Here is a 230,686-nt window from a genome sequence, read left to right on the forward strand (position 1 = left end):
TGCACCATCGGTTGCACCGAAGAAGAAGCCACCGGCCGCGTTTACGAACTGGCCAACGGCTGCCTGTGCTGCACCGTTCAGGAAGAATTCTTCCCGGTGATGCGCGAACTGGTCGCGCGTCGCGGCGATCTCGACCACATCCTCATCGAAACCTCGGGCCTGGCCCTGCCGAAACCACTGGTGCAAGCCTTCCAATGGCCGGAAATCCGCAGCGCCTGCACCGTTGACGCGGTGATCACCGTGGTCGACAGCCCGGCCGTGGCCGCTGGCACCTTTGCCGCGTTCCCGGATCAGGTCGATGCCCAGCGCAAACTCGACCCGAACCTCGACCACGAGTCGCCGCTGCACGAACTGTTCGCCGACCAACTGGCCAGCGCCGACCTCGTCATCCTCAACAAGGCCGACCAGACCAGCCCGGAAGATCTCGCTCGCGTCCGCGCTGAAGTCGCCGAAGAGTTGCCGCCAGCGGTGAAAATCATCGAAGCCAGTAACGGTCGCCTGCCGCTGGACGTGCTGATCGGCCTCGGTGCCGGTTCCGAAGAACACATCGACAGCCGCCACAGCCATCACGATCACCACCATGGTGAAGGCGATGACGATCACGCTGACCACGATCACGACGCCTTCGATTCGATCTCCATCGAACTGCCGCAAGCCGACGAAAGCCTGCTGCTCGACGCCCTGACGCAACTGGTGGTCAAGCACGGCATCCTCCGCGTCAAAGGTTTCGCCGCCATTCCAAACAAACCAATGCGCCTGCTGATCCAGGGCGTGGGCACGCGTTTCGACAAGCATTTCGACCGTCAGTGGGGCGCCGATGAAGCGCGCGTCACGCGTCTGGTGCTGATCGGTCAGCAACTCGACGCCGCCCAACTCGAAGCGCAACTGCGCGCTGCGCTCAGCGTTTAAACCATGCACCTGCTCAGGACCCAGCCCGGCGGATTCGTCTCGGATGACAACATTGCCGACCTTGGACAGACCCCCGCCGAGCTGGTGATCCTGTGCAGCGGCGACTCCAGTCTGGCGCTACTCGCCGAAGCTGCGCAGCAGTTGCCCGAGGATTATCCGAGCCTGCGTCTGGCCAATCCGATGCAGGTGCAGAATCATGCCTCGGTCGATTTGTACGTCGATGAGGTGTTGCGTCACGCCAAGGTGATCCTGATTTCGCTGCACGGCGGCATCGCCTATTGGCGCTATGGCGTCGAACGCTTGGTCGAGTTGGCCGAGCGCGGTGTGCAGGTGATTCTGGTACCGGGCGATGACCGTCCCGATCCGGAGCTCAGCGACTTGAGCACCGTCAATGCCGAGGATCGCGACCGGCTCTGGCAATTCCTGCGTCAGGGCGGTTTGGGCAATGCGCTGGATTTCTTCCGCTGTCTGGCCAGCCGTTGGCTCGCCCGTGATTACGTTTGGGAAGAACCGCAGACCCTGCCGCGCACGGCGATTTACCACCCGAATAAAACCAGCGCCGCACTGAGTGACTGGCAAGCCGAATGGCTGCCGGAAAACCCGGTTGCGGCGGTGCTGTTCTACCGCTCGCATTTGCAAGCGGCGAACACGGCGTTCATTGATGTTTTCTGCCAGCGCTTGCAGGCGGCGGGGTTGAATCCGCTGCCGATCGCGGTGGCCAGTCTGAAAGAGCCCGGCTGCCTGGCGGTGGTCGAGGATTGGCTGGACGAAGTCGAGGCCGGGGTGATTTTGAACACTACCGGATTCGCCCAGTCCAGCCCTGAGGCCCCGCACTTGCGGCCGTTTCGTCGCAATATCCCGGTGATTCAGGCGATCTGCGCACAGGACAACGAGCCCGGCTGGCGCGACAGCGAGCAAGGTCTCGGCCCCCGCGATCTGGCGATGCACATTGCCTTGCCGGAACTCGACGGGCGCATCATCAGCCGGCCGATCAGCTTCAAGGATCTGGCCTGGCGCAGTGAGCGCAGTCAGTCCGATGTGGTCTGCTATCGCGCGCAGCCTGAGCGCATGGATTTCGTCGCTGAACTGGCGCGGCGCTGGATTGATCTGGCGCGGGTGCCAAATGACGAAAAACGCATCGCGCTGATTCTCGCCAACTACCCGACCCGCGACGGACGCATCGGCAACGGCGTCGGCCTCGATACGCCGGCAGCGGCGCTGAATATCCTTCGCGCGTTGCATGCTGAGGGTTATCCCATTGCGGCCGAACTGCCGAATAGCGGCACCGAGTTGATCCAGCAATTGCTCGGTGGCGTCAGCAACGATCTCGACACGATTGACCTGCGTCCGTGCCAACAAAGCCTGGCGATGGACGATTATTCAGCGATGTTCAATGCGCTGCCCGAAGCCAATCGCGTCGCCGTGATTGAGCGCTGGGGAGCGCCGCAAAACGATCCGATGTGTCGCGACGGGCGCATGATGATTGCCGGTCTGCGTTTCGGCCTGACCTTCGTCGGCATCCAGCCGGCGCGCGGCTATCAGGTTGATCTAAGCGCGGTCTATCACGATCCGGATCTGGTTCCGCCGCACGCTTATCTGGCGTTCTATTTCTGGTTGCGCAACACCTACGGCGCCCACGGCGTGATCCACGTCGGCAAGCACGGCAACCTCGAATGGCTGCCGGGCAAAGGCGTTGGCCTTTCGGAAAACTGCTGGCCGGATGCACTGCTCGGGCCGCTGCCGAACATCTATCCGTTTATCGTCAATGACCCGGGCGAGGGCGCGCAGGCCAAGCGGCGCACACAAGCGGTGATCATCGATCACCTGATGCCGCCGCTGACCCGCGCCGAAACCTACGGCCCGCTGCGCAATCTGGAACTTTTGGCCGACGAGTATTACGAAGCGCAGCTGCTGGATCCGCGCCGCGCCCGTGAGTTGCAGCGCGACATTCTGCAACTGGTGCGCGAGACGCAGATCGACCGCGAACTGCAACTCGATGCCGGGCTGGACAGCGACGCTGATGCGGCGATCTGGCTGCCGCGCCTCGATACGTATTTGTGTGATTTGAAGGAATCGCAGATTCGCGATGGCTTGCACATTTTTGGCGAGTCACCGAGCGGGCGATTGCGCATTGATACGTTGCTGGCGTTGCTGCGCATTCCACGCGGAGACGGGAAGGGCGCGCAGTCGAGTCTGCTGCGCGCACTGGCCAAAGCATTCGAACTCGGTTTCGATCCGCTCGACTGCGCGTTGGCCGACCCATGGACAGGCCCACGCCCGACAGAGCTGCAATCGCAAAGCGACGAAGTCTGGCGTAGCGCCGGCGACACCCGCGAACGCCTCGAACTGTTTGCCACTGCGTTGATCTGCGAGTCCCTGCAAATCCCCTGTGGGAGCGAGCCTGCTCGCGAAGGCGTCGTGTCAGCCGCTAAAGATTTACCTGATCCACCGCTTTCGCGAGCAGGCTCGCTCCCACAGGGGCCGGCGTGGGCTGAAGTCAGTGCAATTATCGAGAATCTGCGCGAAGTCGTCGCCCCACGCCTGGACGCTTGCGGCCCCGCCGAAATGCGCGGCCTGCTCGACGCCCTCAGCGGTCGTTTCGTCCCCGCCGGCCCCAGCGGCGCACCCAGCCGTGGTCGCCTCGACGTATTACCGACCGGCCGCAACTTCTATTCGGTCGACGTGCGCAACCTGCCGACCACCACCGCATGGCGCATCGGTTTCCAGTCAGCGACGTTGATTCTTGAGCGACACCTGCAAGACCACGGCGATCACCTGCGTCAGCTCGGACTATCTGTGTGGGGCACCGCGACCATGCGCACCGGCGGCGACGACATCGCTCAGGCGATGGCGCTGATGGGCGTGCGGCCGGTGTGGGCCACCGGCAGTCAGCGCGTCGATGATTTCGAGATCCTGCCGCTGAGCCTGCTCGACCGCCCGCGCGTTGATGTCACGCTGCGAGTTTCCGGGTTTTTCCGCGATGCGTTTGCCAACCTGATTCGTCTGTTCGATGCGGCGGTGCAGGCAGTAGCGGCACTGGATGAACCGGACGATCTCAACCCATTGGCGGCCAAAGTACGAGCCGAGCGCGAGGCACTGCTGCAGTCGGGCGTCGATGAAGACACCGCACGGCGTCAGGCCGGTTGGCGGATTTTCGGCGCCAAACCCGGTGCCTATGGCGCAGGCGTGCAGGGCGCTATCGATGGGCGTTTGTGGCAGAGCCGCGAAGACCTTGCCGAGGTCTATCTGAACTGGGGCGCCTACGCCTATGGCGGCTCCGATGAGGGCACTTCCGCGCGCGAACAGTTCGTCCAACGCCTGAGCCAGGTGCAAGCGGTGCTGCAGAATCAGGATAACCGCGAGCACGACCTGCTCGATTCCAACGATTACTACCAGTTCCAGGGCGGCATGCTCGCCGCCGTGGAAAGCCTGCGCGGTGAAGCAGCGGCCAGTTATCACGGCGATCACAGCCAACCGGATCTGCCGAAGATTCGCACTTTGAAAGAAGAACTGAACCGGGTGATTCGCTCGCGCGCGGCCAATCCGAAATGGATCGACGGGGTCAAGCGCCACGGCTATAAAGGCGCGTTCGAAATGGCGGCGACGGTTGATAACCTGTTTGCGTTCGATGCCACCACGCAGTTGATCGATGACCACCAGTACGCGTTGTTGGCCGATGCTTATCTGCTGGATTCGGCGACCCGGGAGTTTGTTCGTGAGCATAATCCGCACGCGTTGCGGGACATGACCGAGCGGATGCTGGAAGCGCAGCAGCGGGGGATGTGGCGGGAGCCGGGGGCTTATAAAGAGGCGCTGGAGAATCTGTTGCTGGATATAGAGGAAGATGTCTAGCCAGTCAAAAGCTACCCTCACCCCAGCCCTCTCCCGGAGGGAGAGGGGGCCGATCTATGTTGCTGTCAAAACTTGAGCTCGGCTCGATATATCAGGTCGGCGTACCTTGAAAGAACACCTCGGTCAGTTCCCTCTCCCTCCGGGAGAGGGCTAGGGTGAGGGCCATCCCAACTGACACACCACAACGCCAAGAACACCAATGACCACGACAGAGAAAACCCAAATGACCGACACCCCGCATTTCCCGCTCTCCGCCGTGGTCGGTGCCGATGACCTGAAACTCGCCCTGTGCCTCACCGCCATCGACCCGAAAATCGGCGGCGTGCTGATCGAAGGGCCGCGTGGCATGGCCAAATCGACTCTGGCCCGTGGCCTGGCCGATCTGCTCGCCAGCGGCCAGTTCGTCACCTTGCCGCTGGGCGCCACCGAAGAACGTCTGGTCGGCACCCTCGACCTCGACGCCGCGCTCAGCGAGGGCCGCGCGCAATTCTCACCGGGCGTGCTGGCCAAGGCTGACGGCGGTGTGCTCTACGTCGATGAAGTCAATCTGCTGCCTGATCACCTGGTGGATCTGCTGCTCGACGTTGCCGCCAGCGGTACCAACCTGATCGAGCGTGACGGTATCTCCCATCGGCATTCGGCGAAGTTCGTGCTGATCGGCACCATGAACCCGGAAGAGGGCGAGTTGCGTCCGCAGCTGCTTGATCGCTTCGGCTTGAACGTCGCCCTCAGTGGGCACACGGTGCCGACCGAGCGCGGACAGATCATTCGTCGGCGACTGGATTTCGACAGCGATCCGCAAGCGTTCTGCGCGCAGTGGGAAGCCGAGCAACAAGCCCTGCGTGTGCGTTGCGAAAATGCTCGCGCTGTTTTGGCCAATATTGCGCTGGACGACGCCGCACTGGCGCAGATCACCGAGCGTTGTTTTGCCGCCGGCGTCGACGGTCTGCGTGCCGATCTGGTCTGGTTGCGCGCGGCTCGCGCCCATGCGGCTTGGCGCGGCGCTGAGGAGATTGGCGAAGAGGATATTGATGCCGTGGCCGAGTTTGCCCTGCGCCATCGTCGCCGTGAGCAAGCGCCTTCGAGTCCGCAACAACCGGCGCAGTCGCCGGCCGAAACTCAAGCCTCGCCGAGTGAAGGGCAGGGCCAGTGGGGCGACCTTCCGGCGCCCGCGCTTGCTACTGGCGCTCGTCGTGAAGTGCCGAGCTGGCCAAAAAAGCCTTAGGCATTCGCCCCCGATCCGACGCGGGGGCGAATGCCAGACCCCGCGCCGGGCGGCTGGACAACGGACGCCAAGGCAAGCGTCATGCCGCTCGTGGCGGTACAGTGAACTGGCCGGGCACGCTGCTCAATGGACGTCCTCGAGTACGTGAAGATCTGCTGTTCCAACTGCGCACACGCTCGCCGCATGAACTGTGGCTGGTCATCGTCGATGCCTCAGGCTCGACGCGGCGTCATCACGCCTTGAGCGATGCCAAAGGCCTGCTCGCGCAACTGTTCGATGATGCCTATCGCCAGCGTGCGCGGCTGGCATTGCTGACCGCCAGTGGTTCGGCGCCGCGATGGCAGGTGCAAGGGTTGAAGGCGTCGAGCGGCTTGCGCGTCTGGCTGGAAGCCTTGGGAGCTGGCGGCGGCACGCCGTTAATGGCGGCACTGATGCAGGCGGAGCAATGGCTGGCAGTGCGGCGCAAGCGCTTTCCCGCTGAACAGCAACGTTTGCTGGTGGTGACCGATGGGCGTTTGAAACAGTGGTCAGGATTGCCGGCGCTGGAATGCCCGGGCTTGTTGATCGATATCGAGCGAGGACCGATCCGGTTGGGGCGGGCGCGGGATCTGGCTTCAGCGTTGAGTGCAGAGTATCGACATATCGATGAGCTGAATTCTCTCTGATACCTTCTGTGTCTGGTCGATGCAATCGCGAGCAGGCTCACTCCTACATTTGGAATGCGTTCCCCTGTAGGAGTGAGCCTGCTCGCGATTGCATCGACCCGGTCTAGAGCCGAACACTCAAAACCCGCATCCCTGCTCTATGCTGCCCCCCCCCAGCCCAATCACAAGGAGTGAGCGATGCGCGTACTGGTCAAAAACCATCAAGACGATTTCCGTGTCAAAGCCTACGCCGGCACCAACGGCGTGCTGCTGGCCATGGATCTGGCCGAACCACGGCGCCAGGGCCTGCTGGGTTTCGCCATCGAAAAGCAGCAGGGCGCCAAACCCTGGTTGTTCCTGTTCAACAGCCTGACCTTCCCGAATAAGGCGCACACCTTTCCCCAGTTCCACGCCACACCGAGCGATATCGCGCCGCTGCAGAGATTTCGCTGGGCCGATTACGCGGTCAATCCGGGCATGACCCTTCACTATCGCGTGCACCTGGCCTACGGCACTGCCGATGCCGTGCAGTTGGGCGAATCGCTGGAGCTGACGATCACTTCCGATGACGGTCACCCGAGCAATCAAAGTGTTATTTTCAATCGCGCCGTTGCCGCCAGTCAGGCATTCCAGCGCAAGTTTCCCGACCTCGACGCGCAGATCAGCGCCAATAAAAACATGCCCATCGAAGCCTGGCCGGATGCGGCCCGTCAGTGGCTGGAAAACGGCTTGCTCGGGCGCTTGCTGGGTTTTATCGAGCGTGCGGTCGATGGCCAATGGGCGCTGGACATTGCCATCTACGAATACCAGTTACAGGCGATCATCGATGCGGTGAACGCAGCGTTCGTGCGGGGTGTGCAGGTGCGGGTGCTGTATCACGCCCGGCCGGATGACGAAGACACTACGATCAACGAAGCAAGCCTGGCGGCGCTGCCTCCTGCGAGCAAACGCGGGCGAGTGACCCACAACATCTTTCACAACAAATTCATCGTTCTCAGCCGCGCCGACGCCAGTGGGGAGCAGCAGCCTGAAGCGGTTCTGTGTGGCAGCACCAATTTCACCGCCAACGGGGTTTATCGGCAGGCCAACGTGGTGCATGTGCTGGACGACGAATCGGTTGCTGCCAGTTATCTGCAAACGTTCGAGCAGATCTGGGTACAGCCGGATGATGTCGGTGTCACCCGCGACTGGATCACCGAACACAACCCGATGAACCCGCAGCAGCCGCTGTTTGTCGGGTTTTCACCGCGTACCGGCGGGGCTGACCTGCAGGCGTTCGAGAGCATCATCAGCGCGGCAAAGAAGGACGTGCTGTTCGTCACGGCGTTTTCGCTGCCGGATGCGATTCTCAACGCGCTACTCGGCCAGCCCCACGACGAGATTTTGCGTTATGGCCTGCAAAACACCGCCAGCCGCATCACTGGGTTTCATGCCGACCGCAGCGCTGAATTCGCCGCCACCGCGTTGCTCAACACTGGGTTGGAAGGCTGGTTGCGCGAGAACATGAAAGGTCAGAAAGGCAATCTGCTGGTGCACACCAAAGCGGTGGTTACCGACTTCACCACGGACACGCCGACGATCATCAGCGGCAGCCACAACCTCAGCGCTTCGGCCAGTAACGGCAATGATGAAAACTACCTGATCATTCGCGGCGATACCGATCTGGCCGACCGCTATGGTCTGGAATTGCTGCGGTTCTACGAGCATTACCGCTTCCGTTATTTCGCGAAGAAACTGGCGTTGAAACAGGTGAGTCCATTGGCGGCAGGCGACAGTTGGACCAACGATTACTACATCGAAGGGGATTTGCGCCAGCTGTCGCGTCTGCGCTTTGCCGGACGTTGACACCGTACTGTAGGAGCTGCCGCAGGCTGCTATCTTTTGATTTTAATTGTAAAAAACAAGATCAAAAGATCGCAGCCTTCGGCAGCTCCTACAGAGGTATTCGGTGCTGATTACAGATTTTGAAATGATTTGCCGCTGTAGGAAATGTTCCCAAAGCCTGTACGCTCCAAGGCCATTTTTCATTCAGGATTTACATGAACACCCTCTCGGAGCCTCCCAGTCGCACCTTCCCCTCGCGCCATGGCGCGGTCTTGACGCACTCGCAGCATCCAGTTTTCCGACATCCGACTATCGTTGTTAACGCGGCTCCAGAGCCTTCGCGTTGCGCTTTGCCGTGTCCGGCAGCCTGAATTCACCGAGAGAGATAGAGACGTTTTATGGAATGGTTAGCGGATCCCACGGCCTGGTTGGGCTTGTTGACATTGATCGTGCTGGAACTGGTGCTGGGTATCGACAACCTGGTGTTCATCGCAATTCTGGCGGACAAACTGCCACCGCATCAGCGTGACCGTGCGCGGATTATCGGCCTGTCGCTGGCGCTGATCATGCGCCTTGGCCTGTTGGCGAGTATTTCCTGGCTGGTGACCCTTACGCAGCCGTTGTTCGAGGTGTTCGACAAGAGCTTCTCCGGCCGTGACCTGATCATGCTGTTCGGTGGTGTGTTCCTGTTGTTCAAAGCGACCATGGAGTTGCACGAACGCCTGGAAGGCCACGTCGGTGAACGCACGACCAACGCCGCTTATGCCATGTTCTGGCCGATCGTTGCGCAGATCGTGGTGCTTGATGCGGTGTTCTCGCTGGATGCGGTGATCACGGCCGTGGGCATGGTCGATGAACTGGCGGTGATGATGATCGCGGTGATCATCTCGATTGGCTTGATGATCGTTGCCAGCAAGCCGCTGACGCGCTTCGTCAACGCGCACCCGACGGTGATCATGCTGTGTCTGGGCTTCCTGATGATGATCGGTTTTGCCCTGACGGCCGAAGGTCTGGGCTTCCACATTCCGAAAGGTTATCTGTACGCCGCCATCGGTTTCTCGATTCTGATCGAGGTGTTCAACCAGATTGCCCGGGCACGCCGCAAGCGTTCGATGCAGGGCCTGCGGCCGATGCGCGAGCGCACGGCTCATGCGGTCCTGCGCTTGCTGGGCGGGCGCAAACTGGCGGCGGAGGAGGTCGGCGAGGAGATCTCCGATCTGCTTGATGACGGTGATGCGCCAAGTGCCGAACTGTTCGATCGTCGCGAACGGGTGATGATCAGCGGCGTGCTGCAACTGGCCGAGCGCCCGATACGTGGGCTGATGACGGTGCGTGCCGATGTCGACACCCTTGATCTGGCCGATGATCGCGAGGCGATTCGCATCCGCTTGATGCACTCGTCCTACTCGCGTCTGCCGTTGATTCGTAACGGCGCGGTGGATGAGCCTTTGGGCTTCGTGCACAAGAAGGAACTGCTCAAGGAATATCTGGCCGGCACCGAGCCGAATCTGGAGCACCTGGCGCGCAAGACCATCAACCTGCTCGACAGCTATTCGATCCTCAACGCGCTGGAGCAGATGCGCGCAGCCTCGACTCACATTGCTTTTGTGGTCAACGAATTCGGTGATTTCGTCGGCGTGTTGACCATGACCGACATTCTCGAGTCGATTGCCGGTGAGTTGCCGGATGCCAGCGAAATCGAAGGCCCGGATGTCGTCGAGGAGCAGGGCGGTTATATCGTCAGTGGTGCGTTGAACCTGGCGCGTGTGCGCCAACGCACCGGGTTTGGTGCGCCGCCGACCGAGGATTATCAAACCATGGCCGGGTTGGTGATGAGCCTGCTGGATCGATTGCCTGTGATCGGTGACCGTCTGGAGCTTGAAGGTTGGCAGATGACGGTCAAAGCGGTGGAAGAGCGGCGGGTGACGCGGGTGTTGCTGGTGCGCGCTGCCGCGTAATACTTGAGTTCTCTACTAACTGTGCCGGCCTCTTCGCGAGCAGGCTCGCTCCCACATTGGAACGCGTTTCAAATGTGGGAGTGAGCCTGCTCGCGAATGCTTTGGCTCAGGCACCGCAGTATTCACTGATGAACAGTGTAGCGATCCTTCCTGTTCCCACCCAAGTGCGAGAAACATCTGACGGACAACGCAGAAACGTCGCTGGAAATCACGTGGTATCGTCAAATGGATCGAAGTTAAGAACTTCAGAGGTGCTATTTTAGGTGCTACTAAAAGTACTTCAGGAAGCACCTTAATGGCACACATCGTTCTTTCCCACGTAGTAGCGAGTATTTCCGAATTGAAAAAAAATCCGATGGGCACCGTGGCTGCTGGAGGTGGACGCTCCGTAGCGATTCTCAACCGAAATGAACCAGCGTTTTATTGCGTACCTGCCAAAGAGTACGAGGCAATGATGACGCGTCTTGATGATCTGGAGTTGATCGCGCTTTGCAAGGAGCGAGAAAACGACCCCACCATCAAGGTCTCGATAGATGACCTATGAGCTGGAGTTTTCTGAAAAGGCCTGGATTCACCCCGTTCAGCACTGACTCCGCAGGCGCGCACGTGCAACGGTGCGCAAAGTGCGAAGCGTATGACGCAGCCAAGGCAGATCATGCGTTTGTTTGCGGACGGCAACGGGCGCTTTGGTCTTGCCGATATGCTCGGCGAAATCCCGTGCGAGGGTTTCTTCGGTGCCGATGCCTTTGAGTTTTTTCACCAGTTTGCCGTTCTGGAAGAACAGCACGGTAGGCGTGCCCGTGACCAGCGCACAACGGGGGCATTCACTGGTGTTGAGCATGTAGATACAGGCGATCAGCCGATAGGGCTCTGCGATCTCGCGAAACACCGGCGCGGCCCATTCGCACGCGGGACAGCGGTCGCTCCCGAAATACAGGATCACCGGGCGCCAGGTCTTCAGGGCTTTGCGGTAGGTGGGATGCAGAGTGGACAGTGGGACGTTCAGAGTCATGAAAATCTCCGTTTTTACGACGCTACTGATTCCACTGACGGTAATCCAGCAAGATCCTTCCGCCTACTGTCAGAGTTGACAGGTGCACCGCGCCTCATTTTGTGCGAGGCGCCTCGAAATGTGGCGCGAATACCCCGCGCGTGTAGCCAACGGTAGCGAGTCGTGTTGGCGCCTTGGGCAACAACGTCACTGTCCCTTTCTGCATCTCTTTGATTTCTAAACCATTTCATTGCACTACAGATTATCCAACAATCCTGTGGCACACTTTCTGCTGTCTATTCCGTAGTAACAAACCGTGTTCCGGTATAGCGGAATAAACACCATCCTGGAGTGCTTGCCATGCATCGCCGTCCTTCGTTGTTCAAAGCGTGTGTTTTTGTTCTTGCGGCTTCGTCCGCTGTCATGGGTATGGCCCAGGCAGCCGACAGCAAGCTCGACAGTGTTCTGGCCCGTGGCAAGTTGATCGTGGGCACCGGCAGCACCAATGCGCCGTGGCACTTTCAGGGTGCGGACGGCAAGTTGCAGGGCTTTGATATCGATATCGCGCGGATCGTCGCCAAGGGTCTGTTCAACGACCCGAGCAAGGTCGAGTTCGTGGTGCAGTCGTCCGATGCGCGGATTCCCAATCTGCTCACCGACAAGGTCGACATGAGCTGCCAGTTCATCACCGTTACCGCCAGCCGCGCGCAGCAAGTGGCGTTCACGCTGCCGTACTACCGCGAAGGCGTTGGCCTGCTGTTGCCGAACAACAGCAAGTACAAGGAAATCGAAGACCTGCAAGCCGCCGGCGACAGCGTCACCGTGGCGGTGCTGCAAAACGTCTACGCCGAAGAACTGGTGCATCAGGCCTTGCCGAAGGCCAAGGTCGATCAGTACGACAGCGTCGATCTGATGTATCAGGCCGTTAACTCCGGTCGCGCCGACGCCGCCGCCACCGACCAGTCTTCGGTCAAATACCTGATGGTGCAGAACCCTGGCCGCTACCGTAGCCCAAGCTATGCGTGGAGCCCGCAAACCTACGCCTGCGCAGTCAAGCGTGGCGATCAGGACTGGCTGAACTTCGTCAACACCGCACTGCATGAAGCCATGACCGGCGTTGAATTCCCGACTTATGCGGCGTCGTTCAAACAATGGTTCGGTGTAGATCTGCCGTCGCCAGCGATCGGTTTCCCAGTCGAATTCAAATGATCCCGTGAGAGTGGGGCGATTCCCGTCGCCCCGCTCAAGGTACTGCTGACCATGAACTATCAGTTGAACTTTGCCGCCGTGTGGCGCGATTTCGACACCTTGCTGGCGGGGCTCGGTCTGGGTCTTGAACTGGCGCTGGTGTCGATCGCCATCGGCTGCGTGATCGGCCTGCTGATGGCGTTTGCCTTGCTTTCAAAGCATCGCGCCTTGCGGGTGCTGGCTTCGGTGTACGTCACGGTGGTGCGTAACACGCCGATTCTGGTGTTGATTCTGTTGATCTACTTTGCCTTGCCAAGCTTGGGCATTCGGCTGGACAAGATTCCGTCGTTCATCGTCACCCTGTCGTTGTATGCCGGGGCGTACCTGACCGAAGTGTTCCGTGGCGGTTTGCTGAGCATTCCCAAGGGCCAGCGCGAAGCGGGACTGGCCATCGGCCTCGGCGAGTGGCAGGTCAAGGCTTACGTCACCGTACCGGTGATGCTGCGCAATGTGTTGCCGGCGCTGTCGAACAACTTCATATCGCTGTTCAAGGACACCTCGCTGGCGGCCGCGATTGCGGTGCCGGAGCTGACCTATTACGCGCGCAAGATCAACGTCGAAAGCTACCGGGTGATCGAAACCTGGCTGGTGACCACGGCGTTGTATGTCGCGGCCTGTTACCTCATTGCCATGCTGCTGCGTTACCTCGAGCAGCGTCTGGCGATCCGCCGATAGGAGGCTGCGATGTACGAATCTCCGAGTTGGTTACATGAATTGTGGGTCGCGCGTGAACCGCTGTGGCAGGGCTTTTTGACCAGTGTGCAAGTGTCGGCGCTGGCGATTCTGCTCGGCACTGTGCTCGGCGTGGTCACCGGTCTGGTGCTGACCTACGGCAAGTTCTGGATGCGCGCGCCGTTCCGTTTTTACGTCGACCTGATTCGCGGTACACCGGTGTTTGTATTGGTGTTGGCCTGCTTCTATATGGCGCCGGCACTCGGTTGGCAGATCAGCGCATTTCAGGCCGGTGCCTTGGGCCTGACGCTGTTCTGCGGCTCGCACGTTGCCGAGATTGTCCGTGGTGCGCTGCAAGCGTTGCCGCGCGGGCAAATGGAAGCGAGCAAGGCCATCGGCCTGACGTTCTATCAATCCCTCGGCTACGTGCTGTTGCCTCAAGCATTGCGGCAGATCCTGCCGACCTGGGTCAACTCGTCCACCGAAATCGTCAAGGCTTCGACCTTGCTGTCGGTGATCGGCGTCGCCGAATTGTTGCTCAGCACCCAACAGATCATCGCCCGGAACTTCATGACCCTGGAGTTCTACCTGTTCGCCGGTTTGCTGTTCTTCGTCATCAACTACGGCATCGAGTTACTCGGCCGGCACATTGAAAAACGGGTGGCCCTGCCATGACTCAAGCTCAAGTTTCTTCACAGCCTCAGGCGTTGCTGGACATCCGTGGCCTGCACAAACAATACGGCGCGGTCGAAGTGCTCAAGGGTGTCGACCTGAGCATGCAGCGCGGCAACGTGGTGACGCTGATCGGCTCCAGCGGTTCGGGCAAGACCACGCTGCTGCGTTGCGTGAACATGCTCGAAGAGTTCCAGGGCGGGCAGATTCTGCTCGACGGCGAATCCATCGGCTATGACGAGGTCAACGGCAAGCGTGTGCGGCATGCGGAAAAAGTCATCGCCCGCCATCGCGCGATGACCGGCATGGCCTTCCAGCAGTTCAACCTGTTCCCGCATTTGACCGCGTTGCAGAACGTCACTCTGGGCTTGCTCAAGGTGAAGAAAATGCACAAGGACGAAGCCGTGGTGCTCGCCGAGAAATGGCTGGAGCGCGTCGGCCTGCTGGAGCGGCGCAATCACTTTCCCGGTCAGTTGTCCGGCGGCCAGCAACAGCGCGTGGCGATCGCCCGGGCCATTGCGATGAACCCGAGTTTGATGCTGTTCGACGAAGTCACGTCGGCGCTCGATCCGGAACTGGTCGGCGAAGTGCTCAACGTGATCAAGGGCCTGGCCGAGGACGGCATGACCATGTTGCTGGTGACCCATGAAATGCGTTTTGCCTTCGAGGTCTCGGACAAGATCGTTTTCATGAATCAGGGGCGGATCGAAGAGCAGGGGCCTCCCAAGGAGCTGTTCGAACGCCCGCAATCGCCGCGTCTGGCTGAGTTTCTGAAAAGCACGCGGTTTTAATTTTTCGGTTTGTAATCAGGAGAAACACCCATGAGCATTACTCGATATGGCACCGGCAGCACCGCCGCTGGCGGCCAGCCACGTCCCTTCGCTCGCGCTGTTGAAGCGGATGGCTGGCTGCACGTATCCGGCCAGGTGCCGGCGGTGGATGGCGAGATTATCGTTGGCGGTATCGTCGAGCAGACCCATCAGACCATGAAGAACCTGATCGCGATTCTCGAAGAGGCCGGTTATGGCCTGGAAGATGTCGTGCGTGCTGGCGTGTGGCTGGACGATCCGCGGGATTTCAGCAGTTTCAACAAGGTTTTCGGCGAGTACTTCAAGCCTGAACACGCACCGGCGCGGGCCTGTGTGCAGGCGAGCATGATGGTCGATTGCAAGGTCGAGATCGACTGCATTGCGTACAAGAAAAAGGCCTGAGTGACGGCTTTCCTTCACCCTAACCCTCTCCCGGAGGGAGAGGGGACCGATCTCTATCGATGCAGCTTTTGGCGGCTGATCACAACATGTGCATCGATACAGTCAGGCTCTATCTCTCTGGGAGAGGGGACTGATCTGTATCGATGCGGATTTTGCGTATGACGCTTACATTTACATCGATACGGTCAGGCTCCCTCTCCCTCTGGGAGAGGGCGGGGGGTGAGGGCAGCAATCCAACTGACACAACACCAAGGGCCAGTTACCATCCGGCGACTTTGAATGGGAACCACTGAAATGACCGAAGACACCATCAAGCGCCGGGCACGCGGTCTGGACCGGGCGTTCGATATCCTCGATTTCCTCAAGGAGATCGGCCAGCCGCTGCGCCCCAACGACATCGCCAATGGCATCGGCAGCCCGAAATCCACCGTTTACGAACTGGTCGCTTCGCTGCTGGAACGACGGATTCTGGAGCCGGTGGGCAAGGACGGTCACGTCTATCTGGGCCGGCAGTTATACTTTCTCGGTCAGGCTCACTTGCGTCACTTCGATCTCAGCCGCGAGGCCGATCACGCCTTGCAGGAGATCGTCAGCCAGACCCATGAAACCGCGCAGATGTGCCTGCTCAACGGGCGCAAATACACGGTGGCATTGATGAAGGAGGGCGAGCGGCATTTCCGCATTTCCTCCGACATCGGCGAAAACGCGCCAATCCCGTGGACGGCTTCCGGACGTCTGCTGCTCGCGCACTTGAGCGATCAGCAGATCATCGACCTGATCGACGAAGACGATTACATCCTGCCCGACGGCGAGCGTTTGCCACTGGAGCGTTTTCTCGCGGAAATCCGTCAGGCCGGCATCGATGGATTTTTCTCCTTCGACAGCGTCGCCGACACCTTCACCCATTGCTTCGCCGCACCGGTCAAAGACCCTCAAGGCGTAGCGATTTGCACGTTGTGCATCGTCGCCCCACGGGCCGATGCGAAGAACAATTACAACGACTATCGCCGGGTACTGATCGAGAGCGCCAACAGCCTCGCCCGGCGCATCAACGAATAACTGCGGCTGCCTGCGGCCGTGGACCAAGTGAGGAGTTCGACCATGACGACTGCCATCAATACTGCTGGAGAAAAGGGCGACGCCACCATTGGCGCCCGCCTGACGCGTGACGTCAGCCTGCCGGCGCTGGTGCTGCACCGCGAAGCGCTGGAGCACAACATCCGCTGGATGCAGAAGTTTGTCAGCGACAGCGGCGCGGAACTCGCGCCCCACGGCAAAACCAGCATGACCCCGGCACTGTTCAAGCGTCAGCTCGACGCCGGCGCGTGGGGCATCACCCTCGCCAGCGCGACCCAGACCCGTGCCGCTTACGCCCATGGTGTGCGCCGGGTGCTGATGGCCAACCAATTGGTCGGCACGCCGAACATGACACTGATTGCCGATCTGCTCGCCGATCCGTCGTTCGATTTCTATTGCATGGTCGATCACCCGGACAACGTTGCCGATCTCGGTACCTACTTCGCCACGCGTGGAGTGAAGCTGAACGTAATGATCGAATACGGCGTGGTCGGCGGCCGTTGCGGCTGCCGTAGCGAGCAGGAAGTCATCGAACTGGCCAAGGCGATCAACGCGCAACCGGCGCTGGCCCTGACCGGCATTGAAGGTTACGAAGGAGTGATTCACGGCGATCACGCGGTCAGCGGGATTCGTGAGTTTGCTGCGTCGCTGGTGCGTCTGGCGGTGCAGTTGCAGAACAGCGGCGCGTTCGCGATCGCCAAGCCGATCATCACCGCCTCGGGTTCGGCGTGGTACGACCTGATCGCCGAATCGTTCGAAGCGCAGAACGCCGCCGGGCGTTTCCTTAGCGTGTTGCGTCCGGGCAGTTACGTCGCGCATGACCACGGTATCTACAAAGAAGCGCAGTGCTGCGTGCTCGACCGCCGCAGCGATTTGCACGAAGGACTGCGCCCGGCGCTGGAAGTCTGGGCCCACGTGCAATCGTTGCCGGAGCCGGGTTTTGCAGTGATCGCGCTGGGCAAGCGTGATGTCGCGTTCGATGCCGGTTTGCCGGTGCCGTTGCTGCGTTACAAGGCCGGTGTGGTGCCAGCGGTGGGCGAGGACGTTGGCGCGTGCAAGGTCACGGCGGTGATGGACCAGCATGCGTTCATGACGGTGGCGCCGGGCGTTGAGTTGCGCGTAGGCGACATCATTTCCTTTGGTACTTCGCACCCGTGCCTGACGTTCGACAAGTGGCGTGTGGGGTTGTTGGTGGACGAGCAGTTGTCGGTGATCGAGAGCATGGAGACCTGTTTCTAGGGCTTGAAACCGAGTTGCGGCCTTCGCGAGCAGGCTCGCTCCCACACTTGGAATGCATTCCAAATTGTGGGAGCGAGCCTGCTCGCGAAGGCGCCAGTCCAGACACCCGCGCATCAACAGAGACAGTACAAGATGAACACCCTCAGCCCCCTGGGCCCGAACACCCCGCGCATCGCCCTGATCGGCGAATGCATGATCGAACTGCAGCAGCGCGCCGACGGCAGCCTGCAGCAAAGCTTCGGCGGTGACACCCTGAACACCGCGGTGTACCTGTCCCGCGCCATGGGCGACAAGGCGCAGGTCGATTACGTCACCGCATTGGGCGATGACAGCTTCAGCGACGCCATGTGCCAGATCTGGTCCGATGAAGGCATTGGCCTCGAGCTGGTGCAACGTCTACCGGGTCGTCTGCCAGGTCTGTATTGCATCCAGACCGATGCCAGCGGCGAGCGGCGTTTTCTCTATTGGCGCAACGAAGCGGCGGTTCGCGACTGCTTCACCACGCCCGCCGCCGAGCCGATTCTGGCGGCATTGCCAGACTACGATGTGCTGTATTTCAGCGGCATTACCCTCGCTGTACTCGGTGCGCTCGGCCGGGAAAAACTGATCCAGACGCTGATCGAAGCGCGTCAGCGTGATGCGCGCATCGTCTTCGATAACAACTACCGGCCACGCTTGTGGGCCTCTGTCGAAGATGCGCGCGCGGCGTATCGCAGTGTGTTGCCCTACGTCGATCTGGCGTTGTTGACGGTGGATGACGAACAGGCGCTGTTCGGTTTCGCCGATTGCGAAGCGGTGTTTGCGGCGTATGAGCAATTCGGCACGCCGGAAGTGGTGCTCAAGCGTGGTGGCGAAGCCTGTTTGATTCGCTGTGATGACGAGTCATTCGAGGTGCCGGCGCAGAAGGTCGAAAAAGTGGTGGACACCACGGCGGCGGGGGATTCGTTCAGTGCGGGGTATCTGGCCAGTCGACTATCGGCTGGTAGTCCGGCAGAGGCTGCGCAGGCCGGGCACTTGCTGGCCAGCAAGGTGATTCAGGTGCCGGGGGCATTGATTCCGAAACAGGCTTGAATGGCCGCTTGCTGCGCAATCGGTTCGCGAGCAGGCTCGCTCCCACAGGAGAATGCATTCCAAATGTGGGAGCGAGCCTGCTCGCGAAAGGGCCCTGAAGCCAACCCGTCAATCGCGGTAAAACACCTGCACCAAGTGATACCCGAACTTGCTCTTGATCGGCCCATGCACGGTGCGCAACGGCTTTTTGAAAATCACCGCATCAATCGCCCCGACCATCTGCCCCGGCCGCACTTCACCCAGATCGCCGCCGCGTTTGCCGGACGGGCAGGTCGAAAATTTCTTCGCCAGCACATCGAACGCTTCGCCCTTGGCGATGCGTTGTTTGAGCTGTTCAGCCTCTTCGGCGGTTTTCACCAGAATGTGGCGGGCTTGGGCTTTCATCGTGCGGTACCTGATAACGGGGTGACGGCGGGGCGCGGATTATGCCTCAAGTCACGGGGTTTGGCTGATCATCGTGCGGATCTTGCTGGCGAGCAGCTCAATGGCAAACGGTTTGGCGACCATGTCCATGCCATCCTCGAGAAAACCCTGACGCTCGGCGGCTTTCTGCGCATAACCGGTCATGAACAACACCTTGAGACCCGGCCGATGCTGACGGGCGATTTCCGCCAGTTGCCGGCCATTCATGCCGGGCAGGCCGACGTCGGTGACCAGCAGATCCACGCGCAGATCTGACTCCAGCAGCGGTAGGGCGGCCTTGGCATCTTCGGCTTCATAGGCTTGATAACCCAACTCTCTGAGTAGATCGAGCACCAGCATGCGCACCGCCGGGTCATCTTCAACGACCACCACGGTTTCGCCAGTCGCCGTCGCCGGCGCTTGTTCAATGGGCGCGATAGCCGGCCGTTCCGCCTCGACGCCGTACAAGCGCGGCAAGTACAAGCGCACACACGTGCCCTGGCCCGGCAGGCTGTCGAGGCTGACGTGGCCACCTGACTGCTGGGCAAAACCATAAATCATCGACAGCCCCAACCCGGTGCCCTGGCCGATGGGCTTGGTGGTGAAGAACGGATCGAAGGCCTTGGACCGCACCGAGGGCGTCATGCCGGTGCCGTTGTCGCTGACCGCGAGCATCAGGTAATCGCCGGCCTTGACCGGTTCGAGCGTGGTGATGTCACTGCCGTCGAGATAGACGTTGGCGGTCTCGATCAACAACTCGCCGCCATCAGGCATCGCGTCGCGGGCATTGATGACCAGATTGAGCAGGGCGTTTTCCAGTTGGCTGACGTCGGTGCTGACCGGCCAGACATTTTCTGCCAGACGCAGTTTGAGGTCGATCGGATCGCCCTTGGTGCGCCGGATCAGATCTTCCAGCGAATGCACCAGATCATTGACGTTGAGGGTCTTGCGATCCAGCGATTGGCGCCGCGAAAACGCCAACAAGCGATGGGTCAGCGCCGCTGCACGATTGGCCGATGACACCGCCGCTTCGGTAAAACGACCAATTTCGTCGGCCCGGCCGTTGGCAATATAGCGCTGCATCAAATCGAGACTGCCGATGATCCCGGTGAGCATGTTGTTGAAGTCGTGGGCGATACCGCCAGTGAGCTGACCGACAGCTTCCATCTTCTGTGCGTGGCGCAAGGCATCTTCGGCGCGCTCGCGTTCGAACATCTCGTTCTGCAAACGCTGATTGGCCTGGGCCAATTGTTCGGTGCGGGCGCTGACCCGTTCTTCCAGGGTTTCGTTGAGATTGCGCAAGGCTTCTTCGGTTTTCTTGCGCTCGGTCTCGTCGATCACAAAGATATAAAAGCCGTTGACGGCGCCGTCCGCCCCGTAGCGTGGCAGGTAATTCATCAACGCGTGACGACTGCTGCCATCGCGATGCGGGGTGTACAGGCTAAACGAACAAGGCCTGCCGGCCAGAGCTTCGGCTATGTAAGGCAGGCGCAGGAAATACGCTTCTTCACCAATGACTTCGCGAATCGTGCGTCCGTAAAGCTCCTGCGGTGTTAGCCCGTACCAGTCCAGATAGGCCGCGTTGTTCAGGCGGAAGCGTTCTTCACGGTCGACATAACTGATCAGGATCGGCATGGCGTTGATGATCAACTGCAGTTCGGTCTGGCTCTGGCGCAACGCCTGTTCGGTGTGTTTGCGCTCGGTCAGATCCAGCGCCGCCCCGAGGAAACGCATGGGCCGGCCATGGTGATCCTTGTAGCAACGCCCGCGAGCGAACACCCAGCGCACCTCGCCATCGGCTTGCAGCAAGCGATATTCCTCAGCGTATTCGGTGCCGTAGGTGATGCAGTGTTTGATGCTGCGCGCGACCATCGCGCGGTCTTCAGGGTGCACGCCTTGCAGGTAATCGCTGATCGGCAATCGGCCGGACAGGCCGGGATCAACGCCGTGCAGTTGGGCGAAATGCGCATCAGCGATAAAGCGATCTTCGCCGATGTCCCAATCCCAGGTGCCGACGGCATCGGTCGCGGCGAGGGCCAGTTGCAGACGTTCCTCGGTTTCGCGTTGCGCCTTGAGGCTTTCATCGGAGCGTCGTTGCAGCTCCAGGGCGATGCGCCGGCGTTCGTTGGTTTCGATGGCGGTGACCAGGATGCCGGCCACTTGCGCGGTTTCATCACGGATCGGGCTGTAGGTCAGATCCAGCCAGAAGTCGGATTCTTTGCCGTCCCGTTGCAAGGTGAAACGTCTTTCGCTGTAGGTGCGTACCTGGCCCTGTAAGACGGCGCTGTAAATCGGGTCGGTAAAGTCGCGAAGTTCCGGCCAGATCTGGTGTGCAGGCTGTCCGAAAGCGTGCGGATGCTTGTGGCCGGCGAGCAGAGCGAAGCCGTTGTTGTAGATCTGCGTGAGCTGCGGCCCCCACAACAGCAGCATCGGCATGGGCGAGTGAATCACGATGTCCACCGCAGTACGCAGGCTCTGCGGCCAGTTGCCGGCAGCACCCAGCGGGCCACGGCTCCAGTCGGTGCGGGCGATCAGTGCCTGAGCGTCGTCGGTGTTCGGTACAGCATTCATTACATCAGTCCTGAGCGTGGTTCGGTGAGGCGACGTCTATCATTGTTGCAGTTGATCTGCGCCAGGCGCAGGCCATTTTCTGTTCATTGAATGCTTCGCGGGTGCTTTTTGCCATGGAAATCGATGCACTGTTGTCAATTTTGTCCAATAAAAACGGTTCGGATCTGTTCCTGTCTACAGGAGCACCGCCCAGTGCGCGTATCGATGGCGTGCTCACGGCGTTGAGCGAACAGCCTTTCAAGAACGGTGAGACCGCCGCCATTGCCGCCTCACTGATGGACGTCGAGCAACGACGGGAGTTCGACCGGGATCTGGAAATGAATCTGGCGATTTCGCGAGCGGGCATTGGTCGCTTTCGCGTGAACATCTTCAAGCAGCGCAACGATGTGTCGATCGTGATTCGTAACGTCAAACTCGACATACCGCGTTTCGCCGATCTGAAACTGCCGGCGGTACTGCTCGACACCGTCATGCTCAAGCAAGGGTTGATCCTCTTTGTTGGCGCCACCGACTCGGGGAAATCAACCTCTCTGGCGGCACTGATCGACCATCGCAACCGCCACAGCTGCGGGCACATCATCACCATCGAGGATCCGATCGAGTACATCCATCGTCACCAGCGCTCGATCATCAATCAACGGGAAGTCGGGGTCGATACACGCAGTTTTCATGCTGCATTGAAAAACACTCTGCGCCAGGCACCGGATGTGGTGCTGATCGGCGAAATCCGCGACCGTGAAACCATGGAGCATGCGTTGGCATTCGCCGATACCGGGCATTTAGTCCTCTCGACGTTGCACGCTATTAACGCCAATCAGGCGCTCGACCGGATTATCAATATGTTCCCGGAAGAGCGGCGGCCGCAGTTGTTACAGACGTTGGGCAATAATCTGAAAGCATTTATCTCGCAGCGGTTGGTGCGCACTGTGGACGGGCAACGCAGGGCTGCTGTCGAGGTGTTGCTGGGCACGCCGACCATCGCTGATGTGGTTCGGCGTGGTCAGTTCGAAGAGCTGAAACCCGTGATGGAAAAATCCGCCGAACTGGGCATGCAAACATTTGATGCTGCGCTGTTCGCGTTAGTCGCCGAAGGTGCAATCAGTGCGCAGGAAGCGTTAAAGAGTGCGGACTCGGTTAATAATTTGAAGTTGCGGATGAAACTTTCTGGCGAGACAAGTGGCGGCGATGATTCAATGTCCGAGGGCTGGGGGTTGGTGGATTGATATTTGATCCGTTGTTTTTTTGCATGATGGCGTGAAATAACGCCTCATATTTTTTAGGTGGATTGGTCACCTTGAAGAAAGTAGAACGTCGTCGGGCTGAAGTTGTCAGCTGGTTAACTTGATGAGGTTCTAAGTGTGAGTGATAAAGTTCGCAGTAAAATATTCTGGTCTTCGGCAGTTGGACTTTCCGAATGGAAGTATCGTTCTGAAGCTGATGCCGTTGAACGCGAAGGGGTGTTAGCCCAACTGGAGGAAGCGTTAACCCGATACTCGGATGATCAAAAGATCAATTGGTATGCGCATGAAGTGGAATTGCAGGCGGGATCGTCGATGTACGAAATCTATAATCCCGGCCGGCTCCTGCTCAACGAACTGCTGGTAACTGGCCCGGTAATCGGTGCGCTCGCCCGCGAAGAGGCGCGCGATCATGATGGGCTTATACGCGTTACGTCTAACGGCAAGATGGAAGTCCGTGCCTTCAGCGGTTGGGTGGATCTGGTGGCGGCGCGTCACTTTGAATACAGTGAGCCGACCCGGTCTACATTAAGATTGATTACCGATGTGGCCGAGGTGGCGGGCGGTTATATATGGCCCGACAACGATATAACCCTCGACCAATGGTTTCGATTTCATGACATCAATATGCCAGAGAACAAGGCGAAGGTCAGAGAGCTGATTGCCTTGTTCAAATTTAATCCTCAAGTGAGTGAGCCTGGAAACTATTGGGAGCATTTTCAAACTGAAGATAAAACATGGGTCGTGTTGAGCGAAGATCAGTTTTCGGCTATCCGTAATGCAACTTTCAAGTTGATGCCGGGGAGGAAACTCCTGGCCGCCCTATACAATGTAACCGGTCGCGCCGCTGTCACGCATGAGAGCGCTGGCCAACTCATCACCGGGTTTGTCAATCATCCGATTGCACAGACGCTTGCCGGCGACTATCTAAAAGAGTTGGGTTGGTTCGGTGTTGACCAAGGGCAAACGGTTTCCGCTGACATTCTCCGGCAATTGCTGATGACGGCAATATTGCTTGATCTGGATCCGTCTATTGGTCATGGCGTGCAGCGCAATCGTGTTGTTGGATTTGATCTGTATGCGCCGGGCAATGTAGACCGTCACCCATCGGTCGTGCGTGAAGAACTGACCACTTTGCTGCGAACCATGCAATGGGTTGATATTGGGTTGGAGCCGCTGGTCGCTCACTTGTTATTGGCACGCAGCGCCCCGGAGTTTCTAGTCGGGGATATCCCGTCGTCGATTACTCTCGGCTCGATCGGGTGGATCAGTTTCTGTCGTGCGGTCATGTTGGCCGAGAGTGTAAAATTCGGCGCGACGCGAGTAATGACCTATGCGCAGATCATGGCTTATGGCGAACTGGAAGCGGTCAGTGAGTCGCAGCAGCACAAACGTGATCTGGCTATGATCGATCCGATCGTTGATTGGGCGCTGATCAATCAGATCGTAACAACCACTGATCTTGAGCAGGCGGAGGAAACCAGCACCCGCCGTGCGGTTGAAGCGTTCGAGCAACACTCGGAGAAATTCGCTCAAATCGCCAGGGCATTTTCGACGCCGTTACCCGACAGAGCGAAGATTGCTCGTGCGGCTTTGAAAATCGCCGCACCGGGTTGTGACACTCTGGACGAAAAAGCACTGTCCGAGCTAGGCGGGCAGCAGGTCATGTCCATGGTCGACCTGCATCAGTCGGGCGACTTGGTCACTGGTCAGTGGGACAGGCGTACGGTGCGTCTGGTTACTAACGGTATCCCCAAGCCGGCCATCAACTACAACCCGTCCGGTGTCAGCCTCTACAAACGTTATCCGGATTTATTGAAACTAGCATCCTGTGACGAGGAGATGGATCGGCAGTTGGCCGTGTATTTCAATGATTTGAACAGCGCTATGTTATCCACCGTGAAACTCGCTTTGGCGCAGATGCCGGAGGCGGATCTGCACGTCTTCACGAATGCCGATATTCACTTCCTCACGGTACGCGAGTCCGCCGTTTATCATAAATCGCGTCGGCTCAGTGGCCCGCTGAAGATTGATCTCGACCAGGAAACACGGCAAAGCAGAGATGCCGCTACGGGACGTTTTGGCATTGTGATGTATGCGTCCAACGACAATACCGACCTCTGCTATGAGCTGTTCACATCGCGTGCAGAAACTCGAAGAAATGACGCCTTGGCTGTTTTCATCAAACGAGAGCGGAAGTTGCAGCAACGCTCAAGAATGAGCGCCAGCGGGGATGTGACGTTTCCACTGAGTATTACAGCGACTCAAAGCCTCCCGCTCGACATCAAGCGCTATACCCATGCCACTGCCGAAGATGCTTCCATTACCAGCAGCATGGCCATCATCGATAATTTTGGCAGGCTGCACGGGCCGCAAACACCTTCAACGCCAAAACCGGGTTTCTATCAAAAATTTAACGACCCGAATATCACCCGTATCGCCGATTTTCTGGTTCAAAATCGCCCCTACCTGAATAAACATGAACTGAGAGAAATAGTTCGCATACCGACCCCTCTCGAGCTTTCGAGGGAGGAGGGTGATCGATTGCTGACCTATTTCATTGACTTGTTGGTGCCTTTCAAAAAGTGCATCGAGGATATTGCCTCGGGCGAACACGACAAGGTGGTGGATGGGATCTACGGATGTTTGATGGATGGTATCGGTCTGGTCGGAACGGTGGCGGGAGCGAGCTCCAAAGTGTTGAGCATTTCGGCCAAGGCTATTTCAACGACAGCCAAAGCTGCGCGGTTTACCCGGTTGGCATTCACCTCGGCCATTGGTCTTTTCAATCCGCTGGATGGCGTGCCTTCTGGCATACAGGCGGGCGGCAAACTGGTTCACAAGGGTTTGTTGCGGTTTAACAGAAACAGCCATGAACTCGTGGCCATCGCGAACAGCCAGTTGCACAAGCTTAGTGGACGCCGTCAATCCTATGATCTGTTCAGTGCGTCCGATAATGCACATTTGGGGCTGGGTCACTGGAAGCCACTTGGCACCAATGGCAACGTTGTTGCTGTTCTGGCCGCACGCAGTGGCAACAAATGGTATGCCTTGAACCGTCGTGGCAATCTGTGGGGCAATCCATTGAAAGGCTTCGCGTATCAAGCCCCTCTGCAATTGCCGTACTCGCCCAAGACACTGCCAGTGAGCTACACGCGCAATTTCATCGAAAAAAGTCTGCCCCGCGCTCGAGCGAAGATCGACAACGCCATTGATGTCATCAGTCGACATGAGTTCAAGCGAGACCGTGATTGGCTGATGCAGGCATTGTTCGGTACCACGTCGCAGATGGCTACTGATCGACTGGTGAATTATCTGCGGTTGATTCGCTTTGATTTCGCCGGCTTCTCGATGAGCAACACGCTTCTCGATGGGTTCAAGCATAACGAAACAATCGCTTCGTTCGATGTGGACAACTACCAGCGGTGGAAAAACGCGAGTTCCAGCGACGCGTCTGATATTGCGTTTGTCGAGATCTATACTCGCAACCTGAACAAGCATTTCGTCAATCTGGGCTTCAACCATGATGTGGTGGCAGATGACCTGATCCATGAGCTGTTCCACGGCAGTGCGCAGACCGTGGATGTCGGCTACGCCACCGACACGGAGTATAAAAGCGACAGTGGCCAGCGACTGGATGTGGCGCAACTGCTGAATCTTGCGTCCGGTTTCCTGGCTGTATCGGGTGCGGTCTCAAGCTACAGCTACCATGAAGTTTCCGAAGCCTTTGAGAATGCCGACTCCCTTGCACTAGCCACTTCGTTGCTGAGTCAGATGACGACAGACAAAGCCACGTTTGATCGCAACATGACGATCATTCGCAGCGCACTCGACGCCGGTGGCGGTAGCGCGATTGTTCAGCCGGTTGTCATTACGCTGAACAAACCCCGCTGAAACGGGCGCTGCCGCCTGCGTCTGTTGTCAGAGCGCCAGCGCCGGGTTCAAAGGCTCAACTCCGGCCGATCCCGAAACTGCTCCAGCGCTTCGGGATTGGCCAGCGCATCGGTGTTTTTCACCGGCCGTCCATGCACCACCTCGCGCACGGCCAGTTCCACAACCTTGCCGCTGATGGTGCGTGGAATGTCCGTCACCGCAACGATCTTCGCCGGTACATGCCTTGGGGTGGTATTGGCGCGGATCACCTGGCGGATTCGTTGTTCCAGCGCCTCGTCCAGTGTCAGCCCTTCACGCAACCTGACAAACAGCACAACGCGCACGTCATCCTGCCACTGCTGACCGATGGCGACGCTGTCCAGCACGTCGGCGACCTTCTCGACCTGACGATAAATCTCCGCGGTGCCTATGCGCACGCCGCCGGGATTGAGCACGGCGTCCGAGCGCCCATGGATCAGCATCCCGCCATGCGGCCGTTGTTCGGCGTAATCGCCCTGTGCCCAGACCCCGGGAAACAGGCTGAAATACGACTGCCGCAGTCTTGTTCCGTCCGGGTCATTCCACAGGCCGATCGGCATGGCCGGAAAATGCCGGGTGCAGACCAGTTCGCCTTTTTCGCCGATCACCGGTTGCCCGGCGTCGTTCCAGACTTCAACCGCCATGCCCAGGCTCTTGCCCATGTTCTCGCCGCGACGCACGGCGCTCATCGGGTTGCCATTGACGAAACACGAGACGATATCGGTGCCGCCAGACATCGACGCCAGGCACACATCCGGTTTGAAGTCGCGATAAACGAAGTCGTAGCTTTGCGGCGACAGCGCCGAACCGGTGCACAGCAGCGTTTTCAGGCTGCCCAGATCATGACTTTCGCGGGGTTTGGCACCGCTGCTTTCCAGGGTCGCGAGGAACTTGGGGCTGGTGCCGAACACACTGATGCGTTCATCGTCGATCAAGTCGAGCAAGCGCTGATTGTCCGGGTGAAACGGTGAACCGTCGTACAGCACCACGGCACTGCCGACCGCGAGCGCCGAGACCAGCCAGTTCCACATCATCCAGCCGCAGGTCGTGTAGTAAAACAGCCGGTCCCCGGGGCCGAGATCACAATGCAGGCCGTGCTCCTTGACGTGCTGCAGCAACACGCCGCCGGTGCTATGGATGATGCATTTCGGCACACCGGTGGTGCCGCTGGAATACAGCACGTACAGGGGATGGTTGAAGGGCACCGCGACAAAGTCCGGTTCGCCGCCCGACTCATAAAACTCGTCCCACAAGGTCACGTCGGCGCCAGTGCGGTAAGTCTCGACCTGGGCCTGAGGCTGGGCGTAAGGCACGATGATCAACTGCCGTAACGTTGGCAGCTGTTCGAGTATTCCGTTGATCTTGTCGGTCTGGTCGATGGTCTTGCCGGCATAGCGATAAGCGGCGCAGGTGATCAACACCTTCGGCTCGATCTGACCGAAGCGGTCGATTACGCCGTGGGTGCCGAAGTCCGGTGAGGAGCACGACCAGATCGCGCCGAGGCTGGTGGTGGCCAACATCGCCACCAGGGTCTGCCAGGTATTCGGCATGCACGCCGCGACGCGATCGCCGAGGCCAACACCGGCGGCTTGCAGGCTCGCTTGAAACCCGGCGACGTGCTCGGCGAGTTCGGCCCAAGTCAACTGCTCGCGCTGGCCATTCTCCGCCACGCTTATCACCGCCACAGCATCGTCGCGACGACGCAGCAGGTGTTCGGCGAAGTTCAGCGTGGCGCCGGGAAACCACTCGGCGTCGGGCATTTGTGCGCCTTCGCGCAGCACGGCGTCGGGCTGGGTGTGAAAGCGGATATCGAAGGTATCGACGATGGCCTGCCAGAACTGCGCGCGCTGCTCGACGCTCCATTGGTGCAGGGCGGGGTAGTCGTCGAGTTTCAGATGATGACGTTGATTGACCGCGCAGCGGAAGGTGTCCATGCGCGATTGGGCGATACGGTTGGCGTCGGGTTGCCAGAGGATGTCGGACATTGGTTGCCTCTTGTTTTATTCATGCACAAGGTCGAACGCACACATGACACCTGTGGGAGCGAGCCTGCTCGCGAAGACGTCCGTGCACTCAACGACTTCATCGGCTGACCCACCGCTTTCGCGAGCAGGCTCGCTCCCACAGAGAGGGGATGGCTGTGCTATTGGGCGAGCCAGCCACCATCAATATTCCACGCCGCCCCGCGCACCTGGCTGCCAGCCTCGCTGCACAAAAACAGCACCAGTTCGCCCAGATGCTGCGGTGTGACGAACTCCAGCGACGGCTGTTTCTCGGCGAGCAGATCATGTTGCGCCTGCTGCGGATCGACACCCTTGGCCGCTCGATCATCGATCTGCTTCTGCACCAGCGGCGTCAGCACCCAACCCGGGCAGATCGCATTGCAAGTGACGTTGCTGGTGGCGGTTTCCAGGCCAACCACTTTGGTCAAACCGATCACGCCGTGCTTGGCGGCCACATAAGCCGCTTTGCCGGTCGAGCCGACCTGGCCATGCACCGAGGCAATATTGATGATTCGCCCCCAACCTTTGGCGCGCATCCCCGGCAGACTCAAACGTGTGCTGTGAAACACCGAAGACAGGTTGATGGCGATGATCGAATCCCAGCGTTCGACGGGGAATTCTTCCACCGCCGCCACATGCTGGATGCCCGCGTTGTTGACCAGAATGTCGACCCCGCCGAACTCGCGCTCGGCGTAGGCGATCATGTCGGCGATTTGCGCCGGGTCACTGACATCGGCCGGATGATGGCCGACCTTGCCGCCGAATTGCCCGACCTCGGTGATGACTTTGGACGCATCACCAAAGCCGTTGAGAATCAGATTCGCACCAGCCTTGGCCAGGCTCAGTGCGATGCCCAGGCCGATGCCGCTGGTGGAACCGGTAACCAGTGCAGTCTTGCCGGAAAGAGTGGTCATGAATACCTCACACAATGCCAGTGGCGTAGAAAGTGCCGATCACTACGAAAACCGCCAGGGTCTTGATCAGCGTAATACAGAAAATGTCTTTATAGGCTTCGCGGTGGGTCAGGCCGGTGACCGCCAACAACGTGATGACCGCGCCATTGTGCGGCAGGGTGTCCATGCCGCCGCTGGCCATTGCCGCCACGCGGTGCAGCACTTCCAGCGGGATGTTTGCCGCGTGGGCCGCGCTGATGAACTGTTCGGACATCGCCGCCAGCGCAATGCTCATGCCACCCGATGCGGAACCGGTGATACCGGCCAGCAGCGTAACGGTGATGGCTTCGTTGACCAGTGGGTTGGGGATTTGCTTGAGCCAGTCCGCCAGCACCAGAAAGCCCGGCAGCGACGCGATCACTGCGCCGAAGCCGTATTCAGATGCGGTGTTCATCGCCGCCAGCAACGCACCGCTGACCGCGCTTTTGCTGCCCTCGGCGAGCTTGCTGCGAATCGCCTGAAAGCCGAACGCGAGCACCATCAGAATGCCGACCAGCAACGCCGCCTGCACCGCCCAGATTGCCGTCAGTTTGGCGATCTCGGTGGTGACCGGCGTGGCCATGCCCGGCAGTGCGAGGCTGTGGGTCTTGCCGTACCACTGCGGAATCCATTGGGTGAACAGCAGGTTCATGATGCCCACTGCCAACAACGGCGAAAGCGCAATCCATGGGTTTGGCAATTTCAGGTCTTCAGCGGTTTCTGGCTCGTTGCGCAGTTCGGTGCCGTAGCCTTCGCCGGCGCGTTGCGCCTTGTTGCGTTGCCGCTGCAGAAACAGCATGCCGGTGCAGAACACGAAAATCGTGCCGATCACGCCCAGCCACGGCGCCGCCCACGCGGTGGTATTGAAGAACGTGCTGGGGATGATGTTCTGGATCTGCGGCGTGCCGGGCAGGGCGTCCATGGTGAACGAGAACGCGCCGAGGGCTATGGTCGCCGGGATCAGACGCTTGGGAATATTGCTCTGGCGGAACATCTCGGCAGCAAACGGATACACCGCAAAGACCACCACAAACAGCGACACGCCACCGTAAGTGAGCAGGGCGCAGACCAGCACGATCACCAGCATCGCTTGTTTGGTGCCGAGCAAGCGAATGGCCGCGGCAACGATCGAGCGGGAGAACCCCGACAGTTCGATCAACTTGCCGAACACGGCACCGAGCAGGAAAACCGGGAAATACAGTTTGATGAAGCCGACCATTTTCTCCATGAACACCCCGGTGAACGCAGGGGCGACGGCAGAAGGGTCGGTGAGCAGGACCGCACCGAGGGCGGCAATCGGGGCGAAGAGGATAACGCTGTAGCCACGGTAGGCAGCCAGCATCAGCAGCGCCAGGGCTGCCAAGGCAATGATCACACTCATGGTGTGTCTCTCCAGAATTGTTATTTTTGTGGATGGAACGGGTGTGGGAGAGGCGTTAGCGAGATCTGTGCCAGATATGTAAGTTGCTGAAATATATTAAGTTAATCTGAGTGATTGAATCGCAAATGAGTTGTTTGTCTCTGTTTTGAGATGGTGTTGATCGATTTGGCGTCATCGCGAGCAGGCTCACTTCTACAGCGGGGATGTGCACACCTGTAAAAATGTAGGAGTGAGCCTGCTCGCGATGAGTGCGAAGCACTCCTGTGTGTCTGTCTCTATGTGGAGATCTATATCTCTGTATGGAGACTCAAGCGATTCCCAGCGCCACCATCTTCTTGTACAGCGTCGACCGCCCCAGCCCCAGTCGAGCCGCCGCTTCCGGCACTTTACCCGCACATTGCGCAAGAGCTGCCTGAATCAACTGCCGATCAAACCGCTCCCGCGCCTGAGCAAAAGTCTCGTCAGCCAGCGCCTCCATCGTCGGCACCGAGGCACGCTCAACCGGCGTCAACGTACCAATCGCCGCACGAATATCCTGCTCGGTCAGCATCAAGTCATCACTGAGCAACGCCGCGCGTTCCAGCACATTACGCAGTTCGCGAATGTTCCCCGGCCACGCGTGCTGTCCGAGCAACGCCAGCGCATCCCGGTGCAGTTCATGCTGGCTGCGCAGCTCTTCCAGAATCGCTTCGCTAAGCGCAGGCAGATCATCAAGACGCTCACGTAATGGCGGCACCTGAATCGGCAATACGTTGAGGCGATAGTACAAATCGGCGCGGAACTCACCGCGTTTGATCGCCGCTTGCAGATCGGTCGAAGTGGCGGCAATCACTCGCACGTCGCTCTGAATCACCTCGTTGGAACCGACCGGCTCGAATTCCTTTTCCTGCAACACACGCAGCAGTTTGCTTTGCAGGGGCAGCGGCATGTCGCCAATCTCGTCGAGAAACAATGTGCCGCCCTGGGCGATCTGCAACTTGCCGGTGCGGCCCTTGCGGTCGGCGCCGGTGAACGCGCCGGGTGCGGTGCCGAAAAATTCCGCTTCCAGCAGCGCCTCGGGAATCGCCGCGCTGTTGATGCTGACGAAGGCCTTGTGTGCTCGTGGCGAGGCACTGTGAATCGCCTGGGCCAGCAACTCTTTACCGGTGCCGGTTTCGCCGAGCAGCAACACCGGCGACTCGGCGCTGGCACTGCGTCGGGCACGGCGTTTGACTTCGAGGCTGGCGGCGCTGGTGCCGATAAAGTGGGCGAAGTTGTATTTGGTCTGCCGGGCGCGCAGCAGGGAGCGGGTCGAAGCCAGTTCTTCCTGCATGCTCAAATAACGTTTGAGCATTGGCGACAGGGTGCGCAGCTCGTCGAACAGGGCAAAGCCGATCGCGCCGATCACCGTGCCGGCGTCGTCATGGATCGGCAGGCGCATCACCACCAACGGCTCTTTCGGGGTGTCTTGCATATCGAGAAGGATAGGGCGCCCGGTGCGCACGACTTCGCGCAACAGACTGCCCGGGATCACGCTTTCACAGGGTTTACCGATGGCGCCTTCAGCCGATTCGAGACCGAAACGTCTGGCGTAGCGCTCGTTCATCCAGACGATGTTGGCATCGCGGTCGACGATCACCGTGCCTTCGCTGGATTGCTCGATGATCTCGAACAGCGAACGGATCGCCAGGCTGCGGACCCGTTGGTAGTCCTTGAGGCTTTCGGTGGTGTTCATGGAGGCTGATCCTGATTGTTTGTTGCCTGCGCCGGCCCTTTCGCGAGCAGGCTCGCTCCCACAGTGGGCCGGGGTGTTCACAAATTTTGTAAACGACCGTGAATCTTGTGGGAGCGAGCCTGCTCGCGAAAGCCGCGACCCGGTTTCAAGCCGAACGCATATGATGCCTACCCCGGATGCGCCGCCGCCAACAGCTCTTTGGTATACGGATGCTGCGGCGCATCGAATACCTCATGACTGGCGCCACGCTCGACCACTTTGCCGTCTTTGATCACGATCATGTCGTGAGCCAGGGCGCGCACAACCGCCAGATCGTGGCTGATGAACAGATAGGTCAGACCGTGTTTTTCCTGAAGCTGGCGGAGTAGGGCGACCACTTGTTTCTGCACCGTACGATCGAGTGCCGAGGTCGGCTCGTCGAGCAGGATCAGCGCCGGTTTCAGCACCAGTGCCCGCGCAATAGCGATGCGTTGGCGCTGGCCACCGGAGAACTCGTGGGGATAGCGATGGCGACTCTCGGGGTCGAGGCCGACCTCTTTAAGCACGCGGATGACTTGCTCGTCGCATTCATCAGCCGTCGACTCGCAATGCACTTCCAAGCCTTCGCTGATGATCTGCGCCACTGACATGCGCGGGCTGAGGCTGCCGAACGGATCCTGAAACACCACCTGCATCTGTCGACGCCACGGGCGCATCTGTTTCTGATTGAGACCGTCGAGCGCCTGACCCTGAAAGCGGATACCGCCCTCGGAGTCGAGCAAACGCAGGATCGCCTGGCCCAATGTCGACTTGCCGGAACCGGATTCGCCGACGATACCCAACGTCTTGCCACGCTGGATGCTCAGACTGATGCCGTCCACCGCGCGCAGGTATTGCTTGCGCTGGAACAGACCGCCACCGATGACAAACTCAACCTTCAGATCCTCGACCTCAAGCACATTTTCACGCTCATCGCGGGGCAGGGCTTCGCCTTCTGGCTCGGCGTTGAGCAGCACGCAGCTGTAAGGATGCTTCGGCTCGGTAAACAGGGTTTCGCAGGGCGCCTGTTCGACGATTTCCCCGGCCTTCATCACGCACACGCGCTGGGCAATACTGCGCACCAGATTGAGATCGTGGCTGATTAACAGCAGGGACATGCCAAGGCGTTGTTGCAGGGATTTGAGCAGCAGCAGGATCTTGCGCTGTACCGTCACGTCGAGCGCCGTGGTCGGTTCGTCGGCGATCAACAGCTCCGGTTCGCAGGCCAGGGCCATGGCGATCATCACCCGTTGCCGTTGTCCGCCAGAGAGTTGATGCGGGTAAGCCTTGAGGCGTTCCTTGGGTTTCTGGATGCCCACCAGACCGAGCAGTTCGAGGATCCGTGCCTGTGCTGCTTTGCCGCCGAGGCCACGGTGCAACAGTAGCGTTTCGCCGATCTGTTTTTCGATGGTGTGCAGCGGATTCAGCGAGGTCATCGGCTCCTGAAAGATCATCGCGATGCGGTTGCCGCGCAACTCGCGCAAGACCTTGGGATCAGCGCCGATCAGTTCCTGTCCGCGATAGCGAATGCTGCCGGTGGTTTGCGCTTCGCTTTCGGGCAGCAACTGCAGAATCGAATGGGCGGTCACCGATTTGCCCGAGCCCGATTCGCCCACCAACGCCAGGCACTCACCAGGACGAATGTCCAGACACAGGTCGCGCACCACGCTCTGGCCATGGAAGGCAACGTTGAGGTTACGGATTTCAATCAGGTTGTCAGTCATGGCCACGCTTCAGGATCGAGGGTCGAACGCGTCACGCAACGCTTCGCCGATGAACACCAGTAAAGAAAGGATCAGCGCTAGGGTGAAAAACGCCGTCAACCCGAGCCACGGAGCTTGCAGGTTCTGTTTACCCTGACCGATCAACTCACCCAAGGAGGCACTGCCAGCGGGCATGCCGAAGCCGAGGAAATCCAGCGCGGTGAGGGTGGAAATCGCCCCGGTCAGAATGAACGGCAGGTAACTCAGTGTCGCGTTCATCGCATTGGGCAGAATGTGCCGGAAGATCACCTTGCGATCACTCAGGCCCAGCGCGCGGGCGGCTTTGACGTACTCCAGATTGCGTCCGCGCAGGAACTCGGCGCGCACCACATCCACCAGTGCCAGCCATGAAAACAGCGCCATGATCCCCAGCAGCCACCAGAAGTTCGGTTCGACAAAACCGGAGAGAATGATCAACAGGTACAGCACTGGCAGCCCCGACCAGACTTCCAGCACGCGTTGCCCGAGCAAATCGACCCAGCCTCCGTAGTAGCCCTGCAATGCACCGGCGGCAATACCGATCAGGGCGCTGACAAAGGTCAGCATCAGGGCAAACAGAATCGACACCCGTGCGCCGAAAATCACCCGCGCCAACACATCTCGCGATTGATCGTCCGTGCCTAGCCAGTTGACCGACGTCGGCGGACTCGGCGCCGGTTTGTTGAGGTCGTAATTCGGTGTGTCGTCACTGAACGGAATCGGCGGGAACAGCAACCAGCCACCGTCCTTGCGAATCAGGTTCTGCACATAGTCGCTGCGATAATCCGCCTGGAACGGCAGTTGCCCGCCGAACTCCTGCTCGGTGTGGCGCTTGAAGACCGGGAAGTACCATTGGTCCTGATAGCTGACGACCAATGGCTTGTCATTGGCGATCAACTCGCCACCCAGTGTCAGCACAAACAGGCCGATAAACAGCCACAGCGACCACCAGCCACGGCGGTTTTTCTTGAAGCGCTCGAAGCGCCGACGGCCCAGAGGCGAGAGCTTGAACATCAGGCGTTCCTCGCGGCGAAGTCGATACGCGGATCGACCAGTGTGTAACAAAGGTCGCCGACCAGTTTTATCAGCAGGCCGAAGAGGGTGAAGATGAACAGCGAACCGAACACCACCGGGTAGTCCCGCGAAACCGCGGCTTCGTAGCTCATGCGCCCGAGACCGTCGAGGGAGAAGATCACTTCAATCAGCAAGGAACCGGCGAAGAACACGCTGATGAATGCCTGCGGGATGCCGGACACCACCAGCAGCATCGCGTTGCGGAACACATGCCCGTAGAGCACGCGGCGCTCGCTCAGGCCTTTGGCCCGCGCGGTCACCACGTACTGGCGGGTGATTTCATTGAGAAACGAGTTTTTCGTCAGGATCGTCAGCGTGGCGAAACCACCGATCACCAGCGCCGTCACTGGCAGCACCAGGTGCCAGAAATAATCAGCGATCTTGCCGAGGGTCGACAGCGATTCGAAGTTGTCCGACACCAGGCCGCGCACCGGAAACCAGTTCAGCGACGTGCCGCCGGCAAACACCACGATCAGAAACATCGCAAACAGAAACGCCGGCATCGCGTAACCGATGATGATCGCCGTGCTGCTCCAGATATCGAAATGACTGCCATGGTGCACAGCCTTGCGGATCCCCAGCGGGATCGACACCAGATAAGTGATCAGCGTCGCCCACAGCCCGAGGGAAATGGTCACCGGCATTTTTTCCAGGATCAGGTCGGTGACCGTCGCGCCACGGAAGAAGCTCTTGCCGAAATCCAGTTGCGCGTAGTTCTTCAACATCAGCCACAAGCGTTCGTGAGCCGGTTTGTCGAAGCCGTACTGCTTTTCGATGTCCTTGATCAGTTGCGGATCGAGGCCGCGACTGGCACGGGAGGTGCCGCTCATGGTTTCGCTGGCGCCGCCACCGACACTTGCGCCACCGATCCCTTGCAGGTGGGCGATGGCCTGTTCTACCGGGCCGCCGGGTGCGGCCTGGATGATCACGAAATTGACCAGCAGGATGATCACCAGCGTCGGAATGATCAGCAGCAGACGCCGCAGTATGTAACCCCACATCAGTGCGGTCCTCCGGGTCTGCCACGAGCGATTTTCTCGGCGGTCATCTGCTGATTGGTCAGCGGCGTGCTGCTGATTTCCCACCAGCTCTCGATGGCTTCGTCATTGCTGGCTTGCACTGAGGGTATGCCGAAGCGGTTCCACCACACGGTCGAGGTGCCCGGCGGATAGTAGTTGGGAATCCAGTAGTAATTCCATTGCAGCACCCGGTCCAGGGCATGGGCGTAGTGCAGCATGTCGGACTGGGTTGAGGCGCGAACCAGGCCGTTGATCAGCGTATCCACTGCCGGGTTTTTCAACACCATGTAGTTGTTCGCGCCCGGGTCGTTGGCCGACGCCGAGGCGAAGTAATTGAGCAATTCGCCTCCCGGTGAAGTGCTGACCGGGTAGCCGGTGACGATCATGTCGTAGTCACGGCTCATCAGCCGGTTGACGTATTGCGAGGAGTCGATACGGCGAATGTTCAGGTCGATACCGATCTGTTTCAACGTGCGTTTGTACGGCAGCAGCAAGCGATCCATACCGTTCTGGCTGACCAGGAAAGTGAAGCTCAGCGGCTCGCCTTGCGCATTCACCAGTTGATCGCCATCCGGTTTCCAGCCGGCCTGTTCGAGCAGTTCGAGGGCTTGCAGTTGTTTATCGCGGATCAGGCCACTGCCGTCGGTTTTCGGGGCCTCGAAGACTTTGCTAAAGACTTCGTCGGGAACCTGACCGCGCAGCGGTTCGAGGATTTTCAGTTCCTGCGCATCGGGCAGTTCGCTTGCCGCCAGTGGCGTGTTGGAAAAGTAGCTCTGCTGGCGGATATACATACCGCGCATCATCTGCCGGTTGCTCCACTCGAAGTCCCAGAGCATGGCCAGTGCCTGGCGCACGCGGCGATCGGCGAACATCGGTTTCTGCAGATTGAACACAAAGCCTTGGGCCGACTGGGGCGCCTCCGTGGCCAGATGCGCCTTTTGCAGGCGTCCGTCGCTCAGCGCCGGGCTGTCGTAGCCGATTGAATAGCCGGTGGCCGAGAACTCGCGGTTGTAGTCGTAGGCGCCACCGCGCAGCACTTGCCGGGCGACATCGGTATCGCCGAAGTACTCGATGCTGAAATGATCGAAGTTGTAGAGACCGCGACTGACCGGCAAATCCTTGCCCCACCAGTCAGCGTTGCGTTCAAAGGTGATGCTGCGCCCTGAATCGACTTTTCCGACTCGATAAGGGCCGCTGCCCAAAGGTGGTTCATAGCCGCCACCCCCGGCGAAATCGCGGCTCTTCCACCAATGCTCGGGGAATACCGGCAGGGTCGCGATGTCCAGTGGCAGGGTGCGGTTTTCATTGCTCTTGAAGTCGAAACGCACGGTCAGCGGGCCTTCCACTTCGACGCCTTTGACGTCAGCAAACTGGGTGCGATAACGCAGGCTGCCCTGGGTCATCAATAAATCGTAGGTGTAGCGTACGTCTTCGGCGGTAATCGGCTTGCCATCAGCAAAACGTGCCTTGGGATTGATGAAGAACCGCAGCGACAGACCATCGTCCGAGCGCTCCATCTTTTGCGCGACCAGTCCGTAAACCGTGTAAGGCTCGTCCAGCGAACGCTGAGCCAACGGCGAATAGAGCAAACCATCGATCTGCGTGACGCCGATGCCTTTGTCTATATAAGGAAGGATGTGGTCGAAGTGGCCGATCTCGATGGCCGAACGGCGCATCGTCCCGCCCTTGGGCGCTTGCAGGTTGGTGTAGTCGAAGTGGCTGAAACCGGCAGGGTACTTGGCGGGTTCGCCATAAACGGTCAACGCGTGTTGCGGTGCAGCGTTCGCGCCGGCGGTGCCCGTCAGCAGGGCGAGGGCGGTGAGCATCAATGTGGGGAAAACCAGTCGCATTGTCAGCCTTGGAACCGGGAAATCGATAAGCGCAAGTTGTACGCGAGAGGCGCGTCAGTCGCCAGCCGTATATGTAACTGAAACACAACGGCCCACCAGAAGGCGGGCCGTTGGTGAGCAATCATGCGACGGATCAGTCCTGACGGCTGGTGACTTCCAGCAGGTGATAACCGAACTGAGTCTTCACCGGACCTTGCACGACATTGATTGGCGCGCTGAAGACCACGGTGTCGAATTCCTTGACCATCTGGCCAGGACCGAACGAACCCAGATCACCGCCCTGACGGCTGGACGGGCAGGTGGAGTTAGCCTTTGCGACTTCGGCGAAATCGGCGCCGCCTTCGATCTGGGCCTTGAGTTCGTTGCACTTGTCTTCGCTGGAAACCAGGATGTGGCGGGCAGTGGCTTTAGCCATGGGGAAACTCTCCAATCTATTTCAGTAAAGTGTGGAGCCTACCGGATTCAGTGGGCGAATTCTCGGCAAAGTTCCGTTCGGTTGTCCGTGGCTTTGGTCAGAGATTCGCGGCACGCAGACGTTCGGCGTGTTCAACGTACAGTTCAATCGGGTCGGGCAGCGCAGTCACGGGGCCGGGCGAGCGACGCAGACTGTTCAAGTGGTCCAGCGGATAGTCGGAGCGGATCACTTGCCCCAGGTGAGAGCTGAAACGGCCGACGAAACCATCATTCTGTTCGGTCTCGGTCATGAAATATTGCGACAGCGCATGGCATACGTTTCGGGTCGGATCGAGTGTCGACGGACTGTCGGCGGGCAGGACGCCGCTCCAGGAGTAATAGCGCACACCGTTGACCTGTTCCGCGCCGTGCCCGCCCCAGGTGCTGGGCAACCCCTGCGGAAACCTGTCGTTGAAATCGCCCACGCCTTCGGTCGTCAACGCATTCAGCGCCGCCAAAGCGTTTTGCGGCAGCGTCACACTGCCACTGAGCAACGAAAGAAAATTGCCAAACAGTGTCGCCACATTCTGGGCGACCGCCTCTGGCAGTCGTCCAGGCACTAATGCCTTGCGCAGAAAATCGGCCAGCTCCGAACCGTGATTCGGGCCGCTGACGGAAGTCACCGAAGCTACGGCGTGTGGCGCGAGCGCCGCAGCGTATCGGGCAGCCAGTGCTCCTTGACTGTGGCCGATGAGGTTGACTTTGTCGGCACCTGTGCCTCGCAGAACACGATCAATCTGTGCAAGCAGTTGTTCACCCCTTGTTTCGTTTTTATGAGTGGCGGAAAGGTGGGGAACAAACACTCGGCTGCCGGCCATCTTCAGAGCGTCCTTTACTTCATGGAACAGCTCGAAATGACCGATGCGCTCGAATCCGAACAGACCGTGTACCAGCAGGATGGGATAGCGAGTTGAAGCATTCCGTTGCATGTTCTTACCTTTTTCACAGAAGTTCATCGGGGGAATCCGGAGGCCACTCTAAAACACTCATCCCGTTGAAGAAGTAAGAAGAGGCTTCTCTTGGCCGTTGAATCTGGACTAGGGGCTGTACGAATTTTCAGATACTTGTGAGATCCGAATCGGAAGTTGAGGACATCTTTCGCTTGGTTGAGGGCGGTTTTGCTCACTTTTGCCTACCCCGCTGGAGGCGTTTGCCGGGTGTCTGCGGCGGATCGGGCTGACATCGAAAATGTCGGGAAGCGCGTTAAATGTTGGCTGTCGACGCCGTCCATGAATGCGGCGTTTTTCCAAGGAATGGAGCCACTAATGAACACGCACGAAGTCGAGTTTTGCTACCGGATGCGCCACCCCGTCACTCCCTGTGTTTCGAGCGAACTACTGCCCGCGGCGACCCTTGATTATCCGGGGGGGACGGTGCTTGATCCTTCGCTGGGCAAGGTTGTTGTGCGTATCGCGCCTTATGCAAACATGACCTGTGGCGACCAGTTGCTGTTGAGTTGGGAGGGGCTGGATATAGAAGGCTTCGTCTATCAGCATGAAATGGTGCGCTATGTCAGCGAAGCCCAGGTCGGCAAGGATGTCGTTTTCGTTATCAAAGGCATGCACATCGCCGCACTGGATGGCGGTTCGCTGGAGGTTTACTGGAAACTGCTCAGTGCGAGCTCGTCAGTCCCGGCGTTATCTGCACGCGTGCAATTGTCGGTGGGAGATACACGGCCGCAGTTGCTTGCACCAATTGTCGAGGGAGCGATAAGGGGAACACTGGATCCGGAGCGAGTGACGGACGGCACGCTTGTCGTGCTTCAGCCTTATGCCCGAATGGCGGCGGGGGATCGGGTCACATTGCTGTGGGGCGCTGAAGCAATGCTGGCAACGTTCAGCGACAGCCTGAAGGTCGAAACCTTTGCTGTCGCTGACGTGCTGTCATTTTGGGTTGACGGGGCGCACATCGCTGCACATCTCGGTGGTGAGGTGTCGGTGCGCTATCGAGTGGAACAGTCCGGTGGCGCGGTTCGAGAATCCGAGTCGGCAAGAATCCTCGTCACGCCGTTCCTTCGTGGTGAGCTGGACGCTCCCGACGTGCTTGAAGCTGAAGATGGCGTGTTGCTGAAAGAGGATTCGATCGACGGGGTGACCATCGTGATTGGTAATGCACAGACGCAGGAAGGTGAGCTGGTGTATCTCAAGTGCGACGGAGATCTTTTCAATCACCGGGATGACCGCGAAATCACGCGGGAAACGGCGGGAAAGCCGCTGATCTTTATCGTGCCGCACCGATTCTGGCGTGAGCACGATGGCACGACCGTGCGGGTAGCCTACACAGTCGAGCGTCTGGACGATGTCAGTCAGGAATCTGCTGCCACACCGGTGCGAGTAGAGGCGTAGCGGGACCGACCATCCCTCCGGCTTGCCATAAGTCCGGAGGGATGGTCTGCAAGTCAATCTTTGGCGTGTTCGGCGAGGCGCTGGGCGGCTGCACGCAGCAAGTGTTCTGTTGCGCTGAAACCGAGGCAGCCATCGGTGATTGAAACCCCGTAGCGCAAGGAATCGGTCAGCGGTTGGCAGCCGTCGAACAGATGAGATTCAATCATCATGCCGATAAGCGCGCGATCACCTTGCAAGCGTTGCTCAAGCACTTCGTTGAAGACGCCTGGCTGACGCAATGGATCCTTGCCACTGTTTGCGTGGCTGCAGTCGACCATGATTCGGCTCGGAATCTTCAGCCTGTCCAGGTCAGCGTGGATTTTTGCCACGCTCTCGCGATCATGGTTCGGCCCTTTATGGCCCCCGCGCAGGACCAGATGAGTATCGGGGTTGCCTGGCGTTTGAATGACGGCCGGGTGCCCTTGGCTATCGACGCCGAAATGTCGGTGCGGATGGGCTGCCGAACGCATGGCGTCAACCGCAATCGCGGCGCCGCCGTCGGTGCCGTTCTTGAAGCCGACCGGCATGCTCAAGCCACTGGCCATTTCCCGGTGAATCTGCGACTCAGTGGTACGGGCGCCAATGGCCACCCAGCTCAACAGGTCATCGAAGTAGCCGGCGGCCATCGGTTGCAGCAATTCTGTGGCCACCGGCAAGCCGAGGCGGATCATTTCCAGCATCAGCTCGCGCGACAGAGTGAGGCCGCCAGCCATGTCATCGCTGCCATCCAGATGCGGGTCGTAGGCCAGACCTTTCCAGCCGACCGTGGTACGCGGTTTTTCGACATAGGCGCGCATCACCAAGAGCATTTCGCTGCTGACTTCTTCAGCCAGTCGAGCGAGCTTGCCGGCGTACTCGAGTGCGGATTGGGGGTCGTGGATAGAGCAGGGACCGACGATGACCAGCAGACGCTGATCCTGGCCATTGAGAATGGCACGAACTGCCTGGCGGTGGTTGGTGACTTGCAGGCTTAAGGCATTGCTCAGAGGCAATTGCTGTTTGAGTTGCAACGAGCTGGGCAGACGCAGAGTCAATGCTTCGTTGGCAGGGTTCAGAGTGGACAGTGGCAGAGCAGAAACGGACGAGTTCATATTCGGTTTTCCTGGGCTGGCGGCGGGTGCTTCCCGCTCGCTCGGCCCTACTGGGGTGTTCGACAGTTGGCCGTATTGGCTATATGTGTGTGCTTGCCACCTGTAGGTGACCGATCGGAGGCGGCAGGCTGTCCCGAGCGGAAGCTGGTAAATCGCCAGGCGCTAAAGCTGTCGTAACGGTAATAAGTGGCGTAGTTCATTTCGTGATTCCTCAAAGTGTCTGGTGTGCTGCTGAAATAGTTGGGGCTGAAAAAACAAAACCCCCGGTCGGGAGGCCGACCGGGGGTTGAGAATTCTCTGGTAGGCGACCCGTTGTCATGGGCGCCGTTTGGGTATCAGGCGCGCCAGTGGCTAAACCAATACCCAAAATAAAAGCTGACCGGAGCGCAAACGTCATTCACCCGGGCAGCCGCAACCGAGCGCAGGGCGCTGGCGGTAAGAAGGCGTGAGAGGGCGATGAACATGGTCTGTCTCCAATGAATGGGCCGAGCTTACTAGAGGCCGATACGCCTCAGCAATCAGAAATTGCTATCGCATTATCAACAAAATGCCTATTGCCTGATTTGGCCAAGAGTGGTGACACTCAGCATTTCGCATGATTGCCAAGGATGAACCGTGTCGACACTGACCATTGCCGCTGCCCAAAGCCTCTCCCTTGCCGGGGACCTTCCCGGGAACATTGCCCGACATTGCCGCTTTATTGAGGCAGCAGCGGAGCAGGGTGTCGAGTTGCTGGTTTTTCCCGAGTTGTCGCTGACGGGCTATGAAGGGCAGGATGCGGCAGCATTGGCGATCGACCCGCAAGATGCTGTGCTACGTCCCCTGAGGGATTTGGCCCGAGAGCTTAAGGTGACTGCCGTTGTCGGTATGCCTATCCGGTTGGAGGGCAGTGTTTCGGTGCTGATCGGTGCTCTGGTTCTGGGCGCTGACGGCTCTCTCGGTGTTTACAGCAAACAGCATCTGCACACAGGCGAGGAGCTCGTTTTTGCACCCGGTTCTGGCGGGCCAACCCTGAACATTGGCGAGGAAGTGGTCGCATTGGCGGTATGTGCCGATTTCTCTCATTCCAGTCATGCCTTGGCGGCTGCAGGTCAGGGCGCTGGCTTATACGCCGCCGGTGTCTTGATCAGCGAGAAAGGCTACGCGGCCGACACAGCGATACTTCAAGGCTACGCCCGGCAACACTCGATGGCTGTGCTGATGGCCAATCACGGTGGGCTGACCGGCGGTTGGCAATCCGCCGGGCGCAGTTGCATCTGGTCTGAAGACGGTTCGCTGATCGTTGCAGCGCTGGGAACGGGCGATCTTCTGGTCGTCGCTCAACGTAACAAAGGTGTATGGCAGGGACGGGTTGTTCCTGTTACGCAAGCCTGATGACATTCCACTTACGTCCTGCGGCTCCAGAAGACCTGGAATTTGCCCGCGATCTCACCTGTCAGAACATGCTGCGTTACTACATTCACCATGGCCTGTTATGGCAGGACGAAGCGTTTGACGTGGCGTGGTCGGGGCGGCAGAACTGGCTGATAGTGCAGGGTGATGTGTCGATAGGATTTCTCAGCCTCAGCCGGGATATGCGCGCGTTGTACATTCGTGAACTGCAGGTTGCTGAAGCGTTTCAGCGGCGGGGTGCGGGTTCCTGGGCGATTGATCAGGTTATCGACCTGGCCCGCAAAGAAAGACGCCCCGCTTTACGCCTGACCGTATTCGACAATAATCCGGCGAGAAACTTGTATGAAAGAAAAGGACTACAGGTGCAGGGTCGGGACGAGTGTTTTCTGCGAATGCAGCTTGATATAAGTACACATGTGCTCTGAAACCCACGGCCGGCAAGCCCTCAATGATGAATTGAAACTTTTTAAATGACGCTTTCCGCTAGGTCTGTGGGGTACTTTTTGCTAAGGTGTCCGGCATCCCAATATGACCATATCGCGAGGTGTCTGCTTGATTAGGGTGCTAGTGGTCGATGACCATGATCTCGTTCGCACAGGCATTACACGTATGCTGGCCGATATCGATGGCTTGCAGGTGGTTGGCCAGGCCGAATCCGGGGAAGAGTCCCTGATCAAGGCCCGAGAGTTGAAGCCCGATGTGGTGCTGATGGACGTCAAGATGCCTGGCATCGGCGGCCTCGAAGCCACGCGCAAACTGTTGCGCAGTCATCCGGACATCAAAGTGGTCGCGGTTACGGTGTGTGAGGAGGATCCTTTTCCGACACGCTTGCTGCAGGCTGGCGCTGCGGGTTATCTGACCAAAGGCGCGGGTTTGCCGGAAATGGTTCAGGCGATTCGCCTGGTGTTTGCCGGCCAGCGCTATATCAGTCCGCAGATTGCCCAGCAATTGGCGATCAAGTCCTTTCAGCCGTCCAATGATTCGCCTTTCGATGCCTTGTCCGAGCGGGAAATTCAAATCGCGTTGATGATTGTCGGCTGTCAGAAGGTACAGATCATTTCCGACAAGTTGTGCCTGTCGCCGAAAACCGTGAACACCTATCGCTACCGTATTTTCGAGAAGCTTTCGATCAGCAGCGACGTCGAGTTGACACTGTTGGCGGTTCGTCACGGCATGGTTGATGCCAGCCTCTGACCATGACTGAAACATTCGATTCCGGCGCGTTTCTGTCGACAGTCAGTGGGCGCCCGGGCGTCTATCGCATGTTCGACAGCGATGCGCGCCTGTTATACGTGGGCAAGGCCAAGAACCTGAAAAAACGCTTGGCCAGCTACTTCCGCAAAACCGGTCTGGCGCCCAAGACTGCCGCGTTGGTCGGGCGCATTGCGCAGGTCGAAACGACCATCACCGCCAACGAAACCGAAGCGCTGCTGCTTGAACAAACGCTGATCAAGGAGTGGCGGCCGCCGTACAACATTCTGTTGCGCGACGACAAATCCTATCCCTATGTGTTTCTGTCCGACGGCCAATTCCCGCGCCTGAGCATTCATCGCGGGGCGAAAAAAGCCAAAGGCAAATACTTCGGTCCCTATCCGAGCGCCGGCGCCATACGCGAAAGCCTGAGCCTGCTGCAAAAGACCTTCTTCGTTCGCCAGTGCGAAGACAGCTACTACAAGAACCGTACCCGGCCATGTCTGCAATATCAGATCAAACGCTGCAAAGCGCCTTGCGTCGGGCTGGTCGAGCCTGAGGTCTATGCCGAAGACGTGCGTCACTCGGTCATGTTTCTTGAGGGGCGTAGTCACGCGCTGACCAACGAACTGTCGACGGCGATGGAAGAGGCTGCGATCAACCTGGAGTTCGAGCGAGCCGCCGAGTTGCGCGATCAGATCGCGCTGTTGCGCAGGGTCCAGGATCAACAAAGCATGGAAGGCGGCACGGGAGATATCGATGTCATCGCGGCATTCGTCAACCCGGGTGGTGCCTGCGTGCATTTGATCAGCGTCCGTGGCGGGCGCGTGCTGGGCAGCAAAAATTTCTTCCCGCAAGTCGGGATCGAAGAAGACGTGTCGGAAGTCATGGCCGCGTTTCTTGGCCAGTATTTCATCAGCAGCCCTGAGCGCGATTTGCCCAGCGAACTGATCGTCAACGTGGTGCACGAAGATTTTCCGACGCTGATCGAAGCGATCCATGAACTGCGTGGCCGCGAATTGGCCATCAGTCATCGGGTGCGTGGTACGCGTGCGCGCTGGCAGCAACTGGCGGTGACCAACGCAGAACAGGCGTTGGGCGCACGCCTGGCCAATCGTCAACACACCGCAGCGCGGTTTGAAGCCTTGGCCGAAGTATTGAACCTGGATGAGCCGCCGCAGCGTCTGGAATGCTACGACATCAGTCATTCCAGTGGTGAGGCCACGGTTGCTTCCTGTGTGGTGTTTGGCCCGGAAGGCGCGATCAAGTCGGACTATCGGCGCTACAACATCGAAGGCGTCACGGCGGGTGACGACTACGCCGCCATGCACCAAGCCCTGACGCGACGCTTCAGCAAACTCAAGGAAGGCGAGGGCAAGTTGCCGGACATCTTGCTGGTGGACGGTGGCAAGGGCCAGCTGTCGATGGCTCGAGATGTTCTCAACGAGTTGGCCGTACCGGATCTGATTCTGCTCGGCGTCGCCAAAGGCGCTACTCGCAAGGCGGGCTTCGAAACGTTGTATCTAAATGATGCGGCGCACGAGTTCACCTTGCGTGGCGACTCGCCGGCGCTGCACTTGATTCAACAGATCCGCGATGAGGCGCACCGTTTTGCAATTACCGGACACCGCGCCCGCCGTGGCAAAACCCGCCGTACGTCAACGCTGGAAGGCGTTGCGGGCGTTGGCCCGACCCGGCGACGCGATTTGTTGAAACATTTTGGTGGATTGCAGGAGCTGACTCGTGCAAGCATCGAAGAGATCGCCAAAGCCCCGGGGATCAGTAAAAAGCTCGCAGAGTCGATTTATGCGAACCTGCATAGCGAGTAGAATGCCCCTTCACCTCGTAGCCAGTTGTGCCGATGAATATCCCTAATCTGATTACCGTTCTACGCGTCCTGCTCATCCCGATCTTCATTTTGCTGTTCTATCTCCCTTACCAGTGGAGTTACATGGCCTCCGCCTCGGTGTTTGCCTTTGCGGCAGCGACGGACTGGCTGGATGGTTACCTGGCCCGTCGTCTGGAGCAAAGCACTCCGTTCGGTGCGTTTCTCGATCCGGTCGCCGATAAACTCATGGTTGCGGTGGCACTGGTGCTGCTGGTCCAGGAGCACGGCAATCTCTGGCTCACTCTGCCGGCTGCTGTCATCATCGGTCGCGAGATCGTGGTATCTGCCTTGCGCGAATGGATGGCCGAACTCGGCGCCCGTGCCCACGTAGCCGTTTCGAATCTCGGTAAATGGAAAACCGCCGCGCAGATGCTCGCACTGGTGATCCTGCTGGCCAATCCAAAGGACTTCAGTTTCTGGGTTATCCTGGGTTACGCCTTGCTGATGGTCTCTGCCGGCCTGACATTGTGGTCGATGGTTCAATACCTTCGCGCTGCCTGGCCGCACCTGAAGACCGATGTCGAAAAGAAATAAAACTTTTTTGAATCAAGGGGTTGACGGAGCTTCTTAATTCTATAGAATGCGCATCACCAAGCGGGAATAGCTCAGTTGGTAGAGCACGACCTTGCCAAGGTCGGGGTCGCGAGTTCGAGTCTCGTTTCCCGCTCCAGTTTTACGTGTTTGTTGTTGTGCTACTGACAGCAAATGCTTTGAGGCCGAGTAGCAAAATGGTTATGCAGTGGATTGCAAATCCACCTACGCCGGTTCGATTCCGACCTCGGCCTCCACTATAAACAAGCTCCGTAGATCCATGATTTACGGAGCTTTTTTATTTGCGAAGTACCGCAAAATTTGGTCTTGAAAAACGGTCATTGCAAACTTGCTTCACCGGGAAGTGATGTATATATTTCCCGCACTGTTGTTCAAGGCTTGATCCTGTCAGGATCGCGACTTTGCGCAGAAAGCAACACCGCGCTACCGCCCGAATGGCGAAACTGGTAGACGCATGGGACTTAAAATCCCCCGCTCGTAAGGGCGTGCCGGTTCGATTCCGGCTTCGGGCACCATGAATATCAAAGGCCTGCATGAGTTTTCTCATGCAGGCCTTTTTTTGTGCCCTGCAAATACGCACTGCTAGACGAATGCTTGCCCGCTAAAGCCCCGAGGCAAGCGCTGAAGTCCGGCCATTGCTGTCAGCCGTTCGACCCATTCTGTGCGCCAGTTTGCCTCGCTGTGCGTGGCATTGGTCTGGCGGGCCATTCTTCGGGCGGTATTGCGTTGATCTTTTCGTGCCTGTTTGTAGGCATCGGTATTGCGGCAACTGCGGCATTTCACTCGATTGAGCTCTCTGCTTGCCGACAGTTGTTTACCTTTATGGCCACAGGCCAGATGCCCGTCAACGTTGAAATGGATAACCATGAACTGTCTCCTTTGCGACGTGTATTGCTTTTGACAACTCACGTCCTATGCCGTTCGGCAATGCGGCGCAGGCAAAAAAACACCCGCATGCGGGCGGGTGAGAGGGGTATTTTGCAAAGGAGTGATTTCACTGTAGACGTGCAGATGTGATCGTTACGTGAAAAATGCAATCGCGGGAAGAATAAACATCTCGGACAGACAAATACGCGGTGACCTGTGTGTCACCGCTTCTGAGGCGAATTCCTGAGACCTTGGCGAGGTCGCTGTCATCTGAACCGTGGCAGTGGCCGATCGACAGGCTTGAGCGCCGACAGCGTATTGCGAATCAGCGGAGCATCCTTCTCGATGTCGTTCAGCCGGTCACGGATGCGCAGGGCGGTAGGGTGTCCGCCTTGGTGATCGACCCAGTCGGCGATCTCTTTGCAGGCGGCCGCGAGGCGCGCTTGACGAGCGTCGAGCAGGGTGAGGAGGGTGGTGATGGACTCTTTTTCGGACATGAAACACCTCCGTTCTATGAAACCTGAGCTGCAGCAAAAAGCCCGCGTGTTGCGAGCCTTCTGCCGTGGGGCGCTGCTCCTTCAGCTGGTTTCAGTATAGACCCGCTTCTGATCGGCATCAGCCGGATGACTCGCGGGCCGGTAGTGGGGAACTCGCTGCGTTGAGACGCTTGCATTCGCGCTGTGCGTCTTCCTCCGCGTCATAGCCATCGCCGATGAAACCGTCAGTACGTGTGTCGCAGATGCGAAACCAGCTATGCGCCTCGGCTGGATCATGCTGACTGTCTCCGGCACGTCGACCGTGAATAATGATCTTGTTGCAACGCTTCACGACGAAAATGTCTTCCATGGCGTCACCGCAGCTGATTCGTGTCAGATCAACTATAGAAGCCCTCGGCAATCGTGCAAAAAATACACAGCTCAGCTCGTCGGTTGCCAGCGCCAGCCCTCGGAGTGCCAGGTCAAATGATGGCTTGGGTTTAGCGCCCGTAGAAATGCCTGATCGTGGGAAACCACGACAATCGCTCCAGGAAATGTCTGCAAGGCGTGTTCGAACGCCTCCACTGAAGCCAGATCAAGATGATTGGTGGGCTCATCCAGCAGCAGTAATTGCGCGGGTGTCTGGCGCCACAGTGCCAACGCAAGTGCAGCTTTCAGGCGTTCGCCACCACTGAGGACCGCGCAAGGTCGCGTGACACGCTGCGCATCCAGTTGCAGCTGCGCGAGGTAGCTGCGCAACGTGCCTTCGCTCAGGGGCGTTTGCTGTGCCTGCAATTGATCGACAACGGAGGTGTCGTTATTCAGCAGTTTCAACTGTTGATCGAGAAAGGCAAAAGGCACATGCGTGATGCACTCGCCACTCACCGGCGCCCACTCGCCCGCCAGCAGTTTCAACAGCGTCGATTTACCACAACCGTTGGGGCCGCTGACAGCGATGCGCATTGGCCCTTGAATGGCGAGGTCAAGCCGAGAGCTGGGCGCATCCGCTGACAACCATGGCAAACAGGCGTCGATCAGCGTGCACACACGGCGGTTACTCGGAACCACACTGCCCGGTAGATTGATCAGCACGCCGTCGTCCGGCTGGACGTTTGCGTACGCCTCACTAACGCGCTCATCCAGATCGGATTTACGTGCCTGATGGCCGACCTTTACGTGTCCCATGATGTCCCGCGCGGCCGCTTTCATCGCCGCCCGCTCGAAGCCCGAAACGTTGGCTGTTTGCGCATTGCGCCGGCTGCCCGCCGCGTGGCGCTGGATGGTGTCGTGCTCGCGTTGTAACCGTGTGCGTTCGCGCTGCCGCTCGGTTCGAGCCTGATCGAGTTGCGCCTGTGCTGCCTGTCGATGTATTCGGCGCTGCTCGGCGAACTCCGAAAATCTTCCGCTGAAAACGCTTGCCCCCGTAGGCGAAAGTTCGACGATTCGCTGCATCTGCTCGAGTAATTGGCGGTCGTGACTGACGATGATCAGTCCACCACGCCAGCGTTCAAGCGCATTCTTCAGCCATTCTCGGCCGGCGCTGTCGAGGTGGTTGCTCGGCTCGTCGAGTACCAGAATTTGCGCCTGACTCAACAGTGCGCCGATCAAGGCAATTCTGGCCTGCTGGCCACCGCTGAGATTTTCGGTCAGAGCCGTCGCGGTGATATCAGTTAGCCCGGCCTCATCAAGCATCTGCCGCAAGCGCTCCGCCAGATCCCAGCGTTCGCCGATGAGGTCGAAATCGTCGGTTATGGCACAGCCGAGTTTCAGTCGTTCCAGCGCGCTGAAAACTGTGGCCGTTCCTGTCGCCTCGGCTACGGTTTGCCCAGATGTGGTGACGAAAGTTTGCGCGACGTAGTGCGCGGAAGCTGAGCGTGCCACGCTGCCGGAAGTGGGCTGCAAATGCCCGGCGATCAAGCGTGCGAGCACACTTTTGCCAACACCATTACGCCCGACGATAGCGGTCGGTTGACCATCGAAATTGAGGTTCAGGGCTTCGAACAGTGTTGCGCCATTGGCGAACTGAAAACCCAGTTGATTCAGGGAAACGAGTGCGGTTGTACGCGAGACGTGAGTCATCGGCACCTCCAGAAAATGTCGTGAAAACTGACAAGCGCCGAGGACGGCGTGTCGCGATTACATTTTTAGAAGGCTGGATTGTTCACTTCTGCAGTCGTCCGGAGGGTGAGAAGGTGGCTAGCCTAGACGACGCTGTGCAGCGGATCAAGGCACGTCGGTCATTTCGCTCATCCGCTCAAGAAACATCGCCAACGCCACTTCCTCGGCACGCAAGCCCTTGCGCACGCGCGGACGTGGCAGTTCAGCGAGGGCGCCGAGCATGAATTTTTCTACCACGGCGGGGTGGATGTAGCATTTTCGGCAGACCGCCGGGGTGTTGCCCAACTGCTTGGCGACGCCTTTGACCATCTCCACCACATGCCGTTTGGCCTCGGTTTCGGACTCCCATTGCAACTCGCGCAACACCGCCAGAGCCAAAGCGCTGCCGGCCCAGGTGCGGTAATCCTTGGCGGTGAAATCGGCGCCGGTCAGGGTTTGCAGGTAGGCGTTGACGTCGGAAGAACTGACGGTGTGTCGCTCGCCGTTTTCATCCAGATACTGGAAGAGGTTCTGCCCGGGAATTTCCAGACAACGCTTGATGATCCGCGCCAGGCGTCGATCCTTGACGGTGATCTGGTGTTCGATGCCGCTTTTGCCGCGGAACTGGAACAGGATCGCGCTGCCGTTGACCTCGACATGTCGGCTGCGCAGGGTGGTCAGGCCATAGGAGCGGTTATCTCGGGCGTATTGTGTGTTGCCGACCCGAATCAGCGTGGCGTCGAGCAGGGTGATCACCGTGGCCATGACCTTGTCGCGACTGAAGCCGGGCGCCGCCAACAACGCTTCCAGTTGCTTGCGCAGTTTCGGCAAGGCCAGACCGAACTCGCGCAGTCGCGAATACTTGTCGGCATCGCGCACTTCGCGCCAGCGCGCGTGATAACGATATTGCTTGCGGCCACGGGCATCACGGCCGGTAGCTTGCAGGTGACCGCGCGGGTCGGGGCAGATCCACACGTCGGTATAGGCTGGCGGCACCGCGAGGGCATTGATGCGTTTGATTTCGTCGGTGTCGGTAATGCGCTGGCCCGACGGTTCGAAGTAACAGAACTTGCCGCGCAGTTTCTTGCGGGTGATACCGGGCTGGGTGTCATCGACGTAATGCAGGTCGGATGGCAGTTCGGCAATCAGCTCGGTATCGGGCATGGCGGTTTCCTTGGGTGGCGCGACGGTCTGTAAAACCATTGACCGCACACCGCTGCCGTGGTGCCGAATGATTTAGGCGAGGACCGCGACCGCTTTGATCTGCGCCCACAATAACTGGCCCGGGTGCACGGCCAATTGATCTCTGGAATAGCGGGTGATGCGCGCGACTAACGGGGTGCCGCCCGCATCGAGACGAATCAGCACGTGGGCGGCGTTGTCGGCCGATTGCTCGCTGACCACCGTCACCGGCAGTCGATTGAGAATGCTGCTGAACTCGCTGTTCTGCAGGGTCAAGCTGATATCCCGGGCGTGTACTTTGCAACGCAGTGTCTGGCCGATCTTCATCGGTGCATGTGTGACGCGAATGCTCATCTCGGTAGCTGGTAATTGCAGGCTCAGCAACTGATATTGCGCATCGTAAGCGCTGACCTGACCTTCAATGATCACGCCGGCGTCATCGCCCATCGCCATCGGCAGATCCAAGCGTGCGAGGGTTTCGCCGATCGGGCCGCTGGCCAATGCTTTGCCGTCGCTGAGCAACACCAGATGATCGGCCAGTCGCGCCACTTCATCCTGGGCATGACTGACGTACAACACGGGAATGTCCAGTTCGTCATGCAGGCGTTGCAGATACGGCAGGATTTCATTTTTGCGCTGGCTGTCGAGAGCGGCCAATGGTTCGTCCATCAACAGCAGTTTCGGGCTGGTCAGCAGCGCGCGGGCGATGCCGACGCGCTGGCGTTCGCCACCCGACAAATGCTGCGGATGACGTTCGAGCAAATGACCGATGCCCAGGAGTTCGGTGGCCTGCGCCATGTCGACCCGACGCAGGGACTTGGCGATGCGCTTGAGGCCGAACTGCAGATTGGCCAGCACCGACAGGTGCGGAAACAGGCTGGCTTCCTGAAACACATAGCCAAGCGCGCGTTTGTGTGGAGGGACGAAAATGCCGTTGTCGCTGTCCTGCCAGACTTCGTCGTTGATCTGGATGAAGCCATGCTCAGCGCGTTCAAGCCCGGCGATACAGCGCAGGCAGGTGGTTTTACCCGAGCCGGAGTGCCCATAAAGCGCAGTAACGCCACGGCCGGGCAAGTTCAGGTCGACATCGAGGCTGAAGCCCGTATAGGCCCGTTTCAGACGTACATCAATCATCGATCAGCTCCAGCCTGCGCGGGTCTTGCGGCTGGAGTACAACGCCAGCAACACCAGAAACGAGAACACCAGCATCGCCCCGGCCAGCCAGTGGGCCTGTGCGTATTCCAGCGCTTCGACGTGGTCGTAGATTTGTACGGAAACCACGCGGGTCTTGTCGGGTATGTTGCCGCCAATCATCAGCACCACGCCGAACTCACCGACGGTATGTGCGAAGCCGAGGATCGCCGCCGTGATAAAACCGGGGCGCGCCAGCGGCAAAATCACGCTAAAAAAAGTGTCCCACGGATTGGCGCGCAAGGTCGCGGCGACTTCCAGTGGGCGGGTGCCGATCGCCGAGAACGCGTTCTGCAACGGTTGCACCACGAACGGCATGGAATAGATCACCGAACCGATCACCAGGCCGGTGAAGCTGAAGGTCAAAGTGCCCAGGCCCAGCCATTGGGTAAATTGGCCGAGAAAGCCGTGCGGCCCCATCATCAATAACAGATAGAAACCGATCACGGTCGGTGGCAACACGAGGGGCAGGGCGACGATCGCTCCGATCGGGCCGCGCAACCACGAACGGGTGCGCGACAGCCACAGGGCAATCGGAGTGCCGACAACCAGCAGGATCACGGTGGTCAGGGACGCCAGTTTCAGGGTCAGCCAGATCGCCGCGAAATCGGCACTCGTCAGCGACATTTAGAGCTGATAACCGTAGGACTTGATCACCGCAGCGGCTTTCGGGCCTTTGAGGTATTCAACCAAGGCTTTGGCAGCGGCGTTGTCTTTGCCTTTGTTCAGAATGACCGCGTCCTGTTTGATCGGGTCGTGCAGGCTCGCAGGGACGATCCATGCCGAACCGCTGCTGACTTTGCCGTCCTTGTAGATCTGCGACAGGGCGACAAAACCCAGTTCGGCGTTGCCGGTGGAGACGAATTGGTAAGCCTGCGTGATGTTCTGACCTTCAACGATCTTGGCTTTGGTGGCTTCGGTCAGTTTGAGTTTTTCCAGCACTTGCGTGGCGGCCAGGCCGTACGGCGCCGCTTTCGGGTTGGCGATGGACAGATGCTGATACTCGTTGTTTTTCAGCACCTCGCCTTTGGCATCGACATAACCTTCTTTCGCCGACCACAACGCCAGGGTGCCGATGGCGTAGGTGAAGCGTGAACCTTTGACGGTGTCGCCTTCTTTTTCAAGTTTTTCCGGGGTGGTGTCGTCAGCGGAGAGGAACACTTCAAACGGCGCGCCGTTTTTGATCTGAGTGTAGAACTGGCCGGTTGCACCGTAGGCTGCGACCAGTTTGTGCCCGGTGTCTTTTTCGAAATCGGCGGCGATGGCCTGGATCGGCGCGGTGAAGTTGGCTGCAACCGCCACCTGCACTTCATCAGCCTGAACTGCTCCGATGGCGAAGACTGCGAGCAAAGAGGCCAGGCAGGCAGGGGCAAAACGTGAGGCACGAGTGGTCATGTAACAGCTCCGTTGTTGGCGGGTGCAGGGGGCAGTTATTGTTGGAGGTGGACTGCGCCGATGCGAGGGGGTGAATTCGCTATATAGCGAAATATATAGCGAAATGCCGCCAAACAGGAAGTGTTGGTTGAAACCCGTGTGAGGATGCCTGAATTCTCACAATGGGCAGCTTCAATGACGAGTAAGTTTTGCCAATGCACCTTCGGCCAATTGCCGGGTCAGTTCAGCACTGCCAATGTCTTTGCCGAGAGTGAATGCCTGACCGGCCCAGAGGTTGGCAAACTCTGCTTCGTTGATCGCTCGCAACGGCATCAGCGCACCACCGGCCAGAGGAAACGCCGGTGCTTTTGGCGACATCGGTCCCACCTCACGCATGACGCGGTTGAGAATGCCCCGTGCCGGTCGCCCGGTGAAAATATTGGTGATCGCCGTTTCGCTTTCCTTGGCGGTGCGCAACGCTTTGTGGTGAGCGGCGCTGACTTTGGCTTCCGGCGTGAACAGATAGGCCGTGCCCACCTGAACCGCCGATGCGCCCAATACAAATGCCGCCGCCACGCCGCGTGCATCGGCAATAGCCCCGGCGGCAATCACCGGCACGTTAACCGCATCGACTATCTGAGGCACCAAGGCAAACGTGCCGACCTGACTGCTCAGGTCATCACTGAGAAACATGCCGCGATGGCCGCCGGCCTCATAACCCATGGCGATAATCGCGTCGCAGCCATGCTGTTCCAGCCAGATCGCTTCATCGACAGTGGTAGCCGAGGAGAGGATTTTCGCACCGGTTGCCTTGACCCGATCCAGCAGCGATTTCTCTGGCAGGCCGAAGTGGAAACTCACGACTTCAGGTCGAAATTCTTCCAGCACCTCGCAGGCTGCCGCATCGAACGGTGCCCGGTTGGAGACTGGCGTCGGTGCAGCGAAATCCACGCCCAGTTCGCGGTAATACGGTTCGAACAAATTCTTCCAGTCACGCGCGCGTTGCTCATCGGCTGCCGGTGGCTGATGGCAGAAGAAGTTGACGTTGAAGGGCTTGTCGGTGTGCTGGCGAATGGTTTTCAGCTCTTCGCGCAATTGCTCGAGGCTCAGCATCGCCGCCGGCATCGAACCCAGGCCACCGGCATTGCACACGGCGATGACCATGGACGAATTCGTCGCACCGGCCATAGGGCCCTGGATGATCGGCAATTGAATGCCGAGCAGGTCAAGAATGCGCGTGTCTGGCCATTGGCTCATGAGGGAAGTTCTCCGAACGGTGCAGCGGGCAGGGGGCAAAGCCGGTTTTTAGCAGCAAAACCGGATTCGGGGCCAGTTCGAAATTCAGAACAACCCGTGCAGTTTTTCAGCGTCGATGAAATCCGCCGTTCTTCGGCCTCCAGAAGCGTGATGAAAATTGCTGGTACGCCGGTGGTCGCGGCAATGGCGGACTCTTTAAAAATTTCGGCGAAACCACGACCGTCGAAAAAGCATAGTCGCCCGCGTTGGAAATACCCGGCCGATTCACCGATTGGCGCAAAGTCGAATGTGGCAGGGTGTTGCGATGTGGTATTTCAAGGCACGAGATTCTGAAAACAGTCATGCGAGGCAGTCATGTTCAACGCCATTGTGATCGACAAAGACGACAGCGGTTATCGCGCCAACCTGCAGCAGGTCAACGAAGAGCAATTGCCCGAAGGCGATGTCACCGTCGCTGTTGCCTACAGCACGCTGAACTTCAAGGATGGTCTGGCGATTACCGGCAGCAGTCCGGTGGTGCGCAAGTTTCCGATGGTGCCGGGGATCGACCTGGCGGGCACCGTAGAAGCCAGTTCGCACCCCGACTATAAGGTGGGTGATCAGGTGGTGCTCAATGGCTGGGGTGTCGGCGAAAATCACTGGGGCGGTCTGGCGCAGAAGGCGCGACTCAATGGCGATTGGCTGATTCCATTGCCCAAAGCCTTTACGGCGGCGCAAGCCATGGCCATCGGTACGGCTGGGTATACGGCGATGCTGTGCATTCTCGCGCTTGAGCGTAATGGTGTGACGCCAGAACAGGGAGAGGTGCTGGTGACGGGCGCCAATGGCGGCGTCGGCAGTTTTGCCATCGCGCTACTGAGCAAGCTTGGCTACAGCGTTGTCGCCTCCACTGGCCGCGTCTCCGAGCACGAGTATCTTAAGCAATTGGGCGCCGGCGAAATCATCGACCGGGCAACGTTGTCGGCGCCCGGCAAACCGTTGGCGAAAGAGCGCTGGGCGGCGGTGATCGATTCGGTCGGTAGTCATACGTTGGCCAATGCCTGCGCCAGCACTCGCTCTGAAGGCACGGTCGCGGCATGTGGTCTGGCGCAAGGTATGGATTTCCCGGCTTCGGTCGCCCCATTCATTCTGCGCGGCGTGACCCTGGCCGGCATCAACAGCGTGACCCAGCCCAAGGCTCGTCGTCTGGAGGCGTGGGATCGTTTGGCCAGGGATCTGGATTTCTCCTTGTTGGCCTTGATCAGCCATGAAATCGGCCTGAGTGAGGCCATCGATGCAGCGCCAAAATTGCTCGCCGGGCAACTTCGCGGACGGGTTGTGGTGGACGTCAATCGTTAAGCCTGGGTCTCGCGCTCCAGCAACTGACGCTTGCGCTCAACCCCCCAGCGGTAGCCCGAAAGATTGCCATCGCTGCGCACCACGCGGTGGCACGGGATCGCCACCGCCAGACGGTTGGCCCCGCAAGCCTGCGCCACCGCGCGCATGGAAGTCGGTGCGCCGATGCGCTGGGCAATTTCGGCGTAACTGGCCGTGTGGCCCGCCGGAATTTCCCGCAGCGCCTGCCACACGCGCTCCTGAAACGCCGTGCCGCGAACGTCCAGTGGCAGATCGAGACCAAGCGCCGGGGCTTCAATAAATCCCACAACCTTGGCGATCAATTGCTCGAACCCGGCATCGGCGCCGATCAGGTTGGCTTGGCGAAACTGATCCTGCAGATCGCACACCAGTTGATGCGGATCGTCACCCAACAGAATCGCGCACACGCCACGCTCGCTTTGCGCCACCAGAATCGCGCCGAGCGAGCATTGGCCAACGGCGAAGCGGATGTCGTTGTTCTTTCCGGCATCGCGATAGTCGCCCGGTTTCATGCCCAGCAAATGATCCGCTGATTCATAGAAACGGCTGTTGGAGTTGAAGCCCGCGTCGTACAGCGCATCCGTCACCGAACCACCGTCTGCCAGGCGCTCACGGACTTTGCGCGAGCGATGAGCCGTTGCGTAGCCCTTGGGCGTCAACCCTGTCGCGGCTTTGAATACGCGATGGAAATGAAACGGACTCAGGCCGGCGGTTTTTGCCAGTTCGTTGAGCGCCGGCAACGTCTCGGCGGATTCGATATGGCGGCAGGCAATGGCGACGGTCGCGGCATGCTGCGCGGCGACATCACTCTGATCCTTGCTGGTTCGTTTGCTCGGACGATAGCCGGCAGCTTCGGCCTGCTCAGCGGTATCGAAAAACTCCACGTTCTGCGGTTTCGGCAAGCGCGAGAGGCTGCTCGGGCGGCAGTAGATGCCAGTGGTTTTCACCGCGTAGACAAATTGCCCGTCCGCCTGTGGATCTCGCGCAACCACGGCGGCCCAGCGTGGATCGTTTTCGGTGTTGAAGGTGGTCGAAAGCGTTTTCATGAGCGGTTATCCGTTGACCTGTTTGATTCAGGTTAACCAGCGTCGCAAGGCACAACACTCCGGGCCTTGCGGTCAAACTTTTGCAGGTTATCCGGCGACGCGAAAGGTCAGATTGATCCGTTGTTCACCCAGACGTGGATGCCGACCCTGCTTGATCGGCAACACACCGTGATAACGCAAGCGATCAACGCCTCCCCAGACCACCATGTCGCCATGCAGCAAGGCAATCCGCTGGCTCTTGTCGCTGCGATTGAAGCCGCCAAAGAGGAACATCGCCGGCAACCCGAGTGACAGCGAAACGATCGGTGCGCTGTAGGCCTTTTCGTCTTTGTCCTGATGCAATGACATCTTGGCGCCGGGGACATAGCAGTTGATCAAGCAGGAATCAGCGTTGAAGTCAGCAAATCCGGCTTGCGCCGCTGCCGAGTTTGCCAGCGCCGAGAATACTTCCGGCATCGCTGGCCATGGCAAATCACTGAGCGGATCGACGCTTGAATAACGATAACCGTGGCGATCAGTGATCCAGCCCAGAGCGCCGCAACTGCTGGTGCCTACCGACATGCTGAAACCACCCGGCGTAACCATGTGGCGCAAGGGCGCGGCGGCTAGAATCGCATCCAGCGCCGGCAGAATCTGCTCGATCAGCGGCAGGGCGAAACCATGCAGCACCGACGAATGCTCGCCAATCTGTTCGGTGCGGGGGCGTTGCTCGGATTCATGATCGGCGAACAGATCGAAAGTGTTCGGGTGCATGGTGGTCAGGTGGCGTCGTGAAAGATGATGCCTAGGGTATGCCTTTTTCCACTGTGCAGGCGACTGACGCCATGACGCATCGTCACCCGATAATCACCGCGCACGCCTTTGACCGGGCGCTGGTTGACGGCAAAGATTACTGCGTCACCTTTCGTCAGGTTCAGCACGTGAGGTCGGGATTGCATGCGCGGGCGTTGTTCGGTGAGCACGAATTCTCCTCCGATAAAGTCTTGCCCGGGTTCTGACAGAAGAATCGCCACTTGCAACGGAAAAACCGATTCGCCGTACAGGTCCTGATGAAGGCAGTTGTAATCCTGCGGACCGTATTGCAGCAAAAGAGGGGTAGGGCGGCGTTGACCGGCGGCATGGCAACGCTGAAGAAACTCGGCGTGGCTCGCCGGAAAGCGCTCGGGCAGGTTCATGCGTTCGTACCAGCGATTGGCCAACGTAACCAGACGCGGGTACAGCGCGCCGCGAAGGCGTTCTACCGCTGTCGGCAGGGGGTAACGAAAATATTTGTACTCGCCGCGACCGAAACCGTGGCGGGCCATGATGACCTGCGAACGAAACGGTTCGGTCTGCGGATACAGCGCACTCAATTGATCACAGGTTTCGGCCAGCAGCAACGAACGGATGATCGCGTAGCCGTGCTGATCCAGTTGCTGCTCAAGGCTTGCCCAGTCGAGCGAATCCAGCCGGGAAGGGGACATCGACATACTGACTCCTTGACTCATGGTCGAAGAAAGTCAGTCTGGGCAGGGCCTCGCGGCAGAACACTCCGCCGCTTGCGGTCAAATTCCTGTCGATGCTTACAGCGCTTTGCTGACGGCGATGTCGCTGATCACGTCTTCAGACGAGCCGTGAAGCGCATCCAGAGCAGCCTTGGCTTCTTCTTCAGTGCCGTTTTCCAGTTGCGCGAACTCGAAGCGGCGTTCACCGTTGAGTTTGTACTTGATGACGTATTTGGTCGTTTGGGCCACGGTCATGCATTCCTTTCTGGTTGGACGGCGTGTCTCAGCTGAGTTTGGTGCTGGAACGACGGATGATCTTGATCGAGTGGGTCAGCGTCGGCTTGCGCGTGACGCTGATCGGACGGCGGTTGACGGTGTCGATGGTGATGTTCCAGAAGCCGGTGCTCGGCGCGGTGATACGGGCCGGGAAGGTGTCGAAGGCGCCGCCGTGATAGGTGTGACGGCCGCCATTCTTGAAGCTGCGGAAGTTGGCGTCGTTCATCAGACGGATGTTGCACATTTGCGAGCATTGAATGACGACGATGTCGTCTTCGTTGAGGTGTTCGCGCTGGTGAATGAATTTCATGGGCGCCTCCAGAAGGGCTTTTTCTACAAAATCAAAACGATAGCTTGTAATTGCGCGCAGTTTATCAGCCCGCACGGGTTATTATCTGGCCGTCGGGCGTTGGTTTGACAATTTTGAACAGATATTCGCGATTGGATGCGGGTTAAATGCAGAAGGCCCCGGAGAAAAACGGCATTTGTGCTGTCGGACGGTCTTTAACGGAGGTTTTGTATGAAGTGGGGTGTGGTGTGTCTGCCGTTGGTTCTGGCTGTGGCTGGTTGTGCGAGTGTTTCCGAAATCAATGAAACGCTGCCGACCATGAGCGTGATCTCCGGCAAGAAACCCCATGAATATGCCCAGTGTCTGGCCGAGAAACTGGCAGACAGCCGCGGCGCGCTGCAAGTGCAGCCGCACAAGGACGGGGTTCGGGTCATCGTGCCGGGGAAACTTTCTACCGGTGCGGCAGCGGTGTTTGATATCGAAGATCGCTCCGGCGGCAGCAGCATCAAGCTGCATGAGCGCATGTCGAATGTGCCGGTTCGCCCGCGTGACGTGCAAAAGGCCGCCAATGCGTGTATTTCCGGCTGATAGACTGGCAGTCATCAGCACCGATGCCGTCGCAGTCATGCTGTGACGGCATTTTCATTTCTGGAGTCGCGATGAAGCGAGAGCAAGTACGGGAGCGCCACGTAGAGGGCCTGATCTCTGCCACCCATGTCATCCAGAACCCGGCGAATCCGGGTGAGTGGATCGTGTTTTTCAAGAAGAGCGCCGGCCGCAGTTACTTTCTGGTCGACGATAACGACGAAGTCGAATCCTTCAACCGCCTCGACGACCTGATCGAAGTCGTGCGTGGACTCGGGATCAAATTCGCCGAGATACATATGTAAGGTCTATTTGCAGACCACGACAACGCTGCGGTTCTTGTAATTGCCGACATCGACGCCCAGGGTTTTGTCGCTCTCTTTGGGCTGGGGCGTGCCGTCAGTGCCAACGATGCGATAACCAGTGCCCGCGCAGGACGCATCGGCTTTTTCATAGCAGGTCGCCCAGGAGTTGGCTTCGCCGGAGCAATCGATCGACAGCCCCTGTTCGCCGTTGTTCAGGTACGTGGGTTGAGAGGTGGCACAGCCGGCCAGTGCCAATACCGCAATCAGCGGCAGGAATTTTTTCAGGGTCATGTTCATGGTCTTCAGCGAGGGGGACTAGACGCTCTGACAGCGCCGGTGGGAAAAGGTTATAGCGTTTGGCCACTTGTTTGTACGTGAGCACAAAAAAGCCCTGCTCAAGGGCAGGGCTGGGCATATCGCAGCAGATCAGTCCTGATCTTTGCCACGGCGCTTGGCCGATGCCGGAGTGTCGGTGAATACGGAAGCAACATCGGTCGCCATTTGTTCGCTGTCGAAAGGCCCGGCGATGTGTTCGCCATTGGTGGTGGTCAGTGTCCACTTGCCGTCTTTCTTGTCGATCACATACCCATTGATGATTTTTACCGCGGCCATCTATCTGTCTCGTTCGCTGGTTCAAAGGCGCCATGATACCGGCAAATGCTCGCATTGGGGGGCGATAAGCGTATGGTGATTCAGTTTGCTGGCAGCTTTGAGCTACGCTGATCTGGCTGCGCCAGGATGCCGATGGAACTATCGGCGAGAATATTTCTCTATGTTGGCATCGGTTAGCCAGTGCGGGGCATTGTAAGGTGCACGCCGCCTGATTAGACTGCGCCGAAACTCGTACACACAGCCCTTTCAAGGACTTATATGATCAAGAAATGCTTGTTCCCAGCAGCCGGTTACGGTACTCGCTTCCTGCCAGCGACTAAAGCCATGCCTAAAGAAATGCTGCCGGTGGTAAACAAGCCACTGATCCAGTACGGCGTTGAAGAAGCTCTGGACGCTGGCCTGACGGAAATCTCCATCGTCACCGGTCGTGGCAAACGTGCTCTGGAAGACCATTTCGATATCAGCTACGAGCTGGAAAACCAGATCAAAGGCACCGACAAAGAGAAATACCTGGTCGGCATCCGCAAACTGCTCGACGAGTGCTCGTTCTCCTACACCCGTCAGACCGAAATGAAAGGTCTGGGCCACGCGATCCTGACGGGTCGCCCGCTGATCGGTGACGAACCTTTCGCCGTGGTCCTGGCGGACGACCTGTGCGTCAACCTCGAAGGCGACGGCGTGCTGACCCAGATGGTCAAACTGTACAAGCAGTTCCGCTGCTCGATCATCGCTATCCAGGAAGTCGATCCGCAGGAAACCAGCAAGTACGGCGTGATCGCCGGCGAGATGATCCGCGACGACATCTACCGCGTGCACAGCATGGTCGAGAAACCAAAGCCGGAAGACGCACCGTCGAATCTGGCGATCATCGGTCGTTACATCCTGACTCCGGACATCTTCGATCTGATCGAACAAACCGAGCCAGGCAAGGGCGGCGAAATCCAGATCACCGACGCCCTGATGAAACAAGCCCAGAACGGCTGCGTGATGGCCTACAAGTTCAAAGGCAAGCGTTTCGACTGCGGTGGCGCTGAAGGCTACATCGAAGCCACCAACTTCTGCTTCGAGAACTTCTACAAGACTGGCAAGGCTTATTAAGAGCGCTTGATTGGTTTGTAGGCATGTCACACGGCTCGGCTCGTGTGACGCAAAAAAACAAACGCCCCGACTTGTTCGGGGCGTTTGCGTTTCCGCGAGAAGGAAAATTAATCTCCAGTCTTTTCCATATCTAAGTTCAGCCATCGTTGGCTGTTTTGCCGAAAAATCGATGTTTTGTAACTTAACATTTAAGTTTGGTATGCGGCCGAAAAATATTAATTTAAGTTTCGATGATTAACTGATTGGTTAGCCTTCGTGTTTGTTAGGCTTTGCTGGCTTTTTGTTGGTTGAATGTGTGAAAGTATTTCAAAGATACAATATGAAACAAATGCTCTATTGAACTGGTATGTAACGAAACTATAGAAATGTTTTGTTTTTAAAAAGGTGGAAATTCAATTCTCTTAAACCGTAATTAATATTTTGAGGTCAAAACATGGAGTTCGACGTCATTGTTGTAGGGGCGGGTGCTGTGGGTGGTTCAATCGCGTATGAGTTGTCATCGCGAGGTTTAAAAGTCTGTCGGGTCGGCGAAACCGATCGTGCGAATGCAGCCTCGAGGGCTGCCGGGGCAATGAACGGTTGTTTTGGTGAGGTTACCAGTGGGTTGCTGGCGAGCGATTTTGGCCGCCTGAAGCTGGATATGGATCGTCAAGCCCAGCAACTATGGCCAAGCTGGGCGGAACGTTTGGCCGTTTCTTCTGGTAATCCGACATCCCTGTTCACTGCAATGGGGACTCACGTTTTGCTCAATACGGCGGGCATGGACGAAGTCGATAGCGTCAACTACGACACTATCGAGAGCACGCTGACTGAGTATGGCGAACCCTTCGAAGTCATCGATCCACGTAAAATGGAGTGGCTCAAGCCGAATCATCTCGTTCGTCCTCTACGAGGGCTGTACATTCCGAACGAACATTCAGTGAACTCCCACCTGTTACTGGAAAAACTGGATGCTGCATTTGTCGCTGAAGGGGGCACTCTGAAGAATGAGAATGCCGAGCGAGTGCTGGCAGAGGGCGGTGTAGTCACTGGTGTGGAGTTGGGCAGTGGAGAGGTACTTTGGGCACGAAAAGTCATCGTCGCTGCGGGCGTTCACTCTCTGGATTTGCTGAGTCACTTTGACGAGGTGGTTAAGAGGATTCCACCATTGTTCAGTGGGTATGGCGTGTCCATACTGGTGAAAATGCCGGAGGGGGGCGATCTGCCTAACTCCGTCATTCGTACCCCGAACCGTGCATTTGCCTGCGGCCTGCACTGCGTCCCCCGTGGTGATGGAATTCTATACCTTGGGGCGACCAATATTATTTCCGAGCAGCCTAAGAAACACGCGCTGATTTCGGATGTGCAGTTCTTGCTTGATTGTGCTGTCGATCAGTTGAGTTTAGATCTCCATGGCGCAGAAGTCATTTCCATTCAGGTCGGCAACAGGCCCATTCCGGCAGACGGATTCCCATTGATAGGTGAGTGCGGTATAGAGGGGCTTTGGCTCGCAACAGGCACTTATCGGGACGGGTTGCATCAGTCGCCGTTATTGGCAGGCTATATAGCTGACTGTTTGACTGGCATGAAAAGTAATAGTCTTGATCTCAGTCCGTTTACGCCAGTGCGCGCTCCACTGACCGGATTTTCCCGCGAAAACACTGTTAAAGAAACGGTGCAACAGATGTTTGCAACGGGCTATGAGTATCGCTGGGATATAAAACCTTATTGGTTTCCACTGCTGGATGAGGGGTTGTCGCGCAACTATCAAAAGTTGATAGATGATTTGCACCCGTCGTTTACTCCGCCACCGGAGTTGGTAGCGTTTTCTTATCTGTACGAGTCAATCCTGAATAAACTCTCCCAATATTACCGGGAGTGGTCATGAGTCTTACTGAACGTGAGTTCCTCGCTATTGACCAGGCGCGAGAACTGCTGAAAAAGTCCGGCGTCTGGAGTCTGGAAGAAGACCTGAGTTGTCTTGTGGATCGCTTTATCGAGCGCGCGGATAAGAGTTTGGCACTGGAGGAGTTCATGTTGGCGGTCCAAGAGCGCTGCAACCGGATTCCGCTCGGGCATATTGTCGGCACGGTGGACTTTGACGATTTGTCGCTTGTCGTCGGGAGTGGGGTGTTCATCCCGCGACCTCATAGCAGAGTCATTCACAAATGGATTGAGCGCAGTGCAGCGCTGGAGTCGGGCTCAAAGGTTCTGGATCTGTGTGCGGGCAGCGGCGCCATCGGTCTGGCGATTGCCCGGCGCAGACCTGATCTCGACGTCACTTGCGTAGAGTTTGATCCGATAGCCATCCAGTATCTCAAACGCAATATTGATCGCTTGTCGTTCAAGGGCGTGCACGCAGACCACCTGCAGGCAGATATTCTCGACGAAAAGGCGTTTGCGCAATTTGATCAGCAGATCGACCTTATTGTCGCCAATCCTCCCTACGTTCCGCAGGCCCAGGAGTTGCTGCCCGAATGGGGTGAGCACCATCCTCCTGCGTCTGTTTATTCCGGGGCCGATGGTCTTGAGTTGATTCGGCAGATTATTGCTCTCGCCGACCGATTGCTCGTTCGCGATGGCTGGCTTGTGATGGAGCACGGCGAGGATCAGGCCGAAGCGTTGCGAGAACTGTTCAGGCTCGCTCATCTGGCAGAGATACAAACAGTGATTGACAAGGACCAGTCTGATGCGTCGGGCAGCTCGGTAATGACTATCGGCCGCAAGCCTCAGTAAATTTGGAAAGGAGCTTTAGCAATGGATGTGCAAGTCAAGCAAGACTGGATGAGCATTCGCCGTGGCAACACCACCGGTGCACTGACAACTGCCTATGAGGAAGGGTTGACGGGTTTTACCGTCACGAGTCGTATCGGCAAGCAGATCACCCTTCAGGAAGGAGGTGTGTACACCGAATTTGTGTCGTGCTCGTATTTGGGGCTCGAAACCCATCCTGCACTGATTGAGGCAGCACAACGGGCACTCAACAAATGCGGGCTGCACCTGTCCTCTTCTCGGAGTGCGATGCGTCCGCATTATCTACCTCACCTGGAGGATCTGCTTGGTCAGGTTTACAGAGGTAGCGCGGTTGCAGTGTTCACCTCTACCAGCAGTGTGCATCTAGGTGTTCTGCCTCTGTTGGGCAGTGGGTCATTGGCGGGCTATCCCGTCAGAAAGAAAGTGCATTGGCTAATGGACAAAACTGCCCATGCTTCGATGCAAGTTTTGAGGGGGATTCTTGAGCAATTCGGTTCTGTTTCCAGAGTTGAATCTACTGATCTGGAGTCGCTGACCGACACGCTGAAAGAGTGCTCGAACAGGGGCGAAACCCCAGTGCTCTTGATTGATGGCATTGGATCAATGAGTGGTTTGGTACCCATAGCCGAACTTTCCCGGCGATTAGAGTCTGCGCAGGGATATCTATATGTAGACGATGCGCACGGTATTTCGATTGTCGGCCGACATGGTGCGGGTTATGCGTTTTCTGCGGTAGATCATTCGTTGCCTGCAAATATTATTCTGGCCGGGTCACTTTCCAAGGCTTTCGGCGGTGCAGGTGGTTTTGTCGTGGTCTCGGAATCGCAGGATGTCGAGATCATCCGAACTTCAGCAAACCCATTGATATTTGGTCACTCCATTATGGTGCCGATGCTCGCGGCGAATGTTGCCTCGGCGCAAATTCATCTCACTGATGAAATTGATGTGCTGCAACGGCGCCTCTGGAAAAACGTCAGCCTTTTAGATTCTGTCACCGATCACCAGTTGCTCAATGCTGGTATTCAATCGCCAGTCAGGGGGGCCTTTTTTGAAACCGAAGAGGCCGGATTACAGGCTGCACGGGCCCTGCGCGATCAGGGCATGCTGCTGTTTCCTGTCTTTTATCCGATCATCGCCAAAGGTAAGGCAATGCTGCGATTTGCAGTGTCGGCTGATCACAGTGAGCAAGAGATCAGATCGCTCGGGGTTGCTTTGCAAGTGTTGTCGCGAAACGGGACGTGGGCACCGAATCTCAGCGAACCAGCCTGAATATGACCGTCGTATACCTTGTAGAAATTGGCTAATGGAGGTGCATGTATGCAACAACATGGACAGTTAACACAGACAGGAACGTCAAACATTTTGCAACCATTGCGAGAAAGGCTCGATTCGATAAATTTGCAGGTGGTTGATCTGCTTTCGGAGCGCATGAAGTTGTGCATGGATATTGCCGAGCTTAAAGCCGCACATGGCATAGCGATGATGCAGCCCGGGCGAATTTCCTATGTGCTCGATATGATCAAGGAGCGATCATTGGCTTCGGGGCTCAGGCCGGAATACACCGAATCGGTATTCAATCTGATCATTGCGGAGACGTGTGTGCGGGAAGACGTGCTGATCAATCAGCGTCTGAGTCAGAGCGTGTCCTCATGAAAATACTGATGATTGATAACTTCGACTCCTTTACCCATAACATCGCCCAATATCTTTTCGAGGTAACGGGGGTATCTGCAGACATCGTAAAGAACTCTGTTTCCTACAGCGAGCTGGGCATCGAACGATATGACGCTGTGGTGTTGTCGCCGGGCCCCGGACATCCTGCCGAAGAGGAGGATTTCGGTGTCTGCGGTAGTGTCATTTTGCATTCTCCTGTACCGATACTTGGTATATGCCTGGGGCATCAGGGTATTGCACAATTCCTTGGCGGTTCTGTCGGGCATGCCCCAAGTCCTGTGCATGGCTATCGCAGCCCCATTACGCATACAGGTAAAGGGCTTTTTCGGGACTTGCCCGAGCAGTTTGATGTGGTCAGGTACCACTCGTTGATGTGCACAAGTTTGCCATTAGAGCTTCAATGCACAGCCTGGACGCCCGAAGGCGTGGTAATGGCAATCGAGCACATCACTCGGCCTATATGGGGCGTGCAATTCCACCCGGAGTCCATTGATTCGGAGTATGGGCATGCGTTACTGAGCAACTTCATACGCATGGCGCTTGAACACAATGTCAGTGTGAGAAGTCGGCTGGAGTCCGATACGGAATGCGCTTCGTCAAAAAGCGCCTATGTCGCGGTGGGGGGCGAGCTGAATATGCAGCTCGCGTACCGCGAGCTGCCCGAAAACATGGATCCCCAGGCGGTATTTTCGTCCCTTTATGCAAATGACCGTTTCGCGTTCTGGCTGGACAGCGAAAAGTCGGAGAGACCGAATGCTCGTTACTCGATCATGGGCAGTGGGGAGGGGCAGGGCGCTATAAGGCTTGATTACAATCTCACTGATGAATACCTGACACTTGACGGGCCAAAAGGCAAAAAAAGTATCAAAGGCGACTTTTTCACCTTGGTTGCACAGATTTTTGAAGCCGTTCAGATCGCCACTCCACAGTACTTACCATTTGGTTTCAAGGGAGGTTTTGTCGGTTACCTGGGATATGAGTTGAAAGCACTGACCGGAGGAGGAAAGACCTATCGGTCGAGTCATCCGGATGCGGCATTCATGTTTGCGCCGCACTTTCTGGTCTTCGATCATCAGGACGGTAAAGCTTATCAGTGCATGATCACTGCCACGGGAGAGGCGGGCGTTTGGCCGGCGCTGCCTCGCATCGCCGAGCTTGTAGAAACGCCCGCCCTTTTTGGTGAAAAGTTCGTTCCTGGGGCTGTAGATCAACTGAAGCTTTCACTTGATGATGGACCGGATGATTACATTGCCAAGATCACTCAGTCGCTGCAGTACATTACCGATGGCGAGTCTTACGAGATTTGTCTGACTAATCGCGCAAAAATGGCATACGACGGTGTTCCATTGAGTGCTTACAAGCGAATGCGTCATGCCAGCCCCGTACCTTATGGGGCATATCTTTCATTTGCGCAGTTCTCGGTGCTCAGTGCATCGCCGGAGACTTTTCTCAGAATTGATGACAGCGGGATGATCGAGTCCCGGCCAATCAAAGGAACGAGGCCGCGCAGCAAGCTGCCTTTTGAAGACCAGAGGCTGCGTGATGAGCTTCAGGTTTCATCTAAGGACAGAGCAGAGAACCTGATGATTGTCGATCTGGTCCGCCATGACTTGAATCAGGTGTGTCGTCCAGGAAGCGTACATGTGCCCGAGATTTTCTCGGTCGAAAGCTTCTCGTCGGTACATCAACTGGTTTCCACAGTTCGCGGTCACCTTAGATCTGAAGTGGCAACGCTTGAGGCGATTCGCGCCTGTTTTCCGGGTGGCTCTATGACCGGAGCACCTAAGAAGCGCACGATGGAAATCATTGACGTGTTGGAATCCTCGGCACGAGGTATCTATTCTGGCGCTTTGGGATGGTTATCTTTCAGTGGTGCTGCAGAGCTCAGCATTGTCATACGCACAGCGGTTGTCCAGGACGGCGAGGCGACCTTCGGTATTGGCGGTGCGATCGTTGCACACTCTGATCCGCAACAGGAACTTGAAGAGACATTGGTCAAGGCTAGCGTGCCTTACTACAGTTTTATCGCAGGGAGCGAAGCGTGATGAACGACACGGTAGTCGTGCTGGGTGGTGCGGGGCTGGTGGGGGCCCTCTTCACCCGCATACTTATGCAATACGGATGCAATGTCCGCGTGGTGGATCGTAGGCCTCCAGAACAGCCCAGTGTTTTTCATGAGGTCGATGTCACCAACCCGTTCAGTAATACCGAACACATTTTTGAAGGGGCGACGGCGGTTGTTTTTGCTTTGCCGGAAAGTGTGGCGATTCGGTCAATACCTTGGGTGCTTGGGGCTGTTTCGAGCAATGTTTTATTTGTTCCGACTTGTTCTGTTCAGGATCCGTTTTACCGAGCTCTGAAGAATGAGTCTCCTCAACAGCCCTTTGTCGGGATTAACCCGATGTTTTCACCCAAGCTTTCCGTTCAGGGGCGTACCGTTGCTGTTTGCTTGGATACGGAAGATTCGCCTTCAACCTTTATCGAACAGTACCTGCTCGGCGCAGGAATGAAGATCAAGCGAATGACGCCTGTTGCGCACGACGAACTGATGGCGCTTTGTCAGGCGTTGCCTCACGCCGCCATTCTTGGTTTTGGCCTTGCGTTGTCCAAGTGCTCACTGGACCTTGAGAGCGCGCTGGAAGTGATGCCGCCACCTATGCGTACCATGATGGCGTTGTTGTCTCGCGTATTGGTGAATCCACCCGAAGTTTATTGGGATATTCAGCTGGAAAATGACCACGCCATCAAACAGCGTGAGGCGTTGGCAGAGGGAATGAAGCGCTTGATGGAGAGTGTTCGTAGCCAAGATTACGATGGATTTAGCAATGATCTGCAAGGTGTTTCAAATGCATTGGGTCGTCGTTTGAATTCGGGGGCAGTCGATTGTCAGCACGTGTTTTCACTGCTGAACTGATCCATGTACGCCAGGGAAGTGCGTAGGAAAACGTTTCACGGGGGGGAGTATGAAGAGTGCCCCGTGAAACACTCTTTTTGTCTAAGGAGTTTTATCCGTGGCATTAACAAATGAGTCTACCCGCAGTAACGCATCAAGGCGCTGGTTCGGCCTCGGCGTGTTGATGTTGCCAGTGCTACTGGTAACCGTTGATAACACCGTACTGGGTTTCGCATTACCCAAAATCGCCGAAGCTTTGCGCCCAAGTGCCAGTCAACAACTGTGGATGATCGACGCCTACTCGTTGGTGCTCGCCGGACTGCTGGTGTCCATGGGAAGTCTGGGAGATCGGGTCGGGCACCGCAAGTTGCTGCTTATCGGCTCGCTCGGATTTGCTGTGGTATCGGTGCTGACCGCCTATTCTGAGACGGCCTTGCAGTTGATTATCGGGCGTGCCTGCATGGGGATTTTCGGGGCGATGCTGATGCCTTCCACATTGGCATTGATACGTTCGGTGTTTGAGGATCGAGAGGAGCGCAGGCTGGCTGTCGCGATCTGGGCCACGACATTGACCGTCGGTTCGGCTCTGGGGCCTTTGGTGGGCGGAGTGTTGCTGCAGTTCTTTGATTGGGGCGCGATTTTTCTGTTGGCGGTACCCGTTCTGATTCCGCTGTTGGTGTTGGGTCCGCTATTGCTTCCTGAGTCGGAGCGTGATGCATCTGGGCCGTTGGATCCGATCAGCATTCTTCAGTCGATGGCCGCCTTGGGTGGCATCGTTTACGGCATCAAGCATGCCGCCAGTGAAGGTGTTGACGGGGTCGTACTGGGGGCCTTTCTGGTCGGCGTATTGGCAGGCTGGATGTTTGTCCGGCGCCAGTTACGTCTTCCTGTGCCGCTGATGGATATGACTCTGTTCCGCAACGGGACTTTTAGCGGGTCTGTTCTGATCAATTTGATGAGTCTTGCGTTCCTCGTTGGTTTTGTTTTCTTCACCACTCAGTTTTTGCAGATTGTCCTGCAGATGTCGCCTTTGAGTGCGAGCCTAGCGTTGGTGCCGGGCCAAATCATGGCGATTGTGGTGGGAATGGCGGTCGTCCCGGTCGCTCAGCGTATGCCTGTGCATGTGCTGATACCGATTCTGGTGGCCTTCGCCGCTGTGGCGTTTTTACTCGTGGCCAGCGTGGGCAGTAGTCTTGCGGTATTGGTTGCGGCGTTCGCGTTGCTGAATATCGGAGTAGGCGCGATCGCTACGGTTTCCAATGACGTGATTTTGTCGGCGGCGCCCCCAGCTAAGGCCGGTGCAGCTTCCGCTATCAGTGAAACAGCCTATGAGGTAGGCGTCGTTTTGGGGACGACCCTGCTTGGTGGCCTGGTTACGGCTCACTATCGCGCAGACTTGCAGCTTCCAGCGTTTTTGAGCGATGCCCAGACGATGCTGGCAAGTGAAACGCTGGCTGGCGCTCATCATGTGGCGACGGGGTTGGCGGGGGATCAAGCGCAACAGTTAATGCAGCAGGCGGGAAGTGCATTTGAAGGCGGAATTGCATTGGTATCGTGGGTCGCTTTCGGTTTGGCATTCATAGCAGTTTTGATCGCCTGGCGTACGCTGCGGTTACCAAAGGCTCAGTCCGCAGAATGTCACTGAGCAAAAGCTTGCTGCTCGAACCCTTGGCATTGGTCATCGGCATAACGGCAGAGGCTTGCTCAATGAGCATCTGCAGGTATGCTGATCCCCTGCCGAGGAGATAGAAATGGCCTACGATTTTGACCTTTATGTAATTGGTGCCGGTTCCGGCGGTGTGCGCGCTGCGCGTTTTGCGGCCGGTTTTGGCGCAAAAGTGGCGGTGGCGGAGAGCCGATATCTGGGCGGGACCTGTGTCAACGTTGGCTGTGTGCCGAAAAAGCTGCTGGTGTACGGCGCGCATTTCGCCGAAGACTTCGAGCAGGCGTCCGGTTTTGGCTGGAGCCTGGGCGAAGCGAATTTCGATTGGGCGACGCTGATCGCCAACAAGGATCGCGAGATCAATCGCCTCAACGGCATTTATCGCAATCTGTTGGTCAACAGCGGCGTGACCTTGCACGAGGCGCACGCGAAGATCGTCGGCCCGCATGAGGTTGAAGTGAATGGCGAGCGTTTTACTGCAAAAAACATTCTGATCGCCACCGGTGGCTGGCCGCAGATTCCGGAGATTCCGGGGCGCGAGCACGCGATCGGTTCGAATGAGGCGTTCTTCCTCAAGGAGCTGCCAAAGCGTGTGCTGGTGGTTGGCGGCGGTTACATCGCGGTCGAGTTTGCCGGGATTTTCCACGGCCTCGGCGCCAATACGACGTTGTTGTATCGCGGTGATCTGTTCCTGCGCGGCTTCGATGGTTCGGTGCGCAAGCATTTGCAGGAAGAACTGACCAAGCGTGGTCTGGATCTGCAATTCAACGCCGACATCGCGCGTATCGACAAGCAGGCTGACGGCAGCTTGAAAGCTACCCTCAAGGATGGTCGTGAGCTGGAGGCAGATTGCATTTTCTACGCCACGGGCCGGCGCCCGATGCTCGACAATCTGGGCCTGGAAAACACCGATGTGCAGCTCACTGACAAAGGCTTCATAAAAGTCGACGAGCAGTATCAGACCAGCGAGCCATCGATTCTGGCGCTGGGCGATGTCATCGGTCGTGTGCAGCTGACGCCCGTGGCGTTGGCGGAGGGCATGGCGGTGGCGCGGCGTCTGTTCAAGCCTGAGCAGTACCGTCCGGTGGATTACAAGATGATCCCGACGGCGGTGTTCAGCCTGCCGAACATCGGCACGGTCGGTTTGACCGAGGAAGAAGCGCGCGAGGCGGGTCATGACGTGGTGATCTTCGAAAGCCGTTTCCGACCGATGAAGCTGACCCTGACCGAGTGTCAGGAGAAAACCCTGATGAAGCTGGTGGTCGACGGCAAGACCGACAAAGTCCTCGGCTGTCACATGGTCGGCCCGGACGCTGGCGAGATCGTTCAGGGTTTGGCGATTGCGTTGAAGGCTGGCGCAACCAAGCGCGACTTCGACGACACGATCGGGGTACACCCGACGGCCGCCGAAGAGTTTGTCACCATGCGTACGCCGGTCGGCGCTTAAGCGTCTTTCGGTTTGGCCGAGTCTGGCGCTGCCGCAACGGTAGCCGCCAGACGCTGGCTTTCTTCCAGGCTTGCTTGAGCCTTGTTCAATTCCTTTTCCAGTGACTGGTTGAGCAGCGTCTGCTCCTCGACGCTCTGTTTGAGTGTCTGGCTTTCCAGCGCCGCTACTCGCAGGCGTTCCTGGAGGAGGGTGCGTTCGCTGTCGACGCGGGTCGCTTGTTCGAGCAGTTGATCCTGGCGCTGATTGCTCTGCTTGAGCTGGTCCTGCATCAGGCTCAGTTCACGCTGCGTGCCACGGTTTTCCGTGAGCAGGCGTTCGTTGTCGCGGTGCAGTTGCGTGATCTCGTCCTGGCGGACCAGCGCACTTTGCTGCGCCTGACGCAACTCGGCCTGAATCTGCTGCACCTGTGCTTCGTGACGGCTCTGTTCCTGCTCGCGCTGCTCTTTGGTGGCGTTGCGATAGTGCTCCAGTGCATCGCGAGCGTGCAGGTGTTTTTCTTCCAGTGAGCGGATCTGCTCGTCCTTGTCCTGCAAGCGCAATTCAAAGTCGGCCAGTGCCTGATTCAGCCCGGCATTACGGGTCTGTTCGGTTTGCAGCATCGACCGTGTGTTGCCAAGCGCTTCGGACTCACGCGCCAGTGCCGCGCCCTGAATGTCGTGCTCGTGTTCGAGCTTTTCCAGTGCCTGGCGAGTCTGTTTCAGCTCCGATTCCAGTGCTTCGCGCTGTTCCTCGAACTGCTCGCGGGCTTGCTCGATAGGCTCTTGCGCCTGTTCTTTGAGGCGTTGGGCGAGTCGCGAGACGAGGGCGCTCAGCTCGTCATCAATGGGCTCTGCCGAGGCTTCAACCGGCTGCGCGCCGTCATCCAGCTCTTTCAGATAGCGATGGATCGTGGTTTTCGAGCCGGTGTTGCCCATTTCAATGCGTACTGCATCGATGCTCGGGTGTTCGCCACGGGCGAGGATTGCTGTGCGCGCGATCTGCACCAGGGCTTTGGTAATTCCGCCACGGGCCATGTGAACTCCTACGGTTACGTACTGTGGTACATGCCACTAAAGTACGCAGTGTACCATTCAGAAAATAAAGGTAAACCTTTGATAATAAAGACACGGGATATACTGGTATTACCCAGTGTCAGACGGCAAAATGCGTTTCTGCATCCCTGTCTCAGTACGCCAGCGAGAAAACAGCCCATGAGCGATCTGGATCGCTATCTGCAAGCCGCCACCCGTGACAACACCCGCCGAAGCTATCGCGCAGCCATCGAGCATTTCGAAGTGAAGTGGGGTGGGTTTCTGCCGGCGACGGCTGATAGCGTTGCGCGTTATCTGGTGGCGCACGCCGAAGAGTTGTCGATCAATACGTTGAAGCTGCGGCTATCGGCGCTGGCGCAGTGGCACAACAGTCAGGGGTTTGCCGATCCGACCAAGGCGCCGGTGGTGCGTAAAGTCTTTAAAGGCATTCGTGCATTGCACCCGGCGCAGGAGAAACAGGCCGAGCCATTGCAGTTGCAGGATCTGCAGCGCGTCATCGACTGGCTTGAGCATGAAGTACAAACCGCGAGAGAGCAGGAGGATCGTCCGTTACTGCTCAAGGCTTACCGTGATCGCGCCCTGATTCTGCTGGGGTTCTGGCGCGGCTTCCGCAGTGATGAGTTGTGTCGCTTGCAAATCGAACACGTGCAGGCGCACGCAGGAAAAGGCATCACCTTGTATTTGCCACGCAGCAAGGGCGATCGGGAAAACCTCGGCCAGACCTATCAAGCGCCGGCGCTGCTCAAGCTCTGCCCGGTACAGGCCTACATCGACTGGATCACCGAAGCGGCGCTGGTGCGTGGCCCGGTTTTTCGCAGCATCGATCGCTGGGGCAACCTGAACGAGGAGGGGCTGCACGCCAACAGCATCATTCCGCTGCTGCGCCAGGCGTTGCAGCGCGCGGGCATTGCCGCCGAAAACTACACCAGCCATTCCTTGCGTCGAGGTTTCGCAACTTGGGCGCACCAAAGTGGCTGGGATCTGAAATCGTTGATGAGCTACGTCGGCTGGAAGGATATGAAGTCCGCGATGCGCTATGTTGAAGCCAGCCCATTCCAGGGGATGGCTCGGATTACGGATAAATCGGCTACGTCGTAGAGATCGTTTTCTTCTATTAATACAGTCAGCTAATAGCGAAAACAAATCAGCAGCATCAGGTTTGCCAATGAGCCATCCGTCGAGTGAGTGGGTAGGATTCACCCATCAACTTCATAACCCCTGACGGAGAGTCATCAATGCCTATCATCAACAGCCAAGTAAAACCGTTCAAAGCTACCGCGTTCAAAAACGGCGACTTCGTTCAAGTCTCGGACGCTGACCTGAAAGGCAAGTGGTCGGTCGTGTTCTTCTACCCAGCCGACTTCACCTTCGTTTGCCCAACCGAGCTGGAAGACCTGGCTGACAACTACGCTGCCTTCCAGAAACTCGGCGTAGAAATCTACAGCGTTTCCACCGACACCCACTTTGCCCACGCTGCCTGGCACAACACTTCGCCAGCCATCGGCAAAATCGAATACACCATGATCGGCGACCCGACCCACGCGATCTCCCGCAACTTCGACGTGCTGATTGAAGAAGTTGGCCTGGCTGACCGTGGCACCTTCGTGATCAACCCTGAAGGCCAGATCAAAATCGTTGAACTGAACGATGGCGGCGTTGGCCGTGACGCTTCCGAGCTGCTGCGCAAGATCAAGGCTGCTCAGTACGTCGCTGCTCACCCAGGCGAAGTTTGCCCAGCCAAGTGGAAAGAAGGCGAAGCCACTCTGGCACCGTCTCTGGACCTGGTCGGCAAGATCTAAGTCTGTGACACGCAACTCAGGGCGGTACGCCGCACCTTCTTAAGTACGCTGCACCGCCCAATAAAAATGCCCGGGCGAGATTCGCTCGGGCTTTTTTTTGCCTCAAATAAAGGAAATCGCCCGTATGTTGGACGCCAATCTTAAAGCCCAGTTGAAATCGTACCTGGAACGGGTCACCCAGCCGATCGAGATCGTTGCCTCCCTCGACGACGGTGCGAAATCCCGCGAAATGCTGGAACTGCTGAAAGACGTTGCCAGTCTTTCGAGCCAGATTACTTTGATCGACAGCGGTGACGACGCACGCAAGCCATCGTTCTCGATCAACCGTCCGGGCGCTGACATCAGTCTGCGTTTTGCCGGTATCCCGATGGGCCACGAATTTACTTCGCTGGTGCTGGCCTTGTTGCAAGTCGGCGGCCACCCTTCGAAAGCCAGTGTTGAAGTGATCGAGCAGATCCGCTCGCTCAAAGGCCAGTTCAGCTTCGAGACGTACTTCTCGCTGTCCTGCCAGAACTGCCCGGACGTGGTCCAGGCGCTGAACCTGATGGCCGTGCTCAACCCGAACATCCGCCACGTCGCCATCGACGGCGCGCTGTTCCAGGACGAAGTCAACGATCGCAAGATCATGGCCGTGCCGAGCATCTACTTGAACGGTGAGAACTTCGGTCAGGGCCGCATGGGTCTGGAAGAGATTCTGGCCAAACTCGACACCGGCGCTATCGAGCGCCAGGCCGAGAAAATCAGCGCCAAAGAGACTTTTGATGTACTCGTCGTCGGCGGTGGCCCGGCCGGTGCTTCGGCAGCGATTTACGCTGCACGTAAAGGCATTCGCACCGGTGTTGCGGCTGAGCGTTTCGGCGGGCAGGTGCTCGACACCATGGCCATCGAGAACTTCATTTCCGTACAGGAAACCGAAGGGCCGAAACTGGCCACAGCGCTGGAAGAACACGTCAAGCAGTACGACGTCGACATCATGAACCTGCAACGTGCCGATAAGCTGATCCCGGGCAAAAACGGCGAGCTGCACGAAGTTCGCTTCGCCAGCGGCGCGACCCTCAAAGCCAGAAGCGTGATCCTGGCGACCGGTGCGCGCTGGCGTGAAATGAACGTGCCGGGCGAGCAGGAATACCGCAACAAAGGCGTGGCGTACTGCCCGCACTGCGACGGTCCGCTGTTCAAAGGCAAGCGTGTGGCGGTGATTGGCGGCGGTAACTCCGGCGTTGAAGCGGCCATCGATCTGGCCGGGATTGTGTCGCACGTAACGCTGCTGGAGTTCGACGTACAGTTGCGCGCCGACGCCGTATTGCAGCGCAAACTGCACAGTCTGCCGAACGTCACCGTGATCACCAGTGCGCAAACCACTGAAGTCACTGGTAATGGCGAGAAGGTCAACGGCCTGCGTTACAAGGATCGCACAAGTGACGAGCTGCGCACTGTCGAGCTGGAGGGGATCTTCGTGCAGATCGGTTTGCTGCCGAACACCGACTGGCTGAAGGGCACTATCGAGCTGTCGCCACGTGGCGAGATCATTGTCGACAACCGTGGTGAAACATCGATCCCGGGGATCTTCGCTGCCGGTGACGTGACGACTGTGCCGTACAAGCAGATCGTGATTGCGGTGGGCGAGGGCGCCAAGGCTTCGCTGAGTGCATTTGATCACTTGATCCGCACTTCGGCTCCGGCATAACTGCCAGGCCAGAAATGAAATAACCCGTGAGCGATCACGGGTTTTTTTATTGCGCGCAAAAAGCGGCCCCTCACCCCAGCCCTCTCCCGAGGGAGAGGGAGCCGACCGAGGTGTCTGGCGCTGTCCGTCGACCTGAACGATCCAGTCGATTATGGATTCAGCGCCAATCGTTCAAGTCGGTGAGCCTCCGCAATACCACCCAATCAGCCCCCTCTCCCGAGGGAGAGGGGGCCGACCGAGGTGTCTGGCGTTGTCCGTCGACCTGAACGATCCAGTCGATTATGGATTCAACGCCAATCTTTCAAGTCGGCGTATCTCTCCAATATCCCCCAATCAGTTCCCTCTCCCTCCAGGAGAGGGAGCCGATCGAGATGTCCGAAGTGGGGTGTCGATCTGTAAGGCCTGATCGATTTTGGATTCAACGCCAATCGTTCAGGTCGGCGTAGTTCTCCAATATCCCCCAATCAGTCCCCTCTCCCTCTGGGAGAGGGTTAGGGTGAGGGGCTTTTCAGCTTTTACAGCGGCGCCGGCTGAATGATCTCGACCCAGTAACCATCCGGATCCTTGATGAACGCCAGGCTTTTCATGCGGCCATCGGTCAAGCGCTTCTGGAAGTCGCAGCCCAGTTCTTCAAAGCGTGCACAGGCCGCGACAATATCCGGCACCGAAATGCAGATATGGCCAAAACCACGCGGATCGGTATTGCCGTTGTGATAGGCGAAATCCGCGTCGTTCTCGGTGCCGTGGTTGTGAGTCAATTCCAGAATGCCTGGAATCGACTTCATCCACTCGGTGCGAGCAGCGGCGTCGGCCGGGATCTGTGCCTTGTCGACCAGTGCGAGGAAGTACAGGCTGAATTCCGCTTCCGGGAAGTCACGCTTCTCGACCAGCGAAAAACCCAGCACGCGGGTGTAGAAGTCCAGGGATTTGCTGATGTCTTTGACACGCAACATGGTGTGGTTGAAAACGAAGTTTCGGGTTGCGCTGTCTGGCGTAGCGGTAACGCCGGGGAAAGTGTTGAGTTCGTGCAGGCTCATGGGCCCTCCAATAACTATGGGCGAGTGAATGGGCGCAATGATACGCATGCCTGTCGGCATCGCCAAATGAAAGGGCAGACTTGCCCTGCGTGCGGGCGAGCCTCAGACTTTACCGCTCAATCTGCGAGTGCGTCCGGCAATGATCCGACTGTTCAAATCCGTGTTTGTTTTTTCTTTATTGTCGCTTGTGGCGGTGTGCGCGTCAGCGGACGAGCCGAGCATCACCTGGCCGGCCGGTTGGCAAGTCGAGGCGCTGCCTGAGTCATCTCCACAGGTTTCCCGTCAGCGGGCGGTCAAGAACGACGCCGATGGCAATCAGGTGATGGTGATGGAATTGACCATGACCCAGGTTGAGGAAGGTCATCAGGTCAATCTGCAAGGCGTGCTGCTGGAAATGCGCAAGTCGATACAGAAGGATTTCTTCCAGACCGGCTACCAAAGTGTCTGCAACAAAGTGCATCCGGCCACGCTGGGTACTTTGTCAGCACTGGAAACCACTTGCACGATCACCGAAAACGGTCGGCATGTGTTGTCGCAAACCTTGGTCGCGGCGGTCGAGGCGGACAAGGCTTATGTTCTTTCCTACGCCGGACAGGCAGAGGTTTATAAGGCGAGCGCAGACGAGATAGTGGCGGTGAGAAACAGCTTGAAACTTTAAGTCGCTGTACTCTTCATGGCTTGATTAGATACCCGAAGGGATTAAGCACAAAGTTTAACGCAGGGCTGCGATCGCAACATTGCGCAGCAAAATGTTTAGCGGGCTGACTCAGCAACGTTACAGAAAAGTCGAAAATTGTTAGATGAAATTCATTTCATTTGTTAGATATTGTCAATAAAAAAGCCCTGCATCATGCAGGGCTTTTTTTTGGCGTCGGATTAACCGCGCAACCAGGAATCAACGGTGGCTGCACCGTATTGTTCCTTCCAGGCTTTCAGGCCGCGATGGTTGCCGCCCTTGGTTTCGATCAGTTCACCGGTGTGCGGGTTGTGATAAACCTTGACCACGCGAGCGCGGCGGGTTTTAGGCGCTGCAGAGGTCTGCAGACCGGATTTTGCCGGGTTCGGATCGAGAATGGCGATGATGTCTTTCAGGCCTTTGCCGTAGTGTTTCATCAGCCCCTGGAGCTTTTCTTCGAATTCGATTTCTTTCTTGAGCCCGGCATCGTTCTTCAGCGATTCCAGCTGCTTGAGCTGTTCCTGAAGGGCCTTTTCAGCTGCACGAAATTCAGCGAGTCTGGACAATATCTTTACTCCAATAGTGTATTTGGCTGATACCAACCGCAAACAAAGCTGTAAGCCAAGAGCCTTGAAGCGACTCGGTGATAAATGGCTCACCTGCCAATCTTGCTCAGGTTGAAAAAATTGTAGTAGTTAATGCGCCAAGAGTAAATCCTGATGTTGTCTTCATGTAACAACAGCGGTCTTTTGTATCAATTTGGTGCGCTTGATCGGGACGCCCGTCTTAATCCGGCTTAGTTAATGATGAGTTAATGCGCTGATGAAGTCCGTCGCCGGCATCGGTTTGCCGAACAGGTAGCCTTGCAGAAAGTTGACGTGATGTGCGGTCAGATAATCGGCTTGCGCCTGGGTTTCGACACCTTCGGCAACAATACCCAAATCAAGCTTGGCCGACAGTTCGATAATGGTATCGAGAATGTGTCGGGACAGCGCATCGATGCCGATCATGGCGACAAAACTCTGATCGATCTTGAGGAAATCCACATTGAATTTGCGCAAGTAGCCGAGGCTTGAGTGGCCGGTACCGAAGTCGTCAATCGCAATCTTTACGCCCAGCGCGTGCAGTTGCTCGAACAGTTTCCGGGTAATGTCGGTCGGCTCGATCAATTCGCGCTCGGTCAGCTCCAACACCAGGCTGATGCTGTCGGGCGCGAACGCGGCGAGAAACGTTCGGCAGTCCTCCACCAGTTCCAGGTCCTTGCAATGGCTCGCGGTGATATTGATGCCGATATGAAACGGCGGGGTAAACGTTGAGGACAGCGGCCCCAGCAGCGCTGCGGTTTGTTGCATCAGTGCGCGAGTCATCGGCACGATCAACCCCGAATGCTCGGCGAACGGAATAAACAGATCCGGGCGCACCAGACCTTCTTTGGGATGAGCCCAGCGCATCAACACTTCGGCCCCCGACCATGCCTTGCTGTCGCCATGCACCACGGGCTGAAAGTAAGGAATGAACTCGCCTGCCTCGAGCGCCCGAAGCATCTCGTGGCTCGGAGACGCAGAGCGCTTCTGCAAGACATGGCCGATGGCACCCGACACCACGCCAAAAAAGATCAACAGACTGAACAGCGGCGGATATTCATCGGCCATGTAGCGCCAGGTTTCGCCCTCGGGAAACCCCGCAGAAACGCTGAACGCATAACGCGAAGAATCCAGTGTGTGTTGTGCTATCGGCAACGCGGGGAGGGCGCCGGTGTGTACTTTGCCGTCGGCCGACAGCCAGTTGTCGCCCACTTGCAGCACCAGCAACATGTGCCGGCCGATCAGACGCAACATGTTGCTTAGATGGTAGCCGTCGAGTGTCGTCAGTGCGCCGCCGCGACCCTCGCTGAGCCGATAGACCAGCAGAGCGGTGTTGGGTGTCACCGGGTTGCCATTCATCAGCCACAACTTGCCCTGGTTGTAGTCGCCCGCGTTGACGGCTTCTTTATAGTCGCCAAACAACGAGCTGCAGTAGAGATTGTCGTCCCAGACCAGATTGGTCGAGCGCACGAACGGGCGGCGGGTTACTTGTTCGCGTAAAGCGAGTTTGACGTTCTCACACGTCTGGCCGGCCAGTGGCAGTAATTCACGGGCTGCCTGGGCGGTGTTGTCGAGCATCAATTCGAACTGGCGCAATGCCTCTTCGGCAGTCTGTTGTGAACCCTGTTCCAGCGTGCGTTCGGCCTGCATATAGAGAATCGCGCTGCCCAGCAGCACCGGAAGTAAACCGCAGAGCAGTGTAAATACGATGCGGGTGCTGCGCTTGCGGCGGGGTCTGACGGTCAACGGCATGGGCGCATCCTGTCGCGGTGGAGTGGGGCTCTCGAATGCAGGCCGGACAACGGCGCGCCGCTGAAAACCGATCAGCCAGAGGGGAGGATAGATGGCCGAAGGCGCTTGCGCCGCTCATCAGTGCTTCATTCGCGTTGCCAACTCAATAAAGGCCAGAGTCGCGGGTGACGCCTGACGCTGATCGAGGACGGCAAGTCCAATCTGACGCAGCACGGCGGGCAACAACGGCTTCTTCACGTAGCGAGGCGTGGCTTCCTCCGGCAAAGACCCTTCGGCAACAATCGTGATGGCGTCACCACGGCTGACCGTGTCAAGGGTGCTGAGCAGTTGCGAGCAGCGATAGCGGATGTTCGGTTGCAAGCGTGCGGCCATGAACAGTCGCGACACCAGTTCCGCTGAACCGGCCTCGGTCAGCACGAACGGGGTGTCGCACAAGTCCTTGAGGCTCAACGCCGACCGTGCTGCCAGCGGATGGCTGACAGGGAGCAGGGCAACCATCTGATCTTCGAGCAAGGCAAACGTGTCGAAGCGCTCTTCGGGCAACACCACAAAACCGATGTCGATCCGCCGCTCCTCCAGCCATTGCGTCACTTGTCGATCCGGGCCTTCATCGATGTGCACTTCGATGCCCGGATGCGCTTCTCGATATTGCCGCAGAATATCGGGCAGCAGCTTGATCGACGAAGTCGGGCCGAACGAGCCGATGCGCAAGGTACCGCTTTTCATCCCGCGAGCATCGGCGGCCTCTTGGCGCAGAGTGTTGGCCAGACCGAGCATGGCGCGGGCGCGCAGCAACAATTGCTCGCCGATATCGCTGAGTTCCACTGGCGACTGATGTCGACGCAGCAGTTCAACACCCAGTTCCTGCTCCAGCGACTTCATTGCGTGGGATACCGCTGACTGCGAAATCCCCAGCCGATGGGCCGCGAGGGTGAAACCGCGCAGTTCGGCGACCAGCGAGAAAATCTCCAGTTGCGTGAGGGTCATGAGTGTTTGCTCATTTTACGATGATGGGGAATGAGGTGAATGATACGGCAATCCTCAAGTTCTTAGGTCTGGAGCGTTATGCGCAACGTCGAGCAGCTGTACACAACATCGTCGGATATCCCCGTTTACCTGACACTGGCGGTGGTGACCATGATCTGGGGCGGGACCTTTGTCGCCGGACGTTTCCTGGCCGGCAGCCTGAGTCCGATGTTCGCCGCCAGCCTGCGCTTCCTGCTCGCCAGTGCGGCGTTGCTCGGCTTTTTGTGGCTGGCGCGGATCCCCTTGGTGCGGCCGGGCCCACGGCAGTGGCTGCAACTGCTGCTGTTGGGGTTCTTCGGAATTTTCTTCTACAACCTGTGCTTCTTTTACGGTCTGCACTACATCAACGCCTCGCGCGCCTCGTTGATCGTCGCGTTAAATCCGGCGGTGATCGGCTTGGCCTCATGGTGGTTGTTCAAGGAACGCCTGGGCCGGATGAAAACCGCCGGTATCGCCACCTGTATTGCCGGCGCCGGTCTGGTAATTGTCAGTCGCAATCCGCAATTACTGGCTGCAACGCCGGATGCATGGATCGGTGATCTGTTGATTCTCGGCTGTGTGTTGGGTTGGGGTGTTTACTCGTTGTTTTCCCGTGAATTGAATCAAACACTGGGGCCGGTGCAGACCGTGACGTACTCGATCCTGATCGGCACGCTGATGTTGTGGATTCTGGCGGCCGTACGCGGCGAGCTGAGCTGGCAGGCGCTGGATAACCTCGGCCTGCCGCAATGGCTGAGCCTGATCTACCTCGGCGTCCTCGGCTCGGCGCTGGCCTACATCGGCTATTACGATGGCATTCGTAAAATCGGCGCGACGCGCAGCGGCGTGTTTATCGCTTTGAACCCGTTGACGGCGGTCATCCTTGGCGCGCTGCTGCTGGGCGAGCAACTGACGCCGACCATGTGCCTGGGCGGTGCGCTGATCCTGGGCGGCATCTACCTGTGCAACAAACCCCTTGCAGCGGGCGCAAAAAAGCGGATTTTATAGGGAGGGCAGACAAGCCTATTTACGCTGTGTAGAATCGGGTTACGCATACAATAATAATCGTCTTCTGGCAGCAGAAGCCTCGCCCGCAAGAGCCTTGGGTCGACAATGAAGATATTCGGGTTTCAACTGATCTACGGTGACTTCCTCGCCCGCAGTGTGCGTGGCATCTCCTGCGCGCCACCCACCGACCTCACATGACTGACAAATAACCCTGGTTAATTGATAAGAAATGATGAGGCGCCACCATGGCAGATTTATACGAAAACCCAATGGGCCTGATGGGCTTTGAATTCATCGAGCTCGCATCGCCGGTGCCGGGCACCCTGGAGCCGATCTTCGAGATCATGGGCTTCACCAAAGTCGCCACCCACCGCTCGAAGAACGTGCATCTGTACCGTCAGGGCGCGATCAACCTGATCCTCAACAACGAACCCAACAGCGTCGCCTCGTACTTCGCTGCCGAGCACGGCCCGTCCGTGTGCGGCATGGCGTTCCGCGTCAAGGATTCGCAAAAAGCCTACAACCGCGCACTGGAACTCGGCGCCCAGCCGATCCACATCGAAACCGGCCCGATGGAGCTGAACCTGCCGGCGATCAAAGGCATTGGCGGCGCGCCGCTGTACCTGATCGACCGTTTCGGCGAAGGCAGCTCGATCTACGACATCGACTTCGTGTTTATCGAAGGCGTTGATCGCAATCCGGTCGGTGCCGGCCTGAAGATCATCGACCACCTGACGCACAACGTGTATCGCGGTCGCATGGCCTACTGGGCGAACTTCTACGAGAAGCTGTTCAACTTCCGCGAGATCCGTTACTTCGATATCAAGGGCGAATACACCGGCCTGACCTCGAAAGCGATGACCGCACCGGACGGCATGATCCGCATCCCGTTGAACGAAGAGTCGTCCAAAGGCGCGGGCCAGATCGAAGAGTTCCTGATGCAGTTCAACGGCGAGGGCATCCAGCACGTCGCATTCCTCACCGACGACCTGATCAAGACCTGGGATCAACTGAAGAAGATCGGCATGCGCTTCATGACCGCGCCGCCGGACACCTACTACGAAATGCTCGAAGGCCGTTTGCCGAACCACGGCGAGCCGGTTGATCAGCTGCAATCGCGCGGCATCCTGCTCGACGGCGCCTCGGAGCAGGGCGACAAGCGTCTGCTGCTGCAGATCTTCTCGGAAACCCTGATGGGCCCGGTGTTCTTCGAGTTCATCCAGCGCAAGGGCGATGATGGTTTCGGTGAAGGTAACTTCAAGGCACTGTTCGAGTCGATCGAGCGCGATCAGGTGCGTCGTGGTGTGCTCGCTACCGAGTAATCCGCAACTGAAATGAAAAAATCCCGGCCTGCAGCGATGCAGAGCCGGGATTTTTTTTGCTTCATACAAAACCTGTGGGAGCGAGCCTGCTCGCGAATACGTCCGCAATCAGCAACGATGTTGAGTGAAAGATCGCATTCGCGAGCAGGCTCGCTCCCACATTTTCGTAGTTGCAGTCAAGGGCGGCGTTGCCGCATCAGGTGCTTGAAGCCTTCGAAGACCAGCACCACAACCGCCAGCCAGATCGGAATATACGTCAGCCACTCCCCGGACTTGATGCTCTCACCGAGCAACAACGCCACACCGAGCAGCAACACCGGCTCAACATAACTCAACAAGCCAAACAGACTGAACGGCAGCAAACGGCTGGCAATGATGTACACCACCAACGCCGACGCACTGATCAGGCCGAGCAACGGAATCAGCCACAGCAACCCCGGGTACTGATCGAACACGCCGAAACCTTGCTCGCCACCCTGCACAAACCACCAGGCGACGGGCAGCATCAGCGTCATGTCGACCCACAAGCCGCCCAGATTGTCAGTCTTCAGGTATTTGCGCAGCACGAAGTACAACGGGTAGCCGACCACGACCACCAGTGTCGCCCAGGAAAATCCGCCAACCTGATACAGCTCGTTCAACACCCCCAAAGTGGCGAAGAACACCGCAACCTTTTGCAGGTACGACAGGCTCTCACCGTAGGCAATACGCCCGGTCAGCACCATCGCCAGTGGCAGCAGGAAGTAGCCCAGCGAAACATCGAGGCTGTAGCCGTTGAGCGGCGCCCACATGAACAGCCATAGCTGCACACCGAGCAGGGCGGCCGAGACGAGCAGCCCGGCGATCAGTTTTGGCTTTCCCGCAACCACGCGAATCAACTCGAGCACCCGCCGCCATTCCCCGGACACCAGCATGAACACGGTCATGCACGGCACGGTCAGCAGCATCCGCCAGCCGAAAATCTCTACGCCACTCAACGGTGTGAGCAGCGAAGTGTAGTAATACATGACGGCAAACAGCACCGAGGCTGAAACCGATAGAGCGATACCTTTAGACAAACTGTCCTCGCGGGTTGATGGTCAAACGGGGCGCGAAGGATACGTGGTTTTTGTGCTGAATATTGGCCGAGTGATCAATATTCCCCACACAAGCCCCTCACCCTAACCCTCCAGAAACGTCGGACCGCCCTGAGGGAGAGGGGACTGACCTGGGATGCTTCACGATATTCAGCGACGTGAAATATCGAGTCGATTATGGATTCACTACGAAAGTTTCAGGCAAAAGCGTAGCCTCAATATCCCCCAATCGGTTCCCTCTCCCTCTGGGAGTGTATGTACCGGACACATGGTGGACAGGTGTTCGGAGACATGGTGGACACATTTTAATAGACACATTGCTCATCGCGAAGCAGATGGCCTGTGTCTTGGGAAGAGGTGTCCACCGTGCAGCTTCGTACAGAATTCGTGCTTTTGGCTCGGCAAGAAGGGGCCAATGTTCGGCAGCTTTGCCGCCGATTCAACATCAGCCCAAGCACTGCCTACAAATGGCTCAGCAGGTTTGAAACCTCAGGTGCAGAGGGATTGATCAATCAGTCTCGAAGACCAAAGACATCACCCAAACGCTGCGCTGACGAGGTTGAGCAGCAGATACTGACCGTGAGTCAGGAGTACGCAGCTTGGGGCGCTCGTAAGCTCAAGCGCGTGCTGGAAGACAGCGGCGCAGTGATGCCTTCGGTCAGCACCGTGCATGCGGTTTTACAGCGTCATTCGCGCGTTGATCCAAAGACTGCTGAGATTAAACCGTTTATCCGGTTCGAGCATGAAGCGCCCAATGATCTTTGGCAGATGGACTTCAAGGGCCATATCAGCCTGAACCACGGACGTTGCCATCCGCTGACGATACTGGACGATCACTCGCGGTTCTCACTGTGCATCGCCGCGTGTGCCAATGAGCAGCGCCAAACCGTCCAGGAGCAACTAATGCGGGCCTTTCGGCTCTACGGTCTGCCTCTGCGCATGACGATGGACAACGGTTCGCCATGGGGTGACCAAACCGGCGTTTATACCGCGCTGGAGGTCTGGCTGATGAGCCAGGGCATCAAGGTCGGCCACTCCCGACCTTATCATCCGCAAACCCAGGGAAAGCTAGAGCGCTTCCACCGCAGCCTGAAAAGGGAAGTTCTGCAAGGCCAGCTCTTCATCGATCTGGACGACGCACAACGGGCGTTTGATATCTGGCGTGATATTTACAACCAGAAGCGCCCGCATCAAGCACTGGACATGCAGGTTCCTGCGACTCGATACAGCAGCAGCCCACGGGAATATCAGGAACAACCGGCAGCGCCAGAATACGACGATGGGGATGTGGTCAGGAAGGTTCAGGTGAAGGGCGAGATCTACTGGGGTAACCGTGAATACACCGTCGGAAAGGCGTTTTACGGGAGGTCAGTGGCTATCCGGGAGACGACGGAGGACGGCATCCACGATGTCTACTGGAGTAGACATCGTATCGCCCGAATCGACTTGAACTTGCAGATCGTAACGGCAGGTAAGAAGATCTAAAACCGTCCACCATGTCTCCGAACATGTGTCCACCATGTGTCCGGTACATACAGGGAGAGGGCTAGGGTGAGGGCAGGGATCTCAAGCCGAACGCGGTTTACGCCCAGACACAAAATGACTCACATCGTTGAACCCCGGTGTCGATGAATGCCCCGGTGTCACCAGCGAGTCGATAAACGCTTCATCCTCCGCCGTGATCTTCACCGTCTGCGCTTTGCTGTAGGCATCCCATTGCGCCTCAGTGCGCGGCCCGACAATCGCTGACGTTACCGCGCCGTTGTTCAACACCCAGGCAATCGCAAACTCAACTATCCCGACGCCGCGCTGCTCGGTGTACTGCTGAATCTGCTGGGCAATGCGCAGCGATTCCACGCGCCATTCGGTTTCCAGAATGCGCTTGTCCTGACGCCCGGCGCGGCTGTTGGCGTCAGGTGTCGCGTCCGGCGCGTACTTGCCACTGAGCACGCCACGGGCCAGCGGACTGTAAGGCACCACGCCAAGGCCATAGGTTTGCGCCGCCGTAATCTGTTCGGTCTCGGCCTGACGGTTGACGATGTTGTACAACGGCTGACTGATCACCGGGCGATCAACGCCAAGGTTGTCGGCGATGCGAATCACCTCGGCAATCCGCCAGCCGCGATAGTTCGACAAGCCCCAGTAGCGAATCTTGCCCTGACGAATCAGATCGCCAATCGCCGACACGCTCACTTCCAGCGGCGTGTTGTGGTCTTCGCGGTGCAGGTAATAGATGTCGAGATAGTCTGTGCCGAGCCGGGTCAGGCTGGCATCGATGCCATTGAAGATGTGTTTGCGGCTCAAACCGCTGCGATTCGGCACACCGTCCACCGGGCCGAAACCGACCTTGGTCGCCAGCACCCATTCATGCCGATGCCGGGCAATCGCTTCACCGACGATCTCTTCGGAGCGGCCGTTGGTGTAGACGTCGGCGGTGTCGATGAAGTTGATCCCCTGATCCCAGGCCTTGTCGATGATGCGCAGCGAATCCTCAGCGCTGGTCTGCTCGCCAAACATCATCGTGCCGAGGGTGAGGGTGGACACCTGCAAGCCCGAGTGACCGAGTGTACGGAAGCTCATGCCGAAATCCTTTTGTCGGTGGGAAGGGGTTAATCAAATACCAGAAGCGCTGAAGCCGGCCAACCGTTTTGTCCAGAAAATACCTTTCAGAACTCGACCGAAACATGACCATTCGTCGTGACTGTCAGATCTGACAGTAGGCAGGTCAGTGGCTGTTCAGGTCTGATCCTCAGCGACAGCCTTGTTGAAAAGGCCCTGTCTTTTCTTGAAATCAGGAGCGCTTTCATGAACACACAGTCTTTCGATGAGGTTCTGCCCGAGGACGCCGAGGTGAGCCTCTACGCGCCGTTTCTTCCGGACAGCAATACATCCGTGGCCCGTGCCGATTGCGGTATCGCCCAGGCGTTTTATGATCAGCGACCGAATGGTGCGACAGTCATTATCAATCCGGTTCTGGGCCAGCAGCCAGGTACTACATTCAGAATTCATGTGAACGACATCATGCGGGTCGACAGCCAGCAGGCCAAATCCACGAATGACGCCGTGACCCTGCATATTCCCAAAAACCTGCTGAGATCCGATCCGGGTTTCGTCAATAAGCTCAATTACTCCGTTGAACGCACTACCAGCCCTGAAGAAACCTACGAGCCGCCATTGACGATTCTGTACAACGCCGTTCGCCCGGGTATGGAAGACCAGAACGGCGATGAAGGGCACTCTGAGCTTAAGTTTGAGCTGCCTCGAGAGGTGCTGGAGGACGGTATCGATGCCGACCGCGCAGCAAAGGGTGTGTTGTGCCATTTTTGCTATCCCTACTGCCGGCCGTTTGACCGGATTGTGCTCAACTGTAACGGCCATGATGTTGTGTGGGTTGTACATCCTGACGAGGCTCCGGCCACACCGACCAGTACACCGACGTGTATCGAGCGCCTATTGGAAAAAGCCGATCTGGAGGCCGCGGGCGATCATCTCGAGTTCTCTTTCACCTATACGGTGTACGACGAGATTGGCAACGGTGCCGATTTGAATTCGCCGTGGTCGGCGGCGATACGCGTCGTTGTCGACCTCAAGGGCGCGCGGATGACGGCTCCCGATGTTGCCGAAGACCCGGATGACCCATTCGATGCGCCGGACACTATTGACCTGAACAAACTGGGTTCCAAGGATCTGACCACCCAGGTGCATGTCCTGGCACCTCTCTGGGCCATCAACGACACCGTCCGCGTGAAATACACCGCGACGCCAGGCAGCGGACCCGTTGTTGCACATACGGTTGAAGAGCAGGTCGGCAGGCTTCCTTTTGTGCACAGGTTGATGATTCCCAATGCCAAGGTCATTGGCGACAGCTTGGTCGCTGTGTTGTATGAGCAAATACGTGGGGGAATCGTTATTGCGACATCGAAAGTTGCACGGGCACGGGTGATTGTGAAACCGGTTATTTTGGCGGTGAAGAATTCATCCGGGCTGGACGTGCAGAACGGCGGCACGGTTTCGGACAATAAAGTGGTGTTGTCAGGCTCTGCGCTGGCGGGGATGGTGTTGCGGGTTTTTGATGGCGAGGTGTTTGTTGAGGAGATTCAAACCGGAGCGAACTATAAGTGGCAGAGCAAGTTGCTGCCGATTGCGGTGGGGCAGCACAGCTTTACCGTGAAGGAAAAAACCGGGAATCAATTTGAGTCGGATCCTTGGCGGTTTGAGCGATTGGCGCTGAGCATCGACCGGACGCAGATGAAGCTGGACGGGTTCTCGGTGAAGGTGCCGCAATGGCCGAAAACCGGTGAGGATTCGCTTGGCAATACGGGTGTTCGTGTGCCGACGGGTGGGGTTCCGCCGTATGACTATGCGTCTTCGGATCCGTTGACTGTGCCGGTGACTGCGGCAGGCAAGGTGACGGGGCTCAAGCAGGGTGTGGCGACGATATATGTCACGGATCGGGAGGGTGAGACGGTCAGCTACCTGGTGGCTGTTACAAATGTTTTTCAATTGCAGATCAGTGCTGAAAAGCTTCGGTCGGATGATGCAATTGCTTGGATGCATACGCTGGGTGGTCTGAATGTTTATAGTTTCATCTTCACTAGAGACGTGCGGCGTGTTTATTTTCCCTCTATTCCGGAGCGTATAAACACGTGTCATTTAAGCGGTAGCTTCTATACGTACATGCGTACTGATATGAGCTTCTACGGTGTTGCGAGCCTTGCTGTCTTGACGTCGTGGTGCCTTTTGCCGCTGTAGCCTCAATATTGATCGTTCCCACGCTCTGCGTGGTAACGCAGCCCGAGCTCCGCGTCCCAAAGCGTGACGCAGAGCGTCACAAGAGGCGTTCCCTCGCAGAGCGTGGGAACGATCAAAGCACGCAACGGGGCAAAGTGATTTATCGGCTCAGCCCTGCGCAGCGTTCTTGCAGAAACACCTGCAACACCCTGACCCGTTACGACACCTACACCCGATGCGGACACAGCAAATTGAACGGCGCACTTTCCCCGTCCCAATAATCAAACAACGTCACCAGCCGCCCGGCGCGGACATCTTCGGCAATGTCGAGCCAAGCCTTGTACGCGATGCCATGCCTGGCCAGCGCCCAGCGCCGGGCAACTTCACCGTCATCGCTGAGATAGTCGCCGTGGACTTCCACTTCCAGCGTTTCATCGCCACGACTGAAACGCCAGCTGTTGTAAGGGGACTGACCGAGGTGTATGAGCAGGTACGCCGACTTGCAATTCCAAGTTGAACACAGACTTTGAAAAGCCCGAAGATCGGCTCCCTTTCCCCCTCGCCCCTTTGGGGGAGAGGGCTGGGGTGAGGGGGAAAAGATCTCCAGAACACCACAAAACCCAAGCCGGACCCCCAATAAAAAACGGCCCTGAAAAAGGGCCGTTCTCCTGTGCATCAAAAACTCAAACCCGCAACGTCCGCGTCATACGCAACGCCAGCAAACTCCCGCCGACAATCACACCCGCCAGCAGATACAACGCTGCATCCGTCGACCCTGTGCTGTCCTTGACCCAACCCACCAGGTACGGGCTAAGGAACCCAGCCATCTGCCCCATCGAGTTGATCAACGCCAGCCCACCGGCCGCAGCACCGGCACTCAACATCGCCGTCGGCACCGGCCAGAACATCGGCAGACCCGTCAACGCGCCCATGGTGGCAATGGTCAGACCGAGAATCGCTATCGCCGGGTTAGCCGCGAAGTTCACTGCAATCACCAGACCGATCGCGCCCATCAGCATCGGCACCACCAAGTGCCAGCGACGTTCCTTGCGCAAGTCCGCCGAACGCCCGACCATCAGCATGAACACCGCCGCCAGCAGATACGGAATTGCACTCAGCCAACCGATCACCAGGTTATCGCTGAAACCGAGGTTCTTGATGATCGACGGCAACCAGAAGTTGATCGCGTACACGCCACTCTGGATGCAGAAGTAAATCAGACCGAACGCCCAGATCGCCGGGTTCTTGAACACCGCCAGCAGCGAGTCGGAGGTGGTTTTCGGTTTGTTCGCCAGGTCTTCAGCCTGATCCGCCTCAAGCACCGCACGCTCATGCGGGCTCAGCCACTTGGCGTTGGCGAAACTGTCGCTCAGGAGGAAATAGGCAAGGGCGCCGAGGATCACCGTCGGAATACCCTGCAGAAGGAACATCCACTGCCAGCCGGCCAAACCACCTTGCCCTGCGGCGAAGTGATTGAGAATCCAGCCAGAGAACGGGCTGCCGAGCAATCCGGAAACCGGGATCGCCGACATGAACAACGCCATGATCCGCCCACGGCGGAAGGTCGGGAACCACTGCGAGAGGTACAGCACGACACCCGGGAAGAACCCGGCTTCGGCCGCACCGGTGAACAGGCGCAGGGTGTAGAACTCGGTCGGGGTGGTGACGAACAGCAGGCAGGTCGACAACGTACCCCAGGTGATCATCATCACGGCGATCCAGCGCCGTGGGCCGAATCTGGTCAGGGCCAGGTTGCTCGGCACGCCGCACAGCACGTAGCCGATGAAGAAGATACCGGCACCGAGGCCGTACACGGTTTCGCTGAATTTCAGTGCATCGAGCATCTGCAGTTTGGCAAATCCAACGTTGACCCGGTCGAGGTAGTTGAACAAGTAGCAGATGAAAATGAAGGGGATCAAACGCAGGGTGATGCGTTTGTAGACGGCGTTTTTATCGTCATCGATGGTCTGGGTAGCTGCGGCGCTCTGCGACATAGCGGCTCTCTCTTTATTATGATTTTTGCGATGCAAAGGGTAACGTTGATCGCCCCGAGAGTCTCGGTCACCTTTGGCCGGATTGTCTTTGTGCCTGAGCACAGGGTTTGCCGCCAGACCCTGTGCGGGTGAACAACTGCCAGTGCCGAAAATTAAGGATTGCCGCCGCTATGTTCGAACTCGATCACGACCTCGCCCAGGACATCGTCGACCGGGCCATGGCCATTTTGCCCTATAACGTCAATGTCATGGACAGCCAGGGGCTGATCCTCGGCAGTGGCGAACCGGAGCGCATCAATACCCGTCACGAAGGTGCGCAACTGGTGTTGGCCAATGGGCGCGTGGTGGAGATCGACGCGCAGACCGCTGTGCATTTGAAAGGCGTGCAACCGGGGATCAACCTGCCGCTGTTGCTCGATCAGCGCTTGATCGGTGTGCTCGGCATTACCGGCGAACCGGAGCAACTGCGCACTTACGCCGAACTGGTGCGCATGACCGCCGAAATGCTCGTCGGCCAGCGCAACCAGCAAGCCGAGCAGCAATGGCGTCGCCAGCGTTGTGATGATCTGCTGGCATTGCTGTTGAGCGAGGCAGGGGACTCGCCGCGACTGGTCGATGAGGCGCAGCAACTTGGGCTTAAACCGCAATTGACGCGGGTGCCGTATCTGTTTGAGCTGGGACTTGAACATGGGCCGGGGCAAACCGTCGAGGCGCTGAGTGCCTGGCTGATCTCGCGTTATCCCGATAGCTGGTGCGTGAGTTCGGCGAAGTCGTCACTGCTCTGGTGTCGGCCGGCGAGTCAGCAGGTCGAGCATGATCGCCTGCTGGAAAAACTCGATGGCCTGGGCTGGAAGATTCTGCGCATCGCCGTGGGCGGGCAGGCCGATGGACTGGTGGGGTTGCGCCGTTGTTATCGGCGCGTCGGTGATTTGCTCGCCTATGGCCGGGAAGTGTTGCCGAACTCACGGCTGCTGACGTTGAACCGATATCGGTTGCCGGTGATGTTGTGGCGGCACCGCAATGACGACGCACTGGACGAATTGCTCAAGCCGCTGCGCAAAGTGATCGCCAAGGACGGCAACGGCCAATTGCTGGCGACGCTGCGCAGTTGGTGCGAGCACGATGGCCAGAGTCAGGCCTGTGCCGATGCGTTGGGGATTCATCGCAACAGTTTGCGGTATCGGATGGAGCGGATTGCCGAGTTGAGTGGGGTTGATCCGCTCAGGCTGGATGGGATGTTGGCGCTGTATCTGGGGGTGCAGTTGCTGCCGCAGACTGATCCGAATTGATTGGGCGCCTTCAAAGACGCCATCGCGAGCAGGCTCACTCCTACATTTGGAATGCATTCCCCTGTAGGAGTGAGCCTGCTCGCGATGGCGGCGGTACATTCACCGCAGAGCCTTTTGTGAAAATGAACAATAAACGCCCCCGCCACTTGTGCAGCGGACAGGCGTCAATACGCAGGCCGACTGGCAGCATGAAGGGCATTGCAACCGGAGAATTCCCATGAAGATCGTCATCGCCCCCGACTCGTTCAAGGACAGCCTGAGTGCCCAAGGCGTCGCCGAAGCCATTGCCCTCGGCCTCGCTCAGGTCTGGCCGCAGGCAACGATGGTCAAATGCCCGATGGCCGACGGCGGCGAAGGCACGGTCGAGTCGATCCTCGCCGCGTGCGAAGGCGAACTTCGCCGCACTCGTGTGCGTGGCCCGTTGGGCGCGTCGGTCGACGCGGCGTGGGGCTGGTTGCCACACAACCACACGGCAATCATCGAAATGGCCGAGGCCAGCGGCCTGCAATTGGTGCCGCTCAGCCAACGCGATGCCTGCATCAGCAGCACCTTCGGTACCGGTGAATTGATTCGCGCAGCGCTGGATGCCGGCGCGCAACGGGTCATTCTGGCGATTGGCGGCAGTGCGACCAACGATGGTGGCGCCGGAGCGATGCAGGCGTTGGGCGTGAAGTTGCTCGATGCGCAGCATCAATCGCTGGTGCCCGGCGGTCTGGCGTTGGCGCAACTGGCGCAGCTGGACCTGAGTGAACTCGACCCGCGTCTGGCGCAGGTGCGCTTCGATATCGCTGCTGATGTGAACAACCCGCTGTGCGGCCCGCACGGTGCCTCGGCGATTTTCGGTCCGCAAAAAGGCGCCTCGCCGGCGCAGGTGCAGCAACTCGATCAGGCGTTGGGGCACTTCGCCGAACTCTGCGCGCGAGCGTTGGGCAAAGACGTTCGTGACGAACCGGGCAGCGGCGCGGCGGGAGGTTTGGGGTTCGCGGCCAAGGCATTCCTTGGAGCACAATTTCAAGCCGGGGTTGAAGTGGTTGCCGAACTGGTCGGCCTCGCCGAAGCCGTTAAAGGCGCCGACCTGGTAATCACCGGGGAAGGGCGATTCGATGCCCAGACCTTGCGCGGCAAGACGCCGTTCGGCGTCGCGCGGATTGCCAAGCAACACGCGGTGCCGGTAATTGTCATCGCCGGCACCTTGGGTGAGGGTTACCAGGCACTCTACGATCACGGCATCGATGCGGCATTCGCCGTGACCAGCGGGCCGATGACGCTGGAGCAGGCCTGCGCCGAAGCACCACGTTTGTTGCGCGAACGCGCGACCGACATTGCCCGCGTCTGGCAGATGGCGAAACACAACGTGTGAAACAGGTCCACAGGGTGTTTCAATCTTGTAACACCCTGAAAAATAATTGCGCTTGACCCGCAATCTTCCTAAAGCCTGGCCGATACAGCTAACAGGCGCGCACATAACTTCCTAAAACAGTGACGCCGGACTGAGCCCGCCCCCCCCCGGTTCAGTGATCACGGCATGGACGCTGGTAGCTTCTATCATCCGAGAGCTCAACTATGTCCCTGCGTAACCTCAATATCGCGCCCCGTGCCTTCCTCGGTTTTGCCTTTATCGCCTTGCTGGTGATCGTGCTTGGCGTGTTCGCCGTCAATCGCATGACCACCATCCGTCAGGCCTCCATAGACATGGATACCAACCAACTGCCCAGCGTGACGTACCTTGGCGTGGTAACGGAAAACGTTCTGCGCCTGCGGATTCTGTCGTTCCGGATTCTGGTCAACCGCGACCCTGCGGGTCTGCAAGAGGCGCAAACACGCATTGGCGTGCTGGTGGACAAGGTACGCGGTGCTCAGGCGAGTTATGCCGCGCTGCCTGCAGAGGCCGATGAGCGTGCCTTGTATCAGGCTTTCGCGACGACGCTCGACAACTACTTGCAAGCGCAAAATCAGATGATGGACCTGTCGCGCCAGGACAAAGTCGATGAAATGCGCACTCTGATCAACACGCGAATCAAGGACGGCACCGATCAGATGGGCGAGCAGCTCAACAAACTCATTGCGATCAACGCGGCTGACGCGAAAGCCGCTTCCAGTCAGGCCGGCGAACATTACGACAGCGCGATTACCGGCATTATCATCGTGTCGGTATTTGCAGCGCTGGCCACTGTGTTGCTGGCCTGGTTGCTGACCCGCAGCATCGTCACGCCGCTGAACCGTGCCGTGCAGGCCGCGCAAACCATTGCTGACGGCAACCTCACCAAAGTCATCGAAGTCGATGGCAAGGATGAAGCGACGCAGTTGCTGCAGGCGCTCGCCACCATGCAAACCAACCTGCGCAAAACCATCGAGCAGATTGCCGGTTCCGCCACGCAACTGGGCGCTGCTGCCGAAGAACTCAGCGCGGTGACCGAAGAAGCCTCCCGTGGCTTGCAGCAGCAGAACAACGAAATCGAACAAGCAGCCACCGCCGTCAACGAAATGACCGCCGCTGTCGAAGAAGTCGCGCGCAACGCCGTGTCGACTTCCGAAGCCTCGAATCAGTCGACCCACGCTGCCCGCGAAGGTCGTGATCAAGTGGTGAAGACCGTCGACGCGATCCAGACCATGACCCACGACGTGCAGAACACCGCGCACATGATCGAAGGCCTCGCCGCGCAGGGCCGCGACATCGGCAAAGTGCTCGACGTGATCCGCGCCATCGCCGAACAGACCAACCTGCTGGCGCTCAACGCAGCGATCGAAGCCGCCCGCGCCGGTGAAGCCGGACGTGGTTTTGCCGTGGTCGCAGACGAAGTGCGCGCACTGGCCCATCGCACCGCGCAGTCGACTCAGGAAATCGAAAAAATGGTCGCCGGTATCCAGAACGGCACCGGCGAAGCGGTTTCGTCGATGCAGCAAAGCAACCAGCGCACCCAAACTACCCTGGAAATGGCCCGTGCGGCCGGCGTGGCGCTGGAGCAGATCACCCAGTCGATTCACCAGATCAACGAGCGCAACCTGGTCAACATCCGCGACCTGGCCACGCAATCGGCTGCCGGGGCCAACCAGACCAGCGCCGCAACCCACGAACTGTCACGTTTGGCAGTGGATTTGAATGCGATGGTGGCGCGTTTCGTGATTTGAAAAAAATGGAATTGTCTGAAGTGGGCTGAAACAGATTATTGCTTCAGCCCGTTTTGACAAATCGCTGTTTCAAGGAAGGTCTACATGAATATTCACGAAGGCTGAGAACGGACCGTAATTTCCTGCGCGATCCTTGATTCTGTAAAAAGCAAGTTTATTGCCGGAGCCATGCGCACGGATAATCTCGCCACTCAGTTTAATAACAGTAGTTGAGTTCGAGTCATGCACCGTTGTAATGATGACAGGATTATTCGTAAATGAGCCATAGTGAAATTCGATACTGTCGCAGGCTCGTTGCTGCAGATAGTGGGGAATGGTTACCAAAACTTCATCACCGTGTTCGTCTAGATACTTCTGTGTAATCCCGTCACTGATGACCTCTGGCGGAAACTGTACGATTTCTCCAGGATTGCCGTAGTTTGGAGCTGTTCTATCGATCGTAAAAGGCGTGCTCTCTGACGGCGCTGGATTCCCTGCTGTATTCACTATGTATGAAACCTCGTGTACGCCTTCCTGTTGCAGGTATTGCTCGAGGATATAGACTGAAAATGGAAAAAGCCCTGGATCAATAGGCGTCGTGAAAGAAACTTCTTCCACTCTGGTCCCGTTTAAAAGCAGCGTCAATTTTACGGGTACGCTAACTGGATGATCTGAATCCGCCCATTTCTGAATCACTATTTGCAGGGGTGCTGCCAACGCACTCAATGGCAACAAGTTAATTTGACTGCCAGGGAAGTTTACTAACGCGGCGGGGATTTCCGGTGGGGCCAGTTCGAGAATTTCTTTATTAAGATTTGTCATTGTTTAACGCTCCGTTGTTTCGATAAGAAAGACCTGCAAATGTTTTCACGGGTTAATTAGGCGGGCATTGTTGAAATTGGTCTACTGTCAACTCTGACAGGTAGGCATCCGACCGGAAATCGAGCACAGTACGAAGTTTTTCTTCAAATCCATCTTGCGGACAAAACGGCTGGCGCGTTTCGTGATTTGAGATACGGTGACGGCTGGAGACCGCGCAATCAGGAGACATACATGCGCTATTCAGCCTTGACCCAACGAATCGCCGGAGAAGGAGCCGCCGCCTGGCAGATTCACGACCGAGCGCTGGAGTTGCGCGCCGAGGGTGTCGATATCCTGCTGCTGAGCATCGGCGATCCGGATTTCGACACACCTCTGCCAATTGTCCACGGTGCGATTGACAGTTTGCTGGCGGGCGATACCCATTATTCCGAAGTGCGTGGCCGTTTGGCGCTGCGCACGCTGATTGCCGAACGCCATCGTCGGCGCAGCGGTCAAACAGTCGATGCTGACCATGTGATCGTCATGCCCGGCGCGCAATGCGCGGTGTATTCAGTGGCGCAATGCTTGCTGGATCCGGGCGATGAAGTGATTGTTGCCGAACCGATGTATGTCACCTACGAAGGCGTGTTTGGCGCTTGCGGCGCGACGGTGGTGCCGGTGCCGGTGCGCCCGGAAAACGGCTTTCGCGTCGACCCGCTCGATGTCGCTGCGCGCATTACGCCGAAAACCCGCGCCATGCTGTTGAACAGTCCGAACAATCCCAGCGGCGCGAGTCTGTCACTACTGATCTGGCAGGAACTGGCGGCGCTGTGTGTGCGGCATGACTTGTGGCTGATCAGCGACGAGGTCTACAGCGAGCTGCTGTACGAGGGGCAGCACGTCAGTCCGGCGAGTCTGCCGGGCATGGCTGAGCGCACGGCGACCATCAACAGCCTGTCGAAATCCCACGCCATGACCGGCTGGCGTATCGGCTGGATGATCGGGCCGAAATCGCTGGCCGAGCATTTGGTCAATCTGTCGTTGAGCATGTTGTTCGGCCTGCCGGACTTTGTGCAGAAGGCCGCAGAGATTGCGTTGCAGTCAGACCTGCCGGAAGTGACGCAGATGCGCGAGGAATATCGCCTGCGTCGGGATCTGGTCTGCGAGCGTTTGAATGGTTGTCCGGGGCTGTACCCGATTCGCCCCGACGGCGGCATGTTTGTGATGGTCGATGTGCGCCAAACCGGTTTGGGCGCTCAGGCGTTTGCCGAGCAGTTGCTGGAGGGCTATGGGGTTTCGGTCCTCGCCGGTGAGGCGTTCGGGCCGAGTGCGGCGGGGCATATCAGGATTGGTTTGGTGTTGGATCGGGTGAAACTGGCGGATGCTTGTGCACGGATTGCGTTGTGTGCGGCGCAGTTGTTACAGGCGCGCAGTGCCTGATGGTTTTTTGTTGCCTGTACCGGCCTCTTCGCGAGCAGGCTCGCTCCCACATTGGTTTTGTGAACACTGAAGATCCAGTGTGGGAGCGAGCCTGCTCGCGAAGGCGGCATTACAGCCACCGATTAACTCAGCCCTGCCAAGCCAATGGATTCACCAGATTCGCCGGTTTCTCCCCACTCAACGCCGTCAACAGATTCTCCACCGCACAGCGCGCCATCGCCTCACGCGTCTCATGCGTCGCCGAACCCATGTGTGGCGTCGCCACCACATTATTGAGCTGCAACAGCGGCGAGTCATGCTGCAACGGCTCACGCTCAAACACATCCAGTCCCGCCGCCCGAATCCGCTGATGACGCAGCGCATCGATCATCGCCGCCTCATCGACCACCTTGCCCCGCGAGATATTGATGAAGATGCTTTCCGGGCGCATCAGTGCAAACTGCTCGGTGCCGATCAAGCCTTCGGTCTGCGCCGTCAGCGGCAAGGTCAGGCAAATGAAATCGGCCTGCTTGAGCAAGTCTTCAAGGCTGCGATAGTGCGCATCGAAACGCGCCTCGACCGCCGGTTTGCGCGACTGGCTGTGATAGAGCACCGGCATGCCGAAACCGAAATGCCCACGCTGCGCCAACGCCTCGCCGATACGGCCCATGCCGATAATCCCCAGCGTCTTGCCATGCACGTCGGTGCCGAAATGTGCCGGGCCGATATTGCGGTTCCATTGGCCGCTGCGCACCATGTTCGCCAGTTCGACCACACGCCGCGCGGCGGCGAGGATCAGCGCGAAACCGGTGTCTGCGGTGGTTTCGGTGAGCACGTCCGGGGTGTTGCTCAGCAAGATCTTGCGCTGACTCAGGTAATCGATGTCGTAGTTATCGACACCGACTGAGACGCTGGCGATGGCTTCGAGTTGCGGCGCCAGATCGAGCAGCGCGGCATCGAGCTTCAGGCTGGCGCCGAGCAAGCCGTGGGCACGGGGCAGGGCATCGCGCAGTTGCATGAGGCCGTCGGCGTCGAGGCTATTGATCAGCGTCACTTCGCACTGTTCTTGCAGACGCGCCATCAGCGCGGGCGAAAGTTTCTTGTACAACACGACCTGTTTTTTCATGGCAAAAGTCTCTTCAGGAATGCGCCGGCACGGCAGGCGTGGCGACGGCTTTGGCAACGACGCGATCACTGGCGCCGGGCTTGAGAAAAATCGTCAGCACCACCGACAGCAGCAACGCGCCGCTCATCAGCAGATACGACGCGCCGGGCGAACCGGTGGAGCTGTTCAAATAACCGACCAGGTACGAGCCGCCGAACGAGCCGAGTGCGCCCATGCTGTTGATCAGCGCCATCGCGCCACCGGCAACGTTGGCCGGGAGAATTTCCGGGACGATGGCAAAAAACGGCCCGTAAGGCGCGTACATGCAGGCGCCGGCAATCACCAGCAGCGTGTACGACCACCAGAAATGTTCAGCGCCCAATGCGTAGGAGCCGTAAAACGCGATGGACGCGATCAGCAGCGGCGGCCAGACAAAGCGTTTGCGCTTCTGCAACTTGTCCGAACCCCACGACACCACGAGCATGCCGATCACCGCCGCTAGATACGGTAGCGCCGACAGCCAGCCAGCCTCGATCATGTCCATTTGCGCGCCGGCCTTGAGGATCGACGGCAACCACAGCACGAAGCCGTAAACGCCGATGCTCCAGCAGAAAAACTGCAGCGCGAGAATGATCACCTTCGGCGAACGGAACGCCTCGGCGTAGTTCTTCACCGCTTTGATGCCGACCTGTTCGGCGGCCAGTGCGCTTTCCAGATCCTGTTTCTCCTGGTCGCTGAGCCACTTGGCCTGCGCCGGACGATCATCAGCCAGACGCCACCAGATAAATGCCCACAACACCGCCGGCAAACCTTCGATGATGAACATCCAGCGCCAGCTGAAATGCTGCACCAGATACCCCGAAACCACCGACATCCACAGCATCGTCACCGGGTTGCCGAGGATCAGAAAGGTGTTGGCCCGCGAGCGTTCGGCACGGGTGAACCAGTGGCACAGATAGACCAGCATCGCCGGCATTACGGCCGCTTCAACCACGCCGAGCATGAAGCGAATGACGATCAGCCAATAGGCATTGGAGACCACGCCGGTCAACGTGGCGAGACCGCCCCAGAGAATCAGGCTGACGAAAATCAGTTTCTTCACGCTGTGCTTTTGCGCGTAGATCGCACCCGGTACCTGGAAGAAGAAGTAACCGAGGAAGAACAGCGCACCGAGCAGCGATGACAGGCCTGGGGTGATCATCAGGTCGGCGGCCATCCCGGAGGCGGCGGCGAAGCCGTAGTTGGCGCGATCGAGATACGCCAGGCTGTAGGTGATGAACACAATCGGCATGATGTACCACCAGCGGCGGGTGGCGAGGGTTACGGTTTTCATGGGTGTTGCTCCTGAGCTTGTTGTTTTTGTCGCAGCAGGTTCAATAAATCGGTTGTTTCTCAGGGCCTCATCGCGAGCAGGCTCACTCCTACAGGGGAACGCATTTCAAATGTAGGAGTGAGCCTGCTCGCGATTGGCGTCTTCGAATTCGGTAAATAGTTCAGCCCGGGTCGGAAGGCCCTCCATATCGCCGCGACTCTGCACCGCGCGACTGCCAATCCAGTTCGCGCGCTGCACCGCCTCGGCAAAACTCTGGTGCTCCAGCAGGGCACTGATCATCCCCACCGCGAAGCCATCACCGGCACCGACCGTATCGACGACATTGGCCACCGGCACGCCGGCGACAAAACCCTGATCCAGGTGCGTGCGGTAATAAGCGCCTTGCGGCCCAAGCTTGATCGCCACCGCCTCAGCGCCCTGATCGAGATAAAACGCGGCAATGTCGGCCGGGTCTTCGAAACCAGTGAGCAAACGACCTTCACTCAGCCCCGGCAACACCCAATGGGCAAGGCCGGCGAGGCGGTTGATCTCGCGGATCATTTCGTCTTCGCTGGCCCACAGGCTCGGGCGCAGATTGGGGTCAAACGACACGCTGCGCCCGGCGTTGCGCATGCGGGTCATGAGTTCGAAAGACATCTCCCGCGCCGAGGCGGACAACGCCGGAGGAATCCCAGTGGCGTGCAGATGCCGCGCGCTGAGCAGGCTGGCGTTGATTGACTGCGGCGACAGATGACTGGCCGCCGAACCGCGACGGAAATACTCGACCTGCGGGTCGCTGCCATCGTCATTGCGCGATTTGAACTGGAAACCGGTCGGGTGCTGTTTATCGACGTCGACGTGACTGCAATCCAGACCTTCCTTGATCAAGGTCTCGACCACAAAACGCCCGAGCGAATCATTGCCGACCCGGCTCAGCCACGCGACGTTGAAACCCAGACGCGACAGCCCGATCGCAACATTGCTATCGGCCCCCGCGATACGCTTGTGGAAGTGTTCGACCGAGGCCAGATCACCGGTCTGCTCGGCGACCAGCATCGCCATGGTTTCGCCGAACGAAAGAATATCGATCTCAGACATGAGCAGGCTCCAGGCGGGATTGGCCGAGGCGGGCGAGGGCGGCGACATGCTCGCTGGTCAGTTGCACCAGATCTTCGCCCTGCAACGGGTATTCGGCGGCGCGCATAACGCCTTGGGCCATGTGCCGCAACAGTTGTTCCCACAGATGCAAGTCACTGACCGCTGGCGGCACCGCCACCAGTTTGCCGTCGGCGCGACGGGCCACGGCTTTACAGTGGACATAACCGACATGCCGGCCAAGCAAGCGCGCGGCGCTGGCGGCGGACTGGTCCTGCCACTGCCAGTTGCCGATGTCGAAAGTCATTTTGATCGGCAGATTGTGCTGTTCAACCGCGGCGAAGAAACGCTGAAACGGTTCGATGCGCCCGCCATGCAAGGTCTGGTCGTTTTCCACCAGCAACTGCACCGGACTGTGCTGCAAGCGTTCGGCCAGGGCTTGCAGATCGTTGGTGTCGGTGAAATAGCCCAGCGACACTTTCAGCCATTTCGAACCAAAGGCTTCGGCCTGTTGCAGGGCGGTGATCAGTTCTGGATTGGGTTGTGCCTGACCGGCCAGCCACAGCTCGGTGGGTGAGGAATAGATGCTGAGCAGGCCCTGCGCCTGGGTGGCTTGAGCCAGTTGCGCAGGGTCTTCACGGGTCAGCAATTCTTCGCGCCATTCGATGCGATTGGCGCCGGCGGTGGCCAGCACATCGATGAAGGATCCTTGACCGCGCTGACGCACAAGCTCGGCGCCGTAGCTGGACAGACTGATGGAAACGGCGGGTTTGTTCATTGTTATTGACCTCTGAAACCGGTTTCATTTTTGTTCAAAAAAATATCAGGTGTTTCTGTGTTGTTCTCTCGGGCGCTATCGCGAGCAGGCTCACTCCTACAGGGGAACGCATTCCAAATGTAGGAGTGAGCCTGCTCGCGATAGCGTCAGCTCAAACAACGCTAATCCCCAAGGTCGACCCACGCTCAACCAGCACCGGCGCAAAATCCACCACCCGCGCCACCTCATCATCCCCACGCAAGCGCTTGAGCAAACACTCAAACGCCCGCGCGCCTATCTCTGCCGTCGGTTGAGCCAGCGCGGTAATCCCGCTGCCCACCAGCGGATACCAATCCAGATCATCCAGGGCGATCAGCCCGACGTCCTCGAACAATCGGCAACCCATTTGGCGTAACGCAGTCGTCGCAGCCAGCGCCGCTACTCCATTGGCGCAAAACAGCGCTTTCGGACCATTACCGGGTGTGTTTAAAAAGGTTTGAAGTTGCGTGTTCAGATCATCGCCGGTTTCCAGCACCGCCCCGGTCAGGTTCAAGCGCTGAGCAATCTGCGCCTGAAAACTGCTGACCCGCTCGATCCGCGAACTGGTGCCGTCATACGGTTCAGTCACCAACAGCAGATCCCGATAGCCACGTTGTTCAAGGTGCGCGAGGGCCATCTGCACCGCTTGCGGGTTGTGCAGCCCGACCATGTCGCTGTCCAGCCCGTCGACTTTGCGATCCACCAGCACCAGCGGCATCTCGCGACGCAGCTCATGCAGTTCATCACGATGATGGCCCAGCGTGTTCACGATCAACCCTTCGATGTTGTACGAGCGCAACAGCGCCAGGTGCTGGCGTTCCTGCTCGTCATCGCGGTCGGTGTTGCACACCACCAGGCTATAGCCGTGCGCACGGCAAGCGGTTTCCACCCCGTGCATCACGGCAATCGAATAAGGGTTACGGATATCGGCCACCAGCATGCCGATCAGGCGCGTGCGCCCGCGTTTCAGACCGCGAGCCATCTGGTTGGGGCGGTAGCCGAGTTCGCTGATGGCCTGTTCGATGCGCAAGGCAATGGCATCGGAGAGCAGGGCGCGATCATCGCCGATGAAGCGCGAGACGCTGGCTTTGGACACCCCGGCGCGTTCGGCGACATCAAGCATGGTCACGCGGCTGCGCTGGGCGGCGGAGAAGTCGTTCACGGTCTGAAACCTTGTTATTGGATTTATAGGTTCAATGTCTGCAAGCAGCGCTGAAACCGGTTTCAGGAAACACCAAAAACAAATCTTCCGTCAAGTGAATGATCACCAGCGATCTTTGTACCGCCGACGGGCGGGGTCGCGTCAGCCGAACAAACCCGCGGCGATATTGATCGAAAATCCCAGAATCGCGGTGTTGAACACGAATCCGATCAACGATTGCGCCAAGACGATTTTGCGGATATCGCGGGTGGCCACGCCGACATCGGCAGTCTGTACGGCCACGCCGATGGTGAAGGAGAAGTACAAGAAGTCCCAATAGTTGGGGGTCGTCAGCCCCTCGGCGAAGCGCAGCGCCGGTTCCTTGCCATCCCAGGTGTAATACAACCTGGCGTAGTGCACGCAGAAAATCACCCCGATCAGCAGCCACGAGCCGATCACCGTCAGCGCGGTGAAACCGTAGTGCAGCAGTTTGCGCGTGGTTTCCAGGTCCTTGCTACCGGCCAGTTCGAAAGTGATGGTCGCCAGACTCGCCAGTGCAGCGATGCACACCACGAACAGCACCAGCCCGGCATTTTCGTCTTCGACTTCAGCGATGCGTTTGACGTCCGGGGCCTTGGCGCGCACGGTCAGCCAGAACATCAGGATCAGATAAGTCCAGACACCAGCGTTCCAGCCAATGAGGATTTTGCTGACGATGGAATCGGCGGGGGCCAACAGACCAGTGGCGAGGCCGAACAGAGCGGCGGCAGACAGGCGAGGGTGGGTGCGGGCGAGGAAGCGCATGGGGACTCGATGGGCCAGGGTGGTTCAGACACCTTAGCCCAGCGATGGCAGGTGTGACCACAGCGCTGGATGTTTGCAGAATCCCTGTGGGAGCGAGCCTGCTCGCGAATGCTTCCGGTCAGTCAACATCAACGTTGAATGTACCGACGCTTTCGCGAGCAGGCTCGCTCCCACAGTTTGGGTCAGTGGTGTTTGGTAAATCGTTGTACGAGTTTGATGACGACCACGAAGAAGACAGGTACGAAAATCACCGCCAGCGTCGCTGTAATCATCCCGCCAATCACCCCGGTGCCGATCGCCTGCTGACTCGCCGAGCTGGCGCCAGTGGCAATGGCCAACGGCACCACGCCAAGAATGAATGCCAGCGAGGTCATTACAATCGGCCGCAGACGCAGGCGTGCTGCCTGCAACGTCGCATCGATCAGGTCGTGACCTTCGTCATACAGGCTCTTGGCGAACTCGATGATCAGGATCGCGTTCTTCGCCGACAGCCCGATGATGGTGATCAGGCCGACCTTGAAGAACACATCGTTGGGCATCCCGCGCAACGTCACGGCCAGCACTGCGCCGAGCACACCCAGTGGCACCACCAACAACACCGAGGTCGGAATCGACCAGCTTTCGTACAGTGCCGCCAGACACAGGAACACCACCAGCAGCGACAAACCGAGCAGGATCGGCGCTTGGTTGCCAGACAAGCGTTCCTGCAACGACAGCCCTGTCCATTCCTGACCCAGGCCTTTCGGCCCCTGCGCCACCAGACGTTCGATTTCCGCCATGGCCTCACCGGTACTGTGCCCCGGTGACGGTTCGCCGGATATCGCAATCGCCGGATAGCCGTTGTAACGGGTCAATTGCGCCGGGCCCTGAATCCAGTTGGCCTGCACGAACGCTGACAGTGGCACCATGTGCCCGGCGTTGTTGCGTACGTGCATTTTCAGCAGATCGGCGACCTGGCTGCGTTGATCACCTTCGGCCTGCACGACAACGCGCTGCATGCGCCCCTGATTGGGGAAATCGTTGATGTAGCTGGAACCGACGGCGGTGGACAGCACATTGCCGATGTCGGCAAACGAAACGCCCAAGGCGTTGGCCTGTTTACGGTCGACGATCAATTGCACTTGCGGCGCTTCGGCCAACGCGCTTTCACGCACGTTCATCAACACCGGACTTTTCTCGGCTGCCGCGAGCAGTTCGCTGCGTGCTTGCATCAAGGTCGCATGGCCAAGGCCGCCGCGATCCTGCAAGCGGAATTCGAAACCGCTGGACGTGCCGAGGCCATCCACGGGCGGAGGCAACACCGAGAACGCCATGGCGTCCTTGATCTCGCTCAGCGCGATGTTGGCGCGATCGGCAATCGAGCTGGCGGAATCATCACTGCCACGTTGCGACCAGTCCTTCAACGTTGAAAACGCCAACGCTGCGTTCTGGCCGCTGCCGGAGAAGCTGAAACCGAGAATCACCACACTGTCGCTGATCCCCGGCTCGCCGGCGTTATGCGCCTCAAGCTGTTCAGCCACTGCCACGGTACGATTCTTGGTCGCACCGGGCGGCAGTTGAATGTCAGTGATGGTGTAACCCTGATCTTCCACCGGCAAGAACGAGGAGGGCAGGCGCGCGAAGCACAGCCCCAACCCGACCAGCAGCACGACGTAGATCAGCAGATAACGGCCACTGCGTTTCAACGCATAGCCGACCCAGCCTTGATAACGATCGGTGAGGCGCTCGAAGCGGCGGTTGAACCAGCCGAAGAACCCGGACTTTTCATGATGCTCACCCTTGGCGATCGGCTTGAGCAGCGTCGCGCACAATGCCGGCGTCAGGGTCAGGGCAAGGAACGCCGAGAACAGAATCGACGTCGCCATCGACAGCGAGAACTGCTGGTAAATCACCCCGACCGAACCTTGCATGAACGCCATCGGAATAAATACCGCGACCAGCACCAGCGTGATGCCGATGATCGCGCCGGTGATCTGCGTCATCGCTTTGCGCGTGGCTTCCTTGGGCGACAGGCCCTCGGTGGCCATGATCCGTTCGACGTTCTCCACCACCACGATGGCGTCGTCCACCAGAATACCGATGGCCAGCACCATGCCGAACATGGTCAGCACGTTGATCGAGAAACCCAGCGCGAGCATGGTCGCGAAGGTGCCCATCAATGCCACCGGCACCACCAGTGTCGGGATCAGCGTGTAGCGCACGTTCTGCAGGAACAGGAACATCACCGCGAACACCAGCAGCATCGCTTCGCCCAAGGTGTACACGACTTTGGTGATCGAGACTTTGACGAACGGCGAAGTGTCGTACGGGATCTTGTATTCCACGCCTGCCGGGAAGTAGCGCGCCAGCTCATCCATCTTCGCCCGCACCAGCGTCGCGGTGTTCAGCGCGTTGGCCCCCGGCGACAGTTGAACGCCGACCGCAGTGGACGGCTTGCCGTTGAGACGCGTGCCGAACTGGTATTCCTGACTGCCGATTTCCACGCGTGCGACATCACCGATGCGCACGGTGGAGCCGTCGCGATTGGCCTTGAGCACGATGTCTGCGAACTCTTGCGGCGTCGACAACTGACCCTTCACCAGAATGGTCGCGGTGATTTCCTGGTTGGACGGATTGGGCAGGTCGCCGATGCTGCCGGCGGACACCTGGGCGTTCTGCGCCACAATGGCTTCATTGACGTCAGCCGGTGTCAGGTTGAACGCGATCAGCTTCTGCGGATCGATCCAGATGCGCATGGCCCGCTCGGCGCCATACAACTGCGCCTTGCCGACGCCATCCAGACGCTTGATCTCGTTCATCACGTTACGCGCCAGATAATCACTGAGCGCCACGTCATCGAGCTTGCCGTCACTGGACGTCAGGGTGATCAGCAACAGGAAACCGGACGAAACTTTTTCGACCTGCAAACCTTGCTGATTGACCGCTTGCGGCAAGCGCGACTCGACCACCTTGAGGCGGTTTTGCACGTCGACCTGCGCCAGTTCCGGGTTGGTGCCCGGCTGGAACGTGGCTTTGATCGTCGCGCTGCCGAGGCTGCTTTGCGATTCGAAGTACAGCAGGTGATCGGCGCCGTTGAGCTCTTCCTCGATCAGGCTGACCACGCTTTCATCGACGGTCTGCGCCGAGGCGCCCGGGTACACAGCGTAGATTTCGATCTGCGGCGGGGCGACATCGGGGTATTGCGCCACCGGCAACTGCGGGATGGCCAGCGCACCGGCCAACAGGATGAACAGCGCGACGACCCAGGCAAACACCGGGCGGTCGATAAAGAACTGCGGCATAGAAAAGCGTCCTGCTTACTGACCAGAGGTCTGGGCAAGTGGAAGAGGGGTGTCGTCGATCTGCACGGTTTCGCCGGGACGGGCGTGTTGCAGGCCTTCGATGACGATACGGTCGCCGGGCTTGAGGCCGCCGGTGACGATCCAGCGATTGTTCTGCACCGCGCCCAATTGCACCGGTTGCTCGGCGACACGCATTTGCTCGTCGACGGTCAGCACCTGAGCAATGCCGGCGCTGTCACGCTGTACGGCGCGTTGCGGCACGGTGATGCCGTTCTGGATGGTGGCCTGCTCCAGACGCACGCGAATGAAACTGCCCGGCAGCAAGTCGAGATCCGGGTTGGGGAATTCGCTGCGCAGGATGATCTGGCCAGTGCCCGGGTCGACAGTGATGTCGCTGAAGAGCAATTTGCCCGGCAGCGGATACAGGCTGCCGTCATCCTGAATCAGCGTGGCTTTGACCTGATCCTGGCCGACTTCCTGCAACTGCCCGGAGCGGAACGCGCGGCGCAATTCATTGAGTTCACGGGTCGACTGGGTGAGGTCGGCGTGGATCGGGTTGAGCTGCTGAATCAGTGCCAGCGGCGTAGTTTCGTTCTGCCCGACCAGTGCGCCTTCGGTGACCAGTGCACGACCGACACGGCCGGAAATCGGCGCGGTGACGGTGGCGTAACCGAGGTTCAGTTTTGCGCGTTCGACAGCAGCCTTGTTGGCCGCAACGTCAGCGGCGGTTTGCCGGGCATTGGCGCGGGCGTTGTCGTAGTCTTGGCCGCTAATGGCCTGGTCATCGATCAACTGGGCATAGCGCTGCTCTTGTAGTTTTGCCTGGAAGGCATTGGCCTCGGCCTTGCGCAGCGCGGCTTCGGCGCTGTCGAGGTCAGCCTTGAACGGCGCCGGGTCGATGCGGAACAACACGTCGCCCTTTTTCACGTCGCTGCCTTCACGGAAGGTGCGCTGCAAGACCACGCCGGCCACCCGTGCGCGTACTTCGGCGATGCGTGGCGCGGCGATGCGGCCGCTGAGTTCGCTGCTGATCGTCAGGGGGTGCGCTTCGATCGTCTCGATGCGCACCGTGGCCGGTGGCGTCTGATCCTCTGCCTTCGAGGACGAATCACAGGCGCTCAGCGTCAGCGCCATCGCGATCAGGCCGAGCCCGGCCAGCAGTTTTTTCGACATGTACAACCCCCAATATTGATGTCCGCATCCTACGGGCAGACGCCGAGATTAGCGGTGAAGCTTTGTAGGCGCTGTGTGAAATTGTGTAAGGGTTTTACTCAGGGACGGGCGGGGGCGTATATCCTTCAGGTCTTGAAATTTATTGCGACAGATAGATAGCTTTCGCGAGCAGGCTCGCTCCCACATGGGATCGCATTCCAAGTGTGGGAGCGAGCCTGCTCGCGAATGTGCCTTATCCGTCGCCACAGCACTTTCTGGATCACCCCATGCCCAACATCCTCCTGGTCGAAGACGACACCGCCCTCGCCGAACTGATTTCCAGCTACCTGGAGCGCAACGGTTATTCCGTCAGCGTGATCGGCCGTGGCGACCATGTGCGTGAACGGGCGCGGGTCAATCCGCCGGATCTGGTGATCCTCGACCTGATGCTGCCCGGCCTCGATGGCCTGCAAGTCTGCCGCTTATTGCGCGCCGATTCGGCGACGCTGCCAATCCTGATGCTCACCGCCCGCGATGACAGCCACGATCAAGTGCTGGGCCTGGAAATGGGCGCTGACGATTACGTCACCAAACCGTGCGAGCCACGGGTGTTGCTGGCGCGGGTGCGCACGCTGTTGCGCCGCAGCAGCCTCGGCGAACCGCTGACCGCCAATGACCGCATCCTCATGGGTAATCTGTGTATCGATCTGTCTGAACGCACCGTGACCTGGCGCGATCAACCGGTCGAGCTGTCCAGCGGCGAATACAACTTGCTGGTGGTGCTGGCCCGCCACGCCGGCGAAGTGTTGAGCCGCGACCAGATCCTGCAGCGTCTGCGCGGTATCGAATTCAACGGCACCGACCGCTCGGTGGACGTGGCAATCTCCAAGCTGCGCCGCAAGTTCGACGACCACGCCGGCGAGGCGCGCAAGATCAAGACCGTGTGGGGCAAGGGCTACTTGTTCAGCCGTTCCGAATGGGAATGCTGAGCTGATGTTTCGCATCCTGTTTCGCCTGTATCTGGTGACGATCGTCTCTTACAGTGCGGCGATCTATCTGGTGCCGGATCTGGTGGTCATGGCGTTCCGCGAGCGTTTCGTCACCTACAACCTCGATTATTCACGCGGTCTGCAATCGCTGATCACCCGCCAGTTCCATGCGGTGCCGCAGGAGCAGTGGCCGGCGCTGGCGGCGTCGATGGACAAGGATTTCCAGCCGCTACACATCGTCCTGGCGCGGATCGACGATGCCGAGTTCACCGCCATTGAGCAGGAACGCCTGCGGCGTGGTGAAAACGTTGTGCGTATCGGCGATTGGGGCTGGCGCACGTTGGCGGTGACGCCGCTGGACGACATCTCGGCGGTGCAAATGGTCGTGCCGCCGGACCCGATGGACGTCAATCTGTTGTACTGGAGCATCAACGTATTGGTCGGCGCCACGCTGCTCGCTTGCCTGCTGATGTGGCTGCGCCCGCACTGGCGTGATCTGGAACGGCTCAAAGGCACCGCCGAACGCTTCGGCAAGGGCCATTTGAGCGAGCGCACGGAAATCGCCCCAAGCTCCAACATCGGCAGCCTCGCCAATGTCTTCGACACCATGGCCGGCGACATCGAAAACCTGCTCAACCAACAACGCGATTTGCTCAACGCCGTGTCCCACGAACTGCGTACGCCGCTGACGCGTCTGGATTTCGGCCTGGCTTTGGCGCTGTCCGATGACTTGCCGAGTGCCAGCCGCGAGCGCTTGCTGGGACTGGTCGCGCACATTCGCGAGCTGGATGAGTTGGTGCTGGAGCTGCTCTCTTACAGCCGTTTGCAGAATCCGGCGCAACTGCCGGAGCAGGTCGAGGTGTCGCTGGACGAGTTCATCGACAGCATTTTGGGCAGCGTCGATGAAGAACTGGAATCGCCGGAGATCGTCATCGACGTGTTGTTGCACGGTCAGCTCGAACGCTTTTCCCTCGATCCACGCCTGACCGCGCGGGCGATCCAGAACCTGTTGCGCAATGCCATGCGCTATTGCGAGAAGCGCATTCAGATTGGCGTGCAGGTCAATGCCGAGGGCTGCGAGATCTGGGTCGATGATGACGGCATTGGCATTCCCGATGACGAACGTGAGCGGATTTTCGAGCCGTTCTATCGGCTGGATCGCAGCCGGGATCGGGCCACCGGTGGTTTCGGTCTGGGCCTGGCGATCAGTCGCCGGGCACTGGAAGCGCAGGGTGGCACGTTGACGGTTGAGTCTTCGCCGTTGGGCGGTGCGCGGTTTCGGCTGTGGTTGCCCACTAACGCCTGAACTTCATGCCCCTGAAAAGATACCTGTGGGAGCGAGCCTGCTCGCGAAGGCGGTATGTCAGCCAAATATGCGTTGACTGACCCGACGCCTTCGCGAGCAGGCTCGCTCCCACATGGGGATTGCGTTGTTCAGACCAGCTCTATGGATTGAATCAACCCGACCCCGGCACTTTGCATACGCTCAATCGCTGCCGTCAGTGATCCGTTCAGATCGATCGCCCGGCACGCATCCAGCACCACATAAGCATTGAATCCCGCCGCCCGTGCATCCAGTGCTGAATACATCACGCAGAAATCCAGTGCCAGCCCCACCATGTAGACCGTATCGATCCCGCGCTCTTTCAGGTAGCCGGCCAGCCCCGTGGTGGTTTGGCGATCGGCTTCCAGAAAGGCCGAGTAGCTGTCTATATCAGGATTGCAGCCCTTGCGAATGATCAACTGGGCATGAGGCAAGTCGAGTTCCCGGTGAAACTCGGCCCCCGTTGTCGATTGCACACAATGGTCGGGCCAGAGTGTCTGCTCGCCGTAAGGCAGTTGAATGACATCGTAGGGCTGGTGACCGGGATGACTGGAGGCGAATGAGGCATGGCCGGTGGGGTGCCAATCCTGGGCAACGACGACTTGGGTGAACTGGCGGGCGAGCCGGTTGATCAGCGGCACGATCAGGTCACCTTCCGGTACCGCTAATTGGCCGCCGGGGGTGAAGTCGTTTTGAACGTCGATCACCAGTAAGGCAGTGCGAGACGAAATCGCCATCGGGGGAGTACTCCTGGAATATGACTTTCTTCGGCGTGGAAGTAACGTTTCTCTTGGCACAAAACGACTGCTCAACGAATTCAGGCGTGGGATAAGCCGCTCTACGATTGCTGCGAATGGCGCCGGCTTTCGTTCGCCTTTTGCGATCACTCCGACCAATGGTAGCGTTTTTACAGGTTTTACAGGGTTCACCTGTCAGATCTGACAGTAGGCAACTGCGGGCGATGGGTGTTTCATGCGCAGGACAAGAACCCCTGCTTCCGATCGTATCGGACCCTGTTCCCAAAGGATGATCACTATGGACGTCAAGACCCTTGAAAAACCGCGAATTGCCGGCATGAGTCAGCCGGTCCCCGGGCCAGAAAATGCAGATGCAGCGCTGCCTCTGGCACTGACTTATCTGTACCCGGAAGGGGTGAAGGTGTTCATCGAACCCGCCACTACCGCGCAGGACAATGACGTCTATGCCGTGCGTTTGAACGGAGAACGGGTTGCGGAGAAACCCATCGCCACCGGCGAGGCGACTCAACGGGTAATCGTCTATGTGGCTGCGGACAAATGGAAGAGTCCGCTGAATGTTCTTGATTACGGGATAGAGCGAGATGGCGTGGAGCTCGAAGCTTCGGCGCCGTTGACAGTTATTTATCACGACAAGCGTCCGGGTAACGTGGACCGTTTTCCTGAGGAGGAAGGCCATTCCGAACTGGTGTTTGATGTGGCTCCGGATGCGCTGGACGAAGGTGTAGACGCCGAGCGTGCGCGTACAGGCGTAAGCATCAGCGTTACCTACCCGATAATGAGAGCGTTCGACACCATCGTGGTGTATTGCAATGGTAAAACCTTCAGTCATGTGGTCAGTGAGGAAGCGGCGGATCAGCAGCGGCCCATCCAGATGACCATCGATGAGGCGACCTTTCGCGCGGCCGGGGACAGTGCGCACTTTGAAGTGCGTTACACGGTATTTGATCGTGTGGGTAACAGTCCGGATGTCAACAGTCCGAACTCGGCCAGCCAGTATCTGTACGTCAACCTGAATGGCACCTGGTATGACCCACCGATCCTCAGCGAGGACCCCGATGATCCTGACGATGACGCCAGCAGCGTCGAACTGGAAAAACTGGCTGGCGAACCGGCAATTGCACAAATCTATGTATCGCGCAGTTGGCTCAGAGACGATGAAATCCGTTTGACGGGGCGCTTCTATGCTAAGGACGGAGCGTTACTGGAACATTTGACGCTGACCGAAAAAGTGAAGAATGCACCGTTTTCCTACTCGATCCCTGTGCCTTACGCTGCGTTTGCTGCCGCCGCGAAGGGACATGCAGTGTTTTCGTATCAGCGCGTCAGCCTGGGGGTCGAACTCGACCGCTCCTATGTCCTGAAAACCAGTATCACCGGCGAGCCCGCTGCGACCCTTTTACCACCTGCACTGGTGGGCTCCGGTTACCTGATCGATCCTCTGGATTTGCCCAACGGTGTGACAGCCCGAGTCGAATACCTGGAGGATCAACCGGGGGACAAAGCGCGGCTGTTGGTCCAGGGCATAACCGGGCCGGGATCGCCAGTCTTTGTTCCAAGCGCCTTCAACAAGAACCACCGGGCCAACTTTCTGATCGAGTCTTCAGTGCTGGCGGCCAGTCATGGCAAGACAATCCAGCTGTCATGGGAGTTGCTGCGAGGTGCGGCCCCTCAACCCTCCGCGCACCGTGACGTGGTGATCAAGCGGATCGAGGATCGGGATCGTCGGCTGCCCACACCCGATATCCCTCAGGCCAGCAACGGGATACTTGATCTGGCTGATTTTACCGGTGGTGCGCAGGCGCAATGTGCGGTGTGGCCATTGATGGCGGAGGGGCAATTGCGTTGGTTTCGTTTGCACGGCACAGATATCAACGGTGACAGTTACACGATTGTCCTCGCCGAAGCTGCTCCAGTGACAGCGCCGGAAAAAGACAGCGGGCTGGATAATGCGTTGCCGCGCAGCGAACTCCGGAAACTCAAACCGGGTACGTCCGTGCGCATGGAGTTGAAAGTTGCCTATGACGGGCTCAATGACGAAACCACTGCAGTGGTGTTCAATTCGCCGACATTCACCGTGCTGAATTCTCCCGCGACGTTAATGGAAGATTTCACCGGCGTGCCGAATCAGACGGCACGACAAGGCGCAATCATGGAAACGCCCACTATGCAGATCACGTTCAAATCCGGTGACGGCGAATGCGCGATCATGCCTCGTTCCGACATCGGTCAATCCTTTCCCGGTCGAATCGATGGTCAGGTACTGAGCATCGGCCGCGACGCCTTTGGCGAGGCCGCGCAGGTAGTGGAAATAAAACTGAAGAATGCCTGCTCGCGAATCAGTTTTTTTCATTTAAGCGTTAACTATGAGGACAGCACCGTGGCTTACTACACCAGCAACGGGGAGCTCTTGGGGCGTCAGGCGTTAGGTTCGTCCTACGGCACACCGGTCAATGTTGCCTTTGATGCACCGGGGATCGCACGACTTGAGTTCCATAGTCCGAAACCTGACTGGTTTTCCATTGACTCCTTTAAAGTGGATGCCTAGTGCCGTCAGGCCAGTTCCGCCAACTTGAACTTACGGTCAAGGCACTAGCCGATGGATCGTGATTTCAACAGCGTTGCGCTCTGCTCAAGTGCAGCCGCCGGAACGTGTCCGATCAACATCCAGGCATGTTCATGCTCTGTCCAGAACACTACGTTCATCTCGTGTCGACGTTCATGCTCAAGCGCTCGGCTACCCTGGTTCGAGCGCGTGACGCATAACGCCAGAGGCCCATGCCTGGCATCGAGGTACATGATCTGTGCGATCGGCACACCGTCGTATTCAAGCACTTGTGCGCGTTTGAATTCGGCACCCGGCAGTTTCAACGTGGCGGGTGAGAGATTCAGGCCCAGACGCGCATCAACCGTGCGCAGTTGCGCGCGTTGGGAGGCTTCGTCGGTGGGCAGGTGATCAAGCGTTTGCGGCACATACAGCGCCATGTAATCTCCCACCAATGCGCGCCAGTTGTTCGATTGCGCGGCGTGCCAGCCGAGGAATAACCGGTCGGCCAACACGCCTCCGGCCAACAGCGCTGCGGCCGCGCCACCGATAAACCAGCGGCGACTCAGCCCAGGCTTTTCTGGCGAAGGAATGGCATTCAGCCGCGCTTGCAGTCGATCCAGCGGCGCCTGTTGCGCCAGCTCGTCATAGGCGTTCTTGTACGGCAGATTACTGCGGCTCAGCCATTGCACGCGCAGGCTGAGCAGCGGGTCTTCGGCAATGGCATTGTCCAGTTGGTTGCGATAGTCGCCGTCCAGTTCGCCGTCGAGGTAGGCGACCAGTTGTTCATCCGAAGGTGTGTTCATGAGCGGTCTCCTTCGGTGGATTTCGGCACAGCCTGCAACGGCGGGTATTCGGCGAGTTTCAGGCGGGCGGTGGCCAGACGGCTCATCACAGTGCCGATCGGCACTTGCAGGATCTCCGCGACTTCGCGGTAGGACAAACCTTCGACGTAGGCGAGGTAGACCGTTTCCCGCTGGATTTCAGGCAGCGCATCGACGCGGCGAATCACTTGCGCCGCCATCACGTGCGTCTGCGCCGCGTATTCACCATCGAACGCCAGTTGACCATCGGCATCGACCTGTCCCGTCCCCTGACGCACGCGACGAGCGCGCACTTCATTGAGCCAGATCGAATGCAGAATGCTCAGCAACCAGCGATCCATGCGCGTACCGGCGATGTACTGATTGGCGCGCTCCAGCGCTCGTACACACGTGGCCTGTACCAGATCCTCGGCCACGTGCCGGTTGCGCGACAGCAGCAGACCGTAGCGCCACAGTCGCGCCAGATGCTGTCCGAGTTCTGCTCTGAATGCCTGATCGTTGAAGATGATGGCGGCCCTTATAAGTGCTCAGGTTTTCGATGAGTCGTTGATGGCCTCAGCCAGGTCCTGATATTCCTCGCACGAGGTGCCGCAAATCGATCTGATCTGCTGCAACTGCTCCTGCGCCAGGTCGACGCGGCCTTTGATTACATAGGCCTCACCGAGGTATTCGCGCACTTGCGCGTACTGCGGATCGAGCTGCACCGATTGCAGGTAATAACCGATGCCTTCATCCGTGCGCCCCAGTTTGCGCGTGGCGTAACCGCGATAGTTGAGGGCCTTGGCGGTGTTCGGTTGCTTGAGCGTATCGAGCAGTGCCAGGGCTTCTTCGTAACGACCGACCTTGGCAAGGCGATAGGCGTAATCGGTACGGTCAGCGTCCGGCAGCAGGCTGCTGGTTTGCAGCACGCACTTCTGCGTTTTGCTGTCCCAGACCTGGCCTTTCGGGCATTCGGGTTTCTGCACCGGCGCGTCTTCATCACCATTGGCCAAGGCCAACTGGCTGGACATCGCGGCGACCAGCAGCAACGGGGCGGCGAACATAACGGAACGGATAGTCATGGGCAAGGCTCCACAGGGGCTTATGTTTCACTTTGAACACCACAGGGTGAATTTTTATTCATTGCTTTATCAGTGACTGTTCAAGTTCAGCGTAAATTCAAGCGCTATGCTCGTCAGCGTCTGCCGTCGATCCGATGTTTTGCCGTAAGGAGCGTTGCCATGACCGACCACGTCCATCACTCAGCCGCTGCCGGCTACAAAACCGCCGCCGACACCTACGTCAAAGGACGGCCGGACTATCCGCCGCAGGTCAGTGAGTGGTTGACCGCGACACTGGGTCTGGATGGGCACAAGACCGTGATCGATCTGGGCGCCGGTACCGGCAAGTTCACCGGACGTCTGGTGGCGACCGGTGCGCAAGTGATCGCCGTTGAACCGGTGGCGCAAATGCTGGAAAAACTCTCGGACGCCTGGCCTGACGTGCTAGCCGTGAGCGGCACCGCGACTGACCTGCCGTTGCCGGACGCTTCAGTCGATGTGGTGATCTGCGCACAAGCGTTTCACTGGTTCGCCAGCAGCGAAGCGCTGACGGAAATCGCCCGGGTACTCAAGCCCGGTGGCCAGTTGGGGTTGATCTGGAATCTGCGCGACACCCAGGTCAGTTGGGTGCCGAAACTGGACGCCATCGTCAACGCACTGGAAGGTGACACGCCGCGCTACTACACAGGTGCCTGGCGCGAAGCGTTTCCGCACCCGGCGTTCGCGCCTTTGCAAGTCGAACGGTTTCACCATGGCCATACCGGCTCGCCGGAAGACGTGATCTTCAACCGCGTGCGCTCCACCAGTTTCATCGCCGCGCTGCCGGATGCGCAGCGGGCGAAGGTTGATGAGCAGATTGGTGCGTTGATTGCCGCCGAGCCTGAGTTACGCGGCAGGGATGTGGTGACGGTGCCGTATGAAACGGCGGCGCTCGTCGCTGTAAAAAAAGGCTGAATGCCACGACATTCCAGTGTAGGAGTGAGCCTGCTCGCGATAGCGGAGTGTCAGTCACCTCATTTTTGGCTGACACTTCGCTATCGCGAGCAGGCTCACTCCTACAGGGTTTTCAGGTGTTCATAGTATCTGGCTGCACTTTTCCACCGCCTTGCGTCGCTCGCGAACCCCACGCACCACCAGATACAACAACGGCCCAACCGAGACAAAAACCGCCGTCAGCGACAAGTAAGGCACTACCGACCAAACCGACTGCCCACGCGACCGGGCATCCTTGACCATCCAGATCCCGGCGAGTGTCGCCAGCAGATACAGATCAATCACCACCTGCGCAGTATCGGGCCGCGACATCAGGCTGATGCCGAAGTCGATCAATGACTGTTCAGCCTGCAGCATTACCGAAACGGTGTAACCGCTAAACGCGAGCAAAGCCGTGAGGGGCAGGGCGATAGCCATCATGCATTCCTTCCGTGGTGTGATGAGAGAGTCGCCAGACTAACGCCGCCGCGCAAAATTGGCCATTGACTTGCCAGTAGCGTGCAGGCTAATTTCCAGCCCATGACTTCGACTGTATCGCGCTGCCAGCCAATGATTATTACCGCCATTCCTCATTTGGCGGGCTAGCTCACGACTGCAGCACCCAACCCGCCCTAGAGGCGGGTTTTTACTTTCTGTCTCCGGGGTTTTTGAAATGTGGCTCATGTAGGAGCTGCCGAAGGCTGCGATCTTTTGATCTTGTTTTTGATTTAGAAAAACCAAAGTCAAAAGATCGCAGCCTCCGGCAGCTCCTACAGGGACCGTGTGAATTCTGCCAAGGAGATGTTCATGAGTTACACATACGATCAGCAAAGCCTGCTTGAGCACTACGTGAAAAAGATCCTCGCCGCGCCGGTGTACGACCTCGCGGTGCGCACGCCGTTGCAAGCGGCGCCTGCACTGTCGGAGGCGCTGGGCAACCGGATTCTGCTCAAGCGCGAAGACCTGCAACCGACTTTCTCCTTCAAGATCCGCGGCGCCTACAACAAACTGGTGCAACTCAGTGACGAGCAAAAGGCGCGTGGGGTAATCACCGCATCGGCCGGCAATCACGCGCAAGGCGTGGCGCTGGCAGCGCGCGAACTGGGGATCGCGGCGACCATCGTCATGCCGGCGACGACGCCGGAACTGAAAGTGCTGGGTGTGCGCAGTCGCGGTGCTGAAGCGTTGCTGCACGGCGAGAGTTTCCCGTTCGCGCTGGCCCATGCGCTGCAACTGGCGGAACAGACCGGATGCACCTTCGTGTCTCCGTTCGATGACCCGGAAGTGATCGCCGGGCAGGGCACTGTGGCGATGGAAATCCTCCGCCAGCATCAAGGCACACTGGATGCGATTTTTATCCCGGTAGGTGGTGGCGGTCTGATCGCCGGCATCGCAGCCTACGTCAAATACCTGCGCCCGGAAGTACGCATCATCGGCGTCGAATCAGAACACTCCGCGTGCCTGAAGGCTTCGCTGGAAGCCGATCAGCGTGTCGTGCTGCCCAATGTCGGCACCTTCGCCGATGGCGTGGCGGTAGCGCAGATCGGCGCGTTCGGGTTTGAGGTTTGCCGCTTTTGCGTCGACGAGGTAATCACCGTCAGCAACGACGACCTCTGCGCGGCGATCAAGAACATTTACGACGATACCCGCTCGATCACCGAGCCTTCCGGCGCTCTGGCCGTTGCAGGGATCAAGCAATACGTAGCGCGAACCGGGGTGCGCGAGCAGACATTCGTGGCGATCGACTCGGGCGCGAATATCAACTTCGACAGCCTGCGCCATGTTGCCGAGCGCGCCGCAGTCTGCAGCGTCTCGGCGTGATGAAGCTTACGGCAGCAATGGGCGCAGGAAGCTGCGCTCGTAGCTGACGATGAACTTCTTCTCGACCAGGCTGGCAACCAGTGCGGTGCTTTCCGGATCGGTCAGCGCGATGTGCCGATAGCTTTCGTAATCCGCCAGCGACGGAAAACTGAACAGGCAATAAGCGATATTATTCGCGCCTTCGGACGGCAGGAAGTAGCCATGATGGGTGCCGCCCAAGCGCTCGACGATGCCGAGCCAGGCCTTCGCGTAGGCCTCGAACTCAGGCAATTGGTACGGATCAATGACATATCGGACGTGGCAGGTAATCAAGCAACGCACTCCTTGTTATTCAGGTTATTCCTGCAGGGCTGTCCCGACTTTGTCTGACGCCGACCAGATGCGATAGCGCACTTCGACGTCCGACGGCGCGTACACCACGACCGGCAACTTGCTGTTGTACCGCAGCATGAAGCCGTCACCGACGACCGGCACGAACGCGCGTTTCTTCTGGCTGCCGGGCGGGCAGGCCATCATCGTGCTCATCGGCCCAATGACCTTTTCCAGTCGATAGAACGGATAACCCCAACCTTCAAGATTCTTCTCATCGAGAACACCGCCCAAACGCTGACGGTTGCAGTCCACTTCAAGGGTTTTGCCGGCGAGGATTTCCACCTGGAAGTTTTCTTCCTGCTCTTGCTTGGGCAAGTGAATGACCTGGCGGGTGAACCCGGCTTCAGCCTTCGGGTACGGCGCGACGTCTTCAAGCTTGGCGGCGTGGGCGAGGGTGGACAGGCTGGCGATGAACAGCCCGGTGGTCGCGTAAACGCGGAAAGAACCCATGGAAGCCTCCGTGCGGGTGTAGGGTGGATAATGGGCATTCTTACCGTCATGGGCCGTGATTGCAAACCAGCGTCGAGTTGCAAATTGCAGTACCCGCCGAGGCCATTCTTGCAATTTGCAAGTAGCCAAATACTGGCACCGCCGCCAAGTGCTTGATTTCATGAGGGTGAAAATGAACCGATGAAAGGCACGCTTTATGCGTCTTTTCAGTGCGGCGCACCGGCCTTGGGCGCCTACACTCCAATGGGCATTTCGCAGTACCACCGCTTGTCGCACCAGGGAAACAGCGGGGACACACCCGTGCAGGGGCAGCAACGGTCAGCGTGAATACTTGATTGGCATCTCACAGTAAGGAGAGGGTTTCGCCATGTTTCTGTCTGCCTTGGAACTACGCAATATCATTGAAAGCAGTTTTCTGCCGAAACGCTGCCAGTGCACGCTGTCGCCGGACTTGTCGATGACCGTCAAGGTTTTCGGCGATCACCAGACCGATCAGGTCGATCTGCTGGTCAGTGGCATCGACGCCAGCCATCTCAATGGCTGTCGTGAAATCAACGAACTGATCGCCGGGCTGCGATCGGATCTGAACCAGCAAACTGTGCAACATCACTACAGCCCACGCTCCAGAGTCGTCTAACGCACCGTTTCACCCAGTTCGACCGTCACGCGCCGGGCCTGCACAAAACCAAGGCCCAGCGCGAACTCGACCAGCACCGCGAGCAAAATCCCGGGGCCGGCATGACCGTTCAGCCATTCCGCAAAACCCAGCACCGCCAAACCAAAACAACCGACGATAAACCCGTTGCTCAGCGCATTGCGCCCCAGCGACGGCGGTGCATTGCGCACCAGATAAAACATCACCCCCAACGCCGCAAACAGCACCGCACTGCGCCGCGCGACAAATCCGGCAGCGTCGGAATACTCGATGCTCCAGATCGCCAGCAGCCTCTCCGGGAAAACGCCCCAGGCCAACGCCAGCAAAAAACACAACGAACACGTGAAGCCCGACAACGAGCGAAACGACAACTGCATGGCGAATCCTTGCGGCAGTGAGGAGGGCTCCGAGCATAACCGCCGAAACTCCCCACGCCTACCGCAAACCCGCAAATCAGACGTTTCTGTCAGTTCTGGAAGTTGCACGCGTCAGATAATTTCCGGTAGCTGATCTCCTCGGGCTTACCGGCATTGTCGATGTACTTCATATCGGCCGTGACCACCTTGCACAGTTGCGTTGGCGGCTCGGTCAACGACACCACTTTGGCCACATGCAGCGGCATGCCGTACTCATACGGAACGGCTTTGGACGTGGCGGAAGTGTCATTGGCCTGGGCCAGCCCGGCGAACGCGGTGCAGGCGAGGGCGGCAGTGAGTAATAAAGGACGAATGTTCATGAAAGGACTCCCGAGTGACGGTTCTAGCGTTCGGCGTGATGGACCCGAACCTGCCGCACTGGGCAACAGCCAGAATGGCTGAGGGCGTGCGGTTCAGTAGAGTTTTTGACCACGGCGTTAAGGGATGGTTAACCGAGCTGAACGCCGGCTGTCAGGGAGTGCGGCGGTTTTCTCAGGAAGGTTTGGCGAATTCCTACAAAGGCTGGTGCCTTGTCTGCTTTCGGCGGCTGGAGCGGGGCGGTTATTGTCGGTTGCCGCTGCAAAATCAGCGGTTCGGGTTTGGTCACCTGATAACTTCCCTTATTGCAGATGTGCCATCATTTGCGCTGCGGACATCTGTGTCCGTGCGGTGCATAGCTGTGGCGGCTGTGTGCAGGACGCCTTCGGGCGAGCTGAGTTGGGGTTGTTCTCGGTTGACCAAGCCTGCACACAGTCCGCCTCCCACTGTTTGGTCACAGTGCTGGCGGTTACTTTCGCCCCAATTGAGTAATCACCTATGCCGATAATCAAACTGCTACAAAACCGCTATCTCCCCCTCAGCAGCAACGTCACCGAAACCCCGACACTGCTCATCGACACCCAAGCCAACCCGAAAGACATCCTCGAAGCCGCCGTCCAGCGCATCCGCGCCGCCGCTGACCTGCTCGAAACCCTGCATTGCCTGTGCTTCAAGCACGCCGACGTGCAGGACATTCCACACATCACCCATGCGCTGTACCTGCTGACGCAGGATGGCAATGATTTGCTGCAGGTGGCGCAGCAGCAGATGTTGAGTTGGAAGGCGCCGGTTTGATGGGCTAGTGAAAACGGCAGGGGTGAACAGCTGAATTTACGCGGGCTGATTCACTTGCTGCCGGTTAATGAAGGCGGGGTGTTGTGCGACTAACCGCTGGGACTGCGGTCAATCTCCTAGTTTGTCAGGGAAAAATGAGAGGGGTGGGTGAGTGTCTTTCCACTGTTTTGCGAAAACTTTTGATTGCTCGATTTGCTCGGGTGTCATCTTCTCAGCAATTTTTTCTATCTTCCGGTCAACATAATCTTGAATGCCTCCGGCATCATTCAAGTCTTTCATTAGATAGAACATCGCATAGCCTTCGACTAGATTCAGTGGGTAGCCAATTTTATCTGGCGTATGCGAAATGTAAGCACCATAGTTGCTCATAGCATCTTGCTCGCCAGTTTCAGCTGCAATTTTTAGCCAATGATGGACAGCCTGCATGTCGCCGTCCCTGTAAAGAATTTCCAGATAGTTATTCATCGCTTTAGGGTATCCACCCTCTGACGAAAGCCTTAACCAATTTCGGACCGATTCGTCGCGTTTCCCAGGGATAAAAAAGAATCCCTTCCCCTGCCGCTCACTCACCGCCATCCAATACTGCGCAAGTGGGTAACCAGCGTTTGCTGACTTTTCAAGCCATTCGTCATTCAAAGTTATTTCATACATCAAGAATAGAGACTCAGCGTCACCGCTGTTCGCTTTTGCCAACGCTAGTTCTTTGGCATACGCAAACCACTGAGCAGGACTTTTGGAACTGGCAGGGCAGTTATCCATTATCTTGCACAAATCCGAATTTTTACGGCCTAGCTGAATCATCGCGTATATGGAACCATTCATCGCAGCCGTTTCATACCAGTGCTGTGCTTCGGGCGTCATGTATCGGTTTCGCTTTCTTAGCGCTTCGCCTAGGTAGTATTGCGATTCCACGTTTCCAGCTTGCGCTTCTTTTTCTAATACAGGAAAGGCTGCATCAAGCTTTAGCTGATTATATAAAATAATGCCTGCAGATACTTCGTGCGCTGGCTGCGACGCAAAAGTAAGTGTGGCACTTGTTAAAAATGTCGCAATAATAAAATATCTAAATGGCCTCACTGGCGTTAATATCCTAGCTTGTCCGGAAAAAATGAGAGTGGGGGGTGAGTGGTTTTCCACTCTTTAGCTATTCTTTCTGAATCTTCAATCTGTGCTGGTGTCATTTTCTCGCGAATTTCTTCACCTTTTCGCTCAACATATCTTCCGATTCCGCCAGCATCACCTAGATCTTTAAGCAATGTAAAAAGCGCATAACCTTTAACTAGATCTAGGGGGTAATCCAATTTGTCCGGAGTGTGGGAAATATAGGCGCCATAGCTGCTTACTGCCACTTGGTAACCACTGCGGGCTGCTAACTCAAGCCACTGGCGAATACTTGCTGTGTCGCCTTCTCTATGTAAAATTTCCAGGTAATCCATCATTGCTTTTGGATATCCGCCTTCCGATGAAAGCAAAAGCCATTTTTTTACAGATGCATCACGTTTTCCTGGAATCAAGAAGAAGCCTTCGCCCTGTCGTTCGCTGATCGCCATCCAGTACTGCGCAAGCGAGTATCCCGCGGTTGCGGATTTCTCTAACCACTCACGATTCAGAGTGATTTCATACATTAGATACAAGGATTCGGGATCGCCTTCCTGCGCCTTTGGTAGAACTAATCCTTTAGCTTGTGCAAACCATTCTGCTTGGGTTTTCTTGATTGGAGGGCAGTTACCAATCTTCTGACAAAAGTCATTTTTGTGTCGGCCCAGTTGAATCATTGCGTAGATATTGTCTTTTTCTGCTGCCTTTTCATACCAATGTTGCGCTTCGGGGGCCATGTAACGGCTTTTTTTACGAATGATTTCCGCCAAATAGTATTGAGAGTCCGAGTTTCCGTCGTTGCTTTCAATTTGGAGTTGTTGAGTCGCTGCGTTAATTTTGAGTTGGTTGTATAGAACTAATCCTGAAATTTTTTCAGGGGCGCTGTCTGCCGCTAGGCTTAGATCTATCCAAAAAAATATAACAATTAATAAAGGCCGCATAGAAAATTTAGACACTACTATTGCCTGCCTAGTTTTTCCGGGAAAAAGGAAAGTGGAGGATGTGCCGCTTTCCATTCTGAAGCAAATTTCTCGGCGCTCACAAGTTGTGCTGGAGTCATTTTCTCTGCAATCTCTGGAAGTACTTCATCTACATAAGACTGCATCCCTCCACCTTCGTCTAGTTCCTTCAGAAGTGAGGTTATCGCATATCCTTTTACCACATCAAATTCGAATCCGAACCTTTCAGGAGCATGTGCTAAGTACGCGCCGTAACTGGTGACGCCGCTCTCATATCCGCGTTCGGCGGCGGTTCTAATCCAATGGCGAGCGGTTTCAAGATCACCACTATTTTCATGTAGATAAGCCGCATACTCCATCATCGCTCGGGGATTTCCACCTTCGGCCGATGCTTTCAACCAATTACCGACGGAAGCGTTGCGCCTGCCCGGAAGGAAGAAACCTTCGCCTTGTCTATCGCCAATAGCCATCCAATATTGCGCTGTTGCATTCCCAGCAAGCGCTGATTTTTCCAACCAGCTACGATCTAACGTTATTTCATACATAACATACATCGCCTCAGCGTCACCGTGTTCAGCCCTAGGCTGCGCTAGATCACGTGCATTACGAAGCCAATCGACTGGAGCTTTAATAGAGTTTGGGCAATTGTTCATCCTTTTACATAGATCATCACCACTACGCCCTAACTGAATCATTGCGTAGTAGTTCCCTTGCTTTGCAGCAGCTTCATACCATTTTTGCGCTTCAGAGGTCATGTAGCGATTCCTCTTTCGTAAAGCTTCCGCCAAATAGTACTGTGCTTCCTTATTTCCGGCTTCAGATGCGGATTTTAGATAAGGAATCGCTGATGAAATTTTAAGTTGGTTGTAAAGAACCACTCCCGTTTCTGCTGGAGAAGGTTGCCCTTGGTTGTCGCTCGCCATTGCAATTACTGGCACTAAAGCGATAACGGTAATGAAAAAAATCTTCAGTAAATTCATTGGTCAGTTTAGCATTGTGAGCTTATGACGAGATTCCTTTAAATTGATGCATCTGAAGACTCTGCTGAAGGTTTTCGCATCAACTGCTCCAGATAGTCGGGGGCCATCCCTTTGGTTTTGTTCAGGCTCGGCATGTCGAACTCTCGAACGAGGAAGTACTTAGGTAGAGGAACGCCTGCGCTTTGAGGTATTTGCTGGATCATGTATTGGTCGTTTACGTAATATTCGAGTAGATCTTCCACGTCGAAGCTAAGGCCTTTGGGGACAGCAGCGAACCACTCGTCTAGCAGTGCTTTTACTGGGGCAGATGGGAAGCTGGTTTTCAACCTCCAGGCTTCGCGGTCAACGTCCTCAAGCCAACTGAGTTCGGCGCGAAGGGCAGCCTTGCCTTGTTGAGTTTGTTTGAGAGCTTGATCGCGTTTCGCAGCTTGAGCGTCACTTTCATTGCTAATTCCAAGTGCGCGTGCGATAGATCCTTGTTTGCCAAGGATGGGACGCTGAAGTCGTTCTTCCTCATCATCATAGGCATTGTGCTGGCCACGATACATTTCCCATAGCCCGCGCAATCGTTGGATATACAAGCGGCGATGAGCTATGAAAGCCTCAGCAGAAAGTTTTTTATTTCCTGCTTTGCTCATGTAATTTTTGCTTGCTCCGATGGCACTGATACCGTTGATGTGGTCGTTTAATTGAAAGTATTTCGATATCAAAACTGCTTTCTCTGGCAGAACATCTATCGGATAAAATGGCACGCCAGCTCGGTAGGCCGCGCTATACATTTCATGCAAACTTGCCAAGTGAAGCTCTCGACTCTTAGAGGCGTCGGCCTTTGCTAATCCACCGCCCACGTCATAACTGGTCCCAGGAACAAGTCGTTCTTCCCAGCGAGGTGTTGATGATCCAGTTCCAATAAGCCTTGACCTGCGAGAGCCCTGACATTCATGTGCTGCGACCAAATGTAAGGCGGATTTCACTGGGCCAGGAAGGCATTCTCCATCGTCAATTTTGTTTACAAAAGGTATTAGATATTCAAGAATTATTGAGTCTTCTGCGCTGCGATCAACGGCATCGAAAAGGCCAACGAACGTTATTTCAAGGTTAACTCCTTTAAATATTGTTGATGCAGGGTCACAGTCCTCAAGGATTTTGTGCGCAAATGCTCGTGCTAGGGTGGCACCATAATCAAAACCGAAAATTGAAACCGACATTCTCTTTAGCGGAGCTTTGCTTTGGTCCTTGGCTTTTGTGAGCGCTGCTTCCAATGCTTTAACTGCGGCCTCCAATCGAGTGTCTACACCTGTTTTGAAGAATGTTGTTATAAATGGGTTGTCGCGGGTAATGCTGGAAATGTCCAGTGTGGCGGGCGCTGCAGCCTTCAAGGCTGAAGTTATAGCATTGCCTACTTTGAAGTTATTGACGAAACTTTCCCACCAATTTTTTCCGGTAATAACATCTTTTACTGCGTCCAGGGGACTTTTGGATATAGTGTCGCCAGGCGACTTTATGATGCTGTCTTTCGCCCTGCTTGTGGCACCGTCTATCCCCGATCCACTGGTTAATTCGCCGCCTCCGAGCGTTGCATCAAACTCGGATGCCAAGCCGGATATGTAAAAACGCCTGTTTTGCACGAATGGTTCAGAAGATGCTGAACGATCAGTGTCGGGAAAAGCCATGAAAAGGCGGGCAACATTACTCAATCGATCCTCTGCAAGATCTTCTTTGAGATTTCGACCATAACCATCAAAGAAGAATCCAATACGTAGCGCCGAATCGCACGGTAAAACAGATTTTTTTTCCTCGTTTTTACAAGTGTTAGAGTTCGTGCTTATCGATTCTGCACGATTTAGGCCTGCAGGTGTGCTCATTGGTTACGTCCTTGTTCAGTGAGTTCTTTTTTATCAGGGCGAGATTCAAACGGGCTATATAAGTCGGGGCTCCATCCCACTCTTACCTTGTTTTCAGGGTCAAATCTAACATGCAAGTATTGATCGCTGGGGGTGCGTTTCGGTAGCGGCAGATTCACTTCATGATGCTCTTCTACTGCACCTTGAAGTTGCTGTTGACGAGTCATGTCCAAGATCCACTTTATTTTTATTGTATCTCCTTCGAATCGAGAACAGCACATAATGCCCCCGCCCCCCATTGCCATCAAGTTTCCGCCCCAGAAGTCATTCACCCAAAAACTAAAAATGGGTCTCTCCATATAATTTTCAGACGTCAACATCGCACCCGGCGTACGAAACTGGTTATAAAGATACGATCCAATGAAAGGCAGCAGTAAAACGAATACCCCGATGACAAGATTGCGGCGACGCCAGATTTTTTGCCGCTTAGTATTCATGGCCACGGTCATTTACGTAAATTCCTTATCCAGCAATGCATCTTGAATATCCAGAAAACTTTGAGACAGACAGAAAGTGCTGATCAACATGCTCATCACGACACTCACTCCGACAACTCTCGCATCACCACACCAAGCGGCAACTTCTCTCCAATTGCCCGTTCTTTCGCCTTTTCCCACATCGGCCAGTTCGCCGGAAATTCGCGGTCCATCAATTGCAGGCTGGCAAAGAGAGTGACGTCTTCCGCGTCTGTTAAACCTTCATTGCGGCCAGCGTCCAGCGCTTCTTTGACTTGCTTCAACCGTGCACCGTGGCAGGTGCTGGCAAACACTTCAGGCGCTTCTTTTTCCAGTTCAGTGGTGAGGCTGTAGGGCAGGGGATCGATCTCCATGTCCGTCCACAGCTTTGCGTCAAGAAAAATAGGCTCGTATCTTCCGGGCTTTTCAAGGTTGAGGCCCTTCAGAGAGTGCCATTGATCTTCTTCTGTGGGCACCCACCATTCTTGCAGTGGGCCAAACAGCCAAGCATGCCAAGACAGATCATCGCGTGCGTACAGCATCGGCAGCACTTCTGGCGCGTAGCTACGGATCATCAGGACTTCGCCAGCTTCATTTTTTGCCAGCAACGCATCACTCAGGTGAGCGGCGAGCTTTTCGGCCGGGCAGTCGGTACGAATCCAACTTGCCATCGCGGTGCAGCCGGTGAAGTGTTCGTGAGCGAGAAAGGCCTCGAATTCCATGTAGCTAACGTCGACGAGCCAAGGGCCGTAGTTGCGCAGTTCGGCGAATTCCGGTTGCACCATCAACGGCCGTCGCGACGGGTCCGCACTGACGAACTGCAATCGAGCGGGGTCCGGCAACAGACCGGTTTCAACGATCGCGAATATCGACTGAGCGTTCTTTTGCGCTTCGCTCCAGGCTTTCGCCGCGTCACTCTTTGTCATCAATTGGCCCCCGATTGCAGGGCAAGTTTTTCGCGCATGGCTTTCTTTAGGCATTCGACGCAGATGCCGGTAGGTGCTTTGAGTTTCGGCGTCACGGCGAGGGACTCCGCCTGCATCATCTGGTTGGCGCGGGTTTGCATCAGACGTCCGGCGTTATCAATGGCTGCGAGCCCCGGGATGAATGGAGCGAGGATCTGAATGCCGGTGCCGGCTCCCGGCCCGCCACCCGAATTCACCTTCACTTCCGCACCGCTGATGGTCACGCCACCGGCGTCGACCTTGACGAAACTCCCGCCAGCCTTGGCGGTCAGCTCCATACCACCCTCAACCACCACTTTCTCACCAGCGTGGTAGTGAATCTCTGTCCCAGCCTCAACAAACTGCGCAGTCCCGACCTTCAGATGCTGCGTCACACCCACCGTCAGGTGATCATCCGCACGCATCTCACTGATACGATCCAGATGCGTAATCCGGTGTTCCTCAACCTTGAACTCGCTCAGCGTATTGGCTTCAACGGTGTCATGTCGTTCGTTGCCGACGCGGATCTTCTGATCGTGCTCAATGTTCTCATCCCAGTCGCGTTGGGCGTGGATGTAGATCTGCTCGGCGCCTTTCTTGTCTTCGATGCGGAATTCGTTGTAGCCCTTGCCGCCCGGTGAGCTCAGGGTCTTGAAGGTGCTGCGGGTCTTGTTTGCCGGCAGGTCGTAGGGGACGACGTTTTCCTTGTGGTACAGGCAACCGGTGACCAGTGGCTGGTCGGGATCGCCTTCGAGGAAGGTGACGAGGACCTCCATGCCGATGCGCGGGATGGCGATGCCGCCATACGCCGCGCCGGCCCAGCCGCTGGCGACGCGCATCCAGCAGGTGGTTTTGTCGTTGGACTGGCCGTCGCGGTCCCAGTGGAATTGCACTTTGATGCGGCCGTATGGGTCGCAGTGGATTTCTTCGCCCGCCGGGCCGGTGACGACGGCGGTCTGGCTGCCGAGGACTTTTGGTTTCGGGTGTTCAAGGGCAGGGCGGTAGTGCGCGTCCCAGGGTGTGGCGAGGAAGCTGTTGCGGTAGCCCTGGTGGAAATCGCTTTTGTTGTCAGTGACGTCGCTGGTGACGTTTTCGCCGAGCACTTGCGGTTGTTTGCCTTCGTGGAAGACTTCCAGCAGCAGCCACAGATCGTTCCACTCGGCGCGCGGGTGTTCGGCGAGCGTGAGGAAATGGCCGCTGGTGAGGGTCGGTTCGTCACCTTTGCCTTCGGCGAGTTTGTAGTCGCTGCGATGGCGTTCGAGGGCGCGGGTGGAGAGGAACTTGCCGCGCTCGCGGGTGGTGAAGCGGCCGGGGTAGTCGTAGTCCTCGAGGTCCGGGGCGAACTCGGTTTTGACCGCGCCTTCGGGGAGGATCTTCGGTTTTTCGAAGTCGTAATCGCGGCGGCTGACGCGGGTGGTGCGGGTTTCCAGGCGCAGGTTGAAGCGTTTGATCACCGGTTTGTCGGCGGCCATGCCGGAGTCTTGCTGGTAGCTCACCGGTTTCAGTTTGCGGAACACGGTCTGGTCGTCGCCGAACACCAGTTTGTGGCCGCTACTGCTGTGCTGGAAGTGGAAGTGAATGCCTTCTTCCTCGCACAGGCGCTGGATGAAATGCAGGTCGGATTCGTCGTACTGCACGCAGTAGTCGCGTTCCGGATACTCGGCGCCGAGCTGGAAGCTGTAGGCGTCGGCGAGGATGCCGCGATCTTCCAGGACCTGAGCGATGATCTTCGGCACGGTCAGTTGCTGGAAAATCTGCTGATCGTGGTTGTGCCGCAGGTAGGCCAGTTGTGGCACCAGGCTGAGGCTGTAACGGGTCAGGGTCTTGCCGGAGTCGCCTTGCTCGATGCGGTAGACCAGACCGTGGATCTTGCCTGCGCCGGTGGCGCCGAAAGTCAGGACGCCGGGCGTGTGCAGCAGCTCTTCGAGTTTGAGGTCGGGGCGGGCGCTGACGAGTTCGAGGTCGAAACGGAACGGTTCGTTGAGGGCTTCGCGACCAGTGAAGCTGAGGACTTGCAGGTCGGCGTTGGCGCCTTCAAGCGTGAGGGTAATGTGGGTTGCGTTGGCGTCCAGCATGCCTTGAATTCCGTCCGTTGAATAAGCAGGTGACGGATGATGGAGGATTAAGCGGCCTCGTTCAAGGCACAAAAGCCGTAGGTCTGGCAGGTTTGCGGTATAGGGAAAACCCTTAGGTGAGGTGTTTCGCCCAATGAAACCGGGCGTTTGCTGCGAATTGGCGTTGATTGCCGGCAACTTTTCCCACGATCCTGGGTTGAAGAATCCTCAGTCAGATTCAGACTAAAGTCGCCTGTAGCCCGTCAAAGCCATCTGCCATCATTGCCGCTCACCCCTGCGTGTTCACTTTCTCCTGGTTCAATCTGACCCGGGACGGGAGCTATTTTTCTGGCTTGTTGCGCGCTTGCGCAAACGCTGCATTGTTGGAGTTTTTCATGCGTCCCCCATTTCCCCTCATCACCCCGCGCCAGTCGTTTGGCTTCGGAGCCGTTGTGCTGTGCGCAGGTTTTACCGCACAGGTTCAGGCCAGCGGATTCCTAGAAGACACCACGGCGAAAATCGAGTCGCGCACGGTGTACTTCAACCGCGATTTCCGTGATGGGCACACCACGAACGATCAGGGCGCGTCCAAGCGTGAAGAGTCGGCACAGGGCTTTATTCTCAACCTGCAATCGGGCTACACCGACGGTACGGTGGGTTTTGGTATTGATGCGCTGGGCATGCTCGGCTTTCAACTCGATTCCAGCCCGGGCCGCAGCAACAGCGGCTTGCTGCCTTCCAGCGGCAACGATCCACGCGGCTCGAAAGGTCAGTACGCGAAAATGGGCCTGACCGCCAAAGTGAAGGTTTCGGACACGGTGCTCAAGTACGGCGCACTGCTGCCGGATCTGCCGCTGCTGAAATACAACGACGGCCGTTTGCTGCCGACCATGTTCAACGGCGCCATGCTCACCTCTAAAGAGCTGAAAGACCTGACCTTCATGGCCGCGCGCCTGGACAAGTACACCGCGCGTGATTCCACCGATTCGCAAGACATCCGCGTTCACTGTAAAAACAAGCGTTATGCGTGCAACACCACCGCCGACCATTTCGACATGTATGGCTTCGACTACAAGATCAACGATCGTCTGACTGCGCAGTATCACTACGCCGAACTGGAAGACATTTATCGTCAGCACTTTGTCGGGCTGTTGGGTAATCAACCGTTAGCTGGCGGTGTACTTAAAGCGGATCTGCGCGTGCTGAAAAGTGCCGACAGCGGCGATGCCAAGGCCGGTTCCATCGATAACCGGGCGTTGAGCGGCATGTTGTCCTATGCGCACAGCGGCCACACGTTCAGCGCCGGTTGGCAGCGCATGAACGGCGACAACTCGATGCCGTACCTCGATGGCAGCAATCCGTATCTGGTCAACTATGTGCAAGTCAATGACTTCGCCGCTGCGCAGGAACGCTCGTGGCAGTTGCGTTATGACTATGACTTCAAGGCCATTGGCATTAATGGTTTGAGCTTCCTGACGCGCTATGTGAACGGTGATCACATCAAGGTGTTGGGCAGTGATCAGGAAGGCAAGGAGTGGGAACGCGACAGCGAGTTGAAGTATGTGATTCAGACGGGCACGTTCAAGGATGTGAGTTTGCGATTGAGGAATGCTACGTATCGCACCAATTATGAGAAGTTTGCCCGGGATGTGGATGAGACACGGTTGATTGTGAGTTATAGCTTTTCGGTGTTGTAGGTCTTGGATGTGTAGTGCTTGATCGGGCGCTATCGCGAGCAGGCTCACTCCTACAGGGGATCTTCAGTGGACGCGGATATCGTGTTCAACATTGATCCATTGTAGGAGTGAGCCTGCTCGCGATGAGGCCCTTGAAGTCACCGTTACAACCAATGCCAGAACCGGCTCCAGAACCCCCGATTCAAATCCTCCTTGCACCCGGCATATTGCCGCGCATACACATCCGAACGATTCTGCACTTTGCGCGCCGTCGGCATCAGCCAGGCTTTGCTCGCGTAAGTCTTGTTGCGAAACCCACCCCAGCCTTCGTGGTAGTTGAGGTACTGGTTATAGGCGTCGTACTTGTAGACGCCGTTGATCGAATAGGTCTTGTCCATGTACCAGCCGACAAAGTCGATGGCGTCGTCGAAGTCTTCGCGGTCGGCCCAGTTGCGGCCGGTGCTTTTCTGGTAGTCGGCCCAGACTTCATCTTTGGCTTGCGCATAACCCGAGGCGGTCGAGACGCGGCCCCACGGGATCACCCACAGCAGGTATTTGCGCGGAGTCTTGGCGTCGTAGCGGTAGCCGGATTCCTGATACATGATCGCGAAGGGCACCTGAATCGGTACGCCCCAGCGTTTTTGCGTGACTTGCGCAGCGTCGTACCAGTCGCTTTTTTCGCGGAAGATTTCGCAGATGTCTTCCGGCGAACGGGGCGGCGAGGTGCCGCACCCGCTCAGTAGCGTTGCCAGTGTCAGTAGTCCAAGCGTCTGCCCGTAATTCAAAAGCCGTTATCCCGTCGTGCGCAAAAAGGCCGACAGTCTACGCGCTCAGCTCAATTGGTGACGATAGGGCAGATCCGGGCCGGTTTTGCTGCAGGTCAGCGCGGCGGCTTGTACGGCGAACCTGAGCATGGCGTCGATCTGCTCGCGAGCGAGTTGCTGCACGCCTTCGACCGAATCCAGACCGTGCTCGGTCAGCCAGGTGATCAGCGCGGCCTGGAAGGTGTCACCGGCGCCAACGGTGTCGGCGATCTGCACCGAGGCCGCCGGCACCGACCAGTTGCCATGGCGGCGGCTGAACACACTGGCGCCGTCGCCACCGCGGGTGAGGAAAACGATCTGGCAGCGATGTTCGAGCCAGCCTTCGATCACCCGCTGCGGGTCCTGTTCGGGGTAGAGCAGGCTCAGGTCTTCGTCGCTGACCTTGATCAGATCGGCCAGTGGCACCAGCGTCGCGATGCGCTCGCGCCACAGGTCGATGTTCGGCTCGGGATTGAGGCGTATGTTCGGATCGAGGGTGATCAGGCGTTTGCCGCTCTCGCGTTGTACCAGGGTCAGCAAGGTGTCACCGATCGGTTGCACCACCAGCGAGAACGAGCCGATGTGCAAGCCGCGAACATCCGCACCCAGCGTCGGCAGATGCGCAAGACTCAACTGCCGATCGGCACAGCCTTCACCACGAAAGCTGTAGTGCGGCGAGCCATTGGCACCGACGGCGACCATGGCCAGCGTGGTCGGCGCGGCGAAATCCACCAGATAGTCCGGGCGCACACCTTCATCTTGCAGCACTTGCTGCAAGCGGCGACCGAGGTAGTCGGTGGACAGCCCGCCAAACAAGGCCGAGTCCACGCCCAGACGGCGCAAACCGACGGCGACGTTGAACGGCGAACCGCCGGCAATCGCCTTGAAATTTACCTTCGAGGCCAGACCGCTGGCGTCGTCTTCACTGAAAAAATCAAACAGGGCTTCGCCACACACCAAATACATAATTGTTTGCTCTTTATAGGGTTGCGACATGCTGTTGATAGCGTTCATAGGCCTGCTGAAACGCCGCGACGTTGGTGGCGATCGGCAGGGTTTCGCTGCTTGAATCGAGTTTCACGCAGCGTTGGCACAGGTCGGCGAGGGTGTCTTCGTGGCCGTTCGACCAGGATTTGCACCACGCCGCTTGAATCGCCGCGCCGAGGGCAGCGGCTTCACTTTGTTCGGTGCAGATCACCGGGGTGTTCATGATGTCGGCGACGATCTGCCGCCACACCGCGCTTTTCGAACCGCCGCCGATCAGGCAAATGCTGCGGCTTTGTAAACCATTCTGGCGGAGCAAATCCAGCCCGTAGCGCAAACCGAAGGTGGTGCCTTCGACGGCGGCGCGGCACAGATTGGCCTGGGTCAGGTTGTCCAGCGTCAAGCCGTGCAGGCTGCCGGTGGCGTGGGGCAGAGCGGGGACGCGTTCACCGTTGAGGAACGGCAGCATGCTCACGCCGTCGGCGCCGATGGGGGCTTGGGCGACGAGGTCGTTGAACTGCTGCAGATCGAGGTCGAACAACTCGCGAATCGCGCCGGTGGCGTTGGTCAGGTTCATGGTGCAGATCAGCGGCAACCAACCGCCACTCGACGAACAGAACGTCGCGACCGAGGCGTCCGGGCTGACTTTCGGCACTTCGGAATAGGCGTACACCGTGCCAGAGGAACCGAGGCTCATGGTGATCGCGCCGGGCTGAATGTTGCCGGTGCCGATGGCGCCCATCATGTTGTCGCCGCCGCCGCTGGAGACCAGCGCATTGGGGTTGATGCCGAGGTGTTCTGCGATGGCCGGGAGGATGGTGCCGACGTTTTGGTGCGCATCGATCAGCTCTGGCAGCGCCGCTTGCAGGCGTCCGCTGGCGTCGATGTCGCGCAGCAGTTGCAAGTCCCATTGGCGCGTGCGCACGTTGAAATAGCCGGTGCCGGAGGCGTCGCCGTACTCACTGCAGGCGCGGCCGGTGAGCCAGAAGTTCAGGTAGTCGTGGGGCAGTAGAATGCGTGCGATGCGCGAAAACACCACGGGGTGTTGTTCTTTGGTCCAGAGCAGTTTAGACACGGTGTAGCCAGGTGCGATAACCACGCCGAGGCGTTCCAGCGAGCCTTTTTCACCGCCCAGATGAGTGAGTAGGCGGTCGTTCTCGGCGCTGGTTTCGGTGTCGCACCAGAGCTTGGCCGGGCGCAGGACTTCACCTTGATCATCGAGCAGGACCAGACCGTGCTGCTGGCCGGAGACGCCGATGCCGAGGATTGACTGGCCGTCGACATTCGCCGCCAGTAATGCGCGGCGGGTGGCGAGGGTGAAGGCGTCCAGCCATTGCTGGGTGTCTTGCTCACGGCGGCCGTTGGCGCCGCTGATCATTGTGTGTGCGGCGGCGCCTTGGCCGAGGACTTGACCGGTGGCGGCGTCGAGGATGATGGCTTTGGTGCCTTGGGTGCCGCAGTCGATGCCTATGAAGAGTTGTTGTTTTGTCATTAGCACTCCAGGACCGCTCGTTCCCACGCTCTGCGTGGGAATGCCTCATTGGACGCTCTGCGTCTGCTATTGGATGGGACGCGGAGCGTCCCGGGCTGCATTCCCACGCAGAGCGTGGGAACGATCAGGCTGCGAGAATCTTTTCCAGCGTTCGTGTCACACCGTCCTCACGCAAGCTATTGCAGCACCACTCAAACGCCGCGACAAACTCCGCCGAACGCGGAATCGCCGTGCCAAAAATCTCTTCGACCGCCAACAACCGCTGAGTCATTAAAGCATCGTCCGCCACCAACGCCTGACAAAACGCCGCGCGCGGATCAGGAATCGAATAGGTGTCGCCATTCTCATCGACACCCTTCAAATACAACGCCCAGGCCGCCACCACCAACGCCGCCCGTTTAGTCTCCTGCCCATCGGCAATCAACCGGTTGATGGTAGGAATGGTGAACTTGGGAAACTTCGACGAACCGTCCGAGCACACCCGCTCCAGCTGATCGGCAATCGCCTGATTGGAAAACCGCGCCACCAAGGTGTTTTTGTAATCGGTCAGATCAATGCCCGGCACCGGCGCCAGTTGCGGGGTCACGTCGAGATCCATATAGGCGCGCATATAGCGCACGAACAGCGGGTCGTTCATGGTCTCGTGCACAAACCGATAACCCTTCAAAAAGCCCAGATACGTCAGCGCCAAGTGGCTGCCGTTGAGCAGTTTGATCTTCATCTCTTCATAGGGCGAAACATCGTCGGTGAATTGCACGCCGACCTTTTCCCAGGCCGGGCGGCCGTTGACGAATTTGTCCTCCAGCACCCACTGCACGAACGGCTCGCAGACCACCGGCCAGGCATCGTCGACGCCATGTTTATCGGCCAGTTGCAGGCGATGTGCGGTGCTGGTCATCGGCGTGATGCGGTCGACCATAGCATTGGGGAAACTGACGTTGGCGTCGATCCAGCTGCACAGGTTGCTATCGCGCAGTGTGGCAAACGCCAGCAGCGCCTTGCGCGTCACGGCGCCGTTGTGCGGCAGGTTATCGCAAGACATCACGGTAAACGCCGGAATGCCCGCCGCCCGGCGTTTTTCCAGGGCTGCACACAAGAAACCGAACACGGTTTTCGGCGCCTCTGGATGCGCCAAGTCATGTTGAATCTGTGGCAGGTGCGCCATGAATTCGCCGTTGCTGTCGTCGATGCAATAACCACCCTCGGTGATGGTCAGTGAGACGATACGAATCTGTGGGTCGGCGAGTTTGTCGATCAGCGCCTGAGCGCCGTCCTCGGCCAGCAGCATGTCGCGAATCGCGCCGATCACGCGGACTTCGGTGTCGTCGCTGTCGCCGAGTTCGAACAGGGTGAACAGGTAATCCTGCTCCTTGAGATCGTCGCGGGCGCGGCGGTCTTCGGCACGCAGGCCGACGCCGCAAATCGCCCAGTCGAGGGCTTCGCCGGTGTTCATCAGCGCATCGGTGTAATACGCCTGATGTGCGCGATGAAAGCCGCCGACGCCGATGTGGGCGATGCCGTGGCGGGTATCGCTGAGGCTGTAGGCCGGCAGTTGTACTTCGGCGGCCAGACGATGGAGATTTTGTTGATTGAGTTTCATCGGGCAAGTCTCTCGAAAATCAGGCCGCAGCACGCAGCGGACGGGTCAACGCGATACCTTCGGCATCGAATAAATGGCACTGAGCCGCATCCAGGTGCAGGCTCAATTGTTCGCCGTAACGGCTGGCCAGATCACCGCGCACGCGCATGGTCAGGGCTTCGCCGGCGTTGGTGGTGACGTGGCAGAAAGTGTCGCTGCCCAAGCGTTCGCTGACGTCAGCGGTGACTTGCAAGGTGCAATCACCGGGTTGCGCCAGTTCCAGATGTTCCGGGCGAATGCCGAGGGTCACGGCGCTGCCGACACTGAGGTTGGCGGCATTAAAGGGCAGGGTGATGCGGGTGCCGGCGTCCAGCGAGACCTCGCAGCTCTGGCCATCGACGCGGGCGATTTTGCCTTTGAGGAAACCCATTTTTGGCGTGCCGAGGAACCCGGCGACGAACAGGTTCGCCGGGTTGTGATACAGGTCCAGCGGCGAGCCGACCTGTTCGATCTTGCCGCCATTGAGTACCACGACCTTGTCGGCCATGGTCATCGCTTCGACCTGATCGTGGGTCACGTAAATCATCGTCGCTTGCAGATCTTTGTGCAGGCGCAGCAGCTCCAGACGCATCTGCACGCGCAGCGCGGCGTCGAGGTTGGACAGCGGTTCGTCGAAGAGGAAGATTTTCGGATTGCGCACGATCGCGCGACCAATCGCCACCCGCTGGCGCTGACCACCGGAGAGCTGTTTCGGTTTGCGCTCAAGCATCGGCCCGAGTTCGAGAATCCGCGCCGCTTCGCCGACTTTTTTCTCGACTTCGGCTTTCGGCACGCCGGCCAGATCGAGGGCGAAGGACATGTTCTTTTTCACGGTCATGTGCGGGTACAGCGCGTAGGTCTGGAACACCATCGCCAGATCGCGCTTGGCCGGGCTGACTTCGGTGATGTCGCGGCCGTCGAGTTCGATGGTGCCGTCGCTGACTTCTTCCAGACCGGCGATCAACCGCAGGAGAGTGGATTTGCCGCAGCCCGACGGGCCGACGAAGACCACGAATTCCTTGTCGTTCACCTCAAGGTCGATGCCTTTGATGATGGAGAAGCCTTCGAAGCCTTTTTGCAGATTCTTGATTTTCAGGTTGGCCATGATGATGGGCCTCCGCAATTTATTATTCAGTTGAATCGAACGCGTTTTTGTAGGAGTGAGCCTGCTCGCGATAGCGGAGTGTCATTCAACAATGATGGCGACTGACACGCCCTCATCGCGAGCAGGCTCACTCCTACAGGGGAATGTGTTGGGTTCGGGATATTCATTTCACGGCGCCAAAGGAGAGGCCGCGCACCAGTTGTTTCTGGCTGATCCAGCCGAAGATCAGAATCGGCGCACAGGCCAGGGTCGAGACCGCCGACAATTTGGCCCAGAACAAACCTTCCGGACTTGAATACGAGGCGATCAACGCAGTCAGTGGCGCGGCTTTCGAGGAGGTCAGGTTCAGCGACCAGAACGCCTCGTTCCAGCACAGAATCAGCGACAGCAATACGGTCGAAGCAAGTCCACCCTTGGCAATCGGCAGCAGCACGCGGACCATTTCCTGCCACAGCGTGGCGCCGTCGAGGCGGGCGGCTTCGAGGATGTCTTTGGGGATGTCCTTGAAGTAGGTGTAAACCATCCAGACCACGATCGGCAGGTTGATCAGCGTGTAGATCACGATCAGCGCGATGCGCGTGTCGAGCAGGCCGAAACTCTTCGCCAGCAGGTAGATCGGCATGAGCACGCCCACCGGCGGCAGCATTTTGGTCGAGAGCATCCACAACAGCGTGCCTTTGGTGCGCTGGGTTTCGTAGAACGCCATCGAGTAAGCGGCGGGCACCGCGATCAGCAGGCACAGGGCCGTGGCACTGAAGGAAATCACCACCGAGTTCCAGGCGAAACTGAAGTAATCGCTGCGCTCATTGATGTGCAGGTAGTTCTCCAGCGTCGGCGTGAAGATGAACTGCGGCGGCGTGGCGAACGCGTCGATTTCGGTTTTGAAACTGGTCATCACCATCCACAAGATCGGGAAGAAAATCACGATCGCGATGGCCCAGGCCAGGGTGCCGAGCAGCAGGCTTTGCAGCCGGCGGGATTGTTGGAGAGTCATGGCAGGCCTCAGGCTTTGTCAGTCAGGTTTTTGCCGATCATCCGCACCAGAATGATCGCGGCGATGTTGGCGATGACCACGGCAATCAAGCCACCCGCCGAAGCCATGCCGACGTCGAACTGCACCAGCGCCTGGTTGTAGATCAGGTAGGCGAGGTTGGTCGAGGCGTAGCCGGGGCCGCCGTTGGTGGTGGTGAAAATCTCGGCGAACACCGACAGCAGGAAGATCGTTTCGATCATCACCACCACGGCAATCGGTCGCGCCAGATGCGGCAGGGTCAGGTGCCAGAAGATCGCGATCGGCCCCGCACCGTCGAGGCGCGCGGCTTCTTTCTGTTCCTGGTCGAGGGACTGCATCGCCGTCATCAGGATCAGGATCGCGAAGGGCAGCCACTGCCACGAAACAATGATGATGATCGACAGCAGCGGATAGTGCGCGAGCCAGTCCACCGGTTGTGCGCCGAACAGCTTCCAGATGTAAGCGAGGATCCCCGAGACCGGATGGAAGATCAGGTTCTTCCAGATCAGCGCACCGACCGTGGGCATGATGAAGAACGGCGAAATCAGCATGACTCGCACAATGCCGCGACCAAGGAATTCGCTGGCCTCAAGCAACGCGCTGATCAACACGCCCAACACCACACTGATCAGCAACACGCTACCGACCAGCAACAGCGTGTTGGTGGCACCGGGCATGAAGCCCGAGTCGGTGAGGAAATAGCTGAAGTTCTCCAGCCCGACGAATTCGTTTTCACCGGGGTAGAGCAGGTTGTAGCGGATCATCGAGAAGTAGATGGTCATGCCCAGCGGCACGATCATCCACAGCAGCAACAGGGCCACCGAAGGGCTGACCAGAAACCAGCCGGGATTGCGTACGCGGACCTTGCGCGCAGGTGGCGACAGGTCGAGGTGGGCTTTGGCAGTTGAAGTATTCATGGCGATCACAACCGAGTCATACAGACCTATGGAGATCTAATGTAGGAGTGAGCCTGCTCGCGATAGCGGTTTTCCATCCAACACCGTCGGTGACTGATACACCGCTATCGCGAGCAGGCTCACTCCTACAAAAGGCAGGAGCGAGCTGTTGCGGTTACTTGGGATAACCGGCGCGCTTCATCTCGCGTTCAGTGGTTTGCTGCGCAGCAGCCAAGGCTTGATCCACCGTGGTCTGGCCGATCAGCGCCGCCGAGAACAGCTTGCCGACCTGGGTGCCCACGGCCTGGAACTCAGGAATGGTCACCAGTTGAATGCCAATGTACGGCACCGGTTTCAGCGTCGGTTTGCTCGGGTCAGCCACTTTCAACGATTCCAGGGTCACCTTGGCGAACGGCGCCGCGCTCATGTAAGCGTCGCTGTAGGTCGAAGCGCGAGTCCCCGGCGGTACGTTGGCAATGCCGTCAGTCTTGGCCACCAGCTCGCCGTACTCTTTGGACGTTGCCCAGGCGCTGAATTCTTTAGCGGCGTCTTTGGCTTTGGAGCTGGTCGGAATCGCCAGCGCCCACGAATACAACCACGCCGAGCCTTTGTCGGTGACCTGATGCGGTGCGAAGGTGAAACCGACGTGATCGGCAACCTTGCTCTGGGTCTTGTCGGTGACGAACGAACCGGCGACGCTGGCATCGACCCACATTGCGCATTTGCCGCTGTTGAACAGTGCGAGGTTTTCGTTGAAACCGTTGCTGGAAGCGCCCGGCGGGCCGGATTTCTTCATGGTGTCGACGTAGAAGTTCAGCGCGTTTTTCCACTCAGGGCCACTGAATTCCGGTTTCCACTGCTCATCGAACCAGCGTGCGCCGTAAGCATTGGCGACGGTGGTGATCAGCGCCATGTTCTCGCCCCAGCCGGCCTTGCCGCGCAGGCAGATGCCGTACTGCCCCTTGTCCTTGTTGGTGAGTTTTTCGGCGAAGCCGGCGATCTGTTCCCAAGTCGGACGCTCGGGCATGGTCAGCCCGGCATCCTTGAACAGGTCGGTGCGGTAATAGGTGATCGAGCTTTCCGCGTAGAACGGCAAGGCGTACAGCGAACCCTTGACCGACAGGCCTTCACGCACCGACGGGAACACGTCGTCGAGGGCGTAACTGGCCGGCAGATCCTTCATCGGCTCCAGCCAGCCTTTGGCGCCCCACAGTGCGGCTTCGTACATGCCAATGGTCAACACGTCGAACTGACCGCCCTGAGTGGCGATGTCGGTGGTCAGGCGTTGGCGCAGGACGTTTTCTTCCAGCACGACCCAATTGAGCTTGATGTCCGGATGCTCGGTCTCGAAGGTTTTCGAGAGTTTTTGCATGCGGATCATGTCGCTGTTGTTGACGGTGGCGATGGTCAGGGTCTGGGCGCCAAGGCTGACGCTGCTGAGGGTCATGCAGGTGAGGGCAAGCAGAGCTTTTGCAGTGGGTTGCATCGTGCACTCCTTTTCTGCACCCGGTGGGTTACAGAAGGACAGTTATTGTTTTTGTGTCTTCCTGTGCAGGAAGAATGTGCGCTGATTACAGCCTTCAATCGCGGGGCTGACAAATCATCCCTAGCACTTTTGTCGATACTTTTTTGCACTGGGCTTTGACGTGGTGAATGCAGAGAAGGGCGTTTCAGCGCGGAGGTGCTATCGAATGCGTACAGGTTTCTGATGCCGACACAGCCCCTTGTAGGAGTGAGCCTGCTCGCGATAGCGGAATGTCGGCCAACATTTCTGCAAGCTGACCCACCGCTATCGCGAGCAGGCTCACTCCTACAGGGGAATCGGGTTGTCAGTGGTGGTTCTGCTCGGTCAGGCGCTGCACGGCGAGCCGTCGGTAATGCGAGGGCGTCATGCCCTTGAGCTGCTGAAAGCGCCGATTGAAGTTGGAAATATTGTTGAACCCCGATTCAAAGCACACCTCGGTCACCGGTTTATCTCCGTCGGCCAGCAGCTCGCAGGATTTGCTGATGCGCAGGCGATTGACGAACTCGATGAAATTGCGCCCGGTGGCTTGTTTGAACACCCGGCTGAAATAGGTCGGTGTCATGCCCAGATGCTCGGCGACTTCTTCCAGCGAAATATCGCGGGCGTAGTGGCTGAAAATGTAATCGACCGCCCGGTTGGTGCGATCGATATTGTGCTCATCGGCCAGTTGCGGAGTGGTGGCGCCGGACAACAACTGAAAATCATCGCTGGCCGCAAGCAACTCCATCAGGATGAAAAAGTGCCCGAGGCGGGTGATGCCCTTGCTGTCGGCGATTCGCTGCATCAGCGTCATGGCCTGGCGGATGGTGCGCTTGCAGCGAAACTCGATGCCGTACTGCGCGCGTTCCAGCAGGGGCGCCAGGGTTTTCAGTTCGGCAAACACCTGGTGGCCACTCTCGAACAGCTCGTCGGTGAAGTTGACCAGCATGTCGCGCTTCTCAACGACCTCGTCCTCGGCCACCTGGCTGATCCAGTTGTGCGGCAAGTTAGGGCCGGTGAGAAACAGGGTTTCGGGGTAAAAATTGCCGATGTAGTCGCCGATGAACACCTTGCCGGAGCTGGCCACGATCAGGTGCAGCTCGTATTCCTTGTGGAAATGCCAGCGCACCAGCGGGCACGGAAAACCGTGCTGGCGGTAGATGATGGACAAGCCGTTATGGTCATCCATCAACTCGTAAGAAGGGTCGGTCACGCGGGTGGTTCGGGTCATGGCGAGCTACTTTTCTTGTTATCGCCTGCCGATCATGCCTCGTTTCTCGGGGTGTGCGCCAGCTTCACTCAAACGGCCCGTTCGTGAACCATGCTGCGGGACTTATCAACGGCTTTTTCCTGATTGACCCGCTGGCAGAAACGCACAATGTTCGAGTTTTTAATAAAGTCGAAATTGATGATGTTGCACTTTTTTGCCCAGTCGGATTTGTCAGGGTCGAACCATGTGTCGAGATCGTCGAGAATCCGTTGAGGACCGCCAAGGGTAAAACTGGTTGCCGACAGCGACCATGGGTATAACGTGCTTTTGTGGATTTTCAATACTTCTTTGATATAACCCTGCAGGTCGAGCGCACTGACAAGCGGTTTATTGATCCACATATGCTCGATTCTTCCATAAATTCGATAATCCTGTGTTTCCCAGGACATCGGGGCTGCCACCATTATTCTTTGCAATGGACTGGTTGCCTTGAGCTGGCCGAGGGTCATATGCAGATTCCGATTGGGAATCATTCGTTCACCCAGATGTTCCAGTATCAACGCCTGAAACTCGGAATGATCAAAAGGAACCTTGCCATTTCCCAGTTCATGAAAGTCCAGAATGATGAACTCATTGGTGTTTCTTTCATAAAAGCCTTCCAAGTCACGTACAAGTTCTTCGAGCGTACGAGAAGACAGGTAGCCATTGTGGTGAAAACGAAACTTAGCCAGACCTGTCGCCTTGTTATCGACCGTCAGGCGTACATCAAGGGCCCGCGCGCCGCGATTCAGCTGTGAATAGAAGGATACGTCCTGACAGGCGAGCCAATTCTTGCCGGGGATCAGCGCATAACTCGCTTCCCCGTCGCAGCCGGCATTATGTGTGCCTGGCAAGGTCAGTTCAAAAAGCGACAAGTTGTCAATTTGCGGTGTGTCGGCCATCCATTGGGAGGCCTGGAAATTTTCAAGCTGGTTCATGTTATACATCCTGCGATGGATTTAAAATTTATAGGAGGTGGTGCGCGCAGGATGTTTATAACGGTTGCCGGTTAATTGGCAAAGTTGGCTTTTAATGCAATTCGTGTAGAAGTCGTTGCTTATGAATTTTGCACTTGTTGGCTGCTGTTGTTTTTTGCTTCAATCCATTGCGACATATATTGAGTGCTTTTATGGGCGTGATGGCGAAGCATGCTGCCCGTGAAGTTTTTCGCTCTAAGGCTATGCAGGTGTTGTTGGCAATAACGCAGTTTCTCTATCAACGCCAAACCATGTGCTGACTGTGGGTAGCGTTGTTTCAATAGCGTATATCCTGCCAGACGGGCTTCCTGCCAACGTGCCTCGTCGTTATAAAGCGCCACGGCATTGTTGGCGAACTCGACGGCGCTGCTCGTAACTGCACCGGGCCACGCGTGATCGCCATGCATGGCCTCGGCACCCACCGGTGTCGTGACGCTGGGCGTGCCACACAGCATGGCATCAATCAGTTTGCCCTTGATCCCGGCACCAAAGCGCAAAGGCGCCAGGCAGACCCGTGCGGCAGACATGACCTGCAACGCATCTTCGGCCCAGTTCATGATGTGGAAGCCTTCACTGGCGTTATGCAGTGCGGTGGCTTTCGGCGGCGTATACGCGCCGTAGATGTGCAGTTGGGCCCGGGGCAATTGCTCGCGAATCAGCGGCCAGATCGTGGTTTTCATCCACAGCACGGCATCCCAGTTGGGCGCATGACGGAAGTTGCCGATGCTCAAGAAGTTCGCCCTGTCTGCAAATATGGCAGGTGCGGCCGCAGGCGGATCGATCATCAACGGGCACCAGTGCAGCAACTGTCGAGGCAAGCCGAACTGCTCGATCAGCAGTTCGATTTCCACTTCCGAGATCATCAGGTTCAGATCGCAACGGTACAGTGCGGCAATTTCGCGCTTGGCCAGATCGGTTTCGGCCATCAGTCCGAATTCATCGCGCAGGTCTGGGGCGAATACATCACTGAAATCATTCTGGTCAGGATTGACCTTGAGGCGCGACTTGAGTCGTTGATGACGCGCATGCCGCAGGCTTTGCAGGTCGGAAGTCTCCAGCACGCGCAGCGCCTGAGGACAGTGCTTTTCAACCCGCCAGCCGAATTGTTCCTCCATCATGAACTGGTCGAACAGCACGATGTCCGGGGCCAGTTCGCTGATGAATTGATCGAAGCTGCTGTTGTTGAGTTCGATCGGCACCTCGCGGATCCCCAACGCCGTCAGGTCGGCCTTGTGCTCGCCTGGACCGGCCGGGCTGCTGAACGTGATCTGCCAGCCTTGCTGCAAAAACGTTTCAAGGATCTGCATGACATGCCCGCTGGCAGCCGAAGAGCGTGGTTCCGGCCAGACGTAGCCAATAACCAGGACTTTGGTGGAGGGGGCTTGGTTCATGCGCGGGTATTCCTTGAGGCGGGCTGTGGCAAAAAAAGGCGCGCAATTAAACCACAGGTCGCCCGGTACTCAGGTGTTCTGGTCGAGAACAGCCTTGACCTTGTCGCGCAGTTGATCGATCGAGAACGGCTTGCCGATAACGTGCATGCCCGCCGGAACATCAATCGATTCTGCGTAACCACTGGCGAACAGGATCGGCAGGGCGGGGCGCAGTTTGCGTGCTTCGGTGGCCAGTTCGCGGCCATCCATGCCCGGCAGGCCGACGTCGGTCATCATCAGGTCAATGTGTTTATTAGCGTCCTGGAGAACCTCCAGAGCCTGTTCGCCACCGTCAGCTTCGAGCACCTTGAACTCCAGCTCCTCGAGCACATCGACAATCAGCATGCGCACGATGTTGTCGTCTTCTACGACCAGGATGGTGGATGGGGTGGCAGACATATTAAGGCTCTCGAAAGTCAGTTCAGGGTCGCCGGTCGATCAAAAGTGCCGGGCTCTTGCATCAGTAAGTGGCGCAGTGCCACAAGTTCCCCGCCGGAGACAAAAAAGCATAGCCGCAGATGGGGCCGCAAGGATAACTGTTCGGGGGCGCGAACATGCCGGTGAGCGTAGGAATTTGCTGCGAAAGGTGTGAGAAAAATGGATCCACGCGGTCGTTTTGGGGCAAACTGCCTGTTTTTCAACAGTTCGACAAGGCTGCCCCATGTCCTCTCCGTCTACGGTTGATGAGCAACGGTTTCGCAAACTCCTGAGTCGCAACATCAGTCTGCCTTTGGGCGTCGGTGTGCTCAGTGCCGTGTTCTTCGTCTCGCTGATCACTTATCTGCTGTCGGTGATCCAGTGGGTGGAGCACACCGACCGGGTGATCAATAACGCCAACGAAGCGGTGAAACTTACCGTGGACCTGGAAACCGGCATGCGTGGTTTTCTGCTCAGCGGTGACGAGCACTTCCTCGATCCGTATGAAACGGCCAAGCCACGCATCGCCGTGGCGCTCAACACCTTGCTTGAATTGACCGCCGACAACCCGGTACAAACCGATCGCTTGCGCCGTCTGCAAGCCTTGCAGATCGAGTGGGCCAATTACGCACAGTCGATGATTGATCTGCAGCGTTCCAGCGGCGATTACCGGGGCGCGGTGAAGGCCGGACGCGGCAAGCGCCTGACGGACGAAATCCGCAAGCAATTCGAAGATGTCATCGAGACCGAACAGGTTTTGCGCACCACGCGCAATGAAGACGTGCGCCGCACGACGATCTGGAGCATCAGCCTGTACCTGCTGTTCATTGCCGGTATCAGTGGCTTGCTGGCCTATATCGGCCGTCGCGATCTGGTCAATCTGTCGACCAACTACAGCGCCAACATGGCCGCACAGCAAGCCAGCGCCGAGCGCCTGGAGCAACAGGCGTGGTTGCGCAATGGTCAGACCGAACTGGCCGAGCAAGTGCTGGGGCAACTGACGCTGAATCTGTTGGGACGCAATATTCTGCAGTTCTGCGCGCAATACCTCGGCACCGCCGTGGCCGCGCTGTATGTGCGTGAAGAGCACGGTGGCCTCAAGCGCGTGGCCACTTACGGTTTCTCCCGCGAGCAGGAAGAGCAGGACCAGTCGATCTACAGCGGCGAAGGCATCGTTGGCCAAGTGGCGCAGCAGGCGCGGCTGATTCGTCTGGATTCGGTGCCGTCGGACTACTTCAAAGTCAGTTCAGGGCTGGGCGAAGGCTTGCCGCACAGTGTGCTGGTGGTGCCGACCAGCGATGACGATCGGGTCAATGGCGTGATCGAACTGGGTTTCCTGCGTCCGCTCAATGAACGCGATATCGAACTGCTGGAGCTGATTGCCGGCAACATCGGCACCTCCATCGAAGCGGCGCGCTACCGTCAGCGTTTGCAGGAAGTGCTGGCCGAAACCCAGCAGCTCAACGAAGAGTTGCAGGTGCAGCAGGAAGAGCTGAAAACCGCCAACGAAGAGCTGGAGGAGCAATCGCGGATTCTCAAGGAATCCCAAGCGCATCTGGAAACCCAGCAAGTCGAACTGGAACAGACCAACGAGCAGCTTGCCGAGCAGGCGCAGACTTTGGCCGAGCAGCGCGACGCCATGGACCTGAAGAACAGCGAACTCAATCAGGCTCAGGTACAGCTCGAAGAACGCGCCGAAGAGTTGCAGCGTTCGAGCAAGTACAAGTCCGAATTCCTCGCCAACATGTCCCACGAACTGCGCACGCCGCTGAACAGTTCGCTGATTCTGGCCAAGTTGCTGGCGGAGAACCCGCAGGACAACCTCAGCGCCGAGCAGGTCAAGTTTGCCGAGTCGATCTATTCTGCCGGCAACGATCTGCTCAACCTGATCAACGACATTCTGGACATCTCCAAGGTCGAGGCGGGCAAGCTCGAAGTGATTCCCGAGAACACTAGCGTCGCGCGCCTGGCCGAGGGCCTGCGCAATGTGTTCGAGCCGCTGGCGGCAGACAAGCAGCTGACCTTCAGTGTCGATTTGCAGCCAGGCACGCCGGCCATGTTGTTCACCGACCGCCAGCGTCTGGAGCAGGTGATCAAGAACCTGCTGTCCAACGCCGTGAAATTCACCGAGAAGGGCACCGTCAGCCTGACCATCGCTGGCCAGCCGGATGATCGGATTGCGTTCATTGTGCGTGATTCGGGTATCGGCATTGCCGCCGATCAGCAGGAGAGTATTTTCGAAGCGTTCCGCCAGGCCGACGGCACCACCAACCGCAAATACGGCGGCACTGGTCTGGGCCTTTCGATTTCGCGGGATCTGGCGAACTTGCTCGGCGGTTCGATCAGCGTCAGCAGCGCGCCGGGGCAGGGCAGTGTGTTCACACTGGTGTTGCCGCAGCAGTTCGACGAGTCCAGCGACGTACCGTTCGCACCGTTGACCTTTACTCCGCCAGCGGCGGTGGCCAGCGCGCCATTGGCGCCGGTGGTTTCGCCGTTGGCGCCGGTGCATATTCCGCGCTTCGCCGACGACCGCGACAAGGCACCGTTTGCCACGCGTTGCATTCTTGTGGTGGAAGATGAGCCGAACTTTGCGCACATCCTCTACGATCTGGCGCATGAACTCGGTTATCAGTGTCTCGTGGCCCACGGCGCCGACGAGGGTTATGACCTGGCGAAAGAGTTTGTGCCGGACGCGATCCTGCTCGACATGCGCCTGCCGGATCACTCTGGCCTCACCGTGTTGCAGCGCCTGAAAGAGCACGCTGAAACCCGCCACATCCCGGTGCATGTGATTTCCGTCGAAGACCGTGTCGAAGCGGCCATGCACATGGGCGCGATCGGTTACGCGGTCAAGCCGACCACCCGCGAAGAGCTGAAGGACGTGTTCGCCCGCCTCGAAGCCAAGCTGACCCAGAAGGTCAAACGCGTGCTGTTGGTCGAGGACGACGATCTGCAGCGCGAAAGCATCGCGCGACTGATTGGCGACGAAGACATCGAAATCACCGCCGTTGGCCTCGCGCAGGATGCTTTGGAGCTACTGCGCACGACGATCTACGACTGCATGGTTATCGATTTGAAGCTGCCGGACATGCTCGGCAACGACCTGCTAAAGCGCATGTCCACAGAGGATATCTGCTCGTTCCCGCCGGTCATCGTCTACACCGGGCGCAACCTGACCCGCGATGAAGAAGCCGAACTGCGCAAGTATTCGCGCTCGATCATCATCAAGGGCGCACGTTCGCCGGAGCGTTTGCTGGACGAGGTCACACTCTTTCTGCACAAAGTCGAATCGCAGTTGTCCCATGAACGGCAGAAGATGCTCAAGACCGCGCGCAGCCGTGACAAGGTCTTCGAGGGTCGCAAGGTGCTGCTGGTGGACGACGATGTGCGTAACATTTTCGCCCTCACCAGCGCTCTGGAGACCAAAGGTGCAGTCGTGGTCATCGGCCGGAACGGGCGTGAGGCGATTGAAAGACTCAATGAAGTCGAGGACATCGATCTGGTGTTGATGGACGTGATGATGCCGGAAATGGACGGTTTCGAAGCCACCATTGAAATCCGCAAGGATCCGCGCTGGCGCAAGCTGCCGATCATCGCGGTGACGGCCAAGGCCATGAAGGACGATCAGGAGCGCTGCCTGCAGGCGGGCGCCAATGATTACCTGGCCAAGCCCATCGACCTGGATCGGCTGTTCTCGCTGATTCGCGTGTGGTTACCGAAGATGGAACGCATTTAGTGGAAAGCAGTACGCCAGCCGAACGAAACAGTGAAATCGAACTGCGCTTGTTGATCGAGGCGATTTACCTCAAGTACAGCTACGATTTTCGCGATTACTCCGGCGCTTCGATCAAGCGCCGGGTGCAGCACGCGCTGAGCCAGTTCGAGTGCGCGACCATTTCCGCATTGCAGGAAAAGGTTCTGCACGATCCGACGGCGTTCATGCAGTTGCTGCAATTGCTGACGATCCCGGTCAGCGAAATGTTTCGTGACCCGTCGCACTTCCTCGCCATTCGCCGGGAAGTGGTGCCGCTGCTGCGCACCTATCCGTCGATCAAGATCTGGATCGCCGGGTGCAGCACGGGCGAGGAGGTCTATTCGATGGCGATTCTGCTGCGCGAAGAAGGCCTGCTCGATCGCACGATCATCTATGCCACCGACATCAACCCGCGCTCGCTGGACAAGGCCAAGCAGGGGATTTTCTCGATGGAGAATGTTCGCGCGTACACCGCCAACTATCAGCAGGCCGGTGGTCAGCGATCGTTTGCCGACTACTACACGGCAGCGTACGGTTACGCGATTTTCGACAAGAGCCTGTGCGAAAACGTGACCTTCGCCGACCACAGTCTGGCGACCGACAGTGTGTTCTCCGAAACCCAGTTGATTTCCTGCCGCAACGTGCTGATCTACTTCAACAAGAAGCTGCAGGATCGGGCGTTTGGCTTGTTCCATGAATCGCTTTGCCATCGTGGTTTTCTGGTGCTCGGCAGCAAAGAGACGCTGGATTTTTCCAGCTATGCCAACCAGTTCGAGCCGCTGGTGAAACAAGAACGGATCTACCGCAAAACATGAACGAGGCCGTGGCTTTACCTCGCGTCGAGGCGATTGTGGTCGGTGCTTCCGCCGGTGGCGTTGAGGCGCTGCTGAGCTTGCTCGGGCCGCTGCGTCAAGGCTTCGTGCTGCCGATCATTGTCGTGCTGCACCTGCCCGAAGAGCGCCGCAGCCAATTGGCTGAGGTGTTTGCCCGGCGCCTGATGCTGCCGGTGGAAGAGGCGACGGACAAGCAGGACATAGCTCCCGGGACGGTTTATTTCGCTACACCGGGTTATCACCTGTCGGTGGAGCAGGATCGCAGCCTGTCGCTGAGTCTTGAGGACCGCGTGCATTATTCCCGACCTTCGATCGACTACCTGTTTGAATCGGCCGCCGACGCGTACGGTTCATCACTGGCCGCTGTCCTGCTGACCGGCGCCAATCACGATGGCGCGCGCGGGCTGGCGCAGGTCAAACGCTGTGGCGGATTGACCATTGTCCAGGATCCCGAAGAGGCGCAAGTCGCCACCATGCCCCAGGCTGCACTGAACATTCAGCAGCCGGATCATGTCCTACCCATTCACGGCATCGGCCGTCTGCTTGTCGAGCTGGAACGAATCGCATGCTGAGTAATATCCAAGCCAAACTGCTGATCGTCGACGATCTGCCGGAGAACCTGCTGGCACTCGAAGCGCTGATCAAGCGTGAAGACCGTACCGTCTATAAAGCGTTGTCGGCGGACGAAGCGCTGTCGCTGCTGCTGCAACACGAGTTCGCCATGGCCATCCTCGACGTGCAGATGCCGGGCATGAACGGCTTCGAGCTCGCCGAGTTGATGCGCGGCACCGAGAAAACCAAGAACATCCCGATCATTTTCGTCAGCGCCGCCGGCCGTGAACTCAATTATGCGTTCAAGGGTTACGAGAGCGGGGCGGTGGACTTTCTGCACAAACCGCTGGATATCCATGCGGTGAAGAGCAAGGTCAATGTCTTCGTCGATCTGTACCGCCAGAGCAAGGCGATGAAGCAACAGCTCGAAGCGCTGGAACAGGCTCGACGCGAGCAGGAAGCGCTGCTGCAACAACTGCAGAGCACTCAGCTGGAATTGGAGCAGGCAGTGCGCATGCGCGACGACTTCATGTCCATCGTCGCTCACGAAGTGCGTACGCCGCTCAACGGCCTGATCCTCGAAACCCAGTTGCGCAAAATGCACCTGGCCCGTGACAACGCGGCGGCGTTCACCCTCGACAAGATGCACGCCATGGTCGACCGCGATGAGCGGCAGATCAAAAGCCTGATCCGCCTGATCGAAGACATGCTCGACGTTTCACGCATTCGTACCGGCAAGTTGTCGATCCGCCCGAGTCGTTTCGATCTGGTGCAACTGGTGAGCAACCTGCTGCAAAACTTCGCGGCACAGATCGAAGCCGCTGAAACCGAAGTGTCGTTCACCGCGCCAGCGCCGGTGGAAGGTAACTGGGATGAGTTCCGCATCGAGCAAGTGGTGACCAACTTGCTGACCAACGCCCTGCGCTACGGCGGTCGCAGCCCGATTCAGGTGCGGGTTTACCGTGAAGGTAATGAGGCTCGGGTCGAGGTGCAGGACCGTGGCATCGGCATCAGCCAAGAGAACCAGAAGCGTATTTTCCAACAGTTCGAACGGGTTTCCGCCAAGACGGTAGTGGCCGGGCTCGGGCTGGGTCTGTTCATTTCCGAACAGATCATCGCCGCCCATGGCGGCTCCATCGTCGTCGAGAGTGAAATCAACGAAGGCGCCCTGTTTCGCGTTTGTCTGCCAATTCAGGAAAACGGCACATCCGACGCAACCTCTGATTGACCGTACGGTCGTATCAGCAGCTATTGACCGAACAAAGGCTTCCCATGAGCGTAGATGCACAAGATGTAGTACTCGTCGTCGAGGACGAACCGGTTATCTTGATGGTCCTGACGGATTACTTGTCAGGGCAGGGGTATCGCGTGTTGCAGGCGGAAAATGGCGAGCAGGCGTTCGAGATTCTTGCGAGCAAGCCGCATCTGGACATGTTGATCACCGATTTCCGTCTGCCGGGCGGGATCTCCGGCGTGCAGATCGCTGAACCGGCGGTGAAATTACGCCCGGACCTGAAGGTGATTTTTATCAGCGGTTATCCGCAGGAAATCCGCGAAACGGGCAGCCCGATCACGCGCAAGGCGCCGATCCTGGAAAAGCCGTTCGACCTGGATGTGTTGCAGGAAAAGATTCAGGAATTGCTCGCCTGATATCTGTGTAGGAGCTGCCGCAGGCTCGGGCCGCGATCGGACGATCTTTTGATGTTTATCGTTAAAAGCAAGATCAAAAGATCGCAGCCTGCGGCAGCTCCTACAGTTTCAGCGTTTCAGCTTTTGATCATCTCCCGCACCTTGGCGGTCAACAGGTCAAAAGTGAACGGTTTGGTGATCATCTGCATCCCCGAATCGAGGAAGCCGCCACGCACCGCCGCGTGCTCGGCGTATCCGGTGATAAACAACACCTTCAGACCTGGCCGATATTGACGGCCGACTTCCGCCAGTTGCCGGCCGTTCATGCCCGGCAGGCCGACATCGCTGATCAGCAGATCAATGCGCTGCGTCGAGTTCAGAATCGGCACGGCGCTGTCGGCATCCCAGGCTTCGACAAAGGCATAACCCAGCTCACCAAGTACCGCGCAAACCAGCACGCGCACGGCCGGGTCGTCTTCGACGATCAGCACGGTTTCGCCGTCCAGTGCATCCGGCAGTTGTTGAACATCGGGGGCAGGGCTAGCCAGTTCTTCGCCGCGAAAACGTGGCAGGTAGAGCCTGACTGTGGTGCCCTCATCGATTTCGCTGTCGATCGAGACATGCCCGCGTGACTGCTTGCTGAAACCGTAGATCATCGACAGACCCAGCCCCGTGCCCTGGCCGATCGGTTTGGTGGTGAAGAAAGGATCGAACGCACGGTTGATGACACTTTGCGGCATGCCGCTGCCGTTGTCGGTGACACTGAGCATCACGTAATCACCGGGTTCGAGGTTGCTGTAGGCTTCAGTGAATTCGCGTTTGAGTACTTGATTGCTGGTCTCGACCACCAGTTTGCCGCCGTCAGGCATGGCGTCGCGGGCATTGATCACCAGGTTGAGCAGGGCGCTTTCCAGTTGATTCGGATCGGCCTCGGCCACCCATAATTTGTCGTTGAGGCGCATGTCCAGCTGAATGCTTTCGTTGAGGCTGCGTTGCAGCAGCTCACCCATTGACAGCACCAGCGTGTTCATCTGCACGGCTTTGGAATCGAGCGACTGGCGGCGCGAAAACGCCAGCAGACGATGGGTCAGACCGGCGGCGCGATTGGCCGAGGTCACGCCCAGATCAATCAGGCTGTCGAGGTCATCCGTACGCCCACGGGCCAGACGTCGACGCAGCAACTCAAGGCTGCCGATGATGCCGGTGAGCATGTTGTTGAAGTCGTGGGCGATGCCGCCGGTGAGTTGGCCGACCGCTTCCATTTTCTGCGACTGACGCAGTGCTTCTTCGTTGTGGCGCAGTTGCGCGGTACGCTCCTCGACCTGTTGCTCGAGGGTTTCCAGGGTCGATTGCAGGCGCCGTTCACTTTCGCTCAAGTCGATCAGCCGGTCGCGGGCCTCGTACTGTCGTCGTCGGCCGCGCAACGCGGCAGAAACCATACTGACCAGTGTCGCCGGATGAAACGGTCGCTCAAGGAATGTCACGTTACCCAGCAGATCGCTCAGGCGCGAGGAGGGGCCTTGTTCCTGACCGCCGTGATGGGTCAACAGCACAATCGGCAGGTCCGACCACGCAGGTTGCTGTTCCAGATACAGGAACAGCGCTTCCAGTTCCGGCCCGCGCAAGGCTTCGGCGGCGACCAGCACCAGCCCGGCACCCAGTTCCAGTTCCGTACACAGCGAACCCAGACCGGGCGTGACCAGCCCGCCGTAACCGGCCTCGTTGAGGATCATCAGCGCAATCTGGCTGTCGCGACCCACGGGCGCCAGAATCAGCGCCCGTTCAGCCAGCGGCACCTGGACCGTCACAAGCTTTCTTCCCGAAGCAACGGATTACTCGCACCGAGGTAGGTGGGGACGCCACGCAGTACGCCCTGAAAGGCCTCCAGCGGTTCGCCGATGGTCATGCCTTGCGTGGAAATGCGGTATTCACGAATGGTCGATTCGTGGCTGCCGGTGCGTTTCTTGATGATCGAGATCGCGCGGCGGACTTTGCCCAGTGCTTCGAAGTAGCGCAACAGAATCACCGTGTCAGCCAGATAAGTAATGTCGACCGGCGCTTGCATGTCGCCAACCAGACCATGTTGGGCAACGGTCATGAAGGTCGCCGCACCTTTGCGGTTCAGGTACAGCAACAGTTCGTGCATGTGTAGCACCAGCGCGTTTTCTTCCGGCATTGCCGCCTGATAGCCGTTGATGCTATCGATGACCACGGTTTTGATTTGACCTTCATCGACGCAGCGCCGCACGCGATGAGAGAACTCGCCCGGCGACAGTTCGGCAGCGTCGACCTGTTCGATCAACAGATTACCGGTGGCTTGCAGCGCCTTGAGGTCGATGCCGATGTTTTTCATGCGTTCGAACAGCAGGCCGAGTTCTTCATCGAAGATAAACAGCGCGGCTTTTTCCCCGCGTAGTACCGCAGCGGCGGCGAAGATCATCGAGATCAGCGATTTACCGGTACCGGCAGGGCCGAGAATCAGCGTACTGGAGCCGGTTTCGATGCCGCCGCCGAGCAGGGCGTCCATTTCCGGGATGCCGCTGGACAGCTGCAAACGCGCATAGTCGCCGCGATGTTCAGCCGCCACTAGCCGTGGGAACACATGCACGCCATCGCCCATGATGGTGAAGTCATGGAAACCACCGCGATACTTCTGGCCACGGTACTTGACCACCCGCACGCGTCGGCGCTCGGCGCCGTAGTTGGGTGTCAGTTCTTCAAGACGAATCACCCCGTGGGCCACGCTGTGCACGGTTTTGTCGAGGGACTCGGTGGTCAGGTCGTCGAGCAGCAGTACGGTCGCGTTGTAGCGCACGAAGTAATGTTTGATGGCCAGAATCTGCCGGCGATAACGCAAAGAGCTTTGCGCCAGCAAACGAATCTCCGACAGGCTGTCGAGGACCACACGCGTAGGCTTGAAGCGTTCGACCGCTTCGAAAATCTGCTTGGTGGCTTCGCCCAGCTCCAGGTCGGAGGAGTACAGCAGGCTCTGCTGGTGTTCAGCATTGAGCAGGCTCTCCGGGGGCGTCAGCTCGAAGATCTTGATGTTGTCATCCAGCGTCCAGCCGTGGGACAACGCCCCTTGCCTTAATTCGCGCTCGGTTTCCGAGAGCGTGATGTACAACGAGCGCTCGCCGGCTTTCGCGCCGGCCAAGAGAAAATGCAAAGCGACCGTGGTTTTGCCGGTACCGGGTTCACCCTCCAGCAAAAAAACATGACCGCGAGACAGACCACCGGCGAGGATGTCATCCAGACCCACAATGCCGGTAGCGGCTTTCGCACTGATCAACTCGTTAGAAGTAGACAAAAAATGCCCTCTCATGACTAAGGGAAGCGAGGCCGCCAACTTATCGAGCAGCCTGAATAACTTGACCTTGCGCCGTGATGGCAGTTCCGAAATTCCTTGCCAAATGTGTCGATTGAACGGTCAACAGTGGCTCAGAGACCCTGCTGCAAGGCCGGATCATCCGGGTTGAGCTGTTCCAGCTGCGCCAACAGAATCTGCACGTTCTGCAATTGGCCGCTTTCTTTCCAGTAGTTGATCAGCAACACCCGCGCCTTGCGGTCAGCGGGGTGGCGCTGAACGATTTCCTGCAACTGGTTTTGCGCCGCTTCCAGTTCTTCGGCGCTGTGCAGGGTGGTGGCGAGGTCGTAGCGGTAATCCTTGTTATCGGGCTCCAGCTCGACGGCTTTGGACAAACCGAGCAGGGCGTATTCGCGCTGATCGTGGTGCAACAGCCAAAGACCCAAGGCGTGTTGCAGGTAGGCAGAATCAGGTTGCGCTTTGAGCTGTTTGACCAGCAGTTGCCGAGCAGCGTCGGTTTGGCCCTGGCGGTCGAGGACATCGATCTGCATCACCAGCGCCTGCAGATTGCCGGGCTCCAGACGCAGGGTATTGTCGAGCGCGATCTGTGCTTCCTTTAGTTCGGCGTTGTGAATGTGCAGGCGGGCCAGTTGTGCGTAGTTCGTGGCGCTTTCCGGCTGCGCCTTGAGCGTTTGTTCCCAGCCGTCGATCGCTTGTTGCAACGGCGCGAAATACAGACCCAGTTCATCCGGCGTCAAGCCGAGCAGGGCGTTGATCGCGGCAAAGCGCACGGTTTGGTCGTCATCCTCGAGCATCGGCCCGAGCAACAGGCTGCGTTGCCCGCCCGGCACCAGTCCCACCACGCTTTTGATCGCCGCCAGCCGCACGGCGGGGGCTTCGTTCTGCAGGTCGGTGTCGGCCAGTTTCAATGCTTGCGGGCTCGGGTAATTGGCCAGCTCACCGTGCAGCCACACGCGGCGTTTGACCGAAATGTCCGGGCGGCCCAGTTGCTGATACAACTGACGCGCCGCGCCCGGTTGACCCTTGCGGGCAGCATCGAGCGCTTCGCTATAACCGTGCTTGATTGCATCGGGTATGACCGGAACGGTGCTGCGCACCGACAGCCAGGCCACGACGACGACAAGCACAAGGCCCAGGCTGATAAGCAGGTAGCGGCGAGACTGAGGCATGCAGGTTTCCGAAACTGGCGTTCTTGAGCAGAGCGGCAAGCTTCGGTCAGCGCGGGCCACGAGTCAAACCCTGTGGATGCGAATCGCCCTACAAGCTGCGTCGACTCAGTTACCCGTCAGGCTTTCGATGCAGTGTCTACGCTTGCAGAAGTCGCTTTGATGAGTGTGCCCATGCAAGCCCTGTTCAATTATTTCCGAGCCGTGATCCACCCCGGTCAGGCCGCCTTGCTGTTTGCCCTGCGAACCATTGTGGCGGGCTTGCTGACGCTGTACCTGGCGTTCTTGTTCGATCTCGATCAGCCGAAGTGGTCGATCATGGCAGTGGTCATTGTCAGCCAGCCGTTGGCCGGGATGGCGCTGGCACGCAGCTTCGGTCAGGTGATCGGCACGACCCTCGGGGCGGCGGTGGCGGTATTGATCATGGCGATCTTTCCTCAGGCACCGCTGCCATTCATTACCACCCTGGCCCTTTGGCTGGCGCTGTGCACGGCAGGCGGCACGTTGCTGCGCTACACCAGCTCGCAAGCCTTTGTGCTCAGTGGTTATACCGCTGTAGTCGTGGCGTTGCTGGCGATTCCGGATCAGGACGGCACCTTTTTACTGGCGGTTACCCGCGTCACCGAAACCTTGCTGGCCGTGGCCTGCGTATGCGTGGTCAGCCTGTTGACGGCACGCCCGCAAGCGGTGGCCAAGGGTTATTTCGCCAAAGTCGATCAAGTCATCAAACTGGCCGCCAGTCACGCTGCGGCGGTCCTTCGCACGGAAGAAAGCGAGGCCGATTTCCAGCGTCGGCAAATGCAATTGCTCGGTGAGATCAGTGCCCTCGAAGGACTGCGCCGGCACTTGTATTTCGATGCGCCACGGTTGCGCAGCGCCAACCATCTGGTACTGCTGTTGGGCAACCAGTTGATGTTGTTGACCTCGCGATTGACCGCGCTACGCCATCAGCGCGAACTGCTCACTGAGCGCTGGGAGGGTGATCTGCCATTGGACATCCAGCGACTGCGTGCGGACGAACTGGCGCTCTTTGACCAGTTGGCCGAGCAGGGGCGATCGCTGCCCGAGCCCACACGTCACCGGTTTATCACGCTGCAGCAACAGTTCGAGGCGCTCGCTTATCAGGCCGAACAACTGACTGAAGACATGAGCGCCACATTGCGTTCACTGGCCTGGGCGTTGCGCTGGGAGCAGGCGCGGCTGTTGCAGCAACTGGAACAGATCCTCGAATTGAGCGATGCCATTCAGGAAGGGCGCGAGGCCAGTTGCCTCTATCGCGGTCAGGTCAGCCCGCTGCATCTGGATTTCACCCTGGCGTCGATGAACGCGATTCGTGCCTTCACCGCGTTGCTGGTAGCCGGGTTGATCTGGATCGAAACCGCCTGGGACGGCGCACGGGGCGGGATGATTCTGGTGGGAATTCTCTGTTCGCTGATGGCGACGTTTCCGCGTCCACTCATGGCCGCACAGAGTTATGCACGAGGCTTGGGCCTGGCGCTGGTGGTCTCGGCGTTCTATCAATTCATGCTGGTGCCGGCGATCAGTGATTTCGAGCTGTTGGCATTGCTGCTGGCGCCGCTGCTGTATGTGATCGCAATCGGTCTGGCCAGTCCGGCGACGGCGGGCATCGGCATGGGGTTGGGGTTGTCGAGTTTCCTCATGATCGGCCCGCAGAATGTCGGGACCGGGCAGAACACGGCGATTCAATGGTTCGAATTTGCCGGCGCCTACGTCAGTGCGGCCATGCTTGCCCTGATCGTTTACGCGTGGATTTTCCCGTTTCGCCCAGCGTGGCGCCTTCGCCGCTTGTACAACGAAGCGCGCGAGCAGGTGTATGCACTGAGCAAAACCCCGGCGACCGATGAACAACAGTTTGCCTTTGAAAGCCGCATGGTCGATCGCCTGACCAGCATGCTCGGCCTGCTGCCAGCGGTGAACAACCGGGCCATGCAGCAACTCTATGAAATCAGCCTCGCTTGCGTGGCACTCGGTGTGGCAATGCACCAGTTGCGGCAGCAGGCACACAACAATGCGCTGCTGACAGAAGCCTTTACTCAGCGTCTGGCATCGGCCGTGCGCAAGACCGGGCGCTTTGTCGCCGGGCGGCAGGATGTCGAACTGGCGCCATTGATGACCACGCTGCATACATTGGGCGATGAACTGGATGAACTGCACGTCGCCAGCCATGAGCATGTCTGGTCGCTGTTTCGTATGCGTGTGGCCCTGTTGATCGTCGTGTCATTTCTACAACGCCACGGTGACGCTATCCAGCACTCTGTTCCGGAAGGAGAAGCAGCCCTTGCCCATTGATTTCGAGATTGGCGGTGTCTACCTGCCGCCCATTGCCCAGGCGTTACTGTTGGCCATACCGATTTTCATGTTGCTGGACTGGGGGTTGCGGCGACTTGGCGTACTGCGCCTGGTCTGGCATGAAGCGCTGTTCGAAGGCGCTTTGTATGCCTGTGTCTGTGCCACGCTGATTTTGCTGATGGGAGGCTGATGCCTTGAAAGTGTTATTCACGCGATTGATCACGTTGGCGGTGGTGCTGTTGGCGATCGTCCTCGGCTGGTTTGCCTGGGAGCATTACACCCGCGCGCCGTGGACTCGCGATGCGCGGGTCAGAGCCGATGTGGTGACGCTGTCGGCGGATGTTTCCGGGCGTATCGTCAGTCTGGCCGTGCAGGACAACCAGCATGTCGACAAGGGGCAATTGTTGATGGAGATCGACCCGGCGCGCTACCGCCTCGCGGTGGAACACTCGCGCCGTGAGGTGGAAGTCGCAAAGGCAACGCTGGGTCAGTCGCAAGCGGCGATCGTTGCCAGCGAAGCCTTGCTCAAGCAGCGGCAAAGTGAAGAGCGTCGGCGGCGTACGCTCAAGCAGGGTTATGCGATTTCCGGTGAGGAGTGGGAAAAATCCAGTACCGATGTGGCGGTGGCCCAGGCGGATCTTTTACGCAATCAGGCCAATCTCGGTCTGGCCGAGGCCAACGTGCAGTTGGCGATTGCCGCGCTGACCCAAGCCGAACTGGACTTGCAGCGCACCCGCGTCGAGTCCCCGGTGAGCGGTTATGTCACCAATCTGCTGACTCGCGAAGGTGACTATGCAGTGAGTGGAGGCGCGTTGTTGGCGCTGGTCGACAGCGATTCGTTCTACATCAGCGGCTATTTCGAAGAAACCAAATTACCGCGGATTACAGAGGGTGATCGGGTGCGGGTGCAATTGATGAGTGGGGAGACCTTCGGCGGCAAGGTGCAGAGCATCGCCTTCGCCATCGCCGACCGGGAAAACGCGCCGGGCAGCCGGCTGTTGGCCAACATCAACCCGAGCTACACCTGGGTAAAACTGGCACAGCGGGTGCCGGTGCGGATCGACATTGATGGTGACTACGCCGGCAAGAACCGCCTGCGTGCGGGCACCACAGCGACCGTCACTGTGCTTGAGAACACCCAATCTGAACAACACCGCTAACCTGTGGGAGCGAGCCTGCTCGCGAATGCATTGGATCAGCCCTGATGGTGTTGCCTGACACACCGCATTCGCGAGCAGGCTCGCTCCCACAAGATTTCATTGATTAAAAATCAAAAAAAAGCCCCGCGACCGAATGATACGCGGGGCAAAAAATTTGGTTGGTTGCGGCCAACCAAAGGAGCTCTTTAACAATCGATTACTTGCTGGCAACAGTCTCCGGTTGCCAGCCGCCGCCAAGGGCCTTGTAGATCGCGACAATGCCGCGATACAGGTCGACTTCAGCCTGGGCCTGACTGTCTTCGGCGTTCAACCGTTCGCGCTGCGCGTCGAGCAGCACGAGGAAGTCAGTCGTGCCTTCGCGATAGCGGATTTCAGCGAGGTCGGCAGCCTTGCGGCTCGATTCGCTCTGACGGATCAGCGAGATCAGGCGTTGCTGACGCTTGCCGTAATCGCTGAAAGCGTTTTCCGACTCTTCCAGGGCCAGCAGCACTTGTTGCTCGTAAGTCGCCAGTGCGCCTTCGGCTTCAGCATCGGCGCCACGCAAACGGGCGCGTACGCTGCCAAGGTCGAACGCTGCCCACGTAATGCTCGGGCCGAGTGCCCAGGCGTTGGCCGCCGAGGAACCGATCTGCGAACCACGCCCGGCCGTCCAGCCGAGGAAGCCGCTAAGGCTGACCCGTGGGAACAGATCGGCTTTCGCCACGCCAATGCGCGCCGTGGCCGAAGCCAGATTGCGCTCAGCGCTGAGAATGTCCGGACGACGCTGCAGCAGTTCACCCGGATCACCGATTGGCAGGGCCTTGGCAATCGCTGGCAGGTCTTTTGGACTCAGATCGACGGTCAGTTTGTCCGGACGCTCGCCCAAGAGGGTAGCGATACGGTTTTTCTGTCGAACCTGTTCTGCCTGCAATTGCGGCACGCTGGCTTCAACCGAGGCCAGACGCGCATCGGCACGTTCGACGTCAAGCTGATCACCGACACCGGCGTCACGCAGGCTGATGGTGATCTTGCGCGACTCCTGCTGGTTGTTCAGGTTGGCCACGGCGATCTTCTCGCGCAGCTGAGCGCCACGCAGTTGACCGTAAGCGTCGACCAGTTCGGCAATCATGGTGACTTGCAGTTGGTACAGATCGGCTTCGGCCGCTTGCTGGTCGGCGTCGCTGGCTTCCAGATTGCGCTGGATGCGGCCAAACAGGTCCAGTTCCCAGGCCATGTCCAGACCGAGGTCATAGCGTTCGCTATTGACCCGGTTGGTGGTCTGGCCGGGGATTTGCCCCTTGGCCAGATCACTGCTGGCGCGGCTGGTGATGGTCGGCATCGCATCGTTGCTGGCGTCGTCGCGGATCGCCCGGGCGGCTTTCCAGCGGGCGAACGCCACGCGCAGTTCACGGTTGCCTTGCAGCGACTGGGTCACCAACTGGTTGAGGGTCGGATCGTCGAATTGCTGCCACCAGATGCCTTCGAATTTCGAACGGTCGAAGTTCTTTTGCCCGGCGGCGCCGTCGGTGACGGCCGTGATATTGGCCGCCTCCGTGGCTGGGGTCTTGTAGTCGGGGCCGACAGCGCAGGCGCTGAGGGCCAGCACCAGCAGACTCGGCAGGAAGACTTTCAGACTCATTGTTGCGCCTCCAGTTTCAGAGCTTTGGCCGCTTTGCGGGCTTCGCCGCGTTCGACAAAGTTACGGATCAGTACGTAGAACACTGGCGTCAGCAACAGACCGAAGAAGGTCACCCCGAGCATCCCGGAGAACACCGCCACACCCATGGCGTGACGCATTTCGGCACCGGCACCGCTGGAGAACACCAGTGGCACCACACCCATGATGAACGCGAAGGAGGTCATCAGGATCGGCCGCAGACGCAGACGGCAAGCTTCGAGAACCGCAGCGAGCGGGTCGAGGCCTTCTTCCTGTTTGTCCTTGGCGAATTCGACGATCAGAATCGCGTTCTTACAGGCAAGTCCCACCAGTACGATCAAGCCAATCTGGGTGAAGATGTTGTTGTCACCGCCCGAGATGATCACACCGGTGATGGCCGACAGCAGGGTCATCGGTACGATCAGGATCACCGCCAGAGGCAGGCTCCAGCTTTCGTATTGAGCGGCCAGTACCAGGAACGCCAGCAATACGCAGAGCGGGAACACGAACAGCGCGGTGTTGCCGGACAGAATCTGCTGGTAGGTCAGGTCGGTCCACTCGTAGGTCATGCCGTTCGGCAGTTCATCCTTCAACAGTTTCTCGATGGCTTTTTCCGCCTGGCCGGAGCTGTAGCCCGGGGCAGCCGCGCCGTTGATTTCTGCGGTGATGAAGCCGTTGTAGTGCATCACGCGATCCGGGCCCGAGGTGTCGCTGACCTTGATGAAGGTCGCCAGCGGGATCATTTCGCCTTTGTTGTTGCGTACTTTCAGCTGGCCGATCTGGTCGGATTCGAGGCGGAACTGTTGCTCGGCCTGAACGTTGACCTGATAGGTGCGCCCGAATCGGTTGAAGTCGTTGGCATACAACGAACCCAGGTAGATCTGCAGGGTGTCGAAGATGTCGCTGACGGCCACGCCGTGGGTCTTGGCTTTTTCACGGTCGATGGCGGCATCGACTTGTGGCACGTTCACGGTGTAACTGGTGAACAGCCCGGCCAGTTCCGGCACGCTGTGGCTCTTGTTGATGATGTTCATGGTTTCTTTGTACAGCTCGTCGTAGCCCAGGTTGCCCCGGTCTTCGATTTGCAGGCGGAAACCACCAATGGTGCCCAGACCTTGTACCGGCGGTGGCGGGAAGATCGCCATGTACGCCTCTTGAATGTTCGCGTACTGACCGTTCAAGGCCCCGGCGATTGCGCCGGCGGACATGCTCGGGTCTTTACGTTCGTCGAACGGTTTCAGGGTCACGAAGACGATGCCGGCGTTCGGGCTGTTGGTGAAGCCGTTGATCGACAGACCCGGGAACGCTACGGCGCTTTCCACGCCTGGCTGTTTCAGCGCCAGATCAGACATGCGCTTGATCACGTCTTCGGTGCGATCGAGGCTCGAGGCATCCGGCAGTTGTGCGAAGGCCACCAGGTATTGCTTGTCCTGGCCGGGCACGAAACCGGTCGGCGTGCTGGAGAAACCGAAGAAGGTCAGCACCATCAGGCCTGCGTACAACAGCAGGGCGATGCCGCTGCTGCGGATAACCCGGCGCACGGTTCCGACGTAGCCATGGCTGGCACGATCGAAGAAACGGTTGAACGGACGGAACAGCCAGCCACCGAAGATCTTGTCGAGCACCTTGGAAAAGCGGTCTTTCGGTGCGTCGTGGCCTTTCAGCAATACCGCGGCCAGTGCTGGCGACAGGGTCAGCGAGTTGAACGCCGAGATCACCGTCGAGATGGCGATGGTCAGTGCAAACTGTTTGTAGAACTGCCCGGTGAGACCGGAGATGAACGCTGCCGGAATGAACACCGCACACAGCACCAGAGCCGTGGCAACGATCGGACCGGTTACTTCACGCATCGCCCGTTTGGTGGCTTCGACCGGTGTCAGTCCGAGTTCAATGTTCCGTTCGACGTTCTCCACCACCACGATGGCGTCGTCGACCACGATACCGATGGCCAGCACCAATCCAAACAAGGACAGCGCGTTGAGCGAGAAGCCGAACAGGTGCATCACCGCAAACGTACCGATCAACGATACCGGCACCGCCACCAACGGAATGATCGAGGCGCGCCAGGTTTGCAGGAACAGGATCACCACCAGTACCACGAGGATCAGTGCTTCGAAGAGGGTGTGAACCACCGCCTCGATCGAACCGCGCACGAAGATCGTCGGGTCATAGACGATGCTGTAGTCCATGCCTTGCGGGAAGCCTTTCTTCAACTCGTCCATTTTCGCCCGAACGTCGTTCGAGATGTCGATGGCGTTGGAGCCTGGACGCTGAAAGATCGGGATGGCTACGGCCGGCTGGTTGTCCAGCAACGAACGCAGCGCATATTGGCTGGAGCCCAGTTCAACGCGAGCGATGTCCTTGAGGCGAGTGATTTCACCGTCGTCGCCTGCACGAATGATGATGTTCTCGAACTCTTCCTCGGAGACCAGACGGCCCTGTGTGTTGACCGACAGCTGGAAGCTCTGGGCATTCGGGGCAGGGGGCGCACCCAACTGACCGGCAGCCACCTGGCGGTTTTGCTCACGAATCGCGGTGACCACGTCGGTTGCAGTCAGATTGCGCGAAGCGGTCTTGTTCGGATCGAGCCAGACCCGCAGCGAGTAATCGCCCATACCAAACAACTGCACATCACCAACACCGTTCAGACGAGCGAGCTCATCCTTGATGTTGAGGATTGCGTAGTTGGACAGGTAGAGCATGTCGTAGCGCTTGTCCGGGGAGGTCAAGTGCACAACCATGGTCAGGTCAGGCGAGGCCTTGTCGACGGTGATACCGATGCGCGTCACTTCTTCGGGAAGTTTCGGCTCGGTACGGGTCACCCGGTTTTGCACCTGCACCTGCGCGTTGTCCAGGTCAGTGCCCAGGGCGAAGGTGATGGTCAGGGTGATCTTGCCGTCGGCGGTCGACTGCGAGGACATGTACAGCATGTTCTCGACGCCGGTGATGGCCTGCTCCAGCGGAGCGGCCACGGTTTCACCGATGACTTTAGGGTTGGCGCCCGGGAAGTTCGCACGTACCACCACGGTCGGTGGCACGACTTCCGGGTATTCGCTGATCGGTAGCTGGAACAGCGAGATAGCACCGGCGATCAGGATCAGCAGCGACAGCACCGCTGCGAAGATCGGCCGTGAAATGAAGAATTGGGAAAAATTCATCGGAGTTGTCGTCCCTTAACCGCGTGGGGTCGTAGCAGCCAGCTTCACAACCGAACCGGACGCGCCTTTGGCAGGGGCGACTTTGGGCAGGTTGCTGGCTTCCAGCGCTTGACGTTGTTGAGCGAGTGCCGCGATGGTCTGTTCGCTGGCCATTGGCACCACTTCTGGGGTGACCGGGGAGCCAGGACGAACCCGTTGCAGACCCTTGACGATGATCGTGTCGTCCTTGTTCAGGCCATTACGAACGATGCGCAGGCCTTCGATTTTCGGACCCAGTTCAACGGCGCGGTACGCGGTTTTGTTGTCCGCATCCATCACCAGTACGAACTTCTTGCCGAGATCGGTACCGACGGCTTCGTCGTTGATCAGCATGGCGTTGTAGGTGCCGCTGCCGACCAGCTTCAGGCGTGCGTACAGGCCCGGGGTGTAAGTGCCATCGCTGTTGTCGAACACCGCACGACCACGGATGGTGCCGGTTTTCGGGTTGACCTGGTTGTCGATGAAGTTCATCTGGCCGAGGTGCGGGTTGCCGTCTTCATTGGACAGGCCCATGTACACCGGCGTGGTGGCGCCGCGCTGACCGTTACGGGCGAGTTGGGTGTACTTGAGGAACACACGCTCGTCGGCGTCGAAGTAGGCGTAAACGCGGTCGGTGGATACCACACTGGTCAGCGGCGTTGTGTCGGCGGTCACCAGGTTACCGGCGGTGATTTCGGCACGGCTGACGCGGCCACTGATCGGTGCGGTGACGCGGGTGAAGCTGAGGTTCAGTTTGGCCAGATCCAGTTGCGCTTGCAGGGCACCGACGGCGGCGCGGGCTTCTTGAGCGGCGCTGGTGCGCGAGTCGGCCAATTCGGCGGAAATGGCGTTGCTGGCGCGCAGACGTTCACCGCGACCGGCTTCGTTTTCACTGCGGGTGGCGTTGGCGCGGGATTGGGCTACCAGGGCTTCTAGGCGGCGCACCTCAGCCTGGAACGGACGCGGGTCAATCTGGAACAGCAGGTCGCCTTTCTTCACCAGCGCGCCTTCAGTGAACGCGACGTCATCGATCTGGCCGGAGACCCGTGGACGGATTTCAACGGTTTCCGGCGCTTCGAGGCGCCCGGTGAATTCGTCCCACTCGTTGACCGGTTGTTCCAGCACCTTGGCCACGCTGACTTTCGCAGCGGGCATAGTGGCGGCAGTCTCCGGAGTCTTGCCGCAGGCGCTCATCACCAGTACGGCCAACATGGCCAACGGGAAGCGCAAATGTTTGAGTGACTGTTCCATGGATGCATCCGCCAATGTATTGAAGATGGGCGGATGATGCTCGGCGGGGTGTGATGGCACGAATCGAATGAAGCAAAGGTAACTATCATTCGGAATGATATAAGACCCGAACGAGCCCTCTAGCATGCACCTTTCGTTAGGTGGCTATCAATCTCTCTGAGGGCAACTCTGTGTTGCCCAGTGTGCAAAAGTCTGGGGCGAGGCTGCGCGGCGGGGATTATGCGCGGATTAAAAATGCCGAACCCGCCATGGCGGCGGGTTCGACAATGCGGTCAGAGTTTCGGCAACTGGCCGATGCGGCCGATCATTTCGGTCACGATCTGCAGGTCCAGCTGGAATTGCTCCACGGTCTTGAACTCGCCATCGGTGTGACCGGTGTACTTCACGTTCGGCATGGCCAGACCGAATTGCACGCCATTCGGCAACTCATGCACCGAGGTGGCGCCGGCGGAGGTGCCGAACTCGTGTTTCATACCGAGGTTTTCTGTCGAAACCGCCAACAATGCCTTGACCCATTCGCCCTCAGGATTGCGGTACATCGGCTCGGCGATCGAATAGTCGAAGGCTACGGTTACGTGGCTTTTTTTGTCCCACGCCGCCAGTTTATCGGCGATTTCAGCCTTGAGCTTCTCCGGCGACTTGCCCTTCGGCACGCGCAGGTTGACCGCGAGTTTGAAGGCCTTTTCGTCCATGCCGACGTAGGTCAGCGACGTTGTCAGCGGCCCCATGAAGGAGTCCGAGAAACCGACATTCAGCTTGTTGCCCAGGTAATCCAGCCCCCAATTGTCGGCAGCGTAACGCGCGGCATCGGTGATGTGGTTGTGCTTGAACGCGACTTTGCCATCAAGGCTATTGATAAAGACCAGCATGCGCGCGACCGGGTTGACCCCGGATTCGGGCTCGGAGGAGTGCGCAGATACGCCAGTCACGGTCAGTTTGACGTCTTTGCCGTCGACCTTGGCGCTCACCTGGAAATCGCCGCCATTGCGCTTGGCAAACTCGTCACCGGCCTTTTGCAGGCTGGCGGCCAGTTCCGCAGGCTTGTCGGTTACCAGCGTGGCGACCGACGCCGATGGAATCTGGTTGGTCGCCAGGCCACCGGTCATCGAGATGATTTCCGCACCTTTGCCTTCACCTTTGCGCTTGGCAAAGTTGGCCATGACGGTGCCGTAGCCTTTCTCGGCAATCACCACCGGGTAACCACCATCCAGCGCGAGGTTGTAGTTCGGCGTCGGATTGCGTTCGAAGTAGTAAGGGATCGCGTCGCCCGTGGTTTCTTCGGTGGTGTCGACCAGCAACTTGAAGTTGCGCACCAGTGGCAGCTTTTCTTCCTTGATGACTTTCATGGCATACAGCGTAACCACGATGCCGTTCTTGTCATCCTCGGTGCCGCGACCATACATGCGGTCGCCGATCAGGGTGATCTTGAACGGGTCGAGGCGGGTGCCATCCTTGAGCACCCAGTTTTCCGGCGTCACCGGCACCACGTCGGCATGCGCATGAATGCCAACCACTTCATCGCCGCTGCCGTCGAGAGAGATCTCGTACACGCGGTTGTCGATGTTGCGGAATTTCAGATTGAACGACTCGGCAAGGTTCTGAATCTTCGCCGCGATCCTGGTGAATTCCGGGTTTTCATGCTGTTCGACACCGTCCTTGCGATAGGTCGGGATCTCAACCAGTTCGCGCAGGGTTTCGGTGGCGGCGGCGCTGTACTTTGCGCGCGTGTAGAGACCCAGCAGACGATAGATTTCGTTCTGCTGCTCGGCGGTCAGGGTTTTGTTATCAAGGTACGCGCCAATCGCCGGGCCGATGTCGGCGGTTTTCGCCAGATCGCTCTGGCCCAGATTGCCGAGGAACTGACGGAAGTCTGTGGCTTTGGCTGCACTGTAAGTCTTGAGAATTTCAGCGCTCTGCTGCGGGGTGATATTGGCTTGTGCGGGCGCGGTGAACACGGCAAGACCGGCCAGCATCAAGGTGGTGGCAGCCAGTTTTTTGAAAGGGACATTCATTACGAAGGGCATTCCTTTGCAGGGCAGTGAGTTAGGCGTGCCTCAACGCTGAGACACATACACTTACAAACTAACACCGTGCCAGAGCCTTGCGGGAGTCCTGAAAGGCGATGTGTCGCACAAAAACGCAAAAGAGGCGCACAAATGAAAAAGCCCGGGGACGGTTCCCGGGCTTTTTTATGGGTGCAATCAAGTGACGATCAGAGCTTCGCCAATTCCCTGCGCCAGGCTCAGCAAAGGGCGGTTATCTGAAGATCTGTTCAATCATGATCCTGGCCGGGATGAATAACGTGTTCGTGTAATACGCCTCATACCCATAAGCAGTTATGCGAACTTTGCACGGGATTGAAGCTTGCGACGCCAGCAACGGTTTGATGGCGTCGTAGTCATTCAAGTCGCGTTGCGTTCCATCCGCATTGGTGTAGTAAAAGATCAGATCGGAGGAAAACTTGTAATTGGGCCTGGCTTGACTGCTTGCGTTCACTCGCCCTTCGGCTTTTACCGCGATTGAATGCTCGGATGAGAACTCCATGTCTCGGTTCAGAGAGCAGATCAGGGTGGGGCTGAGCTGGTTGGAACTTTCGTAATCATTGAAAGCGTTCTGCAAATCCACAGTGGAGTTGAAGTGTGCCGTGAACAGATTGGCGGGGCCGAGCTCAAACGACGATAACGTGAGGTCGGCGGGTGGAATACTGGCCGTTTTTACGCAGCCAGTGCAGAGAAGAACGCCCAGGTAAATGACCGCGCGGAAGCTGTTCATTGGCCAAAGATACCGTTGATTGAATCAAAAATCAGATCGCAAGCGGACTTCGTTCCTTGCACAGGTTCGAAAAACATCCAGTCAGCAGAAGCATGGTGCTTATCAATGGTTTTATTGATGGTCGGACCTGCTTCGATAATCCAGCGCTCGCCGAAGTCAGCGACACCGTCAGATTGGTCGGGTGTACTGGCGTTGGCGCGGATGTTGATCCAGGTTTCAGCGACAGGCGTTGGTTCAGAGAAGTAAATGTCGGAACCCAGCCATACGAGGAACCCTTCACCCACGGGATCGAGTGTCACCAGATTAATGGTTTTCGTGCAGCGACGGCTGGATAGCAGCACTTGAACTTATGCTCAACGCAGTAGGCCGGAGAATGTCGGCCTTGGGCAGTCGTGGTACCCGGGAAGTGCGAAGATGTGGTGTCAGTTCAGCAAGACGTTGATCACCTGGGCATCCGGACGGATGCGCGTGTTCGTCTTCAATCACACCGATGGTGTTTGCACAGGCGAGGGGCACAGACGTTTGCATGCGTGAAGTACGCATAAAATCTTACCGTCCTTGGAAATTTCGTTGCGAAGAATGCCGCAAGCCACTGTTGCGTTCAACAGTATTGCGCATCTCAAACGCTGATATCAGAAAGGAAAAAGGCGTGACTCGCGCGTATTGCGGCGAAAGCCGACCCAGAATGATGGCATTCCATCCGGCTGTTTCACGGTTGATAGGGTCGCGTAGCACGAACTCGTTCAGATGCTGGAGGATCAGCGAGTGAGTTTTGCTCTATCATGAGCTGGCGTTCATGTAAGCACTTTTCTGATAACTCGCTGGATGCTGCCCTGATGAGAGACCTGCCGCCCACCGCGACCTTGCGCGCATTTGAAGCTGCCACCCGGCACTTGACCTTTACGTCGGCCGCACAAGAGCTACATGTGACTCAAAGTGCAGTCAGTCATCAGCTCAAGCATCTTGAGGCCCTTTGGGGAGTGCAGTTGTTTGAACGTGGCAAGGCGTTACGCCTCACCGCCGCTGGGGCTGCGCTGGCGCCCATCGTGCGCGAGTTTTTCATCAGCCTGGAGGCGACTTTGGGCGATTTGCGCGAGCAAAAAGACAGAGTTCGACTCAGCGTCAGCACCACTTATTCTTTCGCTCTCAAATGGCTGCTGCCACGCTTGCCACGTCTCGCTCGTCAGCACCCCGAGCTGCTGGTCTCGCTGGACACCACGGATAAAATCATCCACTTCTCTCAGGGCCAGGCGGATGTTGCGATCAGGCTCGGCAAGGGCGATTACCCCGGTCTGCATTCTGAGTTCCTGTTTGGGGAGCAGGTATTTCCTGTAGCCAGCCCTGAACTGCTGCGACGCGTCGGGACTCCGCAGAGCCCCGCAGAACTGTTGCATTTCCCGCTGCTAACGCGCGATGGTGCCGAACTGGTGCCAAAATGGGCGGTATGGTTTCAAGCCGTCGGGCTGGCCTATTTGCCGCTCAAGGAGAGCGTCAGATTTGGCGATACCAACATGACGGTCGAGGCCGCCTTGCTCGGCCAGGGCGTTGCATTGGTGCGCAGCGGGCATGTCGAGAACGAAATCAGCGATGGCCGTTTGGTGCGACTGTTTGATGTGCCATTCCCATCACCGCTGGCGTACTACTTCGTCTGCCCCAAGGGCATCGAAGCGCAACCGCACATCGCCAGCTTTCGCCAATGGTTGGTCAGCGAGGCACTGAAAGTCCGACGACTGGATGAGTGAGTCATGAGTTTTCGTTCATGCTGTGATGAGGAGGCTTCGCTTTAGTCCCGGTGCCGCATTGCCTAAAGTGGCGCATGCCTATCCATATCATCTTCCTCGTGCTTTTCGCCGCGCTCCTGCATGCCAGCTGGAATGCGCTGCTGCGTAGCGGTGCCGATCGGTTGTGGTCGATGACAGTGATGTGTATTGCCATCGCCATCACCAGTGTCGTCGCCGCAGTGTTCATGGATCCCCCCGCGATTGAGAGCTGGGGCTATGCGCTGCTGTCGGGGTTGCTGCATGTCGGCTACAACCTGTTTCTGGTGCGCAGTTACCGGGCCGGCGACCTGGGGCAGACCTATCCGATTTCACGTGGATCGTCGCCGGTGCTGATCACCTTGGGGGCCGCCGTGTTTGCCGGAGAACGCATCACGCCTGACGTGTTACTCGGTATTGCGCTGGTGTCAGGCGGGATTATGTCGCTGGCTTTCAGAGGGCGCAGTCTGTCGGTTCCCAGCCTGCCTTATGCGCTGGGAACGGGCGGCTTTATCGCGGCCTACAGCGTGGTCGACGGCATAGGCGCCAGGCTCTCCGGCGCGCCGCTGGCCTACACGGTGTGGATGTGCGCCCTGTGGGGCGTGCTGATGCCGGTGGTCTACATCGGCCTACGCGATACCCGCAGCTTGTTCTGCGTCCGGCCCGGAACAGTGACCGCATTGGTCGGCGGGCTGGTCTCTTTGCTCGCGTATGCAATGGTCATCTACGCCATGACCGAAGCGCCGCTGGGCGCGGTATCGGCATTGCGCGAAACCAGCGTGCTGTTTGCGGCGTTGATCGGCTATGTGTTTCTCGGCGAGACGCTCACCGCGCGCCGGATACTGGCATGCGTAGTGATCGCCAGCGGCACCCTCATCATCGGCTGATACAGCCAACGGCTCAGGAGCTTTATTTCATGGTCAACGTCTCGCAGGCACCGCTGATTCTAATCACGGGTGGAAGTCGTGGAGTGGGGGCAGCCACCGCGCGGCTGGCCGCCGAAAGAGGTTATGACGTCGTTATCAGCTACGTTGCCAACGAGTCCGCAGCGCTGGCCGTGGCCGCGGATGTAGAAGCATTGGGGCGCCGGGCGTTGGCGATGCGCGCGGACAGTGCTGAGCCACAACAGGTGGCCGATTTGTTCGCGGCCATCGACCGCACGTTCGGACGCATCGATGTTCTGGTCAATAACGCCGGGATGCTGGCGCCTCAGTCTCGCTTGGAAGACCTCGGCTTCGAGCGGATGCAGCGCATCTTTGCGGTCAATGCCATTGGGCCAATACTCTGTGCCCAACAGGCGGTGAAGCGTATGTCTTACCGCCACAACGGCCCGGGCGGTGTGGTGATCAATGTCTCTTCGGCCTCGGCGCGCCTCGGCAGCCCCAACGAGTACGTCGACTATGCAGCGTCAAAGGGAGCCTTGGAGACGTTCACCATTGGCTTTGCAAAGGAGGTGGCTCGGGAAGGCATACGCGTCAACTGTATTCGCCCCGGACATATCTATACCGAAATGCATGCCAGTGGCGGTGAGCCGGGGCGGGTCGATCGTGTCAAGGATTCGATCCCGATGGGGCGGGGCGGACAGCCTGAGGAAGTGGCACGCGCGATTCTATGGTTGGCGAGCGCGGAGGCATCATTCGTTACCGGTACATTCCTTGATGTAACGGGGGGTAAATGAGTCGGTGGCAGGGATCATCGACTAGCTGCGTTCGGCTTGCCTCACCTTGCGACTCAATCCAGGTGTATTGCCCGTAATGCGCTTGAACGCACGACTGAAAGCGGCTTGGGAGGTATAGCCCAAACGCTGCGCCACCTCTTCAATCGGTAGCCTTTCGAGGGTCAGCCACTGGCTTGCAAGCCGCATCCGCAGTTCGGTGACATAGCGTAGCGGGGCCATGCCAATCGTAGCCTGAAAGCGGTCCGCGAAGACCGAGCGTGAGGTATTGCAGTGCTCTGCCAACTGCGCAACAGTCCAGTCGCGGCCCGGTTGTTGATGGAGCGCAAGCAGTGCACCGGCCAAGCGGGGATCGCGCAAGGCGGCGACCAGGCCAGAGGCATTGCCGCAGGCGCACTCGACCCAGCCGCGAACGACCATGGCCGCCACCACGTCGGCCAGCCGCGCGAGGATACCGGCGAAGCCGACGCGTGCGGCGCTGACCTCACGTTCCATGGTGGTGAGGATTGGCACCAGCCCGGGGTAACGCTGGCCGCCGGCATCAATCAGCATCAGTCCCGGCATCAGCCGGCCAAGGCCATGGATACTGCCCAGTTCAAACTCCATACAAGCACTGAACAGAATAGTGCTGGGAGTGGCGCTGACATCGGTTCCGGTATCCACCGCGCTGACGGTGTCACCTAAGGGCGCACCGTCTAGATGATCGATGTCCTGAACAGGCGCGCCCTGATGAGAAAACAGTTGATGGGCTGCGCCATGGGAAATAAACACGGCGTTGCCGGCAGACAGCGCGTAGGTGCTGCCGTCCTCCATCCGCAACACCGCATTGCCGACGGCCGTGAAGTGGAACCAGGCGTGCCCAGGTTTTTCAGCAAAGCCCAAACCGAAATCTGGACCCGTTTGGATACGCCGGTATTCAACGCCACGCAGGCGCATGCCGCGCAACAGCTCGTTGATGAGGTCCGAGGAAAGAGCAAACTGATCTGCAGGCATCGTTCAGGTGTTTTAGTCAAAAAGTAGAGACTTTGGATCATAGATCATCCGGATTTCGGCGCCTAGACTTCGGCTCTTAATGAAGATTGGGAAATCCGTGCAATGACTGACTGTGTATGTAACACCGTATCCGACCGCCCTTGCGGCGTCGGCGCGGACCTAGAACCTGCAACCCCCGCGTGGATGGCAGTATTTTCGTTGGCAATGGGTGTGTTTGGGTTACTGACCGCTGAGTACCTTCCGGCCAGTTTGTTGACGCTGATGTCTACTGACCTGGGAGTGTCCGAAGCGCTGGCTGGCCAGGCGGTAACGGTGACCGCCGTGGTGGCGCTGTTCGCCGGCTTGTTGGTGCCAGGTCTGACCCGTGGTATCGACCGACGCTGGGTGTTGTTGGGTTTTTCGACGTTGATGGTCGCCTCCAATCTGTTGGTCGCCGTTTCCTCGAGCTTCGCGGTGCTGTTGTTGATGCGTATCTTGCTGGGCATTGCCCTTGGCGGGTTCTGGAGCATGGCGGCGGCGGTTGCTATGCGCCTGGTGCCGAGTGCCTTGTTGCCCCGGGCGCTGTCGATCATTTTCAGCGGCATCGCCATCGGCACGGTCGTGGCGGTGCCGCTGGGCAGCTATCTGGGCGGGTTGTATGGCTGGCGCAGCGCGTTCTTCGCAGCGGCGGCGGTAGGCATGGTGACCCTGGCGTTTCAGTCATTCACTTTGCCGCGCCTTGCGCCGCGCCGACCGGCACGTCTGCGCACCGTACTCGAGGTGTTGCAGCGCCCAGGCATCGCCATGGGGATGTTCGGTTGTGTGCTGGTGCACAGCGGCCACTTCGCCATGTTTACCTATGTTCGACCCTTCCTTGAAGGGACTACCGGCATCGGCGCGCAAGGGCTGTCACTGATGCTACTGGGGTTCGGTGTGGCGAACTTCGTCGGCACGCTGTTGGCCGGCCGGCTGCTGGAGCGCCACCCGCTGGCCACTCTGGTGCTGATGCCCGCGCTGGTCGGCGTTGCAGCACTGGCGTTGGTGCTGTTGCCGGCCTCGGTGCTGGGGCAGGCGGTATTGCTGGCGGTCTGGGGCATGGCCTTCGGTGGTGTGCCGGTGGCGTGGTCGAACTGGGTCGCCAGCGCGGTACCTGATCAGGCGGAAAGCGCCGGAGGCATGGTAGTGGCCTCTGTGCAGTCAGCCATCGCCACGGGCGCCGCCGCTGGCGGTGCAATGTTCAGCCTCGGTGGCAGCGCAGGCGTATTCGTAGCAGCAGCCGTGCTGATGCTGCTGGCCGCGTTGCTGATTGCTCTGCGTGTCCGCGTCCCTTCTGCCCATGGCGTTCGCCAGTCCAAACCCGCGTTGCACCTTTGATCCGGTTTGCCAAACCGCCTAAATCCGTCCTGTTCTGTTACTGAACTCCCACGCCGCTGATGGGCCAGTTGGATTGGGTCCAACTGGCGCAGAAGCCGGATCCCGAAATCTTGCAGGGGCGGGTCAGTGAAGCAGCGGCGAGGAAAATCGATGCGACGTTCTGGAAGGTTTTCCAAGGCAGGGAAGCCTTTCTTTAATCGTAGATAGATTGCGCTGAGTTTGCCGATGTTCGCCGTTCTAAAGTGCGCACCGTCGCGGTCGATAACTCAGAGTACGCATGGGCTCTATCTCCTCATAACAACACATGCGACGTTCAGTGCTAGCGTTTCCCCTTGCCAAAACTATAAATATCCGCAGGTGAAGTCATGAATATCAAGCAGAAGCTGACCTGGGCGTTTGCGGCAATCGCATGCGTCCCGGTCATCCTGGTCGCCGTTTTGGTAGTGCTGAATCTGCGAGAGGGGGCCCTGGCCAATTTTCTCGACAGCAGCGGTCGCGAGATCCGCCAGATCGACAATGGCATGAAGCAGTTTTTCGACGGCATTAGCCAAAACGTCGACTATGTAGCCAAGGACCCGCGCGTCGTTGCGGCCAAAGACCTCAAGAGCTACGCGGGTGCCGAAGCCGCGCAAATTCCACTTACTCAGGCCAACAAAGAGCTGCTGGCGATATTTGACCAGTTCGCCAAAAGTCATCCGAGTACCGCTTACCTGTCCCTGGGTCTGAGCGACGGCGGCTACGCCAGTTGGCCGGACGACACCAAGCTGAACAACTACGATCCGCGCGTCCGTCCCTGGTATAAAGCGGCCATCGCCACGCCTGGCGCCACTGTGCGCACGGGTGCCTACTATTGGGCGCCGGACGATGTGACGCTGATCGGCACTGTGCGTACTGTCGCCAACGCCGCCGGGAATATCCTGGGAGTGGTTGGCCTGGACGTGTCGCTCAAACAGCTCACTGAACTGGTGCGCAACATCAAGCTGGGCGATAGCGGCTACCTGATGCTGGTGGAAGACAACGGTAACGTGCTGGTAGACGCTAGCGATGCGAAGCACAACTTCAAGCCTCTGGCCGATCTGGGTCCCAACTACGCCGAACTAGCCAAGGGAGGCGACGGCGTGACCCAAATCGAGATTGATGGCGTGGCCTACATGGCCAACGTGGTCAGTTCCAAAGGCCTGGGCTGGCGCTTTATCGGCCTGATCAAGCGTGATGAAGTGATGGCCGACGTCACCCGGCTGACCTGGCTGATCGCCGCCATTGCCGCGGCATTGGCGTTGGTGTTCGCGATAGTAGGCGCCAGCTTTGCCAGCGTCATCGTGCGTCCGATTCGCGGCGTGGCCGACGGCCTGCAAGAAATCGCCGAAGGAGAAGGCGACCTGACGCGCCAACTCCAGGTGCAGGGCAAGGACGAAACCGCCAGCCTGGCGGGCTGGTTCAACCAGTTCCTGAGCATGATTGCACAACTGGTGCAACGCATCGGCAACGCCTCATCTGACCTGCAGACCGCGGCCGCCGACACGAGCGAAGTGGCCAACAACATGAACCAGGCTGCAGGTCGCCAGCGTGAGGCCGTGGAGTTGGTGAGCACCGCATTCAACGAAATGGTCGCTACTGCCAACGAAGTTGCACGTTCGTGCAGTGCTGCCGCGACGAGTGCCGACGAAGGCTACCGCGACGTACATGACGGCCAGCAGCACATCGGCGAAGCCACCGGCAGCGTGCTCAAGCTCAGCGAAGACCTGCAAAAGTCGACCCAGACCATGCAGTTGCTGGAGCAGGACAGCCAGAACATCAACACCATTCTCGACACCATCCGCTCGATTGCCGAGCAGACCAACTTGCTGGCGCTCAACGCGGCGATTGAAGCGGCGCGCGCCGGTGACCAAGGCCGAGGCTTCGCCGTGGTCGCCGACGAAGTCCGCGCCCTGGCTCGCAGGACAGCCGACTCCACCGGCGAGATCGACAGCTTGCTGGGCAATCTCGCCCGCCGCACCCAAGAGGTCACGCAGCAGATGCAAGGCAGCCTGCAAGTGTCCCACGCCAGTGTGGAACGCATTCAGCAGGCGCGTGACAGCTTCGACAAGATCCGTGGCTCGGTGGACTCGATCCGCGACCAGAATACCCAGATCGCCACAGCCGCCGAGGAGCAGCACCAAGTGGCCGAAGAGATCAATCGCCACATCGCGCAGATCCATGCCGATGCCCAACTGGTCGAAGGCTTTGCTCAGTCGTCACAGGCTGGCTCGGGTCGATTGATAGACATTTCCGGTCAGCTCAAAGGCCTGGTGGGTCGTTTCAAATATTAGTATCCCGACCCGAATGAAAACGGTGAGCACTCACCGTTTTCATTCGGCCGACATACGCAGTTTTATTGCTTCCACTGTTCCGCTGAAAGCCTCAGACCGGTCTATCGAATAGCGGAGAAGACCCTAGAGACTATCCGGATCCCCGAAAAACATTTTGACTGGGCTCTAGGGCGGTATTTTTAGGCGGAAAAATTCAAATGTGCCCCCAATTTTGCCCCCAGTGCATCAGGTTCGCGAGTGGCGATTTCCGGCAGAGCCAGATGGATTCAGATGGTTTTCAGTAGTTCAAAAGTGGGTAAGGGGGCTCACATTACCTACCTCTCCGTCGGGAATGATCAGCAGCGTCGGATGGATATGTCTATACAGTGCTGTGTATCTTTCAGTCCGACGCTGATTGACCTACGAACAATTGGATATTTATACAGCTACTACGCAACCTCCGACGAAGTGCACTAAAAATTGTCTCCGATCTTGTTTACCACTCCCAACAATCACGCTAACTTGCGGTAACGCTGGCACAGTGCCGCTATCGGTCGTCCCCGACTAGATTTGACTTGCGCGCGCAGCTGCTCAGCTGGTGCCTACCCTTAATCAGGGTGGGATCATTGATCGTGCGCAACAACCGCAAGAGGATTCTGCGGTTTAGTGTTTGTAGGAAGTGTTAAGGATGGCGTGAGCTTCAAGCAGGTAGACCAGTATGCCCTGTGTTGTGTCGAGAATTTTTCTGATGAGCTCAAGCTCGCGCTGAGGGAAAACCTCACCCGCATCTGCCATGGTGCTGATCAGGCCAGCAAGGACAGGGCGATCTACAAATACCCTGCGACGATTAAGCACTTCTGGAACGAGCGCTATTCCAAGAAACCTTGGGAAACCCGGATTGGTATGCTGGGTGAGCTTCTGTCTCACGTCATCATTCTGAAGCTCTTTCCCGACTTCGATGTGGTCTCCCCGTTCTTCAATATGGAAGAGAAGAGTATCCGGAAGGGCTTCGATCTCCTCCTATACGAGACCTCAACCAACAACGTCTGGATCACTGAGGTCAAGTCGGGTGGTAGAGGTGCGGGCAAGACGTCCTGCTCGGCCGCAAGTGTGCAATTGCGTTTGGCTCGGGATGACCTCAAGAGACGTTTGGCTGAGCCGGAGCTCAATCACTGGCTCAACGCGATCAATGCAGCGAAAAATGCGATCCACAACAAAGCTAATTACCGGGACTCGGTTATTGAGATCTTGGAGATGGAAGGTGATTTGGCTGAAGAAGACGGGGCGAGTGCTTCGGACAACAATGTGTTTCTGGTCTCTGCCCTGTTCAGCGAAGTGTCCCAGGCTATCGCCGAAAATACCGTGTCAAATTTCACCACCAAGCTGGTAGCTGAAGCTGTGTTCAAAACGGTGTGGGTGCTGTCCCTCCACAAAGGCACCATGGAAAAGCTGGAAGAGTTCTTGAGGCAGGAGGCGGAGCAGTAGCATGGAAGAGCTGACTATCAGGAAACTGGGCAACACCAAGTTCAGAAATCTGTACTTCCAACTCCTCAAGGGAGACGAACTGGGTAACACAGAGATTGTGAAACTTTTGGCTATCGCCGTGCTGCTCCTTAACCACAAGACCCTCGAAATTCGGCGTCTCGGCTACCGCATTATCCTGTTTTACGGTAACGCTTCGGGTCAGTACCAGGCGCTGTACGATGTAGCACTCAACAGTGGCCTGCACCCTGTCTCAGCAGTGATCAGCAGCTACTTTTCCGAGGATGACCACCGCAGCGAGTCGTTCATCCGAAACATCGTGGGCAGCTACATCGATACCTTCCGTGATCAAGGCATCGTGCTGACTGAGCAACAGGATGCCCTGCGGACATTTGTTCAGTCGGAGTACCATAAGTCATCAGTCGTGGTTGCTCCGACCAGTTACGGTAAATCTGAGCTCATCATTCAATCGGTGAGGGAAAATCCAGGGCAGCGGATCCTGATCCTCGTGCCCTCTAAGGCTCTGCTGGCCCAGACGAAAAAGCGGTTGATCTACGCGGACATTGTGGGGCTGGGCAAGGTGGTGACCCACCCCGAGATGTATTCGGTTGAGCGAAAGAACAGGGCATTTGTCCTGACCCAAGAGCGGCTCAACAGGCTCTTGAACGAAAACGCCGGGCTGAGCTTCGATATGGTCTTCGTCGACGAGGCCCACAACCTACTGCAGAGCGACCGCAGAAGTGAGTTACTGGCTGCCATGCTGTGCATCTTGGGGGCTCGTAATCCGGAAACATCATTCAAGTTCCTGACTCCCTTCCTATGCGATGAACTCAATGTCCGTGTGCGTTTCCTGGACATGATCCCGAGCGGATTCAAGATCGACGAGTACATCAAGTCTGAGCGCTTCTACATCAAGGATTTTAGGGCAGGAAGGGGCCAGACGAAGCTCAAGCTCTATGACCATTTCCTGAATGACTGGATGGAGTTCGATCGGAGGTATGCCAACTGCTTCGAGCTCATCAAAGGCGAAGCACTGACCAAAAACATCGTTTACGGTAACAAGAAGAAAAGTATTGAGTCATTTGCGGTTGAACTGGCAGCCGTGCTGCCGCTCGTAGACTGTCCGCTGATCCAGACAGCCTGTGTCGAGCTAGAAGAGCTTTTTGACCGACGCTACAAACTGATCGGCTGCTTGCGTAAAGGGGTTATGTACCACCATGGTTCGATCCCTGACACCATTCGTCTTTACTTGGAGAACCTGTTCAGCAGCTCCAAGCAGATGAGGTTTTTGGTCTGCAACTCCACGCTTCTGGAAGGGGTGAACCTGCCGATCGAAAGACTCTTCGTCTTTGATTTTTTCAAAGGGAAGCAAAAGCTGACGCCATCTCAATTCAAGAACCTGGTCGGACGCGTCAACCGGTTCAGTGAAGTCTTCGCGCCTGGAGCTAAGGCTGCGTTGAGAAAGCTGGAGTCCAGCATCTATCTGTTGGGCGTAAATGGCTACACACGCGACAATGCAGCGCTTGAGACTTTCTACGATAAATCCGTCAACGTCTCAAAGGTGGTCAAGGACACTGTCAGCAACGTTCTGCTTGAAGCCACAAAGATCATCGATGGGAAGGTGTCGGTTCTCTACGACGACGCCGTGGCTCGTCTTGAGAATCTGCATCCTGGCGTGGTTAAAGATCGAGAGTGTCGGTACGTTAGCACTCAGGTGGGCAAGCTCCTCATCGCGAACAGTGTCAGTGAAATTGACGTGTTCTCAGAGGAGGAGGCTATTGAACGGAAGATCAGGAGAGGCATCGAGGCGAACGGCCTCATCAACACCGTTGACAGGCTGATGCTTGCGATCTCCAAATCGTTCGTCGATCACTTCGACAACAGCCGAGAGTACAGCGATCTGGTGCGTCTCAAGCAAGAGCCTGCCCGGAATTTCTACGCCATGATCCTGGATTGGAAGCTGAAGAAACTCAGCGTCAAGCAGACGATCCGACAGACGCTCGCGTACTGGAAAAAGCTGGTCGAGACTAGCCATAGCGATCACGTGTTCGTGGGTAAATGGGGTGATACCAAATATCGCGACAGCAAGTACGAGAACTGGGTAAGAATCTCCAAAAAGGATGACGGCGAGCGTATTAACCTGGCAATCGTCCGTCTCAAGGACGAGGACGATTTCTTCGACAACAAGATTTTCAAGTTCGTCGAGGTGCTGAATGGGGTAGGTGCCCTGGATCCAGGGTTCTACAAACTCATCAAATACGGTACTGCGGATGACACGAAGATTAAGCTCATCCGCGATGGCTACAGCCATGGTCTGGCGGATCTGATGCTGGAACGGTACCCCGAAACTGTGCGTGCGATGCTCGGCGGCGAGATTGAAGTGAGTCCTCGCCTAGTCAACATGATGATCAACAACGAGGAAAGCGATCTGCTGATTTTTGAAGCCAAGATGAACCTCAAACCCATCTGATTGAGGATCTTGGAAGCGCCTGCGAGTCTGATCAGGATAGGCGACAAAATCTCCATATCGGAAGCTGCAGACAGCGAATCTATTGGCCCTGCCATACGAGCTGGGCTTGCCGACGAGCTCAGAAATCAAGCTATTATCTACCTACCAAGGATGGGCGGGCAGGCACCCTAAATGGGGGCTCACTCCATCTGATGATCCGATGGCAAGCAAGGAGAATCGAAGTGAGATCCCAGGTCAGAATCATCAACTCGACGCAGTTACAAAGCGCGAACCCGAATCTTGTAGATCCAGTCGGGTACCGCAAAAGCGGGCTCAGTTTGAATCACATCATTGGGTGTCCACTCGATTGCAGCTACTGCGTTCGTCACCTTTATGGAAATTTCGATCAGCGCACGCCGCAGGCGCTGATGAGCGATGAAGAAGCCTTCCAGCGATTTATCAATCACAGGTATTTCCAGCCTCATATCACACCTATTCAGTTGTTCAACCGGGCCACCGACCCGATGCTCCCCGAGGTCAAGAGTCATACCCACAATCTGCTGCGTATGCTTGATGAGGCTGGGCTAACCAATAATGTGCTTGTGATCACTCGATGGCGTGTATCTCAGGACGATTGCGAGCGCTTCAACACGCTCAGAAATATCAAGTTGACAGTGCTGGTTACCTACTCAGGAATTGCTGATCCGAAGATCGAACCCATCAAGTCTTCGATCGCTGCCAACAGCCTGAAGATGCTGTTTCGCCATGCTAGGCACTACAAAGTGGTGTTGTATTGGCGTCCGGTCGTTCCAGGGCTAAACGACTCGTCAGAACACATTGCAAAGGCCGCGGCGCTCGCTAACTATGCCCATGCGACCGTATTTAGCGGGCTGTTCTATCGAAAGGAGATAGCCGAGTTTTACCAGAGCCAAGGAATCCCTGAACCATACAAAATGACGGCCAGGCGAAAGCTGCTCCCACTGGAAGATGAGCAGAGGCTATTGAGGTTGTATGGCGAACAGAATCAGGTGACACCAATCTTCCACAAAACCTCTTGCGGAGTCGCCTTTGCGCATGCGCAACCAGATTACAACGGACACTTCGGCATCACCGAATTGTGCGATACCTGCCCCAGCTCGCAATTTTCCATATGCAAGGCGGCATGGAAGAAGCCAGATCAGCAGATTCTCAATCGAATGTGCCACGAACTGGGTGCTGTGGAAGACCCGCAGGTGAATGACCGTGCGATTGTCGTTCGTGGTCTGGACGAACAGCGTCGTTACTATTTACAGCACTCCCTAGGCTATCAGGTGCACGACGCTGACAAGCCCCACCACTACGCGCGCCATGGCCGCGCCGAGGCAACAAGGAATCTCTGATGCTGAAAACAGACTTCGCCTGGCCCTCTGAACCAATCATCATCGTAGACGTTGAGGGCAATGGACATACGCCACCCGACTTGGTCGAAGTGGGAATCGCCTCATTTCCACCGATGGAAAACCGCGAACTTTTGTCTTGGTTAATCAAACCTGTCAACCGGATCACTTGGCAGGCCCAGCGAATCCACGGTATTAAAAATGCGGAGCTGGAAAGTTGCCCATCCTGGGCTGAGATCATGGACGACGTCGAGCAGCACCTGCAGAACCGATGGTTCGTCGCGCACAATGCGTCGGTCGACTATGGCGTGATGAAGCGTCACTTGCCAGAATGGTCGCCGGTGGGGGTCATCGACACGTTGAAACTTGCTCGTCACGTTTACCCTAACGCCAAAAGCCATCGGCTTGAGTCATTGCTCATTGACACAGGGCTGCGCGATAAGGTCGCCGACCAGCTCCACCGAGCAGCTGATGATGCTTATGCGACGGCCTTATTGCTTGATCATCTCATCGAAAAGTCATCTGCCAGCACTTGGCAGGAAATCTGCACAATTGCGCAGCTCAAAACGCAGCCTGACGAGCAATCGCCTCCCCCGGAGCAAGGAAGCCTATGGTGAAGCCTGTTCTTTTAGGTGTCACTGGAACCCACTCCACGGGGAAGTCCACCTTCTGTGAAGCGCTCAAAGTTTCACTTGAGTGCAAAGGCATCTGCGTTGCTACCATCCCATCGTTCGGGAAGGTTGCGGTACAGCAAGGTATCCCGCTGCTCACTCAGCATACCTACGACTCCACGATGTGGTTTATCGACCGTACGCTTGAGGCGCAACGAGCAGCGGCTGACACTGCCGAGGTGATATTGGTCGATCGACCGATCATTGATGCCGTGGCGTATTGGAATGCCGCAGTCGAGCATCGGGGTAAACCTGCACCGATGCACCAGGTAGATGCGGTCAAGTCATTAATCACCAGCCAGCTTCCTGGCTACACGACGATCGTTGCGACTAGGCTTGATAGCTCCATTGCTCTCGGCCTAGGACGTGATACCAACTTGCCTTTCAGGGCGTCCGTCGACAGCCATTTGCACCAGATTTTGAGCGACTTCAGGATTCAGCATCAGATGCTTGTTCCTGACGTACGGGATGCTCTTCTCGATAGCTTACACACTCAAATCCTTCGAAAATTGGAGCACTTATGACCGCCGCCCGTACGGGACTCTTGGCAGGAAAGCAGGTTAGGCGCCTCGGGTTTGGCACCATGAGGCTCACGGGGCCGGGCATCTGGGGCCCACCAGCTTCAGAAGCTGATGCTGTTCAGCTCCTGCGTAAAGCGGTGGAGTTGGGCGTGCAACACATCGATACCGCTGACGCCTATGGGCCAAATGTGGCCGAGGAGCTAATTCGTAAAGCGTTATTTCCCTATGCCGACGACCTGATCATTGCGACTAAAGGTGGCTTCACCCGCCAAGGCCCTGGCAAGTGGACGCCATGCGGCGTTCCAGCGTATTTGCGCCAGTGCGTTGAGATGAGCCTCAGGCAGCTCAACGTCGAAGCGATAGATCTGTATTACTTGCACCGTGTCGATCCAAATGTCCCCTTGGCTGACCAGGTCGGGGAGCTTGAGCAGATGCGACAAGAAGGGAAGATCAAATGCCTGGGCTTGTCGAAAGTCGATATTTTTCAACTCACGCAGGCGATTGCGATTGCACCCATCGCCGCGGTTCAGAATCAATTTAGCATCCTGGATAACCAGTCCGAGGATGTGATTCGCTGGTGTGAGCAGAACGAAACAGCGTTCATTCCCTACGCGCCTTTGAGCGCCGGAAGGTATTTTTCAACCGGTGAGGTTCGAGACCAGCTTGCCTCGGCAACCCATGCCTTGAAATGGCTTCTGAACTACTCGCCGGTCACGTTCCCAATTCCGGGCACATCCAGAGTTGAGCATCTGGAGGAAAACCTCAGATCGGATATTGAGGGCTAGCACCTCGTGCGCTCTCTCATTCGACACATTGGCCTATGGGCTATTTTTCCCAGGTGCTCGAGCGGCACTCTAGTGTTTACCGATGGAGATTGGCTTTGAGTACCCGCATCCCACCTTTTAGTTCGCAACACCTAGAAGCTGCATGTCGTGTTCTCGCTGATACGGAACGTGGCTTGAGCGGCACCCAAATTGGATATCTCCTCCAAGACATTCGCGTTCCAGACGCCGACGCCAACAACACCAAGTGGAAACGCTTGTTCAACGCGTTGGCACAAATGCAAAACCAGCATCAGGTCGGGAACCATCTCATCCTTTTCATCAACAGCGCTATGAATCCTGTGAGCTACGCCCGGGATCGTGAGGCCTTTATTTGGCGCAGGGATGAGCTCAACGTTGTCCTAGCATTCTCGGGATTCTATGTACGCGATGATGGAAAGGTCGGGCGTGCGGACAAGGCAACCACTCTGGATGTGGCCCGCGCCCGTGTAGGCCGGCTCAAAGCTGCGCTAGAAGCCCGAGCAGTGCATGAGGAGGTTGTGAAATATTGCCGTGCAGAGTTGTTGAGCGAAAATTACTTCCACGCTGTATTTGAGGCTACAAAGGGGATTGCGGCACGAATCCGAAATCTGTCGGGCTTGAATGGTGATGGCGCCGATTTGGTGGCAAAGGCTTTCCTTGGGCAAAGCCCTATGCTTGCCGTGGGCCCCTTGGCCACCGAGTCTGAGAAAAGTGAGCAGAAGGGATTCGCGAATCTGCTAATCGGACTGTTCGGCGCCGTCCGCAATCCTTTGGCGCATGCGACGAAAATAGATTGGCCTATGTCCGAGCAAGACGCGCTCGACATTCTGACGATGGTATCGCTGATGCATCGTAAGCTTGATGTCACCCGCAAGATAAACCCTTAGGTTCATAGGGCGGGCCAGCGGATTTCTTCAGCCGCCTTGTGCCGACTCACCTCTATCGAGAAAAATGCGATGCCGGTCTATTTCATTGGTCAGGTACAGGCCAACAATTGCATTCACATCAAAATTGGGCGCGCTAGCGACATAACGCGCCGGCGGGGTCAGCTACAGACCGGTAGCCCCTTTCCCTTGGAAGTAATGGGCTGGATTCATTCAGAAAATGATGCAGCTCTTGAAAGGAAGCTCCACATCCATTTCGCTCCACAGAGGCAGATAGGAGAATGGTTCCGGATCGAACCTGCTGACGTCTTGCCCATCCTGATGGATGAAGGCGAGGATGGATTCATAGCGAAAAATGCTGATGCATTCGAAATTACGGGGTATGGGCGAGACGCATTACCGGAATATATGGGCGTCTGGGCATGGGGTGATTTGGAGATCCAAGAGTGCTGCCCGTTTTGTGGATGCTTTTGCGGTATGCATTACCAAGACGCTTCCTGCATGTACCACTGCATCAATTGTGATGTGCTCACAGACTTTTCGGATATCTCGCGGGACGATCGTGATTGATCTTCGCACCTCGAACTTTCTCGATCATGGCCGTGAAACAAAGGTTTGCTAAGTGAAGGCGCTGCCGCGGATTGGTGGTCCTGTGACGAAACGCGAGATTGGGTATTCGTGGCGGGGTGGGGGTAATCAACGTCTAAGCCAGCATGCGCTTGTCGAAGGCGATTCTCATGTGGAGAGTTAACGCGACAATGAGCTACTAGGCATGAAAGGCCTAGGGTTAGCCAAGCCTTTTCTCACCAATGTCTCTCAGCCGCAAGTTCTTCCTTGATCTCAGGCACCAAGAACGCAAACAACCGATTGTATTTGAGGTCTTGGCGGTACGCCGGATCTTTGCTTCGCAGAGCTTCTCGAATGATTTTGCGGCGTTTTTCCCACGTCTTTTTCGTGTCCTGGGAGGCCAACGACTCTGCTTGGTGGAAAGCTTCCAGTGTCCAGCCGAAAGGCAACAAGTAGGCTTTGTAGTAGTCGAATGCGGTGTTCGTCACATTGATCAGGCGGGGCAGGCGGTAGCCAATGGGGCGACCATATCTTGCGCTGAGAACAATGGATACTGCGCCATGAAATCGGCCCTCATGAAATGAGAGAGGCAGCGAAATCTGAGGCATTGCGAGAGTCATACGTTCTCGCAGCTCGCTCCAGGCCAAGTCAGCCTCGGGCTCCTCGCTGGTACCGTGTTCTAGCCAAAAGTCGTGGAATTCTTGGCGAAGTCGGGCAGGAGCGATCGTTTCCTCCAGCTCTTTTCGGTGAGTCACATAGTCGTAGAAATAGACCAGTTGCTGTTCCGTATCGACAGTTAGCTGATCAAGAAACACCTCTTCTTCATGCCATTCGTTAAAGATCATCCGACCTTTGAGATGTGGAACCGCGTACCAGCAGGTCAGCGCCATACGTTTTGCTTCTCGGGAGCGCTCCAACGTTCGCTCATTCACAACGAAGACGTTCAGATTATTGAGGTAGAAAATATCCTGTTCAGCGGTACGGTTTTCTTGGGGATTGAAGCCCTCGAAAACCCATACGATGGCACCACCGTTGACGCGGTAGAACTCTCTTCTGCCTACGATCTCCGTAAGAAAGGTAGTGGACAGCTGCACTTCAAACGCAAACCGCTGCTGCTCCCGGTAAACTTGAACATCAGGCTTGCGCCATGTTGCCCGGTCAGCGATGGGCATCCCACGCCATACCTTTTCAACCTCTGGTTCCGAGCAGGCCGAATCGGCATACAAGCTGTCCCTGATAATGCCTTTGAGTCGCAGGTGAGCCGCGCTTTCTTTCGCAGCGTTGTATTTCATCCGATTGATCTGATCGGCGCTGAATGCCCCTTTAGTTGATATCGGGCAGCCCCTGGTGCCTTCTTCATCCGGATGGTGACGGAAGTGAAACCGCCGCTGTTGCGTAAGCACGAGCATCACCGCACCGCCGCAAATCCTGCATACCAGCCATGGCTGATTCGGGTTGCGAGCGTAGCGGCCGGCGAGTTCGTTCCTATCCTGTATTACGACCACCAAATCGCGCCTCAGGAACGTGTCTACGTCCATAGGCTCCCCGTTATCGAGATTTAGGATTTCGTTTAGCAGCATTTGATCCGTAGGTTGGGCTACGTCATAGGTGAACATCGATCACTCCCTGATTGGTCTTGCATCCTGGTCTGATGGGTGGAACGCACCATTCCTATTGAACGGTCGCTGGGCCGCTATGGTGTCATCACGCCCATTGAGTCAAAACCTCAGCCGGCACGTCGGCTATCAGGCGGCCGTGCATTGACTTAGGTGGGACTCATGGGAAGAAAGTGGCTAGCCGTCCGGCAACTCACCTACCCGATCCCGGCCATAAGAACGAGAGGGTAACTTCACCATACGCTTACACCCGTTCCTCAATGATCGTGTTGGTCTCCGCATTTCACCTTTGGGCCATGCCGCTATGTTCGGGAGGGGGGGGGAGGGCCGTATTGCGTCCCTGCACCGGGCTGGCAGTATTTCAGAGGTGCCAGAACATAGTAACCGACAAGCTGATGTGATCGGATAGCGCTCGGCGGCGATTTGGGAACAGCTGCATGCGACTCTTTCTAGGAGTGCGCTGTTGAGCCTTAGGCTGGGGGCATCTTTTTCAAACCATCTAAAGCATGCCCTCAAATATGCCCCCGAATGTAGTAATCCACTGGAAGTGAATGGATCTCCATGGTCTAGGAAAAGGTATAAATGATCAGATTAACAGCCTGCCCGACGAAACCTAAAGACTCTCAGGATCCCCGAAAAACATCTGAATCCGCGACCGTAACCACCGCTCACCCGGGTCATTATCCTGCGACCCACGCCACGCCATATGCAGTTCAAACGTGCGCGTCGGCAGCGGTGGATCTTCCGCGCGAACCCCGCCAGCCGCCGTCAACGCATCTGCCGTGTAATCCGGCACGGTCGCCACGATGTCAGTGCCTGCCAGCAACGTACTCAAGCCATTGAACTGCGGAACGGCCAGCACCACATGACGTTTGCGGCCCAGTTTCTCCAGCTCTTCATCAATAAAGCCACTGAGGTCGCCAGCAAATGACACCAGCGCATGCGGACGTGCGCAGTAGTCGTCCAGGCTCAACGGCCCCGGCACGGTATCGGCGCGCAGCAGTTTTGGTGCGCTGCGACGCAGGACCTTGCGTTTGGCGTTGGCCGGCAGGTCCGTGGTGTAGCTGACGCCAATGGAGATCTCGCCGGAGGCCAACAGGCCCGGCATCAATATGTAGTTGACGCGACGGATCACCAGCACGATGCCAGGCGATTCGGCGCGCAAGCGTTTGAGCAGCATGGGCAGCAGGGCGAATTCGACGTCGTCGGACAAACCGATCCGAAATACCGAAGTGCTGGTGGCCGGGTCGAATTCGGCCGCGCGGCTGACGGCGGTCGAAATCGAATCGAGGGCCGGGGAGAGCAGGGCGAAGATTTCCACCGCGCGGGCGGACGGTTCCATGCTGCGCCCGGTGCGCACGAATAGCGGGTCATCGAACAGGCTGCGCAGGCGCGAGAGCGCCGCACTGATCGCCGGCTGACCGAGAAAGAGCTTTTCTGCCGCCCGGGTCACACTGCGTTCGTGCATCAATGTTTCGAATACGATCAACAGGTTCAGGTCGACACGACGCAGGTCATTACGATTCATCTGGAGTCCTGGCAGAGTCATCAAGCTTGACGAGAGCGGCCATATGAGAACAATGGCCGGCATGAATCTTACGGGGAAAGGCTGGTACTCTGCACCGGAAAATTCAGCTTTACTGAGACGGTGGCAGCAGTTTTTTCATGGATTTTGCCAACGCCGCCCCTGCTGCGGAATCAATGACAGGCATGTCGACTATTAATAGCCACTGATAGTCTTGGGTCAAAAGCCCAGATAGAGTTCATGGCATTAGAGGTTACTTTGACGAGGTTTGCGATGTCCCGCACGATCCGTTTTCACAAGTTTGGTCCGGCCGAGGTGCTCAAATGCGAAGAGCATGCGGCCGCTCAGCCAGGTCCTGGCGAAGTGCAGGTGCGCGTCGAGGCGATCGGCATCAGCTGGTACGACACCCTTTGGCGTCAGAATCTGGCCTCGTCTCAGGCGCGACTGCCTGCGGGTCTTGGTCACGAGATGGCCGGTGTGATCACCGCTGTCGGCGACGGTGTCGATGATCTGGCAGTGGGTGACAAGGTCGCCAGCTTTCCGGCCGAGAGCGCGAACGACTACCCGGTCTACGGCGAGTCGATCGTGCTGCCGCGCACCGCGCTGACCCGTTATCCGGATGTGCTCAGCCCAATCGAAGCCAGCGTGCACTACACGCCGTTGCTGATCGCCTACTTTGCCTACGCCGATCTGGCACGGGTCAAGCCGGGGCAGTTCGCTCTGGTCACGGACGCCAGCCATTGCGCCGGTCCTTCGTTTGTCCAGTTGGGCAAGGCGATGGGCGTGCGGGTGATTGCCGCGACCAAAGAAGCTGAAGAGCGCGAGTACCTGCTGTCCCTTGGTGCAGAAAAGGTCATCGTCACTGAAGAGGAAGATCTGTTGATGCGAATCAACAAGATCACCGACAACCGTGGTGTCGACGTGGTGTTCGACGGCCTCGGCGGCCCGCAAATGTCGCTGCTTGGCGATGTGCTGGCGCCGCGTGGCAGCCTGGTGTTGTATGGCTTGCAGGGCGGCAATCAGACGCCGTTCCCGGCCTGCGCAGCGTTCCAGAAGAACATCCAGTTCTTCGTGCATTGCATCGGCAATTTCACCGGCAAGCCGGAACTGGGCATTACTCAGGATCACGTCGCGTTGCAGCGTGCCTTGCGTGACATCAACCAGTTGACCGCCGACCGCGTGTTGTTGCCGCTGAAGACGCGTGTATTCCCGTTCAACGAGTTCGTCGAAGCGCATCGCTACATGGACGAATGTCCGTGCCGCGAACGGGTCGCGCTGCAGGTCGAACCGGCGTAAGCCCTGTCATCAGAGTCCGTGGCCCCACGGACTCTTGTGCGTTTACCTTCCCTCCTGAAAAACAGAGCTCCCTGGCACGATGCCCGGGGCCGTTCATCAACTGAACTGGTTTTTGCTCTTCATCTGTATCTTCTAATCACAATGTAAGCCCTGATAATTGAATGATTACTTTCATCTCAAGGAATGAGTCATGGCTGTGCATTCAATTTGTCCTGCGCGATATCAAACGAATAAATCGATTGATCAAGCCGGTTTTTGTTTAATTGTTGTAGGGCTATTCGGAAACCGCTTCTCTTTTTCTTGTGCTCACTTTCCGTGGGACGTTGTGGGAAGTTTCCTAGGATCGCGTCCGGGAAAAAATATCTCAGCAATTACAGGGGCTTGGAGGTCTGCTTTGGCAGTTTAAGGCGGTTTGTCAGTTCAAGTGTTTCAAATAACTACAAACTTGTAAGTGTTAGCATTCGAACGTCTATTACTTATTGATGAATTGTCGCCTGACTGATTTTCAGTCCGCGTGGCATGAAACTTTCGATACCGGGTAAATACCGATGAGCACGATCCATGATCAGGCAATGAACTATGTCTACCAGCAAGTATTGCAGCGTTTGCTGAGTTTCTTCTCTCGAGCAGAACGCACGGCGCTGCAGTTGCTGATCCAGCGACTGGCAGTGGCTGCCGGCGGTATGGAGAACATCGGTCATTTCAAGGTACTGGTGAACCAGTCAGGGTCGCGCGACAGTTGTTATACGCTGGCATTGTTACGGGCCGCTCAACTGACCATCGCTGGCCGTTCGCCCGCGACCTTCCAGTTGCGGGTCGCCAATCTGCGCTGGAACGGCAGCAGCCAGGTGTCGCTGCAAAACATGCATCGCAGCTATAGCGCACTGTTTCTGTATGACGATCCCCGGGTCGAACTGGTGATGGTGGATCACCGCGAGGTTCTGCCGTTTGATCATCAGGCTCCCATTGGCGAGGCGGGGCGTGAGGCCAACCGCATCAATCTGCTGTTGATTGGACATTGTCGAAGCTGGAACGAACCGCTCGAATTATGGGATGACGCTTATCTGGCCACAGCCGAGTTCTATGGACAGGTTGCCCGCTGGAACAATGGCGTCGATGCGATGATCGGCAGTGAGTCCACGCGCCGTCAGAAGCACTTCCTCGACGGATTGGGGCGCGCGGTGCAGAAGGCCGCGATTGCCGGGCCGCAGGCGGCTTCTGTCGGCTTTGAAATGCTCTTTCCGCTGCTCGACGGGTTGGGTGGCGATTTTTACCGCGAGTTTTACCCCGAAGACGAGCGGGTAACCTGGCGGCCGGAAGGTCAGTTTGAAGCCTGCCGGCGCACCAGTTTTGTCAGTATCAACGACATGATTGTCGGCAAACTCGAAGAGCGCTGGCCTCTGCTGAGCGACTTTCTGGGTTTTCAGGCGGATGACCTGACGCTTTATCAAGGTGATGACGAACACGTGGAGCCTTTGGTGGCCGCGCATTTGCAAGGCATGCAGGCGCAATTCATCGAGGGACGGACCTACGAGGCCGGCGTCGCTGATTACCTGAAAAGCAGCCTGATCACGATGCGGCAAAAGCAGGTCCCCGAACCTGTTTGCGAACAGTTGCTGGCGAGCTTCGGCAATCTGCAGGAACCTGAAAATCTGCGTTTGCAGGCGGAAAGCTCCTTGATAGCCAACTTCGACCTGAATGAAATTCAGCTGACGTGCCTGCTGTTTGCACCGTTCATAGACAGTGGCGCGGGGCTTGAGCGGTTCCTGCGTAATTGTCACCCCGGCATGTTGGTGGCGTTGCCGGAACTGCACCGGGCCATGCAGGGCCTGCATGCGCCGGAACAGGTCATGAAGTGGATGACAGATGTCAGTGGTCTGCCCGTCAAATTGATTGTGCGTCTTTACAAAATGGGCCCGATTCGTATGCCCGCAGCCAGCGACGCGGCTTCGAACACCGAAGGTGAGGACAACGCGAGTGTCGAACCGACAGTCGACCGATCCGCTGAAGGTTGATCGTGAGCCACTTGCCGGGAGCTAAAACCATGCCCACGGATGCGGGCTCGTGAAAGCGTCGAGGGCGAACGACTTCGTTTATCAGGCGGTGTATCGATATCTGACGTTGTTGATAGACGAGGCGGGGAGCAGTGCGGCGGTGCGCTTACCCTCACTGCGTCAGCTGGCTGATCGACTCAACGTCTCGATCTCGACTGTCCAGTACGCCTATTCGCTGCTGGAAAAGGAAGGCCGGGTGTATTCGATCGCCAAGTCCGGTTACTACGCGCAAGCGTTGCACGTGATGGATTCGCCAGAAAGTGGCAGTGATTTGCTGGAAACCGTTTACGTCAACGCAAGGCGCCCGGGCATGTGCGTGCTCAGCGCTGATGAACCGGCCTCATTGCAACCGCTCGACAGTCCGTTGTTAACGCTGGAGCGGGAGCTGCTGCGCCAGTATCCGCGCCAGCCGCAAGCGCTGGTGCAACCCTGTGGCGAGCTGGAGTTGCGTACGGTACTCGCCGCACGTTACACCTCATCAACCGCCAACTATTGGCGTGCAGACGACGTTTACATTGGCGCAGATCTGCGCGGCGTCCTGGAAATTCTGATTTCCGTGCTTGAACTGCGTCGGGCCACTGTGATCGTTGAATCGCCCTGTGACTGGGTGATTTTGCGCCTGCTGGCGGCCGCCGAGGTGCGCGTCATCGAGTTGCCACTGCTCGCTGGTGGCGTGATTGACCCGCAGCGACTGGAGTCGCTGCTCAAGAGCGAATCGGTGCGGTTGATTCTGTTGTCTTCAGCGTTGAGCATGCCCCGGGGAAGCCTGATACCGCTGAGTAACCAGCAGGCAATTGCACATTTGCTCGGGCGTCACGGTACCTGGGTGCTGGAAAACGACTGTTACAGCGAGCTTCACGAAAGCGCTGATGGCCAACGGTTGCGCGACTGGCTTGATCCTGACCGTTTGCTGGTGTTTTCCACGTTCGAAAAATTCATCGGGGCCGAGGCGCCTTTTGGAATTTTGCTCTCACGGCATTGGCGCAATGAGCTGCAGCGGCAATTCCTGTTACGCGCGTTTCGCTTGTCGCCGATCCGCCAGAAGGCCGTTGCCAGGCTGCTTGGGGGAGGGCGGCTGGATCAGCATTTGCTGGTACTGAGACGGATGCTCAAGGAGCGTCGCACGCAATTGATCGAGTTGTTGCGAGAGCGTCTCGGCGATGCGCTGCAGATTGTCGAACCGCAAGGTGGCGCGACGATATGGGTACGTTCTCTGCGCCCGGTGAACATGGCACAGGTGTTCCAGCGCCTGCTCAGACAGCAAATCATCATTGCACCGGGCGAGCTGTTCAGCCTGCAAGGCCTGCATGCGCACCATCTGCGGTTGAGCCCGCTGAACCATGGCGACCATGACCTGGCCAGCGTCGTTGGCCTGCTCGGTGACGCCTTGCGTCTGGCGCCTGCTGACTAACGTTAAAAAACATCGGGAGCGTCCCGGATAGATCCCATCGCACTGCGGTCAAACTGCCAGTAAACTGCGCTCTATTCCTGAACCACTCTATTTCAGAGGTTTTGCATGACACTCAGTCCTTTTGCGGGCAAACCGGCACCGGCAGAATTGTTGGTCGATATCCCGCGACTGGTAACGGCTTACTACACCGGACAGCCCGACGCCTCGATTTCCACTCAGCGTGTGGCATTCGGTACATCAGGACACCGGGGCAGCTCGTTCGACTTGAGTTTCAACGAGTGGCACGTTCTGGCCATCAGCCAGGCGATCTGCCTGTACCGCGAAGCCCAAGGCATCACCGGGCCGCTGTTTGTCGGCATCGACACCCACGCACTGTCGACCCCGGCCGGGGCCAGCGCGCTGGAAGTTCTGGCCGCCAACGGTGTGACGGTGATGATCGCCGAAGGTGATGAGTACACGCCGACACCTGCGATTTCCCACGCGATTCTCTGCTACAACCGTGGCCGTACCTCGGGCCTGGCGGACGGCATCGTCATCACGCCGTCGCACAACCCGCCACAAAGCGGTGGTTACAAATACAACCCAACCAATGGCGGGCCGGCTGATACCCACATCACCAAGTGGATCGAAGCCAAGGCCAATGAGCTGTTGGCCGCGAAACTGGCCGGTGTGAAACGCATCAGTTACGAGCAGGCGCTCAAGGCCAGCACCACGCATCGTCACGATTACCTGAACACCTATGTAGCCGACCTGATCAACGTGATCGACTTCGACGCCATTCGTGACGCCAAACTGCGTCTGGGCGTTGATCCGCTGGGCGGAGCAGGGGTGCGCTACTGGTCGGCGATTGCCGAGCATTACCGCCTCGATCTGCAAGTGGTCAACAAGGAAGTCGACGCGACGTTCCGTTTCATGACTGTCGACTGGGATGGCCAGATTCGTATGGATCCGTCGTCCAGCCACGCGATGCAGGGCCTGATCGGCCTGAAAGAGCGCTTCGATGTCGCTTTCGCCTGCGACCCCGATCACGACCGCCACGGCATCGTGACGCCGTCCGGTGGTTTGCTCGCGCCGAACAACTATCTCGCCGTCTCGATCGATTACCTGTTCCAGAACCGCCCGCAGTGGCGCGCGGATGCTGGCGTGGGTAAAACCGTGGTCAGCAGCGGTCTGATCGATCGCGTGGCCAAGCGTCTGGGCCGTCGTCTGTACGAAGTTCCGGTCGGTTTCAAATGGTTCGCTGACGGCCTGTTCGATGGCTCGCTGGGTTTCGGCGGCGAAGAGAGCGCCGGCGCATCGTTCCTGCGCAAGGACGGTGGCGTCTGGAGCACCGACAAGGACGGTCTGATCCCGGCCTTGCTCGCCGCCGAAATGACCGCACGCACTGGTCGCGATCCAAGCCAGGCCTACAAGGCATTGACCGATGAGCTGGGCGAACCGTTCTCGGTGCGCGTCGACGCCAAGGCCAATCCTGAGCAGAAAGCACTGCTAAGCAAGTTGTCGCCTGCGCAGGTCACTTCGACTGAACTGGCTGGCGAGAAAATCCAGAGCATTCTCAGCCATGCACCGGGCAACGATCAGGCGATTGGTGGCCTGAAAGTGATGACTGAAAACGGTTGGTTCGCCGCGCGTCCGTCGGGCACCGAAGACATCTACAAGATCTACGCCGAAAGCTTCATCAGTGACGACCACCTCAAGCAATTGGTGGTTGAAGCGCAGACGCTGGTGGATGGCGCCATCTCCAGCAAGTGATGCTCGCAAGCGCATGAAAAAAGGGGCAACCATGATGGTTGCCCATTTTTTTGTCTGCCCGTCAGGCGATTACGCCAAATCCACCAGGACGATTTCACTGTCCTCAATGGCCGTGACGCTCAGCACGCGCTCATGCGCCACCGCCACACCGTCTCGAGCTTGTGCACGCAAGCCGTTGACTTCAATCACGCCGGTGGCCGGTACCAGATAGGCGCGACGGCCTTCATCCAGACGATACTCCGCCGTTTCACCCGCCTTGAGATTGGCCGCGACCAATCGCGCATCAGCGCGAATCCGCAGGCTCTGGTCATCGCCGTCCTTGCCGCTGGCCAAGGTGACAAAGCCTTCACGCTGGCCTTTCGGGAACGGTTTTGCGCCCCACGATGGCGGTGCGCCGGTTTCCGTCGGCAGAATCCAGATCTGGAAGATCTTGGTGTCTTTCGCTTCCAGGTTGTATTCGCTGTGAGCGATGCCGGTGCCGGCGCTCATCACCTGGACATCACCAGCCTCGGTGCGGCCCTTGTTGCCCAGGTTGTCCTGGTGAGTAATCGCACCTTCACGGACATAGGTGATGATTTCCATATCGCGATGCGGGTGCTGCGGGAAACCAGTGCCTGCTGCAATCACGTCATCGTTCCACACCCGCAGGTTGCCCCAGTTCATGCGCTGCGGGTCGTAGTACTCGGCGAACGAAAAGTGATGATGGGCATCCAACCAGCCGTGATGGGCGCCGCCCAGCGAGCTGAAAGGTCTGAGTTCAAGCATGATCGTCTCCTCAAAAGGTTCGTCATGGGGTGTGAATGGTTGACACCCGACGCGACACCGGTGGGTTATGACGGCCATCATCTATCAGTTAATAATCGATAAAAAGCGTAAAAAGTGCGGCGTTATGATCGAGATTTCAGATAGGAAAACAGCTCGAAAGCGTCTCATCTCACCTTCAGTTCATCGCCTAAACCAATGACCTGTAAGCATTTCGCTAGAACTGAGCGGCAAATACAGACACCATAGCCGCCACAGCCTCACACACTGGAGCCCGTCAGCGTGGCGCAACACACCCCCGATCTTCCTCCCGAACTTCGCCCCTTGGCCGAGATGCCATGGTTCAAACGCCTGGCAGCGCGCTTCTTCGGCCATGGCTTGACGCGTCTGCGCGCGCAGCACCGTGCATCGTGGTTGCACGGTCAGGCCGATGGCTTCCGCAGCGGGCATACCGCTGGTGTCGAATATGGCTTTAAGGAAGGCAAGCTTGAGGGGCTGGAAGAAGGTCGGCAGGTGCTGCTGATCCGTGACAGCCGCAACACCGAGCATCGCCCGCCAAGCGTCGATAATCATCTGTTCGACGATTGGCGCCTGCCCCTGACGGCCGAACTGAAAAAGCGCATGAAGGCCGATGTCGCCCGTTTGTTGCCTGAGCACGCTCAGCCAAGCGTCGCGCAATGGAAAATGATTTTCAGCGAAACACCGTCGACCTCAGTGGTCGCCGGCGCCGGTGCGGGGAAGTCCACCACACTGGTACTGCGAATTCTATTGCTCAATCACTATCTGGGTTTTGAACTTGATTCGATGACCGTGGTGACCTTCACTCGCGAGTCGCGCAAGGATTTCATTAATAAGCTGATCGAGCTGTTCGCACTCTGGGGCCAGGTGCTGAACCTGCGCCAAGCACGCGACCTGGTGCGTACCTTCCACTCGCGCATCCTGCCGATGGTGCGCAGCCTGCCGGGTTTTGAACGCTTGCAGGCGTTTGAGAACCTGAGCAATCGGCCACAAGGTGCTGACGAGGAGGTCGACAGCAATCCGTTCGACTTGCGTATCAACGACGCGCAGCGCCAGCAACTCAACGGCTGTTATCACCGCCTGTTCAACGAAGACGAACGTTTCCGTCAGCTGATTCAGCCATTGTCCCGCGCCGGTCTACAGCTCAAGGAGCTGGAACGCGATCACCCGGACGTGCAAAAACGCGTAGCGGTGACGCAGTTAGCCTCACAGCGCGATGAAGAACTGTGCGATGCCATCGAAGATCTGTGGTTCCGCGCCGGCGCCTGGCCGATCAAGGGCATTGAGCCGAACCGGCAGAGTTTCGACATCAACGGCGCAAAATTCCATTGCCATGGCTATATTCCGAGCCTGGATGCGTGGGTGGTGCTCGGTTTCGACCCGCGGGAAAATCCGCAGGTGAGCCGGCCAAACGCCAAGCTAAGCGTGCGCGCAGAGTGGGCGGTGAAGCGCACCCTGTTTCAAGCTTTCTGCCGTAAGCCATTGATTTGGATTGATAGTTATGAGGCGTCAAAGCGCGTTCTGGCGACGCTGGCCGGCGATGCCAGCGTCGGGCCGGGCTTCGATTACAAGGTCAAAGGCGAGTTGGCCTCCGCGCCGTTGCTCGACTGTTTTGTTGCAGCGGCAGGCTTCATCGAGAACCTGGGCCTGGATGTGCCTGACGCCGTCGGCCGCATGAGTTTTGCCAAGGATGACCCGGACCGGTTTTTCTTTGAGGCCCTGAGTCTGTTCTGGCGGGCATTTGAAGATCATCTGCTCGATCAGAAACCGCCGATCATGACTTACAACCGCATGTTCGCGCTGTTCAGCGAGCACTCGCCGGAAAACCTCAAGCTGTTGAGCGATGAGTTGCTACGGCCGTTGTCGCACTTGATGATCGACGAGTTTCAGGACGTATCGCCGCAGATCGTTTCGTGGATTCGCGCCAGCCTCACGGAAATCCGCAGTCGAGGTCCGGCGATGCATGTCGGACGGGGGGCGCAACGCTCATCGCTGTTGTGCGTCGGTGATGACTGGCAGTCGATTTACGGGTGGCGTGGCAGTTCGCCAAGTTACTTCATGGCGTTCGACAAGGAGTTCCCGTCACCGAGCACTACGCGGGTGATGCTCAGTGACAACTATCGCAGCCATCAACACATCATTGATGCCGCTGAACACATCGTTCGCGCCGCGCCGGCGATTCCCGGCAAAAAAGCCAAGGCCAGCGGCGCGCCTAAACCGTTGCAGCCCGTCAACGTGCTGGAACGCGATGATCAGGCCTTGGGACAGCGCCTCGCAGAACACTACCGTCAGGGTCATTCAATCTTGATGCTGTATCGAAAAAGCAGCGATAAGTTATTGATTGGGCAGCATATTCAGTCCGTAGTTAATGTGGATTCCAGCTTGCCATACGAAGCGCGGCGGCTGAAACAACTGACCTACCACAGCGCCAAAGGCTTGCAGGCGGATGCGGTGTTTTTGCTCGGTGATTGCCAGCACCTGACCAGTTCGCCCTACAAGAACCAGGTCTATCGCATGGCAGGTTTGGGTAAATCGGGCGACAGCGAGCCGTATGACAGTGCGCAAAAAGACGAGATCCTGCGCCTGGCCTATGTCGGCATCACCCGCGCGGTCAGTCATTGCTACTGGTACGTCGAGCCGCAGGAAGCGCAAGCGGTGAACATGCCTAGGGCATCCGATCGGGTGGCCAAGGGCAAGCCGTTCTTCGTTGATCACCGTGTCATCAAGCACACCGCATAGGTACAAAAAAGCCCACAGAAATGCGGGCTTTTTTGTTTTAATTCAAAAGCTTATGCGTAACTCCTGAAAGACTCCGGAGGTACGAAAGCTTCAAGCTCGTCCTCCACAGCCTCGATAATTCGTTCGACATCCGCTGCATTCATCACCGTCGCGCACGGGATACCGGCGATGGCGATCATGGTTTCGCCACTGGCGCGATCAAACAGACGGGCGATCATGCTGCCCGGCGCGTCCATCGTTGCCTCGAAACCCATGGGATGAAAATGCCAGCGCATCAGCTGGCATGCATTGGGGAACGTGACTTTGCTTGACCCTTTATTCATGTGTTGCCCGCCTTCTTCATCGAGCGCTTCCGTTTGCTCATGTTAGGTGGGAAGAGCCTTCATTGGCTCAACCGGTGACTGACATTAAAAGTAGCATCCGGATGTGAAATTCCTGTGAGATTTTTCAGTTCATTTTGCGATTGCTTCGCATTTTTTGATGTAAGTCATGGCCTACGCAATCATCGCCAAATGGCCACTACGGATTAGTCATTGAAGCCCGCGCCGAACTTCGGCAAGCTCGATTCTTTTGCGCCGAGCCCCTTATGCACGCCGACGACGACGGCCCAGAACAGACCCAGGCCACGGCGGCCACGGTCATGCGCTATCACCTGAGCTGGAAACACCGCGACCTCGACAGCGTCATGGCGTTGTATCACCCGGACATCCAGTACAACGATTTCTTCCAGAATCGCGTGCTCGGCCTCGACGAATTGCGCGAGTACGTGCGGGTCAGCATGCCGCGCGAATCCGACGAACTGCTGGAGCATTGCGACCGCATTCGCGTCGACGGCAATACCGCGTTCATTCAATACGAAGTGACCTTGCGCGGCGGCGACGGGCTGGTGTCGTTTCGCTCAAGCGAAGCGATCACGGTCAAGGACGGGCTGATCTGGCGCGTCAACGAATACGCTTCGTTGGTGCGCACGCAAACTCATGGCCCAACCTCTTCAAGCCAGCGCCCGGCGGTCAGTCGCCTGGGCCTGTCGCCGCGCCAGTTGAGTTTCATGGCTGAAGACCTGCAGCAGTATTTCGAAAAGCAGCAGCCGTACCTCGATCCCGAACTCGACCTGCAACGGGTGGCGAAGGAGTGCGGCTACAGCCGCAATCAGATTTCCTATCTGCTCAACCAGGTGCTCGGGCAAAGTTTCTACCGCTACGTCAATCAGGCGCGCCTGCAACATCTGTTGCGCTCGCTCGATAACGCCACGCCGCCGGTGCGCATCGATGAATTGGCGTTCGCTGCCGGTTTCAATTCGTTGTCGGCGTTTTACAGCTGTTTCCGCCAGCACACTGGTCAGTCGCCCAAGGCCTACGCCAAACAAATTTCTTTGCGGGCACGCGCGCAAGACATCAACTGAGCACAGCCACTAGGATCGACGCCATCGAAGGTTTTCAGTGGCGGAGTCTTGCATGCCGGCGTGGCGCACTATCAGTTTGTGGATGGATCAACTCGATGAGCCGCTGACCGCGCGGCCCGAGCTTGAGCGAGATCTGGACGTCGACGTGGCGATCATCGGCGCCGGTTACACCGGGCTGTGGACCGCGTATTACCTGAAGAAGCTTGCGCCGGGGCTCGACATTGCGATTGTCGAAGCGCAAACCGCCGGATTTGGCGCTTCTGGGCGTAATGGCGGCTGGCTGATGGGCAACCTGCTTGGCGAGGATCGTCTGCTGGCCGGGCTGTCACCCGAGCAGCGCCGCGCGTCCTTCGACCTGCTGCACAGCATTCCCGATGAAGTGGAAGTCGTTCTCGAGCGCGAAGGCATCGACTGCGATTACCGCAAGGGCGGCGTGCTGTACTGCGCCGCGCGCTATCCAGAGCAGGAAGCCACGCTGCGTGAATATCTGGCCAAACTGCACGCCCAAGGTCTGACCGACGACGATTACCGCTGGCTCAGCCCCGAACAACTCGCCCAGCAGATTCGCGTCGCCAAGCCTTATGGCGGAATTTACGCGCCACACGTGGCGACCATCCATCCGGCGAAACTGGTGCGCGGTCTGGCGCGCACCGTGCAGAACATGGGCGTGAAGATCTACGAAAACAGCCCGGTCACGCACTGGCAGTCGGGCAGCTTGCGCACCGCCAAGGCCAGTGTGCGCAGCCGCTGGATCGTGCCGGCCGTCGAAGGGTATTCAGTGACCTTGCCGCCGCTGGGCCGCTATCAATTGCCGGTGCAGAGCCTGATTGTCGCCACCGAGCCGTTGTCTGCCGCGACCTGGGATGAAATCGGCCTCAGCCGTGGCCAGGCCTTCAGCGAATTCAGCCGCCAAGTCACCTACGGTCAGCGCAGTGCCGACAACCGTCTGATCTTCGGCGCACGCGGTGGTTATCAGTTCGCCGGCAAGCTGCGCCACAACTTCGATCTGACCCGCGATGAAGTCGAATTGCGCCGCTATCTGTTCGGTGTGCTGTTCCCGCAACTGAAAAACGTGCAGATCACCCACGCCTGGGGCGGCAACCTCGGCATGTCACGGCACTTCAAACCGCACATGCTTTGCGATCGCACCAATGGCATCGCGCTGTCCGGCGGTTATGGCGGGGAGGGCGTCGGCGCCAGCAATCTCGGTGGGCGCACCCTGGCGGACTTGATTCTTGAGCGCGACACCGAGTTGACTCAGCAGCCGTGGGTGCTGCCCGACGGTGGCATTCATGCACTGCGTGCGTGGGAGCCGGAGCCGTGCCGCTGGCTTGGCTACAACGCCATCATCAAAAGCTTCGTCCATGAAGACCAGACCCTGGCCAACCCCGCGACCGCGCCATGGCGGCGCAAACTGGCCAGCCAGGTCGCGGGTTTCATGGAAGGTTTCATGCACTAAAGCCGATTTACTTGAAGAAAGCCCAAAAGACAGGTCAGACCATGAGCATTACCCAGTTTAAAAACACTGCAACCCTGCAACTCGATGAGTCCAACCCGGTGGCCGTGCCCCTCGGCGAGCCGATCGCGATTGCCTCGACCACCAGCGTCGAGCGCGACGACGGCGTTGAAACCGGCGTCTGGGAATGCACGCCCGGGCGCTGGCGCCGGCAGATCACCGCGCAGGAGTTCTGTCATTTCATTTCCGGGCGCTGCACGTTCACCCCCGACGGTGGCGGCGAAACCCTGCACATACAAGGTGGCGACGCACTGATGTTGCCGGCCAACACGCTCGGTGTCTGGGATATCCAGGAAACCGTGCGCAAGAGCTACGTGCTGATTTTCTGATTGTTTTGATCCTTTGATTGCCTGCCAACAAAAAAGAAAACCCACACAGGAATCGATCCATGATCCGCAAGACCCTCGCTCTGGCACCGCTGATGCTCGCCGTTTCCCTTGCTCAGGCAGCGGAAACGGTCAAGGTTTACAACTGGTCCGACTACATTGCGCCGGACACCACCAAGAACTTCGAGAAAGAGACGGGCGTGGGTGTCACCTATGACGTCTACGACAGCAACGAAACCCTCGACGGCAAGTTGATGACCGGTAAATCGGGTTACGACGTGGTGTTTCCGTCCAACCACTTCATGGCCCGGCAGATTCAGGGCGGGGCGCTGAAGAAACTCGACAAGAGCCAGTTGCCCAACTGGAAAAACCTCAATCCGGTGCTGCTCAAAGCGCTGCAGACCAACGACCCGAACAACGAACACGGCTTTCCCTATCTGTGGGGCAGCACTGGCATCGGCTACAACATCGCCAAGGTCAAAGCCGTGCTCGGCGACGACGCGCCGGTGGACTCCTGGGACCTGATCTTCAAGCCCGAATACATGGAAAAGCTGCAGAAGTGCGGCGTAGCGATCCTCGACAACGGCCCGGAATTATTGCCGGCGGCGCTCAACTACCTGGGCCTGCCGCACCACAGCAAAAATCCCGAGGACTATAAAAAAGCTGAAGCGCTGCTGATGAAAGTGCGGCCGTACGTCAGCTACTTCCACTCGTCGAAATACACCAGCGACCTGGCCAACGGCGACATTTGCGTGGCGGTCGGCTTCTCCGGCGACATTCTGCAAGCCGAGAATCGCGCCAAGGAAGCCAAGAACGGTGTCGACATCGGCTACAACATTCCCAAGGAAGGCGCAGCCATCTGGTTCGACATGGTCGCCATGCCCGCCGATGCCCCGGACGAGAAGGCCGGTTATGCGTTCATGAATTACCTGCTGCGCCCGGATGTGATGGCCGGCATCAGCAATTACGTGCATTACGCCAATGGTAACGAGCAGGCCGACAGCCTGATCGACCCGGCGATCAAGAACGACACCAAGGTGTATCCGAGTCCGGAGATGATGGGCAAGCTGTTTGCGCTGGAGGCGATGCCGTTGAACATTGACCGGATCCGCACGCGGGTGTGGAACAAGATCCGGACTGGTAGCTAATCACCCAGGCATGCATAAATCTCTGTGGGAGCGAGCCTGCTCGCGAAGGCGGCCGGTCATTCAACATCAATGTTGTCTGACTCGACGCCTTCGCGAGCAGGCTCGCTCACACATTGTCTTTCAGCGTTTAACTGGTTGATATCAATACACTGGCATCGCACTAATAAAGTGCAGGAAAGTGAGACGCGCCTAACAAAAAACAACTTACCCATATTTAATATTTAAATAGAAAATCGTCAGACAATTAGGCAAAGGCCGCGCAACTAAAACATTCTTTCACCTCCGCACGCTTTGTTTACGGCAGTTTTACGAAACAGCCCGATTTGATCTCAAAAAAATCCTTTACGGCAGATTTCAAATTGTGTCAGGTTTCTTACGCCTTCATTGGGCGAGTGATAGGACGATCTCGCCAGAGAGAGTCCTATCGGACAAAAACTGTTCCATTGCTAAACAAGGAAGTGTGTTTATGTCGAAAGTTAAAGCGAATGCTATTGATACCGCCGAACAGGCTTTCCAGCTGGCAGCCTTCAGCTCGGCGTACAACCAGATCAATAGCTTCAGCCATCAGTACGACCGTGGCGGCAACCTCACGGTCAATGGCAAACCCTCCTTCTCCGTCGACCAGGCCGCAACCCAGTTGCTGCGCGACGGCGCTGCCTACCAGGACAAGGACGGCAGCGGCAAGATCGAACTCACCTACACGTTCCTGACCTCGGCATCGTCCAGCACGATGAACAAGCACGGGATCACTGGGTTCAGTCAGTTCAGTGCGCAACAACAATCCCAGGCCAAGCTCGCCATGCAATCCTGGGCTGACGTGGCCAACGTGACCTTCACCGAGAAAGCCTCGGGCGGTGACGGCCACATGACCTTCGGTAACTACAGCGGTGGCCAGGATGGCGCTGCAGCGTTCGCGTATCTGCCAGGCACCGGCGCCGGTTATGACGGCACCTCGTGGTACCTGATCAACAGTGGCTACACGCAGAACAAGAATCCGGACCTGAACAACTACGGTCGTCAGACCCTGACTCACGAAATCGGCCACAGCCTGGGTCTCGCTCACCCTGGCGACTACAACGCCGGTAATGGCAACCCGACCTACAACGACGCGTCCTACGGGCAAGACACCCGCGGCTACAGCGTCATGAGCTACTGGAGCGAAAGCAACACCAGTCAGAACTTCAGCAAGGGCGGTGTCGAAGCGTATTCGTCCGGCCCGCTGATGGACGATATCGCTGCCATCCAGAAACTCTACGGTGCCAACACCACCACCCGTACCGGTGACACCACCTACGGCTTCAACTCCAACACTGGCCGCGATTTCCTCAGCGCTTCGTCGTCGAGTGACAAAGTGGTGTTCTCGGTGTGGGACGCGGGCGGCAAGGATACTCTGGACTTCTCTGGCTTCACCCAGAACCAGAAGATCAACCTCAATGACGCCTCGTTCTCCGACGTTGGCGGCCTGGTGGGCAACGTGTCCATCGCCAAAGGTGCAATCATCGAGAACGCCATTGGCGGTTCCGGCAACGATCTGTTGATCGGCAACAGCGTGGCCAACGAACTCAAGGGCGGTGCCGGCAACGACATCCTCTGGGGTGGCGGTGGTGCTGACAAACTGTGGGGCGGTGCCGGTTCGGACACCTTTGTGTTCGCCGCCAGCTCCGATTCCAAGCCGGGTGCGATCGATCAGATCCTCGATTTCGTCAGCGGTCTGGACAAAATCGACCTGACCGGCATCACCAACGGTGCAGGCCTGCACTTCGTCAGCAGCTTCACCGGTGCTGCCGGTGACGCAGTCCTGACGTCGTCGGGCGGCAACAGCCTGCTCTCGGTGGACTTCTCCGGGCACGGCGTGGCGGACTTCCAGGTCAGCACCGTTGGCCAGGCAGCGACCAGCGACATCGTGGCGTGATGTAGCAGTGGAAAGCGGCGTGTGATGCGCCGCTTTCTTTGCTTGCATCGTATTGGCAGGTAAGCAAGGCTACACGCCGGAGCGAATATTCCTATGATCTGTAAAGCTTTTACCTACACGGTAGCGGCGTGGCTCTCGGCGGCGCTCATCATGATTTCAGGAGAAACCAGCATGGCAAGCAGCCTCAGACTCGAAGAACCGTCCGTATTTGTCGGGCAGTGGCAAGCGACGCTGTCCACCCGAGGTGATGATCCACAAGCGCAAAAGCAGCAGGACAAGCCTTCGAATACTTGTCTGATCGACCTTGAATCCAATCAGACCTTGGGCAAAGGGGCCGACTGTCTCGGTGCATGGCTTGAGCAAACCCCGATCGGCTGGTTTCCCGATCCGGACGGTCTGTCCATCACCGGCAAGGAAGGCTCAAGAATCCAGTTCTTCAGCCGACAACGTGATGGGCTTTATCTGACTACCTTGAAGTCGGGCCTGGTGATTACCCTCGAACGCGCGGCGCACTAGTTGTGATGATCCAGACTGCGACAAGGTTTTAATATAAAACGCCAACCGTTGGTTATAAGAAACACGAGTGGCAACTGCACCGCTGTTAATTGCGCAAGTTGTTATGAAAGTGTAAGCGGGTACTTGCAAGTCATCTTTCGCAGGTAAGTGGAACATTAATTGAAGCCTCGCCCAAGTGTGGCGAGACCGGACATTTCAGGAAGAATCAATGAAGATGGCGAAGGCCCCAGCCACCGCTCCGTTATTCAAGGCTTTGGGTGACTATAAAAGTATCCTGATCAGCGTCGGCTGCTTTACCGCGCTGATTAACGTGCTGATGCTGGTGCCCTCCATCTATATGCTCCAGGTCTATGACCGGGTGCTGTCGTCGCAGAACGAAACGACCTTGGCGATGCTGTCGCTGATGGTCGTCGGCTTCTTTGCCTTCATCGGCATGCTGGAAGTGATCCGCAGCTTTATCGTGATTCGCATCGGTAGCCAGTTGGAGCGCCGCTTCAACTTGCGGGTTTACCAAGCTGCGTTCGAACGCAACCTGTTCAAGGGCGAGGGCAATGCCGGGCAGTCGCTGGGCGATCTGACGCACATTCGCCAATTTGTCACCGGGCCTGCGCTGTTCGCGTTTTTCGATGCGCCGTGGTTCCCGGTCTACCTGTTTGTGATTTACCTGTTCAACGTCTGGCTCGGCGTGCTCGCTACTGCGGGCGCTCTGCTGCTGATCGGCCTGGCCTGCCTGAACGAATACATGACCAAAAAGCCGCTGGGCGAAGCCGCCGGTTATTCGCAGAAGTCCAGCCAGTTGGCCACCAGCCATTTGCACAACGCCGAAACCATTCAGGCGATGGGCATGCTCGGTTCGCTGCGCAAGCGTTGGTTTCAGGTGCACTCGCGGTTTCTCGGCCTGCAAAATCAGGCCAGCGACACCGGTGCGGTGATCAGTTCGTTGAGCAAAACCCTGCGCCTGTGCCTGCAATCGCTGGTGTTGGGCCTGGGCGCGCTGCTGGTGATCAAGGGTGATATGACCGCCGGGATGATGATCGCCGGTTCGATCCTGATGGGCCGCGTGCTCAGCCCGATCGACCAGTTGATTGCCGTGTGGAAGCAGTGGAGCGGGGCGAAGCTGGCTTACCGCCGTCTCGATGCGTTGTTGCAAGCGTTCCCGCCGAGTGACGACGCCATGGCGCTGCCGGCGCCGAAAGGCCAGATTACCTTCGAACAAGTCAGCGCCGGCCCACCGGGGCAACGCGCGGCGACCCTGCAAATGGTCAATTTCAATCTGAATGCCGGCGAAGTGCTCGGCGTGCTCGGTGCTTCCGGTTCCGGCAAGTCGACGCTGGCCCGCGTGCTGGTCGGTGTCTGGCCGACCCTCGGCGGCACCGTGCGCCTCGATGGCGCCGATATTCATCGCTGGAACCGCGACCAGCTCGGCCCGTACATCGGTTATCTGCCGCAAGACATCGAACTGTTCAGTGGCAGCATCGCTGAGAACATCGCCCGTTTCAGCGAGGCCGATCCGCAGAAAGTCGTCGCCGCCGCGCAACAGGCCGGCGTACACGAAATGATCCTGCGCCTGCCGCAAGGCTACGACACGCAACTGGGCGAGGACGGCAGTGGTTTGTCCGGTGGCCAGAAGCAGCGTGTGGCCCTGGCGCGTTCAATGTATGGCACGCCGAGTCTGGTGGTGCTGGATGAACCGAACTCCAACCTCGACACCGTCGGTGAAGCGGCATTGGCCAGCGCCATCGCTGCGCTTAAAGCCCAAGGCACTACGGTGGTGCTGGTGACGCACCGTTCTTCGGTGCTGGCCCAGGCCGACAAACTGCTGGTGCTCAATGACGGTCGTTTGCAGGCGTTTGGCCCAAGTCAGGACGTGCTCAAGGCACTTTCCGGCCAGCAGGAACAACAACGGGAAAAAGCTGCACAGGCACCGGGCGGGCTCAGCATGAGCCGTCAGTATCAGCCCTCGACAAGGAATTCGGGTGTATGAGCAGCGCAAGCATGAACACTGAAAACGAAGCGAGCATGGAACACGCCTACATCACTGAACGCCCGGAACGTGACGCGAAGTTCTTCGCGCGCATGGGCTGGATTCTGGCGATCGTCGGCGCTGGCAGCTTCTTCACCTGGGCGGCCCTGGCGCCGCTGGATCAAGGCATTCCGGTGCAGGGCACGGTCGTGGTCTCGGGCAAACGCAAAGCTGTGCAGTCGATGAGCAGTGGTGTGGTCAGCCGGATTCTGGTGCGCGAAGGCGAAATCGTGAAGCAGGGCCAGCCGCTGTTCCGCCTCGATCAGACGCAAGTCGCTGCTGATGTGCAGTCGCTGCAAGCGCAATACCGCATGGCCTGGGCCAGCCTCGCGCGCTGGCAGGCCGAGCGTGACAACCTCAAGCAAGTGACCTTTCCGGCAGAACTGAGCAATGACCCGGACCCGCGTCTGGCACTGGTGCTGGAAGGCCAGCGACAACTGTTCAGCAGCCGTCGCGAGGCGTACTACCGCGAGCAGGCCGGACTGCGCGCAAGCATCGAAGGCGCCACCGCGCAACTGGCCGGCATGCGTCGCGCGCGTACCGACCTCAATGCTCAGGCCGACTCGCTGCAACAGCAGTTGAGCAATCTGCAACCGCTCGCCGACAACGGCTACATCCCGCGCAACCGCTTGATGGAATACCAGCGGCAACTGTCGCAAGTGCAGCAGCAACTGGCAGAAAACACCGGTGAAAGCGGTCGGGTCGAGCAGGGCATCCTTGAGTCGCGGCTGAAGCTGCAACAGCACGCCGAGGAATACCAGAAGGAAGTTCGCACGCAATTGGCCGACGCGCAGCTGAAAAGCGTGACCCTGTCGGAGCAACTGACTTCGGCCGGTTTTGACCTGCAACACAGCGAAATCATCGCCACCTCCGACGGCGTCGCGGTCAACCTCGGCGTGCACACCGAGGGCGCGGTGGTGCGCCAAGGCGAAACGTTGCTGGAGATCGTTCCGCAAGGCACCACCCTGGAAGTGGAAGGGCACTTGCCGATCAACCTGATCGACAAGGTTGGCGCGCATCTGCCCGTGGACATTCTGTTTACCGCGTTCAACCAGAGTAAAACCCCACGTGTACCGGGTGAAGTCAGCCTGATTTCCGCCGACCAGATGGTCGATGAGAAAACCGGCGTGCCTTATTACGTGTTGCGCAGCAGCGTCAGCGATCAAGCCATGGAAAAACTCAACGGTCTGGTGATCAAGCCCGGCATGCCGGCAGAAATGTTCGTGCGCACCGGCGAACGTTCACTCCTCAACTATCTGTTCAAACCGCTGCTCGACCGGGCCGGCTCCGCGTTGACCGAGGAATAAGGATGTTCGGCTGTATGAATAAGCTTTCCCTGCTCGGCGCGGCAATGATGCTGCTCGCGAGTCACTCAGCAGTAGCGGCCATGGGGCCGTTCGAGATCTACGAACAGGCGTTGCGCAATGACCCGGTGTTCCTCGGGGCGATCAAGGAGCGTGACGCCGGCCTGGAAAACCGTGCGATTGGCCGCGCCGGCCTGCTGCCGCGCATCGGTTACACCTACAACAAGGGCCGCAACTCGTCGAAAGCTACCTCTCTCGATGAGCGCGCGCGTAATCGTACCGATGACCGCAACTACAGCAGTTACGGCTCGGCCTTGACCCTGCAACAACCGCTGCTCGACTACGAGGCTTATGCCGCGTATCGCAAAGGTGTCGCGCAGTCGCTGTTTGCTGACGAAAACTTTCGTGGCAAGAGCCAGGAATTGTTGGTCCGCGTGCTGGATAACTACACCAAGGCGTTGTTCGCGCAGGACCAGATCGACATCGCCCAGGCGAAGAAGAAGGCCTACGAGCAGCAGTTCCAGCAGAACGAACACATGTTCAAGCAAGGCGAGGGCACGCGTACCGATATTCTTGAGGCCGAGTCGCGCTATGAACTGGCGACCGCCGAGGAGATCGAGGCGCGTAACGAACAGGATGCCGCGCTGCGGGAACTGGGTGCGCTGGTTGGCGTGCCGGCGGTGGATATCGGCGATCTGGCGCCGCTGGGTCAAAACTTCCAGACCTTCGCGCTGATGCCGGCCAATTACGACACCTGGCACGAAATGGCGGTGAGCAATAACCCGAATCTGGCCTCGCAACGTCAGGCCGTGGAAGTCGCGCGGTATGAAGTGGAGCGCAATCGCGCCGGGCATCTGCCGAAAGTCAGTGCTTATGCGTCGATGCGTCAGAACGAATCGGAAAGCGGCAACACTTACAACCAGCGCTACGAGACCAACACCATCGGTTTTGAAGTCAGCGTGCCGTTGTATGCCGGTGGCGGTGTTTCGGCGTCGACGCGTCAGGCCAGCCGCACTATGGAACAGGCTGAGTACGAGCTTGATGGCAAGACGCGCGAGACGCTGATCGAATTGCGTCGTCAGTTCAGCGCCTGTTTGTCCGGGGTGAGCAAACTGCGGGCTTATCAGAAGGCATTGAGCTCGGCGGAAGCGCTGGTGGTGTCAACCAAGCAGAGCATTCTCGGTGGTGAGCGAACCAACCTCGACGCGTTGAACGCCGAGCAGCAGCTGTTCACCACGCGCCGTGATCTGGCGCAGGCGCGGTACGACTATCTGATGGCCTGGACCAAGTTGCATTACTACGCCGGGACCTTGAACGAGCAGGATCTGGCGCGGGTGGATGAGGCTTTTGTGGTCGCTCAACAGCCCTCACCCTAACCCTCTCCCAAAGGGAGAGGGGACTGATCGGGGGATATTTTAGAAGTACACCGACCTGAATGAGCGTCACTGAATCCAGCATCGACGCGGTCTTTCAGGTCGATGTATGACGAGAGACACCTCGGTCAGCTCCCTCTCCTGGGGGAGAGGGCTGGGGTGAGGGGAACAGGCAACACCGCAAAACAACCGGCATAAAACAATAAAAGTGAGTGGTGAACATGGACGTACGCATCAAGCCGATTTCGGTCGGCACCCTGCTGCTTGTGATTTCTGCGACCCAGGCTCAGGCGCAATACCTCGAAAGCGGCCAACCCGGCGATCCCGCCAGTTGGCGCAGCGCTGAATTCCTCCGTGACTGGGGCCTGAGCCGCATGCAGGCCGAGCAAGCCTACGCCGCCGGCATCACCGGCCAAGGCGTGAAAATCGGTGCCCTCGACTCCGGTTTCGATGCCGCCCACCCGGAGTTCGCCAGCGACCGTTATCACCCGGTCACGGCCAGCGGCAGCTACATCGACGGCTCACTGTTCAACGTCAATGGCACCCTCAATCCCAATAACGACTCCCACGGCACCCACGTGGTCGGCACCATGGGCGCCTCGCGCGATGGCAGCGGCATGCACGGCGTCGCGTACAACGCGCAAATCTACGTCGGCAACACCAACAAGAACGACAGTTTCCTGTTTGGCCCCAATCCCGACCCGCGCTATTTCAAAGCCGTTTATGACGCCCTCGCCGATGCCGGCGTCCGTGCGATCAACAACAGCTGGGGCAGCCAGCCACCGGACGTCAGCTACCGCACCCTGGCCGATCTGCACGCTGCTTACGCCCAGCACTGGAACAAGGGCACCTGGCTCGACGCTGCAGCGGATGTCTCCCGACGCGGTGTGATCAACGTGTTCAGCGCCGGCAACAGCGGCTATCCGAATGCCAGCGTGCGTTCGGCGTTGCCGTATTTTCAGCCGGATCTGGAAGGTCACTGGCTGGCCGTGTCGGGCCTCGATCAAAGCAATCAGCAGAAGTACAACCAATGCGGCCTCGCCAAATACTGGTGCATCACCACGCCGGGGGCGAAGATCGACAGCACCATTCCCGGTGGCGGTTACGCGATCAAATCCGGCACCTCGATGTCGGCGCCGCATGCGACCGGCGCGCTGGCGCTGGTGATGGAACGCTACCCGTACATGAACAATCAGCAGGCCCTCGAAGTACTGCTGACCACCGCCACGCAACTGGATGGCTCGGTCACCGATGCGCCGACCGAACGGGTCGGCTGGGGCGTGGCCAATCTGAATCGGGCGATGCGCGGGCCGGGGCAGTTGCTCGGTGCGTTTGATGCCAACCTGGGGACAGGGCAGCGCGATGTCTGGAGCAATGACATCTCCGACAAGGCGCTGATTCAGCGGCAGAGTGAAGACCTCGCCGAGCACAGTGCCTGGCAGCAAACCCTGCAAGACAAGGGCTGGCAAAACGGCGTTGCTGCCGGCGCCAGTCAGCAGGATCAGACCGACTACGTGGTCGGCACTGCCCGTGATGCAGCGGCGGCGAGCCGGGTTTATCAAGGCAGCCTGATCAAATCCGGCGGCGGGCAGTTGATCCTCAGCGGCGCCAACACTTATCGCGGTGCGACCACGGTCAATGGCGGCTTGCTCACGGTCAACGGTTCGCTGACTTCTGCCGTGACGGTCAACGACAGCGGCACGCTCGGCGGTTCCGGGCGAATCGCCGCGCTGCTCGCCAACAGCGGTGGCCGCGTGGCGCCGGGTAACTCCATCGGCACCTTGAACGTGGCCGGTGATGTGACCTTCGCCCCGGGCTCAACCTACGCCGTTGAACTGTCGCCGACCAGCAGCGACCGTATCGTTGCCGGCGGCACCGCCAACATCAGCGGTGCCACGGTCAGCCTGTCGCTGGAAAACAGCCCGACGCTGCTCAGCACCACCGAAGCGCAAAGCCTGCTCGGTCGCCAGTACGACATCCTGCAAGCGGCCGGAGGCATTCAGGGGCAGTTTGGCGCGGTATTGCCGAATTACCTGTTTATCGGCGGCAGCCTCGACTACGCCGCCAACGCTATTCAACTGAGCGTCGAACGTAACGCCACAACCTTCGCCAGCGTCGGGCAAACGCCGAATCAGCGCTCGGTCGCCGTTGCCGTCGAAGGCCTTGGCGCGGGTAACTCGGTGTATGAAAGTCTGTTGCTCTCGCCAACAGCCGCTTCGGCGCAACAAGCCTTCCAGCAACTGAGCGGCGAAATCTACCCGGCGTTGAGTTCGATGCTGATCAACGACAGCCGCCAGTTGCGCGATGCGGTGGGCGAGCGCCTGCACGATACCAACGCAGCGCAAAGCAACGGCTGGATCAAGGCTCTCGGGGCGTGGGGCACGACCGATTCGAGCCGTGATACGGCGGGCTACAACACTTCGATTGGCGGTCTGCTGGCCGGTGTCGATGGCGCGCTGGACGAGCAGACCCGCATCGGTCTGGTTACCGGTTACAGCGACAGTTCGCTGAGCATGGGCTCGGGCACGCATTCCTCGGCCAAGGTCGACAGCTACCACCTCGGTGCTTATGCCGGTCACGAAATCGGCGCATGGCGTTTGAGCACCGGAGCGGCCTACAGCTGGCATCGCGCTGATGTGAAACGCGATCTGCAATACGGCGACGTCAGTGGCAAACAGAAAGCCAAGGTCGACGCGGCAACCACGCAAGTGTTCGGTGAGGCGGCTTATCGCTTGCACCTGCAACCACTGGCGCTGGAACCATTCGCCAACCTCGCCTACGTGCATCTGGATACTGAAGGCTTGACCGAGAAAGGCGACGCAGCCGCGCTGAAAAGCTCGGGCGATCAACGTGACGCGGTGCTGAGCACCCTCGGCGTGCGGGCGATCAAGACCTTCAATCTTTCGCCCGGGCAATCACTGGATGTGAGCGGCCACCTCGGCTGGCAGCACAGCCTCAGCGACATCGACTCCGAACAGCATTTGCGCTTTGCCAGCGGCGGCACGCCGTATTCGGTAGAGAGCTCGGCGTTGGTGCGCGATGCCGCGCTGGTTGGCGTGCAGGCCAGCCTCGCGCTAAGCCGCGATGTACGGGTCAACCTTGATTACAACGGACAACTGGCCAATCGCGAAAAGCTGCATGGCGTTGGCTTGAGCTTGAACTGGCAGTTCTAAGCAAGATAACCCGGCTTCTGGTGATCGTTCCCACGCTCCGCGTGGGAATGCAGCCCGTGACGCTCCGCGTCACTGGACGCAGAGCGTCCCTAGAGGCATTCCCACGCGGAGCGTGGGAACGATCAGTTGCTCTGTGTGGCAACGATCAGGATTTTTCGCAACATCACTAAGGAAGGTCGCTGGATGAATAACAACAATACCCCCGCGCAAACGGGTGGCCGCTTTGCCCTGAAAACTCTCACGCTCGCCGTGCTCTGTGCGATCGGCACAGCCCACGCCGCGCCCTACGTGGAGAGCGGTCGCACGGGCGATCCGTCGAGTTGGCGCAGTACCGAGTTCCAGGCCGATTGGGGCCTGGGCGCGATCGGTGCCGATCACGCCTACGCCGCCGGTTATACCGGCAAAGGCGTGAAACTGGGGATCTTTGACCAGCCGGTGTACGCCGCGCACCCGGAGTTTTCCGGCAGCAATAAAGTCGTCACCCTGGTCACCAGCGGGATCCGCGAATACACCGACCCGTACATCCCGGTCAAAGCCGGCGATGCGTTCCGCTATGACGGTTCGCCCTCGGTCGGCTCCGACGGCAAACTCGGCGCCCACGGCACCCACGTCGGCGGTATCGCCGCAGGCAGCCGTGATGGTGGGCCGATGCACGGCGTGGCGTTCGGTGCGCAGATCATCAGCGCCGACAACGGTGACCCGGGCCCGGAGGACGGCATTGTTCGCGGCAACGACGGCGCGGTGTACAAGGCCGGTTGGGACGCACTGATCGCCAGCGGCGCGCGGATCATCAACAACAGCTGGGGCATCGGCATCACTGACCGTTTCGACCTCGGCGGGCGCGATCCGGCGTACCCGCACTTCACCGTCAATGACGCGCAGTTGCAGTTCAACGAGATCCGCACGCTGCTCGGCACCAAACCCGGTGGCGCCTACGACGGCGCGATAGCTGCTGCGCGCAGTGGCATCGTGACGATCTTCGCCGCCGGCAACGACTACAACCTCAACAACCCGGATGCCATCGCCGGCCTCGGCTATTTCGTTCCGGACATCGCGCCGAACTGGATCACCGTCGCCGCGCTGCAGAAGAACCCGGATCTGGCCAGCGCCAACCCGTACATCATCAGTACGTTCTCTTCGCGCTGCGGCTACACCGCGAGTTTCTGCGTCTCGGCGCCCGGCACGAAAATCTTCAGTTCGATCATCGAAGGCACCAACGCCGACAACCTGACCACCGGCTACAAAAACTACAACGGCACCTCGATGGCCGCGCCGCACGTCGCCGGCTCCATGGCGGTGCTGATGGAGCGCTTCCCGTACATGACCGGCGATCAAGTCGCCACGGTCTTGCGCACCACCGCCACCGACCTCGGCGCGCCGGGCATCGACGCCTTGTACGGCTGGGGCATGATCAACCTGCGCAAGGGCATCGACGGCCCGTCGATGTTCGTCACCGAGCAGGATATTCCGGCGGAATTCCGCATCGACGGCGCTTACGGCTCCGGCCAGTTTGTCGCGGATCTGCCGGGCATCGGCGCGATCATCGATCAGGGCAAACCGACCGAACGCGTGTGCACCGACATCACCTGCGGCCTCGATACCTGGCGCAACGACATTTCCGGTCACGGCGGTTTGACCAAGCAGGGTATCGGCACGCTGGTGCTGACCGGTAACAACACTTACAGCGGCCCGACCCTGGTCAATCAGGGCCGCCTGGCCATCAACGGTTCGCTGCAATCGGCGGTGACAGTGAATGACGGCGGTATCCTCGGCGGCAATGGCCATATCGGCGCGCTGTCGGTGACAAGCGGCGGTACGGTGGCGCCGGGTAATTCCATCGGCACCCTGAACGTGGCCGGTGACGTGACCTTTGCACCGGGTTCGACTTACGCCGTAGAGCTGTCGCCGACCAGCAGCGATCAGATTATCGCTACCGGCAAAGCCGTGATTGAAGGCGCCACGGTGAGCATGTCACTGGAAAACAGCCCGAGCCTGTTGACCACCAACGAAGTGCAAAGTCTGCTCGGCACTCAGTACAACATCCTGCAAGCGGCGGGCGGCATCGAAGGACGCTTCGGTCAGGTGTTGCCGGATTACGCCTTCCTTGGCGGCACGCTGGCGTACTCGGCCACTGGCATTCAGTTGGCAGTCGGGCGTAACGAGGCCTCGTTCGCCAGCGTCGGTTTGACGCCGAACCAGCGCGCCGTGGGCGCTGCGGCTGAGCGTTTGGGCGCTGGCAATGCGCTGTTCGAAACCCTGTTGCTGTCGCCGAATGCGGCGTCGGCGCAGCAAGCCTTCCAGCAACTGTCCGGCGAAATCCATCCGGCGATCGGCACCATGCTGATCAACGACAGCCGTTACCTGCGTGAAGCGGTGGGCGAGCGTCTGCGTGAGCGTGATCTGTTCAACGCTGGCGCACCGACCGACGAGCGCAGCAATGCATGGGTCAAGGTCTTGGGTTCGTGGGGCAAGAGCGATGGCGGGCATGACAATGCCGACTCCAACAGCTCCATCGGTGGCCTGCTGGCCGGTGTTGACGGCTTGATCGCTGAAGATACCCGTCTCGGTTTCGTTACCGGTTATAGCGACAGCTCGTTGAGCATGGGCAGCGGCACGCATTCGTCGGCGTCGGTCGACAGCTACCACTTGGGTGCGTACCTGGGCCATCAGATCGATGCGCTACGTCTGACCGTCGGTGGCGCCTATAGCTGGCACCGTGTCGACGTCAAACGTGACCTGCAGTTCGGGGACGTCAGCAGTAAACAAAAGACCAAGCACGATGCCGCAACCACTCAAGTGTTCACCGAGGCCGCTTATGATCTGGGCCTGCAACCGATGAATCTGGAGCCGTTCGCCAATCTGGCTTACGTGCACCTCAATACCGAAAGCTTCACCGAAAAGGGTGACGCGGCGGCGTTGAAGGGCGGTGAGGACAATCGCGATGTGGTGCTGTCGACCCTCGGTGTGCGCGCCAAGCGTTCGTTCGCCTTGTCGGATCAGCATCAGCTGGAGCTGGGTGCGAGCCTCGGCTGGCAGCACAACCTGAACAACGTTGATGCCGACAGCCATCTGGCCTTCGCCAACGGCAACAGCGCGTTCACCGTGCAGGGTGTGTCGATGGATCGCGATGCGGCGGTGGTCGGTGTGCGGGCAGGTCTGGCGCTCAACCGCGATGTGCGGGTGAACCTGGATTACAACGGGCTGATCGGCTCGAACGAGAAGGACCACGGCGTGGGTCTGACCCTGGATTGGCAGTTCTAAAGAGTACTGGCAGTTCTAAGGCGTGCTGGCAGCTCTGCAAGGAGCTGCCAGTCATTTGAAGGAAGAGAGAGCACAACATGGGACTGTTCGATTATAAAAATGCCGATGGCAAAGCGTTGTACAGCGACGCCATCGCACTGACGCTGTATGCCTACACGCCGACCGGCAAACCGTTGCCGGCCACCGCTTGGTCGCCGCTCACAGCGACGGCGCTGGGCTATCAGGGCAAGGTCGGGCCGCAAGGCACGTTCTTCGGCGAGAAGGACGGCTTTACCAGCGCCGAGGCGGAAGTGCTCGGCAAATACGACGCCGCCGGCAAGTTGATTGGCATCGGCGTGGCCTTTCGCGGCACCGGTGGGCTGGGTTACAGCGACACCTTCGGCGACCTGAAAAACAATCTGCTGGCCGCTATCGGGCCGTCGGATTACGCGAGCAATTACGCGAAAAACGCCTTCGACAATCTGCTCAAGGCTGTCGCCGCATTCGCCATTGCCAACGGCATCGCCGCCAAGGACGTGCTGCTCAGCGGCCACAGCCTCGGCGGTCTCGGGGTCAACAGCGTGGCCGAGTTGAGCGCGAGCAACTGGGGCGGCTTCTTCAAGGACGCCAACTACATCACCTTCGCCTCGCCAACCCAGAGCAGCACCGGCAACAATGTGCTGAACATCGGTTTCGAGAACGACCCGGTTTTTCGCGTGCTCGATGGCACCACGTTCAGCAGCGCGTCGATGGGCAAGCACGACAAGCCCCACGATTCGACCACCGACAACATCGTCAACTTCAACGACAACTACGCGTCCACTGCGCAGAACCTGGTGCCGTTCAGCATCATCAATCCGCTGAACTGGTCGGCCCACAGCTCGCTGGGCTATGCCGATGGCTTGAATCGGGTGATCGATTCGAAGTTCTATAACCTGACGCATAAAGACTCGACGATCATCGTCTCCAATCTGGAAGAAGCGTCCCGGGGCAAGACCTGGGTTGAAGACCTTGGCCGCAGCGGCGAACCGCACACCGGCAGCACCTTCATCATCGGTACGCAGAGCAACGACTGGCTCAAGGGCGGCGCGGGCAACGACTTCCTCGAAGGCCTGGGCGGCGATGACCGTTTCCGGGATGACGGCGGCTACAACATCCTGCTCGGTGGCCAGGGCCACAACACGTTTGAACTGCAAAAACCGCTGCAGAACTTCAGCTTCGCCAACGACGGGGACGGCACGCTGTACGTGCGCGACGCCTACGGCGGCATCAGCATGACCCGCGACATCGGCGCGCTGGTGAGCAAGGAGTCGGGTTCGTGGTGGGGCAGCAAGGAAATCACCTGGGGCGTCACCGCCAAGGGTTTGACCAACGGCAGCGAGCTGACCCAGTACAACCATTCGCTCAGCGGCGATGGCTACGGCAATGCGCTGCACGCCACGGCCGACGGTGACTGGCTGTTCGGCCTCGGTGGCGATGACAAACTGATCAGCGACAAGGGCCATGTGACCTTCGTCGGTGGCGCCGGTAATGACGTGATGACTGCCGTGGGTGGCAACAACACCTTCCTGTTCAGCGGCGCGTTCGGTTTCGATGCCATCAACGGCTATCAGGGCAGCGACAAACTGGTGTTCATGGGCGTCGAAGGCGCGGGACAGGGCTACGACTACAAGCAACACGCGGCGCAGACCGGCAGCGATACCGTGCTGAAGATTGGCGACTATGCCGTGACCTTGATCGGGGTGGGAGTGGCTAACCTGTCGGACTCGGCGTTCGTGTTCGCCTAGTAATCCCTGTAGGAGTGAGCCTGCTCGCGATAGCGTTGTGTCAGTTTGCATTTTTTCATCTGGCACACCGCTATCGCGAGCAGGCTCACTCCTACAGTTTAAAGCTATGTAGATTCTGAAATGCTCCGGGGCGTCCCCGTGGGGCGCCCTGGCTGTGAGCTATCTCTAACAATTCCAACAAGAGAGAGGCAATAGCAATGGGTGTGTATGACTACAAGAACTTCGGCACAGCCGATTCCAAGGCGTTGTTCAGCGATGCCATGGCGATCACGCTGTATTCCTATCACAATCTCGATAACGGCTTTGCCGCCGGTTATCAGCACAACGGTTTCGGCCTTGGCCTGCCCGCTACGCTGGTCACGGCGCTGCTCGGTGGCACCGATTCCCAAGGCGTGATTCCCGGCATTCCGTGGAACCCCGACTCGGAAAAACTCGCCCTCGACGCCGTGAAAAAGGCCGGGTGGACGCCGATCAGCGCCTCGCAACTGGGCTATGACGGCAAGACCGATGCGCGCGGAACCTTCTTTGGCGAGAAGGCCGGTTACACCACCGCGCAAGTGGAAATCCTCGGCAAGTACGACGCCCAGGGCCATCTCACCGAACTCGGCATTGCCTTTCGCGGCACCAGCGGCCCGCGGGAAAACCTGATCCTCGACTCCATCGGCGATGTGATCAACGACCTGCTCGCCGCCTTCGGCCCCAAGGATTACGCCAAGAACTACGTCGGCGAAGCCTTCGGCAATCTGCTCAATGATGTGGTGGCGTTTGCCAAGGCCAACGGCCTCAGCGGCAAGGACGTACTGGTCAGCGGCCACAGCCTCGGTGGCCTGGCGGTCAACAGCATGGCCGATTTGAGTGGCGGCAAGTGGGGCGGTTTCTTTGCCGATTCCAACTACATTGCCTACGCCTCGCCAACGCAAAGCAGCACCGACAAAGTGCTCAACGTCGGCTACGAAAACGACCCGGTGTTCCGCGCCCTCGACGGCTCGACCTTCACCGGCGCCTCCGTCGGCGTGCACGATGCGCCCAAAGTCTCAGCCACCGACAACATCGTCAGCTTCAACGATCACTACGCCTCAACCGCGTGGAATCTGCTGCCGTACTCGATCCTCAACATTCCCACCTGGATCTCGCACTTGCCGACCGCGTATGGCGACGGCATGAACCGGGTGATCGACTCAAAATTCTACGACCTGACCAGCCGCGACTCGACGATCATCGTCGCCAATCTTTCGGACCCGGCGCGGGCCAACACCTGGGTGCAGGACCTCAACCGCAACGCCGAAACCCACAAGGGCAGCACCTTCATCATCGGTAGCGACGCCAATGACCTGATCCAGGGCGGCAGCGGCAACGATTACCTGGAGGGTCGCGCCGGCAACGACACCTTCCGCGACAGCGGCGGCTACAACGTCATTCTTGGCGGGCAGGGCAGCAACACCCTCGACCTGCAAAGCGCGGTAAAGAACTTCGACTTCGCCAATGACGGCGCCGGCAATCTCTATGTGCGCGACGCCAATGGCGGGATCAGCATCACTCGCGACATCGGCAGCATCGTCACCAAGGAGCCAGGGTTTCTCTGGGGCCTGTTCAAGGACGACGTGATCCACAGCATCACGGCCAGCGGCTTGAAGGTTGGCAACAACGTCACCGCGTACGAGTCCAGCGTCAAAGGCAGCGCTGGCGCCGACACCCTGAAGGCGCATTCGGGTGGCGATTGGTTGTTCGGGCTGGATGGCAACGATCACCTGATTGGTGGTGCTGGCAATGACGTGTTTGTTGGCGGCGCCGGTAATGACCTGATGGAATCGGGAGGCGGGGCGGATACGTTCCTGTTCAACGGCGCGTTCGGGCAGGACCGGGTGGTGGGTTACACGTCCAACGACAAACTGGTGTTTCTCGGTGTGCAGGGTGTGTTGCCGGCGGAGGATTTCCGTGCCCATGCCGCGACCGTTGGACAGGATACGCTGCTGACGTTTGGCAATGATTCGGTGACGTTGGTCGGGGTGTCGCTGAACAGCCTGAGTGCTGACGGCATTGTGATCGCCTGATGTCGATGGGGCGCCGGTAAGGGCCCTTTCGCGAGCAGACTCGCTCCCACACTGGATCTGTGTCGTTTACAAATCCCCTGTGGGAGCGAGCCTGCTCGCGAAGAACGATAACTCGGTTTCAAAAGTGACTCGACAGCCATTCCCTGACTCAAACCCCTGCAAAACAGTAAGTGCGGCCTAAAGCCAGCACGTGCGCGCACGTTCTATAGCTAGCCGCCATTGAGTACAGGAGATTCAAACGTGAAAGGTTTCAAGGGGTATGTCGGGTTCGTTGCACTGGCGCTGTGTTCGGCCAATGCCTGCGCCGATCTACCTCAAACTTCGATTCTGAGCCGTTACGGCATCACCACCGATCAACTGCCGAGCCCGCCGAAAAGCGAGGTGGTCGAGCCGGTTGAAGAGAAGAGCCGCTTTCAGATTCAGCCCGAACAACCGTTCGTGACCCTGCGCCTGGGTGACGGCAAACAGCCGCAAACTACTGGCAATCTGAGCATCGATCGCATGGCGCAGCAGGACCTGGAACGGTGCCGGCGTTTGCAGGGTGAAGTGGTCAAGCGGGGCGGCACGTACATGCCTTGCGATGGCAGCATTCCCGGTATGCCGACCTTTGAATAACACTCAATGATCGTTCCCACGCTCTGCGTGGGAATGCCTCAACGGACGCTCCGCGTTCGGCTTTGAAGGGACGCGGAGCGTCCCGGGCTGCATTCCCACGCAGAGCGTGGGAACGATCGACGCGGAGCGTGGGAACGAGCGAAACCTAGTCTTCTTCGCGCACCGTGGCTACTTCATCGGCACGGACCTTCACCTTGGCCCCGGAAATATCTTCGAACTCATAGAAGCCGTCCTTGGTTTTGGTCTTCGGCATGTCCTTGGTCAGATACTGGGTGCCGTTCTGCAGAGTGACCACCGTCGGCGTCGAGCAACCGGCCAGTGCCAGCGCGGCGACGATGGCGAAAGGGATGCCCAGTGACTTGATTTTCATACCCACTTCTAAATCCTCATTCGATGTGATGCCGAGCATTGTCGGCCTTCTAACGCGGTTGGTGCTATCTCCGTGAGAAAAGTTCGATAGCCCGGCGAAAAAATGCCATTGATCATTTTCCGTTTGCACCGGGCGGGGCACAACTGTTATCTGTACGCATAACCAGTACTCGCTCGCCATGGCCCCAGAATTCCCGTGACTGCCAATCCCCTCGACGATCCGTTCTACTACCTTAACAACTTCCGGCAAGTGCTTGATTGGCTTGAACTTCGCTATGTCGATGTGATGAGCGAAACGGAACACGCGTTCATCCGCGACTTCAAGGCCTTGCCCCGTGCTTCGCAAGGTTTGCTGGTGCGGATGGTGATGCGCAAGGGTGTGCATTTTCGGGCCGGCAAACTCAATTACGGTGAAATCGGTGACATCGCCGCGGCCGCGCAGCCCTTGCTGGAGCGTGGCTGGATCGACGAACACGCGCCGCTGGCCCTCGCCGAGTTGTTCGACGTGTTGCTCAAGGCCGAAATTCTGCAAGCCTTCGGCGCCGCCATCGAACAGCCCAAGGGGCGCAAGGACGACTGGCTGCCGCTGTTGGCCGAGCAGTTCAGCGAATTGCGCTGCCTGCGCGACTGGGCGCCACTGCTCGATGACCGGCTGTTCAGCCTGACCATCATGGACCTGTGCGACCGCTTGCGTCTGATGTTCTTCGGCAACCTGTATCAGGACTGGTCGGAATTCGTCCTCGCCGACCTGGGCATCTTCACCTACGAAAAGGTCGAGTTCTGCGCCGACTCGCGAGGCCTGCGCAGCCGCGAAGACGTCGACGCCTGCCTGTTCCTGCACGACTGCCAATTGCGTTTCGAGGCCGGCGAACCGCTGGAAATCATCGTCGCGCAGGTCAGCGCCTTGCACTTCGACAACCCGTGGCTGCAACGCCGGCGTGGCAAGGTGCTGTTCCAGATCGGCCAGTATTGCGAGCGCATCAGCGAGTTTGCCCTGGCCCTGAGCATTTACCGCGACTGCGCCTATCCCGGTGCCCGTTTGCGCATGATTCGCGTGCTGGAACGCAGCGGCGAATACTCGTTGGCACTGGAGCTCGCCACGCTGGCCGAACAGGCGCCGGAAAGCGCTGCCGAGCAGCAAGGCCTGCAACGGATATTGCCAAGGGTGCGGCGCAAACTCGGCGGCCCGCCACTCAAACGCGTAGCGGCCAGACCGGTCGAGCGGCTGGATCTGCAATTGCCACGCACCGACCCAGCCTTGTCTGTGGAGTTTTACGTGCAGGCGCATCTGCACGATGACGACGGCCCGGTGCATTACGTGGAAAACAGCTTGATCAACTCACTGTTCGGCCTGTTGTGCTGGCCGGCGATTTTCGCACCGTTGCCCGGGGCATTCTTCCACCCGTTTCAGCGTGGCCCGGTGGACCTGCTCAATGAAGATTTCCAGCAGCGCCGCGCCGAACTTTTTCAGGCGTGTCTGAGCGAGCTCGACGACGGCCGCTATGCCGCGACCATTCGCCAGCGCTTCATTGACAAGTGGGGTATCCAGTCGCCATTCGTGTTCTGGGGCGCATTGAATGAAACGTTGCTGGAGCAAGCACTGGCCTGTTTGCCGGCCGAACACCTCAAGCACTGGTTCAACCGTTTATTGCTCGACATCAAGGCCAACCGCGCCGGCATGCCCGACCTGATCCAGTTCTGGCCGCAGCACAAAACCTACCGAATGATTGAAGTGAAAGGCCCCGGCGATCGCTTGCAGGACAATCAACTGCGCTGGCTGGAATTCTGCCACCAGCACCAGATGCCAGTGGCGGTGTGTTACGTGCAATGGGCGGAGCAGAGCGCTTGAGCTACAGCATTGCCGTGCGCGCACTCTGCGAGTTCACCGCCAAGACTGGCGACCTCGACCTGCGCTTCACACCATCACCCACGGCGCTGGAAGGCATCGCCGGCCACCGCACTGTGGCCTCGCGGCGCAGCGAAAAGTATCAAAGTGAAGTGGCACTGGAAGGCGAGTTCCGGCAATTGAAGGTCAAGGGCAGGGCGGACGGCTACGACCCGGCGCAAACCTGTCTGGAGGAAGTCAAAACCTACCGTGGCGACCTGAGCAAACAACCGGCCAATCACCGCCAGTTGCACTGGGCGCAGGCGAAGATCTACGGCTGGTTGATGTGTCGCAAACTCGAGCTTGAACAGATCAATCTGGCGCTGGTGTATTTCGATATCGTCAGCGAAAAAGAAACCTGTCTGGTCGAGGCGTTCAGCGCTGATACGTTGAAAGCGTTTTTCGATCAGCAATGCACGCTGTTCCTGCAATGGGCCGAACAGGAAATGGCCCATCGCGAGGCGCGCAATCTGGCCGCGCAACAACTGGCGTTTCCCCATGCGGATTTTCGTCCGGGTCAGCGGCATTTGGCCGAGTCGGTGTTCAAGGCTGTCAGCACCGGGCGCTGCCTGATGGCCCAGGCACCGACCGGCATCGGCAAAACCCTTGGCACGCTGTTCCCGATGCTCAAAGCGCTGGCACCGCAGCAACTGGACAAGGTGTACTTCCTCACCGCCAAGACACCGGGACGCAAACTGGCGCTGGATGCCAGCCAGGTGTTGTTCGATCAGTCGCCAGCCTTGCCCTTGCGGGTGTTGGAAATGGTCGCCCGCGACAAGGCCTGCGAACACCCGGACAAAGCCTGCCACGGTGAATCCTGCCCGTTGGCCCAAGGCTTTTATGATCGCCTGCCCGCCGCCCGGGAAGCGGCCAGCCGAATTCGCCTGCTCGATCAAGCGGCCATGCGCGAGGTCGCCGCGCAACACGCGGTGTGCCCGTATTACCTGAGTCAGGAGATGGCCCGTTGGGTCGACGTGGTGATCGCCGACTACAACTATTACTTCGACTTCAGCGCCATGCTCTTTGGTCTCGCCCAGCTCAACCAATGGAAAGTAGCGGTGCTGGCGGACGAGGCGCACAACCTCGTCGAGCGGGGCCGGCAGATGTACAGCGCCAGTCTCGATCAGTTCACCTTGGGCAGCGTGCGCAAAACCGCGCCCGCCGCGCTGAAAAACGCCCTGCAACGGATCAACCGTGAATGGAACGCCCTGCATGCGCCGCAACTGGCGGCCTATCAGGCTTACGACAAGGCGCCGGAAAAACTTCTGCAAGCGATCTCGTTATGTTGCGCGGCCATCGGCGATTACCTCAATGATCATCCGCAGGGTCTCGACAGCGCCTTGCAGAACTTCTATTTCGACTTGGTGCAATTCGCCCGGGTCGCGGAGCTGTATGACGAGCATTACCTGTTCGACATCAGCAAGCGTGACCTCGAGCGTAAAAAGCCGCTGTCGCAGTTGTGCCTGCGCAATGTAGTGCCGGCGGCATTCATCGGTCCGCGCCTGAAAGCGGCGCGCAGCAGCGTGCTGTTCTCCGCCACCCTCAGCCCGCGTCACTATTACGCCGATTTACTCGGTACGCCTGCCGACAGCGTGTGGATCGACGTCGAATCGCCGTTCTGCGCCGAACAATTGCAGGTGCAGATCGTCAGCCGCATCTCGACGCGCTTCAATCATCGGCAAGCCTCGCTGGAGCCGATCGTCGAATTGATCGCGCGGCAGTTCAGCGAACGTCCGGGCAACTATCTGGCGTTTTTCAGCAGCTTCGATTATCTGCAACAAGTGGCGTCGTTACTCGCCGAGCGTTATCCGCACATCACTCTCTGGCAGCAATCGCGGGGGATGCTCGAAGGCGCGCGGCGGGCTTTTCTCGATCAATTCACCGCACACAGCCAGGGTGTCGGCTTTGCCGTGTTGGGCGGTGCGTTCGGCGAAGGCATCGATTTACCCGGTGCGCGGCTGATCGGCGCATTCATTGCGACACTGGGGCTGGCGCAGTTCAATCCGGTCAACGAACAGCTGAAATACCGCATGGCGGCGATCTTCGGCGCCGGTTACGACTACACCTACCTGTACCCCGGCGTGCAGAAAGTCGTGCAGGCCGCCGGGCGGGTCATCCGTACCCGCGAGGATCGCGGCGTGGTCATGCTGATTGACGATCGCTTTGCCGAGAGCCGGATCAAACAACTGCTGCCGCGTTGGTGGGCAATCAATCATGAGTCGGCCGCTTCCCAATTCGCCGGATTGACGCATACTTCCGATCATGACAATGGCTGGTGAGTGTGATGAGCGAGAAAAACAAGACCGCGGCGATCGAAGAGATGCGTTTTCGTCTGCTGATCGATGCGGTGGTCGACTATGCGATCTACATGATCGATCCCGACGGCATCATCACCAGTTGGAACTCCGGCGCCAAACGCTTCAAGGGCTACGAAGAAGCGGAAATCCTCGGCGAGCATTTCTCTCGCTTCTATACCGCTGACGATCGCGCCGCCGGTCTGCCGCAACGGGCGCTCGATACCGCCATCCGTGAAGGGCGCTTCGAGGGCGAGGGCTGGCGGGTACGCAAGGATGGCACCAATTTCTGGTCGCACGTGGTCATCGATCCGATCATTGATCCCAGCGGCAAATTGCTCGGTTTCGCCAAGATCACCCGCGACCTGACCGACCGCAAAATGGCCGAGGAAACCCTCAAGCAAAGCGAGCAGCAATTCCGCTTGCTGGTGCAGGGCGTCACCGACTACGCGATCTACATGCTCAGCCCCGAAGGCCGGGTCAGCAACTGGAACCAGGGCGCCCAGCGGATCAAAGGCTATCTGCCGGAAGAAATCATCGGCCAGCACTTTTCGATCTTCTATACCCCCGAAGACCGCGAACTCGGCGAGCCGCAACGGGCGCTGGAAATCGCCACCCGCGAGGGCCGCTTCGAGAACAAGAGCTGGCGCATGCGCAAGGACGGCACACGGTTTCTCGCTCATGTGGTGGTCGATGCGATTCGTGGCGATACCGGCACTTTGCTCGGTTTTGCCAAGATCACCCGCGATATCACCGAAGCCCACCAGGCGCAGCAAGCGCTGGAGAAAACCCGGGAAGCGTTGTTCCAGGCGCAGAAGATGCAGGCCATCGGGCAGCTCAGCGGCGGCATCGCCCATGACTTCAATAATCTGCTGACGGTGATTCTCGGCAATCTGGAAATCGTGCAAAAACGCATGGGTGACGATGCGAAAATCAGCCGGTTGCTGGAAAACGCCACTCAGGGCGCATTGCGCGGCGTGTCGCTGACCCAGCGCATGCTGGCCTTTGCCCGCCGTCAGGAACTGAAAACCGAGTCGGTCGATATTGCGCAACTGGTCCAGGGTATTACCGGGTTGTTGCGCAGTTCGCTGGGGCCGGGCATTCGCATCGATACGCGGTTTCCTGCAGATCTGGAGCCGGTGCTGGCGGACACCAATCAGCTGGAACTGGCCTTGCTCAACCTGGCAACCAACGCCCGCGACGCCATGCCCGACGGCGGTACGGTAAGCATCACTGCTGAACCGCAAGTGGTGCTCGAACTCAGTCATTCGGATCTACCGGCAGGTCGTTACGTTTGTCTCAGCGTGATCGACAGCGGGGAGGGCATGGATGAGCACACACTGGCCTCGGCCAGAGATCCGTTCTTCACCACCAAAGGCTTGGGCAAGGGCACCGGACTGGGATTGTCGATGGTCCACGGCTTCATGGAGCAACTGGGTGGGCGTTTCGTCCTCAAGAGCGAAAAGGCCCAAGGCACCACGGCTGAACTGTGGATTCCGGTGGCCGTCGAGGGCTCGACCAGCAAGCCGCTGCTGCCACACGCCGAGCCGGTGGTGGTGCCAAGGCTCAGCGTGCTGGTGGTGGATGACGACTCGCTGGTGTTGACCAGCACCAGCCTGCTGCTCGAAGACCTTGGCCATCGGGTGGTCAGTGCGACGTCTGGTGCGCAGGCGCTGGCGTTGTTCGATCAGGGTGAAGTCATCGACTTGATGATCACCGACATGGCCATGCCGCAGATGAGCGGCGCGCAAGTGGCCCACGCAGTGCGTCTGCTCAAACCGGATCTGCCGATCATCCTGGCCACCGGTTACGCCGAGCGTCTGGAAGGTTTTGCTGCGCAACTGCCACGCTTGCCCAAGCCGTTCACGCAAATGAATCTGGTGGCGATCATTGCTCAATCGATGAAGTGAGGCGGCTGTCAATCGTTCTGAACTTGCGCGCCGGTGGGGATTTCTAAATGTTTTCCCCAACCCGGAGCGTGCATCTTTTGTCTCGCATACTGACTGAGCCCACCGCTGAAGAAACCCTGACCGAACATGACGCGAAAATGTTCGGCTCACCCAAGGAACGGCTGGATTTCTATCGCCGGGAGATCCAGTACGAAACCAGCATCCTCGCCAACCGCACCGATGCCTATCTGGCGGCGCAGTCGTTTCTGGTGATTGCCTTTGCTTCGTGCATGGCCAACCTCAACCCGGAGTGGGGCAAGTTATTTACGTTGGTGGTGCCGCCGTTTCTGGCACTGCTCGGGCTGCTCAGCTCGCTGAATGCCTGGCCGGGGATTCGCGCGGCGTACGACATCATCGATCACTGGCATTTCAAGCAGAGCCACTTGCTGCACAGCGAGCCGCTGATGGGCCTGGCGTATGACGAATCACCGCTGTTCAGCGAGATGGAGTCGAGCCACAAGGGGTATCGCAAGTCGCTGTTGTTTTCGGTACGTACACCGTGGATTTTTGCGACGTTCTGGGTGTTGCTGGGGAGTTATGCGGTATTTATTCAGGTGACCAATCCGGGGGGGTGATTGGTCTTCACGCAAAAGCCCGGCTTATATCGCCGGGCTTTTTCATTCGCTCGGATTTTGTGTTGCCATTCAGATCGATCCCCCTCACCCCAGCCCTCTCCCCCAAGGGGGGCGAGGGGGAAGGGAGCAGATCTTCGTTGTACTCAAAATCTGCGTTCGACTCGGTATCTCAGGTCGGCGTATCCCGACCATTCAACTCGGTCAGTTCCCTCTCCCTCCGGGAGAGGGCTAGGGTGAGGGGCTGTCAGGGTTCACTCGAAAAGGAGTCGATCTCCGTTGTGTTCAGAATCTGCGTTCAACTCGGTATCTCAAGTCGGCGTACCTCAACCATTCACCTCGGTCAGTTCCCTCTCCTAGGGGAGAGGGCTAGGGTGAGGGGCTGTTCTGGCTCACTCCACGGTCTCAAGCTCTCGACGCAACGCCACCGAGTTCTGCGACGACATCGGGATCGGCGGGAAGTCTTCGTTCAACACACACAAATGATCGATAGCATCTTCAAACATCGAGTCGGCTTTCTTGCGCAGCGCCC

At 58.2% G+C, this 230,686-nt stretch carries 187 protein-coding genes, 3 tRNA genes and 5 pseudogenes (2 of these 195 running past the window's edge); 103 read left to right on the forward strand and 92 right to left on the reverse strand.

The window, feature by feature from the left end; all coding sequences use genetic code 11:
* The 7 genes from cobW to AC5SEM_RS09570 all read left to right on the forward strand — a co-directional run.
* Positions 1-909, forward strand: partial view of a cobalamin biosynthesis protein CobW gene (cobW, locus tag AC5SEM_RS09540; protein WP_077573145.1) — the 3' portion only. 165 nt of this gene lie to the left of the window's left edge; only the last 909 of its 1,074 coding nucleotides appear in the window; its start codon lies off the left edge, out of view; it ends in the stop codon at positions 907-909.
* A 3-nt stretch (positions 910-912) separates the two neighbouring features.
* Positions 913-4,761, forward strand: coding sequence for a cobaltochelatase subunit CobN (cobN, locus tag AC5SEM_RS09545; RefSeq protein WP_495472786.1), 3,849 nt, complete (start codon positions 913-915; stop codon positions 4,759-4,761).
* Positions 4,762-4,984: 223 nt separating this feature from the next.
* A complete protein-coding gene (locus AC5SEM_RS09550) occupies positions 4,985-5,986 on the forward strand; it encodes a magnesium chelatase ATPase subunit I (protein ID WP_495472787.1) in 1,002 nt (333 codons plus the stop codon).
* 2 nt (positions 5,987-5,988) lie between these two features.
* Positions 5,989-6,651 carry a vWA domain-containing protein gene (locus AC5SEM_RS09555; protein ID WP_495473457.1) on the forward strand — a complete coding sequence of 221 codons (663 nt, stop codon included), beginning with the start codon at positions 5,989-5,991 and terminating at the stop codon, positions 6,649-6,651.
* 177 nt (positions 6,652-6,828) lie between these two features.
* On the forward strand, positions 6,829-8,475 hold the full coding sequence (locus tag AC5SEM_RS09560; RefSeq protein ID WP_495472788.1) for a phospholipase D-like domain-containing protein: 1,647 nt from the start codon (positions 6,829-6,831) through the stop codon (positions 8,473-8,475).
* A gap of 377 nt (positions 8,476-8,852) precedes the next feature.
* A complete protein-coding gene (locus tag AC5SEM_RS09565) occupies positions 8,853-10,412 on the forward strand; it encodes a TerC family protein (RefSeq protein WP_495472789.1) in 1,560 nt (519 codons plus the stop codon).
* A 295-nt stretch (positions 10,413-10,707) separates the two neighbouring features.
* A complete protein-coding gene (locus AC5SEM_RS09570; RefSeq protein WP_038368375.1) occupies positions 10,708-10,956 on the forward strand; it encodes a type II toxin-antitoxin system Phd/YefM family antitoxin in 249 nt (82 codons plus the stop codon).
* 36 nt (positions 10,957-10,992) lie between these two features.
* Here the strand turns inward: AC5SEM_RS09570 and AC5SEM_RS09575 are convergent, their stop codons facing one another.
* Complete coding sequence (locus AC5SEM_RS09575) at positions 10,993-11,424, reverse strand: thioredoxin family protein (protein WP_495472790.1); 432 nt, start codon at positions 11,422-11,424, stop codon at positions 10,993-10,995.
* Positions 11,425-11,763: 339 nt separating this feature from the next.
* On the opposite strand from AC5SEM_RS09575, the gene AC5SEM_RS09580 reads away from it, so the two are divergent.
* The 8 genes from AC5SEM_RS09580 (at position 11,764) to kdgK (ending at position 18,593) form a co-directional block, all read left to right on the forward strand.
* Positions 11,764-12,612, forward strand: coding sequence for a transporter substrate-binding protein (locus tag AC5SEM_RS09580; protein ID WP_007912334.1), 849 nt, complete (start codon positions 11,764-11,766; stop codon positions 12,610-12,612).
* 51 nt (positions 12,613-12,663) lie between these two features.
* Entirely contained in the window at positions 12,664-13,326 is a 663-nt protein-coding gene (locus AC5SEM_RS09585) for an amino acid ABC transporter permease (RefSeq protein ID WP_460091167.1), read from the forward strand.
* A gap of 9 nt (positions 13,327-13,335) precedes the next feature.
* Complete coding sequence (locus AC5SEM_RS09590; RefSeq protein WP_495472791.1) at positions 13,336-13,998, forward strand: amino acid ABC transporter permease; 663 nt, start codon at positions 13,336-13,338, stop codon at positions 13,996-13,998.
* Positions 13,995-14,786 carry an amino acid ABC transporter ATP-binding protein gene (locus AC5SEM_RS09595; protein ID WP_110719164.1) on the forward strand — a complete coding sequence of 264 codons (792 nt, stop codon included), beginning with the start codon at positions 13,995-13,997 and terminating at the stop codon, positions 14,784-14,786. The genes AC5SEM_RS09590 and AC5SEM_RS09595 overlap by 4 nt, the downstream gene beginning before the upstream one ends.
* A gap of 30 nt (positions 14,787-14,816) precedes the next feature.
* Positions 14,817-15,206 (forward strand): RidA family protein, encoded by a 390-nt coding sequence (locus AC5SEM_RS09600; protein WP_007912330.1) that lies wholly within the window; start codon positions 14,817-14,819, stop codon positions 15,204-15,206.
* A 294-nt stretch (positions 15,207-15,500) separates the two neighbouring features.
* The gene (locus tag AC5SEM_RS09605; RefSeq protein WP_034154292.1) at positions 15,501-16,265 is read left to right on the forward strand and encodes an IclR family transcriptional regulator; all 765 of its coding nucleotides are present in this window, start codon (positions 15,501-15,503) and stop codon (positions 16,263-16,265) included.
* A gap of 42 nt (positions 16,266-16,307) precedes the next feature.
* Positions 16,308-17,522 (forward strand): amino acid deaminase, encoded by a 1,215-nt coding sequence (locus tag AC5SEM_RS09610; protein ID WP_495472792.1) that lies wholly within the window; start codon positions 16,308-16,310, stop codon positions 17,520-17,522.
* Positions 17,523-17,654: 132 nt separating this feature from the next.
* Complete coding sequence (gene kdgK, locus AC5SEM_RS09615; RefSeq protein WP_495472793.1) at positions 17,655-18,593, forward strand: 2-dehydro-3-deoxygluconokinase; 939 nt, start codon at positions 17,655-17,657, stop codon at positions 18,591-18,593.
* Between the two features lie 108 nt (positions 18,594-18,701).
* Here kdgK and AC5SEM_RS09620 read toward each other — a convergent pair whose 3' ends face one another.
* Together AC5SEM_RS09620 and AC5SEM_RS09625 are read right to left on the reverse strand one after the other, a co-directional pair.
* Positions 18,702-18,977 carry a peptidylprolyl isomerase gene (locus AC5SEM_RS09620; protein WP_007912322.1) on the reverse strand — a complete coding sequence of 92 codons (276 nt, stop codon included), beginning with the start codon at positions 18,975-18,977 and terminating at the stop codon, positions 18,702-18,704.
* A gap of 51 nt (positions 18,978-19,028) precedes the next feature.
* Positions 19,029-21,566: a hybrid sensor histidine kinase/response regulator gene (locus AC5SEM_RS09625; protein ID WP_495472794.1), complete on the reverse strand. Its 2,538-nt coding sequence runs from the start codon at positions 21,564-21,566 to the stop codon at positions 19,029-19,031.
* Between the two features lie 113 nt (positions 21,567-21,679).
* Between AC5SEM_RS09625 and AC5SEM_RS09630 the strand changes: the two genes are divergently transcribed.
* The gene (locus AC5SEM_RS09630) at positions 21,680-22,789 is read left to right on the forward strand and encodes a PilT/PilU family type 4a pilus ATPase (protein WP_495472795.1); all 1,110 of its coding nucleotides are present in this window, start codon (positions 21,680-21,682) and stop codon (positions 22,787-22,789) included.
* 135 nt (positions 22,790-22,924) lie between these two features.
* The gene (locus AC5SEM_RS09635; protein WP_495472796.1) at positions 22,925-26,698 is read left to right on the forward strand and encodes a hypothetical protein; all 3,774 of its coding nucleotides are present in this window, start codon (positions 22,925-22,927) and stop codon (positions 26,696-26,698) included.
* Positions 26,699-26,745: 47 nt separating this feature from the next.
* On the opposite strand, the gene AC5SEM_RS09640 is transcribed toward AC5SEM_RS09635, so the two are convergent.
* The 10 genes from AC5SEM_RS09640 to AC5SEM_RS09685 all read right to left on the reverse strand — a co-directional run bounded on the left by AC5SEM_RS09640 (position 26,746) and on the right by AC5SEM_RS09685 (position 39,831).
* Entirely contained in the window at positions 26,746-28,701 is a 1,956-nt protein-coding gene (locus tag AC5SEM_RS09640) for an acetoacetate--CoA ligase (protein WP_495472797.1), read from the reverse strand.
* Between the two features lie 158 nt (positions 28,702-28,859).
* Complete coding sequence (gene hbdH / locus AC5SEM_RS09645) at positions 28,860-29,633, reverse strand: 3-hydroxybutyrate dehydrogenase (protein ID WP_495472798.1); 774 nt, start codon at positions 29,631-29,633, stop codon at positions 28,860-28,862.
* Between the two features lie 7 nt (positions 29,634-29,640).
* On the reverse strand, positions 29,641-31,032 hold the full coding sequence (locus tag AC5SEM_RS09650) for a GntP family permease (protein ID WP_064390255.1): 1,392 nt from the start codon (positions 31,030-31,032) through the stop codon (positions 29,641-29,643).
* 307 nt (positions 31,033-31,339) lie between these two features.
* Positions 31,340-32,746 (reverse strand): sigma-54 interaction domain-containing protein, encoded by a 1,407-nt coding sequence (locus tag AC5SEM_RS09655; protein WP_495472799.1) that lies wholly within the window; start codon positions 32,744-32,746, stop codon positions 31,340-31,342.
* A 167-nt stretch (positions 32,747-32,913) separates the two neighbouring features.
* Entirely contained in the window at positions 32,914-34,488 is a 1,575-nt protein-coding gene (locus tag AC5SEM_RS09660; protein WP_495472800.1) for an ABC transporter ATP-binding protein, read from the reverse strand.
* A 9-nt stretch (positions 34,489-34,497) separates the two neighbouring features.
* Positions 34,498-35,520 (reverse strand): ABC transporter permease, encoded by a 1,023-nt coding sequence (locus AC5SEM_RS09665; protein WP_095120956.1) that lies wholly within the window; start codon positions 35,518-35,520, stop codon positions 34,498-34,500.
* Positions 35,520-36,581 carry a microcin C ABC transporter permease YejB gene (locus AC5SEM_RS09670; protein ID WP_034154280.1) on the reverse strand — a complete coding sequence of 354 codons (1,062 nt, stop codon included), beginning with the start codon at positions 36,579-36,581 and terminating at the stop codon, positions 35,520-35,522. The genes AC5SEM_RS09665 and AC5SEM_RS09670 overlap by 1 nt, the downstream gene beginning before the upstream one ends.
* Positions 36,581-38,449, reverse strand: a complete 1,869-nt coding sequence (locus AC5SEM_RS09675) for an extracellular solute-binding protein (protein WP_495472801.1) — start codon at positions 38,447-38,449, stop codon at positions 36,581-36,583. The genes AC5SEM_RS09670 and AC5SEM_RS09675 overlap by 1 nt, the downstream gene beginning before the upstream one ends.
* A 133-nt stretch (positions 38,450-38,582) precedes the next feature.
* Positions 38,583-38,864 carry a peptidylprolyl isomerase gene (locus tag AC5SEM_RS09680; RefSeq protein WP_007912303.1) on the reverse strand — a complete coding sequence of 94 codons (282 nt, stop codon included), beginning with the start codon at positions 38,862-38,864 and terminating at the stop codon, positions 38,583-38,585.
* Between the two features lie 97 nt (positions 38,865-38,961).
* Positions 38,962-39,831 carry a lipase family alpha/beta hydrolase gene (locus AC5SEM_RS09685; protein WP_137217949.1) on the reverse strand — a complete coding sequence of 290 codons (870 nt, stop codon included), beginning with the start codon at positions 39,829-39,831 and terminating at the stop codon, positions 38,962-38,964.
* Positions 39,832-40,167: 336 nt separating this feature from the next.
* Here AC5SEM_RS09685 and AC5SEM_RS09690 point away from each other — a divergent pair, with 336 nt between their 5' ends.
* On the forward strand, positions 40,168-41,247 hold the full coding sequence (locus AC5SEM_RS09690) for a hypothetical protein (RefSeq protein WP_495472802.1): 1,080 nt from the start codon (positions 40,168-40,170) through the stop codon (positions 41,245-41,247).
* Between the two features lie 53 nt (positions 41,248-41,300).
* Here AC5SEM_RS09690 and AC5SEM_RS09695 read toward each other — a convergent pair whose 3' ends face one another.
* Positions 41,301-42,377 (reverse strand): 3-deoxy-7-phosphoheptulonate synthase, encoded by a 1,077-nt coding sequence (locus tag AC5SEM_RS09695; RefSeq protein WP_495472803.1) that lies wholly within the window; start codon positions 42,375-42,377, stop codon positions 41,301-41,303.
* Positions 42,378-42,992: 615 nt separating this feature from the next.
* Here AC5SEM_RS09695 and AC5SEM_RS09700 point away from each other — a divergent pair.
* The 8 genes from AC5SEM_RS09700 (at position 42,993) to AC5SEM_RS09735 (ending at position 47,915) form a co-directional block, all read left to right on the forward strand.
* The gene (locus AC5SEM_RS09700) at positions 42,993-43,751 is read left to right on the forward strand and encodes a carbon-nitrogen hydrolase family protein (protein ID WP_137217844.1); all 759 of its coding nucleotides are present in this window, start codon (positions 42,993-42,995) and stop codon (positions 43,749-43,751) included.
* Complete coding sequence (locus AC5SEM_RS09705) at positions 43,751-44,194, forward strand: GNAT family N-acetyltransferase (RefSeq protein ID WP_495472804.1); 444 nt, start codon at positions 43,751-43,753, stop codon at positions 44,192-44,194. Before AC5SEM_RS09700 ends, AC5SEM_RS09705 begins: the two co-directional genes overlap by 1 nt.
* Before the next feature lie 127 nt (positions 44,195-44,321).
* On the forward strand, positions 44,322-44,963 hold the full coding sequence (gene gacA / locus AC5SEM_RS09710) for a response regulator transcription factor GacA (RefSeq protein WP_016984198.1): 642 nt from the start codon (positions 44,322-44,324) through the stop codon (positions 44,961-44,963).
* A gap of 2 nt (positions 44,964-44,965) precedes the next feature.
* Complete coding sequence (gene uvrC, locus AC5SEM_RS09715; protein WP_110719179.1) at positions 44,966-46,789, forward strand: excinuclease ABC subunit UvrC; 1,824 nt, start codon at positions 44,966-44,968, stop codon at positions 46,787-46,789.
* A 32-nt stretch (positions 46,790-46,821) separates the two neighbouring features.
* Positions 46,822-47,382: a CDP-diacylglycerol--glycerol-3-phosphate 3-phosphatidyltransferase gene (pgsA, locus tag AC5SEM_RS09720; RefSeq protein WP_007950102.1), complete on the forward strand. Its 561-nt coding sequence runs from the start codon at positions 46,822-46,824 to the stop codon at positions 47,380-47,382.
* 60 nt (positions 47,383-47,442) lie between these two features.
* Positions 47,443-47,518 (forward strand) — tRNA-Gly (locus AC5SEM_RS09725).
* A 44-nt stretch (positions 47,519-47,562) separates the two neighbouring features.
* Positions 47,563-47,636 (forward strand) — tRNA-Cys (locus AC5SEM_RS09730).
* 192 nt (positions 47,637-47,828) lie between these two features.
* Positions 47,829-47,915: transfer RNA gene (locus AC5SEM_RS09735), tRNA-Leu, on the forward strand.
* Between the two features lie 67 nt (positions 47,916-47,982).
* On the opposite strand, the gene AC5SEM_RS09740 is transcribed toward AC5SEM_RS09735, so the two are convergent.
* The 9 genes from AC5SEM_RS09740 to AC5SEM_RS09780 form a co-directional block, all read right to left on the reverse strand.
* Entirely contained in the window at positions 47,983-48,267 is a 285-nt protein-coding gene (locus tag AC5SEM_RS09740) for a hypothetical protein (RefSeq protein WP_495472805.1), read from the reverse strand.
* Between the two features lie 266 nt (positions 48,268-48,533).
* On the reverse strand, positions 48,534-48,764 hold the full coding sequence (locus AC5SEM_RS09745; protein ID WP_008082703.1) for a hypothetical protein: 231 nt from the start codon (positions 48,762-48,764) through the stop codon (positions 48,534-48,536).
* 118 nt (positions 48,765-48,882) lie between these two features.
* Positions 48,883-49,113: a hypothetical protein gene (locus AC5SEM_RS09750; RefSeq protein ID WP_123595533.1), complete on the reverse strand. Its 231-nt coding sequence runs from the start codon at positions 49,111-49,113 to the stop codon at positions 48,883-48,885.
* Positions 49,114-49,184: 71 nt separating this feature from the next.
* Complete coding sequence (locus tag AC5SEM_RS09755; protein WP_495472806.1) at positions 49,185-50,822, reverse strand: ABC-F family ATP-binding cassette domain-containing protein; 1,638 nt, start codon at positions 50,820-50,822, stop codon at positions 49,185-49,187.
* A 144-nt stretch (positions 50,823-50,966) separates the two neighbouring features.
* Entirely contained in the window at positions 50,967-52,004 is a 1,038-nt protein-coding gene (locus tag AC5SEM_RS09760; RefSeq protein WP_495472807.1) for a DNA topoisomerase IB, read from the reverse strand.
* A 72-nt stretch (positions 52,005-52,076) separates the two neighbouring features.
* Positions 52,077-53,156, reverse strand: coding sequence for a molybdenum ABC transporter ATP-binding protein (gene modC, locus AC5SEM_RS09765; RefSeq protein WP_495472808.1), 1,080 nt, complete (start codon positions 53,154-53,156; stop codon positions 52,077-52,079).
* A gap of 3 nt (positions 53,157-53,159) precedes the next feature.
* On the reverse strand, positions 53,160-53,840 hold the full coding sequence (gene modB, locus AC5SEM_RS09770; RefSeq protein ID WP_137217850.1) for a molybdate ABC transporter permease subunit: 681 nt from the start codon (positions 53,838-53,840) through the stop codon (positions 53,160-53,162).
* Positions 53,841-54,608, reverse strand: coding sequence for a molybdate ABC transporter substrate-binding protein (gene modA / locus AC5SEM_RS09775; RefSeq protein ID WP_495472809.1), 768 nt, complete (start codon positions 54,606-54,608; stop codon positions 53,841-53,843).
* A gap of 171 nt (positions 54,609-54,779) precedes the next feature.
* Positions 54,780-55,844 (reverse strand): NAD(P)H-dependent flavin oxidoreductase, encoded by a 1,065-nt coding sequence (locus AC5SEM_RS09780; RefSeq protein WP_495472810.1) that lies wholly within the window; start codon positions 55,842-55,844, stop codon positions 54,780-54,782.
* A 354-nt stretch (positions 55,845-56,198) separates the two neighbouring features.
* Between AC5SEM_RS09780 and acuI the strand changes: the two genes are divergently transcribed.
* A complete protein-coding gene (gene acuI / locus AC5SEM_RS09785; protein ID WP_495472811.1) occupies positions 56,199-57,182 on the forward strand; it encodes an acrylyl-CoA reductase (NADPH) in 984 nt (327 codons plus the stop codon).
* Here acuI and ada read toward each other — a convergent pair.
* The 5 genes from ada to AC5SEM_RS09810 all read right to left on the reverse strand — a co-directional run bounded on the left by ada (position 57,179) and on the right by AC5SEM_RS09810 (position 60,316).
* Complete coding sequence (ada, locus tag AC5SEM_RS09790; protein WP_212622199.1) at positions 57,179-58,246, reverse strand: bifunctional DNA-binding transcriptional regulator/O6-methylguanine-DNA methyltransferase Ada; 1,068 nt, start codon at positions 58,244-58,246, stop codon at positions 57,179-57,181. The two genes, acuI and ada, sit on opposite strands and share 4 nt — an antisense overlap.
* Positions 58,247-58,333: 87 nt before the next feature.
* A complete protein-coding gene (alkB, locus tag AC5SEM_RS09795; protein WP_495472812.1) occupies positions 58,334-58,999 on the reverse strand; it encodes a DNA oxidative demethylase AlkB in 666 nt (221 codons plus the stop codon).
* Positions 59,000-59,004: 5 nt separating this feature from the next.
* Positions 59,005-59,715 (reverse strand): 2OG-Fe(II) oxygenase, encoded by a 711-nt coding sequence (locus tag AC5SEM_RS09800; protein WP_495472813.1) that lies wholly within the window; start codon positions 59,713-59,715, stop codon positions 59,005-59,007.
* A gap of 93 nt (positions 59,716-59,808) precedes the next feature.
* A complete protein-coding gene (locus tag AC5SEM_RS09805; protein ID WP_193559261.1) occupies positions 59,809-59,985 on the reverse strand; it encodes a hypothetical protein in 177 nt (58 codons plus the stop codon).
* Between the two features lie 28 nt (positions 59,986-60,013).
* Positions 60,014-60,316, reverse strand: a complete 303-nt coding sequence (locus AC5SEM_RS09810; protein WP_016984992.1) for a DUF1883 domain-containing protein — start codon at positions 60,314-60,316, stop codon at positions 60,014-60,016.
* A gap of 210 nt (positions 60,317-60,526) precedes the next feature.
* Here AC5SEM_RS09810 and AC5SEM_RS09815 point away from each other — a divergent pair, with 210 nt between their 5' ends.
* Together AC5SEM_RS09815 and AC5SEM_RS09820 are read left to right on the forward strand one after the other, a co-directional pair.
* A complete protein-coding gene (locus tag AC5SEM_RS09815) occupies positions 60,527-60,883 on the forward strand; it encodes a hypothetical protein (protein WP_077573101.1) in 357 nt (118 codons plus the stop codon).
* A gap of 71 nt (positions 60,884-60,954) precedes the next feature.
* Positions 60,955-61,185: a hypothetical protein gene (locus tag AC5SEM_RS09820; protein WP_008082673.1), complete on the forward strand. Its 231-nt coding sequence runs from the start codon at positions 60,955-60,957 to the stop codon at positions 61,183-61,185.
* A gap of 3 nt (positions 61,186-61,188) precedes the next feature.
* On the opposite strand, the gene AC5SEM_RS09825 is transcribed toward AC5SEM_RS09820, so the two are convergent.
* The gene (locus tag AC5SEM_RS09825; RefSeq protein WP_404943022.1) at positions 61,189-61,482 is read right to left on the reverse strand and encodes a hypothetical protein; all 294 of its coding nucleotides are present in this window, start codon (positions 61,480-61,482) and stop codon (positions 61,189-61,191) included.
* 129 nt (positions 61,483-61,611) lie between these two features.
* Positions 61,612-61,797: a hypothetical protein gene (locus tag AC5SEM_RS09830; protein ID WP_007912238.1), complete on the reverse strand. Its 186-nt coding sequence runs from the start codon at positions 61,795-61,797 to the stop codon at positions 61,612-61,614.
* A 258-nt stretch (positions 61,798-62,055) separates the two neighbouring features.
* Here AC5SEM_RS09830 and galU point away from each other — a divergent pair, with 258 nt between their 5' ends.
* The 9 genes from galU to gorA all read left to right on the forward strand — a co-directional run bounded on the left by galU (position 62,056) and on the right by gorA (position 73,305).
* Positions 62,056-62,895 carry a UTP--glucose-1-phosphate uridylyltransferase GalU gene (gene galU, locus AC5SEM_RS09835; protein ID WP_007912230.1) on the forward strand — a complete coding sequence of 280 codons (840 nt, stop codon included), beginning with the start codon at positions 62,056-62,058 and terminating at the stop codon, positions 62,893-62,895.
* Positions 62,896-63,328: 433 nt separating this feature from the next.
* A complete protein-coding gene (locus AC5SEM_RS09840) occupies positions 63,329-64,762 on the forward strand; it encodes an NAD(P)/FAD-dependent oxidoreductase (protein ID WP_495472814.1) in 1,434 nt (477 codons plus the stop codon).
* Complete coding sequence (locus AC5SEM_RS09845; protein ID WP_064117932.1) at positions 64,759-65,610, forward strand: HemK/PrmC family methyltransferase; 852 nt, start codon at positions 64,759-64,761, stop codon at positions 65,608-65,610. The genes AC5SEM_RS09840 and AC5SEM_RS09845 overlap by 4 nt, the downstream gene beginning before the upstream one ends.
* A gap of 21 nt (positions 65,611-65,631) precedes the next feature.
* Complete coding sequence (locus AC5SEM_RS09850; protein ID WP_137217860.1) at positions 65,632-66,897, forward strand: aminotransferase class I/II-fold pyridoxal phosphate-dependent enzyme; 1,266 nt, start codon at positions 65,632-65,634, stop codon at positions 66,895-66,897.
* A 48-nt stretch (positions 66,898-66,945) separates the two neighbouring features.
* Entirely contained in the window at positions 66,946-67,281 is a 336-nt protein-coding gene (locus tag AC5SEM_RS09855; protein ID WP_137217861.1) for a chorismate mutase, read from the forward strand.
* A gap of 8 nt (positions 67,282-67,289) precedes the next feature.
* Positions 67,290-69,347: an aminodeoxychorismate synthase component I gene (pabB, locus tag AC5SEM_RS09860; RefSeq protein ID WP_495472815.1), complete on the forward strand. Its 2,058-nt coding sequence runs from the start codon at positions 67,290-67,292 to the stop codon at positions 69,345-69,347.
* On the forward strand, positions 69,347-70,216 hold the full coding sequence (locus tag AC5SEM_RS09865) for a prephenate dehydrogenase dimerization domain-containing protein (protein WP_122607749.1): 870 nt from the start codon (positions 69,347-69,349) through the stop codon (positions 70,214-70,216). Before pabB ends, AC5SEM_RS09865 begins: the two co-directional genes overlap by 1 nt.
* A 97-nt stretch (positions 70,217-70,313) precedes the next feature.
* Positions 70,314-71,840 carry an MFS transporter gene (locus tag AC5SEM_RS09870; RefSeq protein ID WP_495472816.1) on the forward strand — a complete coding sequence of 509 codons (1,527 nt, stop codon included), beginning with the start codon at positions 70,314-70,316 and terminating at the stop codon, positions 71,838-71,840.
* A gap of 106 nt (positions 71,841-71,946) precedes the next feature.
* Positions 71,947-73,305, forward strand: coding sequence for a glutathione-disulfide reductase (gene gorA / locus AC5SEM_RS09875; RefSeq protein ID WP_008082669.1), 1,359 nt, complete (start codon positions 71,947-71,949; stop codon positions 73,303-73,305).
* Here gorA and AC5SEM_RS09880 read toward each other — a convergent pair.
* Complete coding sequence (locus AC5SEM_RS09880; protein ID WP_137217863.1) at positions 73,302-74,318, reverse strand: DNA-binding protein; 1,017 nt, start codon at positions 74,316-74,318, stop codon at positions 73,302-73,304. The genes gorA and AC5SEM_RS09880 overlap by 4 nt on opposite strands.
* A 177-nt stretch (positions 74,319-74,495) precedes the next feature.
* On the opposite strand from AC5SEM_RS09880, the gene AC5SEM_RS09885 reads away from it, so the two are divergent.
* From AC5SEM_RS09885 to ahpF, 3 genes are all read left to right on the forward strand, one after another.
* Positions 74,496-75,434: a site-specific integrase gene (locus tag AC5SEM_RS09885; protein WP_495472817.1), complete on the forward strand. Its 939-nt coding sequence runs from the start codon at positions 74,496-74,498 to the stop codon at positions 75,432-75,434.
* 137 nt (positions 75,435-75,571) lie between these two features.
* A complete protein-coding gene (ahpC, locus tag AC5SEM_RS09890) occupies positions 75,572-76,135 on the forward strand; it encodes an alkyl hydroperoxide reductase subunit C (RefSeq protein ID WP_007912224.1) in 564 nt (187 codons plus the stop codon).
* Positions 76,136-76,259: 124 nt separating this feature from the next.
* Complete coding sequence (gene ahpF, locus AC5SEM_RS09895; protein WP_137217864.1) at positions 76,260-77,822, forward strand: alkyl hydroperoxide reductase subunit F; 1,563 nt, start codon at positions 76,260-76,262, stop codon at positions 77,820-77,822.
* A gap of 515 nt (positions 77,823-78,337) precedes the next feature.
* Here the strand turns inward: ahpF and gloA are convergent.
* Positions 78,338-78,859 carry a lactoylglutathione lyase gene (gloA, locus tag AC5SEM_RS09900; protein WP_038368197.1) on the reverse strand — a complete coding sequence of 174 codons (522 nt, stop codon included), beginning with the start codon at positions 78,857-78,859 and terminating at the stop codon, positions 78,338-78,340.
* Positions 78,860-78,998: 139 nt separating this feature from the next.
* Between gloA and AC5SEM_RS09905 the strand changes: the two genes are divergently transcribed.
* Positions 78,999-79,517 carry a DUF4946 domain-containing protein gene (locus AC5SEM_RS09905; RefSeq protein ID WP_137217865.1) on the forward strand — a complete coding sequence of 173 codons (519 nt, stop codon included), beginning with the start codon at positions 78,999-79,001 and terminating at the stop codon, positions 79,515-79,517.
* A gap of 218 nt (positions 79,518-79,735) precedes the next feature.
* Here the strand turns inward: AC5SEM_RS09905 and AC5SEM_RS09910 are convergent, their stop codons facing one another.
* The 3 genes from AC5SEM_RS09910 to AC5SEM_RS09920 form a co-directional block, all read right to left on the reverse strand.
* The gene (locus AC5SEM_RS09910) at positions 79,736-80,101 is read right to left on the reverse strand and encodes a histone-like nucleoid-structuring protein, MvaT/MvaU family (RefSeq protein ID WP_077573093.1); all 366 of its coding nucleotides are present in this window, start codon (positions 80,099-80,101) and stop codon (positions 79,736-79,738) included.
* Positions 80,102-80,335: 234 nt separating this feature from the next.
* Positions 80,336-81,871: an EAL domain-containing protein gene (locus AC5SEM_RS09915; RefSeq protein ID WP_495472818.1), complete on the reverse strand. Its 1,536-nt coding sequence runs from the start codon at positions 81,869-81,871 to the stop codon at positions 80,336-80,338.
* A 117-nt stretch (positions 81,872-81,988) separates the two neighbouring features.
* Positions 81,989-82,858: a LysR family transcriptional regulator gene (locus AC5SEM_RS09920; RefSeq protein WP_495472819.1), complete on the reverse strand. Its 870-nt coding sequence runs from the start codon at positions 82,856-82,858 to the stop codon at positions 81,989-81,991.
* Between the two features lie 78 nt (positions 82,859-82,936).
* Here AC5SEM_RS09920 and AC5SEM_RS09925 point away from each other — a divergent pair, with 78 nt between their 5' ends.
* Together AC5SEM_RS09925 and hppD are read left to right on the forward strand one after the other, a co-directional pair.
* Positions 82,937-83,884 (forward strand): DMT family transporter, encoded by a 948-nt coding sequence (locus tag AC5SEM_RS09925; RefSeq protein WP_495472820.1) that lies wholly within the window; start codon positions 82,937-82,939, stop codon positions 83,882-83,884.
* A 245-nt stretch (positions 83,885-84,129) separates the two neighbouring features.
* Positions 84,130-85,206, forward strand: a complete 1,077-nt coding sequence (gene hppD / locus AC5SEM_RS09930) for a 4-hydroxyphenylpyruvate dioxygenase (protein WP_007912211.1) — start codon at positions 84,130-84,132, stop codon at positions 85,204-85,206.
* Positions 85,207-85,382: 176 nt separating this feature from the next.
* On the opposite strand, the gene rarD is transcribed toward hppD, so the two are convergent.
* Complete coding sequence (rarD, locus tag AC5SEM_RS09935; RefSeq protein ID WP_495472821.1) at positions 85,383-86,264, reverse strand: EamA family transporter RarD; 882 nt, start codon at positions 86,262-86,264, stop codon at positions 85,383-85,385.
* Between the two features lie 360 nt (positions 86,265-86,624).
* Here rarD and AC5SEM_RS09940 point away from each other — a divergent pair, with 360 nt between their 5' ends.
* Complete coding sequence (locus AC5SEM_RS09940; RefSeq protein WP_495472822.1) at positions 86,625-87,767, forward strand: IS481 family transposase; 1,143 nt, start codon at positions 86,625-86,627, stop codon at positions 87,765-87,767.
* Between the two features lie 81 nt (positions 87,768-87,848).
* On the opposite strand, the gene AC5SEM_RS09945 is transcribed toward AC5SEM_RS09940, so the two are convergent.
* Positions 87,849-88,862, reverse strand: coding sequence for an aldo/keto reductase (locus AC5SEM_RS09945; RefSeq protein ID WP_495472823.1), 1,014 nt, complete (start codon positions 88,860-88,862; stop codon positions 87,849-87,851).
* Between the two features lie 225 nt (positions 88,863-89,087).
* Between AC5SEM_RS09945 and AC5SEM_RS09950 the strand changes: the two genes are divergently transcribed.
* Positions 89,088-91,034 (forward strand): Ig-like domain-containing protein, encoded by a 1,947-nt coding sequence (locus AC5SEM_RS09950; protein ID WP_495472824.1) that lies wholly within the window; start codon positions 89,088-89,090, stop codon positions 91,032-91,034.
* A 196-nt stretch (positions 91,035-91,230) separates the two neighbouring features.
* On the opposite strand, the pseudogene AC5SEM_RS09955 reads toward AC5SEM_RS09950, so the two are convergent.
* Both AC5SEM_RS09955 and AC5SEM_RS09960 read right to left on the reverse strand, forming a co-directional pair.
* Positions 91,231-91,479: pseudogene (locus AC5SEM_RS09955) on the reverse strand (type 2 periplasmic-binding domain-containing protein); the annotation flags it as partial.
* A 217-nt stretch (positions 91,480-91,696) separates the two neighbouring features.
* Positions 91,697-93,007: an MFS transporter gene (locus tag AC5SEM_RS09960; protein ID WP_116028976.1), complete on the reverse strand. Its 1,311-nt coding sequence runs from the start codon at positions 93,005-93,007 to the stop codon at positions 91,697-91,699.
* A gap of 170 nt (positions 93,008-93,177) precedes the next feature.
* Between AC5SEM_RS09960 and AC5SEM_RS09965 the strand changes: the two genes are divergently transcribed.
* The 3 genes from AC5SEM_RS09965 (at position 93,178) to AC5SEM_RS09975 (ending at position 97,425) form a co-directional block, all read left to right on the forward strand.
* A complete protein-coding gene (locus AC5SEM_RS09965) occupies positions 93,178-94,296 on the forward strand; it encodes a sugar diacid recognition domain-containing protein (protein WP_077573087.1) in 1,119 nt (372 codons plus the stop codon).
* A gap of 217 nt (positions 94,297-94,513) precedes the next feature.
* Positions 94,514-95,656: a glycerate kinase gene (locus AC5SEM_RS09970; RefSeq protein WP_495472825.1), complete on the forward strand. Its 1,143-nt coding sequence runs from the start codon at positions 94,514-94,516 to the stop codon at positions 95,654-95,656.
* Between the two features lie 203 nt (positions 95,657-95,859).
* Positions 95,860-97,425 (forward strand): methyl-accepting chemotaxis protein, encoded by a 1,566-nt coding sequence (locus AC5SEM_RS09975; RefSeq protein WP_495472826.1) that lies wholly within the window; start codon positions 95,860-95,862, stop codon positions 97,423-97,425.
* 69 nt (positions 97,426-97,494) lie between these two features.
* On the opposite strand, the gene AC5SEM_RS09980 is transcribed toward AC5SEM_RS09975, so the two are convergent.
* The gene (locus AC5SEM_RS09980) at positions 97,495-98,226 is read right to left on the reverse strand and encodes a hypothetical protein (RefSeq protein ID WP_495472827.1); all 732 of its coding nucleotides are present in this window, start codon (positions 98,224-98,226) and stop codon (positions 97,495-97,497) included.
* A 231-nt stretch (positions 98,227-98,457) separates the two neighbouring features.
* On the opposite strand from AC5SEM_RS09980, the gene AC5SEM_RS09985 reads away from it, so the two are divergent.
* Positions 98,458-99,645, forward strand: a complete 1,188-nt coding sequence (locus tag AC5SEM_RS09985) for a pyridoxal phosphate-dependent aminotransferase (protein ID WP_495472828.1) — start codon at positions 98,458-98,460, stop codon at positions 99,643-99,645.
* A gap of 127 nt (positions 99,646-99,772) precedes the next feature.
* On the opposite strand, the gene AC5SEM_RS09990 is transcribed toward AC5SEM_RS09985, so the two are convergent.
* The 8 genes from AC5SEM_RS09990 to AC5SEM_RS10025 form a co-directional block, all read right to left on the reverse strand.
* Positions 99,773-100,750, reverse strand: coding sequence for a 2-hydroxyacid dehydrogenase (locus AC5SEM_RS09990; protein ID WP_495472829.1), 978 nt, complete (start codon positions 100,748-100,750; stop codon positions 99,773-99,775).
* A gap of 13 nt (positions 100,751-100,763) precedes the next feature.
* The gene (locus tag AC5SEM_RS09995) at positions 100,764-102,062 is read right to left on the reverse strand and encodes an MFS transporter (RefSeq protein WP_371042750.1); all 1,299 of its coding nucleotides are present in this window, start codon (positions 102,060-102,062) and stop codon (positions 100,764-100,766) included.
* 105 nt (positions 102,063-102,167) lie between these two features.
* Positions 102,168-103,139, reverse strand: coding sequence for a sugar kinase (locus tag AC5SEM_RS10000; RefSeq protein ID WP_116028969.1), 972 nt, complete (start codon positions 103,137-103,139; stop codon positions 102,168-102,170).
* Positions 103,132-103,914: a sugar phosphate isomerase/epimerase family protein gene (locus AC5SEM_RS10005; RefSeq protein ID WP_077573080.1), complete on the reverse strand. Its 783-nt coding sequence runs from the start codon at positions 103,912-103,914 to the stop codon at positions 103,132-103,134. Before AC5SEM_RS10005 ends, AC5SEM_RS10000 begins: the two co-directional genes overlap by 8 nt.
* Positions 103,915-104,065: 151 nt before the next feature.
* On the reverse strand, positions 104,066-105,094 hold the full coding sequence (locus tag AC5SEM_RS10010) for a LacI family DNA-binding transcriptional regulator (protein ID WP_495472830.1): 1,029 nt from the start codon (positions 105,092-105,094) through the stop codon (positions 104,066-104,068).
* A gap of 141 nt (positions 105,095-105,235) precedes the next feature.
* Positions 105,236-105,877 (reverse strand): DUF1345 domain-containing protein, encoded by a 642-nt coding sequence (locus tag AC5SEM_RS10015; protein ID WP_495472831.1) that lies wholly within the window; start codon positions 105,875-105,877, stop codon positions 105,236-105,238.
* A gap of 182 nt (positions 105,878-106,059) precedes the next feature.
* Complete coding sequence (locus AC5SEM_RS10020; RefSeq protein ID WP_495472832.1) at positions 106,060-109,158, reverse strand: multidrug efflux RND transporter permease subunit; 3,099 nt, start codon at positions 109,156-109,158, stop codon at positions 106,060-106,062.
* 15 nt (positions 109,159-109,173) lie between these two features.
* Entirely contained in the window at positions 109,174-110,331 is a 1,158-nt protein-coding gene (locus AC5SEM_RS10025; protein ID WP_495472833.1) for an efflux RND transporter periplasmic adaptor subunit, read from the reverse strand.
* A gap of 266 nt (positions 110,332-110,597) precedes the next feature.
* Here AC5SEM_RS10025 and AC5SEM_RS10030 point away from each other — a divergent pair, with 266 nt between their 5' ends.
* Entirely contained in the window at positions 110,598-111,299 is a 702-nt protein-coding gene (locus AC5SEM_RS10030; RefSeq protein WP_007912171.1) for a response regulator, read from the forward strand.
* 4 nt (positions 111,300-111,303) lie between these two features.
* Positions 111,304-112,605: an ATP-binding protein gene (locus AC5SEM_RS10035; RefSeq protein ID WP_495472834.1), complete on the forward strand. Its 1,302-nt coding sequence runs from the start codon at positions 111,304-111,306 to the stop codon at positions 112,603-112,605.
* A gap of 128 nt (positions 112,606-112,733) precedes the next feature.
* On the opposite strand, the gene pncA is transcribed toward AC5SEM_RS10035, so the two are convergent.
* Positions 112,734-113,360, reverse strand: coding sequence for a bifunctional nicotinamidase/pyrazinamidase (gene pncA, locus AC5SEM_RS10040; RefSeq protein ID WP_495472835.1), 627 nt, complete (start codon positions 113,358-113,360; stop codon positions 112,734-112,736).
* Positions 113,361-113,658: 298 nt separating this feature from the next.
* Here pncA and AC5SEM_RS10045 point away from each other — a divergent pair, with 298 nt between their 5' ends.
* Complete coding sequence (locus AC5SEM_RS10045; protein ID WP_495472836.1) at positions 113,659-115,926, forward strand: hypothetical protein; 2,268 nt, start codon at positions 113,659-113,661, stop codon at positions 115,924-115,926.
* A gap of 44 nt (positions 115,927-115,970) precedes the next feature.
* Here AC5SEM_RS10045 and AC5SEM_RS10050 read toward each other — a convergent pair whose 3' ends face one another.
* From AC5SEM_RS10050 to AC5SEM_RS10060, 3 genes are all read right to left on the reverse strand, one after another.
* Positions 115,971-116,729, reverse strand: a complete 759-nt coding sequence (locus AC5SEM_RS10050; protein WP_495472837.1) for an anti-sigma factor family protein — start codon at positions 116,727-116,729, stop codon at positions 115,971-115,973.
* Complete coding sequence (locus tag AC5SEM_RS10055; protein WP_457465753.1) at positions 116,726-117,211, reverse strand: RNA polymerase sigma factor; 486 nt, start codon at positions 117,209-117,211, stop codon at positions 116,726-116,728. The genes AC5SEM_RS10050 and AC5SEM_RS10055 overlap by 4 nt, the downstream gene beginning before the upstream one ends.
* Positions 117,212-117,274: 63 nt before the next feature.
* Positions 117,275-117,808 (reverse strand): tetratricopeptide repeat protein, encoded by a 534-nt coding sequence (locus AC5SEM_RS10060; RefSeq protein WP_495472838.1) that lies wholly within the window; start codon positions 117,806-117,808, stop codon positions 117,275-117,277.
* Positions 117,809-117,967: 159 nt separating this feature from the next.
* On the opposite strand from AC5SEM_RS10060, the gene AC5SEM_RS10065 reads away from it, so the two are divergent.
* Positions 117,968-118,741, forward strand: coding sequence for a class I SAM-dependent methyltransferase (locus AC5SEM_RS10065; protein ID WP_495472839.1), 774 nt, complete (start codon positions 117,968-117,970; stop codon positions 118,739-118,741).
* Positions 118,742-118,861: 120 nt separating this feature from the next.
* Here the strand turns inward: AC5SEM_RS10065 and AC5SEM_RS10070 are convergent, their stop codons facing one another.
* The gene (locus tag AC5SEM_RS10070; protein WP_495472840.1) at positions 118,862-119,200 is read right to left on the reverse strand and encodes a DUF2834 domain-containing protein; all 339 of its coding nucleotides are present in this window, start codon (positions 119,198-119,200) and stop codon (positions 118,862-118,864) included.
* 360 nt (positions 119,201-119,560) lie between these two features.
* On the opposite strand from AC5SEM_RS10070, the pseudogene ilvA reads away from it, so the two are divergent.
* Positions 119,561-120,556: pseudogene (gene ilvA / locus AC5SEM_RS10075) on the forward strand (threonine ammonia-lyase, biosynthetic); the annotation flags it as partial.
* A 30-nt stretch (positions 120,557-120,586) separates the two neighbouring features.
* On the opposite strand, the gene AC5SEM_RS10080 reads toward ilvA, so the two are convergent.
* Together AC5SEM_RS10080 and eco are read right to left on the reverse strand one after the other, a co-directional pair.
* Positions 120,587-120,892 (reverse strand): NIPSNAP family protein, encoded by a 306-nt coding sequence (locus tag AC5SEM_RS10080; RefSeq protein WP_102901851.1) that lies wholly within the window; start codon positions 120,890-120,892, stop codon positions 120,587-120,589.
* Positions 120,893-120,916: 24 nt separating this feature from the next.
* Positions 120,917-121,402 carry a serine protease inhibitor ecotin gene (gene eco / locus AC5SEM_RS10085; protein WP_150730142.1) on the reverse strand — a complete coding sequence of 162 codons (486 nt, stop codon included), beginning with the start codon at positions 121,400-121,402 and terminating at the stop codon, positions 120,917-120,919.
* A gap of 367 nt (positions 121,403-121,769) precedes the next feature.
* Here eco and AC5SEM_RS10090 point away from each other — a divergent pair, with 367 nt between their 5' ends.
* Positions 121,770-122,039 carry a DUF1652 domain-containing protein gene (locus AC5SEM_RS10090; protein ID WP_007912157.1) on the forward strand — a complete coding sequence of 90 codons (270 nt, stop codon included), beginning with the start codon at positions 121,770-121,772 and terminating at the stop codon, positions 122,037-122,039.
* Here AC5SEM_RS10090 and AC5SEM_RS10095 read toward each other — a convergent pair.
* Together AC5SEM_RS10095 and AC5SEM_RS10100 are read right to left on the reverse strand one after the other, a co-directional pair.
* Positions 122,036-122,434, reverse strand: coding sequence for a hypothetical protein (locus tag AC5SEM_RS10095; RefSeq protein WP_095126326.1), 399 nt, complete (start codon positions 122,432-122,434; stop codon positions 122,036-122,038). The genes AC5SEM_RS10090 and AC5SEM_RS10095 overlap by 4 nt on opposite strands.
* Before the next feature lie 89 nt (positions 122,435-122,523).
* The gene (locus tag AC5SEM_RS10100; RefSeq protein WP_016985200.1) at positions 122,524-122,793 is read right to left on the reverse strand and encodes a DUF2790 domain-containing protein; all 270 of its coding nucleotides are present in this window, start codon (positions 122,791-122,793) and stop codon (positions 122,524-122,526) included.
* 496 nt (positions 122,794-123,289) lie between these two features.
* Between AC5SEM_RS10100 and AC5SEM_RS10105 the strand changes: the two genes are divergently transcribed.
* Positions 123,290-123,586: a hypothetical protein gene (locus AC5SEM_RS10105; RefSeq protein ID WP_007912147.1), complete on the forward strand. Its 297-nt coding sequence runs from the start codon at positions 123,290-123,292 to the stop codon at positions 123,584-123,586.
* A 108-nt stretch (positions 123,587-123,694) separates the two neighbouring features.
* On the opposite strand, the gene AC5SEM_RS10110 is transcribed toward AC5SEM_RS10105, so the two are convergent.
* From AC5SEM_RS10110 to AC5SEM_RS10140, 7 genes are all read right to left on the reverse strand, one after another.
* A complete protein-coding gene (locus AC5SEM_RS10110; RefSeq protein ID WP_495472841.1) occupies positions 123,695-124,723 on the reverse strand; it encodes a tetratricopeptide repeat protein in 1,029 nt (342 codons plus the stop codon).
* Positions 124,669-125,640, reverse strand: a complete 972-nt coding sequence (locus AC5SEM_RS10115; RefSeq protein ID WP_495472842.1) for a tetratricopeptide repeat protein — start codon at positions 125,638-125,640, stop codon at positions 124,669-124,671. The genes AC5SEM_RS10110 and AC5SEM_RS10115 overlap by 55 nt, the downstream gene beginning before the upstream one ends.
* Positions 125,641-125,642: 2 nt before the next feature.
* On the reverse strand, positions 125,643-126,623 hold the full coding sequence (locus tag AC5SEM_RS10120) for a tetratricopeptide repeat protein (protein ID WP_495472843.1): 981 nt from the start codon (positions 126,621-126,623) through the stop codon (positions 125,643-125,645).
* Between the two features lie 38 nt (positions 126,624-126,661).
* Positions 126,662-128,488, reverse strand: coding sequence for a hypothetical protein (locus tag AC5SEM_RS10125; RefSeq protein ID WP_495472844.1), 1,827 nt, complete (start codon positions 128,486-128,488; stop codon positions 126,662-126,664).
* Positions 128,485-128,976 carry a DUF3304 domain-containing protein gene (locus tag AC5SEM_RS10130; RefSeq protein WP_495472845.1) on the reverse strand — a complete coding sequence of 164 codons (492 nt, stop codon included), beginning with the start codon at positions 128,974-128,976 and terminating at the stop codon, positions 128,485-128,487. Before AC5SEM_RS10130 ends, AC5SEM_RS10125 begins: the two co-directional genes overlap by 4 nt.
* Positions 128,977-129,068: 92 nt before the next feature.
* Positions 129,069-129,962 carry a DUF4123 domain-containing protein gene (locus tag AC5SEM_RS10135; RefSeq protein ID WP_495472846.1) on the reverse strand — a complete coding sequence of 298 codons (894 nt, stop codon included), beginning with the start codon at positions 129,960-129,962 and terminating at the stop codon, positions 129,069-129,071.
* On the reverse strand, positions 129,908-132,001 hold the full coding sequence (locus AC5SEM_RS10140) for a type VI secretion system Vgr family protein (RefSeq protein ID WP_495472847.1): 2,094 nt from the start codon (positions 131,999-132,001) through the stop codon (positions 129,908-129,910). The genes AC5SEM_RS10135 and AC5SEM_RS10140 overlap by 55 nt, the downstream gene beginning before the upstream one ends.
* 374 nt (positions 132,002-132,375) lie before the next feature.
* Here AC5SEM_RS10140 and AC5SEM_RS10145 point away from each other — a divergent pair, with 374 nt between their 5' ends.
* Entirely contained in the window at positions 132,376-133,677 is a 1,302-nt protein-coding gene (locus AC5SEM_RS10145; RefSeq protein WP_495472848.1) for an OprD family porin, read from the forward strand.
* A 143-nt stretch (positions 133,678-133,820) separates the two neighbouring features.
* Here the strand turns inward: AC5SEM_RS10145 and AC5SEM_RS10150 are convergent, their stop codons facing one another.
* The 12 genes from AC5SEM_RS10150 to AC5SEM_RS10205 form a co-directional block, all read right to left on the reverse strand.
* Positions 133,821-134,441 carry a transglycosylase SLT domain-containing protein gene (locus AC5SEM_RS10150; protein ID WP_477783052.1) on the reverse strand — a complete coding sequence of 207 codons (621 nt, stop codon included), beginning with the start codon at positions 134,439-134,441 and terminating at the stop codon, positions 133,821-133,823.
* A gap of 45 nt (positions 134,442-134,486) precedes the next feature.
* Positions 134,487-135,425 (reverse strand): carbohydrate kinase family protein, encoded by a 939-nt coding sequence (locus tag AC5SEM_RS10155; RefSeq protein WP_495472849.1) that lies wholly within the window; start codon positions 135,423-135,425, stop codon positions 134,487-134,489.
* 13 nt (positions 135,426-135,438) lie between these two features.
* Positions 135,439-136,935: a xylulokinase gene (gene xylB / locus AC5SEM_RS10160; protein ID WP_495472850.1), complete on the reverse strand. Its 1,497-nt coding sequence runs from the start codon at positions 136,933-136,935 to the stop codon at positions 135,439-135,441.
* A 124-nt stretch (positions 136,936-137,059) separates the two neighbouring features.
* Complete coding sequence (locus AC5SEM_RS10165; RefSeq protein WP_495472851.1) at positions 137,060-138,535, reverse strand: mannitol dehydrogenase family protein; 1,476 nt, start codon at positions 138,533-138,535, stop codon at positions 137,060-137,062.
* Between the two features lie 19 nt (positions 138,536-138,554).
* A complete protein-coding gene (locus AC5SEM_RS10170) occupies positions 138,555-139,658 on the reverse strand; it encodes an ABC transporter ATP-binding protein (RefSeq protein ID WP_123595639.1) in 1,104 nt (367 codons plus the stop codon).
* Between the two features lie 163 nt (positions 139,659-139,821).
* Positions 139,822-140,652: a carbohydrate ABC transporter permease gene (locus AC5SEM_RS10175; RefSeq protein WP_095120887.1), complete on the reverse strand. Its 831-nt coding sequence runs from the start codon at positions 140,650-140,652 to the stop codon at positions 139,822-139,824.
* A gap of 8 nt (positions 140,653-140,660) precedes the next feature.
* A complete protein-coding gene (locus tag AC5SEM_RS10180; RefSeq protein WP_077573068.1) occupies positions 140,661-141,587 on the reverse strand; it encodes a carbohydrate ABC transporter permease in 927 nt (308 codons plus the stop codon).
* 154 nt (positions 141,588-141,741) lie between these two features.
* Positions 141,742-143,052: an ABC transporter substrate-binding protein gene (locus AC5SEM_RS10185; protein WP_495472852.1), complete on the reverse strand. Its 1,311-nt coding sequence runs from the start codon at positions 143,050-143,052 to the stop codon at positions 141,742-141,744.
* 343 nt (positions 143,053-143,395) lie between these two features.
* Positions 143,396-144,301, reverse strand: a complete 906-nt coding sequence (locus AC5SEM_RS10190; protein WP_495472853.1) for a helix-turn-helix domain-containing protein — start codon at positions 144,299-144,301, stop codon at positions 143,396-143,398.
* Between the two features lie 68 nt (positions 144,302-144,369).
* The gene (locus AC5SEM_RS10195) at positions 144,370-145,257 is read right to left on the reverse strand and encodes a phosphatidylinositol-specific phospholipase C domain-containing protein (RefSeq protein ID WP_495472854.1); all 888 of its coding nucleotides are present in this window, start codon (positions 145,255-145,257) and stop codon (positions 144,370-144,372) included.
* Between the two features lie 119 nt (positions 145,258-145,376).
* Complete coding sequence (locus AC5SEM_RS10200; RefSeq protein WP_495472855.1) at positions 145,377-146,687, reverse strand: glycosyltransferase; 1,311 nt, start codon at positions 146,685-146,687, stop codon at positions 145,377-145,379.
* Positions 146,688-146,756: 69 nt separating this feature from the next.
* Complete coding sequence (locus AC5SEM_RS10205) at positions 146,757-147,125, reverse strand: response regulator (RefSeq protein ID WP_137217903.1); 369 nt, start codon at positions 147,123-147,125, stop codon at positions 146,757-146,759.
* Positions 147,126-147,387: 262 nt separating this feature from the next.
* Here AC5SEM_RS10205 and AC5SEM_RS10210 point away from each other — a divergent pair, with 262 nt between their 5' ends.
* From AC5SEM_RS10210 to AC5SEM_RS10230, 5 genes are read left to right on the forward strand one after another with little or no spacing between them, the layout of a single operon-like run.
* Positions 147,388-150,879 (forward strand): response regulator, encoded by a 3,492-nt coding sequence (locus tag AC5SEM_RS10210; RefSeq protein ID WP_495472856.1) that lies wholly within the window; start codon positions 147,388-147,390, stop codon positions 150,877-150,879.
* Positions 150,879-151,712, forward strand: a complete 834-nt coding sequence (locus AC5SEM_RS10215) for a CheR family methyltransferase (RefSeq protein ID WP_077573028.1) — start codon at positions 150,879-150,881, stop codon at positions 151,710-151,712. Before AC5SEM_RS10210 ends, AC5SEM_RS10215 begins: the two co-directional genes overlap by 1 nt.
* Positions 151,709-152,302, forward strand: coding sequence for a chemotaxis protein CheB (locus AC5SEM_RS10220; protein WP_116028940.1), 594 nt, complete (start codon positions 151,709-151,711; stop codon positions 152,300-152,302). Before AC5SEM_RS10215 ends, AC5SEM_RS10220 begins: the two co-directional genes overlap by 4 nt.
* Positions 152,296-153,510, forward strand: coding sequence for a hybrid sensor histidine kinase/response regulator (locus tag AC5SEM_RS10225; RefSeq protein WP_077573026.1), 1,215 nt, complete (start codon positions 152,296-152,298; stop codon positions 153,508-153,510). The genes AC5SEM_RS10220 and AC5SEM_RS10225 overlap by 7 nt, the downstream gene beginning before the upstream one ends.
* Before the next feature lie 44 nt (positions 153,511-153,554).
* On the forward strand, positions 153,555-153,932 hold the full coding sequence (locus AC5SEM_RS10230; protein WP_003225116.1) for a response regulator: 378 nt from the start codon (positions 153,555-153,557) through the stop codon (positions 153,930-153,932).
* Positions 153,933-154,048: 116 nt separating this feature from the next.
* Here AC5SEM_RS10230 and AC5SEM_RS10235 read toward each other — a convergent pair whose 3' ends face one another.
* The 3 genes from AC5SEM_RS10235 to AC5SEM_RS10245 all read right to left on the reverse strand — a co-directional run bounded on the left by AC5SEM_RS10235 (position 154,049) and on the right by AC5SEM_RS10245 (position 158,405).
* Positions 154,049-155,719: an ATP-binding protein gene (locus AC5SEM_RS10235; RefSeq protein WP_495472857.1), complete on the reverse strand. Its 1,671-nt coding sequence runs from the start codon at positions 155,717-155,719 to the stop codon at positions 154,049-154,051.
* On the reverse strand, positions 155,716-157,218 hold the full coding sequence (locus tag AC5SEM_RS10240; protein WP_495472858.1) for an ATPase domain-containing protein: 1,503 nt from the start codon (positions 157,216-157,218) through the stop codon (positions 155,716-155,718). The genes AC5SEM_RS10235 and AC5SEM_RS10240 overlap by 4 nt, the downstream gene beginning before the upstream one ends.
* Positions 157,219-157,349: 131 nt before the next feature.
* Positions 157,350-158,405, reverse strand: coding sequence for a tetratricopeptide repeat protein (locus tag AC5SEM_RS10245; RefSeq protein WP_331695695.1), 1,056 nt, complete (start codon positions 158,403-158,405; stop codon positions 157,350-157,352).
* Between the two features lie 171 nt (positions 158,406-158,576).
* On the opposite strand from AC5SEM_RS10245, the gene AC5SEM_RS10250 reads away from it, so the two are divergent.
* Genes AC5SEM_RS10250 through AC5SEM_RS10260 form a run of 3 tightly spaced genes read left to right on the forward strand, consistent with a single transcriptional unit; the run spans position 158,577 to position 161,872 of the window.
* Positions 158,577-160,712 carry an FUSC family protein gene (locus AC5SEM_RS10250; RefSeq protein WP_495472859.1) on the forward strand — a complete coding sequence of 712 codons (2,136 nt, stop codon included), beginning with the start codon at positions 158,577-158,579 and terminating at the stop codon, positions 160,710-160,712.
* Complete coding sequence (locus AC5SEM_RS10255; RefSeq protein ID WP_077573022.1) at positions 160,702-160,902, forward strand: DUF1656 domain-containing protein; 201 nt, start codon at positions 160,702-160,704, stop codon at positions 160,900-160,902. Before AC5SEM_RS10250 ends, AC5SEM_RS10255 begins: the two co-directional genes overlap by 11 nt.
* Before the next feature lie 4 nt (positions 160,903-160,906).
* A complete protein-coding gene (locus tag AC5SEM_RS10260) occupies positions 160,907-161,872 on the forward strand; it encodes an HlyD family secretion protein (RefSeq protein ID WP_495472860.1) in 966 nt (321 codons plus the stop codon).
* A 196-nt stretch (positions 161,873-162,068) separates the two neighbouring features.
* On the opposite strand, the gene AC5SEM_RS10265 is transcribed toward AC5SEM_RS10260, so the two are convergent.
* From AC5SEM_RS10265 to AC5SEM_RS10290, 6 genes and pseudogenes are all read right to left on the reverse strand, one after another.
* Entirely contained in the window at positions 162,069-163,490 is a 1,422-nt protein-coding gene (locus AC5SEM_RS10265) for an efflux transporter outer membrane subunit (protein WP_116032660.1), read from the reverse strand.
* Entirely contained in the window at positions 163,487-166,666 is a 3,180-nt protein-coding gene (locus tag AC5SEM_RS10270; RefSeq protein WP_368966893.1) for an efflux RND transporter permease subunit, read from the reverse strand. Before AC5SEM_RS10270 ends, AC5SEM_RS10265 begins: the two co-directional genes overlap by 4 nt.
* A gap of 15 nt (positions 166,667-166,681) precedes the next feature.
* On the reverse strand, positions 166,682-167,935 hold the full coding sequence (mexE, locus tag AC5SEM_RS10275) for a multidrug efflux RND transporter periplasmic adaptor subunit MexE (protein WP_137217914.1): 1,254 nt from the start codon (positions 167,933-167,935) through the stop codon (positions 166,682-166,684).
* A 272-nt stretch (positions 167,936-168,207) separates the two neighbouring features.
* On the reverse strand, positions 168,208-169,947 hold the full coding sequence (locus AC5SEM_RS10280) for a dipeptidase (protein ID WP_495472861.1): 1,740 nt from the start codon (positions 169,945-169,947) through the stop codon (positions 168,208-168,210).
* A gap of 244 nt (positions 169,948-170,191) precedes the next feature.
* Positions 170,192-170,707 carry a hypothetical protein gene (locus tag AC5SEM_RS10285; RefSeq protein WP_116032671.1) on the reverse strand — a complete coding sequence of 172 codons (516 nt, stop codon included), beginning with the start codon at positions 170,705-170,707 and terminating at the stop codon, positions 170,192-170,194.
* Positions 170,704-171,009: pseudogene (locus AC5SEM_RS10290) on the reverse strand (alpha/beta hydrolase); the annotation flags it as partial. The gene AC5SEM_RS10285 and the pseudogene AC5SEM_RS10290, both read right to left, overlap by 4 nt.
* Positions 171,010-171,543: 534 nt before the next feature.
* Between AC5SEM_RS10290 and gcvA the strand changes: the two are divergent.
* The 3 genes from gcvA to AC5SEM_RS10305 all read left to right on the forward strand — a co-directional run bounded on the left by gcvA (position 171,544) and on the right by AC5SEM_RS10305 (position 174,142).
* Positions 171,544-172,449 carry a transcriptional regulator GcvA gene (gene gcvA / locus AC5SEM_RS10295; RefSeq protein ID WP_495472862.1) on the forward strand — a complete coding sequence of 302 codons (906 nt, stop codon included), beginning with the start codon at positions 171,544-171,546 and terminating at the stop codon, positions 172,447-172,449.
* Positions 172,450-172,523: 74 nt separating this feature from the next.
* Positions 172,524-173,351, forward strand: coding sequence for an EamA family transporter (locus AC5SEM_RS10300; protein ID WP_495472863.1), 828 nt, complete (start codon positions 172,524-172,526; stop codon positions 173,349-173,351).
* Positions 173,352-173,380: 29 nt separating this feature from the next.
* Positions 173,381-174,142 (forward strand): SDR family oxidoreductase, encoded by a 762-nt coding sequence (locus AC5SEM_RS10305; protein ID WP_495472864.1) that lies wholly within the window; start codon positions 173,381-173,383, stop codon positions 174,140-174,142.
* A gap of 21 nt (positions 174,143-174,163) precedes the next feature.
* Here the strand turns inward: AC5SEM_RS10305 and AC5SEM_RS10310 are convergent, their stop codons facing one another.
* Positions 174,164-175,132: an AraC family transcriptional regulator gene (locus AC5SEM_RS10310; RefSeq protein WP_495472865.1), complete on the reverse strand. Its 969-nt coding sequence runs from the start codon at positions 175,130-175,132 to the stop codon at positions 174,164-174,166.
* Positions 175,133-175,234: 102 nt separating this feature from the next.
* On the opposite strand from AC5SEM_RS10310, the gene AC5SEM_RS10315 reads away from it, so the two are divergent.
* From AC5SEM_RS10315 to AC5SEM_RS10365, 11 genes and pseudogenes are all read left to right on the forward strand, one after another.
* Positions 175,235-176,485, forward strand: coding sequence for an MFS transporter (locus AC5SEM_RS10315; protein WP_495472866.1), 1,251 nt, complete (start codon positions 175,235-175,237; stop codon positions 176,483-176,485).
* Positions 176,486-176,850: 365 nt separating this feature from the next.
* A pseudogene (locus AC5SEM_RS10320) lies at positions 176,851-177,930 on the forward strand (HAMP domain-containing protein); the annotation flags it as partial.
* 348 nt (positions 177,931-178,278) lie between these two features.
* A pseudogene (locus tag AC5SEM_RS10325) lies at positions 178,279-178,794 on the forward strand (methyl-accepting chemotaxis protein); the annotation flags it as partial.
* A 672-nt stretch (positions 178,795-179,466) separates the two neighbouring features.
* On the forward strand, positions 179,467-180,258 hold the full coding sequence (locus AC5SEM_RS10330) for a Hachiman antiphage defense system protein HamA (RefSeq protein ID WP_495472867.1): 792 nt from the start codon (positions 179,467-179,469) through the stop codon (positions 180,256-180,258).
* A gap of 1 nt (position 180,259) precedes the next feature.
* Complete coding sequence (locus AC5SEM_RS10335) at positions 180,260-182,725, forward strand: DEAD/DEAH box helicase (protein ID WP_495472868.1); 2,466 nt, start codon at positions 180,260-180,262, stop codon at positions 182,723-182,725.
* A gap of 221 nt (positions 182,726-182,946) precedes the next feature.
* On the forward strand, positions 182,947-184,083 hold the full coding sequence (locus AC5SEM_RS10340) for a radical SAM protein (protein WP_495472869.1): 1,137 nt from the start codon (positions 182,947-182,949) through the stop codon (positions 184,081-184,083).
* Complete coding sequence (locus AC5SEM_RS10345; protein ID WP_495472870.1) at positions 184,083-184,697, forward strand: 3'-5' exonuclease; 615 nt, start codon at positions 184,083-184,085, stop codon at positions 184,695-184,697. Before AC5SEM_RS10340 ends, AC5SEM_RS10345 begins: the two co-directional genes overlap by 1 nt.
* Complete coding sequence (locus tag AC5SEM_RS10350) at positions 184,694-185,275, forward strand: AAA family ATPase (RefSeq protein ID WP_495472871.1); 582 nt, start codon at positions 184,694-184,696, stop codon at positions 185,273-185,275. Before AC5SEM_RS10345 ends, AC5SEM_RS10350 begins: the two co-directional genes overlap by 4 nt.
* A complete protein-coding gene (locus AC5SEM_RS10355) occupies positions 185,272-186,057 on the forward strand; it encodes an aldo/keto reductase (RefSeq protein WP_495472872.1) in 786 nt (261 codons plus the stop codon). The genes AC5SEM_RS10350 and AC5SEM_RS10355 overlap by 4 nt, the downstream gene beginning before the upstream one ends.
* A 173-nt stretch (positions 186,058-186,230) precedes the next feature.
* Positions 186,231-186,962 (forward strand): TIGR02391 family protein, encoded by a 732-nt coding sequence (locus tag AC5SEM_RS10360; protein WP_495472873.1) that lies wholly within the window; start codon positions 186,231-186,233, stop codon positions 186,960-186,962.
* A 69-nt stretch (positions 186,963-187,031) separates the two neighbouring features.
* Positions 187,032-187,529 carry a GIY-YIG nuclease family protein gene (locus AC5SEM_RS10365; RefSeq protein ID WP_495472874.1) on the forward strand — a complete coding sequence of 166 codons (498 nt, stop codon included), beginning with the start codon at positions 187,032-187,034 and terminating at the stop codon, positions 187,527-187,529.
* A 233-nt stretch (positions 187,530-187,762) separates the two neighbouring features.
* Here AC5SEM_RS10365 and AC5SEM_RS10370 read toward each other — a convergent pair whose 3' ends face one another.
* Positions 187,763-189,142 (reverse strand): DUF6035 family protein, encoded by a 1,380-nt coding sequence (locus tag AC5SEM_RS10370; protein WP_495472875.1) that lies wholly within the window; start codon positions 189,140-189,142, stop codon positions 187,763-187,765.
* Between the two features lie 613 nt (positions 189,143-189,755).
* Positions 189,756-190,670, reverse strand: coding sequence for a LysR family transcriptional regulator (locus AC5SEM_RS10375; RefSeq protein WP_077573006.1), 915 nt, complete (start codon positions 190,668-190,670; stop codon positions 189,756-189,758).
* A gap of 270 nt (positions 190,671-190,940) precedes the next feature.
* Here AC5SEM_RS10375 and AC5SEM_RS10380 point away from each other — a divergent pair, with 270 nt between their 5' ends.
* The 4 genes from AC5SEM_RS10380 to pgm all read left to right on the forward strand — a co-directional run bounded on the left by AC5SEM_RS10380 (position 190,941) and on the right by pgm (position 197,180).
* Positions 190,941-191,963: a zinc-dependent alcohol dehydrogenase family protein gene (locus tag AC5SEM_RS10380; protein ID WP_016983050.1), complete on the forward strand. Its 1,023-nt coding sequence runs from the start codon at positions 190,941-190,943 to the stop codon at positions 191,961-191,963.
* A 548-nt stretch (positions 191,964-192,511) separates the two neighbouring features.
* Positions 192,512-193,978: a hypothetical protein gene (locus AC5SEM_RS10385; protein ID WP_137217922.1), complete on the forward strand. Its 1,467-nt coding sequence runs from the start codon at positions 192,512-192,514 to the stop codon at positions 193,976-193,978.
* Positions 193,979-194,027: 49 nt separating this feature from the next.
* The gene (locus AC5SEM_RS10390; RefSeq protein WP_495472876.1) at positions 194,028-195,428 is read left to right on the forward strand and encodes an aminotransferase-like domain-containing protein; all 1,401 of its coding nucleotides are present in this window, start codon (positions 194,028-194,030) and stop codon (positions 195,426-195,428) included.
* A 105-nt stretch (positions 195,429-195,533) separates the two neighbouring features.
* The gene (gene pgm / locus AC5SEM_RS10395; RefSeq protein ID WP_108224520.1) at positions 195,534-197,180 is read left to right on the forward strand and encodes a phosphoglucomutase (alpha-D-glucose-1,6-bisphosphate-dependent); all 1,647 of its coding nucleotides are present in this window, start codon (positions 195,534-195,536) and stop codon (positions 197,178-197,180) included.
* Between the two features lie 69 nt (positions 197,181-197,249).
* Here pgm and AC5SEM_RS10400 read toward each other — a convergent pair whose 3' ends face one another.
* Positions 197,250-197,945: a pirin family protein gene (locus AC5SEM_RS10400; protein ID WP_137217924.1), complete on the reverse strand. Its 696-nt coding sequence runs from the start codon at positions 197,943-197,945 to the stop codon at positions 197,250-197,252.
* Between the two features lie 279 nt (positions 197,946-198,224).
* Here AC5SEM_RS10400 and AC5SEM_RS10405 point away from each other — a divergent pair, with 279 nt between their 5' ends.
* Positions 198,225-200,699 carry a UvrD-helicase domain-containing protein gene (locus AC5SEM_RS10405; protein ID WP_495472877.1) on the forward strand — a complete coding sequence of 825 codons (2,475 nt, stop codon included), beginning with the start codon at positions 198,225-198,227 and terminating at the stop codon, positions 200,697-200,699.
* Positions 200,700-200,749: 50 nt separating this feature from the next.
* Here the strand turns inward: AC5SEM_RS10405 and AC5SEM_RS10410 are convergent, their stop codons facing one another.
* Positions 200,750-201,022, reverse strand: a complete 273-nt coding sequence (locus AC5SEM_RS10410; RefSeq protein ID WP_016983056.1) for a DUF1652 domain-containing protein — start codon at positions 201,020-201,022, stop codon at positions 200,750-200,752.
* 263 nt (positions 201,023-201,285) lie between these two features.
* Here AC5SEM_RS10410 and AC5SEM_RS10415 point away from each other — a divergent pair, with 263 nt between their 5' ends.
* From AC5SEM_RS10415 to AC5SEM_RS10480, 14 genes are all read left to right on the forward strand, one after another.
* Positions 201,286-202,101, forward strand: coding sequence for a helix-turn-helix domain-containing protein (locus tag AC5SEM_RS10415; protein WP_123594683.1), 816 nt, complete (start codon positions 201,286-201,288; stop codon positions 202,099-202,101).
* Between the two features lie 52 nt (positions 202,102-202,153).
* Positions 202,154-203,560, forward strand: a complete 1,407-nt coding sequence (locus AC5SEM_RS10420) for an NAD(P)/FAD-dependent oxidoreductase (protein ID WP_495472878.1) — start codon at positions 202,154-202,156, stop codon at positions 203,558-203,560.
* A 41-nt stretch (positions 203,561-203,601) separates the two neighbouring features.
* A complete protein-coding gene (locus AC5SEM_RS10425; RefSeq protein WP_077572998.1) occupies positions 203,602-203,946 on the forward strand; it encodes a cupin domain-containing protein in 345 nt (114 codons plus the stop codon).
* Between the two features lie 59 nt (positions 203,947-204,005).
* Complete coding sequence (locus AC5SEM_RS10430) at positions 204,006-205,091, forward strand: polyamine ABC transporter substrate-binding protein (RefSeq protein ID WP_077572997.1); 1,086 nt, start codon at positions 204,006-204,008, stop codon at positions 205,089-205,091.
* Between the two features lie 466 nt (positions 205,092-205,557).
* Complete coding sequence (locus tag AC5SEM_RS10435; RefSeq protein ID WP_077572996.1) at positions 205,558-207,003, forward strand: serralysin family metalloprotease; 1,446 nt, start codon at positions 205,558-205,560, stop codon at positions 207,001-207,003.
* A gap of 93 nt (positions 207,004-207,096) precedes the next feature.
* The gene (locus tag AC5SEM_RS10440) at positions 207,097-207,519 is read left to right on the forward strand and encodes an AprI/Inh family metalloprotease inhibitor (protein WP_176091731.1); all 423 of its coding nucleotides are present in this window, start codon (positions 207,097-207,099) and stop codon (positions 207,517-207,519) included.
* 208 nt (positions 207,520-207,727) lie between these two features.
* The gene (locus AC5SEM_RS10445; protein ID WP_495472879.1) at positions 207,728-209,503 is read left to right on the forward strand and encodes a type I secretion system permease/ATPase; all 1,776 of its coding nucleotides are present in this window, start codon (positions 207,728-207,730) and stop codon (positions 209,501-209,503) included.
* A complete protein-coding gene (locus tag AC5SEM_RS10450) occupies positions 209,500-210,849 on the forward strand; it encodes an HlyD family type I secretion periplasmic adaptor subunit (RefSeq protein WP_495472880.1) in 1,350 nt (449 codons plus the stop codon). Before AC5SEM_RS10445 ends, AC5SEM_RS10450 begins: the two co-directional genes overlap by 4 nt.
* A 2-nt stretch (positions 210,850-210,851) precedes the next feature.
* On the forward strand, positions 210,852-212,222 hold the full coding sequence (locus AC5SEM_RS10455) for a TolC family outer membrane protein (RefSeq protein ID WP_077572993.1): 1,371 nt from the start codon (positions 210,852-210,854) through the stop codon (positions 212,220-212,222).
* Between the two features lie 218 nt (positions 212,223-212,440).
* Positions 212,441-215,392, forward strand: a complete 2,952-nt coding sequence (gene eprS, locus AC5SEM_RS10460; RefSeq protein WP_495472881.1) for an autotransporter serine peptidase EprS — start codon at positions 212,441-212,443, stop codon at positions 215,390-215,392.
* A 183-nt stretch (positions 215,393-215,575) separates the two neighbouring features.
* The gene (locus tag AC5SEM_RS10465) at positions 215,576-218,653 is read left to right on the forward strand and encodes an autotransporter domain-containing protein (protein WP_495472882.1); all 3,078 of its coding nucleotides are present in this window, start codon (positions 215,576-215,578) and stop codon (positions 218,651-218,653) included.
* A 77-nt stretch (positions 218,654-218,730) separates the two neighbouring features.
* Positions 218,731-220,419 (forward strand): polyurethane esterase, encoded by a 1,689-nt coding sequence (locus tag AC5SEM_RS10470; RefSeq protein ID WP_495472883.1) that lies wholly within the window; start codon positions 218,731-218,733, stop codon positions 220,417-220,419.
* 197 nt (positions 220,420-220,616) lie between these two features.
* Complete coding sequence (locus AC5SEM_RS10475) at positions 220,617-222,470, forward strand: polyurethane esterase (protein WP_495472884.1); 1,854 nt, start codon at positions 220,617-220,619, stop codon at positions 222,468-222,470.
* Between the two features lie 240 nt (positions 222,471-222,710).
* A complete protein-coding gene (locus AC5SEM_RS10480) occupies positions 222,711-223,085 on the forward strand; it encodes a hypothetical protein (RefSeq protein WP_495472885.1) in 375 nt (124 codons plus the stop codon).
* Positions 223,086-223,230: 145 nt separating this feature from the next.
* On the opposite strand, the gene AC5SEM_RS10485 is transcribed toward AC5SEM_RS10480, so the two are convergent.
* Positions 223,231-223,455 (reverse strand): YgdI/YgdR family lipoprotein, encoded by a 225-nt coding sequence (locus AC5SEM_RS10485; protein WP_122600478.1) that lies wholly within the window; start codon positions 223,453-223,455, stop codon positions 223,231-223,233.
* Between the two features lie 195 nt (positions 223,456-223,650).
* Here AC5SEM_RS10485 and AC5SEM_RS10490 point away from each other — a divergent pair, with 195 nt between their 5' ends.
* The 4 genes from AC5SEM_RS10490 to AC5SEM_RS10505 all read left to right on the forward strand — a co-directional run bounded on the left by AC5SEM_RS10490 (position 223,651) and on the right by AC5SEM_RS10505 (position 230,157).
* Positions 223,651-225,303, forward strand: coding sequence for a VRR-NUC domain-containing protein (locus AC5SEM_RS10490; protein ID WP_495472886.1), 1,653 nt, complete (start codon positions 223,651-223,653; stop codon positions 225,301-225,303).
* Positions 225,300-227,618: an ATP-dependent DNA helicase gene (locus AC5SEM_RS10495; RefSeq protein ID WP_495472887.1), complete on the forward strand. Its 2,319-nt coding sequence runs from the start codon at positions 225,300-225,302 to the stop codon at positions 227,616-227,618. Before AC5SEM_RS10490 ends, AC5SEM_RS10495 begins: the two co-directional genes overlap by 4 nt.
* A gap of 5 nt (positions 227,619-227,623) precedes the next feature.
* Entirely contained in the window at positions 227,624-229,543 is a 1,920-nt protein-coding gene (locus AC5SEM_RS10500; protein ID WP_495472888.1) for a hybrid sensor histidine kinase/response regulator, read from the forward strand.
* A 77-nt stretch (positions 229,544-229,620) separates the two neighbouring features.
* The gene (locus AC5SEM_RS10505; protein ID WP_016983364.1) at positions 229,621-230,157 is read left to right on the forward strand and encodes a hypothetical protein; all 537 of its coding nucleotides are present in this window, start codon (positions 229,621-229,623) and stop codon (positions 230,155-230,157) included.
* Positions 230,158-230,546: 389 nt separating this feature from the next.
* Here the strand turns inward: AC5SEM_RS10505 and AC5SEM_RS10510 are convergent, their stop codons facing one another.
* On the reverse strand, positions 230,547-230,686 hold the end of the coding sequence (locus AC5SEM_RS10510; protein ID WP_016984229.1) for a hypothetical protein. It continues 157 nt past the right edge of the window; 140 of the gene's 297 nt are visible here — the last part of the coding sequence; its start codon lies off the right edge, out of view — the gene reads right to left on this strand; its stop codon occupies positions 230,547-230,549.

The sequence above is a fragment of the Pseudomonas sp. CH61 genome, assembly GCF_059429415.1.

Bases quoted from the DNA above. Each gene is read 5' to 3' on its own strand.
- cobN (WP_495472786.1), top strand. From the start codon at position 913: ATGCACCTGCTCAGGACCCAGCCCGGCGGATTCGTCTCGGATGACAAC.
- AC5SEM_RS09550 (WP_495472787.1), top strand. From the start codon at position 4,985: ATGACCGACACCCCGCATTTCCCGCTCTCCGCCGTGGTCGGTGCCGAT.
- AC5SEM_RS09560 (WP_495472788.1), top strand. From the start codon at position 6,829: ATGCGCGTACTGGTCAAAAACCATCAAGACGATTTCCGTGTCAAAGCC.
- AC5SEM_RS09565 (WP_495472789.1), top strand. From the start codon at position 8,853: ATGGAATGGTTAGCGGATCCCACGGCCTGGTTGGGCTTGTTGACATTG.
- AC5SEM_RS09570 (WP_038368375.1), top strand. From the start codon at position 10,708: ATGGCACACATCGTTCTTTCCCACGTAGTAGCGAGTATTTCCGAATTG.
- AC5SEM_RS09575 (WP_495472790.1), bottom strand. From the start codon at position 11,424: ATGACTCTGAACGTCCCACTGTCCACTCTGCATCCCACCTACCGCAAA.
- AC5SEM_RS09580 (WP_007912334.1), top strand. From the start codon at position 11,764: ATGCATCGCCGTCCTTCGTTGTTCAAAGCGTGTGTTTTTGTTCTTGCG.
- AC5SEM_RS09585 (WP_460091167.1), top strand. From the start codon at position 12,664: ATGAACTATCAGTTGAACTTTGCCGCCGTGTGGCGCGATTTCGACACC.
- AC5SEM_RS09590 (WP_495472791.1), top strand. From the start codon at position 13,336: ATGTACGAATCTCCGAGTTGGTTACATGAATTGTGGGTCGCGCGTGAA.
- AC5SEM_RS09595 (WP_110719164.1), top strand. From the start codon at position 13,995: ATGACTCAAGCTCAAGTTTCTTCACAGCCTCAGGCGTTGCTGGACATC.
- AC5SEM_RS09600 (WP_007912330.1), top strand. From the start codon at position 14,817: ATGAGCATTACTCGATATGGCACCGGCAGCACCGCCGCTGGCGGCCAG.
- AC5SEM_RS09605 (WP_034154292.1), top strand. From the start codon at position 15,501: ATGACCGAAGACACCATCAAGCGCCGGGCACGCGGTCTGGACCGGGCG.
- AC5SEM_RS09610 (WP_495472792.1), top strand. From the start codon at position 16,308: ATGACGACTGCCATCAATACTGCTGGAGAAAAGGGCGACGCCACCATT.
- kdgK (WP_495472793.1), top strand. From the start codon at position 17,655: ATGAACACCCTCAGCCCCCTGGGCCCGAACACCCCGCGCATCGCCCTG.
- AC5SEM_RS09620 (WP_007912322.1), bottom strand. From the start codon at position 18,977: ATGAAAGCCCAAGCCCGCCACATTCTGGTGAAAACCGCCGAAGAGGCT.
- AC5SEM_RS09625 (WP_495472794.1), bottom strand. From the start codon at position 21,566: ATGAATGCTGTACCGAACACCGACGACGCTCAGGCACTGATCGCCCGC.
- AC5SEM_RS09630 (WP_495472795.1), top strand. From the start codon at position 21,680: ATGGAAATCGATGCACTGTTGTCAATTTTGTCCAATAAAAACGGTTCG.
- AC5SEM_RS09640 (WP_495472797.1), bottom strand. From the start codon at position 28,701: ATGTCCGACATCCTCTGGCAACCCGACGCCAACCGTATCGCCCAATCG.
- hbdH (WP_495472798.1), bottom strand. From the start codon at position 29,633: ATGACCACTCTTTCCGGCAAGACTGCACTGGTTACCGGTTCCACCAGC.
- AC5SEM_RS09650 (WP_064390255.1), bottom strand. From the start codon at position 31,032: ATGAGTGTGATCATTGCCTTGGCAGCCCTGGCGCTGCTGATGCTGGCT.
- AC5SEM_RS09655 (WP_495472799.1), bottom strand. From the start codon at position 32,746: ATGAACACCACCGAAAGCCTCAAGGACTACCAACGGGTCCGCAGCCTG.
- AC5SEM_RS09660 (WP_495472800.1), bottom strand. From the start codon at position 34,488: ATGACTGACAACCTGATTGAAATCCGTAACCTCAACGTTGCCTTCCAT.
- AC5SEM_RS09665 (WP_095120956.1), bottom strand. From the start codon at position 35,520: ATGTTCAAGCTCTCGCCTCTGGGCCGTCGGCGCTTCGAGCGCTTCAAG.
- AC5SEM_RS09670 (WP_034154280.1), bottom strand. From the start codon at position 36,581: ATGTGGGGTTACATACTGCGGCGTCTGCTGCTGATCATTCCGACGCTG.
- AC5SEM_RS09675 (WP_495472801.1), bottom strand. From the start codon at position 38,449: ATGCGACTGGTTTTCCCCACATTGATGCTCACCGCCCTCGCCCTGCTG.
- AC5SEM_RS09680 (WP_007912303.1), bottom strand. From the start codon at position 38,864: ATGGCTAAAGCCACTGCCCGCCACATCCTGGTTTCCAGCGAAGACAAG.
- AC5SEM_RS09685 (WP_137217949.1), bottom strand. From the start codon at position 39,831: ATGCAACGGAATGCTTCAACTCGCTATCCCATCCTGCTGGTACACGGT.
- AC5SEM_RS09690 (WP_495472802.1), top strand. From the start codon at position 40,168: ATGAACACGCACGAAGTCGAGTTTTGCTACCGGATGCGCCACCCCGTC.
- AC5SEM_RS09695 (WP_495472803.1), bottom strand. From the start codon at position 42,377: ATGAACTCGTCCGTTTCTGCTCTGCCACTGTCCACTCTGAACCCTGCC.
- AC5SEM_RS09705 (WP_495472804.1), top strand. From the start codon at position 43,751: ATGACATTCCACTTACGTCCTGCGGCTCCAGAAGACCTGGAATTTGCC.
- uvrC (WP_110719179.1), top strand. From the start codon at position 44,966: ATGACTGAAACATTCGATTCCGGCGCGTTTCTGTCGACAGTCAGTGGG.
- pgsA (WP_007950102.1), top strand. From the start codon at position 46,822: ATGAATATCCCTAATCTGATTACCGTTCTACGCGTCCTGCTCATCCCG.
- AC5SEM_RS09740 (WP_495472805.1), bottom strand. From the start codon at position 48,267: ATGGTTATCCATTTCAACGTTGACGGGCATCTGGCCTGTGGCCATAAA.
- AC5SEM_RS09745 (WP_008082703.1), bottom strand. From the start codon at position 48,764: ATGTCCGAAAAAGAGTCCATCACCACCCTCCTCACCCTGCTCGACGCT.
- AC5SEM_RS09750 (WP_123595533.1), bottom strand. From the start codon at position 49,113: ATGGAAGACATTTTCGTCGTGAAGCGTTGCAACAAGATCATTATTCAC.
- AC5SEM_RS09755 (WP_495472806.1), bottom strand. From the start codon at position 50,822: ATGACTCACGTCTCGCGTACAACCGCACTCGTTTCCCTGAATCAACTG.
- AC5SEM_RS09760 (WP_495472807.1), bottom strand. From the start codon at position 52,004: ATGCCCGATACCGAGCTGATTGCCGAACTGCCATCCGACCTGCATTAC.
- modC (WP_495472808.1), bottom strand. From the start codon at position 53,156: ATGATTGATGTACGTCTGAAACGGGCCTATACGGGCTTCAGCCTCGAT.
- modB (WP_137217850.1), bottom strand. From the start codon at position 53,840: ATGTCGCTGACGAGTGCCGATTTCGCGGCGATCTGGCTGACCCTGAAA.
- modA (WP_495472809.1), bottom strand. From the start codon at position 54,608: ATGACCACTCGTGCCTCACGTTTTGCCCCTGCCTGCCTGGCCTCTTTG.
- AC5SEM_RS09780 (WP_495472810.1), bottom strand. From the start codon at position 55,844: ATGAGCCAATGGCCAGACACGCGCATTCTTGACCTGCTCGGCATTCAA.
- acuI (WP_495472811.1), top strand. From the start codon at position 56,199: ATGTTCAACGCCATTGTGATCGACAAAGACGACAGCGGTTATCGCGCC.
- ada (WP_212622199.1), bottom strand. From the start codon at position 58,246: ATGAAAACGCTTTCGACCACCTTCAACACCGAAAACGATCCACGCTGG.
- alkB (WP_495472812.1), bottom strand. From the start codon at position 58,999: ATGCACCCGAACACTTTCGATCTGTTCGCCGATCATGAATCCGAGCAA.
- AC5SEM_RS09800 (WP_495472813.1), bottom strand. From the start codon at position 59,715: ATGTCGATGTCCCCTTCCCGGCTGGATTCGCTCGACTGGGCAAGCCTT.
- AC5SEM_RS09805 (WP_193559261.1), bottom strand. From the start codon at position 59,985: ATGACCGTGGCCCAAACGACCAAATACGTCATCAAGTACAAACTCAAC.
- AC5SEM_RS09810 (WP_016984992.1), bottom strand. From the start codon at position 60,316: ATGAAATTCATTCACCAGCGCGAACACCTCAACGAAGACGACATCGTC.
- AC5SEM_RS09815 (WP_077573101.1), top strand. From the start codon at position 60,527: ATGAAGTGGGGTGTGGTGTGTCTGCCGTTGGTTCTGGCTGTGGCTGGT.
- AC5SEM_RS09820 (WP_008082673.1), top strand. From the start codon at position 60,955: ATGAAGCGAGAGCAAGTACGGGAGCGCCACGTAGAGGGCCTGATCTCT.
- AC5SEM_RS09825 (WP_404943022.1), bottom strand. From the start codon at position 61,482: ATGAACATGACCCTGAAAAAATTCCTGCCGCTGATTGCGGTATTGGCA.
- AC5SEM_RS09830 (WP_007912238.1), bottom strand. From the start codon at position 61,797: ATGGCCGCGGTAAAAATCATCAATGGGTATGTGATCGACAAGAAAGAC.
- galU (WP_007912230.1), top strand. From the start codon at position 62,056: ATGATCAAGAAATGCTTGTTCCCAGCAGCCGGTTACGGTACTCGCTTC.
- AC5SEM_RS09840 (WP_495472814.1), top strand. From the start codon at position 63,329: ATGGAGTTCGACGTCATTGTTGTAGGGGCGGGTGCTGTGGGTGGTTCA.
- AC5SEM_RS09845 (WP_064117932.1), top strand. From the start codon at position 64,759: ATGAGTCTTACTGAACGTGAGTTCCTCGCTATTGACCAGGCGCGAGAA.
- AC5SEM_RS09850 (WP_137217860.1), top strand. From the start codon at position 65,632: ATGGATGTGCAAGTCAAGCAAGACTGGATGAGCATTCGCCGTGGCAAC.
- AC5SEM_RS09855 (WP_137217861.1), top strand. From the start codon at position 66,946: ATGCAACAACATGGACAGTTAACACAGACAGGAACGTCAAACATTTTG.
- pabB (WP_495472815.1), top strand. From the start codon at position 67,290: ATGATTGATAACTTCGACTCCTTTACCCATAACATCGCCCAATATCTT.
- AC5SEM_RS09865 (WP_122607749.1), top strand. From the start codon at position 69,347: ATGAACGACACGGTAGTCGTGCTGGGTGGTGCGGGGCTGGTGGGGGCC.
- gorA (WP_008082669.1), top strand. From the start codon at position 71,947: ATGGCCTACGATTTTGACCTTTATGTAATTGGTGCCGGTTCCGGCGGT.
- AC5SEM_RS09880 (WP_137217863.1), bottom strand. From the start codon at position 74,318: ATGGCCCGTGGCGGAATTACCAAAGCCCTGGTGCAGATCGCGCGCACA.
- AC5SEM_RS09885 (WP_495472817.1), top strand. From the start codon at position 74,496: ATGAGCGATCTGGATCGCTATCTGCAAGCCGCCACCCGTGACAACACC.
- ahpC (WP_007912224.1), top strand. From the start codon at position 75,572: ATGCCTATCATCAACAGCCAAGTAAAACCGTTCAAAGCTACCGCGTTC.
- ahpF (WP_137217864.1), top strand. From the start codon at position 76,260: ATGTTGGACGCCAATCTTAAAGCCCAGTTGAAATCGTACCTGGAACGG.
- gloA (WP_038368197.1), bottom strand. From the start codon at position 78,859: ATGAGCCTGCACGAACTCAACACTTTCCCCGGCGTTACCGCTACGCCA.
- AC5SEM_RS09905 (WP_137217865.1), top strand. From the start codon at position 78,999: ATGATCCGACTGTTCAAATCCGTGTTTGTTTTTTCTTTATTGTCGCTT.
- AC5SEM_RS09915 (WP_495472818.1), bottom strand. From the start codon at position 81,871: ATGCCGTTGACCGTCAGACCCCGCCGCAAGCGCAGCACCCGCATCGTA.
- AC5SEM_RS09920 (WP_495472819.1), bottom strand. From the start codon at position 82,858: ATGACCCTCACGCAACTGGAGATTTTCTCGCTGGTCGCCGAACTGCGC.
- AC5SEM_RS09925 (WP_495472820.1), top strand. From the start codon at position 82,937: ATGCGCAACGTCGAGCAGCTGTACACAACATCGTCGGATATCCCCGTT.
- hppD (WP_007912211.1), top strand. From the start codon at position 84,130: ATGGCAGATTTATACGAAAACCCAATGGGCCTGATGGGCTTTGAATTC.
- AC5SEM_RS09945 (WP_495472823.1), bottom strand. From the start codon at position 88,862: ATGAGCTTCCGTACACTCGGTCACTCGGGCTTGCAGGTGTCCACCCTC.
- AC5SEM_RS09950 (WP_495472824.1), top strand. From the start codon at position 89,088: ATGAACACACAGTCTTTCGATGAGGTTCTGCCCGAGGACGCCGAGGTG.
- AC5SEM_RS09960 (WP_116028976.1), bottom strand. From the start codon at position 93,007: ATGTCGCAGAGCGCCGCAGCTACCCAGACCATCGATGACGATAAAAAC.
- AC5SEM_RS09965 (WP_077573087.1), top strand. From the start codon at position 93,178: ATGTTCGAACTCGATCACGACCTCGCCCAGGACATCGTCGACCGGGCC.
- AC5SEM_RS09970 (WP_495472825.1), top strand. From the start codon at position 94,514: ATGAAGATCGTCATCGCCCCCGACTCGTTCAAGGACAGCCTGAGTGCC.
- AC5SEM_RS09975 (WP_495472826.1), top strand. From the start codon at position 95,860: ATGTCCCTGCGTAACCTCAATATCGCGCCCCGTGCCTTCCTCGGTTTT.
- AC5SEM_RS09980 (WP_495472827.1), bottom strand. From the start codon at position 98,226: ATGACAAATCTTAATAAAGAAATTCTCGAACTGGCCCCACCGGAAATC.
- AC5SEM_RS09985 (WP_495472828.1), top strand. From the start codon at position 98,458: ATGCGCTATTCAGCCTTGACCCAACGAATCGCCGGAGAAGGAGCCGCC.
- AC5SEM_RS09990 (WP_495472829.1), bottom strand. From the start codon at position 100,750: ATGAAAAAACAGGTCGTGTTGTACAAGAAACTTTCGCCCGCGCTGATG.
- AC5SEM_RS09995 (WP_371042750.1), bottom strand. From the start codon at position 102,062: ATGAAAACCGTAACCCTCGCCACCCGCCGCTGGTGGTACATCATGCCG.
- AC5SEM_RS10000 (WP_116028969.1), bottom strand. From the start codon at position 103,139: ATGTCTGAGATCGATATTCTTTCGTTCGGCGAAACCATGGCGATGCTG.
- AC5SEM_RS10005 (WP_077573080.1), bottom strand. From the start codon at position 103,914: ATGAACAAACCCGCCGTTTCCATCAGTCTGTCCAGCTACGGCGCCGAG.
- AC5SEM_RS10015 (WP_495472831.1), bottom strand. From the start codon at position 105,877: ATGCGCTTCCTCGCCCGCACCCACCCTCGCCTGTCTGCCGCCGCTCTG.
- AC5SEM_RS10020 (WP_495472832.1), bottom strand. From the start codon at position 109,158: ATGCCGCAGTTCTTTATCGACCGCCCGGTGTTTGCCTGGGTCGTCGCG.
- AC5SEM_RS10025 (WP_495472833.1), bottom strand. From the start codon at position 110,331: ATGTCGAAAAAACTGCTGGCCGGGCTCGGCCTGATCGCGATGGCGCTG.
- AC5SEM_RS10030 (WP_007912171.1), top strand. From the start codon at position 110,598: ATGCCCAACATCCTCCTGGTCGAAGACGACACCGCCCTCGCCGAACTG.
- AC5SEM_RS10035 (WP_495472834.1), top strand. From the start codon at position 111,304: ATGTTTCGCATCCTGTTTCGCCTGTATCTGGTGACGATCGTCTCTTAC.
- pncA (WP_495472835.1), bottom strand. From the start codon at position 113,360: ATGGCGATTTCGTCTCGCACTGCCTTACTGGTGATCGACGTTCAAAAC.
- AC5SEM_RS10045 (WP_495472836.1), top strand. From the start codon at position 113,659: ATGGACGTCAAGACCCTTGAAAAACCGCGAATTGCCGGCATGAGTCAG.
- AC5SEM_RS10050 (WP_495472837.1), bottom strand. From the start codon at position 116,729: ATGAACACACCTTCGGATGAACAACTGGTCGCCTACCTCGACGGCGAA.
- AC5SEM_RS10060 (WP_495472838.1), bottom strand. From the start codon at position 117,808: ATGACTATCCGTTCCGTTATGTTCGCCGCCCCGTTGCTGCTGGTCGCC.
- AC5SEM_RS10065 (WP_495472839.1), top strand. From the start codon at position 117,968: ATGACCGACCACGTCCATCACTCAGCCGCTGCCGGCTACAAAACCGCC.
- AC5SEM_RS10070 (WP_495472840.1), bottom strand. From the start codon at position 119,200: ATGATGGCTATCGCCCTGCCCCTCACGGCTTTGCTCGCGTTTAGCGGT.
- eco (WP_150730142.1), bottom strand. From the start codon at position 121,402: ATGGGTTCTTTCCGCGTTTACGCGACCACCGGGCTGTTCATCGCCAGC.
- AC5SEM_RS10090 (WP_007912157.1), top strand. From the start codon at position 121,770: ATGTTTCTGTCTGCCTTGGAACTACGCAATATCATTGAAAGCAGTTTT.
- AC5SEM_RS10095 (WP_095126326.1), bottom strand. From the start codon at position 122,434: ATGCAGTTGTCGTTTCGCTCGTTGTCGGGCTTCACGTGTTCGTTGTGT.
- AC5SEM_RS10100 (WP_016985200.1), bottom strand. From the start codon at position 122,793: ATGAACATTCGTCCTTTATTACTCACTGCCGCCCTCGCCTGCACCGCG.
- AC5SEM_RS10105 (WP_007912147.1), top strand. From the start codon at position 123,290: ATGCCGATAATCAAACTGCTACAAAACCGCTATCTCCCCCTCAGCAGC.
- AC5SEM_RS10120 (WP_495472843.1), bottom strand. From the start codon at position 126,623: ATGAATTTACTGAAGATTTTTTTCATTACCGTTATCGCTTTAGTGCCA.
- AC5SEM_RS10125 (WP_495472844.1), bottom strand. From the start codon at position 128,488: ATGAGCACACCTGCAGGCCTAAATCGTGCAGAATCGATAAGCACGAAC.
- AC5SEM_RS10130 (WP_495472845.1), bottom strand. From the start codon at position 128,976: ATGACCGTGGCCATGAATACTAAGCGGCAAAAAATCTGGCGTCGCCGC.
- AC5SEM_RS10135 (WP_495472846.1), bottom strand. From the start codon at position 129,962: ATGCCTAAAGAAAGCCATGCGCGAAAAACTTGCCCTGCAATCGGGGGC.
- AC5SEM_RS10140 (WP_495472847.1), bottom strand. From the start codon at position 132,001: ATGCTGGACGCCAACGCAACCCACATTACCCTCACGCTTGAAGGCGCC.
- AC5SEM_RS10145 (WP_495472848.1), top strand. From the start codon at position 132,376: ATGCGTCCCCCATTTCCCCTCATCACCCCGCGCCAGTCGTTTGGCTTC.
- AC5SEM_RS10155 (WP_495472849.1), bottom strand. From the start codon at position 135,425: ATGTATTTGGTGTGTGGCGAAGCCCTGTTTGATTTTTTCAGTGAAGAC.
- xylB (WP_495472850.1), bottom strand. From the start codon at position 136,935: ATGACAAAACAACAACTCTTCATAGGCATCGACTGCGGCACCCAAGGC.
- AC5SEM_RS10165 (WP_495472851.1), bottom strand. From the start codon at position 138,535: ATGAAACTCAATCAACAAAATCTCCATCGTCTGGCCGCCGAAGTACAA.
- AC5SEM_RS10170 (WP_123595639.1), bottom strand. From the start codon at position 139,658: ATGGCCAACCTGAAAATCAAGAATCTGCAAAAAGGCTTCGAAGGCTTC.
- AC5SEM_RS10175 (WP_095120887.1), bottom strand. From the start codon at position 140,652: ATGACTCTCCAACAATCCCGCCGGCTGCAAAGCCTGCTGCTCGGCACC.
- AC5SEM_RS10180 (WP_077573068.1), bottom strand. From the start codon at position 141,587: ATGAATACTTCAACTGCCAAAGCCCACCTCGACCTGTCGCCACCTGCG.
- AC5SEM_RS10185 (WP_495472852.1), bottom strand. From the start codon at position 143,052: ATGCAACCCACTGCAAAAGCTCTGCTTGCCCTCACCTGCATGACCCTC.
- AC5SEM_RS10190 (WP_495472853.1), bottom strand. From the start codon at position 144,301: ATGACCCGAACCACCCGCGTGACCGACCCTTCTTACGAGTTGATGGAT.
- AC5SEM_RS10195 (WP_495472854.1), bottom strand. From the start codon at position 145,257: ATGAACCAGCTTGAAAATTTCCAGGCCTCCCAATGGATGGCCGACACA.
- AC5SEM_RS10200 (WP_495472855.1), bottom strand. From the start codon at position 146,687: ATGAACCAAGCCCCCTCCACCAAAGTCCTGGTTATTGGCTACGTCTGG.
- AC5SEM_RS10205 (WP_137217903.1), bottom strand. From the start codon at position 147,125: ATGTCTGCCACCCCATCCACCATCCTGGTCGTAGAAGACGACAACATC.
- AC5SEM_RS10210 (WP_495472856.1), top strand. From the start codon at position 147,388: ATGTCCTCTCCGTCTACGGTTGATGAGCAACGGTTTCGCAAACTCCTG.
- AC5SEM_RS10220 (WP_116028940.1), top strand. From the start codon at position 151,709: ATGAACGAGGCCGTGGCTTTACCTCGCGTCGAGGCGATTGTGGTCGGT.
- AC5SEM_RS10225 (WP_077573026.1), top strand. From the start codon at position 152,296: ATGCTGAGTAATATCCAAGCCAAACTGCTGATCGTCGACGATCTGCCG.
- AC5SEM_RS10230 (WP_003225116.1), top strand. From the start codon at position 153,555: ATGAGCGTAGATGCACAAGATGTAGTACTCGTCGTCGAGGACGAACCG.
- AC5SEM_RS10245 (WP_331695695.1), bottom strand. From the start codon at position 158,405: ATGCCTCAGTCTCGCCGCTACCTGCTTATCAGCCTGGGCCTTGTGCTT.
- AC5SEM_RS10250 (WP_495472859.1), top strand. From the start codon at position 158,577: ATGCAAGCCCTGTTCAATTATTTCCGAGCCGTGATCCACCCCGGTCAG.
- AC5SEM_RS10265 (WP_116032660.1), bottom strand. From the start codon at position 163,490: ATGAGTCTGAAAGTCTTCCTGCCGAGTCTGCTGGTGCTGGCCCTCAGC.
- AC5SEM_RS10270 (WP_368966893.1), bottom strand. From the start codon at position 166,666: ATGAATTTTTCCCAATTCTTCATTTCACGGCCGATCTTCGCAGCGGTG.
- mexE (WP_137217914.1), bottom strand. From the start codon at position 167,935: ATGGAACAGTCACTCAAACATTTGCGCTTCCCGTTGGCCATGTTGGCC.
- AC5SEM_RS10280 (WP_495472861.1), bottom strand. From the start codon at position 169,947: ATGAATGTCCCTTTCAAAAAACTGGCTGCCACCACCTTGATGCTGGCC.
- AC5SEM_RS10285 (WP_116032671.1), bottom strand. From the start codon at position 170,707: ATGAACAGCTTCCGCGCGGTCATTTACCTGGGCGTTCTTCTCTGCACT.
- gcvA (WP_495472862.1), top strand. From the start codon at position 171,544: ATGAGAGACCTGCCGCCCACCGCGACCTTGCGCGCATTTGAAGCTGCC.
- AC5SEM_RS10300 (WP_495472863.1), top strand. From the start codon at position 172,524: ATGCCTATCCATATCATCTTCCTCGTGCTTTTCGCCGCGCTCCTGCAT.
- AC5SEM_RS10305 (WP_495472864.1), top strand. From the start codon at position 173,381: ATGGTCAACGTCTCGCAGGCACCGCTGATTCTAATCACGGGTGGAAGT.
- AC5SEM_RS10310 (WP_495472865.1), bottom strand. From the start codon at position 175,132: ATGCCTGCAGATCAGTTTGCTCTTTCCTCGGACCTCATCAACGAGCTG.
- AC5SEM_RS10315 (WP_495472866.1), top strand. From the start codon at position 175,235: ATGACTGACTGTGTATGTAACACCGTATCCGACCGCCCTTGCGGCGTC.
- AC5SEM_RS10335 (WP_495472868.1), top strand. From the start codon at position 180,260: ATGGAAGAGCTGACTATCAGGAAACTGGGCAACACCAAGTTCAGAAAT.
- AC5SEM_RS10345 (WP_495472870.1), top strand. From the start codon at position 184,083: ATGCTGAAAACAGACTTCGCCTGGCCCTCTGAACCAATCATCATCGTA.
- AC5SEM_RS10355 (WP_495472872.1), top strand. From the start codon at position 185,272: ATGACCGCCGCCCGTACGGGACTCTTGGCAGGAAAGCAGGTTAGGCGC.
- AC5SEM_RS10365 (WP_495472874.1), top strand. From the start codon at position 187,032: ATGCCGGTCTATTTCATTGGTCAGGTACAGGCCAACAATTGCATTCAC.
- AC5SEM_RS10370 (WP_495472875.1), bottom strand. From the start codon at position 189,142: ATGTTCACCTATGACGTAGCCCAACCTACGGATCAAATGCTGCTAAAC.
- AC5SEM_RS10375 (WP_077573006.1), bottom strand. From the start codon at position 190,670: ATGAATCGTAATGACCTGCGTCGTGTCGACCTGAACCTGTTGATCGTA.
- AC5SEM_RS10380 (WP_016983050.1), top strand. From the start codon at position 190,941: ATGTCCCGCACGATCCGTTTTCACAAGTTTGGTCCGGCCGAGGTGCTC.
- AC5SEM_RS10385 (WP_137217922.1), top strand. From the start codon at position 192,512: ATGAGCACGATCCATGATCAGGCAATGAACTATGTCTACCAGCAAGTA.
- pgm (WP_108224520.1), top strand. From the start codon at position 195,534: ATGACACTCAGTCCTTTTGCGGGCAAACCGGCACCGGCAGAATTGTTG.
- AC5SEM_RS10400 (WP_137217924.1), bottom strand. From the start codon at position 197,945: ATGCTTGAACTCAGACCTTTCAGCTCGCTGGGCGGCGCCCATCACGGC.
- AC5SEM_RS10410 (WP_016983056.1), bottom strand. From the start codon at position 201,022: ATGAATAAAGGGTCAAGCAAAGTCACGTTCCCCAATGCATGCCAGCTG.
- AC5SEM_RS10415 (WP_123594683.1), top strand. From the start codon at position 201,286: ATGCACGCCGACGACGACGGCCCAGAACAGACCCAGGCCACGGCGGCC.
- AC5SEM_RS10420 (WP_495472878.1), top strand. From the start codon at position 202,154: ATGCCGGCGTGGCGCACTATCAGTTTGTGGATGGATCAACTCGATGAG.
- AC5SEM_RS10425 (WP_077572998.1), top strand. From the start codon at position 203,602: ATGAGCATTACCCAGTTTAAAAACACTGCAACCCTGCAACTCGATGAG.
- AC5SEM_RS10430 (WP_077572997.1), top strand. From the start codon at position 204,006: ATGATCCGCAAGACCCTCGCTCTGGCACCGCTGATGCTCGCCGTTTCC.
- AC5SEM_RS10435 (WP_077572996.1), top strand. From the start codon at position 205,558: ATGTCGAAAGTTAAAGCGAATGCTATTGATACCGCCGAACAGGCTTTC.
- AC5SEM_RS10440 (WP_176091731.1), top strand. From the start codon at position 207,097: ATGATCTGTAAAGCTTTTACCTACACGGTAGCGGCGTGGCTCTCGGCG.
- AC5SEM_RS10445 (WP_495472879.1), top strand. From the start codon at position 207,728: ATGAAGATGGCGAAGGCCCCAGCCACCGCTCCGTTATTCAAGGCTTTG.
- AC5SEM_RS10450 (WP_495472880.1), top strand. From the start codon at position 209,500: ATGAGCAGCGCAAGCATGAACACTGAAAACGAAGCGAGCATGGAACAC.
- AC5SEM_RS10455 (WP_077572993.1), top strand. From the start codon at position 210,852: ATGTTCGGCTGTATGAATAAGCTTTCCCTGCTCGGCGCGGCAATGATG.
- eprS (WP_495472881.1), top strand. From the start codon at position 212,441: ATGGACGTACGCATCAAGCCGATTTCGGTCGGCACCCTGCTGCTTGTG.
- AC5SEM_RS10465 (WP_495472882.1), top strand. From the start codon at position 215,576: ATGAATAACAACAATACCCCCGCGCAAACGGGTGGCCGCTTTGCCCTG.
- AC5SEM_RS10470 (WP_495472883.1), top strand. From the start codon at position 218,731: ATGGGACTGTTCGATTATAAAAATGCCGATGGCAAAGCGTTGTACAGC.
- AC5SEM_RS10475 (WP_495472884.1), top strand. From the start codon at position 220,617: ATGGGTGTGTATGACTACAAGAACTTCGGCACAGCCGATTCCAAGGCG.
- AC5SEM_RS10485 (WP_122600478.1), bottom strand. From the start codon at position 223,455: ATGAAAATCAAGTCACTGGGCATCCCTTTCGCCATCGTCGCCGCGCTG.
- AC5SEM_RS10500 (WP_495472888.1), top strand. From the start codon at position 227,624: ATGAGCGAGAAAAACAAGACCGCGGCGATCGAAGAGATGCGTTTTCGT.